The sequence below is a fragment of the Natronorubrum halophilum genome, assembly GCF_003670115.1.
Lineage (GTDB): Archaea > Halobacteriota > Halobacteria > Halobacteriales > Natrialbaceae > Natronorubrum > Natronorubrum halophilum.
This window is the reverse complement of sequence record NZ_QQTY01000003.1, coordinates 168,518-399,203: the sequence shown is the minus strand read 5'-3', so window position 1 is coordinate 399,203 and position 230,686 is coordinate 168,518. Positions and strand designations below refer to the sequence as shown.

Annotated in this window: 184 protein-coding genes and 15 pseudogenes (2 of these 199 cut by a window edge); 109 read left to right on the top strand and 90 right to left on the bottom strand. The window is 60.9% G+C overall.

Features of this window, described 5'->3' with window-relative positions; genetic code table 11:
* From nikB to DWB23_RS13965, 7 genes and pseudogenes are all read left to right on the top strand, one after another.
* On the top strand, positions 1-113 hold the 3' end of the coding sequence (nikB, locus tag DWB23_RS14005) for a nickel ABC transporter permease (RefSeq protein ID WP_121743678.1). 829 nt of this gene lie to the left of the window's left edge; 113 of the gene's 942 nt are visible here — the last part of the coding sequence; its start codon lies beyond the left edge, outside the window; the stop codon is at positions 111-113.
* A complete protein-coding gene (gene nikC, locus DWB23_RS14000) occupies positions 110-1,048 on the top strand; it encodes a nickel transporter permease (RefSeq protein WP_121743436.1) in 939 nt (312 codons plus the stop codon). The genes nikB and nikC overlap by 4 nt, the downstream gene beginning before the upstream one ends.
* A complete protein-coding gene (locus DWB23_RS13995; protein ID WP_121743435.1) occupies positions 1,049-3,166 on the top strand; it encodes a dipeptide ABC transporter ATP-binding protein in 2,118 nt (705 codons plus the stop codon).
* Positions 3,159-4,706: an ABC transporter substrate-binding protein gene (locus DWB23_RS13990; protein ID WP_121743434.1), complete on the top strand. Its 1,548-nt coding sequence runs from the start codon at positions 3,159-3,161 to the stop codon at positions 4,704-4,706. The genes DWB23_RS13995 and DWB23_RS13990 overlap by 8 nt, the downstream gene beginning before the upstream one ends.
* A gap of 141 nt (positions 4,707-4,847) precedes the next feature.
* Positions 4,848-5,078, top strand: a pseudogene (locus DWB23_RS13980) (IS5/IS1182 family transposase); the annotation flags it as partial.
* A 1,093-nt stretch (positions 5,079-6,171) separates the two neighbouring features.
* The gene (locus DWB23_RS13970; RefSeq protein ID WP_121743432.1) at positions 6,172-6,738 is read left to right on the top strand and encodes a MaoC family dehydratase; all 567 of its coding nucleotides are present in this window, start codon (positions 6,172-6,174) and stop codon (positions 6,736-6,738) included.
* Positions 6,735-8,177 (top strand): acetyl-CoA hydrolase/transferase C-terminal domain-containing protein, encoded by a 1,443-nt coding sequence (locus tag DWB23_RS13965; protein WP_121743431.1) that lies wholly within the window; start codon positions 6,735-6,737, stop codon positions 8,175-8,177. Before DWB23_RS13970 ends, DWB23_RS13965 begins: the two co-directional genes overlap by 4 nt.
* Positions 8,178-9,002: 825 nt before the next feature.
* Here the strand turns inward: DWB23_RS13965 and DWB23_RS13960 are convergent.
* The gene (locus DWB23_RS13960; RefSeq protein WP_121743430.1) at positions 9,003-10,208 is read right to left on the bottom strand and encodes an acyl-CoA dehydrogenase family protein; all 1,206 of its coding nucleotides are present in this window, start codon (positions 10,206-10,208) and stop codon (positions 9,003-9,005) included.
* Positions 10,209-10,382: 174 nt separating this feature from the next.
* Between DWB23_RS13960 and DWB23_RS13955 the strand changes: the two genes are divergently transcribed.
* On the top strand, positions 10,383-12,482 hold the full coding sequence (locus DWB23_RS13955) for a hydantoinase/oxoprolinase family protein (RefSeq protein WP_121743429.1): 2,100 nt from the start codon (positions 10,383-10,385) through the stop codon (positions 12,480-12,482).
* Positions 12,479-14,314, top strand: coding sequence for a hydantoinase B/oxoprolinase family protein (locus DWB23_RS13950; protein WP_121743428.1), 1,836 nt, complete (start codon positions 12,479-12,481; stop codon positions 14,312-14,314). Before DWB23_RS13955 ends, DWB23_RS13950 begins: the two co-directional genes overlap by 4 nt.
* Before the next feature lie 120 nt (positions 14,315-14,434).
* Here the strand turns inward: DWB23_RS13950 and DWB23_RS13945 are convergent, their stop codons facing one another.
* Together DWB23_RS13945 and DWB23_RS13940 are read right to left on the bottom strand one after the other, a co-directional pair.
* Positions 14,435-15,865 carry an amidase gene (locus tag DWB23_RS13945; RefSeq protein ID WP_121743427.1) on the bottom strand — a complete coding sequence of 477 codons (1,431 nt, stop codon included), beginning with the start codon at positions 15,863-15,865 and terminating at the stop codon, positions 14,435-14,437.
* 129 nt (positions 15,866-15,994) lie between these two features.
* The gene (locus tag DWB23_RS13940; RefSeq protein ID WP_121743426.1) at positions 15,995-16,765 is read right to left on the bottom strand and encodes an IclR family transcriptional regulator; all 771 of its coding nucleotides are present in this window, start codon (positions 16,763-16,765) and stop codon (positions 15,995-15,997) included.
* A gap of 1,158 nt (positions 16,766-17,923) precedes the next feature.
* Here DWB23_RS13940 and DWB23_RS13935 point away from each other — a divergent pair.
* Both DWB23_RS13935 and DWB23_RS13930 read left to right on the top strand, forming a co-directional pair.
* On the top strand, positions 17,924-19,249 hold the full coding sequence (locus DWB23_RS13935; RefSeq protein WP_121743425.1) for a hemolysin family protein: 1,326 nt from the start codon (positions 17,924-17,926) through the stop codon (positions 19,247-19,249).
* 187 nt (positions 19,250-19,436) lie between these two features.
* Positions 19,437-20,840, top strand: coding sequence for an aryl-sulfate sulfotransferase (locus tag DWB23_RS13930; protein WP_121743424.1), 1,404 nt, complete (start codon positions 19,437-19,439; stop codon positions 20,838-20,840).
* 411 nt (positions 20,841-21,251) lie between these two features.
* On the opposite strand, the gene DWB23_RS13925 is transcribed toward DWB23_RS13930, so the two are convergent.
* Both DWB23_RS13925 and DWB23_RS23885 read right to left on the bottom strand, forming a co-directional pair.
* Complete coding sequence (locus DWB23_RS13925; RefSeq protein ID WP_121743423.1) at positions 21,252-21,779, bottom strand: DedA family protein; 528 nt, start codon at positions 21,777-21,779, stop codon at positions 21,252-21,254.
* A gap of 141 nt (positions 21,780-21,920) precedes the next feature.
* Positions 21,921-22,109: a hypothetical protein gene (locus DWB23_RS23885; RefSeq protein ID WP_338067825.1), complete on the bottom strand. Its 189-nt coding sequence runs from the start codon at positions 22,107-22,109 to the stop codon at positions 21,921-21,923.
* On the opposite strand from DWB23_RS23885, the pseudogene DWB23_RS23880 reads away from it, so the two are divergent.
* Positions 22,035-22,226, top strand: a pseudogene (locus DWB23_RS23880) (metal-dependent hydrolase); the annotation flags it as partial. The gene DWB23_RS23885 and the pseudogene DWB23_RS23880 overlap by 75 nt on opposite strands.
* 235 nt (positions 22,227-22,461) lie before the next feature.
* Here the strand turns inward: DWB23_RS23880 and DWB23_RS13915 are convergent.
* The gene (locus DWB23_RS13915; RefSeq protein WP_121743422.1) at positions 22,462-22,959 is read right to left on the bottom strand and encodes a metal-dependent hydrolase; all 498 of its coding nucleotides are present in this window, start codon (positions 22,957-22,959) and stop codon (positions 22,462-22,464) included.
* A 63-nt stretch (positions 22,960-23,022) separates the two neighbouring features.
* The gene (locus DWB23_RS13910; protein ID WP_121743421.1) at positions 23,023-24,042 is read right to left on the bottom strand and encodes a lysylphosphatidylglycerol synthase transmembrane domain-containing protein; all 1,020 of its coding nucleotides are present in this window, start codon (positions 24,040-24,042) and stop codon (positions 23,023-23,025) included.
* Between the two features lie 202 nt (positions 24,043-24,244).
* On the opposite strand from DWB23_RS13910, the gene DWB23_RS13905 reads away from it, so the two are divergent.
* From DWB23_RS13905 to DWB23_RS13890, 4 genes are all read left to right on the top strand, one after another.
* Positions 24,245-25,807 carry a sulfatase gene (locus tag DWB23_RS13905; protein WP_121743420.1) on the top strand — a complete coding sequence of 521 codons (1,563 nt, stop codon included), beginning with the start codon at positions 24,245-24,247 and terminating at the stop codon, positions 25,805-25,807.
* Between the two features lie 130 nt (positions 25,808-25,937).
* Complete coding sequence (locus tag DWB23_RS13900) at positions 25,938-26,798, top strand: hypothetical protein (protein ID WP_121743419.1); 861 nt, start codon at positions 25,938-25,940, stop codon at positions 26,796-26,798.
* Between the two features lie 82 nt (positions 26,799-26,880).
* Positions 26,881-27,876, top strand: coding sequence for a glycosyltransferase family 4 protein (locus DWB23_RS13895; protein WP_121743677.1), 996 nt, complete (start codon positions 26,881-26,883; stop codon positions 27,874-27,876).
* Positions 27,877-28,986, top strand: coding sequence for a glycosyltransferase (locus tag DWB23_RS13890; RefSeq protein ID WP_121743418.1), 1,110 nt, complete (start codon positions 27,877-27,879; stop codon positions 28,984-28,986).
* 35 nt (positions 28,987-29,021) lie between these two features.
* On the opposite strand, the gene DWB23_RS13885 is transcribed toward DWB23_RS13890, so the two are convergent.
* Positions 29,022-29,885 carry a universal stress protein gene (locus DWB23_RS13885; RefSeq protein WP_121743417.1) on the bottom strand — a complete coding sequence of 288 codons (864 nt, stop codon included), beginning with the start codon at positions 29,883-29,885 and terminating at the stop codon, positions 29,022-29,024.
* Positions 29,886-29,994: 109 nt separating this feature from the next.
* Between DWB23_RS13885 and DWB23_RS13880 the strand changes: the two genes are divergently transcribed.
* Together DWB23_RS13880 and DWB23_RS13875 are read left to right on the top strand one after the other, a co-directional pair.
* Positions 29,995-30,939 (top strand): NAD-dependent epimerase/dehydratase family protein, encoded by a 945-nt coding sequence (locus tag DWB23_RS13880; protein WP_121743416.1) that lies wholly within the window; start codon positions 29,995-29,997, stop codon positions 30,937-30,939.
* A gap of 57 nt (positions 30,940-30,996) precedes the next feature.
* Complete coding sequence (locus DWB23_RS13875; protein WP_121743415.1) at positions 30,997-31,341, top strand: hypothetical protein; 345 nt, start codon at positions 30,997-30,999, stop codon at positions 31,339-31,341.
* Here the strand turns inward: DWB23_RS13875 and DWB23_RS13870 are convergent.
* The 3 genes from DWB23_RS13870 to DWB23_RS13860 form a co-directional block, all read right to left on the bottom strand.
* Positions 31,324-32,508 carry a YybS family protein gene (locus tag DWB23_RS13870; RefSeq protein WP_238717439.1) on the bottom strand — a complete coding sequence of 395 codons (1,185 nt, stop codon included), beginning with the start codon at positions 32,506-32,508 and terminating at the stop codon, positions 31,324-31,326. The two genes, DWB23_RS13875 and DWB23_RS13870, sit on opposite strands and share 18 nt — an antisense overlap.
* 461 nt (positions 32,509-32,969) lie before the next feature.
* Positions 32,970-35,288, bottom strand: a complete 2,319-nt coding sequence (ppk1, locus tag DWB23_RS13865) for a polyphosphate kinase 1 (protein ID WP_121743414.1) — start codon at positions 35,286-35,288, stop codon at positions 32,970-32,972.
* A gap of 15 nt (positions 35,289-35,303) precedes the next feature.
* Positions 35,304-35,963 carry a metallophosphoesterase family protein gene (locus DWB23_RS13860; RefSeq protein WP_121743413.1) on the bottom strand — a complete coding sequence of 220 codons (660 nt, stop codon included), beginning with the start codon at positions 35,961-35,963 and terminating at the stop codon, positions 35,304-35,306.
* Positions 35,964-36,392: 429 nt separating this feature from the next.
* Between DWB23_RS13860 and DWB23_RS13855 the strand changes: the two genes are divergently transcribed.
* The 4 genes and pseudogenes from DWB23_RS13855 to DWB23_RS13840 all read left to right on the top strand — a co-directional run bounded on the left by DWB23_RS13855 (position 36,393) and on the right by DWB23_RS13840 (position 40,462).
* Positions 36,393-37,520, top strand: coding sequence for a hypothetical protein (locus DWB23_RS13855; RefSeq protein ID WP_162989826.1), 1,128 nt, complete (start codon positions 36,393-36,395; stop codon positions 37,518-37,520).
* Positions 37,521-37,568: 48 nt separating this feature from the next.
* Positions 37,569-37,792 (top strand): annotated as a pseudogene (locus tag DWB23_RS24010) (ArsR family transcriptional regulator); the annotation flags it as partial.
* 125 nt (positions 37,793-37,917) lie between these two features.
* Entirely contained in the window at positions 37,918-39,336 is a 1,419-nt protein-coding gene (locus DWB23_RS13845; protein ID WP_121743411.1) for an ATP-binding protein, read from the top strand.
* Positions 39,337-39,457: 121 nt separating this feature from the next.
* Positions 39,458-40,462, top strand: a complete 1,005-nt coding sequence (locus DWB23_RS13840; RefSeq protein ID WP_121743410.1) for a TatD family hydrolase — start codon at positions 39,458-39,460, stop codon at positions 40,460-40,462.
* 889 nt (positions 40,463-41,351) lie between these two features.
* Here the strand turns inward: DWB23_RS13840 and DWB23_RS13835 are convergent.
* The 6 genes from DWB23_RS13835 to DWB23_RS13810 form a co-directional block, all read right to left on the bottom strand.
* On the bottom strand, positions 41,352-42,575 hold the full coding sequence (locus tag DWB23_RS13835; protein WP_121743409.1) for an iron-containing alcohol dehydrogenase family protein: 1,224 nt from the start codon (positions 42,573-42,575) through the stop codon (positions 41,352-41,354).
* Between the two features lie 12 nt (positions 42,576-42,587).
* Positions 42,588-43,283, bottom strand: coding sequence for a 3,4-dihydroxy-2-butanone-4-phosphate synthase (gene ribB, locus DWB23_RS13830; RefSeq protein WP_121743408.1), 696 nt, complete (start codon positions 43,281-43,283; stop codon positions 42,588-42,590).
* Positions 43,284-43,666: 383 nt separating this feature from the next.
* Positions 43,667-44,083, bottom strand: coding sequence for a DUF120 domain-containing protein (locus DWB23_RS13825; protein WP_162989825.1), 417 nt, complete (start codon positions 44,081-44,083; stop codon positions 43,667-43,669).
* Positions 44,080-44,361, bottom strand: coding sequence for a hypothetical protein (locus DWB23_RS13820; RefSeq protein WP_121743406.1), 282 nt, complete (start codon positions 44,359-44,361; stop codon positions 44,080-44,082). The genes DWB23_RS13825 and DWB23_RS13820 overlap by 4 nt, the downstream gene beginning before the upstream one ends.
* Positions 44,362-44,387: 26 nt before the next feature.
* Entirely contained in the window at positions 44,388-44,780 is a 393-nt protein-coding gene (locus DWB23_RS13815; RefSeq protein WP_121743405.1) for a VOC family protein, read from the bottom strand.
* 18 nt (positions 44,781-44,798) lie between these two features.
* On the bottom strand, positions 44,799-45,962 hold the full coding sequence (locus DWB23_RS13810) for an LLM class flavin-dependent oxidoreductase (protein WP_121743404.1): 1,164 nt from the start codon (positions 45,960-45,962) through the stop codon (positions 44,799-44,801).
* A 143-nt stretch (positions 45,963-46,105) separates the two neighbouring features.
* Here DWB23_RS13810 and DWB23_RS13805 point away from each other — a divergent pair, with 143 nt between their 5' ends.
* Complete coding sequence (locus DWB23_RS13805; protein ID WP_121743403.1) at positions 46,106-46,534, top strand: nuclear transport factor 2 family protein; 429 nt, start codon at positions 46,106-46,108, stop codon at positions 46,532-46,534.
* 931 nt (positions 46,535-47,465) lie between these two features.
* On the opposite strand, the gene DWB23_RS13800 is transcribed toward DWB23_RS13805, so the two are convergent.
* Complete coding sequence (locus DWB23_RS13800; RefSeq protein ID WP_238717438.1) at positions 47,466-48,701, bottom strand: iron-containing alcohol dehydrogenase; 1,236 nt, start codon at positions 48,699-48,701, stop codon at positions 47,466-47,468.
* Between the two features lie 186 nt (positions 48,702-48,887).
* Between DWB23_RS13800 and DWB23_RS13795 the strand changes: the two genes are divergently transcribed.
* The 3 genes from DWB23_RS13795 to DWB23_RS13785 all read left to right on the top strand — a co-directional run bounded on the left by DWB23_RS13795 (position 48,888) and on the right by DWB23_RS13785 (position 51,672).
* A complete protein-coding gene (locus DWB23_RS13795; RefSeq protein ID WP_121743401.1) occupies positions 48,888-49,613 on the top strand; it encodes an ABC transporter ATP-binding protein in 726 nt (241 codons plus the stop codon).
* A 1-nt stretch (position 49,614) separates the two neighbouring features.
* Positions 49,615-50,313: an ABC transporter ATP-binding protein gene (locus DWB23_RS13790; protein WP_121743400.1), complete on the top strand. Its 699-nt coding sequence runs from the start codon at positions 49,615-49,617 to the stop codon at positions 50,311-50,313.
* A 132-nt stretch (positions 50,314-50,445) separates the two neighbouring features.
* On the top strand, positions 50,446-51,672 hold the full coding sequence (locus tag DWB23_RS13785; RefSeq protein WP_121743399.1) for an ABC transporter substrate-binding protein: 1,227 nt from the start codon (positions 50,446-50,448) through the stop codon (positions 51,670-51,672).
* 287 nt (positions 51,673-51,959) lie between these two features.
* Here DWB23_RS13785 and DWB23_RS13780 read toward each other — a convergent pair whose 3' ends face one another.
* From DWB23_RS13780 to DWB23_RS13765, 4 genes are all read right to left on the bottom strand, one after another.
* Positions 51,960-52,955 carry a branched-chain amino acid ABC transporter permease gene (locus DWB23_RS13780; protein WP_121743398.1) on the bottom strand — a complete coding sequence of 332 codons (996 nt, stop codon included), beginning with the start codon at positions 52,953-52,955 and terminating at the stop codon, positions 51,960-51,962.
* The gene (locus DWB23_RS13775; protein ID WP_121743397.1) at positions 52,952-53,815 is read right to left on the bottom strand and encodes a branched-chain amino acid ABC transporter permease; all 864 of its coding nucleotides are present in this window, start codon (positions 53,813-53,815) and stop codon (positions 52,952-52,954) included. The genes DWB23_RS13780 and DWB23_RS13775 overlap by 4 nt, the downstream gene beginning before the upstream one ends.
* 122 nt (positions 53,816-53,937) lie before the next feature.
* Positions 53,938-54,564: an FAD-dependent oxidoreductase gene (locus DWB23_RS13770; protein WP_121743396.1), complete on the bottom strand. Its 627-nt coding sequence runs from the start codon at positions 54,562-54,564 to the stop codon at positions 53,938-53,940.
* 45 nt (positions 54,565-54,609) lie between these two features.
* The gene (locus DWB23_RS13765; protein WP_121743395.1) at positions 54,610-55,419 is read right to left on the bottom strand and encodes an alpha/beta fold hydrolase; all 810 of its coding nucleotides are present in this window, start codon (positions 55,417-55,419) and stop codon (positions 54,610-54,612) included.
* A gap of 159 nt (positions 55,420-55,578) precedes the next feature.
* On the opposite strand from DWB23_RS13765, the gene DWB23_RS13760 reads away from it, so the two are divergent.
* The 5 genes from DWB23_RS13760 (at position 55,579) to DWB23_RS13740 (ending at position 60,622) form a co-directional block, all read left to right on the top strand.
* On the top strand, positions 55,579-56,355 hold the full coding sequence (locus DWB23_RS13760; protein ID WP_121743394.1) for an SDR family NAD(P)-dependent oxidoreductase: 777 nt from the start codon (positions 55,579-55,581) through the stop codon (positions 56,353-56,355).
* A gap of 329 nt (positions 56,356-56,684) precedes the next feature.
* On the top strand, positions 56,685-57,602 hold the full coding sequence (locus tag DWB23_RS13755) for a CoA transferase subunit A (protein WP_238717437.1): 918 nt from the start codon (positions 56,685-56,687) through the stop codon (positions 57,600-57,602).
* Positions 57,603-57,604: 2 nt separating this feature from the next.
* Positions 57,605-58,363 carry a CoA-transferase subunit beta gene (locus tag DWB23_RS13750; RefSeq protein WP_121743392.1) on the top strand — a complete coding sequence of 253 codons (759 nt, stop codon included), beginning with the start codon at positions 57,605-57,607 and terminating at the stop codon, positions 58,361-58,363.
* Positions 58,364-58,501: 138 nt separating this feature from the next.
* Positions 58,502-59,458: a VOC family protein gene (locus DWB23_RS13745; protein ID WP_162989824.1), complete on the top strand. Its 957-nt coding sequence runs from the start codon at positions 58,502-58,504 to the stop codon at positions 59,456-59,458.
* Between the two features lie 102 nt (positions 59,459-59,560).
* A complete protein-coding gene (locus DWB23_RS13740; RefSeq protein ID WP_121743390.1) occupies positions 59,561-60,622 on the top strand; it encodes a 2,3-butanediol dehydrogenase in 1,062 nt (353 codons plus the stop codon).
* Between the two features lie 39 nt (positions 60,623-60,661).
* On the opposite strand, the gene DWB23_RS13735 is transcribed toward DWB23_RS13740, so the two are convergent.
* Complete coding sequence (locus tag DWB23_RS13735) at positions 60,662-61,465, bottom strand: IclR family transcriptional regulator (RefSeq protein WP_121743389.1); 804 nt, start codon at positions 61,463-61,465, stop codon at positions 60,662-60,664.
* Between the two features lie 825 nt (positions 61,466-62,290).
* Between DWB23_RS13735 and DWB23_RS13730 the strand changes: the two genes are divergently transcribed.
* Positions 62,291-63,058 (top strand): IclR family transcriptional regulator, encoded by a 768-nt coding sequence (locus tag DWB23_RS13730; protein ID WP_121743388.1) that lies wholly within the window; start codon positions 62,291-62,293, stop codon positions 63,056-63,058.
* A 382-nt stretch (positions 63,059-63,440) separates the two neighbouring features.
* Here the strand turns inward: DWB23_RS13730 and DWB23_RS13725 are convergent, their stop codons facing one another.
* Positions 63,441-64,436 (bottom strand): TatD family hydrolase, encoded by a 996-nt coding sequence (locus DWB23_RS13725; protein ID WP_121743387.1) that lies wholly within the window; start codon positions 64,434-64,436, stop codon positions 63,441-63,443.
* Between the two features lie 211 nt (positions 64,437-64,647).
* Positions 64,648-65,055, bottom strand: coding sequence for a DoxX family protein (locus tag DWB23_RS13715; RefSeq protein ID WP_121743386.1), 408 nt, complete (start codon positions 65,053-65,055; stop codon positions 64,648-64,650).
* Positions 65,056-65,248: 193 nt separating this feature from the next.
* On the opposite strand from DWB23_RS13715, the gene DWB23_RS13710 reads away from it, so the two are divergent.
* On the top strand, positions 65,249-66,136 hold the full coding sequence (locus DWB23_RS13710; protein ID WP_121743385.1) for a fumarylacetoacetate hydrolase family protein: 888 nt from the start codon (positions 65,249-65,251) through the stop codon (positions 66,134-66,136).
* A 70-nt stretch (positions 66,137-66,206) separates the two neighbouring features.
* Here the strand turns inward: DWB23_RS13710 and DWB23_RS13705 are convergent, their stop codons facing one another.
* Positions 66,207-67,145, bottom strand: coding sequence for an alpha/beta hydrolase (locus DWB23_RS13705; RefSeq protein WP_121743384.1), 939 nt, complete (start codon positions 67,143-67,145; stop codon positions 66,207-66,209).
* Between the two features lie 277 nt (positions 67,146-67,422).
* Here DWB23_RS13705 and DWB23_RS13700 point away from each other — a divergent pair, with 277 nt between their 5' ends.
* Entirely contained in the window at positions 67,423-68,379 is a 957-nt protein-coding gene (locus DWB23_RS13700; protein WP_238717436.1) for a VOC family protein, read from the top strand.
* 782 nt (positions 68,380-69,161) lie between these two features.
* On the opposite strand, the gene DWB23_RS13685 is transcribed toward DWB23_RS13700, so the two are convergent.
* The 3 genes from DWB23_RS13685 to DWB23_RS13670 all read right to left on the bottom strand — a co-directional run bounded on the left by DWB23_RS13685 (position 69,162) and on the right by DWB23_RS13670 (position 74,270).
* The gene (locus tag DWB23_RS13685) at positions 69,162-70,259 is read right to left on the bottom strand and encodes a Gfo/Idh/MocA family protein (RefSeq protein WP_121743381.1); all 1,098 of its coding nucleotides are present in this window, start codon (positions 70,257-70,259) and stop codon (positions 69,162-69,164) included.
* Between the two features lie 6 nt (positions 70,260-70,265).
* Positions 70,266-71,441: a mandelate racemase family protein gene (locus tag DWB23_RS13680; RefSeq protein ID WP_121743380.1), complete on the bottom strand. Its 1,176-nt coding sequence runs from the start codon at positions 71,439-71,441 to the stop codon at positions 70,266-70,268.
* A gap of 1,890 nt (positions 71,442-73,331) precedes the next feature.
* Positions 73,332-74,270, bottom strand: a complete 939-nt coding sequence (locus DWB23_RS13670; RefSeq protein ID WP_121743378.1) for a dihydrodipicolinate synthase family protein — start codon at positions 74,268-74,270, stop codon at positions 73,332-73,334.
* Between the two features lie 93 nt (positions 74,271-74,363).
* Here DWB23_RS13670 and DWB23_RS13665 point away from each other — a divergent pair.
* The 3 genes and pseudogenes from DWB23_RS13665 to DWB23_RS13655 all read left to right on the top strand — a co-directional run.
* Positions 74,364-74,601 (top strand): annotated as a pseudogene (locus DWB23_RS13665) (IS6 family transposase); the annotation flags it as partial.
* Positions 74,602-74,791: 190 nt separating this feature from the next.
* The gene (locus DWB23_RS13660) at positions 74,792-75,256 is read left to right on the top strand and encodes a hypothetical protein (RefSeq protein WP_121743377.1); all 465 of its coding nucleotides are present in this window, start codon (positions 74,792-74,794) and stop codon (positions 75,254-75,256) included.
* Between the two features lie 155 nt (positions 75,257-75,411).
* Positions 75,412-76,707, top strand: a complete 1,296-nt coding sequence (locus DWB23_RS13655) for an extracellular solute-binding protein (protein WP_162989823.1) — start codon at positions 75,412-75,414, stop codon at positions 76,705-76,707.
* Between the two features lie 776 nt (positions 76,708-77,483).
* Here DWB23_RS13655 and DWB23_RS13650 read toward each other — a convergent pair.
* Together DWB23_RS13650 and DWB23_RS13645 are read right to left on the bottom strand one after the other, a co-directional pair.
* Entirely contained in the window at positions 77,484-78,395 is a 912-nt protein-coding gene (locus DWB23_RS13650; RefSeq protein ID WP_121743375.1) for a carbohydrate ABC transporter permease, read from the bottom strand.
* Positions 78,396-78,444: 49 nt separating this feature from the next.
* Positions 78,445-79,374 (bottom strand): carbohydrate ABC transporter permease, encoded by a 930-nt coding sequence (locus DWB23_RS13645; RefSeq protein ID WP_121743374.1) that lies wholly within the window; start codon positions 79,372-79,374, stop codon positions 78,445-78,447.
* A gap of 84 nt (positions 79,375-79,458) precedes the next feature.
* On the opposite strand from DWB23_RS13645, the gene DWB23_RS13640 reads away from it, so the two are divergent.
* Positions 79,459-80,601 carry an ABC transporter ATP-binding protein gene (locus DWB23_RS13640; RefSeq protein ID WP_121743373.1) on the top strand — a complete coding sequence of 381 codons (1,143 nt, stop codon included), beginning with the start codon at positions 79,459-79,461 and terminating at the stop codon, positions 80,599-80,601.
* Between the two features lie 120 nt (positions 80,602-80,721).
* Here DWB23_RS13640 and thsB read toward each other — a convergent pair whose 3' ends face one another.
* Both thsB and DWB23_RS13630 read right to left on the bottom strand, forming a co-directional pair.
* Complete coding sequence (gene thsB, locus DWB23_RS13635; protein ID WP_162989822.1) at positions 80,722-82,275, bottom strand: thermosome subunit beta; 1,554 nt, start codon at positions 82,273-82,275, stop codon at positions 80,722-80,724.
* Positions 82,276-82,536: 261 nt separating this feature from the next.
* A pseudogene (locus DWB23_RS13630) lies at positions 82,537-82,969 on the bottom strand (IS1/IS1595 family N-terminal zinc-binding domain-containing protein).
* Between the two features lie 127 nt (positions 82,970-83,096).
* Between DWB23_RS13630 and DWB23_RS13625 the strand changes: the two are divergent.
* The 4 genes and pseudogenes from DWB23_RS13625 to DWB23_RS13610 form a co-directional block, all read left to right on the top strand.
* Positions 83,097-84,551 (top strand): family 4 glycosyl hydrolase, encoded by a 1,455-nt coding sequence (locus DWB23_RS13625; protein WP_121743371.1) that lies wholly within the window; start codon positions 83,097-83,099, stop codon positions 84,549-84,551.
* 202 nt (positions 84,552-84,753) lie between these two features.
* A complete protein-coding gene (locus DWB23_RS13620) occupies positions 84,754-85,074 on the top strand; it encodes an NAD-dependent epimerase/dehydratase family protein (RefSeq protein WP_162989821.1) in 321 nt (106 codons plus the stop codon).
* Positions 85,013-85,276: an NAD-dependent epimerase/dehydratase family protein gene (locus DWB23_RS24005; RefSeq protein ID WP_121743369.1), complete on the top strand. Its 264-nt coding sequence runs from the start codon at positions 85,013-85,015 to the stop codon at positions 85,274-85,276. Before DWB23_RS13620 ends, DWB23_RS24005 begins: the two co-directional genes overlap by 62 nt.
* Before the next feature lie 151 nt (positions 85,277-85,427).
* A pseudogene (locus tag DWB23_RS13610) lies at positions 85,428-85,658 on the top strand (carbohydrate-binding family 9-like protein); the annotation flags it as partial.
* Positions 85,659-86,056: 398 nt separating this feature from the next.
* Here the strand turns inward: DWB23_RS13610 and DWB23_RS13605 are convergent.
* Entirely contained in the window at positions 86,057-87,544 is a 1,488-nt protein-coding gene (locus tag DWB23_RS13605; RefSeq protein WP_121743367.1) for a family 4 glycosyl hydrolase, read from the bottom strand.
* Between the two features lie 429 nt (positions 87,545-87,973).
* Here DWB23_RS13605 and DWB23_RS13600 point away from each other — a divergent pair.
* Positions 87,974-88,228, top strand: a pseudogene (locus DWB23_RS13600) (dihydrodipicolinate synthase family protein); the annotation flags it as partial.
* On the opposite strand, the pseudogene DWB23_RS24000 reads toward DWB23_RS13600, so the two are convergent.
* A pseudogene (locus tag DWB23_RS24000) lies at positions 88,228-88,431 on the bottom strand (hypothetical protein); the annotation flags it as partial. The pseudogenes DWB23_RS13600 and DWB23_RS24000 overlap by 1 nt on opposite strands.
* 559 nt (positions 88,432-88,990) lie before the next feature.
* Here DWB23_RS24000 and DWB23_RS13590 point away from each other — a divergent pair.
* The gene (locus tag DWB23_RS13590) at positions 88,991-89,842 is read left to right on the top strand and encodes an MBL fold metallo-hydrolase (protein WP_121743366.1); all 852 of its coding nucleotides are present in this window, start codon (positions 88,991-88,993) and stop codon (positions 89,840-89,842) included.
* 112 nt (positions 89,843-89,954) lie between these two features.
* Here DWB23_RS13590 and DWB23_RS23495 read toward each other — a convergent pair.
* Positions 89,955-90,443, bottom strand: a pseudogene (locus tag DWB23_RS23495) (aldehyde dehydrogenase family protein); the annotation flags it as partial.
* 360 nt (positions 90,444-90,803) lie between these two features.
* A complete protein-coding gene (locus tag DWB23_RS13580) occupies positions 90,804-91,529 on the bottom strand; it encodes a ThuA domain-containing protein (protein ID WP_121743365.1) in 726 nt (241 codons plus the stop codon).
* A 792-nt stretch (positions 91,530-92,321) separates the two neighbouring features.
* Between DWB23_RS13580 and DWB23_RS13570 the strand changes: the two genes are divergently transcribed.
* The gene (locus DWB23_RS13570) at positions 92,322-93,566 is read left to right on the top strand and encodes a mandelate racemase/muconate lactonizing enzyme family protein (protein WP_121743363.1); all 1,245 of its coding nucleotides are present in this window, start codon (positions 92,322-92,324) and stop codon (positions 93,564-93,566) included.
* A gap of 73 nt (positions 93,567-93,639) precedes the next feature.
* Here the strand turns inward: DWB23_RS13570 and DWB23_RS13565 are convergent, their stop codons facing one another.
* Positions 93,640-94,575: a dihydrodipicolinate synthase family protein gene (locus DWB23_RS13565; RefSeq protein ID WP_121743362.1), complete on the bottom strand. Its 936-nt coding sequence runs from the start codon at positions 94,573-94,575 to the stop codon at positions 93,640-93,642.
* Positions 94,576-94,697: 122 nt separating this feature from the next.
* Here DWB23_RS13565 and DWB23_RS13560 point away from each other — a divergent pair, with 122 nt between their 5' ends.
* From DWB23_RS13560 to DWB23_RS13545, 4 genes are all read left to right on the top strand, one after another.
* Positions 94,698-95,831: a mandelate racemase/muconate lactonizing enzyme family protein gene (locus DWB23_RS13560; RefSeq protein ID WP_121743361.1), complete on the top strand. Its 1,134-nt coding sequence runs from the start codon at positions 94,698-94,700 to the stop codon at positions 95,829-95,831.
* Positions 95,832-95,910: 79 nt separating this feature from the next.
* Entirely contained in the window at positions 95,911-96,369 is a 459-nt protein-coding gene (locus DWB23_RS13555; RefSeq protein ID WP_121743360.1) for a universal stress protein, read from the top strand.
* Positions 96,370-96,418: 49 nt separating this feature from the next.
* Positions 96,419-97,255, top strand: coding sequence for an NAD-dependent epimerase/dehydratase family protein (locus DWB23_RS13550; protein WP_121743359.1), 837 nt, complete (start codon positions 96,419-96,421; stop codon positions 97,253-97,255).
* A gap of 168 nt (positions 97,256-97,423) precedes the next feature.
* Complete coding sequence (locus DWB23_RS13545) at positions 97,424-98,383, top strand: MBL fold metallo-hydrolase (protein ID WP_238717434.1); 960 nt, start codon at positions 97,424-97,426, stop codon at positions 98,381-98,383.
* A gap of 71 nt (positions 98,384-98,454) precedes the next feature.
* Here the strand turns inward: DWB23_RS13545 and xacF are convergent, their stop codons facing one another.
* Positions 98,455-99,909, bottom strand: coding sequence for a 2,5-dioxovalerate dehydrogenase (gene xacF / locus DWB23_RS13540; protein WP_121743358.1), 1,455 nt, complete (start codon positions 99,907-99,909; stop codon positions 98,455-98,457).
* Between the two features lie 143 nt (positions 99,910-100,052).
* On the opposite strand from xacF, the gene DWB23_RS13535 reads away from it, so the two are divergent.
* Complete coding sequence (locus DWB23_RS13535; protein WP_121743357.1) at positions 100,053-100,316, top strand: hypothetical protein; 264 nt, start codon at positions 100,053-100,055, stop codon at positions 100,314-100,316.
* 153 nt (positions 100,317-100,469) lie between these two features.
* Here the strand turns inward: DWB23_RS13535 and DWB23_RS13530 are convergent, their stop codons facing one another.
* Positions 100,470-100,904 (bottom strand): PPC domain-containing DNA-binding protein, encoded by a 435-nt coding sequence (locus DWB23_RS13530; protein WP_121743356.1) that lies wholly within the window; start codon positions 100,902-100,904, stop codon positions 100,470-100,472.
* 124 nt (positions 100,905-101,028) lie between these two features.
* Between DWB23_RS13530 and DWB23_RS13525 the strand changes: the two genes are divergently transcribed.
* On the top strand, positions 101,029-102,024 hold the full coding sequence (locus DWB23_RS13525; protein WP_121743355.1) for a Gfo/Idh/MocA family protein: 996 nt from the start codon (positions 101,029-101,031) through the stop codon (positions 102,022-102,024).
* A gap of 18 nt (positions 102,025-102,042) precedes the next feature.
* Here DWB23_RS13525 and DWB23_RS13520 read toward each other — a convergent pair whose 3' ends face one another.
* Together DWB23_RS13520 and DWB23_RS13515 are read right to left on the bottom strand one after the other, a co-directional pair.
* Complete coding sequence (locus DWB23_RS13520) at positions 102,043-103,107, bottom strand: lactonase family protein (protein WP_121743354.1); 1,065 nt, start codon at positions 103,105-103,107, stop codon at positions 102,043-102,045.
* An 18-nt stretch (positions 103,108-103,125) separates the two neighbouring features.
* Positions 103,126-104,193: a Gfo/Idh/MocA family protein gene (locus DWB23_RS13515; RefSeq protein ID WP_121743353.1), complete on the bottom strand. Its 1,068-nt coding sequence runs from the start codon at positions 104,191-104,193 to the stop codon at positions 103,126-103,128.
* Positions 104,194-104,375: 182 nt separating this feature from the next.
* Between DWB23_RS13515 and DWB23_RS13510 the strand changes: the two are divergent.
* A pseudogene (locus tag DWB23_RS13510) lies at positions 104,376-104,528 on the top strand (GntR family transcriptional regulator); the annotation flags it as partial.
* A 1,477-nt stretch (positions 104,529-106,005) separates the two neighbouring features.
* On the opposite strand, the gene DWB23_RS13500 reads toward DWB23_RS13510, so the two are convergent.
* The 3 genes from DWB23_RS13500 to DWB23_RS13490 all read right to left on the bottom strand — a co-directional run bounded on the left by DWB23_RS13500 (position 106,006) and on the right by DWB23_RS13490 (position 108,646).
* Complete coding sequence (locus DWB23_RS13500) at positions 106,006-107,082, bottom strand: mannonate dehydratase (RefSeq protein WP_121743352.1); 1,077 nt, start codon at positions 107,080-107,082, stop codon at positions 106,006-106,008.
* A gap of 404 nt (positions 107,083-107,486) precedes the next feature.
* Positions 107,487-107,930, bottom strand: a complete 444-nt coding sequence (locus tag DWB23_RS13495; RefSeq protein WP_121743351.1) for a universal stress protein — start codon at positions 107,928-107,930, stop codon at positions 107,487-107,489.
* Between the two features lie 101 nt (positions 107,931-108,031).
* Positions 108,032-108,646, bottom strand: coding sequence for a TRAP transporter large permease subunit (locus tag DWB23_RS13490; RefSeq protein WP_338067824.1), 615 nt, complete (start codon positions 108,644-108,646; stop codon positions 108,032-108,034).
* A 54-nt stretch (positions 108,647-108,700) separates the two neighbouring features.
* Between DWB23_RS13490 and DWB23_RS13485 the strand changes: the two are divergent.
* Positions 108,701-109,207, top strand: a pseudogene (locus DWB23_RS13485) (dihydrodipicolinate synthase family protein); the annotation flags it as partial.
* 699 nt (positions 109,208-109,906) lie between these two features.
* Here the strand turns inward: DWB23_RS13485 and DWB23_RS13480 are convergent.
* The 4 genes from DWB23_RS13480 to DWB23_RS13455 all read right to left on the bottom strand — a co-directional run bounded on the left by DWB23_RS13480 (position 109,907) and on the right by DWB23_RS13455 (position 113,962).
* Positions 109,907-111,205 carry an IS4 family transposase gene (locus DWB23_RS13480; protein ID WP_121743350.1) on the bottom strand — a complete coding sequence of 433 codons (1,299 nt, stop codon included), beginning with the start codon at positions 111,203-111,205 and terminating at the stop codon, positions 109,907-109,909.
* A 445-nt stretch (positions 111,206-111,650) separates the two neighbouring features.
* Entirely contained in the window at positions 111,651-112,424 is a 774-nt protein-coding gene (locus DWB23_RS13470) for an IclR family transcriptional regulator (RefSeq protein ID WP_121743348.1), read from the bottom strand.
* 474 nt (positions 112,425-112,898) lie between these two features.
* Entirely contained in the window at positions 112,899-113,561 is a 663-nt protein-coding gene (locus tag DWB23_RS13460) for a hypothetical protein (protein WP_121743346.1), read from the bottom strand.
* 137 nt (positions 113,562-113,698) lie between these two features.
* On the bottom strand, positions 113,699-113,962 hold the full coding sequence (locus DWB23_RS13455; protein WP_162989818.1) for a hypothetical protein: 264 nt from the start codon (positions 113,960-113,962) through the stop codon (positions 113,699-113,701).
* A gap of 61 nt (positions 113,963-114,023) precedes the next feature.
* Here DWB23_RS13455 and DWB23_RS13450 point away from each other — a divergent pair.
* From DWB23_RS13450 to DWB23_RS13440, 3 genes and pseudogenes are all read left to right on the top strand, one after another.
* Positions 114,024-114,602, top strand: a pseudogene (locus DWB23_RS13450) (hypothetical protein); the annotation flags it as partial.
* Between the two features lie 420 nt (positions 114,603-115,022).
* Positions 115,023-115,634: a TetR/AcrR family transcriptional regulator gene (locus DWB23_RS13445; protein ID WP_238717431.1), complete on the top strand. Its 612-nt coding sequence runs from the start codon at positions 115,023-115,025 to the stop codon at positions 115,632-115,634.
* 183 nt (positions 115,635-115,817) lie between these two features.
* The gene (locus DWB23_RS13440; protein ID WP_121743343.1) at positions 115,818-116,606 is read left to right on the top strand and encodes a polyprenyl synthetase family protein; all 789 of its coding nucleotides are present in this window, start codon (positions 115,818-115,820) and stop codon (positions 116,604-116,606) included.
* Positions 116,607-117,006: 400 nt separating this feature from the next.
* On the opposite strand, the gene DWB23_RS23760 is transcribed toward DWB23_RS13440, so the two are convergent.
* Both DWB23_RS23760 and lonB read right to left on the bottom strand, forming a co-directional pair.
* Positions 117,007-117,138, bottom strand: a complete 132-nt coding sequence (locus DWB23_RS23760; RefSeq protein ID WP_275086308.1) for a hypothetical protein — start codon at positions 117,136-117,138, stop codon at positions 117,007-117,009.
* Between the two features lie 8 nt (positions 117,139-117,146).
* Complete coding sequence (lonB, locus tag DWB23_RS13435) at positions 117,147-119,297, bottom strand: ATP-dependent protease LonB (RefSeq protein ID WP_121743342.1); 2,151 nt, start codon at positions 119,295-119,297, stop codon at positions 117,147-117,149.
* Positions 119,298-120,045: 748 nt separating this feature from the next.
* Between lonB and DWB23_RS13430 the strand changes: the two genes are divergently transcribed.
* The 17 genes and pseudogenes from DWB23_RS13430 (at position 120,046) to DWB23_RS13350 (ending at position 138,948) form a co-directional block, all read left to right on the top strand.
* A complete protein-coding gene (locus DWB23_RS13430; RefSeq protein WP_121743341.1) occupies positions 120,046-121,047 on the top strand; it encodes a HEAT repeat domain-containing protein in 1,002 nt (333 codons plus the stop codon).
* 259 nt (positions 121,048-121,306) lie between these two features.
* Positions 121,307-122,437: a FecCD family ABC transporter permease gene (locus tag DWB23_RS13425; protein ID WP_121743675.1), complete on the top strand. Its 1,131-nt coding sequence runs from the start codon at positions 121,307-121,309 to the stop codon at positions 122,435-122,437.
* A complete protein-coding gene (locus DWB23_RS13420) occupies positions 122,438-123,376 on the top strand; it encodes an ABC transporter ATP-binding protein (protein WP_121743340.1) in 939 nt (312 codons plus the stop codon).
* Positions 123,376-125,283, top strand: coding sequence for an ABC transporter ATP-binding protein (locus tag DWB23_RS13415; RefSeq protein WP_121743339.1), 1,908 nt, complete (start codon positions 123,376-123,378; stop codon positions 125,281-125,283). The genes DWB23_RS13420 and DWB23_RS13415 overlap by 1 nt, the downstream gene beginning before the upstream one ends.
* A 57-nt stretch (positions 125,284-125,340) precedes the next feature.
* Complete coding sequence (locus tag DWB23_RS13410; protein WP_121743338.1) at positions 125,341-126,519, top strand: ABC transporter substrate-binding protein; 1,179 nt, start codon at positions 125,341-125,343, stop codon at positions 126,517-126,519.
* 2 nt (positions 126,520-126,521) lie between these two features.
* On the top strand, positions 126,522-127,712 hold the full coding sequence (locus DWB23_RS13405) for an ABC transporter substrate-binding protein (protein WP_121743337.1): 1,191 nt from the start codon (positions 126,522-126,524) through the stop codon (positions 127,710-127,712).
* A 2-nt stretch (positions 127,713-127,714) separates the two neighbouring features.
* Positions 127,715-128,971 (top strand): ABC transporter substrate-binding protein, encoded by a 1,257-nt coding sequence (locus DWB23_RS13400; protein ID WP_121743336.1) that lies wholly within the window; start codon positions 127,715-127,717, stop codon positions 128,969-128,971.
* Positions 128,972-128,973: 2 nt separating this feature from the next.
* Entirely contained in the window at positions 128,974-130,164 is a 1,191-nt protein-coding gene (locus DWB23_RS13395) for an ABC transporter substrate-binding protein (protein WP_121743335.1), read from the top strand.
* Positions 130,165-131,322, top strand: coding sequence for an ABC transporter substrate-binding protein (locus tag DWB23_RS13390; RefSeq protein ID WP_121743334.1), 1,158 nt, complete (start codon positions 130,165-130,167; stop codon positions 131,320-131,322). It abuts the gene before it with no gap.
* A gap of 2 nt (positions 131,323-131,324) precedes the next feature.
* Positions 131,325-132,512, top strand: a complete 1,188-nt coding sequence (locus DWB23_RS13385) for an ABC transporter substrate-binding protein (RefSeq protein WP_121743333.1) — start codon at positions 131,325-131,327, stop codon at positions 132,510-132,512.
* 113 nt (positions 132,513-132,625) lie between these two features.
* Positions 132,626-133,749 (top strand): annotated as a pseudogene (locus DWB23_RS13380) (ABC transporter substrate-binding protein).
* Between the two features lie 162 nt (positions 133,750-133,911).
* Complete coding sequence (locus DWB23_RS13375) at positions 133,912-134,100, top strand: hypothetical protein (RefSeq protein ID WP_121743332.1); 189 nt, start codon at positions 133,912-133,914, stop codon at positions 134,098-134,100.
* Positions 134,101-134,140: 40 nt separating this feature from the next.
* On the top strand, positions 134,141-135,331 hold the full coding sequence (locus tag DWB23_RS13370) for an ABC transporter substrate-binding protein (protein WP_121743331.1): 1,191 nt from the start codon (positions 134,141-134,143) through the stop codon (positions 135,329-135,331).
* Complete coding sequence (locus tag DWB23_RS13365; RefSeq protein WP_121743330.1) at positions 135,324-136,529, top strand: ABC transporter substrate-binding protein; 1,206 nt, start codon at positions 135,324-135,326, stop codon at positions 136,527-136,529. The genes DWB23_RS13370 and DWB23_RS13365 overlap by 8 nt, the downstream gene beginning before the upstream one ends.
* Positions 136,530-136,703 (top strand): hypothetical protein, encoded by a 174-nt coding sequence (locus DWB23_RS23035; protein WP_162989817.1) that lies wholly within the window; start codon positions 136,530-136,532, stop codon positions 136,701-136,703.
* A 185-nt stretch (positions 136,704-136,888) separates the two neighbouring features.
* A complete protein-coding gene (locus DWB23_RS13355; RefSeq protein ID WP_121743328.1) occupies positions 136,889-138,028 on the top strand; it encodes an ABC transporter substrate-binding protein in 1,140 nt (379 codons plus the stop codon).
* Positions 138,025-138,948, top strand: a complete 924-nt coding sequence (locus tag DWB23_RS13350; RefSeq protein ID WP_121743327.1) for an FAD-dependent oxidoreductase — start codon at positions 138,025-138,027, stop codon at positions 138,946-138,948. Before DWB23_RS13355 ends, DWB23_RS13350 begins: the two co-directional genes overlap by 4 nt.
* A gap of 820 nt (positions 138,949-139,768) precedes the next feature.
* Here the strand turns inward: DWB23_RS13350 and DWB23_RS13345 are convergent.
* Positions 139,769-140,533: an IclR family transcriptional regulator gene (locus DWB23_RS13345; protein ID WP_121743326.1), complete on the bottom strand. Its 765-nt coding sequence runs from the start codon at positions 140,531-140,533 to the stop codon at positions 139,769-139,771.
* Between the two features lie 261 nt (positions 140,534-140,794).
* Here DWB23_RS13345 and DWB23_RS13340 point away from each other — a divergent pair, with 261 nt between their 5' ends.
* The gene (locus DWB23_RS13340; RefSeq protein ID WP_121743325.1) at positions 140,795-141,940 is read left to right on the top strand and encodes an XdhC family protein; all 1,146 of its coding nucleotides are present in this window, start codon (positions 140,795-140,797) and stop codon (positions 141,938-141,940) included.
* On the opposite strand, the gene DWB23_RS13335 is transcribed toward DWB23_RS13340, so the two are convergent.
* Positions 141,910-142,518 carry a nucleotidyltransferase family protein gene (locus DWB23_RS13335; RefSeq protein WP_121743324.1) on the bottom strand — a complete coding sequence of 203 codons (609 nt, stop codon included), beginning with the start codon at positions 142,516-142,518 and terminating at the stop codon, positions 141,910-141,912. The two genes, DWB23_RS13340 and DWB23_RS13335, sit on opposite strands and share 31 nt — an antisense overlap.
* A gap of 2 nt (positions 142,519-142,520) precedes the next feature.
* The gene (locus tag DWB23_RS13330) at positions 142,521-143,951 is read right to left on the bottom strand and encodes a dihydroorotase (RefSeq protein WP_121743323.1); all 1,431 of its coding nucleotides are present in this window, start codon (positions 143,949-143,951) and stop codon (positions 142,521-142,523) included.
* Between the two features lie 109 nt (positions 143,952-144,060).
* Between DWB23_RS13330 and DWB23_RS13325 the strand changes: the two genes are divergently transcribed.
* Positions 144,061-144,567: a (2Fe-2S)-binding protein gene (locus DWB23_RS13325; RefSeq protein WP_121743322.1), complete on the top strand. Its 507-nt coding sequence runs from the start codon at positions 144,061-144,063 to the stop codon at positions 144,565-144,567.
* 3 nt (positions 144,568-144,570) lie between these two features.
* Positions 144,571-147,048, top strand: coding sequence for a xanthine dehydrogenase family protein molybdopterin-binding subunit (locus tag DWB23_RS13320; RefSeq protein WP_121743321.1), 2,478 nt, complete (start codon positions 144,571-144,573; stop codon positions 147,046-147,048).
* Positions 147,049-147,174: 126 nt separating this feature from the next.
* Here DWB23_RS13320 and DWB23_RS13315 read toward each other — a convergent pair whose 3' ends face one another.
* Together DWB23_RS13315 and DWB23_RS13310 are read right to left on the bottom strand one after the other, a co-directional pair.
* Positions 147,175-147,669 carry a CoxG family protein gene (locus tag DWB23_RS13315; protein WP_121743674.1) on the bottom strand — a complete coding sequence of 165 codons (495 nt, stop codon included), beginning with the start codon at positions 147,667-147,669 and terminating at the stop codon, positions 147,175-147,177.
* 73 nt (positions 147,670-147,742) lie between these two features.
* Entirely contained in the window at positions 147,743-148,642 is a 900-nt protein-coding gene (locus DWB23_RS13310; protein ID WP_121743320.1) for an FAD binding domain-containing protein, read from the bottom strand.
* Positions 148,643-148,929: 287 nt separating this feature from the next.
* Here DWB23_RS13310 and DWB23_RS13305 point away from each other — a divergent pair, with 287 nt between their 5' ends.
* A complete protein-coding gene (locus tag DWB23_RS13305; RefSeq protein ID WP_121743319.1) occupies positions 148,930-149,688 on the top strand; it encodes a cyclase family protein in 759 nt (252 codons plus the stop codon).
* Positions 149,689-149,741: 53 nt separating this feature from the next.
* Here DWB23_RS13305 and DWB23_RS13300 read toward each other — a convergent pair whose 3' ends face one another.
* The gene (locus DWB23_RS13300) at positions 149,742-151,040 is read right to left on the bottom strand and encodes a cytosine deaminase (protein ID WP_121743318.1); all 1,299 of its coding nucleotides are present in this window, start codon (positions 151,038-151,040) and stop codon (positions 149,742-149,744) included.
* Positions 151,041-151,193: 153 nt separating this feature from the next.
* Between DWB23_RS13300 and codB the strand changes: the two genes are divergently transcribed.
* Positions 151,194-152,582: a cytosine permease gene (gene codB, locus DWB23_RS13295; RefSeq protein ID WP_121743317.1), complete on the top strand. Its 1,389-nt coding sequence runs from the start codon at positions 151,194-151,196 to the stop codon at positions 152,580-152,582.
* 48 nt (positions 152,583-152,630) lie between these two features.
* On the opposite strand, the gene DWB23_RS13290 is transcribed toward codB, so the two are convergent.
* Positions 152,631-153,056 (bottom strand): universal stress protein, encoded by a 426-nt coding sequence (locus DWB23_RS13290; protein ID WP_121743316.1) that lies wholly within the window; start codon positions 153,054-153,056, stop codon positions 152,631-152,633.
* 125 nt (positions 153,057-153,181) lie between these two features.
* Between DWB23_RS13290 and DWB23_RS13285 the strand changes: the two genes are divergently transcribed.
* On the top strand, positions 153,182-154,225 hold the full coding sequence (locus tag DWB23_RS13285) for an alcohol dehydrogenase catalytic domain-containing protein (protein ID WP_238717430.1): 1,044 nt from the start codon (positions 153,182-153,184) through the stop codon (positions 154,223-154,225).
* A 44-nt stretch (positions 154,226-154,269) separates the two neighbouring features.
* On the opposite strand, the gene DWB23_RS13280 is transcribed toward DWB23_RS13285, so the two are convergent.
* Positions 154,270-155,637, bottom strand: coding sequence for a uracil-xanthine permease family protein (locus DWB23_RS13280; protein WP_121743314.1), 1,368 nt, complete (start codon positions 155,635-155,637; stop codon positions 154,270-154,272).
* Positions 155,638-155,759: 122 nt separating this feature from the next.
* On the opposite strand from DWB23_RS13280, the gene DWB23_RS13275 reads away from it, so the two are divergent.
* On the top strand, positions 155,760-156,923 hold the full coding sequence (locus tag DWB23_RS13275) for an MFS transporter (protein WP_121743313.1): 1,164 nt from the start codon (positions 155,760-155,762) through the stop codon (positions 156,921-156,923).
* 45 nt (positions 156,924-156,968) lie between these two features.
* On the opposite strand, the gene DWB23_RS13270 is transcribed toward DWB23_RS13275, so the two are convergent.
* Complete coding sequence (locus DWB23_RS13270) at positions 156,969-158,855, bottom strand: CocE/NonD family hydrolase (RefSeq protein ID WP_121743312.1); 1,887 nt, start codon at positions 158,853-158,855, stop codon at positions 156,969-156,971.
* A 373-nt stretch (positions 158,856-159,228) separates the two neighbouring features.
* Between DWB23_RS13270 and DWB23_RS13265 the strand changes: the two genes are divergently transcribed.
* The 6 genes from DWB23_RS13265 (at position 159,229) to DWB23_RS13240 (ending at position 165,371) form a co-directional block, all read left to right on the top strand.
* Positions 159,229-160,794 (top strand): uracil-xanthine permease family protein, encoded by a 1,566-nt coding sequence (locus tag DWB23_RS13265; protein ID WP_121743311.1) that lies wholly within the window; start codon positions 159,229-159,231, stop codon positions 160,792-160,794.
* A 74-nt stretch (positions 160,795-160,868) separates the two neighbouring features.
* Positions 160,869-161,336 carry a hypothetical protein gene (locus DWB23_RS13260; protein ID WP_121743310.1) on the top strand — a complete coding sequence of 156 codons (468 nt, stop codon included), beginning with the start codon at positions 160,869-160,871 and terminating at the stop codon, positions 161,334-161,336.
* A gap of 62 nt (positions 161,337-161,398) precedes the next feature.
* Positions 161,399-162,610: a molybdopterin molybdotransferase MoeA gene (locus DWB23_RS13255; protein WP_121743309.1), complete on the top strand. Its 1,212-nt coding sequence runs from the start codon at positions 161,399-161,401 to the stop codon at positions 162,608-162,610.
* Between the two features lie 61 nt (positions 162,611-162,671).
* Entirely contained in the window at positions 162,672-163,877 is a 1,206-nt protein-coding gene (locus tag DWB23_RS13250; protein WP_121743308.1) for a CaiB/BaiF CoA transferase family protein, read from the top strand.
* A gap of 16 nt (positions 163,878-163,893) precedes the next feature.
* On the top strand, positions 163,894-165,033 hold the full coding sequence (locus tag DWB23_RS13245) for a thiolase C-terminal domain-containing protein (RefSeq protein ID WP_121743307.1): 1,140 nt from the start codon (positions 163,894-163,896) through the stop codon (positions 165,031-165,033).
* Positions 165,030-165,371, top strand: coding sequence for a Zn-ribbon domain-containing OB-fold protein (locus tag DWB23_RS13240; protein ID WP_121743306.1), 342 nt, complete (start codon positions 165,030-165,032; stop codon positions 165,369-165,371). Before DWB23_RS13245 ends, DWB23_RS13240 begins: the two co-directional genes overlap by 4 nt.
* Positions 165,372-165,794: 423 nt before the next feature.
* Here DWB23_RS13240 and DWB23_RS13235 read toward each other — a convergent pair whose 3' ends face one another.
* Both DWB23_RS13235 and DWB23_RS13225 read right to left on the bottom strand, forming a co-directional pair.
* Positions 165,795-166,520: an O-methyltransferase gene (locus DWB23_RS13235; protein ID WP_121743305.1), complete on the bottom strand. Its 726-nt coding sequence runs from the start codon at positions 166,518-166,520 to the stop codon at positions 165,795-165,797.
* A 1,221-nt stretch (positions 166,521-167,741) separates the two neighbouring features.
* Positions 167,742-169,076 carry an orc1/cdc6 family replication initiation protein gene (locus tag DWB23_RS13225; protein WP_121743303.1) on the bottom strand — a complete coding sequence of 445 codons (1,335 nt, stop codon included), beginning with the start codon at positions 169,074-169,076 and terminating at the stop codon, positions 167,742-167,744.
* A 726-nt stretch (positions 169,077-169,802) separates the two neighbouring features.
* Here DWB23_RS13225 and DWB23_RS13220 point away from each other — a divergent pair.
* Positions 169,803-170,462, top strand: a pseudogene (locus DWB23_RS13220) (IS5/IS1182 family transposase).
* A 39-nt stretch (positions 170,463-170,501) separates the two neighbouring features.
* On the opposite strand, the gene DWB23_RS13215 reads toward DWB23_RS13220, so the two are convergent.
* The 3 genes from DWB23_RS13215 to DWB23_RS13205 form a co-directional block, all read right to left on the bottom strand.
* Positions 170,502-170,702 carry a hypothetical protein gene (locus DWB23_RS13215; protein ID WP_121743302.1) on the bottom strand — a complete coding sequence of 67 codons (201 nt, stop codon included), beginning with the start codon at positions 170,700-170,702 and terminating at the stop codon, positions 170,502-170,504.
* Between the two features lie 930 nt (positions 170,703-171,632).
* Positions 171,633-172,010 (bottom strand): VOC family protein, encoded by a 378-nt coding sequence (locus tag DWB23_RS13210; RefSeq protein WP_121743301.1) that lies wholly within the window; start codon positions 172,008-172,010, stop codon positions 171,633-171,635.
* A 256-nt stretch (positions 172,011-172,266) separates the two neighbouring features.
* Complete coding sequence (locus DWB23_RS13205) at positions 172,267-173,109, bottom strand: fumarylacetoacetate hydrolase family protein (RefSeq protein ID WP_121743300.1); 843 nt, start codon at positions 173,107-173,109, stop codon at positions 172,267-172,269.
* Between the two features lie 194 nt (positions 173,110-173,303).
* Between DWB23_RS13205 and DWB23_RS13200 the strand changes: the two genes are divergently transcribed.
* Positions 173,304-174,671 carry a nickel pincer cofactor-dependent isomerase, group 22 gene (locus DWB23_RS13200; protein WP_121743299.1) on the top strand — a complete coding sequence of 456 codons (1,368 nt, stop codon included), beginning with the start codon at positions 173,304-173,306 and terminating at the stop codon, positions 174,669-174,671.
* A gap of 103 nt (positions 174,672-174,774) precedes the next feature.
* Here the strand turns inward: DWB23_RS13200 and DWB23_RS13195 are convergent, their stop codons facing one another.
* On the bottom strand, positions 174,775-175,923 hold the full coding sequence (locus DWB23_RS13195) for a Gfo/Idh/MocA family protein (protein WP_121743298.1): 1,149 nt from the start codon (positions 175,921-175,923) through the stop codon (positions 174,775-174,777).
* 207 nt (positions 175,924-176,130) lie between these two features.
* Between DWB23_RS13195 and DWB23_RS13190 the strand changes: the two genes are divergently transcribed.
* The 6 genes from DWB23_RS13190 to DWB23_RS13165 all read left to right on the top strand — a co-directional run bounded on the left by DWB23_RS13190 (position 176,131) and on the right by DWB23_RS13165 (position 183,091).
* Positions 176,131-177,237, top strand: a complete 1,107-nt coding sequence (locus DWB23_RS13190) for a Gfo/Idh/MocA family protein (RefSeq protein WP_121743297.1) — start codon at positions 176,131-176,133, stop codon at positions 177,235-177,237.
* Positions 177,238-177,480: 243 nt separating this feature from the next.
* A complete protein-coding gene (locus DWB23_RS13185) occupies positions 177,481-178,248 on the top strand; it encodes an IclR family transcriptional regulator (protein ID WP_121743296.1) in 768 nt (255 codons plus the stop codon).
* Positions 178,249-179,183: 935 nt separating this feature from the next.
* A complete protein-coding gene (locus DWB23_RS13180) occupies positions 179,184-180,374 on the top strand; it encodes an ABC transporter substrate-binding protein (RefSeq protein ID WP_121743295.1) in 1,191 nt (396 codons plus the stop codon).
* Between the two features lie 157 nt (positions 180,375-180,531).
* Positions 180,532-181,374, top strand: a complete 843-nt coding sequence (locus DWB23_RS13175) for an ABC transporter ATP-binding protein (RefSeq protein ID WP_170972420.1) — start codon at positions 180,532-180,534, stop codon at positions 181,372-181,374.
* A 95-nt stretch (positions 181,375-181,469) separates the two neighbouring features.
* On the top strand, positions 181,470-182,219 hold the full coding sequence (locus DWB23_RS13170; RefSeq protein WP_162989816.1) for an ABC transporter permease: 750 nt from the start codon (positions 181,470-181,472) through the stop codon (positions 182,217-182,219).
* 2 nt (positions 182,220-182,221) lie between these two features.
* Positions 182,222-183,091, top strand: coding sequence for an ABC transporter permease (locus DWB23_RS13165; protein WP_121743292.1), 870 nt, complete (start codon positions 182,222-182,224; stop codon positions 183,089-183,091).
* Between the two features lie 227 nt (positions 183,092-183,318).
* Here DWB23_RS13165 and DWB23_RS13160 read toward each other — a convergent pair.
* Positions 183,319-183,994 (bottom strand): annotated as a pseudogene (locus tag DWB23_RS13160) (IS6 family transposase).
* A 71-nt stretch (positions 183,995-184,065) separates the two neighbouring features.
* On the bottom strand, positions 184,066-184,704 hold the full coding sequence (gene rdfA, locus DWB23_RS13155) for a rod-determining factor RdfA (protein WP_121743291.1): 639 nt from the start codon (positions 184,702-184,704) through the stop codon (positions 184,066-184,068).
* A 1,250-nt stretch (positions 184,705-185,954) separates the two neighbouring features.
* Here rdfA and DWB23_RS13150 point away from each other — a divergent pair.
* On the top strand, positions 185,955-187,151 hold the full coding sequence (locus DWB23_RS13150) for an acyl-CoA dehydrogenase family protein (RefSeq protein WP_121743290.1): 1,197 nt from the start codon (positions 185,955-185,957) through the stop codon (positions 187,149-187,151).
* A gap of 125 nt (positions 187,152-187,276) precedes the next feature.
* On the opposite strand, the gene DWB23_RS13145 is transcribed toward DWB23_RS13150, so the two are convergent.
* Positions 187,277-187,693, bottom strand: a complete 417-nt coding sequence (locus tag DWB23_RS13145) for a cobalamin B12-binding domain-containing protein (protein WP_121743289.1) — start codon at positions 187,691-187,693, stop codon at positions 187,277-187,279.
* Between the two features lie 151 nt (positions 187,694-187,844).
* Between DWB23_RS13145 and DWB23_RS13140 the strand changes: the two genes are divergently transcribed.
* On the top strand, positions 187,845-188,369 hold the full coding sequence (locus DWB23_RS13140; protein ID WP_121743288.1) for a GNAT family N-acetyltransferase: 525 nt from the start codon (positions 187,845-187,847) through the stop codon (positions 188,367-188,369).
* A gap of 9 nt (positions 188,370-188,378) precedes the next feature.
* Here the strand turns inward: DWB23_RS13140 and DWB23_RS13135 are convergent, their stop codons facing one another.
* Positions 188,379-190,079, bottom strand: a complete 1,701-nt coding sequence (locus DWB23_RS13135; protein ID WP_121743287.1) for an acyl-CoA mutase large subunit family protein — start codon at positions 190,077-190,079, stop codon at positions 188,379-188,381.
* A gap of 323 nt (positions 190,080-190,402) precedes the next feature.
* Between DWB23_RS13135 and DWB23_RS13130 the strand changes: the two genes are divergently transcribed.
* Entirely contained in the window at positions 190,403-192,037 is a 1,635-nt protein-coding gene (locus DWB23_RS13130; RefSeq protein ID WP_121743286.1) for an acyl-CoA synthetase, read from the top strand.
* A gap of 27 nt (positions 192,038-192,064) precedes the next feature.
* On the opposite strand, the gene DWB23_RS13125 is transcribed toward DWB23_RS13130, so the two are convergent.
* From DWB23_RS13125 to DWB23_RS13110, 4 genes are read right to left on the bottom strand one after another with little or no spacing between them, the layout of a single operon-like run.
* Positions 192,065-192,454: a MaoC/PaaZ C-terminal domain-containing protein gene (locus DWB23_RS13125; protein ID WP_121743285.1), complete on the bottom strand. Its 390-nt coding sequence runs from the start codon at positions 192,452-192,454 to the stop codon at positions 192,065-192,067.
* Between the two features lie 50 nt (positions 192,455-192,504).
* Positions 192,505-192,921 carry an acyl-CoA thioesterase gene (locus DWB23_RS13120; RefSeq protein ID WP_121743284.1) on the bottom strand — a complete coding sequence of 139 codons (417 nt, stop codon included), beginning with the start codon at positions 192,919-192,921 and terminating at the stop codon, positions 192,505-192,507.
* A gap of 11 nt (positions 192,922-192,932) precedes the next feature.
* Positions 192,933-193,313 (bottom strand): Zn-ribbon domain-containing OB-fold protein, encoded by a 381-nt coding sequence (locus DWB23_RS13115; RefSeq protein WP_121743283.1) that lies wholly within the window; start codon positions 193,311-193,313, stop codon positions 192,933-192,935.
* Positions 193,310-194,479, bottom strand: a complete 1,170-nt coding sequence (locus DWB23_RS13110; RefSeq protein ID WP_121743282.1) for a thiolase C-terminal domain-containing protein — start codon at positions 194,477-194,479, stop codon at positions 193,310-193,312. Before DWB23_RS13110 ends, DWB23_RS13115 begins: the two co-directional genes overlap by 4 nt.
* Positions 194,480-194,599: 120 nt before the next feature.
* On the opposite strand from DWB23_RS13110, the gene DWB23_RS13105 reads away from it, so the two are divergent.
* Complete coding sequence (locus DWB23_RS13105; protein ID WP_121743281.1) at positions 194,600-195,457, top strand: 3-hydroxyacyl-CoA dehydrogenase family protein; 858 nt, start codon at positions 194,600-194,602, stop codon at positions 195,455-195,457.
* Positions 195,458-195,512: 55 nt separating this feature from the next.
* Here the strand turns inward: DWB23_RS13105 and DWB23_RS13100 are convergent, their stop codons facing one another.
* A complete protein-coding gene (locus DWB23_RS13100; RefSeq protein WP_121743280.1) occupies positions 195,513-196,688 on the bottom strand; it encodes an acyl-CoA dehydrogenase family protein in 1,176 nt (391 codons plus the stop codon).
* 284 nt (positions 196,689-196,972) lie between these two features.
* Between DWB23_RS13100 and DWB23_RS13095 the strand changes: the two genes are divergently transcribed.
* Positions 196,973-197,758 (top strand): enoyl-CoA hydratase/isomerase family protein, encoded by a 786-nt coding sequence (locus DWB23_RS13095; RefSeq protein ID WP_121743279.1) that lies wholly within the window; start codon positions 196,973-196,975, stop codon positions 197,756-197,758.
* A gap of 51 nt (positions 197,759-197,809) precedes the next feature.
* Positions 197,810-198,793 carry an LLM class flavin-dependent oxidoreductase gene (locus DWB23_RS13090; protein WP_121743278.1) on the top strand — a complete coding sequence of 328 codons (984 nt, stop codon included), beginning with the start codon at positions 197,810-197,812 and terminating at the stop codon, positions 198,791-198,793.
* A gap of 66 nt (positions 198,794-198,859) precedes the next feature.
* Here DWB23_RS13090 and DWB23_RS13085 read toward each other — a convergent pair whose 3' ends face one another.
* Both DWB23_RS13085 and DWB23_RS13075 read right to left on the bottom strand, forming a co-directional pair.
* A complete protein-coding gene (locus DWB23_RS13085) occupies positions 198,860-199,612 on the bottom strand; it encodes an IclR family transcriptional regulator (RefSeq protein WP_121743277.1) in 753 nt (250 codons plus the stop codon).
* Positions 199,613-201,391: 1,779 nt separating this feature from the next.
* Positions 201,392-202,777: an exo-beta-N-acetylmuramidase NamZ family protein gene (locus tag DWB23_RS13075; protein WP_121743276.1), complete on the bottom strand. Its 1,386-nt coding sequence runs from the start codon at positions 202,775-202,777 to the stop codon at positions 201,392-201,394.
* 380 nt (positions 202,778-203,157) lie between these two features.
* On the opposite strand from DWB23_RS13075, the gene DWB23_RS13070 reads away from it, so the two are divergent.
* On the top strand, positions 203,158-204,702 hold the full coding sequence (locus tag DWB23_RS13070; protein WP_238717429.1) for a beta-N-acetylhexosaminidase: 1,545 nt from the start codon (positions 203,158-203,160) through the stop codon (positions 204,700-204,702).
* A 98-nt stretch (positions 204,703-204,800) separates the two neighbouring features.
* Here the strand turns inward: DWB23_RS13070 and DWB23_RS13065 are convergent, their stop codons facing one another.
* The 7 genes from DWB23_RS13065 to DWB23_RS13035 all read right to left on the bottom strand — a co-directional run bounded on the left by DWB23_RS13065 (position 204,801) and on the right by DWB23_RS13035 (position 212,863).
* A complete protein-coding gene (locus DWB23_RS13065; RefSeq protein ID WP_121743274.1) occupies positions 204,801-205,709 on the bottom strand; it encodes an endonuclease/exonuclease/phosphatase family protein in 909 nt (302 codons plus the stop codon).
* Between the two features lies 1 nt (position 205,710).
* Positions 205,711-207,579: a glycoside hydrolase family 3 protein gene (locus tag DWB23_RS13060; RefSeq protein ID WP_121743273.1), complete on the bottom strand. Its 1,869-nt coding sequence runs from the start codon at positions 207,577-207,579 to the stop codon at positions 205,711-205,713.
* 270 nt (positions 207,580-207,849) lie between these two features.
* On the bottom strand, positions 207,850-209,169 hold the full coding sequence (locus DWB23_RS13055; protein WP_121743272.1) for an extracellular solute-binding protein: 1,320 nt from the start codon (positions 209,167-209,169) through the stop codon (positions 207,850-207,852).
* A gap of 181 nt (positions 209,170-209,350) precedes the next feature.
* Entirely contained in the window at positions 209,351-209,752 is a 402-nt protein-coding gene (locus DWB23_RS13050; RefSeq protein WP_121743271.1) for a carboxypeptidase-like regulatory domain-containing protein, read from the bottom strand.
* Between the two features lie 7 nt (positions 209,753-209,759).
* On the bottom strand, positions 209,760-210,653 hold the full coding sequence (locus DWB23_RS13045) for a carbohydrate ABC transporter permease (protein ID WP_121743270.1): 894 nt from the start codon (positions 210,651-210,653) through the stop codon (positions 209,760-209,762).
* A complete protein-coding gene (locus DWB23_RS13040; RefSeq protein WP_162989815.1) occupies positions 210,653-211,585 on the bottom strand; it encodes a carbohydrate ABC transporter permease in 933 nt (310 codons plus the stop codon). Before DWB23_RS13040 ends, DWB23_RS13045 begins: the two co-directional genes overlap by 1 nt.
* 123 nt (positions 211,586-211,708) lie before the next feature.
* Entirely contained in the window at positions 211,709-212,863 is a 1,155-nt protein-coding gene (locus DWB23_RS13035; protein ID WP_121743268.1) for a hypothetical protein, read from the bottom strand.
* 74 nt (positions 212,864-212,937) lie between these two features.
* On the opposite strand from DWB23_RS13035, the gene DWB23_RS13030 reads away from it, so the two are divergent.
* The gene (locus DWB23_RS13030; protein WP_121743267.1) at positions 212,938-213,762 is read left to right on the top strand and encodes an SDR family NAD(P)-dependent oxidoreductase; all 825 of its coding nucleotides are present in this window, start codon (positions 212,938-212,940) and stop codon (positions 213,760-213,762) included.
* A 28-nt stretch (positions 213,763-213,790) separates the two neighbouring features.
* On the opposite strand, the gene DWB23_RS13025 is transcribed toward DWB23_RS13030, so the two are convergent.
* Positions 213,791-214,957 carry an ABC transporter ATP-binding protein gene (locus DWB23_RS13025; protein WP_121743266.1) on the bottom strand — a complete coding sequence of 389 codons (1,167 nt, stop codon included), beginning with the start codon at positions 214,955-214,957 and terminating at the stop codon, positions 213,791-213,793.
* A 217-nt stretch (positions 214,958-215,174) separates the two neighbouring features.
* Between DWB23_RS13025 and DWB23_RS13020 the strand changes: the two genes are divergently transcribed.
* Positions 215,175-216,173: an LLM class flavin-dependent oxidoreductase gene (locus DWB23_RS13020; protein WP_121743265.1), complete on the top strand. Its 999-nt coding sequence runs from the start codon at positions 215,175-215,177 to the stop codon at positions 216,171-216,173.
* Positions 216,174-216,299: 126 nt separating this feature from the next.
* Positions 216,300-217,457, top strand: coding sequence for a mandelate racemase/muconate lactonizing enzyme family protein (locus DWB23_RS13015; RefSeq protein WP_121743264.1), 1,158 nt, complete (start codon positions 216,300-216,302; stop codon positions 217,455-217,457).
* 78 nt (positions 217,458-217,535) lie between these two features.
* Here the strand turns inward: DWB23_RS13015 and DWB23_RS13010 are convergent, their stop codons facing one another.
* Positions 217,536-218,672, bottom strand: a complete 1,137-nt coding sequence (locus DWB23_RS13010) for an alanine racemase (protein ID WP_121743263.1) — start codon at positions 218,670-218,672, stop codon at positions 217,536-217,538.
* Between the two features lie 155 nt (positions 218,673-218,827).
* On the opposite strand from DWB23_RS13010, the gene DWB23_RS13005 reads away from it, so the two are divergent.
* Positions 218,828-219,802: an alpha/beta hydrolase gene (locus DWB23_RS13005; RefSeq protein WP_121743262.1), complete on the top strand. Its 975-nt coding sequence runs from the start codon at positions 218,828-218,830 to the stop codon at positions 219,800-219,802.
* A gap of 169 nt (positions 219,803-219,971) precedes the next feature.
* On the top strand, positions 219,972-220,346 hold the full coding sequence (locus DWB23_RS13000; protein ID WP_121743261.1) for a Rid family detoxifying hydrolase: 375 nt from the start codon (positions 219,972-219,974) through the stop codon (positions 220,344-220,346).
* Positions 220,347-220,360: 14 nt separating this feature from the next.
* On the opposite strand, the gene DWB23_RS12995 is transcribed toward DWB23_RS13000, so the two are convergent.
* Both DWB23_RS12995 and DWB23_RS12990 read right to left on the bottom strand, forming a co-directional pair.
* Positions 220,361-221,164: a creatininase family protein gene (locus tag DWB23_RS12995; RefSeq protein ID WP_121743260.1), complete on the bottom strand. Its 804-nt coding sequence runs from the start codon at positions 221,162-221,164 to the stop codon at positions 220,361-220,363.
* 253 nt (positions 221,165-221,417) lie between these two features.
* Positions 221,418-222,188 carry an IclR family transcriptional regulator gene (locus DWB23_RS12990; protein WP_162989814.1) on the bottom strand — a complete coding sequence of 257 codons (771 nt, stop codon included), beginning with the start codon at positions 222,186-222,188 and terminating at the stop codon, positions 221,418-221,420.
* A 1,188-nt stretch (positions 222,189-223,376) separates the two neighbouring features.
* Here DWB23_RS12990 and DWB23_RS12985 point away from each other — a divergent pair.
* A complete protein-coding gene (locus tag DWB23_RS12985; RefSeq protein ID WP_121743258.1) occupies positions 223,377-225,278 on the top strand; it encodes a beta-CASP ribonuclease aCPSF1 in 1,902 nt (633 codons plus the stop codon).
* Between the two features lie 32 nt (positions 225,279-225,310).
* Here DWB23_RS12985 and DWB23_RS12980 read toward each other — a convergent pair whose 3' ends face one another.
* Both DWB23_RS12980 and DWB23_RS12975 read right to left on the bottom strand, forming a co-directional pair.
* Positions 225,311-225,589, bottom strand: coding sequence for a macro domain-containing protein (locus DWB23_RS12980; protein ID WP_238717472.1), 279 nt, complete (start codon positions 225,587-225,589; stop codon positions 225,311-225,313).
* Positions 225,590-225,958: 369 nt separating this feature from the next.
* Positions 225,959-226,663 carry a helix-turn-helix domain-containing protein gene (locus tag DWB23_RS12975; RefSeq protein WP_238717428.1) on the bottom strand — a complete coding sequence of 235 codons (705 nt, stop codon included), beginning with the start codon at positions 226,661-226,663 and terminating at the stop codon, positions 225,959-225,961.
* Between the two features lie 109 nt (positions 226,664-226,772).
* On the opposite strand from DWB23_RS12975, the gene DWB23_RS12970 reads away from it, so the two are divergent.
* Positions 226,773-228,836, top strand: a complete 2,064-nt coding sequence (locus DWB23_RS12970; protein ID WP_121743255.1) for a hydantoinase/oxoprolinase family protein — start codon at positions 226,773-226,775, stop codon at positions 228,834-228,836.
* Positions 228,833-230,686, top strand: the 5' portion of a protein-coding gene (locus DWB23_RS12965) for a hydantoinase B/oxoprolinase family protein (RefSeq protein WP_121743254.1). 3 nt of this gene lie beyond the right edge of the window; the window shows 1,854 of its 1,857 coding nt (coding positions 1-1,854); it begins with the start codon at positions 228,833-228,835; its stop codon lies off the right edge, out of view. Before DWB23_RS12970 ends, DWB23_RS12965 begins: the two co-directional genes overlap by 4 nt.

Below are 230,686 nucleotides of genomic sequence, written 5' to 3'. Positions count from 1 at the left end.
TGGTTCAGGGCGTCGTCCTGCTGACGGCGGTAGCGTTCGTCGTCACGAACCAGTTAGTCGATCTCGCATACGTCGCACTCGATCCGCGGATCGAACGGGGTGACCGACGATGAGCGAACGACAGAAACCCGTCTCCTCCCCTCGCTGGCAAGTGGTTCATCCGACTCGCGTTCGTGAGTGGATCCGCGAGCGTCTCCGCTCCCAGCGTGTACTCTCGACTCGAGCGAACTTCGGGATCCGTCTCAGCGGCGGTCTCGTCTGTCTTCTCGCAGCTGTCGCCGTCTTCGGGCCGCTCATTACCCCGTACGACCCGGCCGCTCAAACGCTCGAGGCACGCCTCGAGGCCCCTTCGCTCGCCCATCCGCTGGGGACCGACGGTCTCGGACGGGACGTGGCGACGCGAATCGTCTACGGAACCCGGATATCGCTCGCATTAGCGGTCGCTGCGACGACCATCAGGGTGACTGTCGGAACGGTGATCGGGCTGATTTCCGGGTACAGTGGCGGACTTGTCGACACCGTCTTGATGCGGCTGGTCGACGTTCAACTCGCGTTTCCGGGGCTCGTGCTGGCGCTCGTCATTACCGGCGTACTCGGACCGAGCCTGACCAACGTCGTGATGGCCCTCTCGGTCGTCGGCTGGGCGTCCTACGCACGGGTCGTGCGAGGGAACGTACTCGCGACGAAGAACAGTCGGTACGTCGAATCCGCCCGGCTGTACGGAACGCCGCGACGGCGTATCGCTCGACGACACCTGTTGCCGAAGGTCGTTCATCCGGTGCTCGTGTTAGCAACGATGAATCTGGGAACGATCATCCTCACCGCCGCCGGGCTGTCGTATCTGGGACTCGGTGCACAGCCGCCGACCCCCGAGTGGGGAACGATGATCGCTGACAGCCGAATCTATCTCCGGTCGGCCCCGTGGCTCGTCACCGCGCCCGGCGTCACCATCATGGCGACGGTTATCGGATTCAACGTCCTCGGGGACGGGCTGCGAGACGCGCTCGATCCCGACCACCTCGAGGAACGCGAGCGGAGGGAATTCTAGATGCTCGCAGTGGACGAACTCCACGTTCGGTTTCGAACCCGAAACGGCCCCGTTCACGCGGTCAACGGTGCGTCATTTACCATCGATTCCGGCGAAGTCGTCGGACTGGTCGGCGAGAGCGGCTGTGGCAAATCCGTCACCGCACGCTCGATCCTTCGACTCGAGGACCCGGGTGAGATCACTCGAGGGAGCGTCCGGTTCGACGGGACGGACCTGACGACTGTCGACGAGTCGACGGTGCGACGGCTCCGAGGGCAAGAGCTCTCGATCGTCTTCCAGAACCCCGAAACCTCGCTCAACCCGGTGTATACGGTCGGCGAACAGATCGCGGAGGCGCTTCGTGTTCACCGCAATCCGGGTACCCAGCCGTTTGTGCGGGGACTTCTCGCCGGTTCGCTTCCGAAACTCGACTCTCGAAGCACGCGAGATCGCGTCCTCGAATTACTGTCCGAAGTCGGTATTCCCCGTCCCGAAGACCGGATCGACGCCTACCCTCACCAGTTCTCCGGCGGCATGCGCCAGCGAGCGATGCTGGCAATCGCGCTCGCTCAACAGCCTTCGCTGCTGGTCGCCGACGAACCGACGACGTCGCTCGATACGACGACACAAGCCGCGATACTCGACCGCCTCGAGACGGTCAATGCAGAGTATGGAACGAGCGTTCTATTCATCAGTCACGATCTCAGCGTCGTATCACAGTTGTGCGATCGAATTCTCGTCATGTACGACGGGAAGATCGTCGAAAGCGGACCGACGGAGCGACTGCGCTCGAGTCCCGCTCATCCGTACACCAAAGCGCTGCTCGGCTGCGTTCCCGGCCGATCGGATCCGGGAGAGACGTTGCCGACGATCGACGGGAGTCCGCCCGAAGGAACGTTGCCGCCGACCGGCTGCGTCTTCGCCGACCGATGTCCGTTCGCCCGTGAGGAGTGTCGGGTGGCCGACCAACCGGTGATCGAACTCGAGGGCGGACAGCGAGTACGGTGTGGCGTTCCGGACGCCCGCGAGAGCGATCTCGAGACGACGTGGACGAAGACGAGTGGCGAAAGTTCGGCTGCCGCGTCGGCTGAAAAGCGCGGTCAGCGGTCCGACAGCCGCGATTCGGTTGCGAACGATAGCTCGGTGATCGAACTCGAGGGCATAACGAAGACGTTCCGAACCGGCGATGGGCTGTTCGACCGAGTGCTCGGCTCGACGGATCGACTCACAGCGGTTTCAGACGTCTCGCTAACGCTTCGACGCGGTGAAACGCTCGGGCTCGTCGGTGAGAGCGGCTGTGGCAAATCGACGCTCGTCCGACTGATCGCCGGGCTCGAGGTGCCGACGAGCGGGACCATCCGACTCGAGGGAGAGACGGTCGAGACCGTCGACTCGAGACGGGCCGACCAACTCGAAAACGTCGGCGTCGTGTTCCAGCATCCGGAAACGAGCTTGAATCCGCATCGTACCGTTCAGGAGTCGCTCGCCGAGCCGTTACTCGAAGCCGGATGGTCGGAATCGCGGGTCGAAGCGTTGCTCTCGCTCGTCGACCTGCCGCTCGAGTACGTCGATCGGTTCCCGCGCCAACTCTCGGGCGGGCAACTCCAGCGAGTGGCGATCGCCCGTGCGCTCGCGCTCGAGCCATCGGTGCTTTTGCTCGACGAACCGACGGCTGGATTGGACGTCTCGGTGCAGGCGACGGTTCTGAACCTGCTTGCGCGACTGCAGACCGAACTCGACGTTGCGTACCTGTTCGTGTCCCACGATCTGGATGTCGTTCGCCACGTCGCCGATCGGGTTGCAACGATGTACGTCGGTGAACTCGTCGAGGTCGGGCCGGCGAAACGAGTTCTCTCGCGGCCAGCCCACCCCTATACGGCGACCTTGCTCGAGTCGGCTCCGACGCGCGATCCGAACGACGGCCGTAGTCGTGGGGCCGACAGTGGACCAGCGGCGAGCGAGCCGCCGCGACCGGTTGATCAACCCGCGGGCTGTGCGTTTCGCCCTCGGTGTCCGATGGCTGCTGAGGACTGCGAGACGAACGAACCGACGTGGACCACCGTCGCCGACGCGCGATCGCGATGCCACTACGCGACCGAGTGTTCCGAGACAGCGACCCGACACGAAATCGATGACTGACAGGCTAACACCACCGATCGATCGACGCACCGCACTGAAAACGACCCTCGGAATCGGGACGCTGGCCATCGCCGGCTGCCTGGGAAGTGCCGACCAGGATAGCTTCCGGATCGGCGCGCCGTGGGATGCGACCAGAGACCCGCTTGACGGTGGCTCCGCACACGGCGGCGGCATACTCCAGCGTCTCGGGATCATCGAAGCGCTCGTCGGTGTCTCCGACGACGCCGAGCCCGAACCGGCGCTTGCGACGGACTGGGAGCGCGTCGATGACGTCAGTTGGGAGTTCGCGCTTCGGGACGGCGTCGTCTTCCACGACGACACCGAACTCACCGCGGACGCCACGGTCACGTCCCTCGAGCGAACCGTCTCCTCGAGTGCGTTCGCTGACGTGCCGATCGAAGCTGTCGACGCGACCGACCAGTCGACGATCGTCGTCGAGACTGAGACCGCGTTTGCGCCGCTTCCGGCTCACCTCTCGCGTCCTGAAGCCACGATCATTAGTCCCGAGGCGATCGAAGACGATGGCGTTACCGAACCGATAAGCACCGGACCGTTCGTCTTCGAATCGTTCGATCCAGGCTCGGAGCTTCGAGCGATCCGGAACGACGACTACTACGGCGAGACGCCGACGATAGAATCCGTTCGCTACGAAGTCGTCGAAGACGACCAGACCCGCCGACTGAAACTCGAGAACGGCGAACTCGAAATGGCCCGGGAGCTCCCACAGGGGTTCGTTGCCGCCCTTGAGGAAACGGACGGAGTCGACGTCTACACGCCTGCAATTCCGAGAATCCGATTCGTAACGTTCGATACGCGCTCCGCGCCGTTCGACGACGAGCGGGTTCGAAACGCCGTGAGCCGTGCGATCGACCGCGAGAGTATCACCGAGTCCGTGCTCGAAGGAGTCGATAGTCCGGCAATCGGTCCGATTTCGTCCGAGATGGGCGACTGGGCGGACCCGAGCATCGGATCCACACACTACGATCCCGATCGCGCTCGCGAACTGCTGTCGGACGCTGGCTGGACCACCGAGTCGGACGGCGTTCGTACGAACGACGGGTCGGAACTATCGATCGACTGCTACATGTACAACTCGAGAGAGCTACCGGTGATCGGCGAAGTTATTCAGAACCAACTCGCCGAGGTCGGTATCGAGTTCGACCTCACGGTCGTGGAGTACGGCGCGATGATCGATCGCGTGTCCCAGAAGTCGTTCGATATGTATCTCACCTCCTGGGGAACGCTCATCTACCCCGATCCCGACAGACTCGCCGACATGTTTCACTCCGAGGGTGGCCTCTACCACGGGTGGGAACACGAGGAGGTCGATACGTTGCTAGACGAAGCTCGGCGTCTCGAGGATCTCGAGGAACGTCGGACTCGGTATCACGACGTACAAACGATCGTGCTCGACGAAGCGCCGATTGCTGTGCTGACGAACTACACGAACGTCATCGCGACAGCAGCAGCCGTTCACGGGTACGAGCCACATCCTACCGAGACGACGTACGGGCTCGAAAATATCGAGGTCAAAGGATAGTAAGATGATTGTTACAAATGATACCGGATCGGAGAGCAAAGATCGAGTCAAACAGTACTGGAACGGTCGTGCTGGGGAGTACGATGACGACGGCATTTCAGGCATTCACCGCGAGGACCAACGCGAGGCGTGGTTGTCGTACTCCTCGATAAACTCATTGAAATGCCCCGTATTCGGAACGCGATCAACCTCACTGAACTTCCTGCCCCGTTAACGCTGTGCAAAGCGTTCGATAGACTCGATATGGCCGTCTGGTGAGTACTTCTCAACCTCTCTGTTTCACCGCTCCCAACAAATGGTGTTGCGAGGATTGACGCCTCGGGCTTCGACCGCAGTCACGCCTCGAAGCACTCTCCGGAGGAACTCCGCTTGGGTAAAATAAAGATGATATCTTGATTAGTATTCTTAAGTGTCGAAAGAGTAGATGCTATTATGAGACGGCGAAAATATATTGCGGCACTCGGCGCGAGCATCCCAGTCGCCGGATGTCTGTCGGCGAACGAAGCCGAGGATCCGGACACGAACGCGACGGATGACACGAACACAGAGACGTCCGACGGAGCGTTCAGCGTTGGCGATACGACCGGTAAGGTCAACCCTCACGAGCTGACCATCCAAAACGATAGTGATCGTTCGCGGACAATAACCCTTCGTGTCACCGACACCGAAACTGACGAAACCCTCTTGGATCGGTCGTACTCCCTTGGCGGCGGAGAGTCCATTAACGGTGAACTTCGAGGGCCAGCCGAGTACAGGGTGACGGCCACCTTGTCAGATACTGGAACAGAACACGTCAGGAAGGTCGGGAATTACGACACCTGTAACGACCACTGGACGACCGTAACGATTTCCCTTGACGGAACGGTCACGAGTGAATCTATTCGGACTCAGGCAGCGTGTGGTGGCTGAACACCATCGAATCTGGGCACCTCACAATAGCGGAGTGACGGAGACCCCATTCTTCTTGACCAAACGCAAACATTCAGTACAAAGTGTCAGTGTTAGCGGGATGAGGATTTACCCTGTCCAAATGCTATCAGGTATGGACCAGTAAATAAGCAGGTGTAGTGTGCAGTAGCTTCACGAGGAGAAGTATCTAAAGAAGAGTGTCTCAACAGATCCAATTATTCAATACGCACATCTACTGAGCAGTTGATCAAACCACAACCCTTCTAAAGGAACTACGAAATCGTTCACATCGTACGCGTTGAGAGGGCAGGCCTCAACTTTTGCTTTCGAAGAAGATGCCTATATTTTATCATTTTTGTCGGAGTTGTGGTCTCAGTTAGACTTCTTCGTTTCGGTCCGGCATCGGCCGACGAGAAGCGACGTTCCAGTTCGTAGCGATAACAGCTATAGCGATTCGAGGAGTACGGATGGTACTTCCGCGGATCGGCGTCAGGCTACCGACAACCCTGCCGCGGCGGCCATCGGAGGCCGTCACACCGCGTCTCGAGAGGACCCCATGACAACAGACGACCCGACAGACGGAGAGAAACGCATTGTCGAGGGATGGCACGGCCGATACTACGAGGATTTCAGCGTCGGCGACATCTACAAACACCCGTTCGGCCGCACCGTCACCGAAACGGACAACGTCTGGCTGACAAATGTGACGATGAACCTCAACCCGATGCACTTCAACGAAGCGTACGCCGCCGAGACCGAGTTCGGCGAGCGACTCGTCGACGGCACGTTCGTCATCGCGCTCGTCGTCGGAATGAGCGTCATCGACGTGTCGGTAAACGCCACGGCCAACCTCGGATACGACGATATCCGCCACCACGGACCCGTGTATCACGGCGACACGCTCTTCGCCGAAAGCGAAGTGATCGACAAGCGAGAGAGCGACTCTCGAGATCACGTCGGGATCGTGACGACCGAACTGCGCGGCTACAATCAGGACAACGACCTCGTGATCTCCCTCGAGCGGACGCCGATGGTTCTCAAACGCGAGTACGCACGGCCCAGCGCGGCCAAGCCGCCCGGCTGGCCGGAGGGGATCGGAACGCAACCGGAGAACGGGTCATGAGCGGACGACTCGAGGGATCGATCGAACCGGTCGACGCCGCGACGGCTGCGGCCCACGTCGACACCGATGCGGTCGTCGCCGTAAGCGGGTTCGGCGGGGTCGGGTACCCGAAAGCGCTCCCGCTCGCGCTCGCCGACGACGACCGGGAGCTCGCGCTGACGATCATCAGCGGGGGAAGCGTCGGGAAGGAGATCGATACGGCGCTCGTCGAGGCGGGTGCGATCGCGCGTCGCTATCCCTATCAGGCGAGAGCCGCGGCGCGAGAAGCGGTCAACGACGAAACGATCGCGTACCAGGATCGGTTCATCTCGAAACTGGGCGACGAGGTCACGCTCGGACACGTTCCGACGCCCGACGTTGCGATCGTCGAGGCGGTGGCGGCCGGCGACGGCTGGTTCGTTCCCTCGCTCTCGATCGGACACACCGCGGCGTACGTCAGGGCCGCGGAGACGCTACTCGTCGAGGTGAACGACTCGATTCCGCGCGAGGTCGGTCTGTTTCACGACGTCTACGAGCGGGCCTTGCCGCCGAATCGAAGTCCGGTCCCGCTCGAGCACCCGGCGGAGCGTATCGGCGAGGCACGAATCGAGTTCGAGCCGGCGACTCTCCTCGCGGTCGTCGAAACCGAGACGGCCGACGATCCGTACAGCTTCCGCGAGCCGTCGGCGACCGATCGAGAGATCGCCTCGAACCTCGCAACGTTTCTCGAGTCCGAACTGGATCGCTGTTCGATATTCGACGATCGCATCGCACTCCAGTTCGGCGTCGGCAGCCTCGGAAACGCGCTCATGGGGGCGCTCTCGTCGATCGACTTCGGCGACCGCGACGTGTTCTACTACGGGGAGGTGTTTCAGGACGGGTTACTCGAGATGATCGAAAACGGGACGCTTTCGGGTGCCAGCGCGACGGCCTTCGCGCTCTCCTCGGACGGCCAGCAGCGACTGTTTCGCGACATCGACCAGTACAGCGAGTCGGTCGTCCTTCGACCGGCGGACCTCTCTAACAGCCCCGCGCTGATCGATCGATTCGGTGTCGTCGGGATCAACAGCGCCGTCGAAGTCGATCTCTACGGCCACGCGAACTCGACGCACGTCGGCGGCTCGCGCGTGCTAAACGGCGTCGGCGGGAGCGGCGATTTCAACCGGAACGCTGCCCTCTCCGTTACGACACTCCCCTCGAGACGCGGCGCGGAGACGTCGTGTCTCGTTCCGATGTGTCCGCACGTCGATCACACGGAACACGACGTCTCGGTCGTGATCACCGAACAGGGCGTCGCCGATCTCCGGGGGCGTTCCCCTCGCGAGCGCAGCCGATTACTTATCGAACGGTGTAGTCACCCGCAGTTCGTCGACGACCTCGAGGCGTACGTCGCTCGCGGCGAAGCGGCCGGCGGCCACATCCCACACCACCTCGAGTCGGCGTTTTCCTGGCAGTCCTGAGCCGCCGTAAGTCGCCACTGGCCGTATCGACGACGATCAGCGGACATTCCGACCGCGATCACCCGTACTCACGGGCTCGAGAAGTCGATTCGCGCACGTCTCCGGACGGGACGGTCGTTCCGAGCAACCGCAGTCGAGAACGAACGGGGAGAAGAGACTGGATAATCGCCGGGTCGAGCGTTCGGCATCGACGCACGTTATATATCGATGCGGAGAGTCCGGCGTTCAGACCGGTGTTCGGCGCGGAGTTCACTCCGTATCGCTTCGCTCCGCACCGCGAGAGTACACACGCGCGATTGCACCGGAATTACGGCCCGAACGCCGCTGCTGTCGATTGATCCTGTCCACCCCCGTTTCTCTCGAATTCGATTTACGTACATACACATGTAAAGGACGGTGGGAACGGTCCCCTCGCGGCAAACCGTCAGCATCCCCACGCTCACTCCTCGAGGCACGCTGTGAGGTCCTGTATCGGATTTCCGAGGACGCGAACGCGACTGGGCCGTTCAGCAGCGTCGCACGTTATATACGAGCGGCGGGTCGGTCGGTGGAGGTCCGACTGGTGTTTTTGGAACAGTACCACGTTATACGCGTAGAACGATCCGTTTGTCAAGAGATTGCCTCAGCCGATCTCGAGATCGCTGAGGATAAGCCGGTTCCGCTCCGTTTCGAACGAACGAAAGGTCAGTAGCGCCGCCGAGATACGCGGCGTTCGGCAATGGCGCACCTTTTATACTAAACCATCCGGAAGCGACCGTCTGCTCCCGGTCGCGATAACGACGACACGGTCGAGTATCCGGGCGCTCCGTCACGGAGGGTTCTCGGTCAGTAAGACCGCGGCAGTCCCAGGACGTTCTCCCCAACGTAGTTGAGCGCGAGTTCCTGCGTGATCGGAACGAGTCGGGTGAGTCGCGCCTCCCTGAAGTAGCGCTCGACGTCGTACTCCCGTGCGACGCCGAAGCCGCCGTGGGTCTGGACGGCGGCATCGGCGGCGGCAAAGGCGGCTTCGGCGGCCAGATACTTCGCCATGTTCGCCTGTGCGCCGACGGCCGTTCCCGTCTCCTCGTCGACGACGTTCGCGGCGTTGTAGGTCAGTTGTTTTGCGGCCTGTACTTCGGCGTACGCCTTCGCTAACGGGTGCTGGATGGCCTGGTTCTTCCCGATAGGTCGATCGAACACCGTGCGCTCGTTCGCGTAGTCGACGCCCTTCTGAATCGCCAGTTCGCCGAGGCCGAGACACTCGGCCGCGATCACCAGCCGTTCCTCGTTGAGTCCGTCTAACAGCTGATAGAATCCGTTCCCGCGCTCGCCGACGAGGCTGTCGGCGGGAACGCACAGATCGTCGAACCAGAGTTCGTAGGCGTGGACGGCGTTACTGGCGGATTTCGGGATCGCGTTCATCGTCAGCGTGCCGTCGTCTAGGGCCTCCTGAACGTCCACGAGGAACATCGAGATTCCCTTCGTCCGCTTGTCGACGGACGATTTCGGCGTCGTCCGGGCCACGAGTAACAGGTAATCGCTCGCATCGACCCGCGAGATCCAGATCTTCTGCCCGTTTATGACGTACTCCTCCCCGTCCTTTTCGGCGAACGTTTCGATCGACGTCGAGTCCGATCCCGCGTTCGGTTCGGTGAGGCCGAGCGACTGGATCGCCACGTCTCCGTCCGCGACGCCCGGAAGGAGCCGCTCTTTGAGCTCTTCGCTGCCGTACCGGACGATCGGAACGGAGTTGTAAATGCCGCCGTGGATCGCCTGTGCCGCGGCGAACCCGCCGCCGCTCGCCGCGAGTTCTTCCATCATCACGACGACCTCGGCGGTCCCCATTCCCGCGCCCCCGTACTCCTCGGGAATTAGCACGCCCAGCCAGCCGTGTTCTCCCAGTTTCGTGACGAACTCCGTCGGATACTCGTTAGCACGGTCTTTCTCCCGCCAGTACTCGTCGTCGAACTCGCTACAGATATCGCGGATGCTCTCCCTGACGAGTTGCTGCTGTGCTGACAGCGCTACGGTATCCGTCCCTACTGTGGCCATCACTCTCACTTCCGTGGTCGGCCAGATAAACCTACGCCTCGTCGGGGCTCTCCGGTCGTCGCAGTGACAGCGAGGCCGGACGGGAACCGGCTCGAGGCGGAACGCGACGGCTCCCGGCCGCTCGCGCGTCGGGGGAAACGGTTAACTGCTCTACCCGAGAGGTAGTGGTTGTGCATGACTAGCAAGAGTGGCAGCGGCAGCGAGACCCGCGTCGGCGTCGACGTCGGTGGAACGAACACCGACGTGATCCTCGTCACGCCCGAGGGGGAGCGTACCTTCAAGACCCCGTCGACGGCGGACCCATCGGAGTCGACGATCACCGGTATCGTCGAAGTCTGTCGACACGCCGGTATCGATCCTGACGAGGTCGACCAGATTCTCCACGGAACGACGGTGGCGACGAACGCCCTCATCGAACACGAGGGTGCGCGAACGGGGCTCCTCACGACGAAGGGGTTCCGAGACGTGCTTCACATCGGACGCCACCGGAAGCCCCACAGCTTCTCGCTTCAGCAGACGATTCCCTGGCAAGAACACCCGGTCGTCGAGCGACGACACCGCAAAGAGATCACGGAGCGCGTGTATCCGCCCGACGAGATTATCACGCCCCTCGACGAGAACGGTGTACTCGAGGCGACCGCCGACCTCGTCGACGACGGCGTCGAATCGATCGCCGTCTGTTACCTCCACTCCTATCTGAACCGCGAGCACGAAGACCGGACGAAAGAGCTCATCGGCGAGGCGTTCCCCGACGTCAGCGTCTCGACCTCGAGCGATGTCGTCGCCCAGTTCCGCGAGTTCGAGCGGTTCACGACGACGGCGATCAACGCGCGGCTGGAGCCCGTGATGTCGACGTACCTCACTCGACTCAGCGACGGCCTCGCCGACGAAGGGTTCGACGCCGAGGTGCTCATCATGCAGTCGAACGGCGGAATGGCGAGCGTGCAAAACGTCGCCGAACGGCCGGTAACGACGCTCGTCTCCGGGCCGGCCGCCGGGGTGCTCTCGGCGGCGTTCGAAGGTGGACGCGTCGACGAACCGAACCTGGTCATGCTGGACATGGGCGGAACCAGCGCCGACATCTCCGTGATTCCGGGGCGCGTTCTCGAGCGCGATCCGCGCGACAGCACCGTCGGCGGCTACCCCACGATCACCCCGATGCTCGACATCGAAACGATCGGCGCGGGCGGCGGCTCGATCGCCTGGTTCGACGACGCGATGGGATTCAACGTCGGGCCGAAAAGCGCCGGCGCGGACCCCGGTCCGGCGTGTTACGCCCGCGGTAACGACCGGCCGACGACGACCGACGCCCAGGTCGTCCTCGGACGGATCGATCCCGACAGCTTCCTCGGCGGCGAACTCGACCTCGAGCCGGAGCGCTCTCGAGCGGCGTTGCAGACGCGGCTGTGTGACCGCACCGACCAGTCGCAGTTCGAGACGCCGGAACGGGCCGCGCTCGCGACGCTCGAGGTCGCGAACACGAACATGTACCGCGCGATCCGGGAGCAGACGGTCCAACGCGGGTACGATCCGCGCGAGTACACGATGGTCGCGTTCGGCGGTGCCGGGCCGATGCACGGGGCGAGCATCGCCGAGAAACTGGGCGTGTCGACGGTGTTGATCCCGCCGTCGCCGGGGATCGCGTCCGCTCGCGGGCTCCTGACGGGGAACGTCAAGTACGACTACCAGCAGACGGTCAGCAGTCCGCTCGAGGCGGTCGGCGGCGAGTTCGTCGAGGAGGCGTTCGAACGGCTCGAAGCGCGCGGACGTGCGCAGTTGGAGCGCGACGAGATCGAGTCGTCTCGGTGGGCGTTCAGGTCGTCGGTCGACTGCCTGTACGACGGACAGGGCTACGAGTTGAACATCGACTTCGACGGCACGGACGGAGACTGGCACGCCAGGCTTCGCGAGCGGTTCGAAGCCCGACACGAGGCCGAGTACGGCCACTACTTCGAGGACGACCCGGTCGAACTCCTCAACGTGCGCGTGACGGCGACCGGCGACGTCCAGTCGTACGCGCCGCCCGAAATCGCGGCGACAGGGGATCTCTCCGCGGCCCAGACGACGGAGTCGACGGTCGTCTTCGGAACCGCGGACACCCCGAAAGAGATGACCGTGCCGCGATACGACCGCGCGAAACTGGCGGCCGAACACGTGATCGGCGGCCCGGCCATCATCGACGAGTTCGACAGCACCGTCGTCGTCAACCCCGGCTGGGAGGCGACGATCGGCGAGAACGGATCGATTACACTGCGGACGGAGGACCACCAATGACCAGCAACCCCGACGAAACGGATCAGGCGGCGGTAACGGACGACGAACGCGCGGAGACGACGGCGGCGGACGTCCTCCGCGAACGAAACATCGATCCGGTGACGATGCAGGTCATCGGCGGCGAACTCGACACGATCGCCCAGGAGATGGGCTACAAACTCATCCGCTCGTCGTACTCCTCGATCATTCGCGAGAGCGAGGACATGGGCGCGGGGATCTTCACCACCGACTGTCGCGAACTCTGTGAAAGCGACTCCACGCCGATGCACGTCGGTTCGCTCATCGGCTACCTCGACGGCATGTACCGGACGTTCGAGGAACGCGGCGTCGACCGCGAGGACGTGATCAACAAGGGCGACGTCTTCATCCACAACCACCCACACTACGGCGCGAGCCACTCGCCGGACATCGCCGTCGCGGTGCCGATCTTTTTCGAGGGCGAACACATCGCCTGGGCGGCGAACACCGCACACCACCTCGACATCGGCTCGGCGACGCCCGGGCTCGCCATCGACCTCGAGGACATGTATGCCGAGGGGAGTCTGTTCCGGGCGACGAAAGTGTACGAACAGGGCGAACGGGTCGACGGCATCTGGGACTTCATCGAGGACAACGTCCGGACGCCGCGGGAGGTCATCGGCGACCTGCAGGCCCAGATCTCCTCGTGTCACGTCGGCGAGGATCGCTACCTCGACCTCGTCGAGAAGTACGGACTCGAGGAGATACAGGGCGCCGGCGAGGCGCTCATGGACTACGCCGAGGCGCTGTTGCGCAACGAGATCCGGACGATTCCCGACGGCACCTACTACGCCGAGGACTACCTCGACGACGACGGCCGCAACCGGGACGTCCCCCTGAAGATCGCCGCGGAGGTGACCGTCGACGGCAGCGACATCACCGTCGACATGAGCGAGTCCGCCGACCAGACGCCGACGGGATACAATATCCCGTTCCACGGCTCAACCGACGTCTGTATCTACTTCACGATTCGATCCCTGCTGATGGACACGTTCGTTCGCGACGAGTACCTCCCGCAGAACTCGGGGACGTTCGCCCCGGTCCACCCGAAGGCCCGACCGGGCTGTATGTTCAACCCGACGCCGCCGACGTCGGCGTTCGCCCGCATCAACCAGGTCGACAAGATGAGTGACCTCATCATCGAGGCGCTCGCCGAGGCGATCCCCGACAGGGTCTGTGCGGGCACCTGCGGGCAGGTGTACTTCGTGAGCTACGGCGGCACGAACGACGCGGGCGAGTACTGGGTCTACCTCGAGGTGAACGAGGGCTCCTACGGCGGTCGACCCGGCGCGGACGGCCTCGACGCGGTAGACGGGCTCGTCCACAACACGAAAAACCGTCCCGTCGAGGACATCGAACTCTCGCACCCGATGCGTCTCGAGCGCTACGGGCTCCGCGAGGACGGCCACGGTGCCGGTCGGACCCGGGGCGGCCACGGGATCGTTCGGGAGTCTCGGTTCCTCACGGACGCCGTGATGACGATGGAGGGCGACGGGAACACGTACCGCCCGCACGGACTCTTCGGCGGCGGGGAGGGGACCCACGGCGACCTGAAGCATATCAAAGCCGACGGCGAAGTGCTCGATCTGCACTCGAAGGAGTCCGGCTACAAGTTCGAGGCCGACGACCGCGTGCTCATCAAAACCGCGAGCGGCGGCGGCTACGGCGATCCGCACGAGCGGCCGGCCGACGCCGTCTACGAGGACTACCGGGACGGATTAGTGTCGGCGACCGACGCCCGCGAAGAGTACGGCGTCGTCATCGACGACGGGTCCCTCGATACGGCGGCGACGGCGGAGCTGCGCGGCGAATAGTCGGTTCGGTTTTCAGTCTTGCCGAGCGCCGCTATCAGCACCTACGGATCGCTGTAAGGCATTTCCGATACGGTCGCGCCGTCCTGCGATTGCACCGATCAATCGTTACGGCAGACCGTATCAGTCGGTAACGCGCTCTAACGCCCGCGCCACGCGGAGCGCCCGCCCGTCCTCGAACCGGGGCGCGATCGCCTGTGCGCTCACCGGTACGTCATCGATCGACGTCACGGGAACCGTCACGGCCGGCGTCCCGGCGATGTTGAACGGGGCCGTGTTTCCGAGGATCGGCAGCAGATCCGCTCGCGTCGTGACCGTCTCGATCTCCGGAGGAAGGACGCGAAGCGTCGGCGTAACGAGGGCGTCGACGGATTCGAACGCCGCGGCGAGCCGGGCGGCGAAGGCGAGCCCCTCCTCCCGAGCGGCGGCGTAGGACGCTCCGCCGCTCGTCATGTCGAGGAACGCGGGCGGCAAGATGCGTCTCGCGACGTGTTCGCCCAGCCCCGCCTCGCGCGCCGATTCGAACGCCTGACGGAGCGCTTCGTTGTAGCCCGTTCCCTGTCCCCTGGTCACGCCGTTTCCGGACACGAGCCACGAGAACTCCGCCGCGCCGATGTTCAGGTAGGCCGCTTCGGTGTCGCCGAGGTCGAGTTCGACGGGCACCGCCTTGATACCGAGCGTCGAGAGCCGATCGCTGATCGTCCGGACGGCGTCGGCGACCTCGCTCGACGCGCGCTCGAACGGCGTGTCGGGGATACCGACGGTCAGGCCGTCGACGTCCTCGAGTTCGTCGAGCGTTTCGAACTCGAGCGAGCGATCGGCAGAAGTCGGATCGCGAGGGTCCGGACCGGCCATCGCCGCGAGCGCACTGGCGGCCGTCGAGACGTCGCGCGTCATCGGCCCGATCGTGTCCAGCGAGGGCGCGAAGTCGACGAAGCCGTACCGCGGCACGAGTCGGTGCGACGGTTTGACGCCGACGATGCCACAGCAGGCCGACGGGATGCGGACGCTGCCGCCCGTGTCGGTGCCGAGTGCGACGTCGACGGTGCCGGCCGCGACGGCGGCGGCGCTGCCGCTCGAGGAGCCGCCGGCCACGCGGTCGGGATCGAGCGGGTTCGTGACGTGGCCGAAATCGCTGAACTCGCCCGTCGGCCCCATCGCGAAGGGCTCCATGTTGGCTTTGCCGACGACGGCGATGCCCGCCTCGAGGAGTCGCTCGACCGCCGGTGCGGTGAACGACGGGACCACGGAGTAGGCGGCCGAGCCGCAGGTCATCTCGAGGTCGGCGACGGCGATGTTGTCCTTGACCGCGAGCGTCTTCCCCGAGAGGGGCCCGGCGTCGGTGCGCACTCGCGGGTCGTCGAAGACGGCCAGCAGCGCGTTTTCGTCGTCGTCGGAGGCGTGACCGACGCCCTCCGCGGTCGGTGCGGTGGCCGTCGGACTCGCCTCGCCGTCGGTCGCCGTCTCGAGGATCTCCTCGAGGATCGAATTCGGGAGGTCGAAGCCGAGACGTTCGGCTTGAGTTCGCATCTCGGCGAGGCCGGATCCGCTCATTGGCACTCACGCTCGTCTCGACGCCATCGGCGATCCAGTCCGGAACGCCGGGAAATCGTGACCATGGGTACGAATGTCATCCACCGATCTTAGTCGTATCGAACGCCGACTCTCTCGAGCGCGTCGGGGCTACGAAAACGTGATGTCGAGTTCGAGTTCGTTGGCCGTTCCGAGGAGTATCAGTGGAATCTCCTCGGTGAACCAGTCGCCGTTCATTCGATGCGTCGGCCCCGAGACGCTGATCGCACCGAGGACCGCACCCGACTGTTCCAGTACCGGAACGCCGACCGCGCTCAATCCCTTCGTACTCTCTTCGTCGTTGAAAACGTAGTTCCGCTCCCTGCCGGCCTGAAGCTCCTCGCGGAGTTCGTCGGGGTCCGTTATCGTGTGCTCGGTGAATCGCTCGAATTCGAGGTCCTCGAGTACCGACTCCGCATACGCGGCGGGGAGGGCACTGAGAATCGCCTTTCCCGCGGCGGTGGCGTGCAAGGGGACGCGTTCGCCGATATTCGAGTCGGTTTCCACGCCGTGTTCGCTCGTCTCCCGGTGCACGTAGACCCCTTTCCCGTGCTCTTCGATGATAAACTGGGCGCGTTCGTCGGTTCGGTCCGCCAGCCACGTCACCTTGTCGTGGGCGAGTTTGTACGCCTGCTTTCGCCATCGCGCGTGCTCTCCGAGTCGGAGAAACTGGAGGCTGAGGTAGTACTCGTTTCCCTCCTTGATCACGTACCCGTGCTGGTGCATCGTCGACAGGTGGCCGTAGACGGTACTTTTCGGCATCTCGAGCATGGTCGCGACTTCGGTGACGCGCGCGCCATCGAACTCGTCAAGAACGCGAATGATCTCGAACAACCGATCGACGGACTTTACAGACGACAGCGGCGGATCACCTGCTCCCATGCTAGGTGTTAGAGAGACCCGTTACTAAATGACCGTTTCGCTGCGGAGAGCACCGGAAGGCGATATCGACCGACATCGGGTTGATCCCGTTTCCGACACAGTCGCAATCGTGGAGGAAAACTGTAACAATGGGCACACCGATTGCACGATGGTTGCGGGATCGAGTGTGCAGCGACGCACAGTAGTGGCGGTAAGTTGTCAAGACACTCGGACGAAGAAGTGATCGGTAACACGATTCTGTCGTTGACAGATTGTTCTAACTATATATCTATATTCGTATTCTACAACTATATTATCGAGAATATGATCTAATTCATAGTACTTCGTTTTCGCCGTGTTTCGTATCGAGTCCGGAGTCCGCAGCGGTGGAGTCTCGACTGAAAAATTACTTGGTACCAACAAAAACCTCGGCGTCGATAGAGACGCTTTTTGGTCGAATCGTTTAGAACGAGCTCCGTGAAACGAGCAAAATCACCGACTGAAGCGACCAATGGAGTGCTAGGTTATCCTTCGTACCGACACCAATGTACAACCACCGCCGCTGATCGTCAATCCGACTCACGGGGTTCTCGAGCGCGACGTGATTCGGCGAGACGTCGTTGGCAGGCTGTCGATCGCACTTTCGAACCTGGTCGCGAACACTTCACCGAGAGCGGTTATCGTCCATATATACCTCTGATTTATGAGTCATATGTGAAAGTGATAGTTAAGGAGATTTGGGTCGAATGCTACGCTCCAATTGTCCGGTCGACTGTCCACAATCGACGTGGTGTCCGTTCGCACGTCCACGATCTCTGACCCCGGACGAGTGCGATCGCGGATCGGTCGGATGGAACTGGCGAAAACAGCGAGAGAGTCCCGTCGTTGTCGGGCTACGCCCGACTGCGTGAGGGAGCGAAGCTCCCTCTCAGTTTACGGCAGGGAGGATGCCATGTTCTTTCCCGGCACCCGTTCTGGGTGCGTCTAGGGTACAAGCCGATTTCGCGTCCATCAAGCCTCACGTGACCGACAGTGCCCAAGTTTTAAGCGGCCTTGCGACGCGACCAACTATTTACCCGTAGTATCAATAGTAGATATGATCACACCAGATTTTGCGGCAATGACTGAGAGGCAACTCGAGCGGACGGGATGCACGAGAGTCGGCGGACGGGGGAGTCAATGGTAGATCTCGCGATTTCTGTGGCGCAACTCGCCGGTGCATTCGTGCTGGTCTTTCTGAACGGCTTTTTTGTCGCCGCGGAGTTCGCCTACGTCCGCGTTCGCTCGTCGGCCGTCGAGCAAATCGTCGCGGAAGGGCGGACTGGATCGGCCGTCCTGCAGGAGGCCGTCGACAACCTCGATGACTACCTCGCGGTCACGCAACTCGGGATCACGATCGCCTCGCTCGGGCTGGGATGGCTCGGCGAACCGGCCATTGCGGCGCTGCTCGAGCCGGTGCTTGCGCCAGTCCTCCCCGAAAACGTCCTTCACCTGGTCGCTTTCGCCATCGGCTTCAGCATCATCACGTTCCTCCACGTCGTCTTCGGAGAACTCGCCCCGAAGACGATCTCGATCGCCGAGCCGGAACGGGTCGCCTTGCTGGTATCGCCGCCGATGAAGGCCTTTTACTACCTGTTCGTTCCCGGTATCATCGTCTTCAACGGGACGGCGAACCGCTTTACGCGACTGATCGGGATTCCGCCGGCCTCGGAAACCGACGAGACTCTCACCGAAGAGGAGATCCGGACCGTGCTGTCCCGATCCGGCCGCGAGGGCCAAATCGACACGGCTGAGGTGGAGATGATCGAACAGGTCTTCACGCTCGACGATACGATTGCCCGAGAGGTGATGGTCCCCCGGCCGGACGTCGCGACCGTTACCAGCGATCTTCCGCTCTCGGAGCTTCGCTCGCTGATCATCGAGGCGGATCACACCCGCTATCCCGTCCTCGATGCCGTAGAGTCCGATCAAGTGGTTGGATTCGTCGACGTCAAGGACGTGTTACGGGCGATCGACTCCGACGAGAGCGACGTTGCCGGGTCCGTGACGGCCGGCGACATCGCGCGCGATATGCCGGTCGTCCCGGAGACGACGCCCATCGGCGACCTCTTAGCGCAGTTTCAGCGCGATCAGGGACAGGTAGCCGCGGTGATCGACGAATGGGGCGTCTTCGAGGGGTTCGTGACCATCGAGGACATCGTCGAACAGGTCGTCGGCGACATCCGCGACGAGTTCGACGCCGACGAGCCGGCGATCGACCGCCGCGACGACGGCACGTTCGCCGTCGACGGCTCCGTCACCGTTTCCGCGGTCAGCGAACGACTGGACGCTGACTTCGAGGCCGACGAGTTCGATACCATCGGCGGCCTCGTTCTGGACCGTCTGGGACGGGCACCCGAAGTCGGCGATCGGATCACCGTCGACGGCTACACACTCACGGTCGCTGACGTCGAGGGTGCACGGATAACGTCGCTTATGATTCGCAGGGACGGATCACAGACGTGAAAAGCGTTTGACGTCCCCTACAGCCTTCGGGACAAGGTATTGCACCGGTTTATCCCATAATCGGGATGGGGTGTATTTCAGACACGGACTCTACCACCGATCATAGTAAAAGCACAAATATCTTGCTCAGAAAACAGGGACTAATGAGTTCCCAGACGGCAGTTCGATACTCAAGGGTGACCGGATCGTGAGTGAGCAGTCGCTTCCATCGCTTACGGCCGTGCGGTCGGTGCTCTCGCGAAATCGACTTCGCATCGCGTTCATCGCCGTGATTCTCCTTTCAGCAGCCGCACTTGCCACTTCAGCGTCGGAAGACGGTCTCTCGACTGCGACCGAGGCGGACGTTCCAAACGCACCGGAGACGGACAATCACACGGTCATCACCGAATCAGGGCGAGCGGGGACGATCACCGCATACACGCCCGATGGCGAGGTGATGTACTACAACAACACCCGGACGAAGTACTTCGACGTCGATCCCACCGAAGATGACCCGCTGACCGTCGAGTACACCGCGACGGATACGATCCACAGCGCGGGGCCGACGTGCAGCGATCCGCCGTGCTCGAGAAACGTCCTCGAGCGCGTTGATCTCGAGACCGGCGAGGTCGAAGTGCTCTACGAGCGCTACGACTACAAGGAGACCGCCGGCGAGTGGCACGACGCGACGCGCATCAACGACACGCACGTGGCCATCGCTGACATCGTCGCGGATCAAGTGTTCGTCGTGAACACCGAGACAGAGGTCGTCGACTGGCTCTGGGACGCCCAGAGCGACTTCCCCGTCGAGGAAGGCGGCCCGTATCCGGAGGACTGGGCGCACATCAACGACGTCGAGTACATCGAGGAAGGTGAACACGAGGGGCGGATCATGGCCAGCCTGCGAAACCAGGACCAGGTCGTCTTCCTCGACCCGGAGGAGGGACTGGTCGACGACTGGACGCTCGGGAGCGAGAACGATTACGACGTCCAGTACGAACAGCACAACCCCGACTACATCCCCGAATCGCAGGGCGGGCCGGCCATCGTCGTCGCCGACTCGGAACAGGGCCGAGTCCAGGAGTTCCAGCGCGAGGACGGCGAGTGGAACCGAACCTGGCAGTGGGCGGACGAGCAGATTCAGTGGCCTCGAGACGCCGACAGGCTCCCCAACGGGAACACGCTCATCGCCGACTCACACGGTAATCGCGTGATCGAGGTCAACGAAGAGGGTGAGATCGTCTGGGAGGTCGGATCGACGCTCCCCTACGAGGCGGAACGCCTCGAGACCGGCGCGGAGAGCGAGGGCGGCCAGAGCGCAGCCGAACTCGGCCTCGAGTCCCGCACGGCCGACGACGACGGCGGCGACAGTGATGACGGCTTTGGATTCAATCCGCTCGAGTATCCGGGGAACCTCCTCGAGGAGCTTCTTCCCCACCGAATTCACAACGGGCTCCTCTTCGCAACGCCGATCTGGATGGGATCGACCGAGTTCGCCGCCGTCGGCATCGCGCTCCTCGTCGGGGTGACGTGGGCCGCATTAGAGGTCAGGTGGCAACTTCGTGATGCGGGAATCCGGTTCCGGCTCCCGTTCTATCGGCGGGATGGTTGATCCCTCGTCGGTGAAACGGCACATACATCACTCACAGCCGTTGTACGACGTGATCGGTACCGACGTTTCGTAGCCGAGAGTGACAGAGAGCGGGTCTCGAGGGTGATCAACCCCGTAATCGAGGTGACGAGATGTCCGCGAACTATCCCTTCACTACCCGAAAAACCATGTCGGTGCGGAGACAATATCGTTCTATGAACGGCGACGAGCGGACGGCGGAATCCGCCGACGAAACGGCGGCGGACGAAGGAAAATACGACAAGTACATCGACCGGGTACTGGACGTTCTGAGCATATTCTAGCGGTATCGGGGGCGCTCGATCCGTCTCCGAGCGAATCGACGGCTAGCGAACGACGAGTGCGAGAACCTGATACCGATTTCAGCGTCGAGTCTCACACACCGTTCCCAGTTCACCCGAAGAGGAGGAGATAGCCGCCGAAGAGGTAGAGACCGGCGAGGATCGACTGGAAGGACAGCGAGCCGATCGCCGACAGCGCGACGAACGAGCGCCCGTCCATCTCCGAGAGCCCGGCGGGGACGGTGAGTAATCCCCTGACGACCAACAGCGTATTACTCCCAGCGACGGCGACGCCCCCCCAGCGGTCGAACCACCCGTCGAACCGCTCGAGTCGCGATTCCGTGAGCGGAAACCACCGCTTCCGGATGACGTACTCCCGGCCGGCACGACGAACCAGGTAGAACAGCACGGCCTGTCCGATAGTCGTCCCGACGACGGCGATCACGACGATCGTCATCACCTCGGGGATCGACGAGCCGATCAGCGTGATCGCACTCGGAACGACGAGTTCGCTCGGCATGAACCGCAGCATCATCGCTCCCTCGAGGATGCAGATGCCGAACAACACGACGAACGCGAGTTCCGACGCGAACAGTGACTCGAGCCACGTCGGCAGTCCGTCAAGTTGTAGCGGTCCCATTACCGGCCCCTATTCTGCCCCAAATGTAAGCGTTGTCGGTTAGGAAAGTGATGTTTTTTCTCCACGATACCAGCATATCTGCGATCCTGAATATCGATCTTTGATCGGACGTGATAGCCACAAATTATGTGGTACTGCCGGTCATAAAAACGCTCGATGGAAGTAGATCGATTCCTCTTTCTCGCTGGGGCGATCACCACGCACGCCATCGTTGGCTATGTGCTCGTACAGGAGTTTACGGACGCCGACCCGCAAATCGGGATCGTTCTCGGGCTCCTTCCGGACGTGGACTTTTATTTCCCTGCGACGTGGGAGTGGCCGTTCGTCCATCGCGGACTCACCCACACGCCCCTGTTCGTGCTGGCGATCGTCGTCGTTATCTTCGAAGTCACTCGAGACCGAGCGGTCACGCTCGCCGCTGGGCTAGCGATCAGCTCACACCTCGTGATCGATTCGCTCTCGCCGAAAGGGATCAACTGGCTCTTCCCGCTCGAATCGACGTGGAGTCCCGGGTCACGATTCACGGATTGCCGGAAACGATCATGCTCTGGTCGATCTCCCTCGGGATTCTCGCGTGGCGGACGGACGAGGTCCTATAGTTTAGTTGACGCTCATCTCGCCCTGAAGGACGGGACATTCTCCATAACGGCTGCCTCGAGACGAGGTGACCTTGACACGTCGATCAGCCTGTGTGGACGGCCCCCGTCGATAGCCCGACCGTAAGGAGCACTGACGCGCTCAGTGCCGAAAGGCCGACGAGTAACAGGACTCGATTGATCCGGCTGTTCTTGGATTTGAACCAGTTGAGGGTCACGTGAAACCGTGAAACGGGGGCGAAGGGGCAGATCCCCATCGGTGTCACGATATCGCCCGCGAGGTGGGCGAGGACGCCACCGGTTCCGATGGCGAATCCAAACAGAAACGATTGCGGCGTCGAACGAGCGACGAGCGCGGTTCCGCCGCCGGCAGCCACGCCGACTAGAACGGCGAACCAGATCGTGTGCGTCGGCCCGCGGTGGGGGAGTCGCGGCAGCGACTGGTCGATATCCGGCAGGTTCGCGACAGCGAGGGCGAGCGCCGCGCCCAGTAACGCGATCTCGAGCGACCAGTAGCGGCTCAGCACGGGGACGAACGGGGCGTACAGCAAGGCGTTGAATCCGACGTGGCCGCCGCGATACATGAGGAGTTGTCGTCCGACGCTCGGCGGCGGACGAAGATTAACCGCTCGGTTACCGTCGCGGACTCACCGCAGGGCGTTGACGCCGAACCCGGACACCGACGCACCCCCGATCGCGACCGGCATCCAGTAGACCGCACCCCGGAAGATGAGGACGGCTGCGGTAATGGCCGACGCCTCGATGCCGGTCGTCGGGACGAGTAGCGTAACGAACGCGGCTTCGATTCCGCCGAGACCGCCCGGGAGAGGCGCTGCACCGGCGAGGTTAGCGAGCGGAATTACGAACAGTAGGACGGACGGCGGAACGCTATAGCCGAGTGCAGCGAACGCCGCCGTGAGTGCGAACACCTGAAAGAGCCAGCCGGCTAGCGAGAGGCCGACCGCGGTGGCGAGACGCCACCGGTCCATCGCAACGCGCTCGATATTCTCGAACAACCGCCCCAGCCGGTCCGAGAGATCTTCCTCGAGCGTTTCGGAGTCGAACCGTTCGAGTCCGAGTCGGCCGAGTTGGGGAGCGACAATGGCGGGAAGCCGATCAATGAGTGCGTCGCGCCATCGCCAGACGAGCACCATGGCGAACACGATCGCAGCAATCAACGCGACTGCCGAGCCGACGGCCGTCTCGAGGCTCTCGCCGACGGTGGCAGTAGTCGCGTAGTACCCGACGCCGGCGAGGATTAGCGAGACGGATGGAACGACGTTGAGAACGTCGACGCTCGCGATGCCGACGAGGCCGGTTTCGTACCGAGAGTCCGAAACCTTGGAGATGAGCAACGCGGCGATGGGTTCGCCGCCAGCCTGGCCGAACGGGGTGACGTTGTTGGCGAAGACGGCACCGGCGTAGACGAAAAACGCCGTACTGATCGAGATATCGACGTCGAGCGAGGCGAGGACGGTCCGGAGCATTAGACTCCAGGCGGCTAGCCAGCAGAGTGCAAGGACGAATGTGGCGACGACCAGAGACGGATCCGCCGAGAGTAACGACTCGAGGATTCGGCGCGCACCGACGACGAAGAACAGGACGGCAAAGACCGCTATCGTCCCGACAACGCCGATAAGAAACGCGCGCCTGTTTCGCTCGTTCATGGCTTATGTGAATCGTTAGGGGACTTGAAACGTCTGATTGCTGTCGACGGAAAAGTGGGCGTCGTCGGTTCCCGCTCGTCCAACGGACTATCGGACCTCGCAGGAGGGGGATTCCGGCCGGGTTCGCGGACGCCCTCGAGCATTTCAACGCGTCTATAGTTTGCCACTCAATTTATTTGGATAGCTCTGGACGTTGCCACTGATGGACAGGGCTTCTCAGTCAAACGTCCTTTTTGTCGTGTTGGATACCGTTCGAAAAGACCGTCTCGGTCCGTACGGGTACGGACGGGAGACGACGCCGGAACTCTCGAGATTCGCCGAGGAGGCGACCGTCTTCGAGTCGGCAGTTGCGCCCGCCCCGTGGACCTTGCCGGTTCACGCCTCGCTGTTTACCGGCCGTTATCCGAGCCAGCACGGGGCCGACCAGGGGAGCCCGTACCTCGACGACGTCGTGACCCTCGCGTCTATTCTCTCGGCAGCCGACTACGACACGGCGTGTTACTCCTCGAACGCCTGGATTACACCCTACACCGGGCTCACCGATGGCTTCGACGAGCAAGATTCGTTCTTCGAAGCCCTCCCCGGTGACGTCCTTTCGGGGCCGTTAGCCAGCGTGTGGCAGACGGTCAACGACAACGACTATCTCCACGAACTGGCGTCGAAACTCGTCAGGGTCGGCGCGATAGCCCACGAAAAACTCGCCAGCGGCGAGGGTGCCGACTCCAAGACGCCGGCAGTTATCGACCGGACGCGGTCGTTCATCGACGACAGCGAGAGCGACCGGGGATGGTTCACGTTCGTCAACCTGATGGACGCCCACCTACCCTACTACCCGCCCGAGACGTACCGCGAGGAGTTCGCCCCCGGCGTCGATCCCGACGAGGTCTGCCAGAACTCGAAGGAGTACAACTCGGGCGCTCGAGAGATCGACGACGAGGAGTGGGACGCCATTCGCGGACTGTACGACGCCGAAATCGCCCACATGGACGCCGAACTCGGCCGGCTGTTCGCGTGGCTGCGAGAAACCGGTCAGTGGGAAGAAACGACCGTCATCGTCGCGGCCGACCACGGCGAACTCCACGGCGAACACGACCTCTACGGCCACGAGTTCGCCCTCTACGACGAGCTCATCAACGTCCCGCTGCTGGTGAAACACCCCGATCTCGAGGCCGACCGACGCGACGATCTCGTCGAGTTGCTCGATTGCTATCACACCGTCCTCGACGCGATGGACGTGGACCCGAGCACCGTCGAGACGGACGGCGACGGCAACGCCCTCGCTCGCGATCCGACGCGATCGCTGCTCTCGAGTGAGTATCGCAACTTCGAGGCGGCCGCGGATCCGGGTCCCAGCCAGCGGGCGGTGCTCGAGGGGGACGACAACGGTGACTACGCGTTCGTTGAGTACGCCCAGCCGGTCATCGAACTGCACCACTTAGAAGAGAAGGCGAGCAATGCCGGCATCGACCTCCCCGACGATCACCGGGCCTACTCGCGGCAGCGCGCCGCCCGCAGCACCGATGCGAAGTACATTCGTGCCGACCGAATTTCAGACGAGAGCTACCGCCTCGACGAGAAAGCGCCGGCCGATCCGGCGGACGACGAGGTTGTCGCTGCGACCGAACGGGCACTCATTCGCTTCGAGGACGCCGTCGGCGGCGCGTGGGACGACCCGACCGAGACGAACGCTGACGAGGGTGACGCACTGGCGGAGGCAAACGAGGAGACCCGCGATCGACTTCGCGAACTCGGCTACCTCGGGTGACGCGCCGCGTGCCCTATACAGGGGTACGTTGTCATACTACGAGAACACAGTACGGCTGATATATCTGCCTCAGCGACTATCCAGACACCAATAAGATTACATGGGATGACTCGCAAGAGGCTCGCAAGCAATGGAGGGACAACACTTCCTCGAGTCGAAATGGGACTATTGCTTAGTGCTGGATGCGTGTCGATACGACGTGTTCAGCGAAGTTTACGACGAGTACCTCGAGGGGACCCTAGAAAAGCGCCGGAGTACCGGTTCGTCGACACCGGAGTGGGCCTATCGGACGTTCGACGGCGATCACGATATCGCGTACTTCTCGGGAAACCCGTTTATCAACGATCTGGGCATCCCGCTGAACGAACTCAAGTGGGGAGCGAGCTGTGACTACGAATGGTCGGCCGCCGACCACATCAGCAACGTTTTCGACGTCTGGAAGTCCGGTTGGGACGACGATCTCGGAACGGTCCCGCCGGAAAGTCTCGAGGAAGCGTTTCAGTCCCATTCCGCAGCTGTCGAACGGGCCGATCGGACGGTGCTCCACTACATGCAGCCACACGCTCCCTACCTCTCTCGCGGGAAAGGGCAGAAACTCAAGCAGATTCAGAAGGGGATTCGACGGCAAGAGGAGGCCGAAAAGGCGACCGACGGCGGTGAGAGCGCGCTCTCGTCGTTTGGCGACACCCTCCGACCGAAGGTCGAGAGCCGACTCGAGGACAGCGAACTCGCACAAAAGGCGGGTCTCTGGCTCGAACTCGATCCCGCCGATCTGGTCAGAAACGGCACCCGGGAGGCGGCTCTCGAACTGTACGAGGAGAACCTGCGAATCGCGCTCGAGGCCATCGCCGACCTGATTCCAAAGCTGGACGGACGGGTCGTCGTGACCGCCGATCACGGGGAAGCCTTCGGCGAGGAGGGCGTCTGGGAACACCACATCGAGACACATATCCCGCCGCTCATGGAGGTACCGTGGCTCGAAGTCGAGTGACCGATCGCCGTGCCCGACCGATCACGGCGGTTGTGGGTTCACGGCCGTTTCGGCGTGTCGAGGGAGAACCAGGATGTCCGGAATAAAAATCAACCACTACTTCGAGTTCGAGAAGCACGTTACCGGTGGGATCCGCGAGTCTGTCGTCCACCAGCGGAAGATACTCGACCGACTGAACCTACAGTATACGACCGACCCGACCCTCGATGCCGATGCGTTCCACTGCAACCTTATGGGCCCTCGATCGGTCTGGTGTGCGAAACGGGCACGGTCGCGCGACATCCCGATCGTCGCCCACACGCACGTGACGGCCGAGGACTTCGGGGACAGCTTTCGGTTTACGAACGTTCTCGCCAAACCGCTGAAACCGTACCTCGAGTGGGCCTACGGACTGGCCGACGCCCTGGTCTGTCCCTCGGAGTACAACCGGCGGCTGATCGAGACCTACACGGACACCCCGACGACCGTCATCTCGAACGGCGTCGACCGCGAGAAACTCGAGGGGTTCGAAGCTCTCGAGTCGGAGTACCGCGAGCGTTACGACCTCGAGTCGCCCGTCGTCTTTCTCGTCGGCCACGTCATCAAACGTAAGGGCCTCGAGACGTTCGTCGAACTGGCTCGCCGGATGCCCGACATGGACTTCGCGTGGTTCGGCCCGTTGGATCTCTCGTTGAAGGGACGCGAGACCACGCGGTTGATCGAGGAGTCGCCGGAGAACTGTACGTTCCCCGGCTACATCGACGACGTTCGCGGTGCGTATGCAGCCGGTGATATCTTCTGTTTCCCGACGTACGAGGAAAACGAGGGGATCGCACTGCTGGAAGCAATGACCGCGGGCAAACCGGTTCTCGTTCGCGACATCGAGACGTTCTCGTGGCTCGAGGACGGCGAGGACTGTCTGAAAGCGTCGGAATCGGGGTCCAAATCGGGCGTCGACGCGTTCGTGGACGCCCTCGAGCGACTCGAGGACCCCGACCTTCGGCGTCGACTCGGATCGAACGCGGCCGACCGGAGCGAGCAGTTCTCGCTCGAGACGGTCGCGAACCAGTATCAATCGCTGTACGAAGAGGTGGCCTGAATGAAAATCGGATTCTTCACGGACAGCTACTTCCCCGAGATCGACGGCGTAACGTACACGATCAAACTCTGGCGAGAGGAACTCGAACGGAAGGGCCACGAGGTCTACGTCGTCTATCCGGACGGCGACTACGAACCCGGTGATCGCGAATTTCCGGTCAGATCGCTCCCGAATCCCTTCTACGCCGGCTACCGGATTCCGCTCTTCAGGCGGCCGTCGACGCTTCCGGAACTCGACGTCGTTCACTGTCACGGTCCCGCGTCGGTCGGCATCCTCGGGCGGTACTACGCGCGAAAACACGAACTGCCGACGATTTACACCCACCACACGCCGCTCGAGGAGTACTTCCACCAGAACGTCAAACTCGAGTCGGTCGCTAGCGCCATGTCGAAACTGTACGTTCCGCTGGAGAACGCGTTCCTCGAAAGCTTCGATATCGTGACCGCATCCACGGAGCGGATCGAACGGGACGTCACTCACGTCCCGCTTCCGGTGGGGATCGACATGGAGTTCTTCCAGCCGACCGCCGAGGACTGGTACGCCGACGCCGACAAACCGGTAATCGGGTACAGCGGCCGGCTCAGTATGGAAAAAAACGTCAACGATATTCTCGAGGTCGCAAAGGAGGTGCCGGAGTACGAGTTCGTCGTCGTCGGCGAGGGGCCCTATCGCGCCAGCCTCGAGCGGAACGCGCCGGAGAACGTCGAACTCCGCGACTTCCTCCCCCGAGAGGAGCTGCCGACGTTTTACTCCTCGATCGACGCGTTCGTGACCGCCTCGACTGCGGACACGCTCGGGCTCTCGACGCTCGAGGCCAACGCCTGTGGCACGCCCGTTATCGCAGCGGACGTCGCGCCGTTCGATCAGACGATCGGTCCCGACAACGGCGACCGATTCGAGTACGGCGATCTCGAAGCGATGGCCGACACCATCGAGCGCTGTCTCCGAACGGATCGCGACACGAGGGCGGCCGTCGAGAAGTACGATGTCCGTCGCACCTTAGATCACCTCGAGCACCTGTACCGGAGCCAGACGTCGACGGGCGAGACGCCGGCCGTGGCTGACGATAACTGGGGATTTTCCGACGACTCACCGGGATCTCTTGATTGAGCGCACGGCGCCGTCGCGACGCGGAGAGCCGTCGATCACGAGGGATTTTTTCGATTCGTCGTCAGGACGGGGACCGACGCGGTTCGAAGTACCCGTTCGGTGATGCTCCCGAGGAGGTGCTGATCGATCCCCGTTCGGCCGTGCGTTCCCATCACGATGAGATCGATTCCCTCCGAATCCGCGTACGAGGTGATTTCCCGTGGCACCGATCCCGACTCGACGGCGGTAACAACGTCGTCGACACCCGCGTTCTGTACCGTCGACGTGGCTTCCTCGAGTAGTCCTCGGACCCGTTCGTCGCGATCGGATCGGTCGTTCCCTAATCCGAGTATCGGTTCCTCGAGGACGGAGAGGAGGTGAACCGTGGCATTGTTGCGATTCGCCACGTCCGCGCCTCGCTGCAGGGCGGCCATCGCGTGATCGCTTCCGTCCGTCGGGACGAGGACGGCGGTATACGGATAGCTCGTCGTCACATCGTCGGCCGCGCGGACCGTCAGAACCGGTATCGTCGCTCTGTTGACGACGCGCTCCGCGACGCTTCCGAGAACGTATCGCTCAAGTCCGTCCCGGCCGTGGGTCCCCATCACCACGAGGTCGGCGTCGTGCGTCGCGGCGTATTGGACGATGGCTTCGTGGGGAATCCCCTGGACAATATCCGTGGTGACGGAGACACCGCGTTCCGCGACTCGTTCGCGAGCGTTCGAAACGATCTCTTCGCCCTCCTGTTCTAGAACGTCGACGACCTCGGTACCGAGACGAGTCTGACTGGACTCGTTCGTATCCGCGACGTAGAGCAGGGAAACGGTCGCATCCCACTCGTCGGCGATCTCGAGCGCGTGATCCAGCGCCGCCGCCGCGGGATCGCTTTCGTCGACGGGAACGAGAATACGGTTATACATGACTACGACCGACTATGTTCCGGATCCGTTTATCAGTACCCCCGAACGTTTACTTGGCGATCGGTACTGATCCGGTATTTCTATATGAAGTACGTCGAAACCAGTACCCATGCAGAACGCTCGAGTACTCGTTACCGGCGGTGCGGGATTTATCGGGTCAAATCTCTCGAACGCGCTCGCCGAGCACAACGAGGTTATCGCGTTGGATAACGGCTATCTCGGAACATCCGAGAACCTCGACGACGAGGTGACCTACGTCGAGGCGGACGTTCTCGACGAGGATCTCCCGACCGACGTGGACGTCGTCTACCACCTCGCGGCGCTCTCGAGCCGGCAGATGCTCGAGGAAAACCCACGAGAGGGCGCTCGAGTCAATATCGAGGGCTTCGTAAACGTCGTCGAACAGGCGCTGGCGGACGGCTGCCGGACGATCGTCTACGCGTCGTCATCGTCGGTTTACGGGAGCCGAACGACGCCGACGGCCGAAGACATCGATATCGAAGCCGCGACGGGGTACGACGCGTCGATGCTCGGGAGAGAGCGGTACGCGGAGTACTACAACGACTTCTACGACGAGTTGACGCTCGCCGGAATGCGGTTTTTCTCGGTCTATCAGGGCTACGGGGGGACCGAAGAACACAAAGGCGCGTACGCAAATACGGTTTCGCAGTTCGCCGATGAGATCGCCAACGGGAACGCGCCCGTACTGTGGGGGGACGGGACGCAAACGCGGGACTTTACGCACATCGACGACATCGTTCGCGGACTCAAGGAAGCCGCCGACCACGAACTGGCGGGCGTGTACAATCTCGGGACGGGCGACCCCTACTCGTTCAACGAGATGGTCGACCTGATCAACGACGTCCTAGAGACGGATATCGAACCGACGTACGAAGCCGTCCCGCTCGAAAACTACATCTACGACACGTGTGGGGACAGTTCAAAGATCCGTGAAGAAACCGGCTGGGAACCCCGGATAGACTTCGAAGAGGGCGTTGAACGGGTCTGTCAGCCGTATCTCTCGGACGGACCGCGAATGGTGAATCCGAACTGAGCGGCGACCGGGTCGAACCAAAAAGCGTATTCTGTCGCTCCCGAACACCACAGCAACGTGACCGAAACCGAACCCGACCGCTCCGGGACGAACCGCGACGTCGATGAGGCAGGACACGATGACCGCCCGGTACTCGAGTCCCGACGTCGTCGGTTGTCCGCGTATCTTCGGCACAACGGGGAACGGATCTGTCGTGATACGGCGGTGTTGGCCACCTGGGCGCTGGTGATGACGGTCTGGGTTCAGGGAATGGGAGTGCCGCGCTGGATGTGTTACACCGTCACCTTCGTGGGTGTCGTCGGCTACACGCGAGTAACACCGCCGTGGTCGCGTCCGTACACGAGCCCCGAGGAGTCTGAATCGACACCGGTCGACGATCGGTTGCTACAGGAATCGAAGTAGCGGGACGAACACAGTCACGATCCAGAGGAGCACGCCGAGTCGCACGAGATCGTGGTCCTCGGGGTCGACACGGACGGTGTGTGACGCGCCCGCGGCGATGAATCCGAGCGCGATCGCCGTCGAAAATCGATGGACGAGCACGTTGACCGGGAGTCGCGTCACACCGAGGAGCGTGTAATCGAACAGAATCGCGACCGCGAAGCCGATCGAGCCGGCGGCGAAGGCCGTCTGGCGATCCAGCGACCGGGCGAGATAATACGTACAGGCCGGTAATCCGACGACGAGCAGCGGGTAGAACGCTCTCACGACAAGCTTCGGGCCGGCGTCGCTAAATCGCGTCTCGACGGCGAGCGCTCCGAACCGGATACCGAGGTAGAGTCCGATCAGCGAGCCAGCTAACACTAGCGCACGGGACACTCGAGAGGTAGCCACCGCTCGCATGGCGGTCCGCGAAGAAAGTCGGTTCGCGAGCATCGCACCGGGTAACAGACCGACGAGCGCGAAGTGAAGCGGAGAGCCGTTCTCGAGGTCGACGATCGTCACCCAGCCGTTAGCGTCCGAACCGTGGTCGTTGCCCAGATGGACGCGCGTCACGTTCGCCACGTACCGACGGTCCATGAACTCGCGTTCGACGTATCGCTGTGAGGTTTCGACGCTGTCGACCGTGTGGCCGAGGCGAAACCAGTCCCAGTGTTCGCTGTGGGCCTGAATCGCGGTCCACTCGTCGTCGGTGGGCGACTCGTAGGCTCGAATGTGATGGCGCGAACCGAAGTATTCGCCGTCGTGTAGCTGATAGCTCTCGCCGAGCCACAGCCCGCCGGACGAGTCGTCGCTTGGGTTGACGTAGGTGTACCGCGTCGAACCGTCGGCGCGTCCCCAGGCCGTTGCCGTTCCGACGGGGTCGTCGGGTCCGTCAGCGCTCACGTCCTCCTGATCGGGCGTCGTTTCGTTCCATTCGCCGCGGCTCCGTTCTTCCAGGTGTTGGCGCGTTTCCGCTGGATCACCGGCGATCACCATGTTGATCGCGAGCGTTCGTTCTTCGAACGTCGTTGCCCGACTCGTGTACGGCCATATCGACGAGTCGTCGTCGACGGTCACCATCGGTTTCTGCTGTTCGACCGCGGCATCGCTGGGCGGCGTGATAGCGGGCGATCCCAGGGCTAACACGACGAACACGACGGCCAACGCCCCAAAAGCGATCAGCGTTCGTCGGTCGATAGTCGATCACCCCCATCGGCGATTGTTCGAGCGTACATCGTATGGAACGACGGACGGAATTCCGTCCGTCAGACTACGTATGTTCCGTCGGGTTTCGCATATAGGTCTTCTCGTCCGTTCCGTCGGGTATACTGCCGGTGACTGTCCACTTTTCGAACTGGTTTTCGGATCGGGCGCGACTCGTGCGCTGGCGATTCACGGATCGCGTAGCGTCGTTTCAACGACACCCATCTCTCGAGGAAGTCTCGTGAACAACACCGACCACAAGGGTCGGGCTTCGCGCCCTGCTCCGCCTATAGATACTATTCGTATTATCGATGGGGGAACGTCGGAGGGATATCGGTATCAACGTAAAACTCCGTTTTCGCGCCCGAATCGACGCGACTGCGTGTGCGGAGACGACGGTCTCGTCACCGCGGTCCGGTGATCCCTGCCAACCGCATGAACGTCTCGTGAGCGTCTTCGCTCGGCTCGTCGGTCGACGGCCGACACCGCTCGTAGCTGCCGTCCGATTGCATCACCCACCTGTTTGCCGTATCGCACAGGAGCGTCTCGAGGATCTCCCGGAGTCCGGTCTGCAACTGGGGAGCCTCGATCGGCGTCACGGTTTCGACGCGGCTGTCGAGGTTGCGGGACATCCAGTCCGCCGAGCCGATGTAGTATCGGTCCGCACCGTCGGCACGGAAGTAGAAGATCCGCGAGTGCTCGAGGAACCGGCCGACGATGCTCTGGACGGTGATCGTCTCGCTGACGCCGTCGATCCCCGGTCGGAGTCGGCAGATGCCGCGAACGATCAGGTCGATATCGACGCCAGCGATCGACGCCCGGTACAATTCTCGGATCAGCGTCGGATCCTCGAGTCGGTTCATCTTGGCGACGATCCGTGCGTCGTTCCCGTTGAGCGCGCGCTGGGTTTCCGCGCGGATCAGGGACGTAAAGCGCTCGCGCATGTTCCCCGGTGCGACGAGCAACTTCCGGTACTCCTGTGACATCGAATGGCCGGTGAAGTAGTTGAAGAGACTCGCGAGGTCCTGGCCGATGTCGCGATCGGCCGTCAGCAATCCGAGGTCCTCGTACCGTTTCGCCGTCTCGGAGTGGTAGTTTCCGGTTCCGATGTGAGAATAGAGCCGAACGCTGTCGTCCTCCCTGCGGACGACCAGCGAGGTTTTCGCGTGGGTCTTGTAGCCGATCGTCCCGTAGGCCACGTGAATCCCCTCTTCTTCGAGCTTCTTCGCCCACTCGAGGTTGTTTTTCTCGTCGAAGCGCGCCTTCAATTCGACCATGACCGCGACTTGCTTACCGTTCCGGGCGGCTTCGAGGAGGCTTTCGATGATCCGCGAATCGCTCGCCGTTCGGTAGATCGCCGCCTTGATCGCCAGAACGTCCGGATCGTTGGCTGCCGCCTGCAGGAAGCGCTGGACGGTTCCCTCGAAGGAGTGGTACGGATGATGAACGAGGATGTCGCGATCGCGAATGACGTCGAAGATGGTCGACTCGTCGTTGCACGTCTCGAGTCGGGGGTGTGGCTGTGGCGTCCAGTCGGGAAGCTGGAGATCCGGGCGCCCCAGTGCAGTCAGCTCCGAAAGATCCCGGTAATCGAGCGGTCCCTGGAGTTCGAAGACCTCCCGGTCGTCGAGTCCGAGTTGCTCCGTCAGAATGTCGCGAATCTGATCGGGCGCGTCGGGTTCGATTTCGAGACGAACGGCGGTGGCGAAGCGTCGTTCTTCGATCACCTCTTCGATCATCTCGATCAGATCCTCCGCGACTTCCTCGTTGCGCCGCACTTCTGCGTTGCGCGTCACGCGAAACAGGACCATCTCGACGAGTTCGACGTTCGGAAAGAGCAGATCGAGGTTCGCGCGGACAACGCTCTCGAGGGGAACGTACCGCGTCTCGCCGTCGACTGCAAGCAGTCGGACCTGATTACGGGGGATCTTCACTCGGGAGAACGTGGGCTCGGCGTCGGGATGTTCTCGGGTAAGGACGGCGAGCGAAAGGCTCTGGTTCGAGATGAACGGGAAGGGGTGTGCCGGATCGAACGTCAGCGGGGTCAGGGTCGGCAGAATCGAACTCTCGAAGCGCTCGCGGAGGCGCGTTTGCGTCTCCGGCGACAGCGCCTCGTGATCGACGATTCGGATGTCGTTCTCCTCCAGGGCGGGGCGTATCTCCTCCCGGTAACACCGACTCTGGAGTTCGAACAGCGACCGAGACTCCTCAAGCACCTCCACCCACTGTTCGGTCGGCGTCTTCCCGTCGGGGGTTTTCGTGGTGATTCCCGCAGCGATCTGCTGTTTCAGCCCGCCGACTCGCTTGCGGAAGAACTCGTCCATGTTCGTCGTGAAAATCGCGAGGAACTTCACCCGCTCTAACAGTGGGTTTTCGTCGTCGAGCGCCTCGAAGAGAACGCGTCGTTGAAACGCGAGTTCGCTGCGTTCGCGGTTGAGATAGTAGGTCGGGTCGGAAAGGTCAACTTCCGATCCGTCGACGGGGATGCTTTCGACAGCGGCGACCGACGTTCCGTTCGTCGCGGCTGTCGGCTCGGAATCAGCGGAAATCGAACGGTACTCGAGTTCCGTCTCGTCAGTCCCGCTGGCCGGTCGCATCGATGGCTCCGTTTCGTTCGGTACACCCTCGGTGTCGTCGGCACCGGTATCCGGTGGTTCGGTCACTGATTGATCCGTCTCGTTGTCGCGCTGATCCGTTCCGTCGAATGACTCTCGTTCGTTCATTCTCGTGACCCGCCGTTATCGCCCGCTGGTTGCGACGATTTTATCGGCCGATCGATCCGCGTACCCGCTCGCCGAAACGCTCACGAACTGCTCGCGGCGGACGTCGTACGCCGTGAGACTGCCGCCGTAGACACACCCCGTATCGAGGCCGATCGCCCACTCGCGATCGAGAGGCTGTGAGAGAACCGTGTGGCCGAAAAACACCCGCGGTTCCCCCTCGTACTCGTCGAACCAGAACGGACCATCGTACCCATCCCCGTCGGGGGCCCGCATCGTCAACAGCGAGTCACTCGAGTGCGAGGAAAGCGGCCGGTTCGGATCGACGCCTCCGTGAACGACGAGGCCGCCGTCCCACGAGATCGCGGTCGGGAGCGTTTCGAGGTACTCGAGGTCGTCCGAATCGAGGGTTTCGAGCGAGGCCGTCCCGTCGAGGAGTTTTTGCTCGTTGTTTCCACGGACCGAAACTAGCTGCGGCGAGCGTCGTACTCTGTCGAGAACCGCCCCGCTCGCCGGTCCCTTCCGAAGCAGATCGCCGACGAAGATCACGAGATCGTCGTCGTCGAGTTCCAGTTTCGATAGCAACGCCTCGAGAGCCTCGAGACAGCCGTGAACGTCGCCGACGACGTAGAGATCACCGTACTCCTCGAGATCGATGTGGCGCCGGTCGAAGGGCATCGTGGACTGTAATTCGGAATTTGCTGTTGTCACACTTGCTCGTGACAAATATCGAGGATCGGCCGATAAATCGTTTATATGAGGTCCATAGGCAACTATGTAGTACTTTATATATGACAGTAGTAGCCGATCGGACGTCTTTTCACCGTTCACCCGTTCTCTTTGGATCGGCGAAATGGTCGGTATCGAGAACTGTATCGATATATCTATCTACGTTCCGATCTACGTGATGATACGAGACAATGTATAATTTTTTCGATAGTTTGATATCAAGATTGTTTGAATCCTCGGATAGGGACCGGCCTCGTGGCCAGTCAACAACGAGACATGAATCGGCGAGAACTGCTGGCAGCACTTCCTCGGTTCGCTGCGACGAGCGGTATCGTTGGAGGAGCTTCCTCGAAGGCCGGTAACGCGGTGGCAGATCGGATGACGAGCGACTGGTTCAGCGAACCACAGGCGATCAATCAAACGGGGATCACGGCGAGGATCGTCGACCGGTCACCGTCGTTGGCTACCGTTCGATTTCGATCGCCCGAACCCGTTTCGGCGTTCAGACCAGTCGCGTACAAGCGGCGGTACCCGGATGGAGCGGTGTTCGCAGTGAACGAGGGTCCACGGATCAGTGCGACGAACTCGCTCGACCGCCGGGTCGTCTTCGCGTTCGATACGTCGATCGTAGAATTCATCGCTGACCGATGGATGTACGAAATTCGATATCGACCGTACGAAAGGTCCAGATCCGCGGACCGATATCTCTGCGAGTCCGATCCGCTACAGCGGTCACTCGTCGGGTTCGGCTCCAACGCGGAACGGTGCTGTCCCGATGATGTGCCGGAGGACCGGTCCATTCACGAACGAATTGATCGCGAAGGGTGCTACGAACTAGCGTTCCGCTGGGCAGGAACCGATGGATCATCCCACGAGTTCACGCACACGATCAGCAAATCGGCCTATCGGCGAGCACGGGACCGACGGGGAGGATACGTCCGCACGTTCATCGAGAGCCGTCACAATCCGTACGCCCGCCACCTGGCGGATCGAATTACGTCTTCTGCGGTCCAAACGAGCGGACCAGACGCCGAACGGACCACCGCTCTCCATCCCGAACGCGACTTGCTCGAGCGGACGGTCCAATTCGTTCAGTCGTTCGACTACGCAATGGACGAGGAATCGAAAGGCGTCTACCAGTATTTCCGAACCGTCGAAGAGTCGCTCGTCGACGGGGTCGGGGACTGCAAGGACGGCACGTACCTGCTAGCCGGCATCCTGTCACACCCCCCGTTTGCGTACGAGACGGCGCTCGTGTTCATGCCGGATCATCTCTTGCTCGGAGTTCGTCGCACTGATCTTCCGACCGGCTATCGCCACGCTGAAACGATCCGAGACAGCCCGTACGTCGCGATCGAAACCACAACTCAGCGGCCGATCGGATTCTATCGTGACGACCCGATCGTCACCATTATCGGTCCGACCTACCGCTACGTCGACTCGGAAACCGTTAGCCACACGATCGAAAAGCAGGTTCGATTATTTTCCGACTACTACTCGCCATGATTGAAAATCGACGACACTCGTATTCGGAGAAATCAACAAGTACTGACGATGGCAGAATCAGCCGACCGACTCCACCGCTATCTCGAGGACGAATTCGGCGAGTGTCGAAACGAGGACCTCTAGGAGCGACTCGAGGAACTCACTGGCCTCGAGACGATGTTCGAACGCTGTCGGCGCTCGGCGACGGGACCCGGTTCCGACTCGTCCGGTTGCTGGTCGAAGCCGACAAGGGACCGTGCATCCGCGAGATCACGCCGCTCGTCGATGTTAATAGGCTGGATAGGTCGGGTGCTTCTGAATCGAGTATCGAGGTGGCTCGCGCGATCACGAGATTCTGAACTGACGTGCGATTCGCCGAAACATACAAGTCATTATCGTAGGAATCATTAGGAAGAGTATGACCTTCTACGATCGGAACGACGAGTTGGCTGCGCTGGATACTGCGTTTGGCTCGCCCGACCACGAGTTCTACGTCGTCTATGGGCGACGACGCGTCGGAAAGACGGAACTACTCAAGGAATTCTGTACTAGCCGCCCGCACATCTACTTCCTCGCGGCACAGGAAGCCGAACACCGTCAACGTGAGAAATTTGTTGAGCAAGTCGCCGACGGTTTCAGCGACCGTATTCCGCGGATCGACGGCTGGGATGACGCCTTCGAGTACCTCGGCGAAAAATTAGCATCAGAGCGACGCGTCGTCGTCATCGACGAGTTTCCGTACCTGGTCGACGAGAACGACTCGGTACCGTCATACGTCCAGGCGTTCGTCGATGAACAACTCCAGCACACGGATTCCATGCTCGTCCTCTGTGGCTCGAGCGTGAGTACGATGGAGTCCGAAGTACTCGGCCACGAAAGCCCGCTATACGGCCGGCGAACGGGTCAGATCGATCTCCAGCCGTTCTCGTTCCAGCAGGCCCGGGACGTCATTTCGTATGATATTGTTGACGCGATTCGGTCGTATTCGGTCACCGGCGGTACACCGCTGTATCTCACCCTCTTTGACTACGACCGGACACTTGCCGAGAACATTCGATCGAGAGTCCTCTCGCCCACAGCCCTCCTCTACAACGAACCGGAGTTCCTGTTGCGGACTGAGTTGCGAACTCCCGCCCGCTACATGAGCATCCTCGAGGCAGTTGCGTTGGGCCATACGACACCAAACGATATTTCAGGAGCGACGGGGGTCGATCCGGGACCGTTATCGAAGTATCTGCAAACACTTCGGCGACTTCGGCTCATCGACCGCGACGTTCCAGTTACCGCATCCGGGCAAAAGTCCAAACGGTCTCGATATCGCGTTGCCGATGAATTCCTGCGTTTCTGGTTCCGATACATGGAGCCGAACCGCTCGAGTATCGAAGAAGCCCCGACCGTCGTCTTCGATGGGACCATCGAACCTGATCTTCCCACCCACGTTGCAACGACATACGAGGAGGTCTGTCAGGAGGCCGTCTGGGAGGCTGTCCGATGCGGTGACATCGACCCATACGCGAAGGTAGGGAGATGGTGGTACGGAGAGGAGGAGATCGATATCGTCGGTCTCGCACCAGACGACGATCGGATCCTGCTTGCCGAGTGCAAGTGGACCGCCGATCCTGTCGGCCACGCGCTCGTCAAGAGTCTTCGATCCAAAGCTGAAAGCGTTCGATGGGGGTCAGGAAACCGGGAGGAACAGTTCGCCCTCTTTTCGAAAAGCGGATTCGTCGACGGGCTCGAGGACGAACTCGACGACAGTTGGTCGTTATTCGGTCTCGACGACCTCGAGAGGCTTTTTCGACCCGCTAGCCAAGCGTACGAGTCTCCCGATTCGTAGCTGCTCCCGGTTGAACACCACCGTACGAGTCCGAGTGAAACGCTAAGTGACAGTGGATTTAACCGGGAAGCGCGACTCGCTACCAGAAAGACACGCGTCTCGCTCAGCAACGAGGTTCAGTATGACAGCATCCCATCCGACGAAACGCCCGACAGACGCAACGCACCTCGACGAACAGGACGTAGACATTCCGAGGGAGCTTCTCAATCTTCCGTGGATAGACGTTCACAACCACGCACATACGCTTTCGTGGGAAGACCGAGAGCGGTACGCCCTCTCCGGATGCCGGTCCATGATCATGGTCGCATCGGGCTATCACTGGACGCCGTACAAGCCCGTCAAAGCCGACGATATCAGGTATCTCTGGGACGACGCGGTCAATCGCCGGGCGGCGATCGAGCGAAACCACTTCTTCGAGGCCAAACTCGGGTTGGGTATCCACACGGGCGTCCGTATCGAGAACCCCGACGAACTGTTGGCCGCGATGGGCGACTACTGCGAACTCGAGGAGGTAGTCGCGATCGGTGAAACCGGCGTCACCCCCTCCCAGCACGTCAGTAGCTGGGACGTCGACCACCAGCGGGCGATCGTCCAGGCGCAGATGGAACTCGCATCGGAACACGAGCTACCGGTGATCCTCCACACGCCGAACCGGTCTACGGACTCGGGGCGATCGTATCGCCCCGGGACGGGTATCCCGGGGTACGAGAAGAATACGAATCTCGGCTGCGAACCCGTACTAGATGGCGACAACCCTGCTCTCGACGCGGTGAAGATAGACGTCGAGGCGATGCGAGATGCAGGGTTAGACGACAGACGAGTCGTCGCCTCGCACGCCGACGGAAACAATACGGAGTACCTGATGGAGAACACCGACTGTTATCTGAGCTATACGATCGGACACTCGTGGTTGATCGGCGTCACTGCCGCCGACGTCGCCGACGCGATCGACGAGTACGGGCCGGAACGGATCATGATCGATACCGACTGTGCGAACGTCCTCAGAACGGATCCGTTCGCCCTGAAGCGGGCTATCTTCGAGCTGTATCGGTACGGAATCGACGAAGAGGCGATTCGAAGGGTCGTCCTGGATAATCCGCGCGAGGTTTTCGAGTTCGAGGCGTGATGTGAACCGCCTCGGGTCACGTGGTTCGAGACGCCTTCGGCGTCTCGTCATCACGAAATCTTCGATTTTCGTACGACTCCGAGACACCCGCCCTGTACAGCCTGTCGAGTCGATGCAAGGCGAGGCTCTCGAGGCATCGACCTGTTAGTCTATAGACCACGAGATTTGGTCAGCGGTGTGCCACTACACGAACAGCGAGATCCCGGTGTTCGGCCCTACCCCACATAATATTCAGATTTGAAATATACATTGTGTTCCGATATATTCAGTGTTTAACGGATTCGGTCGACGATCCATCACTGGATCCAGAAAACAACTCTACAGCCCGATGCCGACCGATACCCTGATCACGTCGCGGTCAATGAGAACGCGATCCGACTTGTCGGGAAGCGATACTGGCGATCTACTGCCGTCGATCCGAAACGAGAAGAACAGCATAGGAAACGCTTGGAGAGGCCAAAAACAACGTTTCGGGTTCGTTCTTCCGGGATCTGTCAGAGCGAGACGATAGCGAGAACACCGCGTTTCTCCTCGATGGAGATTGATCGCTGAATTACGCCTGTCAGCGACACGACGCCGATTTCGGAGACGGATAACACGAAAACCGGAACGGCATACAATATATTATTGATCTAGTAGAACAGAAGAACTCATCGTTATCAAACTTCTTTGTCAGTGCCCGCGTAGAAACGGTTGAGATATATTTATAATGTGTCACAAACGGATCTGCCGTGAGAGGCTCTACCGTGAGAACTACACTGCATGCGGATGATTCGCTCGGGACACGACAACTCGAGGTCTAACTGCCAATCCGCGTATCAAAAATTCTTCGCTGAGACGGCGGATCGCCCTGGAGGTGGTCACCGAATGCGCTCGGTCGTATCGTGGCTCACCACATTCGTTCGAACACCGACTCGATATCGGACTGCGTCGCCTCGAGTCTGCGCGGCCCGGCGTCCATAAACGGATCCTCGATGACCGCCCGCGCGAGGTCGGGGAAGTGACTCCGCTCCGTCCCCTCGATCGTCTGCAGTTGTGACGGGAGGTCGAGGGCGTCTCGAGTCGCCGCGACGGCGTCGACGACCGCGTCGGCTGTTTCCTCGGCGGTGGCCGTCTCGTCTTGAACCCGGAACGCTTCGGCCAGCAGATCCCGACGACCGTCGACCTGTTCGAAGAGGTAGCGGAGTACGTGCGGTGCGGCGATCGCGTGTGCGACTCCCTGTTGGACCTCGTAGTTCCGCGCGATAGCGTGGCCGAACGAATGAATCACGGAGGCTCGGTACGCGTTCGGGGTCGACAGCCCGTACTGTGCCGCGGCGATCCCCCGTACGATTCGAGCGAGATCGTCCTCGCTCGTCGACTCCGCGGTGATCGCTGGAAGTCCCTCGTACAGCAGCCTGACGCCCCGAACTGCCGTCCCGTCGGTGATCGGGTTGTGGTGTTTGGTATACAGCATTTCGATCCCCTTGTCAAACCCGTTCATCGCCGATCGGGCGAGGACGCGTTCCGGCGTCGTGGCGAACAGTTCCAGATCGTGGAAGACCACCGTCGGCATCAGCCGGCTGTCGGAGACGCCGGCGCTCGGAATCTCGGATTTGGCCTGTCCGGCCGGATCGAGGCTGAGTTTGATGCCCGCAACCTGCGAGAGATCCGCGCCGGGGAGGGTCGTCGGAACCGCAAAGATGTCGATCAGCTGAACGCCCTCCTCGGGGAGGAGCATCGCTTCCCGTTCCAGGATCTCGTCTACGACGTCGTCCAGGGGACGGTCGTGTCCGACGAGGACGCTGATTTGCTTGGCGATATCGAGACTACTCCCGCCGCCGAGCGCGATGAGCGCGTCGATCTCCTCGTCGCGGACGCGGCGAGCGCCCTCGTAGGCGGTCTTCAGGTACTTCTCTGGCGTCACTCCGTCGAAGGTGCCGACGAGTCGGTCGCTGGCTCCGTTCTCGACTGGATCCATCACGACGGGGACCTCGGACAGGTTCCCGTCAGTGACGATGAGGGCTCGTGAGAGGTCGTGACGATCGAGTACCGACTCGAGATTCCCAACGATACCCGGGCCGTGGTGAATCGTACTCGGCTCGTACTCGAAGGTAAACAAGTTCCCGTTCATTTAGATCACGGATCACTTCGACCTGTAAGTAAGCTCGTCGATGATCGTCGACTCGTCGATGAAGACGAAATCGTTCTCGGCAGCGTACGATGCGGCATTAGATCGGGAGAGCGCACCGCCCGTCCGGTCGTCTAGCATTTCACAGACGACGGCGGCCGGCGGAATATCGGCCCGCTCAGCGAGCGCGATACCGAGCTCCGTGTGTCCCTGTCTATCCGCGAGGAGGTTCGGCGCGGCCTTCAACAGGTGAACGTGTCCCGGAATGTCGAACTCGGCCGCGAAATCCGTCCTGGCCGGAGCCCGCGCCGCATCGCCGAGTGCGGAGATGGTGAGCGCCCTGTCGTTGTCTACGACCCCGGTGAAGGTATCCCGGTGGTTGACCGTCAGGGAGAACGAAGACCGATCGTCGTACTCGATATCGGTGTCCGTCGTCGCCGGATGGTCGACCATCTCGTCGACGAACGACAATCCGAACGCCTCGGCGACGTCGTACGACAGCGCGACGCAGATGAGTCCGCCCGCATCGTTCCGGAGGCGAGCGACATCGGACGGGGTAATGGAATAGGCCGGGTAAACGAGATCGACTTCGTTTTCGCGCTCGGCGGCGTCGTGAATCATTACCGGATCTCCGTTTCTGAACGCCTCGACGGCGTTCTCTACTCCGCTTTCGGGGTCTTTCTGGCGGTAACTGTAGTTATCCGGCAGCATGCTCTCACTCCACACAGGAGACCACCTTCATCCGTAATTCGTTGATTCGCATGAAACATCATGCGATTGGATGTCATACTAAATAAACGTTGTTGACAGATACTGAGAGTATCGCGGGAGAAAACCCACAGACCCAGTGCGTTACCAGGATCTGGCTGACGGATTCTCTCTTTGCCTGGGGGAATGCAGTGGGTGAATCGGATCGGATCGTCCTCGAAGAAGCAGTTGTCGAAACCGACGAGCAGCTTTCCAACGCGTTACTCGAAACCGACGGGGCGATTCCCGACGAGAACGAATCGGTCCGAACTGATCACGGCTGCGCCGTGTCGTCTCGCAGAGAACGCTGTTTCCGAACTCAGGTTCGGAGCGCTACGCCAATCCGCTTATCCAGTATCCGACGACTCGGACTCGACGCGAACCGCGAACGAAGCATCGTCGGAGAGATCGAACCGGTTCCGCAGATTGACGGGTGAGATGAGTTCGAGCGTCGACGTATCGTGGTCGGTGCGTTTTGGAACGATAGCGTGCAACCGGACGGACTCGTCGGCGTCGGCGGCCGACGCGGGATAGCAGTAGACGGCTCCGAACGAGCGGTCGCCATCCCGCCAGCCGTTGATACGTACTGGGTCGAGTTGCTCGAGTCGAGTATCGATCGGGTGGGGAAGATCGAGGTTGAGCGTTCCGGGGTACGGCTCGTACCCTAGTACGGCCCGGAACTGCCGCGCGTACCCCTCCAAAGAGACGAATTCGTTTCCGGTACCGAAACCGCTAACGACGGTACCCTCTACGGTAACTGTCATGTGTTGCGTCTCCGGCCTCGAGTCTCGCTCGAGTGCAGCGTTGCGGTCCGCTCCGGTGGACATCGGTAGTCGACCGTAACGACGGCGACGTCCGTAGCGTTCGTCAGTACGTCACTGGCGGGTTTCGATCCCTCGACGGAAAACACGCCGTCCGTGATCGCTCGTTCCTCCTCGACTGGGCGTTCGTTGAACGCCGGCGCGTCTTCGGTTTCTTCGATGGACGCCTGCGGCTGCGGGTGCGGCTCTCGCGGGCGAACCGCGGTAACGAGTGTTCGCATTTTAATATATATTCAGGTCGACTTGTCTACCGCGGGGCCGAAATCTCGACCGTGTAGTCGTCGGGATCGGACAGGAGAGCCATCCGCCGCCCCCACTCGACGTCAGTCGGTTCCATCCGGACCGTCTCGACCGCTTCGGCGGCCCGCTCGCACACGGTGTCGACCGCTTCCGGATCGTCGACGTCGATCGCGACGATGACGCCTCGTCCGCGCTCGTCACCAGGTTCGTCCAGTCCGAAGGCGTCGAGCACCTCCGGATCGAAGTCCTCCTCGAGGACGAGCGTACAGCGGCCGGTGTCGAACTCGGCGTTCCCGTCGGCGATCTCGTCGGGTTCCAACCCGACGATATCCCGGTAGAACGCCACTGATGCATCGAGGTCCGAGACCATCAACAGCGACTGGTGAAGCGATGGCGACATAGCGATAGTCAACTCGCTTCAGGGATTGACGTCGCCGATCTTGTCGACTTCGGGCTTGACCTCGTCGGCGTACAGTCGAAGGTTCTTGCGGACCTTCCAGTCGGGGAGGTCGCCGAAGTGGAACTGACCGACAATGCGGCCGAATCCACCGACGGCCTCGTACTGCTCCTCGAGTTGTTCGGCGACGTACTCGGGGGTACCGACGATCGTCTCGCCGTACTCCTGAAACTCGTCGAAGTCGTAATTGTACGCGAATTCGCCGTGCGGGTGGAGCTCTTCGATGTACTCGTCCCACTTCTCGGGGTCGTAGGGTTGATCGCCCATCATGCCCGCGGAAACGCCGACGTGAACGCCGGCGGTGAGCGTCTGATAGAACTTCCGGAGGTGAGGTTCCGCTTCTTCGCGGGCCTTTTCCATCGTCTCGGCGACGTAGATGGCTCGCATCACGCTGAAATCCTCGTCGCTGGGGCTCCAGCCGTAATCCTCCTCCGCGTACTGGCGGTACTCGGAAAACTTCTCGCTGATAGTGTCGACCGGCTGGAAGACCAGCCCCGTCGGAACTTGATTCTCGGCGGTGAATCGAAGCGACTCTTCGCTCTCGGCCGGCATCCAGAGCGGCGGGTGCGGATCCTGGTAGGGGCGAGGCCAGATGTAGACGTTCTCGTACTGGAAGTGCTCACCGTCCCAGTCGAACGGTTCGTCGGCGGTCCACGACTTCAAGATCAGATCCCACGCTTCCTCGAAGCGACTGCGCGACTCTCGGATGTCGATTCCGTACGCGAGGTACTCGCTCGGGATGCCACGGGGGAAGCCGCTGATGATCCGACCCTCGGTGATGTTGTCCAGCATCGCGAGTTCCTCCGCGAGCCGGATCGGATTCTTGCGGAGCGCCGGCAGATTCCCGAAGAACGCGATCGTCGTGTCGTCGGTACGGGCCGCCAGGTTCGACGCCGTAATGTTCGGACTCGGCTGCAGCCCGTAGGCGTTGTAGTGGTGCTCGTTGACACCGATGCCGTCGAATCCTAGCTCGGCGGCGTACTCGAGTTGGCTGAGATAGTCCTTGTAATACTGAGCCCCCTTCTCCGGATCGTACTCGTGCTCGACCCAGGGCCAGGCGGACTTCTTCTCGGTAATATCGTCGATATCCTGATACGGCATCAGGTGGAACGCAAAGGTTTCCATATGACCACTGTTCACATGGCACTACTTAATACTAACTGCTGAACGTCCGAACCGACGACAAAATTCCCGGCGGCCCGTTCGATCGAAATGATGCTGCCGACCGGCGGAAGTGTTATAGGAACTTAGCCACGTCAATAACTAACATGGGAGAAACTCCAGAAACAGATGTCGAACGGAAGAGCATCGTCCTCGAGTACTTCAGACGGCTAGATCGCGGAGGCGACTTCCTCGAGCTCTTTGCGGACGATGTCCGCGTCTTCTACCCGAAGTGGGGGATCGCGACCGGACGCGAAGAAGTCGGGGAGATGTTCGGTGATGTCGGCAGTCTCGTCACGTCGATGTCTCACGACTACGAGACGTTCAATTACGTCATCGACGGAGATATGATCGTCGTCGAGGGGACGAGTACCGGCGAAACCGCGGAGGGGAAAGAGTGGAAACCAGACGGCACACCCGGCGGTGGCCGCTGGTGTGACGTATTCGAAGTCCGGAACGGGAAGATCCAGCGCCTCTTTATCTATCTCGATCCCGATTACGCCGGAACGGACACGGAGCAATACCCCTGGCTCTAAGCGGGGGCGAGACGGAGGAGCCACGAACTCGAGGTGGAGTGAGCGTAACAACTGCAACGAGTTACGCACTCAGCACAGCCGTCGTGCGATCGAGTGTCCAGTAACCTGCAGCGGCTGCGATAGTCTTCTGGGAAACCTCAGCGGACGGGTGCGCGAAGGAGCGGACCTCCGTGGGTGGTCAGTCGGTGCTCGTGAGTCGCCTCAGCCTGCTCAGTCTGTAGACCTTCTGCGTCCGTCGGCCGATCGGCCGACGGCGGTGGTGCGTGGCCAAAAGGGTGCGACAGAGACCGCCAGCGAAGATCGACCTCCCGTAAGAGGTGCCTCCAGAGGGGCGAATGTGCCTATCGACGCTCGACGACCGTTCATACGTCTCACACGTGGTGCTGTATTTACATCGGTATGTATGTAATCCCATTTCCAACGTTAATAATTAAATAGGGCGTTAGAAGCATTGGACAACCAGGTAGAATATGAATTAGCAGAATGATGACGAAGGGCGAAACGGCTGTTAGACTGTCCATGATTCGCGCGTCGACCGGACTGGCGTTCGCTTTCGGCCGCGTCGCGGAGTAGCCGTCGTTCTCGCCGGGCGACGCGAACCGCCGATACTGAAAGCGGCTGTATCGAAGTTCGTTTCCCGGCATTGTGCTACGTTTCCGTGTGCGATCAGCGCTGTCGTGCGTTTTCTCAGCGGTGACAGTGAAGTACTCGACCTCCGTTCGATGAGGTGGGAGTGTGGGTTTCGGTGTCCGATTCTCGCGCGGAGTTTCAGATCCACGAACGCGAGTATCAACCGCCGACGGAGGGTTTTAGAGCGTGGCTCGGTCGCTGTGGTGGTGTAACTACCCCTGAAGAGAGACAGTAGCGGTCAGTACTCCTTCTCAACACGCCCCACCCAAAATCGTGGGTGTGAAAACCCGAAAATACCTCTTCAGGAACGGCGCGGACTATCGGGTGCGAGCGCATCGTCGTACAGGGTGAGGTAGAGGTCGCGAATCTCCTCGGTAGTCGGTTTCCGTGGATTGTTGTCCGGCGATCCCGAGTCGATAGCGTCCTGGGTCATTTCGTCGACGACATCGAGGTACTCCTCTCGAGTGGGTATCTCGCCGAAATCGTCGAGATATCCCGTTAACGAGAGGTCCTCACAGAGTTGAAGGACCGCGTCAGCGGCCTCGTCGGCCGCCGCTCGAGTTCGATCGTCGTCGTCCGCAGCGCCAAGAATGCGGGCGACGGTGGCGTACTTTTCGGGGGCCGCCATTGCGGAGAACTCTACGACGTACGGAAGGATGAGAGCGTTCACGAGACCGTGGGGGATGTGCAACTGTGCGCCGAGCGGACGCGCCATCCCGTGAACGAGCGCGACTGAGGAGTTCGTAAACGCCTGCCCGGCCTGGAGTTGGCCCACGAGCATATCCGCACGAGCGTCGAGGTCATCCCCGTTAGCCCACGCAACCGGGAGCGACCGAGCGATACGCTTCATGGCTTCTTCGGCGAAGCCGTCAGGGATGCTGTACGAGTGTACCGAGACGTACGCTTCGATGGCGTGTGTGAGAGCGTCGATCCCCGTAAAGGCAGTGTGACTGCGAGGAAGCGAGACGGAGAGTTCCGGATCCTCGATCGCGACGTCCGGGACAACGTTCTGCGAGACGATGAGGAACTTCGTTGACGTGGATTCGTCGCTGACGACGACCGACCGGGTCGCCTCGCTCCCGGTCCCGGCGGTCGTGTTGACGGCGATGAGGGGCGGCGTCGGGTTCGGTACCCCTTCGTACCCCGCTTTGTCGACGCCGAAGTCTCGGATCTCGCCGTCGTTCGCGGCGAGAATCCCGACGCCCTTTCCGGTGTCGATGGAGGAACCGCCGCCGAACGTGAGTATCACATCGCAGTCGCGATCGGCCCAGAGCGCGTGCGCCTCCTCGATGTTCTCGACGGTCGGATCCGGACGCACGTCTGTATAGACCATCGTCTCGATGCCCGCGTCCTCGAGGATGGAGAGAACCCGTTCACCGTGGATATCGAATATCTGTTCAGTAGCGATCAACAGGACCCGTTCGCCGTGAAGCGACGCGTAGTCTCCGATCTGGTCGACCGCACCGACACCGAAGACGACGTTGCTTGGCGATACGACCGTTCGTGTCTCCCGTGAGAGGACTGTGTCGTGTGTCACAGTATCTACCATCCGTGTTCCGACAATTAATTCTTCTGGATCTCCGAAACAGAGACGGAAATTGGCACCGCACGCGTCTACTGAGGGGTGAAAGGACGCCGACGGCCTCGCTCGTTACTGGACGGTCCATCACCGCCGTTAGAACAGACCCTATACTTTATGTTGTGGTAGGGGATATGGCTGGCTATGCTAACGGTTAGCGGTGTTACCAAACGCTTCGGCGGGTTGACCGCAGTCGACGACGTCAGTCTCAGCATCGACCGCAACGAGATCGTCGGCCTGATCGGCCCCAACGGGGCGGGAAAGACGACGCTTTTCAACACGATCGCCGGAGTGTATGCGCCGGAGACGGGCTCGATCGCGTTCCGCGGGGAAGAGCTGATCGGGAAGGGACCCCACAAAATCGCACAGCACGGTATCACCCGAACCTTCCAGACGGCGCGAACGTTCAACGAATCCACGGTGCTCGACAACGTCCTCGCCGGCGCTGTGTTCGGAAAGGAGGACCCCGATACGATGGCGGAAGAACGAGAGAACGTCCGGCGGTATCTCGAGTTCATCGGTCTCGACGAGAAGGCCGACGAGGATGCGAGCAGCCTCACGATCGCTCATCGAAAACAACTCGAATTAGCGCGAGCGCTCGCGTCGGAGCCGGAGCTCATTCTGGTCGACGAGATCGGAAGTGGATTGACACCGACCGAACTCGACGAACTATCCCGAAATCTCCGACAGACCCGGGACGAATTCGGCATCTCCGTGTTCTGGATCGAACACGTGATGGACGCGATCATGAACGCGACCGATCGAATCATCGTCCTCAATCAGGGGCAGAAAATCGCCGACGGAACGCCGACGCAGATTCAACAGGATAGCCACGTCGCCGAGGCGTACCTCGGAGGTGCGGAGGCGTAATATGATCTCGGTAGAAGAGATCGACGTTCACTACGGCGATCTCCAGGTGCTGTGGGAACTCTCGCTCGAGATCAGAAAGAGCGACTCAATCGTCGCGATCGTCGGTCCGAACGGAGCGGGGAAGACGACCCTCCTCAAGACGCTCTCGGGGGTGCTCAGGCCGACGAACGGTAGTATCGAAATGTTCGGCGAGGAGACGCACGATCTCCCTCCGAGCGCAATCGTCCGGCGGGGGTTCGTCCACGTGTCGGAAAAAAGAAACCTGTTCCACGATCTGACGGTGTACGAGAACCTCCGAATGGGCGCGTACACGCACCGTGACGACTTCGAGGAGACCTACGAGGAGGTCGTCGACATGTTCCCCGTTCTCGAGGAGCGCCGCGACCAGAAGGCGGGGACGCTCAGCGGCGGCGAACAGCAGATGCTCGCGATCGGACGCGGGCTGATGGCACACCCGAACGTCTTAGCGCTTGACGAACCGTCCGGCGCGCTCGCGCCGCAGTTGGCGGATCGGGTCTTCGAGAAGATAGCGGAGATCAGCGAAGAGATCACGGTCATCCTCATCGAACAACACGTCGATCGAGCCCTCGAGCTTTCGGATCGCGTCTACCTGCTCGAGAACGGTCGAATCGCGACCGAAGGGACCGGGGCCGAGATGCTCGAAAGCGCTCACGTGAAAGAGACCTACCTGAGTAGCTGAACGCCTCGTTCGAACCGCGAGATACTACCCCGAAGTACCGACGGAGCGGTAGTTCACCGTCGACCCAACCACGTCAACTGTTATCAATCCACAAATTTTAATACGTATTGGGCCACTTGAGGAGATGGCAGTATGACTAGAACGCCTAAGACGCGCATGAACAGACGTAACTACATTAAAGCAGCTGGCGCCGGCGTCAGTACGTCGATCCTCGCCGGGTGTTTCATCAGCGACGAGGAGAGCGGTGATACGATCACGATCGTCGCCCTCGAACCGCTGTCGGGCGTGTTCTCGGTGTACGGTTCGCGGCACCGAGACGGTGCCGAATTCGCGGCCGAACAGATAAACGCCGACGGCGGCGTCCGCGATCAGGACATCAAGATCGACGTCGTCGACACTGAAGGCACGGCCCAGGAGACGGTGACGGCCTTCACGGAGGCGATCGACCGGAACAACGCAGTCGCGGGGATCGGACCGGGCGCGTCCGAGGCGGCGATTCGGGGCGGCGACGTCGCACTACAAAACGAGGTCCCGCTGTACCTCCACGCAGCAGGTGCCGTCGCAGCGAACCCGCGAGACAACGACTTCGTCTTCCGGACGAGCCTTCCCGCGACCCCAACGGTCGGGAGAGCGCAGGCACAGATTATCGAAGAGGGAGGGTACAACAACATCGGCGTCATCTTCGAGGACGGCGTCTGGGGGGACGAGTACGGCGCTGCGATAGACGAGTACTTCCCCGACGACATCACCCTCACTACCGAGACCGCACCGATTCCCGAAACGGACTTCGTCCCCTTGCTGCGCGGATTCCCCGACGACACCGAGGTGATACTCGGCAGCGGTCACCCGGCGGGTGTCAGCAGCATGTACAACCAGGTGTACGAAGTCGGTCTCGACCCGGATCTGTACCTCGGTGCCATCACGCCGATGGAGGCGGACTACGACGCGCTCGGAGACGGCATCGAAGAGTCGTTCGCCTCGTTCAACGCGACGGATATGTACAGCGACGACTACGCGGACGTGGCGTCGACGTACCTGGAGGAAACCGGAGACGTCTTCGACCACGCGCAGGTCAACGGGTACGTCTCGGTTCGGTTGATCGCCGACTCGATAGCGGAGGCGGGATCGGCCGATCCGGTCGACATCGCCGAGGCGACGCGAACGGGCTCTTTCGACCTCCTGTTCGGTTCGCCGATCGAGTACACGGAGTGGGGAGAGGTCGAGAATTCGGTTCAGATCTACAACTCCTTTACCATCGGCGAGTCGCCGGACCACTGGCCCGACGTCGGCTTCGCCCCGGAAGAAACGTTCCGGACGGATCCGCTCCCGGCGTACGAGCCCGGCGAACTTGACATATAAACGCTGTTTCATGCCAATTTCGTACCGGCGAATCCGATCTCGAGGCGGCATATCGGGACGCCTGCTGACGTCTTCTCGTACGCTCACCCACTGTTCGACGCTTGTTCCTGTAACTGCTACGACGCCAGTGTGACACGCTGTCCGATCGTTCTCGGTGAAATATCGACGGGCGATATCGGAACTCGCGTCGCACCGCCCCGCGTCCGGATCGGCGCTGATCTCCTCGAGCGAGCGGTCTCCACCACCGTTTCGCCGGCGTGAGAGCCGAAACGAACGGAAGCAGCCGGCTACGAACGGACCAGCAGATCGGTGGCGCGCTGCCTGACGCCGTACTTGTCGAGGTACCGCTCGGCGAAGGGGACGAGTCCCTGTCGGAAGTAGAGGAAGAGCGCCATGAGTAACAGCCCGAAGAGAATCGAACGGTACTCGGCGAAGTTCCTGAGTTGCTCGTTCAGGTAGATGATCACCGCCGCACCGATGAGCGGTCCGTACATCGTCCGGAGCCCACCGACGATGAGCATGATGAGAATCATCACGTCGATGTTGTTGAACGTGAACGTGCCGGGGCCGATGAACCCCGAGAGCTGGCCGAAGAACGGACCGGCCAGTCCGATAGCGAACGTCGCGATGAACCCGGCGATCACCTTGTACTTGACGACGTTGAGCCCGATGGATTTCGCCGCCGTCTCGTCCTGGCGAATCATCTCGAACGCGAGCCCGTACTTCGAGTTCATTAGATACTGGTAGAGCGCCAGTAGCGCGAGGAGGATCGCACCGAGAGTGTAGAAAAGGACGATGTCCTCGGTGAACCAGGGGAGGTTCTCGAGCGGCCGAATTCGGAGGTCGTTGAACACGAGACCCGTGACGCCGCCCGTGATATCTCGCAGACTGTTAATCAACTCGATGAGGGAAAACTGCAGCGCGAGCGTGAGAATCGAGATGACGATGACCGTGAGATTGCGGATGGCCGCGACGTAGGTCACGACGATACCGACGATCCCGGCGAAAGAGGCACCCAGTAGGAGGGTGATCCAGGGGGAAACGCCGAGCCACTGTGCTCCGAGGGCCGTCGTGTAGGCGCCGATCGCAGCGACTGCTCCCGTAAACAGGAGCAACTGATCGGTGTGGCCGAAGACGATGTTGAGCGCCGTCGTCAGGATCGCGTACAGCGCCATCAGAATGAAGATACGCGCGATGTAACTCATACCGGGAGCGAAGAATAGCGGTGGAATGAGCGCCAGTACGAGCGCGACGATCGCGAGGTGGTAGTAATTCCGGTTCATTGTATCCCCTCCGGTTTAACGAGTAACGCGCCGATCGCGATGCCGAACAGCGCTATCGTCGAGATATACGCGCCGAGATACGCGCTGATGAACGTCGTCAGTATCCCCAGACCGATACCGGCGACGACCACGCCGAGAATGCTGGTGACGCCACCGACGATCGAGACGATAACGGCGGTGATAGTCAGGTCGAACGCGCCGGCGACGCTGGTCTCGAACGATGTCCCGTACAACACGCCGGCGACCGCAGCGATGGCAACGCTCAACACGAAAACGAACGTCCGCATTCGTTTGGTGTCGATGCCACAGAAGAGCGCACCGGTTTCGTCCTGCATTATCGTCCGCGTCGCCAGACCGGTGTACGTGCGGCTGAAAAAGAGGTACATCCCCGAGAGTATTATCAGTGAAGCGACGATTATGAGTATCGAACTTCCCCTGATGAACGCACCGGATAGTTCTACCGTATCGATGTGAATCGGGACGGAGAACTCGCCGGAATATCGCAGCGAGAGCGCGCCCTGAAGCGCGATCGACAGCCCGAGGGTCGTGAAAATGCCTAGCAGAAGGCGCTCGTCTCCCTCGGATCGGTAGACCAGTTGGAGGAGGGTTCGATCGAGAAACAGTCCGAACGCCGCCGTCACGGCAATCGCGATGACTGCCGCAACGACGACGGGGACACTGCCGGTCAGTTCGAACGTGAGCAGGATCGCGATAACTGTGAACGCGCCCAGCGCCAGATTCAAAACCCCGCCGAGTCCAAACACGAGCGTAATTCCCAACCCGAGCATCGCGTATAAGAGCCCGATACTGATCCCGTCTACGAGTAACGCACCTATTCGTACGAGTGTATTTGTCGCCATTATCGTCGACCATCTCCCAGTGGGAGAGACAATTTCTTATATGTTTTGGTAATTGGGAACACACACCATTCGGAATGGGTCCGTGTTCCCGAAACCGCGTTAGGGACTGGCGACTCGATCGGCTACTCGGGCCCGAAACTCTCTATCTCGACGGTATCGAGGTCGATTCCGGCCCGAGAGAGCGCGTCTCTCGCCTCTTCGACGAACTGTTGGAAGCCAAATACGTATATCTCGAACGCCGAGGGATCGATCGAGTCGACTGCCTCCTCGAGATCGTCCGAGAGAACGATCGTTGCACCGCGTTCTTTCAGGGTATCGAGGCGATCCCCGTGTGGCGGTTGGTCGCCACCGTAAACGATCGTCACATCGTGATCCAGCCGCCGGGCGCGCTCGGCGATACCGACCGCCGGACCGATACCGGGCCCGCCCGCGAACACGAGAGCGACGCCGTCGTCGACGTACTGGATGTCGCCGAACGGTCCCTCGACGGTGATCGTCTCTCCGAGCGCGCGTTCGACGAGCCACGGACCGAGCGTCCCGTCGGGATCGACCGCAACCGTCATTTCGAATCGCTCCTCGACGTCGGGGGAGGAAATCGTGTAATATCCGGTCTCTTCCTCGCCGTTGATGGTTGCTCGAACCAGTACGAACTGTCCGGGGTACGCCTCGAAATCGGTCGGCGCTTCGACTTCGATAGCGGCGGTCTGGTCACCGACGTCCTCGAGCCTGGTGATTCGTAGTTCCGGCATACCTACCCCTCCAAGCGTACAGAGCATAAAGATTCGGTCGCGGCGCTACACCTCGAGGGCGAACTCCCGGAGTTCGCGGTTGAACCGCTCAGGTCGCTCCCAGAACGGTGAGTGGCCCGTTTCCGGATAAGCGGAATACGCCGCGTCGTCGATGAGATCGGCGTACTGTCGCGAGGCCGCGGGGAGCACGACGTCGTCTTCGTCGCCGTGCGTGAGGAGGACGGGGACGTCCAGATCCGCGAGTTCGGTCTCGTGGCTCACCGTTCGGTCGCGGAGGCTGTCGCGTACGTGCGGCGGGACGACGACGTTGTATCCCAACATGTACGCTCGGTCTTCCGGCGAGAGGTCGTTGTAGACGCACAGCTCCACGAACTGCCGCATCGTTTCGACGCTCTCTTCGACATCGGTTGAAACGAATCCCGACACGAGATCGATGTACTCCGGTCCGAGACGCTCGGTCGCCATCTCGGTTCCGATCGATGAGACCGCGCCAACGAGGTTGATGCCAGCAATCCCGTCCGTTCCGAAAGTCTCGACGTAGTCGAGAACCACTAATCCGCCGTACGACCAGCCGACGAGAATGCAGTCTTCCAGATCGAGCGCCGTTATGACCGATCGAATATCCTCGGCCCACAGTTCGGACTCCTCGTACGCGTCGCGGGGATTGTCCGAGTCGCCGTGGCCGCGGTTGTCCATCGCGATCAGTCGGAGATCCTCCGTGAGTGGCGACTCGAATTGCTTTCGCCAGCACAGCCGACTCTGGGAGTAGCCGTGAACGAGCAACACCGGCCGGCCGCTTCCGACCTCCTCGACGCGAAGCGCCAAATCGCCGCTATAGACGGTGTGGGAAACCATGGTAACACATCTCTCCCGACGCGTATTCATGTTTGCGATCACAGCCGTCAGTTCGGTTATCGGCCGAAATCTCACGATCGCCGCGAACGGACTCGAGCCGACTCCGATCCCGGTCGACTGATCAGAGCCTTTATCTCTGATCCTGGGTATTGTGAACACATGTCTGACCTACTGACCGGAAAGACAGCTGTCGTAACGGGCGGTGCGAGCGGCATCGGCCGCGGTATCGCACTGAAACTGGCCTCCCACGGCGCAGATATCGTCGTCGCCGACCTGCGAGAGACGCCACGAACACGGGAGACGACACCGACGCTGGAGGCGATCGAAGCGGAGACCGGTTCGCAGGGTCGCTTCGTCGAATGCGACGTGACGAACTACGAGGACGTGGTCGACGCGGTCGATGCGGCGGACGAGTTCGGCGGAATCGACGTGATGGTCAACAACGCGGGTATCGTTCATCCAGTCGAGTTCTTCGAAACCGACGACGACGACTTCGAGGCGCTCGTGAGCGTCAACCTGAAGGGCGCGTACTTCGGCTGTCAGGCCGCCGGCGAGCGAATGCTGGAAAACGGCGACGGGTCCATCATCAACGTCGCGAGCACCGCCGCGGAACAGGGTTTCGTCGAACCCGGCTCCATCCTCTACTGTGCGGCGAAAGGCGGCGTGAAATCGATGACGTTCGCGATCGCCGACCTGCTCGGACCGGAGGTGCGGGTGAACGCGATTCAGCCGGGGTTCACCGACGAGACCGGACTCGCCGAAAACCACGACGCCGAAGCCGCGAGGGCTCGAGCGGCCGAAACGTCGCTGGATCGCCTCGGAAAACCGGACGATCTGGGCAACGTCGCCGTCTTCCTGGCGAGTGATCTCTCGTCGTACGTGACCGCGGAAGGGATCCTGGTCGACGGCGGCTGGGTTAATACCGGTGGCCCCTGACGGCCGTTCGTCGATTACGCGAGTCCGCTTTGGTTCCATTCCCCAGTTTTCCGTCGCTACGACTGACCGACGATCCGAGAGGTGCGACCCACACGCGCGATTAGGATTATCGATTGTTTGCGGTCAGAACGCCACGTCTCCGACAGTTCGGTCCCGAAGCCGCCTCGGTGAGCTATCGGCTCGGTGCCGCAGTCGTCACGACTCGTAACCGACCAAAAGTATCGGGTCGGCCGTCTGTGAGAACCTGAGATTTATTATATCAGGCAAGGTATCGGTTACCATGGTGTGCGACTGATCGGTCGAGATGCTACCATGGAGAACAAGACAAAATGACAGAAGTAGTAGATATGGAGTACGCGATTTCGGAGGCCGTCGACGATGGACAGAGCCTGTACCTCGGTGGGTTCACCCATCTCATCCCGTTCGCCGCCGGCCACGAGATAATTCGCCAGGGGTACGAGGACCTCGACCTCGCCAGGGCGACGCCGGATCTGGTTTACGACCAGATGATTGCGGCGGGTTGTGCGAGTACGGTGACCTTCTCTTGGGCGGGAAATCCCGGCGTTGGCAGCCTCCGCGGGTTCCGACGGGCAGTCGAGGACGGAGTCCCGAACGAGATCGCGATCGAAGAGTACTCTCATTTCGGGCTCGTTTCCCGGCTGGCCGCCGGCGCACAGGACCTCCCGTTCCTCCCGCTCCGGACGTTCATCGGATCGGACTATCCGGACCACACTGACTCGATCAGGATCCTCGAGAACCCATACGACGACGGACCGGACGAGATTCCGGTGGTCCCGCCCCTCAACCCGGACGTCGCGATCGTTCGCGCCCAGCGAGCGGACGAAGAGGGGAACGCGCAGGTGTGGGGAATCGTCGGCGAGATAGTGGAGGCAGCGTTCGCCGCCGACACCGTCGTGTTGAGCGTCGAAGAGATCGTAGACAAACGGGTCATCCGGAGCGATCCGAACAGAACGCTCGTTCCAGGAACCGCGGTCGACTACGTAGTTGAGGAGCCGTACGGATCGCATCCGTCGTACGCACAGGGGTACTACGACAGAGACAACGAGGCGTACCTCGAGTGGGATCGCCGATCCGAGACGCACGAATCGACGACGGAATGGCTCGACGAGTGGGTGTACGGCGTCCACGATCGGGCCGAGTATCTCGAGAAGTTGACAACCGAACGGTTCCTCGACCTGCAGCCGCAGACGAGCTACGCGACACCGATCGATATGGGTGACTACTGACGATGACCGAGTATACTGATACCGAACTGATGATCTCTCGCGCGTCACAGGAACTGCAAGACGGCGACACGACGCTCGTCGGGGTCGGAATCCCCAACCTCGCCTGCAACCTCGCGAAACGAACGCACGCGCCGGACCTGGAGATGATCTACGAGTCGGGAACCATCGACTCGAACCCGTCGAAATTACCCCTCTCAATCGGGGATCCCGTCCTCGCGACGGGCGCTCGGAGCATCGTCCCGATGATACAGGGGTTCGGCTACTACCTCCAGTCCGGACGCATCGACGTCGGCTTTCTCGGGGGCGCACAGATCGATCGGTACGGAAACATCAACTCGACGGTCATCGGCGACTACGACGATCCGACGGTGCGCCTTCCCGGCAGCGGTGGTGCATGTGAGATCGCGAGCAACACGGATCGAACGATAATCATTACGCCGCACAGTCGCCGTCGATTCCCGGACGAAGTCGATTTCGTCACGAGTCCCGGCTACGTCGGCGGTCGTACCAACCGCGAGCGACTCGGCCTCCGGGGCGGTCCCGAAGCCGTCATCACGGACAAAGCGGTGATGCGGTTCGACGACGGCGGCGAGATGTACGTCGAGTCGCTGCATCCCGGCGTGACGAGAGACACCGTCCAGCAGGCGACCGGATGGGAACTGCAATTCAGCTCCGAACTCGTCGAGACGAACCCACCGACCGAGCGGGAGATCGATCTCATCCGGAACGATCTGGATCCGGACGGCGTCTACACGGATTGAACACCGCGTCACCTCGTCGGTTATCCGCTCTCGAGGTCGCTCGAGGGTTCCTGACAAACGTTCTTAATGTGCCGATAGGTAACAATGCTAACAAAAGTTATTTGAGGATGCCTTCGATATCTATTGGTGGAGCATACCATGCCAGAGATTCCAGGGATACACCACGTGACAGCGTTCTGTGACGACCCACAGGAGAACTACGACTTCTTTACGAACGTCCTCGGGATGCGCTTCGTCAAGCGAACGGTTCGCTTCGACGTCCCCGAAAAGATCTACCACCTCTACTACGGAGATGAAGAAGGGACGCCCGGCACCATCGTGACCTACTTCCCGATGACCAACATGCCCATGGAAGCGGGCATGGTCGGCAAGGGAATGATGCGCTCGGTCGGTCTGACGATCCCCGAGGGTTCAGTCGACTACTGGACTAACCGCTTCGAAGAACACGATATCGAGTTCACGGTCGACGAACGCTTCGACGAAACTGCCATCGAATTCACGGATCCCGACGGTCTCCCGTTCGAACTTGTCACCGGTGAGTCCGACATCGAACCGTGGACCGATGACAGCGACGTCCCCGCCGAACACGGCATCCGCGGGATGTTCAGCACGACGCTGCACTCGAACGATCCCGCCGGCACCATGGACGTCCTCGAGACGATGGGGTGGGACCGCGTCGGCGAAGCCACTCACCCACAGGCGGGCGACCGCATCCGCTACGAAGCGCCCAGCGACGCGCCGTGTGCGACGACGGTCGACGTCCTCATCCGCCCGAACGCGCCGCAAGGCCGGATGGGAATCGGCACCTACCTTCACGTCGCCTTCCGCGTCGCCAACGGCTGGGAACAGGACGAGATCAGCGACCGGCTCCGCGAAAACGGCTACATCACTACTTCGACGAAGGATCGCGACTACTTCCACTCGCGGTACATCACCGAACCCGGCGGAGCTATCTTCGAGTACGCGACCGACGGCCCCGGCTTCACCATCGATCAGGATCCCGAAGACTACGGCGACGAACTCAAAGTTCCCGACTGGCTCGATGTCGACATCGAGCGGATCGAAGAGATGCTGCCACCCCTCGAGACCAACTGACCTGATCAGTTTCGACTCCGTTTTTCGCGTCAGTGGTGCCGCCGCGATGCGGTCGACGCCGCACCAACGCTTATTGCAGCTGGCTTGAAACTATACCTCGACATGCGAGCAGCACGATATTACGGTCCGAGGGACGTCCGCGTCGAAGAGATCGAACCGGAAACGGTCGGTGCGAACGACGTCCGGGTCGAGGTCGCGGCGTGTGGAATCTGTGGCTCCGACCTCCACGAGTACGCCGCCGGGCCGATCACGATACCCGAAGCGCCCCATCCCGTCACCGGCGACGCGATTCCGATCACGATCGGACACGAAATCGGCGGGACGATCGTCGAAACGGGAGCCGACGTCGCCCTCGAGGAGGGGACGAACGTCGCCGTCAACCCGATCGTCTGGTGTGGCGACTGTCAGTACTGCGACGAGGGAAACTACCATCTCTGTCAATCGGGCGGCTTCGTCGGTCTCTCCGGGGGAGGCGGCGGCTTCTCGGAGAACGTCGTTGTCTCCGCCGAAACGGTCGTCCCCGTTCCGGACGACGTCCCGGCGGAACTCGCCGCGCTCGTCGAACCGTTCACGGTCGGCGTCCACGCCGTCGAACAGTCGGGTCTCGGACCCGGCGATACCGCCGCCGTCTTCGGAAGCGGCCCCATCGGACTCACGGTTCTTCAGGCCGCTCTCGCGGCCGGCGCGGGACCGGTGTACGTGTCGGAACCACTGGCGACTCGACGGACGCGAGCCGCGGACTGCGGTGCCGACGTAACTATCGATCCGAGCGACGGTGATCCCGTCTCATCCATCCGCGACGAAACCGGCGGCGTCGACGTCGCGTTCGAGGTCGCCGGTGTCGAGCAGTCGCTCAATCAGGCACTCTCCGTGACGAGATCCGGTGGAACGACGACCATCGTGAGTCTCTTCGAGGACTCGGTCTCCATCGAACCGACCGACATCGTGGTCGCCGAGCGAACCGTCGTCGGAACGGCGGCGTTCGAGGGAGGACCGCTTTCCGACCGCGAGTTCGGAACGACCGTTCGGAATTTCGCGACCGGCGATTTCGACCCGGAATCGCTCGTGACCTCACGGATCGATCTCGAGGATATCGTCGAGGATGGATTCGAGACGCTTATCGAGGGCGAAAGCGACGAAGTGAAGATCCTGGTCCGACCGTAACCGGATTCGATACCGACGACCTCCGCGAGCGATATTCGGTTACCGTGAACCGAACCTGCTGACGGACTTCTGTGAGTGGGTGATATTCAACTCCACCTCGTTGACGAGGCTCAGAATCATTTCGGCGACGTCCTCTTTCAGGTACTCGTCGTCCATCCGATGGCGCGGCCCCGCGACGGAACACGCGCCGATGACGGTATCGTCGGGGACGACGGGGACCGCGACGGCGACGAGCCCGTCGGTACTCTCCTCCCGATTGAGCGCGTAGCCGCGCTCGCGAATCCGCTCGAGTTCCGCCATGAAGTCCGCTTCGTCGGTTATCGTGTTCTCCGTCGCCTCCGGGAGCCCGACGGCATCGATATGGCTCCGCACCGCCGCTTCCGAAAGCTGGGAGAGGATGGCCTTTCCGCCCGCGTTCTGGTTGGGATAAAGTCGGCGGCCGAGACGAGTCCGCGTGAAAACGCCCTGCGTTCCGTTTTCGCGAAACAGAGTGATCACCCGGCCACCCTCGAGGATAGCGAACAGCGCTACTTCGTTCGTCTCCTCTGCCAGTTCCTGAACTCGAGGTTTGATGATCTCCGAGCCGACGTAGCGCGATCGGAGCCAGCCGCCGTAGTCGAGAAACCGAAACCCGAGTTCGTATTCGCTCCCGTCCTTGACGACGAATCCGTGTTTCGTCAACGTCGTCAGGTGTTTGTACACGGCTCCCTTCGAGAGGCCAGTCTCCTCGCCGATCGCCGCGACTTTTCCTCCCTCCATCCGCCTGAGCGTCTCGAGAATCGCAATTGCCGTTTCGACCGACTGTACGCCCGATTTGGTGTGGTCATCGTTATCTTCGTTCATAGCCACCAGTTACTCGTCGTACCTCGTATATTTTACTGTTAGTAGACGGGATCCGAGTTCCTTGTACGCACAGAAACTACAAGCGATGACATGGTGAAAATATCTCCCGTGAGAGAGAAACGCACGAGAATAGTTGACACTACACAATTCACGTTCCGCTGCAGCAACAGCGAACACGCCCGATGAACGGCCTGAGGACGAGTGTTCACCAGTAGTGCAATTGCTGTACCGGTCATGTGAGGTGTAATTTCGTTCTGAGTCGCTGTCGAGTTGAGTGGAAAGGTACACAAAGAGGACACGCGACGCCTCAAACGTGAACATGTGCGGAGGTTCGGGACGCAGTACCGGTATCCTACCGTAAACCGTGATTTGGGGGAACGATTCCGTTCACGTTCTGATTCGCCTCCGCGATCGGCTTTCCCATAACAAATGTAATGCTGTTATACCAACCGGGTATTTCCGTAACAGTGGTACTACTGTTATGGCAGTCCTCTCGAATGAGACTGCTAATTGCTGTGGGTCTCGGACCCGGACCGGAGCAACGAGGCCCGCGAGCGTCGATATCCGACGCAGCCGAAAAGTATTTTTCCGACTCGTCCGACCCTGTGCAGTATGCCCGCGACGGACGATGACTTGGACGAAACTCGAGGGCAATTACGAGCGGATAACGGATATATAGGAGCGTCTCGGTATCGCTTCGATCGGTCGTTCCGACGCACGCTGGAGAGCGACGGTGCCGATGGATTGTTCGGTTCTCCCTCGACCTCGCCAGCCCCCGTTTCCGAGTATGTAGGATTTTTATTGTAGGAAATGAATAGCGGTATCATGGGGGACAAAATCCAAACGCGGTCGAAAACGACGGAAACATCGCTCGAGATCGTCGGTACAATTCGCGAACAGGAAGGTACGAGTATCGCGGAGCTGTCCGAACATGTGGGACTGTCCGAGAGCACGGTTCATCGGCATCTGGTTTCACTGCAGGAGTACGACTACGTCGTGAAAGACGAGGACCGATACCACATCGGGTTCCAGTTTCTTACGTTGGGTGGCTACGCACAGCAGCGCGTTACCGCCTACCCGGTGATCAAAGAGAAGGTGGATCAACTCGCAGAGAACACGGGGGAACGCGCCCAGTGTATTGTCGAAGAGAACGGACAGCGAGTGTACCTCTACACGGAGGTCGGCGAAAGCGCCGTCCAGACGGGTGCCCATATCGGACGGCGTGGCCCCTTACACGTGAGCGCGGCCGGAAAGGCGATACTCGCCAATCTCCCGGACGAGCGAGTCGACGAGATAGTCGATACGCACGGGTTTGCGGGCGGAACGCAGAACGGCATTTCGACTCGAGCGGAACTGGAGGAAACGCTTCGAGCGGTTCGCGACAGGGGGTACGGGCTCAACGAACAGGAGACGACAGAGGGCGTCAACGCCATCGGTGCGCCGATCATGGACAACAGTGAGGAAGTCATCGGCGCGCTGAGCGTCTCGGGACCGGCGAGTCGACTCACGGAGGAGCATCTGGTCGAGACCGTTTCCGAAGAAGTGTTGTCGGCGACTAACGAGGTCGAACTCTATATCGCCCATTCGGTCTGATTACGTCCTGGCATAACGATCCGTGCTCAACCGACCAATCGAAACCGTCGATCGAGTTGCGGACACCAGCAGTTACTGCCGCCGTTTTGCGTTCGTTTCACAGCGTGTCTCGAGTCTCGAAATATCGTTGCGGCCCGCGACCGCTCGACAACCAATCCTAATCCGTGGGACTGGATGAACGACGTTTACGGATGTAACCGGATTCTTCGCGCCTGTTACCGCGGAACGGTGGGTAACCGATCTCCCGTGTTTCGATCGACTTCGTATCGCGGAGCGTTCGAGAAGACGAGCCGTCAAGTCGAATCCGATGACCTTCTTCGAAGACAGTGACCGTCGGATACGGTTCGAGAACGAACCGGACGGGAGCTGAACGACTCGTCGATCAGTCGAGAACGTCGCGGGGATTCTCGTACACCACTTGCCGAATCGTCTCGACGTCGAGCCCCATCCGGTACATCTCGAGGATCGTCCGCTTGAAGGCGAACACGTCGCTCCGGAGTACGCCCGCGCTGTCGGTTTCGACCAGGATACGATCCGGACCGTATTCCGCGATCACTTCGGCGACGTCGGTGGGCGTGACGCCGAGCAGCCACGGGTAGCTGACGGTAAAGCTGAGGTAGCAATCGGTGTTCTCCAGGACGTACGGCGCGATTTTCTTGTCCGCGTGGGACAACACCAGTTGCTCGTCCGGCAGTCCCGCGTCGTCTTTCAGGTCGATGTCGATCTCGATCGCTTCCCGTTTCGGATAGTCCAACGTCAGGACCGGCTCCTGTTGCAGGGAGAGGTCCAGTTCGTACCCCGGGATATCTCCGCGCACTCGATCCGGGAAATCGACGTCCTCGAGATCGGCGGGCGTGTGTAGGATCGCCGGGAGATCGTGGTCCGCGGCGATCTCGAGTTGCCGTCTCGTGACGTCTTTCTGGCTCTCCAGATCCCAGCCGGCGACGTGTTGTGCCTCGGTGATGCCGATCTCTCCGATCGCAGCGACCTCCTCGAGTTCGCAGTAGTCCGGCAGGACGTCGAGGAGATCCTCGTAGTTCTCGACGCGCGCTCCGGTGTGGATCCCGATACCGACGTTCGCGTCCAGCAGATGCGATTCCCGGATCTGTGCGAGTCGGCTGAGCGCATCGTCCCAGAGGTATCGGACGTCCTCCGGCGCTACGGGCTTGTAGGGCGTCCAGTAGTACGCCGCGGCCATCATCACCATCGACCGACAGCCGCTGATCGCGAACTTCTCGCGCTCGTTCCACGAGAGCGTATGGGCGTGGTTGTGAATGTCTATCCACGGCATGCTGGTCAGTTCCGGCGGAATCGGTTCGCTCTCCTCGAGACTGTACTCGGCATCCGTCGGACGCCGCGTGGGATACTTCCGTGTCATGGTCAGCTAGTGTACCGGCAGGTGTTTATAAGTTCACTGACCCCATCGATACCGATCGTTGCGGTGTCGCCGTCGGTGAGAAGCACCTTTGGGTCGCGGACTTTCGTTCAGATGTAGATCTCGTCGTCCGAAACGACGCCCGCCCGGTACCGTTCGCGTCCGTTCGATTCGAACTGTCCGAATCCGATCGTGTTTCAGTCCCCGTTCGTCTTCAGAACAGACCCACGTTCACAGAATAGGCCCACGCTTCGCCGCCCGTCGACAGCAGAACCAGAGTTCCGCCGAGCAGGCCGACGTTCTTCAGGAAGTGGTTCAGTTCGTTCTGCCGGTCCTCTCCGGATGCGTTCCAGAAATCGTGGAACAGTGGCGTCGCAACGATGAGGAACGTGGCGAGTGCTCCCGCGGAAATCACCGGATACACCCCGAAAATGATCCCCAGAGAGCCGAGGACGAGGACGACTCCCGACGAGATCACCGACAGTGATGGAGCGAACATACCCTTGTACTGCGCGTATCCGACTCGCCCCTCGTAATCAGCGAAGTGGTTGTACCCGTTGTACAGGAACAGGAAGCCGAGCAGGAGCCGCCCGGCTAGCAGGAACTCTCCTTCAAGCGCCATTGGCTCCCCCCCGTAGCGATCGCGTTCCGTCTGACACGTTCGGCCGCTGGTCGTGAACGGTGAACATCGTTCTACTATAAGCACTGTTAACACTATACATCTTACGGCGAGAGTTACTGTCGGCTCTCGCGAGACGACGTCACCCGTTCCCAGCATTGGGATTAAGTACCACGGGCGTGTTGCTCAAGTCGTAATGAGAATCGGGCAATTCAGCGCGGGAGAAACCGAACAGCGGTGGTGCGGCGCACTCGTCGACGACGACACCGTCGTGAACCTCCCCTCGTCCGGAACGGCAGCGGGGGTCGATATCCCACGGACCCTCTCGGCCCTCCTCGAGGAATGGAACTGGAAGGAGAAGGTATCACTCGCGATCGAGTACGCGACGGAGACCGGCACGAATCGCTACAAGCTCGACGAACTCACGCGACACGCGCCCGTCGACGACCCGCAGAAGGTCGTGTGCGTCGGACTGAATTACGAGGATCACGCCGAGGAAGGCGACAACCCGATCCCCGACGAACCGGTCCTATTTTCGAAGTTTCCGACGGCGGTGACGGGACCCGGCGACGAGATCGCGTGGGATCCGGAGTACACCGAGCAGGTGGATTACGAGGCCGAACTCGTCGTCGTGATCGGCCGGGAAGCGCGAAACGTGAGCCAGGATGACGCCGAGGAGTATATCGCCGGGATCACGGTCGGGAACGATATCTCGGCGCGCGACCTGCAACACGGCGACGGCCAGTGGGTTCGCGGGAAGAGTCTGGACACGTTCGCGCCCACCGGCCCGGAGCTGGTCACGCTCGAGGAGATCGACGATCCGCACGACCTCGACATCTGGGCCGAAATCGACGGCGAACGACTCCAGGACTCGACGACGGCGAACCTCATCTTCGGGATCGACGAACTCGTCTCGTTTTGCAGTCGGGCCTTCACGCTCACTCCCGGCGACCTCATCTTCACCGGGACGCCGCCGGGCGTCGGCGTCTACCGCGACCCGCCGGTTCTCCTGGACGACGGAACGACGGTAACCATCGGCATCGACGGCGTCGGCGAACTGACGAACACGTGTCGGCAGCGGTAGCCGAGTATTCGGTGTCGAATCGGCGTCCAGAAACGACACACTTGAACCGCGACCGACGGTTTTGACGCTCTCACTCGAGAGCGGTTCGGAGGTCGTCGGCGATATCAGCGAGCGCTTCCTGCGATCGCTCGAACTCGAACGGCTCCGCGGCTAACTGGACGAAGGCGTGGATGGCGTCGTCGTAGTGGTAGTGGGAGACGTCGACACCGGCTTCCTCCAGTCGCTCGACGTATGCGAACCCCTCATCGCGGAGGGGATCGAATCCGCCCGTGACGACCGTCGCGGAAGGCAGCCCTTCGAGGTCGAAAGACAAGAGCGGAGCCGCGTAAACGTTCATCGCATCGATTTCGTGTTCGAAGTACTGCTCGTCGAACCAAGCCAGGTCAGCCTTCGTGATGAAGTATCCCTCTCCGTTCTCGTCGATCGAGCCCCAGTCCTGGTGATGGGAGACCGGCGGATAGAGAAGCACCTGATAGGCGATGTCGGGGCCGCCGCGGTCTCGAGCCATGCGTGCAACGACCGCCGCGAGGTTCCCGCCGGCCGAATCGCCGGCGACGGCGAGTTCGTCGGGGTCGCAACCGAATTCCGTCGCGTTCTCGGCGACCCACTCCGTCGCCGCGTACGCGTCCTCGACGGCCGCCGGGAAGGGGTGTTCCGGTGCGAGTCGGTAGTCGACCGCGACGACGGCGACGTCCGCGGTGTTTACGAACGTCCGACAGAACTGGTCGTGACTCTCGAGTCCGCCGGCGACGAAGCCGCCGCCGTGGAAGAACATCGTCACCGCGAACGGCTCTTGCCCGTCCGGAAGGTAGATCCGGAGCGAAAGGTCGCCGCCGGGTCCATCGATGGTTCGGTCGATAACGTCTCCGACCGGTTCGGGTTCCTCGACCGCGAACACGTCGTCGGTGATCGCTCGGACCTCCTCGACCGGCAGCTCGTGAAACGCCGGTGCGTCTTCTGACTCTTCGACGAACGCCTGTAACTGCGGGTGTGGCTCTTGTGCACGCATCACACTGTACCAAGACACTCATTCGATAAATATGTTTAGGGGAACGAGTCCTGTTCGTATCGATACGTCCTCTCGTCCAGTTCCCTTCTTGACTCGTTTCACCCCGACTTCCCCTACCTCGATAGTCACTGTCCTGAGAAGACCGCAGATGAAACGCAAAACTTCCAGAAGTCGATCGGTTGAGACTATCCAAAAAGCGGTAACAGGAACCTAACTGGTCGATATTTCGGAGAAAACTATTTTAGGATTCCCTCTAAATGTAATGATGAACCATACCATGCCAGAGATTCCAGGAATACACCACGTGACAGCGTTCTGTGACGATCCACAGGAGAACTACGACTTCTTTACGAACGTCCTCGGGATGCGCTTCGTCAAGCGAACGGTTCGCTTCGACGTCCCCGAGAAAATCTACCACCTCTACTACGGAGATGAAGAAGGGACGCCCGGCACCATCGTGACCTACTTCCCGATGACCAACATGCCCATGGAAGCGGGCATGGTCGGCAAGGGAATGATGCGCTCGGTCGGCCTGACGATCCCCGACGGATCGGTCGACTACTGGACCGATCGCTTCGAAGAACACGATATCGAGTTCACGGTCGACGAACGCTTCGACGAAACCGCCGTCGAATTCACGGATCCCGACGGTCTCCCGTTCGAACTTGTCACCGGTGAGTCCGACATCGAACCGTGGACTGACGGCAGCGACGTCCCCGCCGAACACGGCATCCGCGGGATGTTCAACACGACGCTGCACTCGAACGACCCCGCCGGCACCATGGACGTCCTCGAGACGATGGGGTGGGACCGCGTCGGCGAAGCGACCCATCCGCAGGCGGGCGACCGCATCCGCTACGAAGCGCCCGGCGACGCGCCGTGTGCGACGACGATCGACGTCCTCATTCGCCCGAACGCACCGCAGGGTCGAATGGGAATCGGCACCTACCTTCACGTCGCCTTCCGCGTCGCCAACGGCTGGGAACAGGACGAAATCAGCGACCGGCTCCGCGAAAACGGCTACATCACTACCTCGACGAAGGATCGCGACTACTTCCATTCGCGGTACATCACCGAACCCGGTGGAGCCATCTTCGAGTACGCGACCGACGGCCCCGGCTTCACCATCGATCAGGATCCCGAAGACTACGGCGACGAACTCAAAGTTCCCGACTGGCTCGAGGTCGACGTCGAACGCATCAACGAAATGCTGCCGCCGCTCGAGACCAACTGACCTGATCGGATCGTACACCGCTCTTTTGTCTCGGGCTCGAGTAGAGTCGAGAACGAGACTACGGGTCGGAGACCGTCGCCGGCTAAGATCGCTCGTTTCAGCACAGACGGAGGGACGCTGTGGGCGGTGACCGTCGGAGACGGCGACCGGAGTGCACTCCTGTTCGGTGCACTTTCTCCGAACGAACCGATCGGAGTACCGTTATTATCGGTTCGATGTTTATCGAGTTAGACGATCCATATATGTGGTCAACAATGGCTCCGGTAGGAAATTAATTGAGAGTTTAACGTTCTTGTCAGAATAATATATGTATAGTGGTTTGTTATGTATGGTGTCGAATTCGATTACGCCCGTCGCCCGTTCGAGCAGCGACGGAATCCCTTCCTCGAGTCGTTCGTCCTGGATTCGCGTCGTCGGCCCGAGATCGAGAGCGCCTCGATAACGCGGTCCGCATTACTGCATATCGGTGCCGCTGCACATCGGCGGCCCTCGACGTGTCCGCCCCCCTCGGGCGCAATTCCCCACTCGGCCATCTCGGTCGGCCGGCCGATATCATCGATGCGGTTCCGTTCCGCTGTAGCGACTCCGCCTCGTACATCGTAGGCACAGTCGTGCGGGTGAGCGGCGGCGAGAACCCGCAGTGGCGGTTCCGAACGAGGTCCGCTCACTCGAGTCGGTACTCCGCGATATAGTTCAGATTTTCGACACACGTTATAAAATGTTTTCAAAGTGAAGGTTTCGCCAAGTGTCGACGAGGAAGGCGTTCGACTCCGATGGGGCCGTTACCACGACGTGACGCGGACGTCGCGTAGCGGCCGGGCCAGGGGAATGTCGACTTGCCCGCCCGTGTAATGTGAGAGGTACAGGCCGATGATGATCTCGAGACTGCGCGTCGCTTCTTCGCCCGTCGACCCGTTCGTCGCTCGCCCGTCGAGGACGTCGACGATATGAGCGGCCGCGTTGGCGAACGCTCGCTCGTAGTCGTCCTCCCAGGTCCACGCGCCGTCGATCCCCGGCAGCGGCTCCTCGACGTGGGTACCGTCCTCGAGTCGCCAGTAGCGCCACTCGCCGTCGTCGTTGTTCAGGTACAGTTTTCCCTCGCTACCGATGAACTGGAGCGTCATCGACGAACTGTCGCGGGGAATCGTACAGTCGACGGTAACGAACGTGCCGTCGTCCATGACGACGAACCCGCCGCCGCCGGCGTCGTCGACCTGCGAGCCGGCCTCGAGACTCTCGACGGCCTCGTTCTCGCCGGTGATGTAACCCGAGACGGTCTCCGCGCGGGCGTCGAGGAGGTAGACGAGGGTATCGAGCAGGTGAGTGGAATTGCGAAGCAACTCCATGCGGAACTGCGTCGTCACCGACTGGGGGTCGCCGAGTATCTCCTCGTCCTGGATGAGCGTCCGAAGCCGCTGGAGCTTGTCGGTGAACCGAAACGAGTGATTGATGAGCAGTTCCGTCTCCGTTTCCACACAGACATCGATCATATCGCGGGCCGCCGTGACCTCGGTCGCGATCGGTTTCTCACACCAGATCAAGTCGGGGTCCGCGGCAGACCGTGCGGCATCGATAACGTGCTCGTGGTGGAGGTACGACGGCGTACAGACCGATACGATATCGAGCGATTCCGACGCGAGCATCGCTTCGGGATCGGCGTAGCGCCGGTCTGGATCGATCCCCCACGCATCGCTAAACCGCTCGAGTTTCGCCTCGTCGACGTCGGCTCCCGCGACGAGATCGATCTCCGGTTGGGCGTCGAAGCCGCCGGCGTGGCTGGCCTCGATCTTCTCCCGCCCGATCTGCGATTCGTCGTGCATGCCGAGGATCCCCATGCCGGCGATGCCCCCGGTCCCGATGATGCCTGCGGTGTAGGTCATCTGTAATCACTCGTATACGTGCAGGGAACCGGTCTGGTTCTCCTCGATGTAGTCCCAGTCGTAGTCGACGCCGAGTCCCGGACCGTCGGGCACGATGACGTGGCCTCGATCGTCGACCGTATCGATCATATCCGAGTACCCGCCCTCGTAGACCGGCGGCTGCGTGTTTTGACAGTTCGGATGAACGAGCGCCAACTCGTAGTAGTTCGTGTTCCGCGTCGCGGCGATGCAGTGGCGCTGTGCCGGTCCGGGGGCGTGGAACTCGACGTCGAGCCCGAATGCCTCGGCCATGTGGACGATCTTCATCGCCCCGGTGATGCCCGCGTCGTACTCCGGATCCGCGCGGACGAAATCGGTGCCGTCGCCGACGACGAAGTCGGCGTGGGACTCGAGGCCCCGGATGTGTTCCGTCTGCAAAATCGGGGTGTCGAGTCGCTCTCGGAGCCGACGGTGTCCCTGCTGGGAGATGCCGCCGTCTCGGTAGGGGTCTTCGTACCAGAGGAAACCCTGTTCGTCGAGCGCGCGCCCGACCGTGAGCGCGTCGGCGAACGTCTCGTATTCGCAGGCCGGATCGAACATGAGGTCCATCGCGTCGCCGACGCGCTCGCCGACGGCGACGATCGACTCGATCTCGCGGTCGATCTCCCGGCTGGAGTCGCTGCCGCCCCAGCCGTGGATCTTGTAGCCCGGAAACCCGCGCTCGAGGCAGTCCTCCGCGAAGTCGGCGAACGCCTCGGGCGAGTCCAGCCCCCCGTTTTCGTCGCCGTGGTAGGTAGACGCGTAGGCCGGAATCGACTTGCGGTAGGTGCCGAGCAGCTCGTGAATCGGCGCGTCGTAGTACTTCCCCGCGAAGTCCCAGAGAGCGATGTCGATCGGACCGATGCCCATCCGGTCGTACTTTCGGAGCGCCCGCTTGATCTCGCTCCAGTGTTTCTCGCGCTCGAGCGGGTTCTTTCCGACGAGGTAGTCGGCGAACATGTTGATCTGGGCTGCACCGGGGGAGTTCCCGCCGACGTACTCGCCGACGATTCCGACGTCCGTGTGGATTCGAATCCCGAACAGCTTCCGCCACGTCGTTTCTCCGGGTTCGTAGACGAGATTGAATCCGTTCCGATCGGTCCCGATATCCTCGAGCGGGTACCGAAATTCGCGACTCTCGATCCGCGTTATCGTCGGTGCCATACCACGGCATCTCACGACCAGCATTATAAACTTCCCTGAACGTGTGGCGCTCACGATAGGGAGAGCGCGTTCTACGCTGGTGAACGCGGGTCGAACTGTATCCACGGGATCAGTACAGGGCGAACGGCGTAGAGCGTGTATTTCACCGTCCAGAGGCGGGGATCCGCCACGTTCAGACCCGTTCAGTGTAACGGATAGATACGGAACGATCGCCCACCAGCGTTCTCGCGGGGACGGGCGCGACTCCTCTCGGCATCACAGACTAGCGGACGAAAACGACAATAGTGACGAAGATCGAGCGACTGGATCCGATCGCTCCGCGACGACCGCCGAGAGCAGAAGTGCATTTACACACATACTACTGTAACACCGCGGTCGAACCGGAACGAGAGGCGGGAATACGCGTGACCCGTCCCTGACGCATCAGCGTTAGTTGAAAGGACTGAGACAAGATCGACCGATGATGGACGGCGGATGCGGTGATCAAGTCGATACCGGAGTTCGAAGAGGGAGATCCGTAAAGCGACCGACGGCGGCCCGCGCACTCGGATCTCGGTATCGGGAACGCTACACGCGCTGGCTCGCTAGCAACCACAACTCGTTCCACGCCCATCGCACAGCCATCGTTCAATCAGGCGTGCGGTGACGTACAGCGGCTACTATCTTCGGCACCTTCCTTCTCCCGTTCCGTTCGCACGGGACGAACACGTCCCTCGAAGGACAGGCTTTCGCCCGCGAGGTCTCTTTCTACGACGGCACGAGTGAGCGGCCTCTAAACGGGCGAGTGCTGCGACGGCAGCCGGACGATCCGGAGCGGACGCTACGCTCGAGAAGGTTCCGCCGTTCGTCAGGGCCGGAACGCCCGTCCGATAGGTCGGTCGTCCAACACACCGCGGAGCGCCCGGACGCGCCGCGGGGACTGCGGGTCTATCCCGGCCACGACGGGACTATTCTATAGTGGTGACCGCAGTTCTGTATCGTAGAATACAACGTCGAAAATAGTTCTACGATAACTCTCCGCAAAAGGCCGACAAAACAGCGATTCGCTCGGGATAGCGACGATAGTTCGTTCTCTAGTAAAGAACGGTGTTCGGACCTACGTTGGTAGTTCCGCTCACAGTCGAAGTGGCGCAGTGCTCGTCGAGTACCCTACGGTTCTCTTGGCGCGAACGATTACAGCCGTACTACTGTAATACACATCGCGAGAACGCGAGAATTTCGGACGAGTCGGTCTCGTTTTGAACGGTTACCCGGATGGTCCTCATCGACTCACACGATCAGAACGCGTTTTTGGCCGCAGCGAGTCGCTGTATCTGCCGGTTCCCGACAGCCGAATACTGAATTTCGATCGGTCGGTCGCTCGATCGAGTCCGCTCGAGACAGCGACGAATCGACAGCCCGTGAAAACTGCGTTTGCAGCGAGTTGGAGGCGGTCGGTCCGACAGCACCCGAAAACGTACGCGGTCGATAGCGTGATACCAGCAGTTACGGACGAGAATCGTGGGACGCGCCAGCGAATATCGTTCCGCTCTGAGAAACAGATCATCGAGTATCGGACAGTCAGTCGGGATCCACTTCCGATGGTATCGGTTACGGGTTGTATGAAATCCGAACAATATAGGCTGCCCGCCTTGAACCGCCCGTACGGGGGCGAGAGCACTAGGGTACGGCTGAAGGGACTACAAAAGCCTCGAGCTACTGTGCCCGAGGTCGTTCCCCTGGTAGCCACCGAGCGTCACTTCACGCCTGATCGCCCGACAACTGTACGAACGGCGTGTACAGAGCTCCGATGGCTACCTGAAGGCGACCGACCGTTATCGAGCGTTTCGCTACGGGACTCGTTCGCGAGTGTTGGTACTGCTCGTCGCGCTGCTCGCCCGCGGATTCGCCCTACCCGATGAGCGATTCGATGTCGTCCTCGAGTTGGTCGTACAGCCGTTCGGCTTTCCGTTCTTCCTCGGGTGCGAGCGGGCGAATCGGCTCTCGCACGTTACCGCCGTTGAGACCAGCGAGTTCGAGACCCTTCTTGACCGCCGAGACGCTGATCGCGCCCTGAATGTCGTTTTTCTGTCCGGTCTCTCCCCGAAACTCCTGATAGGGAAGACAGATGTTCCGGAGCCGGCTGGCGCGCTCCCAGTCGCCATCGGAGAGGGCATCGAACAGTGCGAGTCCGATCTCCGGTCGGAAGTTGCTGACGCCGGCAGAAAAGCCCTCTGCGCCCTCGGCCCAGAAGGAGACGGCGAACGGTTCCGCGAGGCCGTCGACCCAGACGACGTCGTCATCGCCGGCGGCGACGGCCGCCCCAAGTTTGACCGGGTCGTCCAGCGCGTACTTGATCCCAACGACGCCCTCGACGCGGGTGAGGCTGACGAGGTAATCGACGGACGGATCGAACCCGCGAACGTAGGGCACGAGCGGTGTTTCCGTCACCGCAGAGAGGTCGCGGTAGTACTCCAGCAACCCCTTCTCGTGGAGGTACGTGTGGTCCGGCGGCATGATCATCATCGCGTCGACACCGATGCGATCGTACGCTCGAATCAGTTCCTGTGCGTCCGGGGTACTGCCGCCGACACCGGCAAGGACGCACGCTTCCGACGGGAGCGCGTCCACGCTCGTCTCGGCTACGTCAACGCGCTCGCTGGCGGAAAGCGAGTGATACTCGCTGATATTCGCGGTCGCCAGAAACGTACGAATCCCCTCGTCGTACAGTTCCTGGGCGTTTTCGGCGATCTTTTCGTGTTCAATTTCGAGATCGTCATCGAATGGCGTCAACAAACCGACAGCAACGCCACGGAGATGGCTCCGTACATGCTCGGCAGACACTGACATAGAATCACGATATATCGCAGATGGTATAAATCCATCGCTGGCACTGTCTATATGAGGGTTTGAGGAATGAGTAGGTGGTGGCGAGAAGTGCTCATGCAACTCGCCAATCTGCTCAGAGAGACCTTAGACGAAGATTGTGATGAGGTTTGGGAGAACGAGCGCACCCCGAACACCCGTTAGAGTGTTCGGGGTGCGCCTGCATTCGATGGGATTGTCTGTTCGGGAGGTCGTTGCAGTGCTCGAATTAATCGGCGTTGACCGTTCTTACGCCGCAATCTGGAACTGGACGCGTACACTTTCCGAGGCCCAGAGCGACCCGCCGCCGTCGCAGGTCGTCTCGATGATTCCGTCGGTCTCCTTTCCGAATCGCCACGTTCCAAAACACAGTTTTGACACTTCTTTTCCTGTCGTCCCGAGCTTTGTATATACTATCGCCGTATCGTAGGTTGCCGACCGCCTCAATAACTCTACTGCCCGCCTCAGTCCAGACGTTTATTACTCCACGCTCTAATCCTCCACCAATGACACAGACACCCGGTCCGAGTATCACTTCACGACCGCAGACGAACAAGAGGCACTGGTTGACCCTCGCCGGCTACGTCGCTCTCGGCATCGTGGTCACTATCTACGTGGTCTGGACTGTGCTCTCCGCCAATGCCTCGCCCCTCAGCCTTCGCAGCGGGCTCATCCTCACGGGAGCGGCGCTGTTCAGTTTCTTCGCATACATAGCGCTGTTCCGAGACGCAGTGCACCTTTCACATGCAGAAGTCGAGTGGACTCCCAGCTGGTTCTGGTATTTTGCGATGGGCTTCGCAATCCCACTTGCGACACGGTTGGTAGCCCCGTCACTCAACCTGTTTGGGAGCGGATCACCGCTCGTTATCGTATATTCTCTGGTGGTCACGACGACAGTAGTCTGCACTGTGTATCTCTACCGACGGCGCAAGTACACCGATCTGTGGGCGTCCTTAGCGTCCGATCAGTAGCATCAGAACCCGACGTTTCTCCCTCGTGGGGGTCTGCGTTCCACCTCTCTTTCGCACAAGGAAGCTGGGAACGACTGTTCGTATTTCTACTACATGTACTATTATTAAAAATGGGGAAGTTATATGTGTCACCTATGCATAGATACCAACGAAGTATGTCAGGAGAAAGCTACAGTAGACGTAAGTACATGGGACTGGCGGCTGGCATGGCAGCCGGTGGTTTCGCAGGTTGCACTGGTAATGTATTCGGTGGCGGAGACAGCATCACGTATTGGGGAGACAATCCCGATTCGGACCATCCCCAATCGCAGCAGCTCATCCAGGACGCGACGGACGTCGAAGTCAAATTCACCGACATGCGGTACGACAGCATCAAACAGCAGTACCTCACCGGTGCGAACACCGGTACTCCGGATGCTGTCGAGGCGACCCCCAATCACCGGGGAGACTACGTCTCCGCCGACCTGATCGAACCGCTGACGGACCGTATTGACGACCTCGATTACAAAGACGGATACGTCGGTCTGGATACGATGAAGCACCAGGACGAAATCTGGGCCCTCCCATACATCGGGAACGGCCGTGGATTCGTCTATCGTCAGGACATCTTCGAGAAGTACGGCTTCGACATCCCGGACCAGTGGAGCGACTTCATCCAAATGGGTGCAGAGATCACGAAGAACGAAGACGACATGCACGGATTCACTCTTACTAGCCAGAAGGGGAATACCCGTGGGCTCCAGGAGTTCCTCTCCTTCCTCTTCCAGCGTGTCGACTCAGTCTTCGAGGCGGACGGGGACGGATTTACGCTCAATGCCACTGCCGAGGACTTCGGCATCGTGTTCAAGGAGTATTTCTACGATCCGTTCTTCGCAACCGACACCCCCGCGACAAATCCGGACGCGAGGGGCATCGACTCCCTGGCACACGACATTGCGTACATGAACGGGAACTACGCTGCCATCTCCACTGGACCGTGGGTGTACGGTCTCATGGAGACGTCCGATGACACGAACGAACAGGCGGAAGAGAACTACAAGAACAGCGCAGCGACGCACAATCCGCGCGTCGAAGGCGGCGAGAAAGGGACGTACGCCGAGGTAAAGCCCCTCTTCGTCAACCGTCATTCGAAGAACAAGGAGGAGGCCTGGAAAGCGATCAAAGCGTTCACCTCGCCCGAGGGTATTCAGACGTACCTCGAGGAAAATCCGGGTAATCTCCCCGCTCACGAGGATGTCGAGTGGACCGTCCCCGAAAACACGGATAACCCGGACTGGGCCGGGTTCAAAGACGTCTTTGAGACCGGAAAGTCCTACGGCTTCTGGAGCGTCAGTCAGGTTTCGTCGACCTGGTTCGACCTCTCACAGAAGGTCATGTACGACGAGATCGATCCCATGGAGGCTGGCGAAAAACTTCACGAATCCTGGTCGGAGAAAGCGAACGAGATGTAGCCAGCCTGTTAGAGAGGAGGCACGGTCGCCCCTTCGGGACGATATTGCGTCCAACTTACTGCCTTCTGTAACTGCTCAACGAACTACGGGGACCTCGCAGAGTGGGGAGTGTTTTCGCCGAGCGGCCATCCACCCTCTCTTATTCTCGGTGCAAATCAGACAAGACCCGGGAATCGCCGGAAGAGAAAAAGAAAAGGACATGGTCCATTGGCGCCGTTGTCGACGCAAGGCGGGGCTGATCGGAGCAGAAATACCCCCAGCACACGGGTTCATAATACCTCTCCAGCGAACCATCAGATGTGGGGATTAGCATGGAAGAGATGGACCACGTCGCGGTTTTCGAGCGGTCGCGTGAAAACTGATCGAGCCTCATAATCTGCGTCGTTCTGCCTTCTATATCGGGAGGGAGAGACATTTGCGTAATCCGTTTTCGAGTCGATGTCGTGCCTGGCGTCCTTTGGAACTACGTCAGCTCGGCGGTGGAGTCGCACACTTACTGCGACCCGTCGAGATCGGCGTTCACGGCGATACCCTGCCAGCGCGGTGTCGATACCTGACCGGTTCTGCGTCTCCTCCGGTGGCTACCGAATCATGGGGGATCTCTACGGGATACGAGGCGAAGCCTATCACAACTGCTCTATTCACACTGAGGATGCTTGCGTGTCCAACTGTAGGCGCGAGAAGAGGGGGCCGTGCTCTGTTCCCTATGGTACGACACGGGATGGCGACCGATGGCTGTTGGGACCTCATGCGTCGAAACTGGTGCCGCAGCGGAGTTAGCTGCCGTGCATGCCACCGCTCGCGAGCCCCTTAACGATGTACTTCTGCACCAGTGCGAAGAAGACGATAGAAGGGATTGCAGTAAGGGTCGCCGCGGTGAGAGTCGCTCCCCAGTTAACCGTGTTGGCGCTCTGGAAGAGGTACAGCCCGAACGGGAGTGTCCGAGTCGAGTCTCCCTGGGAAAGGATGGACACGAACAGGAAATCGTTCCACGACGTCACGAAGGTGTAGAAAGCAGCGACCGCGATGCCGGGCTTCGCGAGCGGAACGATCACGTGGTAGAGCACCTTGAGGTGAGAGCAGCCGTCGATTCGCGCCGCCTCGTCGAGCGCCTCAGGTATATCGTCGAAGAAGCCCTTGAGAAGCCAGAGGGCGAGCGGGAGCGCGCGCACGCAGTGCGCCAGGATAATCCCGGTATAGGAGTTCACGAGGTTCAGCGTGTACATCATGATGAAGAACGGGATGAGGATCAACGCCGGCGGAAGCATCTTGGTCGCCATGAAAGCGATCAGGAGCGATTTCCGACCCGGATACGAGAATCGGCTGAGGGAGTAGGCCCCGAGGACGCCGGCTATCAGGGTAAGGATGGTGGTGCTGACCGAGATGACGATTGAGTTGAAGAACATCGTCTGGAACTGCGGATTGGTTAGCACCATCTCGTAATTGGCGAACGTGATCTGTTCAATGCTAGGGATGATTATGAGCTCGTCCGCCTGGATAATGGATCCCGTCTTGATGGTTGAAAGGGCGAGCCAGAGGATCGGGACGAGAAACCAGATGAAGTACAGTGTAAGCGCACCGTAAACGCCGAGCGCGTGCTTGATGCTGTTGTCTTCGCCGATGAAAGCGTCAAATCGGCCAACAATGCCTGTCCTGCCGTCTTGAACGGTTTTGCTTGGTGCTGCCATTAGTAGCTCTTCCCCGTTAGTGCGTCGTTCTGTTGCATATTCGTTTCCATTATTCCGTGTCCTCCAGCTTGATGTAGACGACCGTGAAGATCGTCAGGAGCACTAACATCACGGTACCGACGGCCGATGCATAACCGAGTGCGTATTCCTGAAACGCTTGCTGGTAGACGTACGTTCCCAGCACTTCGGTCCGGTTCACCGGGCCGCCACCGGTCGCGATGTAGATCATCTGGAAGCTGTTAAACGCCGCGATCGTCTCGATCACGATCATGATCATCGAAATGTACGTGATGTTCGGCAGAGTAATGTGGCGGAACTTCTGGAGTCGGCCTGCGCCGTCGATCTCGGCCGCCTCGTAGTACTCTTGTGGGATGGACTGCATACTCGCCATCAGTGCGATCGCGACGAAGGGAACGTCCTTCCAGACGCGAAGCATGGTGACCAGCGGAAGCGCCCAAGTCTTGGTCCCAAACCACGACCTATTTGGACCTCCAAACATCTGAGAGATCAAGTTGATCAGGCCGTAGTCAGCTTCGAGCATCCACGACCAGATGATCACAATGACAACGGGCGGGATTACCCAGCTCACCATCGAGATGCTCCGTAGTGGCCCCAGGCCTGGTAGATTCTCCTTCAGTAATAGCGCAAGCCCGAGCCCGAGCAGATACATCGTCACGACTGCCCCGACTGTCAGGAACACAGTTTGCAGGAGTGCCTGACTGAAGACGGGGTCCTCAAGCAACTGTTGGTAGTTCGCAAGTCCGACCCATTGTACCTGATCTAACTGTAGGAACGACCGAGAGTGAAAACTAATCCAGATGGCTCGCACCGTCGGATAGACGATTATCACCATCATCATCAAGGTCGCAGGAACAACAAGGCCAATCCCAATCCATGTCTCCTGTGTGAACCACTTGGCCTCGGTTACAAACCGACGTAATTGTTGTAACCGTGGCTGCTCTTTGTGGGGTGTTGCCATCAGGCTAATAAGACTGATTCCCCATACATAAAACCTGTGCTATGCTAAATTATTTATATTAGATCTGCCATTCTATAGGCACCGATGGCAGACTTAGAACTCCGGGATCTCGCGAAGATCTATCAGAGTAGTTCAGACGATCCGATCGTCGGCGTGGATAACCTCAATATCGAGCTCGAGGAGGGGAATTTCCTCGTTCTGGTCGGCCCGTCTGGGTGTGGTAAATCGACGACGCTCAGATCGATTGCCGGCCTCGAAAACGTGAGTAGCGGAGAAGTCCGGATCGGGGGCGGAGTCGTGAACGATCTCAGCCCCAAGGACCGGAATATCGCGATGGTATTCCAGAATTACGCCCTGTATCCGCACATGACCGCACGAGAAAACATGAGCTTCGGGCTCAAGATGACGACCGATCTCCCAGACCAGGAGATCGACGAGCGCGTTGAGAACGTCGCTCAGATGATGGGGATAGACGATCTCCTCGGCGACAAACCGTCCGAGCTGTCCGGCGGTCAGCAACAGCGCGTCGCCCTGGGCCGCGCAATCGTTCGCGAACCCAAAGTCTTCCTCCTCGACGAGCCCCTAAGTAACCTCGACGCGAAACTTCGCGCTCACATGCGCACGGAGCTTCAGGAACTGCAGGACGAGCTCAATATCACAACGGTATACGTCACCCATGACCAGACCGAAGCAATGACGATGGGTGACAAAATCGCGATTCTGAACGAGGGAGAGCTCCAGCAGGTCGGCACGCCGCTAGAGTGTTACTACACCCCTGAAAACGAGTTCGTAGCCGGCTTCATCGGCGAGCCATCGATGAACTTCTTCGAGACGAGCGTCGACGACGATCGTCTCGTCGGCGACGACTTCGACTATCCGCTCTCCGGCTCGCGTCTCGACGCCATCCGAGGAGAGGATCGGGTTACCCTCGGCATTAGGCCCGAGGACATCGAAATCGCCGACGAGCCGGACGACCACACCGTGTGGGTGGACGTCAGAGTCGTCGAGCCCCTGGGTGACATCAACTACATGCACGTCGATCTCGCCGGCACCGAGATGACCGTGAAGGTGCCCGGTGAGTATTATATCGAGGAAGAGGAGGAGGTCCTGTTGCGGTTCCCTGAAGAGAAGATCCACCTGTTCAGCGGCTCGACTGGCGAAGCGCTCTGTAACCGTGAACTCCCCGCCGACAGTTCGATCCCGATCGCGGCGACGTCGGAGGCCTAAGACGGATTATCGGGGACATGCATCGACGACTGGTCTGATCTTCTACGAGGGGGCGCCCGCCCGCGAGCACCGCTGATAGCGCTTACGCGAGGTGTGACTGAAATGAGCGGTGGAGCGTCGCTAGGCGAGTTCCCTCGCCGGAAGGATGTCGTCAATGCTGACGACAACGTTCGCTGCTTCAGTTGCGCTCGTGATCGCTTCGGACTTGATCGCCGGTACGTCGACGATGCCCGCTTCGAGCGCATCAAGAGTTCCGCCATGGGTCACGTCGATCCCCGCCGACGTCTCTCCATTTGCGTGGGCCGCACGGAGATCAGTTATTGTATCGATAGGATCGAAGCCTGCGTTCCGGGCGAGCACTTCCGGCACTCGCTCGAGCGCGTCGGCGAAGGCCTCCATGGCGATCTGTTCCCGACTGTCGTTCAGCGTAGCTTCATCGCGGACACGACGGGCAATTTCGATCTCCGTCGCTCCGGCGCCAGAGACGACGCGCCCCTCAACGACGAGTTGTATCGCGAGATCCACTGCCTCCTCGACATTGTTTTCGAGCGTCTTAGCGACGCTCTCCGTGGAACCGCGGAGAACCAGGGTTTTCGCCGTCGCATCAGTCTTTTCAACGTAGAACAACCCCGCATCGTCGTCCCGGCGAATGCTTGCCTGCCCGAGATCCGTCGCGCCGAGGTCCGCGAGATCGCCGACAATCCGGATATCGAGTAGTTTCGAGAGGAACTCCAGGTCAGGCTTGACGGTGAACTGAGTCACCAGTACCCCCTCCTCGGACAGCAGATTGGCGATTCTATCGTCGACTCGCTTCTGACAGAATACGACGTCGGCGCCGGCCGCCAGGATCTGGTCGACTTGCCCCCGCTGTGCCCGCTCCTCCCAGTCAAGATACTCGTTGTACTCATCCGGCGTGTCGACCGTAACGTTGGAATCGTGTTCAATCTCTCCGACCTCAAGCGGTTCGTCTACCAGCAGGACGTCGGCGCACTCAAGATCGGTCGGCATACTCGGCCGCATCGGAGTTTTTTCGATGATCGATCCCGAGAGGAGTTCGAAATCGTCGATCCATTGACCCGGTCTCGTATCGATAGCTATGCGGTCGGCGTGTTCAGCCTCTGCTTCCTTGACGACGGCTTCGGCGGCGGTAGCGATGAGATCCGCAAGGTCCGTCCGTTGGTTGCCGAAGACGACACCGGTGAGGTGACTGGCGACTGCTTGTCGAAGCATCTGTCCGTCGTTTGGGTCCAGCCGGTGTGACAACTCGTCAATCGCTTCCTGTGCGACCTTGTTCCCTTTTCGGAATCCGCCGACGACATTCGTCGGATGGATTCCCTGCTCGAGGAGCGTCTCGACGCTCGTCAACAACTCGGTCGTGATCGCGATAGCTGTCGTCGTTCCGTCACTGACTGCCGCTTGCTGATCCTCGCTAACCGCCGCGATGAGTCTCGCGAACGGGTTTTCGAATGCGAGCTGCTCGACGACAGTCGATCCATCACCGGTAATCGTCACCTCTCCGTTGTCACTCACGATCATCTTCTCCATCCCGTTAGGTCCGAGCGTCGACGTAACGATATCGCCGACCGCACGCGCGGCAGCGGCGTTCCGTTGCTGAATCTGCCTAGTCCCGTCGAAGTCAGATCGGTCCTTACTCGTAATGGTGCTTTGATTCATATGTATTCTCTCAGAGACAGTTGATATAAATGTATTGCCCGAAGTGATTCCGTCCCAATGGCTGAGTGGACCCAACAGGCGATCTCGATCTCGTGGAGACATTTCGACTGCGCACGTGGCGAACTGCTCGTGCACACAGTAGGCACTCCCCAGTACGAATCCACACAGTGTTTACTCACTCATGTGAAGCACATTGTTGGTGGATCAGAGGGCGATTTGAACGATCTCTTCGAGTGCTTCTCGACCGGGTTTTCGGAGGATTCACCGTCGAAGTTGGAACGCTCTGAGATACGGCGTTAGTTTGTCTTTCGAGATACCTCGATGGGGCGAGAGCCACGTGTCACTGGCGCGACGCGTGGCTCTCGAAGGTGTTTACGTGTGCATCTCCATCGACGTACTCGCTGTCTCCGTGAAAGACCGCTTCACGCTGGTATTTCTCGTCGTCCTCTAGCGGATCGTAGGCGCGAGATCCATCAGAAATAGCGTTAGACCCTAGCGCGAAGATCGTGCCGGTCTTGGCGTTGAACGTGCGTCCACAGTCCTTACAGCGGTACCGCTAATACTCTCGATAGCTGCCGTACTTGATCACCGACTCAGACCGGCAGCGCGGGCACTGTGGGTCCTCGCGCCAGCGAACCTGCAGGAGTAGGTTCGCGACGCTCGCCTCTGAGCGAAACACTTCAACTGGGAACATAGTCGGGTGATGCGTCAGCATCACCCCTGCCCGCTACGTTTTCACAGCGCCAGCTCTGTCCGACCAACAATCTGCTTCCGAAGAGCGATGTTTATTTATCATGAGCAAGTCTCTATTGCTGTGTCCTATGGAAACCGAAATCGGAAATAAGGTAGGTACTGTTAGGTCTACCGACTCGAGCAATAATTCAGTTGTAACTGTTAAAATCGGGTATATCGGCGGCGGAAGTCGCGGTTGGGCTCACACGCTCATAAACGACCTCGCCCAATGTACCGCCATTGCAGGGAAGGTATTCCTCTACGACCTGGATTACGAGAGCGCAAAGCGCAACGAGAAGTTCGGTAACTGGGTCCAGGAGCAGGACGGTGCGGTCGGAGACTGGACGTACACGGCGGTCGAAGACCGGGCGGAGGCGCTCGAGGACGCCGACTTCGTCATCCTGTCCACGCAGGATCCGCCAGCCGAAACGATGGCTCACGAGCTCGACATCCCAGCAGAGTACGGTATCTATCAGTCCGTTGGTGACACCGTCGGGCCCGGCGGAGTCGTCAGAGCTATGCGGACGATCCCGGTCTACCGGGACATCGCTGCCGGAATCCGTGAGCACTGTCCGGACGCGTGGGTGTTCAACTACACTAACCCTATGACGATCTGTGTTCGGACCCTCTACGAGGAATTCCCGGACATCAACGCCTTTGGGTGCTGTCACGAGGTGTTCCACACACAAGAGCACCTCGCCGAACTCGTCGCCGAGTACCTGGACGTCGAGCAACCACCGCGAACGGAGATCGACGTGAACGTCAAGGGGATCAATCACTTCACCTGGATTGGCGAGGCGTCGTGGAACGACCGCGATCTCTATCCGCTGGTCGAGCGACACCACGAGGAGGAAATCCGTGATCGCACCTTCGAACCGGGCGAGCTGGACGACGAGTCGTGGTTCGTGGACAACCAGCTTGTCACCTACGAACTCTTCGAGCGGTTCGGCACATTGCCCGCGGCGGGTGACCGACATCTTGCCGAGTTCGTTCCATGGTTCCTCTCGGTTGGCGAACCGGCAGAGGTCCAGTCCTGGGGGATTCGCCTCACCCCGAGCGAGTACCGTGTCGAACGGCAAGAGGAGGCGCTCTCAAAGTTCCACGACCCGATGAACGGCGAAGAGGAGTTCAAGTTCTCCGAGTCGGGCGAGGAGGGGGTCGACATGATGCGCGCGCTGGTGGGCGTCGAAGATCTCAAGACCAACGTGAACCTCCCCAACGTCGGACAGATCCCGAGCCTCCCAGAGGGCGCCGTCGTCGAGACGAACGCGCTGTTCTCGCAGGGGAGTGTGAGGCCGCTCACGGCCGTCGATCTGCCGGACCAGGTTCGAAACATGACGTTCCCGCACGTGCAGAACCAAGAGACGATGGTTGAGGCGGCGTTCGCGGGCGACGTCGACCTCGCGTTCCGGGCGTTCCTCAACGATCCACTCGTCACCGTCTCCATAGACGATGCGAAGTCGATGTTCCGAGAACTTGTCGACGCGGTCCGCCCGTACCTCGAGGACTACTGGGACCTCGACGAGCCGGCAGTACTTGATTGAGGCGCGGCGAGCAACACGAAACTACGTTTCGCTGACGGCGCCACAAGACGATCAGAACCCGTCGTACGCGGAGGGACGGACGAACAGAAGCGTTGGAACAAGGCGGCTCCGACCGGAACGCCGGTTTCGAGGCCCCATACCAGTCTGACATCTCGCATAGATTTTATCTGGTTTGAACTTGATGGGACATGTGATACGCCACATGGAGACAGTACTAGTCACTGGCAGCCTTGGGCGGTTCGGTCGTTGGACGGCCAATCACCTGGCGAGCGCGGACTACAATGTAATAGGAGTCGATAGGAAACATCCCGCGTTTGACACGGACATCCGGGAAGACATCCAGCTCCGGGCATGCGATCTGACCGACCAGGGTTCGGTCTGGGAAATCGTCAAGAGTGTTTCCCCTGATGCCATCGTCCACCTAGGCGTCATTCCCAATCCGGAGGTATATAGCGGAACACATGTGTTCGAGAACAACGTCACAACGTCCTCGTCGCCGCCGGCGAATCATCAGTTCCGGTAACGTGGGCTTCAAACGAGAGCGCATACGGCTTCCGTTCGCACGCGAGCCGACACTTCCGGATTACCTCCTCGTCGACGAAGCGCATCCTCTCCGTCCGGAAGACCCGTACGGATCGTCAAAGCTGGTCAATGAAGACATCGCCGAAATCGTCACGAGTCAGTACGACATCCCGGTCGCGTCCCTCAGAATCTCGAACGTCTAGTACCCAGGGAACTACACCGTCCTCGACAATCGATACTCCCTCGAAGCCGGCGTCGGGAACTTCTGGTCATACGTCGATGGCCGGGACGTGGCATCCGTGATCGAACGGACGCTAAAAACAGAGCTGTCCGGCCACAAATCCTTCGTCATCGCCGCTGACGGCCGCCCGGTTCTTGTACGACGACAACTCGCTCTACGGTCAGTTTCACGTCGAAGATCAGAACATCTCGGCCGAGGTCGCCGAACTGAACAGACCTACCTTTCAGGACAGCTCGGTCGAACTGTTCGTCGACCCCAACCCGGACGCCGACACCCGATGCTTCAACTTTGAAGTGAACTGCTGTGGCCAGTTCAAACTCGGCTGGCAGCGAGACGGATGGTAGGAGCGTGACCTCAGTTGGGATCTGATCGCACGCGAACTCGCTGATCAGATCTGGGTCGCGTCATCGGTTGACAGTCCAGTGCGCGAGCCGAGTTCGTCGGACGAGGAGTGGTGGGTCGCTACCGAGATTCCGTTTTCCGTCCTCCGGCAATTCACTGAGGTCGATATCGGCCCTAAAGCCGGCACAACGAGGCGTGGGAACGCTTATCGAAGTGGGATAGAGCGCGAATCGACGAAAGCAACGTGGAACCCGATGCCGACGCTGGAACCGGATTACCATTCCCGGAGTATTTCGGACGGCTCCGCTTCGGGTAACGGGTGTTTCGTGCGGCTCCTGCCGGGAGTCGCTCCCAGTCTGGAATGAGAAAAGCGCTGTTTTGGAACCGGACCGACCGGCAATTAGTTGTCGAACGCCTCGGACTCCGCCAGTACCTCCGACTTCTCGAGGTTCCAGTCCTGTAAGTACTCCTCCTCAGTGGCCACCAGCTCGGCGAACATCTCCCGGGCGGTCTCAGTCTGGAGCGTCTTGACCTGCGGGTCGTTGAGGAACGCCCGGAACGCGAGGTCGATGTCGCCCGCGAACGCCGCCTCAATCATCGTCTCGTGATTGTTCACGTGAGTCTGGATCTGGTTTCGGACCTGTCGAGGGAGCGGTCCGGCGTTGATCGGCTTGATGCTGCCCGGCGTAATCAGGGCGTTCGTCTCGACGACGGCCCCCTCGGGGAGACCCGTGATCTGACCCGTATTCGGAAGATTGACGTGAGTTTTCATGCTGTCGCCGACCGTGAGGGTCCGCATCAGGTCGACGGCGATTTCGCCGGAGGGGGCCAGCTCAAATTTAGTCTCGCCCTCCATCCAGGCCGTCACGTCCGTCGTCTGCTCCGACTCGGAGGGGTTCCAATGTTTCGCCCGGTAGTCGCTGGTGGTGCGCTTGACACCCCAGCGGTTGAGGTCCTCAGGCATGTCGCCCTGGATGAACCATGTCCCGTATTCAACGAGGTGGCGGTCCCCCGCGGCAGGGAGAATCCCGAACCGACGGTACAGTTCGAACGTGACCTGGTTGTTGTCGACGAACGGGTCCTCATCGGCCATCTCTTCGACTGTGTACTCCCGTAGTCCATCACCCTGCCCGATGTGATGGTCGACGATGGTCAGAAGATCGATGCCTCGCCAGCGCGCCTCGTCTACCCAGGTGTAGTGGTTGATCCCCTTGACGTTGATATCGATTTCGTCCCTATCGGGGCGTTCCACGTCGTAGTATTTAGCGACGAGGTCAGCGAGCATATCCTGGGCGTGGAACACCTCATGACAGAGACCGATCGCCTTGATGTCTGGGAACGCCTCGTGCAGCGCTCGAGTCGCCACCGTCAGCGGATTGGTGTAGTTCAGCACCCACGCGTCCGGGCAATGCTCCTGAATCGCGTTCCCGAACTCGCGGTACACCGGTACCGTCCGCATCATTCGCATCATGCCGCTTGGACCGATGGTCGCTCCAACGGCCCCGTAAATGCCGTATTCACGTGGAATATCGAGGTCGTGAACGAAGGTCTCGGCCGGGTTGAACTGCGTGGATAGGATGACGAAGTCGGTGCCTTCGAGCGCCTCCGCCCGGTCTTCGACCGCCGTGTATGTCCAGTCACCGACCGCTCCGTCCTGCTCCTGGACCCAGTTGCCGAATTCGGCGTTCAGCTGGGCGCTCTCATAATCTAGGTCGAACAGCGCGACTTCGCCCTCGATGTCCGAACAGAGCGCGAGGTCGCGGAACAGTTTCGGCGGCCACTCGCGGGCTCCGCCGCCGATGTACGTGATCTTGATTTCGTCTTCCGGCAGTGACGGCAACGCTTTCTCTTCGGTCTCCTCACGATGAGGCAATTGCTTGGAACGCATACGAGTATGGTAGAAACGGCGGTACTTATTCTTTTCCGACGACCTACTCAGCCGAACCGGCTTGAATGAAGACACTGGCAGCCTGATAGAGTCAGCGGCTCTCATTCGGACCGGAGTATCTGCGAGAGGTATAGTGGAGTGGGTTCGGGCGCCTATCTAATACGAGTGGCATCGAGTTGAGAACGTTCCGTCTGGTGAGGTGCTAAATGCGTATATCGGCTATCAACCCGGGCGTCCCCTGAGGTTGCCGCGTTCCAACGCCTGCTCGTCGGCCGCAGGGCGATACCGGGCCGGAACGGATCGAGAAGATCACGTCTGAGCGGGAAGCGACGATTCGTCAACAGGGAATCCAGCTCGTCGTTGCGTCGCCTGTAATCAGTTTCTCGAACGAGTGATGGATTTATCTCGCCCGCGCCGAATTCTAAATCCATGTCGCTGCTAGCCAACCGGGTTCAGGAACACCTGCAGGGTGTCGCCGTCGGACTCCTCACACCATTTGACAAAAGTCGTGAAATTAATCACAGTGAACTCGCGGAGAACGCTCACGACCTTTACGACGAAGGGATCCAGACGTTTCTCACGACGGCTAACATCAGCGAATATCATTCACTGTCCCAGCAGGAACGGATAGACTCCGCCAAGACAGTCGTCGAATCTCTCCCAGACGACGCCTGTGTCCTCGCCTGTGAATCGCCTTCGAAATATTCCGTCATGGCCGAACTGCTCGCGCCAGTGATGGCGACACCGCGAGTGTCGTCGCCAGTCTCGACGACAACGAGGACGGCGTCGCGTTTGAGCAGGTGGCGGTAGCCACCGTGGAACTGGCAATCTTGATGCGGCTTGATTGTCCTGATGCAGCATGATTGGTGGTGACAGAGCGTATTCAAAGATATGAGCAATCGCCATACCGAGACAACTGACCAAACTATCCTAAAAGATCTGGGCCAGCCGGGGTATCCGATCCTCCTATGACACGTTGGATAGAGTGATGTCACGTGGCATATATGAATCGTTCCCGATGGGGGAACTCCCCTTAAATACCACGTTATCGAAGCGACTGTGGTTTCATATTCGGTTTTGAGCGCGAAACCTCCGGATAGGAGAGGCGGGGAAATGTGCACTCACCGTGAGCGACCAAAGGGAACGAGCGGACCGGCCAACGACCGACCCGGAGGAGAGGTAGGAGTGCTTTTCGTCACCGTTTTGCCGAGCGCCCGACCGAAGCGAAGAAGCGCAGAGCAAAAGGTTGGCACATGCACGTACCGAAATCGAAGAGACTCGGGTCCAGACTCCGGCCGGAATAACGAAAGGGTATCACAAACTACTGCGAAGCAGGTCCGTACCCGCGACGCGGAATCACGCCGAAAGGTTTACGCACCGCCGAGCGGAACGGTTTCGCATGGATCGCAACAGTGAGGCCTACAGTACAGATTATCGGGTGAGTCGATGACGATCAACAGCGACTGGGGCGAGTGGTGGGCCCGCGAGGAGCTCTACGGGTCGCCGGTCGAGGGTGTCTCCCTGTGGTTCCTCGGCGTGACCGGCTGGGCGATCAGGACGAGCGAAACGACGATCTTCATCGACCCGTACTTCAGCACCGAACGGGACCGTGAGTACATCGCGCGGATGCTGCCGGTGCCGATGGAACCGCAGTGGGCCGAGGCCTGCGACGCCGTGTTCTGCACGCACGACCACCGCGACCACTTCTGGCCGCCCTCGTTCGGCCCCCTGCTCGAGCACGGCGGATCGGTGTACGCGCCGCCAGAGTGTTACGAGAACCACGACGTGAGCGACGTCCTCAAGGAGAAGCAGATCGTCGTCGAACCCGGTGACACCTACGAGATCGGCGATCTGACGATCCACGTGCGAGACGGCCGCGATCCCGACGCCGACGGAAGCGTCACCTACGTGCTCGAGCACGAGGAGGGGGCGATCTTCCACGGCGGCGACAACCGTCCCTGCGAGGCCTTCCACGAGGTTGGCGAGGAGTTCGACGTCGACATGGGGATGCTGTCGTACGGGACGACGGCTCGTCTCCTAGACGACGGCGACATCATCCGCCGGAAGCTGTACAACAACACACAGGACGTGATCGACGCCGCGAACGCCGTCGGGATCGACCGGTTGGTGCCGACCCATTGGCGACGGTGGCGGTCGATACAGGCAGACCCGGGCGCGCTCTCGAAGGCAGCCACGCCCTGGGAGTACCCGCGCGTCATCGAGGAGGTCGAGGTTGGCGACCGCCTCCGACTCGGCCACCCCGGGATCGTCCCGCCGACCCGCCTTGGCGGCGAGTGAACGGCCGTCTCCGAACTCACGGGCGCGAGTACAGCCGCTACGTCGCGAACGACCGGTCCGTGAGGGCCGGCACGAGAAAATCCGTTTGCTATGGGACGGCGATGGCGACCGTCTAGTAGTTCAGATAGACCGTCTTCATCGACGTGAAGAAGTCCAGCCCGGCGTCGCCCTGTTCGCGATAGGTGTCCGTCGAGGACCCCTTGTAGCCGCCGAAGGGGGTGTGGAGCTCGATCGCGGCCGCCTTCTCGTTGACCTTCGCGACACCCGACTCGACGCTCTCGGCGAACTCGTTGGCCTCGGTGAGGTCCTACGTGACGATGCTGGCCGAAAGATCATAGTCGACGTCGTTGGCGACCTCGAGCAATAGGCCGCTGTTTTCGTTCTCGAGGAGATACTCGCCGTCCTCCGTTTCCTCGATGTACCACTGCTGGGTTGCGTGGCCGGTGTCGGAGTGTTGCTGGACGTTCGCTCCGTCGGTCGTCTCGGCGTTTGCGACCTCGAGCAGTTGCCCACTGTTGACGTTCGTGATTTCGTAGGTGCCGGTCGAGATCAGACCGCCGGTGTCGCCGTCGTCGCCGTTACCGCCGTCGGGCGGCGAACTGCCCTCCTCGACGGCCGCGCGTGTGGGTTCGGTGATCCGGTAGACGTCGACGCCGTCGTCGAGCCACGACGTGTCCGCGAACCCGTCATCGATTCCGAACTGGGAAGCGCTGGCGAGTTGGGCCATCGCCGACCCGCTGAGACCGCTTAACGCTCCGGTTCCGATCAGTGCCGATACTGCCGTTCCTTTTAGATAGGTTCGTCTTGTTTGTCTCATGGTATCGCACCTCAATCGACAACGAACAGACTATTCTAGCAAAAATTATATTATAGGAATTAAATTTGATAGACACAATAGCGGCGAGCGACCAGCTGACGAAACGAGCGATGAAGGCACGAATTCGGTCCGGTTGGGCGGCGATCAGTCGCCGTCCAGCGATTCGATCGGTTCGACCTCGCCCCAGATCGCCTCGCTTCCGTCGGTCGGGGCCGCCCACTGGACGGCGTTATCGAGCACTGTCCGAACCTCATCCTGATAGAAGATCGGGTACGCCTCGTGACCCGGGCGGAACGCGAAGATGTGACCGCGGCCGCGGCGGTAACAGACGCCGGAGCGGAACACTTCGCCGCCCTCGAACCACGAGATGAGGACGGTGCGGTCGGGTTCCGGAACGTCGTACGGCTCGCCGTACATCTCCGTCTTTGGGATCTCGAACGACTCCTCGAGGCCGTCGACGATCGGATGACCGGGGTCTGCGACCCAGAGCCGTTCCGTCTCGCCGCTATGACGGTACTTGATGTTACAGGTCGTTCCCATCAGCCGTTTGAACGGCTTCGAGTTCTTTCCGGAGTGGACCGGAACGAAGCCCATCCCCTCGTGAACCCGATCGACGACGCGTTCGGCGACGTCGTCGTCGACCTCGTCGTTCGCGCAGTGAGACCACCACACGAGGACGTCGGTGTTCGCGAGGACGTCTTCGGACAAGCCGTTGTCGGGTTCCTCGAGCGTGGCCGTCCGAACGACGCGTTCGTCGCCCTCGAGTGCGTCCGCTATCGCCCCGTGGATCCCGTCGGGGTACCGCTCGGCGACCGCTGGCTCCTCTCGCTCGTGAACGTTCTCGTTCCAAACCGTGACGCGAAGGGTCATACGCGATGGGTCGTCGGGAGCGGTGATAAGTTTCCGGGATCGCGGGTCGCTTGTGTCGAGTGGCCGGGACAGGAGCAGCGATCGCGACCCACCTATTCACCCCTCGCGAACGTTACAGTAGTACTGCTGTAAAAAGAGATTACAGACATACGTTTGTAAATACGTCGTATGCGAAAGAGTATCTAGGATCGAGTGGCTGGAGAGTCATCCGCACGTGCACCGAATAACTCGGGTTCACGGCCCACAAACTCGGAATACGGCGAATTCGCAGGAGGAAAATGACGTCTCAGGTCGATTCACCCCGAACAACGGGGCGATTCCGGGTGTAGCATCGCCAACGGTGGAAAAGCGCGTTCGAGATCCGGTCGACTCGCTCGTCCGGTCGAGTGGGAGGAGACTCACAGCAGCCGGATTTTCGAGGATCTGTTCCCGATTAGCGAACAGAAGGAATGGTAACACGCCACGTCATTCTGTCGCCTTCGAGGCCGATGGGAGCGAGCGCGATCGAACACGAACTGGACGAACACGACCGGAAGAGCCGCTCTCTAACGCGATCGGTTCAGACCGCGGTTTCGATTCCCGACGGCAGAAAACTCGTCGTCGCGTTCAGCGCGATCGAGTCGTGTACGACCTGTCACCGTAGCGCTGTCGCGCTCGAGCCGATCGCGCTAGATGCGGGAGCGACGAAGGCGCTGAAAATGCAGGAGTGGTCAGGGCACTCCCGTCGACGCGGTGGTTTCCCGCTATCAGTCACTCGCATTATTTATATGGCCGGGTGCAAATAGGCTGACTATGGATATCGCTGACGTGAGAGGGTACGCGCTCTCTTCTCCGATCGATCCGGTACAGGAACGCCCGTTCTTCGGCGGCGTGCGGCGGCTCCGCAAGCGAGACGTCGTTCTCGTCGTTCTGGAGACTCGAGACGGCCGCCAGGGATTCGCGACCGCGGGCGCGAGCAGTTCCGCGATGCGCGAGTACTTCGAAGGCGACTCGCAGGGGACGTTCGCCGACGTCATCGAGGAGTCCGTCGCCGACGCGCTCGAGGGCGCGTCGATCGACGCGATCGCCGATGCCCACGACCTGATCGCGGCGGCGGACCTCCCCGCTCACCTTCGGACGGAAGCGATCTCGGCCGTCGATGTCGCGCTGTACGACATCCGCGGCAAGGAGGTCGGCGCACCGATCTACGAACTGCTGGCCGAGGAGTACGAGACCGAGCCGACGACCGAGATGCCGCTGTACGCCAGCGCCGGGATGTACATGGAGCCGGACGGGTACGTCGAACAGGCCGAAGTGCTCGAGGAACAGGGCTTTTTCGGCTACAAGTACCGACCCGGGATCGGCCCCGACGGCGACCGCCGGACGGTCGACTCGCTCGCCGACGCGGTCGATGACATCGAGATCATGCTCGACGTCCACACTTGGTGGAAGCTCGGCGAAGCGTACGGGCGCGACACCGTCCGCGAACTGGTCGAACACGCCGCCGAACGGGGCGCTTACTGGATCGAGGAGCCGGTCGAACCCGACGACCACGCGGGATACGTCGAACTGGCCGAGACCGGCGCGCCGCTGGCCGGCGGGGAGAGCGAGGAGTCGCCGGCGGGGCTGGTCGAACTCGGTAAGACCGGCGCGGTCGACTTCCTGCAGGGCGACGTCCGCCACCACGAGGGCTTTACCGGCTGCCGGGACGCGGTCGAGTACTGCGACGGCCGCGACGTCGAGTTCGTCCCGCACAACTTCGGCACCTGGCTCGGACTGCAGGCCAACGCCCACCTCGTCGCCGCGGCACCGGACGTGCAACTGCTCGAGTATCCCATCTTCGAGGGCAACCCGGCGCTCCCCGATGCGGAGACCGATCCCGGAATGTACCCGTTCGATCTCGCCTTCGACATCATCGAAGGACAGCCGGAAATCGATGACGGCCACCTGACCGTGCCGGACGGGCCCGGACTCGGCGTCGATGTCGATCTCGACGTCATCGAGGAGTACTCGTTCGTCGACGGTCCGTGGACGGAGTTCCGCTACGACGACGAGTAGGGCGCGGAAGAACCAGTGCTCTCGTTTCGACGCCGTTCGCTGTCGGCGCGAGCGGTCGACCGCGCGTCCGAACTCAGGCCGTTTCCAGCACCGGTGTCGACTGGAGTTGGTCGTAGTACTCCTCGAGGCGCACCGCATCGTCCGCGGAGAGGTCGACCAGCGGGTCGCGCACCGGTCCGCCGGTGTGCCCCGCGAGATCCATGCCGTACTTGACGACGGGCACGTTGTTCGCGGCCGAGAGCGCGTTCCCCTCGCCAGATTCCTCGCGGAGGTCCTCGATCGGGCGCAGCAGACGCTGGATCGATCGGGCCACCTCCCAGTTCTCGTTCTCGACGGCGTCGAACAGCGCCAGCGTCGCCGCTGGCGCGAAGTTTCCGAGACCGGTGGTAAAGCCCGTCGCTCCCTCGATGGCAAAGGAGAGCGCGTACCGCTCTGCGATCCCGTTGACCCAGGTCACCTCGCCGGGTGCGTCCGCGACGGTCTGGGAGAATTCCCTGACGTCGTTCACCGCGAACTTCACCGCGACGACGCTCTCGCGCTCGCTCAGGTCGACGATTACGTCCCGCGGAACCTCGGGACCGCGCTTGTAGATGACGACACCGAGGTCGGTCGCGTCGCAGATCCGGTGGTAGTAGTTCGCCAACCCGCGCTGGTGCAGGTAGGTGTGGTCGGGGTGCATCACCATGATCGCGTCCGCCCCGGCGTCCTCGTAGGCGTCGGCGAGTCGTTCGACCTCCCGGAGGCTGCCGGCGACGCCGCCGGCGATCGTCGCCTCGTCGCCGGTCGCCTCGACGTGGGTCTCGACGATCTCGATCCGCTCCTCGTCGGTCAGCGAGTAGTACTCGCCCGTGTTACCACAGGGGATGAACAGGCGAGCGCCGGCCTCGTACTGCGTCGCGAGGTTGTCGGTGAGTTCGTCGAACAGCACGCCCGATCCGTCGTCGCTGAACGGCACGGCGGTGGTGAATGCGACGTCTCGGAAACGCACTCTGAGGCCAGCTCTGGGCATGTCGTGGTCGGTACTACGACGAACCGAAGTGATGAATGTATCCCTGGGTCCGCTCGGCTCGTTCGCGATCTCGCACTCGGTGCAACGCAAGCTATATTGGACGCGAGTCTGTCGGGTTCGCTATGGAGATCACGGACGTTCAGGTGATTCCGCTCGCACACTCGCTCCCCGACGGGCACGGACTCGGCGACGCGCGAGGCTTCGGGACCGACCGCGGGACGACGCTGGTACGCCTCGAGACCGATGACGGCACCGTCGGCTGGGGCGAGGCGTTCGCGCCGGGGCCGATGGCGACGGCGACCATTGAAACCATGTTCGTGGACGACGTCGTCGGCATGGACCCCTTCGAGGTCGAATCGCTCGCCGAGACGTCCTACACCGATCCGTACCACTTCGGCGGCGACGTGGTCGTCCAGAGCGCCGTCAGCGCGATCGACGTCGCCTGCTGGGACATCATCGGAAAGAGCGTCGGTCGGCCGGTCCACCGGCTGCTCGGCGGCACGCGTTGCGAGGAGTTGACTCCCTACGCGTCGACGATGTACTTCACCGAAGCGGATCGACCGATCGCGGAGCCGATCCGCGAGGCCGTCGAGGAGGGGTTTACCGCCGCGAAGATCAAGATCGGGGCGGGCCTCAAGTCCGACGTCGAGCGCGTGCGCACGGCGCGGGAGATCATGGGTGACGACGCCGATCTGATGGTCGATATGAACGGCAACTATCGTCCCCACCAGGCCGTCAAGTCGGCACGGGCCATCGAGGAGTACGACGTGGCCTGGATCGAAGAGCCCGTCCCGCCGGAGAACCGGTCGGGATACCGCGAACTACGCGGGAAGATCGATGTCCCCATCGCCGCCGGCGAAGCCCACTACGGACGATTCGAGTTTAAAGAGTTGATCGACGATCGGACGGTCGACATCGTCCAGCCGAACCTCGGTCGCTGTGGCGGCCTCTCGGAGGCGCGGTTGATCGCGGGCATGGCCTCGACCGAGAACGTCGCCGTCAGGCCGCACATCTGGAACAGTGCCGTCGGCATGGCCGCCGCGGTACAGTTCGGCGCGAGCATCTCGAGCTATCCCCACACGCGCAACGTCCCCGAACCGATGGTGATCGAGTTCGATCGCAGCGAGAACCCGCTGCGGAGCGAGTTGCTCGAGACGCCGTTCGATCCGACCGGCGGCACCATCGACGTCCCGCAGAGTCCGGGACTGGGCATCGAAATCGACCGCGACGCGCTGGAACGGTACCGCGCTGACTGACTGGCGAAGCCGTCGTGATACTCATTCGACGCCCGCGACCGGAGGTAGCTTTATCTGACTGCCATCCGGCGCGACCAGTATGGAGCGAGCACTCGTCGTCGTAGACGACACGGAAACGCACAGACAACTTCTCGCCGAAGCGGGCGCGTTCGCACGGAACGGGGCCGCCGAGCTCGTCGTCCTCGCGTGGACGACCCCCGAAGCGGCCGAGGAGAGCGTCGACGCGCTCGAGTGGGTCGAGAAGATGGAGGGAACGACGTTCAAGGAAACCGACGAAGTGTCCATGACGCGGCAGTTCGCTCGGGAGTTCAGCGACGACGTACTCGGCGACGTAGACGTCGACGTAGACGTCGAAGGCATCGTCACCGAGGAGGGCGGTCTCGACGACGAGATCCTCTCAGCGGCCGATCGACTGGCCTGCGATCACATCTTTCTCGTCGGTCGCAAGCGGTCGCCGACTGGGAAGGCGATCTTCGGCGACGTCGCCCAACGCGTCCTGTTGAACTTCGACGGTCCGGTGACCCTCGTGATGCAGTAGTCCCGGATGGGACCGGTATTTTGATGGTGAGTCCCCGAGGGCTAGGCGTATGGACGTACTAGTAACCGGTTCGTACGGTCGGTGCGGTACCGCAATCATCGATCACTTGCAAGACGACGATCGGTACGAGTTCACGTACTACAATCGATCGGACCGGGACGCCGGTCCCTACGCCGAGTACGAGACGGTCGTCGGCGACATCGCGGACTACGAGACGCTCCGCGAGGCCTGCGAGGGTCAGGACGCGATCGTCCACCTCGCCGCCTACCCCTACACCGACGGCGACTGGAGCGATATCTTCGAGCCGAACATCCTCGGCATGTACAACGTCCTCGAGGCCGCCCGGGAGGCCGAGGTCGAGTCCGTCGTCTTCGGCTCGACCAACCACGTGATGGGGATGTACGAACTCGAGAACCTGCCCGAGATCTACGAGCGCGACTACGGCCTCGTCCTCGATCACACCGACCCCGTTCGTCCCGACTCCTACTACGGCGCGTCCAAGAGTTTCGGCGAGGATCTCGGCCGGTACTACGTCGAGGGCGGTAAGTTTCCGACGCGGTTCTACGCGCTCCGAATCTGTAGCGTCCGGAGCGAGGAGTACGACCATCCCTACGGCGACGCCGAGATCGGCGTCGCGGAGGGCGACTGGGAGCGCGGCAGCGACGAGTACGAGGAGGAGGTCGCGCGGATGAAAGCGACCTGGCAGTCCCGCCGGGACTTCGCCCACCAGATCGAGTGCTGTCTGCAGGACGACAGCGTCGAGTTCGATATCTTCAGCGGCGTCAGCGACAACCGCCGGCGCTGGTACGACCTCGAGCACGCTCGAGCGCGGATCGGCTACGATCCGCAGGACGACGGCGAGGAGTGGGACGCGCCGCCGGAGTAACGTCGGTCTCAACGATTTTCACGCCGCGGACAGCGGCCGTATCGCGATCGGCGGGAGGATCCCGAAGAGGGCGCGGAGCCGCGTCGAAAGGTTTACGCACGCTCGAGCGGATCGGTTCCGCATGGACCGTATCAGCGAGATCGACAGTGTGCGCTATCGGGTGGCTCGATGACGATCAACAGCGACTGGGGCAAGTGGTGGGCCCGCGAGGAGTTCAACGGACCCTCGGTGGACGGCGTCTCCCTGTGGTTCCTCGGCGTTACGGGCTGGGCGATCAGGACGCCGGAGACCACCGTGTTCATCGACCCCTACTTCAGCACCGAGCGGGACCGCGAGTACATCGCCCGGATGCCGCCGGTGCCGATGGAACCTCAGTGGGCTGACTCCTGTGACGCCGTGTTCTGCACCCACGACCACCGCGACCACTTTTGGCCCCCGTCCTTCGGCCCGCTGCTGGACCACGGGGGATCGGTCCACGCGCCGGCCGAGTGTTACGAGAACCACGACGTGAGCGAGATTCCGCCGGACCAGCAGGAGGCCGTCGAACCCGGCGACACCTACGAGGTCGGCGACCTGACGATCCACGTTCGGGGCGGCCGCGACCCCGACGCCGACGGAAGCGTCACCTACGTGCTCGAGCACGAGGAGGGGACGATCTTCCACGGCGGCGACAACCGCCCCTGCGAGGCGTTCCACGACGTCGGCGAGGAGTTCGATATCGACATGGGCATGCTTTCCTACGGCACCAGCGGCCGCATCGTGATGGACGGCGACGTCAAGCGTCGGAAACTGTACAACGACGCCCAGGACGTGATCGAGGCCGCGAACGCCCTCGGGATCGATCGACTGGTGCCGACCCACTGGCGGCGCTGGCGGTCGATCCAGGCCGATCCCGGCGCGCTCTCGGCGGCCGCGACGACCTTCGAGTACCCCGCATCATCGAGGAGATCGAGGTCGGCGACCGCCTCCGACTCGGTCAACCCGGGATCGTCCCGCCGACTCACCTCGGCGACGAGTGAACGGCCGTCGGCACCGGTTCGAGCGGTCCCTCGAGACGGTCGACTCGAGTCGGTGAACGATCGATTTCGCCCGGTGGCGATAGCGAACTCCGGGCCGGGCGTCGACTGACCGGCGAGACGACTGTCGGGACGAGCAAAAAACGAAATAACGTGCTACGGGCGGACCGGTCGGCCGACGACCTAGTAGTTCATGTAGACCGTCTTCGTCGACGTGAAGAAGTCGAGCCCCGCGTCGCCCTGTTCGCGGTAGGTGTTCGTCGAGGATCCCTTGTAGCCGCCGAAGGGGACGTGCAGTTCGAGGCCGGTCGTCTTCTCGTTGACCTTCGCGACGCCCGACTCGACGTTCTCGGCGAACTGGTTGGCCTCGGTGAGATCCTGCGTGATGATACTCGCCGAGAGGCCGTAGTCGACGTCGTTGGCGACCTCGAGACCCTCCTCGAAGCCGCCGACCTTCAACACTGCCAGCACCGGACCGAAGACCTCCTCCTGGGCGATGCGCATGTCGTTTTCCACGTCCGAGAAGACGGCCGGTTCGACGTAGTAGCCGTCGTCGTACTCGTCGCCGGTAAGTCGCTCGCCGCCGGTCTCGAGGGGCGCGCCGTCTTCCTCCGCGGCGATCTCGACGTACTCGAGCGTGCCCTCCAGTTCGCTGTTCGTGACGTGGGGGCCCATGTCGACGTCCTCGTCGCCGGGGCCGATCTCGATCGATTCGGCGTACTCGGTGATCCCCGCGACGAACTCGTCGTAGACGTCCTCGTGGACGATCGCTCGGGAGCAGGCGGTACAGGCCTGGCCGGTGACGCCGAACGCGCCGGCGCCAACGATGTCGACCGCCTCGTCGACGTCGGCGCTGGACATCACGACCGTCGGGTTCTTCCCGCCCATCTCACACTGGACGCGCTTGAGGTCGTCAGCGGCGGCCTGTGCGACGGCGGTACCGACCGCCGTGCTCCCGGTGAAGGAGACGGCGTCGACGCCCTCGTGGTCGGTCAACACGCCGCCGACTTCGCTGCCGGAGCCGGTGACGGAGTTCGCGACGCCGTCGGGCAGTCCCGCGTCGTCGAGCGCCTCGAGCAGCTTCAGGGCGACGGTCGGTGCCGCCGAGGCGGGTTTGAGGACGGCCGTGTTGCCGGCCGCCAGCGCGGGTGCAAGCTTCCAGGCCGGGATCGCGATGGGGTAGTTCCACGGCGTGATCAGCGCGACGGTTCCCAGCGGTTCGCGTTTGGTAAAGAGGTCCTTGTCGGCTCCGCTGGGCGACTTGACGGTGCCGCCGAGGTCGCTGGCCTTCTGTGCATAGTAGTAGAAGATGTCGATCGCGCGCTGGACCTCGCCGCCGGCTTCGCCGAGCGTCTTGCCCTCCTCGCGGGTCAGCGTCTCGGTCAGTTCCTCCTTCCGATCCTCGAGAATCTGCGCCGTCTCCTTGAGGATCGCTCCCCGCTCCGGGCCGGGCGTCGACGCCCACTCGTCCTCGGCGGCGACGGCGGCCTTGATCGCCGCCTCGGCGTCCGCGGACGAGGAGGACTGGAACTCCCCGACGACCTCGTTCGTGTTCGCGGGGTTCAGCACCTCGAACGTATCTCCGGAACTCGATTCTACCCACTCTCCATCGACGTAGTTGCGGTACGCTGTCGGCATTCGAGCTAGCTATTCGTTCTCCCTCATACGAAGGTTTGTTTTCCGGCAATACTACTGGCGTCGGCGACGACGGGTCCGCCGGCGATCGGCTCGGCGCGACGAACCCTAACTAATTTATACAGGAGCGGCGAACTATCGTGGTAATGGGTTCCACGCAGCGAACGAACGATTCGGAAACGATCTCTCATATCAGAGAATCAGTACTCGAACCGCTCTTCGGCTCCATCCTGTTGAAAATCGCGGCGGCGGGCGTCGTCTTCATCGTGCTAGGCGCGTTTCTAAACGGGGGAGGCACGGGAGACGGCGAGTTGATGGGCATTTGGTCGGCCATCTTCGCCGTCTGGGGAGCGGGGCTGGTCCTCGTCGGCCTGGGTCTCTACACTTTCGTCTGGTGGCGTCGGCGCTGATGTGCGACTGGTGGTGAAACTTCGAGTACGGGAGATCCGAGGCTGCCGGGCTTCAGTGCAGTCACTATCCGAGTAGTTCTCCACGACGGACGTGCCTTCAGCGGGCGATACGGAGTACTGCGATCGACGCCCGTCGGACGACGCGTTCGGACTTCAGCGACGGGTGAGCTGTGAGACGTTCCGCTCGCCGGGTCGACGCTCCAGCGAGAGCCCGTCGATCTTCCGGATCGTTATCTCGCCGAGGACGTTGACCTCACAGCCCGCCTCCAGATGACCGCCGACGGTTCGGTCACCGTCGAACGCGGTCACGTGGAGGTGGGGCTCGCCATCCGCGATGACGCCGTTGATGTCGGTGACCTCCCACGCACCGTCCAGCTCGAGGTCGACGTTGCGATCGCCCTGCTCGTCGGGAAGGTCCGTGCGATCGACGTAGTGGACGTTCAGCGTGCTGAACGTGCCGATGCCGGTGACGACGGCACCGGTGTCGACCCCGTGGTCCTCGCAGGCCCGCTCGATCGATTCGAGGGCCATGTCGCCGCGGTCGAGACGGACGATCACGTGTCCGTCGTCGGATTCGAACGATTCCATGTCAGCCCGTCGAACGGCCATCGGAATAAACCTTGACGCCGCGGCAGTCGAGGGCGGTTCCGACGCATCGAGCAGCGCGCTGGCAGCAAGCTTGAAGTGTGGCGGGACGGTCGGTACGGTATCTATGAAGACCGTCAGGTACGGAATCGTCGGCGCGACGGGATACGGCAGCAACCACGCTGATGCGGTCGCGGCCATCGACGGCGCCGAAGTCGTCGGGGGTACGGCGCGGAGCGAGGCGTCGCTCGCATCGTTTGAGGTGGACCACGACGCGACGGGATACACGGACTACGAGGACCTGTTCGACGCGGAACCCCTCGATGCGGTCAGCATCTGTACGCCCTCGGGAACGCACGCCGAAATCGCGGTCGCCGCCGCCGACGCGGGGCTCCACGTCCTCTCCGAGAAACCGCTCGACGTCTATCTCGAGCGCGTCGACCGGATGATCGACGCCGCGGATCGAAACGACGTTCGCCTCGGCGGGGTCTTCCAGCGTCGCTTCACGCCCGAGCGCTGGACCGCCCGACAGTGGGTCGAGGAAGGACGGTTCGGTGACCTGCTCCTCGCCGATACGGCGGTCAAGTGGCACCGTCCGCAGCGCTACTACGATGACCACTGGCACGGTCGCCGCGATCTCGACGGCGGCGTCCTCATGCAGCAGGCGATCCACTTCGTCGACTTGCTCCAGTGGCTGACCGGCGGTATCGAGCGCGTGACCGCCGATACCGGAACGATGGCCCACGAGATGGAGTGTGAGGACGTCGCCGTCGTCACCGTCCGATTCGAGAACGGCGCTCGCGGTACCATCGAGGCGACGACCGGCGTCTCGGGCGGACGGGAGCGCGTCGAACTGAACGGTACCGCGGGATCGTACAACTCCGGGACGTTCGTGCTCGAGGACGAAGCGGTCGATCCGGACCTAACGGAACCGCCGTACGGAACGGGACTCGAGGGACAAATCGGAGACTTCGTCGCGGCAATCCGCGAGGAGCGCGACCCGATCGTCAGCGGCCGCGACGCGCGCGAGGCCGTCGAAGTCGTCCTCGCCGCCTACGCGTCGGCGGTGCTCGATCGTCCCGTGTGCATCGACGAGGTCCGCGACGTACAAGCGCACACCTGACCGGAGGGATCCGGTCGATCAGCGACGACGCGTTGGCTCGAGCACCGATATGCAAACGGGTTTCGGCACCGCGAGTTCCGCGACCGGCTCGAGGCGTCCGCCCCCGTCGATCGCGAACGCGACGATCGAGTCGCCGTGCTGGTTGGCCGCGATCAGAAACCCGCCGTCGGGTGTAAGAGCGATATCTCGAGGCGTCTCTCCGCGCGTCGGTTCGTGGGTGACGAGATCGAGGTGACCGCTCTCGCGATCGACCGCGAAGACGGCGATGCTATCGTGCCCCCGGTTGGAGACGTACACCCACCGTCCCGACGGATGGACGTGAACGTCCGCGGGTGCGTCGTCTCCGTCGAGTCCCGGCGGCAGGGTGCTCGCCCGATCGATCTCGGCGAGCGCGCCGGTTTCACGGGCGCACTCGAACGCGCTCACCGTCGAATCGAGTTCGTTGACCACGTAACAGATCGCCTCGGTCGGATGAAACGCGATGTGACGCGGTCCCGAACCCGCACGGGTCGTCGTAGCCCCCGCCTCGGCGGTTCGGAGCGCTCCGGACTCGGCGTCCGGGCGATAGATCTCGATGCGGTCCGTTCCGAGGTCGGGCGCGTAACAGAAGCGATTTCGCGGACCGGGCACGATCGAGTGCGGGTGGGGAGCCGCCTGACGCTCCGGGTCGAGACCCGACCCTTCGTGACGGACGACGTCGGCGGCTTCGCCCAGGCGGCCATCGGGTTCGATCGGGAACGCCGACACGGTACCGCCCTGGTAGTTGGCGACGAACGCGTAGCGTCCGACCGCGTCGACGCTAACGTAGCAGGGAGCGGCCCCTTCGCTCGAGCGATCGTTGAGCCGCGTCAGGTCGCCGCGACCGGATTCGATTCGGTAAGCGGACAGTCGCCCGCCGTCGACTCGTTCGACCGCGTAGAGGCTCTCACCGTTCGGGTGGATCGAAAGAAACAGCGGATTCTCTGCCGGCGACCGCCCTCGTTCGGCCACCGTTCCGTCGGCCGACAACTGAACGGTGACAACGCCGTTCCCATCGCTCCCGGTCGAGCAGACGAACGCGAGGAACGACTGTCGTGTACCCATATCGGAAAACGGCCGCCGTCAGTCGACCAGTCCGTCGCCGACGAACGAGTACCGCTCCGCGAGGTCGATACGCTCGCCGGTTCGGCCGGACTCGTAGGCGGCCATCGTGACGATCATCGTCCGGAACGCGTCCTGAACCGTGATTGGCGGCTCGGTTCCCTCGCGGACCGCCTCGATGAACGCCTCGGCTTTGGTCTGTCGGCCGTGGTAGTCGAGGTACGGGTCGTGCTCGGTGCCCTCCGCATCGATCGTGTAGCCGGTGCGCTCGTCCCACTCGCGCCCCTCGAGGTAGACGGCACCGTCGTCGTCCCAGATGTGGATGTGTTCTCGCGTACACGCGACGATACCCGAGTCCGAGACGTTAGCGAGCGCCCCGTTCTCGAACTCGATGGTGATCGAGGACTGTTTGTCGAAGATCTTGTCCTCGTCGTGGAACTCGACGTTGGCGTTGACGTGGGTCGGGGTGAGGCCGGTCACCCAGAGGATCGCGTCGATCACGTGCGAGCCGACGTTCAGGAGGTGACCGCCGCCGCTCAGTTCGGGGTTCATCCGCCAGTCGTCCATGGACTCGTAGTACGAGCGCCAGTCGTGGGTGATCTCGCCGGTGATGAACGTCGGGTCGTTGTCACCCGTCGCCCACCGCTCGCGGGCCATGATGAACGCGGGGTTCAGATGCCGCTGGTAACCGAGCATGATGACCCGGTCGGTCTCCTGGTTACGCCGGTACAGATCGCGGGCGTCCTCGACGGAGGTCGCCAGCGGTTTCTCGCAGAGAACGTGGAGATCGCGCTCGAGCGCGGCGACCACCTGTGCGTAGTGAAGCCCGTTCGGGGTAGCGATCGCCGCCGCGTCGAGGGGCTCTTCCGCTAGCATCGTCTCGTAGTCGGTGTACCGGGCCGACGCCGCGACCTCGAGCTCGCTGCCCGCTTCGACCAAATTGTCCTCGTTGATGTCGGCTATCGCGACCAGTTCCGTGTTCGGCACGGAGTCGAACTGCCGTCCGAGCCGGATCCCAAGGCTCCCGAGCCCGACGAGCCCGACGCGGAAATCGGTTGGTGGTGAGTCGGCCATGTTGTACTCACGCATACAGCCAAACTGCCTATAATTGTTTTGTTCGATAGCGCTGCCGCAGAAGTTCGTCGATCGGATCCGACGTGACGGACCAGACGGTACCGGTGGCTATATATTACGTCTCGACAACCGCTACCGAGATGTCGCCAGAGTCGATCACCGTCCACTCGATCGGGGATTCAACAATGGCCGAGAAGGAGCCGGGCGAACACCCCAACTATCCCGACGGCGTGTCCGACGATACGCACTTCAGCGAGCACGGGGCTCGCCGGATGGCCGAACTGGTACTCGAGGGGATCGAAGAACTGGATCTCGAGCCGACCGCCCGCGTCGTTCGGGACGACCGGTGATCGGCCCTTCGGTCGCTCGAGTTGTGCGTTTCTCCGCCGTGTTTCTCGGCGATGCAGAGGTATAAACTCGAGGCCGCGTCACTACCGCGACTGCCGGTTCAGAGACGAACGCAGGCAGATCCAACGCCCGCCAAAACGCGGTTGACGCGGACCGCGATCGCGTTCAGGAGCGCTCAATCGTCTCGTCGCTGTCGTCGTCGGTCTCGACGTAGTCGGCCAGCGTGTCTCTCAGACGGATTAATATTTGGGTGCCGTGAATCCGGCGTAGACTACGCCTCGAGATTCTCCTTCGAATCCAGATATCGGTGAAGAAGTCGACGAACAGCAACGTCTGCTTGAGATAGACGTCGTCGGTTGTCTCCGCGAGCGGTGCGAATACTGTGCTTTCTCGTCTCGGACTGGTGCCGATACCCTAAATCACCGAAAAAGACCGATCAATCCGGTTAAACAACTGATCCGTGAGCTGGCGGCTCGGTTTGTCTGATCAGTTCAATCATTACCCAACAGTTCAATCCGTTCCTCGGACCGTGACCGATTCTGATTTTACCGCGACGGATGGCAGATCCGTTCCCCTCCGTTGTACTCGCGAACGCGATACTTCCTCGTACGGACGCGACGAAAGCAAGTCTACCCCGCGTTCAGGCTACGAAAACTTGATGTCGAGTTCGATGATGTTGGCCGCCTGCTGGACACATTCGGCAAGTTCGCCGTGGAGGTAATCGTCCGTGATTCGACTGGCCGGACTGGTGACGCTGACGGCAGCGGACGACCGACGTTCCGGACGGGCGCGGCAACACAGCGGAGTCCCCGGTATTTTCTTCGTCGTTGATCGCGTACCTCCGCTCGGCGATTTCCTTAAGTTCCTTATCGAGAATGGCCGGATTTGTTTTTGATATACTGTGTATCGATCGTAACTCTCAACTATTTATAACCGTCCACATGTACTGAACGATGTTCTATTACATACGCACAAGTGTAAAATTCGGCGAGAGGGGGGAACTGGAGAAGACTGAACAATTTAGTGGCCGTCGGTAATTGGATATCTCACCAAACGAGAAGTATGCTCGGTATTGCCCTTAGCGCGGCATCTACTAAAGAGATATACCACAGGTGGCGAGCTCAGAGAGGAATCGCGCATAAATTGATAATACGGCCATTGTGTCTTTCGTCGCAATAATAACTATTTGGACTTAGAACAGTTCTTTACGGTGTTTCCCATTTTCCGCTTCTTGTCGGCCGCTATCTAGTTCAGGTCGGCACTGCGACCGGCGTTACGATGACGGCAGATCATCTCGAAAGATCGACATGATCGCCGGAAGTCTCGCGATCGCCGTGAACCGACAGTAGAGCTTCGGGCTCAGGTTCTACGCTTTCTGCTTGTTTTGTTTATTCTATAGATATATAATTTATATAACTCTTGAATCTTTCTTCTTATAAATTATATATAATATTTAGAGTGAGGAAGCATCGAATAGTATTATTCGGTTTCGGGCGCCGGCGTTGTCTGCGTCTGTTCCGAACGAACCGTATCGACGACGCCGCAGAGATATCCGATAGTAAATCCGCGTCCTCGGTGTCGCCAGTCGTCATCGCCCTCCATCTTCGGTACGTGGTCGGGAATGACTGCCCCTTCGAAACCGACATCGTGGAGAGCTCTCATCGCATCAGCGGTATTGAAGTTGCCCTTATCGACGAACGTCTCGTGGAACTTCGGCATCGTGCCGGCGACGTCACGGAAGTGGATAAAGATGATCTGATCGCGCTCGCCGAATCGACGGATGACATCGGTAACATCCTCACCCATCTGTGAGAAACAGCCTAGACAGAGCTTCAGTCCGTGATTGTCGCTCGGGAGGAGTTCCATGCCCTTCTCGAAGTTCTCCACATTGCGGAACAGGCGCGGAATCCCTCCGAGCGATTCGAGACTCGGCGGATCGACCGGATGGAGTGCCAGGTCGACACCTGCCATCTCGGCTACTGGAAGAACGTTCTCAAGAAAGTATTGATAGTTGTCCCAGAACTCGTCTTCGGTGTACTCACGGTCGATACCGGGTGCGAGCTCGTCCGGGTTGTCAAGCTCGTCGTAATCGAAGGCAGTTGATTCGGCGCCGCCTCGGTCTTCAACGGGAGAAGTGCGCATCGGAACCACGCTACGGGGATTCCACTGATATCCCAATATTGGGATGTCGGCCTCTCCGAGATTTCGAATCAGGGTCGTAATCTGATCGAGTGCCTCATCCGCACCGTCACGACCGAACATAATGTCGCCGTACATCGAATACGGGAGAGATTGTATACCTGTAAAGGTCAGCCCTGCATCCTCGACCCGTTCCCGAGCGGCTGTAAGTTCCGAAATGGACGGAATTTGGTTTGGACCGACTGCAATCGTGTCGGTTCCATCACGGTCGTTGAATTCATCGGGTTCCTCCTCCGTATCGGCGTGATCAACGAAAATGTCCGTTGCACCCAGTTGACGAATGTATCGTAGTCGAGACTCCGAAAGTGACCGTGTTCGAACGCCAACGCGAACATCAGCGCTACTCTTTTGGGTCATACTTTATACTTATCTTGAAACGACTAAACTGTTACGAAGAGTACAGTGACCGCGAATAGGACGGATGTGATGATCGGTACCGCCTTCGGATAGTGTCGGGCCATCGAAAGACTGTCAGCATTAGTTCAAACCCCCATACCATCGGAACCCGCATGAATGGGAATCTGAAAACTAGGTGCACCCGTTTGCTATGGGACAGCAATCCGGGCTAGCGTGTTCAGAAAGTTACGACAGGTGGCCCAACGTTCTCTCGGCAGACTCTAGGCGACGCGCTGGTTGACTCGCATTCTGTTAGTGTACTAGATTGCGCCATCCGTTCGACCGGCGCACTGGGGCACAAACGCAGCTATCCGTCTCCTATTCGAGTGAAAACCAGCCCGTGACGGTCGACAGATTCCACCGCGTTAGGTCGACATCGTCGTTACGGTAACTGGTCCATCGAACTGGAGGATAACCGATTGGGCTACGTCGCCGAAAACTGCTTTTCCGGCCGGAGAACGCTTCTTTCCGCTAACGAAAATGTGTTCGCAATTCTCTTTCTCGGCCACCCGGATCAGGTCTCCTGGAATCGTCCCGACGAGACCAATTCCTCGATGTGGGATCTCGTCACCGAACGCGTCGCTCGCGATATCTTCTGCTTCGGTCTTTGCAATCTCCTCCATCTCGTCGATGCTTTCGATCTGTCTCTCCGAGGTCGCCTGCCGTTGAAGGTTATTTTGGAACGTCTTTTCGTCGACTATTCTACAGAGAATAATCTCCGTCTCCGTTCCGGATACGTATCGCTTTCCCGTACGTAGCAGTTGTTGATCCGGTTCGTCCTCCGTCAGGACGATAAGCACTGTATCCATACTCTCTGTACTATCGTGAAGACATATAAACCTCAGCCTGCGGTGAGACGCTGTTCAGATGCAGTTACAGGACGATGAAGGCACGAAAACAGGGAACTAAATTAGAAGAAGTAGTTGTTCGGGACGTAGACTGAGACTTCCGGCACGAGGGCGACAATCAAGATAACGACTAGTAACGGAATGTAGAACAAGACCATTGCACGCATGACGGTTTCGAGTGAGGCATCAGTCACCTTTTCCAGAACAAAGAGGACGGATCCCAGCGGCGGCGTCACGACGCCGGTCATGAGCGAGAGGATCATCACGATTCCGAAGTGGATCGGATCGATTCCGAGCGTCCCGATGATCGGCATGAGGATTGGAACCATGATCATGATCGTTGCGGTAATGCTCATGAACGTCCCGATGAGCATGAACAGCGGGACGAAGATTAGGATTGCCACTGTCGGATTCGTCGTAAAGCCTGTAATTGCGTCAGCTAACAGTATTGGAATCCGGAGCTGCAGCGCGACGAGACCGTAGAGCATCGCGAGAGAGATGATGAACAGAATAGAGAACGTTTCTACCATTCCGTCCCGGAATTCCTCGAGCAGTATCTCTCCAGTGAGAGAACCCTGATAGAAGCCTAGTCCGATCGCGTAGAGAACTGCAACCGCGCCAGCCTCCGTCGCGGTAAACATTCCTGAGAGAATACCGCCGATGATGAATACAGGGATTACTAGCGCGGGGAGAGCACTGATGAACTCTTGACCGATCGTCTGGAGTCCGACGGCTTCGATCCGTCCGTCGACTACCTCGTCAGCCTCACCCGCGTCGAGGGCGTCGTCGGGATCAAATACGCGCTGAAGGACCCGGTCAAACTCGGGGCAGCCATTGGGGCCGGCGACGACGATGTCGTCTGGGTCGACGGCCTCGCGGAACCCTACGCTGTCCCGTTTTGGGCCGAGGGCGTGGAGGGCTTCTCCGCAGGCGTCAGCAACTTCCGACCGGAGGTCGGGCTTGAACTGTTCGACGCGCTCTCCGATGGCGACTGGGAGCGCGCCCGCGAACTCCGGAACATCTGCCTGCCCTTCCAGAACTTCCGGGATGAGACCGGTCAGGACAACGCGATCGCCGGCGCGATCAGCGTCTCGGCAGTCAAGAAGGGGCTCGAACTCGCCGGACTCCACGGCGGCAACGTCCGCGAACCGATCCGCACGCTCCAGCCCGAAGAGGAACAGAAAGCCGAACGGCTGTACGATCAACTCGATGATGACATCGAGTCCCTCGTCAACTAACTCGAGAGCGATCCCAGACGCGAACAGCGGCCGATAGCACAGCGTTTCCAAGTGCCTCCGTTTTGCAGCCAGTGTGAGTTCGTCACGAGGCGACAGCGAGTCAATCTTGCCGCTGTGCAGGACTGATCACGTCTCTTGGCTGCTACTCGCTCGCACTTCCGAATTTGATCTGTGCGACGGTACGCGACCACCACTATTTCGTTCCTCCCTGAGGAACGATTTTTGCCGTAATCAACGAAATGGACGCCGATCAAGTTCACACAGTGTTGCTCCACGGATCGTGATACGACGCTGGAGACCGCCCCTATTCTCGCTTTCGCTGAATTCTATGCTTGACTGAGAGTGATCAATGCCTAAAGCCGCCGGCTTCAGTCTCTGTTGTCTGTCGTTGTCAGTTCGAAACGGCCTTTTCGACAACCCGTGTTCGGTTGTCGGGAACTATCAGCTTTAGCCGCTCTTCGCCCATATTTCGAATTTGTATCTACTAATTAATATAATTATAAATGATTCAATGTTGGTTGGATTTGTAGAAACCATTCGTATTCTCTTGCCAAAATATATTACAATTGTACTACTGTAATTGTGCCGTGTAGGAGAACTGGTCGTAGACTCGGTCGGATCGGACTCTCGCCGTAAAAGTCCCTGTTGACCTTGTCGAAGTAGAAGTGGAACACGTCTTCGTGGTCCATCGGTGTTCGGTTAAGCACTGGATGGCCTCGTGAAGGCTTCAGCCACTCGTTCGCTGAGTAAGAGGCGTGATTTCTCTGGTTGACGGGCGTCACGGAACGTCAATTCCGACAGGTTCGGCGGTGGATGTCCGAACGACTGGGCCAAATCTTCGAGGATGAGCTGGGCGAGAGACCGAACGGTCCTCGCCCAGCGTTCCCGCGGAAACACCGTCTCGGGAAACAACTCTTGAAACATTCCAAGCAAGGCTCTGCTGACCACAAGCGTCAGCAGAGCCGCCACAACCAGCAGTTCCACGATCGCTGGATCGCTTGTCTGGAACTTCTCCAGCCCGTACACTGATTTCAACTCCCGAAACAGCAACTCCACCTCCCACCGCAACCCATACAGCGCCGCAACCTGCCGTGGAGTGAACTCATCGGGCAGATTCGTCATGTACAGATGGTAGTCGTCGGTGTCCTCGTTTCGGACACCGACGACGCGGAACTCCATCGTGCCGGTTGATTGTTTCCCAGCGTACGCCCGTCGCTTGAACGTAATCTCCACAGTCACGTCCATGATCTCACGTCTGAGATCGCCCAGAACGTCCTGGAGACGGCGGCCTGGCAAGGAAATGGCGCGCCCACGCCATTTCCGCCGCTCTCCGACGATCAACGGGTTCGCGTTCGACTTCAGCCGCGTCAGAAAGAATCCGCCGTTTTCCTCGATCAACGCGAATCGGCGGAAGCTGTAGAACCCGAGATCGAACAGCAACAACCGGCCTCGCAGCCAGCTCCCGGTGCGGAGCTGGCTGCTCTCCTGAGTGCGCTCATCGGTGAGCTGGAACTGTTCGAGGCTCTGTGAGGTGGCGTTATGGACGAGATGAAGCTTTGCGCCGGACTGATCGGGGTGAGTCGCGAGAAACTCGCTGAGGAGCCGATGCAACCGGAAGATGGTTGCATCGGCGATCAGCACGTCGCGAAACAACTCGAACCGTGGAGCGATCGTGTGAGGAACCGCGACCTCCTCGAGCGCATGCGCGAGAAGGTCGCTCAACAATGTCGCAAGTGCTGGTGTGAACCGGTCGTAGAAGCTGGAGCGAGCAACAGTCTGGTTGGTCGCTGCGGAATAGGCTCGCTGAAACCCGGCGATGGTACGGGCTTCGCCGTCGACGGCGAAGCCCATGATCAGGGTCCAGACGAGCATCGTGATGTCGATCGTGCGTTTGCGCTGAACGACATCGCGCTCGTACGCGATGTCTTCGATAAGCTCTGCTGGAAAGAGAGAAGTCAACCGTCGTCGAATGAGGTCTGGGGAGAGTTCTGTTAACACAACCTCTTTCCACGCGGTCTACAACGATAACCTCGTCAATAGAGCGCAGTCTCCTGGTTTCTCCGCTTAACCGAACACCGATGCTTCGTGGTCCAGATATCCGCACCGCCCCCACAAATCGTGATGATGGTTGTCGCTGCGGTCGTTCCACTGGATAGCGTTGCTGCAGTCACGCCGAGGCTCCCTACACCGATCGCTCGAAGGAAGGATCGTCTATCGTGTGTCATTCTGTTACACCGTTGAGTGAGACAATACTCCTCTTGATAAATCTTTTCCCGGTGAATGTACATTTTTCGGATACGACCGTAACCGTTACTGGGATCGTGGCTGATCCCTCCTACGTTACGGGCATTCACGCCGTCTGACCCGTCGTAATCTCAGACCTAACTATGATTTCCGCCACATGAACGCGACCGGGACTCGAACCCATCGTCCGCACTCGGATCTAGGAGAATTTGGTATTGAGTTCGATGACGTTTGCGGCTCGTTGGACGCTGTCGGCGAGTTCGCCGTGCAGGTAGTCGTCCGTGATCCGACTGGCCGGACCTGTGATACTGATGGCACCGAGCACCGTTTTTCCGTTCCTGACGGGCGCGGCGACACAGCGAAGTCCCTCGATGTTTTCCTCGTCGTCGATCGCGTACCCGCGCTCGGCGATCGTGTCGAGTTCCTCGTCGAGACTGTTCGGGTCCGTGATCGTTTTCGGCGTTTTCGACGCGAACGTCGTGTCGCTGACGATCGCGTCCCGTTTGTCGGACGGAAGGAACGCGAGAATGGCTTTTCCGAGCGAGGTCGAGTACATCGGCTGTTTCCCACCGGCGCGTGACGCCGTTTCGACCGCCTGATTTCCCATCGCCTTGTAGAGGTAGGATACTTTCCCGTGTTCTTCGAGGCCAAACTGAGCGATTTCCCCCGTCTCGGCCGCCAGTTCGTCGACCTCGTCGACGATCACGTCGTAGTTAGCGACCTGATCGCGGACGTCGTTAGCCATGTCCAGTACCTGGAGGCTCAGTCGGTAGCCGTCGTCGTAGCGAACGATAATCTCTTGCTCTTCTAAGGTCTGTAGGTGACTGTGTATCGTACTCTTCGAGTGGCTGAGTTCGTCGGCTAGTTCTGTCACGGTGATCTGATCGTTCTTCCGTACGGCATCGAGGATATTGAACGCGATTTCCACCGATTGTATCCTGCGCCCCGTTCGTTTCTTGGGTGGTTTTGTCATACTATGTTGTAGTATGGTTCTCCGTTATATATCTGTTCCCCAAGAGGGAACTATTAGCGGAGAAATCCGCTTACGGGTGCCCGTCCGCAATCGGTAATTTGGGGCTGAATAATCGTCATCTCCCTGTCTAATCCATGTGTGAGTGTCTCAACCATGATCGGAACGTCTTCGGATCGGTTTCGACACCGGTAGCTGTCATCGTCCCCCTCCAGAAGCGGCTTCTTCATTTTCTTCTCGCGAACACTGACGATGTCCGATATATCGGTGTATTGACCCTCGAAAACGTCGGACCCGAAATACGGATATCGCTTCGCCGAAATCCGGTACTCGGCATTTACACCCACATGTCTGTAATTCTGAAAACAGAGCATTACGTCTGCACTATTGTAAATATTCGGCAGGGGGGGGGAACCGAGTCCATCCGCGAGATGGGGGCAATCATCACAACGGCGGGCGTTTGATCGTCTCGTCGATTCACCGTCTTGGTAGCGACGGCGTATCGCGGTCAGGGCGGACTCGCATCGGGGTTCTCGACGGCTCGAGTCCACTGTGCGAGCCACTCGTCCAAGCCGTCGTCGGGCACATCCAGCGAATGGGTCGTTGTCGCTGGCTCGGGATAGCCGCCGACGGCCGACTGGCTGTCGATAATCGATCCCGTTCCTTCGCGAACGTGCTCGAGTATCCGTTCGTCGTGGTACGCTCGGTCGGCGGGACGAGCCCCGACACCCGAGAACACGGCTTCGTAGGCCTGCCATCCCGGAACGGTTTCCAGTCCGTCGGGCCACAAGGGCGTTTGTCGGCCATCGTGATCCCGCTCCCGGCTCCGGACACCGGCATCGAATTCGGCTCGGTCTCGTTGTACGCGATGTAGGCTGTTATCGGCCCCTGCGCATCGGTGTAGGTCGTGCCGATGACGGTGTCGTCGGTGGGCGTCCGCGGTCCGGCGCGGTAGTAGTTCCGGATGATAGTGGCGGTCGTCTCGTCGTCGACGCCGCCGCCGAGGTTGAGCGCGCGCTCGAAGTTGTACCCCACGTTGTTCGCGACGACCGAACTCGAGCCGCCTTTGAGCCGCGGGTGGCGGGCGACCGTGTTCGCCCACAGGTTCCCCGCGATGGTCACCCGTTTGCTGCGATCCATCACGAGCGTGCCGTAAGAGTGGGCTCCTTTCGGGTGGATCGAGTCGTTCAGGCACTCCGCGATGAGGTTGTTGCTGAACGTGATGTCCGGGTTTTCGGGACCGCTGTTGGTCGAGATGCTCTCGTCAGTGCCCCAGCTTACTGAGCAGTGGTCGAAGACGACGTTCGAGCCGCCGTCGCTCCGATGTGGGAACTCGCCGACTCGGCGAGGAAACTCCCGTCGAATCCCGCTGAGTTGTCAGGATCGATGTCCTTGGTCTTCGATCCGTCGGCGCGGGATTCGAGTTCGCTGCACCCAGCCAGCGTTCCGGTGAACCCGATTCCGGTGAGGGCCAGGAATTTCCGCCGAGCGAAACGACACCGCTCGCCCACACCGGTAGTACCGCCACTCGTTCGATCCATATCTCCGCCCATACCCACCCCCGCTTAAATCTAGGCGAGCCAGACGCTGTTGCTCGTCGCCCTGAGTCGACTCGACGGCGACTTTCCCGCCTATCCCGAACGGATCATGGAAGCGAACCACGCCCATGTTCAGGATCACCTCACACTCCTTCGCGAGGAAGGCAGCGTTCCCGACAACGTCGACGAAGATTACCTCCGCGATCGAAGCCCGGTCTTCCATCGTGGGCTCCTCCAGCTCACGATGGGGGCATCTCAGCCCGTCTACTACGGCGGCCTCGTGATGGCACAGTTCCGCCACTTCGACGCCGAACGCGAACGGTCGGGGCTTCCGCCGGGCGTCTCCGCGCTGGTCAAGGACGTGACCCGCGACGGCGTCGCCCTCGAGCTCGTCAACGGCGGCGGCGCGGACCGCGAACTAATCGTTCAGGCCGGCGCGTACGGCGAACACGAATTCACGGCCCTCGAGTACGGAACCGAGCGCGTGCGTCTCGAGTCCAATGCGGTCCGGGTCTCGCTCCCGAGCGGTTCTCGCGTCTCGCTCCGGGCGTCCCTCGATCGGTTCGTGAACGAGCCGACCTACGCGTTTCCCTGGGACGACTCCCGCGCTACGAACGGAACGACACCACCGACTACGAACTGAACGATACCACCGAATCGCTGTTGGTGAAGCGTAGTGCGTCGCTTCATCTTGCCAAATATCTCTTTCAAATACTGTTCGGGTTATCGAGATGTTCGCTGGTGAACGGGCGAGATCGACCGGCCGTAACTTGATACCAAACCTGATCCACGATTCGATTACTGATTGTAATCCGGATCGAACGAGAGATGCCAGACAACGCACGAACCGAACAGCTACAAGGGTGTTTCGAGTGCATCCACTCTAACGTCGAGAGATGGGCGACTTGACGACATCTGGAGAACCGCAGGAATGTGATGCGAACCCTGGAAAAGAAGGTTCCAACAGAGGCGAACCGACTCTAAAGCGGGGTCAGTCTCGCGTACACACGCTCAGAAACGGATGCCAAAAATCATGTACCTTCTACGCATAGGAGGCGTATCGATGGCCGCACAATCACGATCCGACGAAACGACGGACGCGATAATGCGTGCAACGTATCAGGCGTTGTGCAAACACGGCTATCCGGATACGACCATCTCGAATATCGCCGCCGAATTCGACAAGAGCAAGGGGCTTCTGTACTATCACTACGATGATAAAGACGATCTCCTCACCGATTTTCTACGATATCTCCTCGAGCGATTCGACTCGAACATCAAAGACGATATCGACGGCGATCCGTACGAGCAACTCATCGGATTGATCGAACGGATTCTTCCCGCTCGATTGGACGACGATCAACTTCGGTTCCGACAGGCGTTCTTCGAGATTCGATCGCAGGCACCCCACAGCGAAGCGTACCACGATTTGATCGCACAAAACGATGACTTACTCCGCTCGGAGTTGACGAGCGTGATAGAACGCGGTATCGATTCGGGACAGTTTCGATCGGTCGATCCGGAGCAGACGGTGGACTTCATTCTTACGATGAGTATCGGGACGATGGAACGGGTGGCGACGCTCGAAGACGAGGACCTGTATCGTCGAAACCGTCGGAGTCTCATAGAATATATCGATCGACAGCTACTCGAGGAGTCAGACGGGACGGAGTGAGATCGGACAGACGCCGCGTCCCGTGCGCCTCGGGCGGGTCGTAACGACGGCACGTTTCGAGGTCCTCGAGCGAGAAATGCAAAGACTTCATAGTGATGTGAACTGATCGAACAGTAACGGGAGTACGAACCGGCGACCGTAGAGAAACTGCGCGAGGATAGTAGCGCCCGATAGACACGGAATATGAGAGAAACGATCACCCGGAGACGAGCAGCGATCGAAGACGCGCTTCGAAACCACCTCCCCGACGTGGACGAGTTCGAGCAGTATCGCGAGGGGCCGGTATCGATCGGTCGCCCTCGAACGCGCGGACAGGTGTTTCTGGCGCTGTTCGACGGATTCAGCGCTGGTACCCGCGTTCCCGATCGGATTCTCCCCATCGCAGTCGCCCTCGAACTCGCGTCGTTACAGACGCGCGTTCACCGAACCGCGCTCGAGCGACCCCGTTCGACGACCGCCGAATACGACCCGACGCGCGACATCCTTCGAGGGGATCTCCTCGAGTCAACGGCGTTCGAAACGATGCTTTCGGTTCGTGCTTCGCCCCGAGTCGTCCAGCGCTGTTTCGGGGTTCTCGTCCGAGCGAGCAGGCGAGTGCAAGAGGGCAATGCGATGGATTACGGAGCCGAAACCGTGATCCGACACCCCGATCTGGACGTCGGTCGACGGTTCGGTGCGCTCACCGGTGGCGCAGCCGAGCTCGCAAGAATCGTCACCGAAGCCGACGACTACCGACGGCGACTGATCGAGGCCGGAAGTGCGTTCGAGTATCATCTGTGGTTGCACCTGAGGTCACCAAAGACGGTGACCGCGGAATCTTCGAAATCGTCGACTCCGGTAGACGTGTGCCGCCGCCAAATCGATGCGCTCGCCGATTGTTGTCCGTCCCCGTCGGGAGAACGGGTCCGTCGACAATTGCGCGCGTTCCTCGAGGAGAGCACGAACTACGAGGCGGCCGACTCAAGAGCGTGAGCGACCTGCGTAGCCCGATACCGATTCGTGGTTGTACGCTGCGGAGACGGACGATCTCCGGACGAGTGCGGCGGAGTTGACGGCTATTACAGGCGTCAGTGAATCCACGGTTCGTGCTCGCCACGAGCAATTCGTCGATCACACCGGAACGATGGATCAAACGGCTATCGCATCCACTGTCGATTACGCAGGAGTACCGCGAAACGGGCCGACTGTCCCGTCCGCGGAGCGAAAATAGAGCCAGTGTTGTTGGACGAGTAAGCGGTATCAACTTCGCGTGTTCGATGACGTTACATTCGTACTATCGTAATCTCAGAGACAACACTGCTACTGGTAGAACGTTAGTCAGAGGTCGACATAAACCTTACTGACCGTTCAGTCAGGTGTGCGGTGTCGCGAATCACATTCCATCCGCGATCAGTTCGTCCACCGACGCAGCCACGACATCCGACAGCGAGTCGGTATCCCGTCCGCGAAACCGTTCGGCGATAGAGAGCTGCCGGTCCGCGTCGTAGTCGACGGCCGCCGGCACCGCGTCAATTACTGCAGGCTCGGGTTCGAGCCGCTCGCGGAGCCGACGGAGCCCTGGTCGAAGGCGGTACCGGTGATCGACCTGAGTCGATCGAGCAGCGAGTCCTTCTTCGGTTCGCTCATGAGGGCAACCTCGAGGACCTCGCTGATGTTCGAACAGGGGACGATCTCGATCATCTCCTCGTACTCGTCTTCGATCATGACGTCTTGTTCGTTAGCCTTGGGGATGATGACCGTCTTGCAGCCGGCTTTGGCGGCGGCTTCGATCTTGTGAGTGACCCCGCCAACCGGGAGCACGTCGCCCCGCACCGACAGCGATCCGGTCATCGCGATCGACTGGTCGACCGGAATGTCCTCGAGGGCGCTGATGACGGCGGTCGCCACCGTGATGGAGGCGGAGTCGCCGTCGACACCCTGTTGACCGGCCTGGACGAACTGGATGTGGATGTCTTTCTCCGAGAGGTCGACGTCCGAGAACTTCTTGATGATCGCCGAGACGTTCTGGACGGACTCCTCGGCCATCTCCTTGAGTTGCCCCGTCGCGATTACCTGTCCACCACCCTGTGCGGGGGCGATTTCGGCCATGACGGGGAGCATGATACCGGAGTCCTCGCCCATGACGGCCAGGCCGTTGACGCGACCCTCGACGCCGTCTTTAGTGACCTGCAGTTCGTAGTCCTTGCGCCGTTCGATGTAGTCGTCGGCGAGCTGTTGCTCGATCGATCGCGAACGGTCTTTGGCTCGCAAGACGTCGTCGCGAGTGGTTCGTTCTCGGTCCTCCGAGCGAGCGATGTCGCCGGCGACGCGGACCAGTCCGCCGAGGGTACGGAAGTGTAGCGTCAGGTGGTTCTTCCGACCCGAGCGACGCTTGGACTCGAGGATGAGTTCCTCGACGGCGTCGGCGGTGAAGTGTGGGAGGCGACCGTCGCGTTCGACCTCCTGGGCGATGAAGCGGACGTACTTGCGCCGCATCTCGGGAGTGTCTTCGATGGTGTCCTCCATGTAGACCTCGTAGCCGTACCCCTTGATTCGATTGCGGAGCGCGGGGTGCATGTTCTCCATCGCGTCCAGGTTCCCCGCGGCGATCATGATGAAGTTACAGGGGACGGGCTCGGTCTGGACCATCGCGCCCGAGGAGCGCTCGGACTGGCCCGTAATCGAGAACTCGCCCTCCTGGATCGCCGTCATCAGCTTCTGCTGGGTGCGGACGTCGAGCGTGTTGATCTCGTCGAGGAAGAGCACGCCCTTGTTGGACTTGTGAATGGAACCGGCTTCGACCCGGTCGTGACTCGGGGTTCCCATCCCGCCGGACTGGAACGGGTCGTGGCGGACGTCGCCCAGCAGTGCGCCGGCGTGGGCACCGGTCGCGTCCTCGAACGGCGCGGTGCGCTTGTCGCCGTTGTTGATGAGCATGTTCGGAACCATCGTGTCCGACCCCTGGCTCATGGTCCGGAAGATCAACCAGACAACTCCTGCCGCGAGAATTCCCAGCAAGAGAGAGGAGGAGGAGAGGATCGTATAGCCGATGATGACGGCGATGACGACCCACATCAGGATCGAGCGCATCCGGTTGCGCTTGTTGGCTTCCTCCCTGTGGGCGGCGACGATCTGTTCGCCCTTCCCCGCGGGGACGGTTCGGACCTTCGGCTCGTTGCCGTCATCCGGGTTGTGGTAGAGGAGGACGTCCTGGAGATCCTCCTGTGGAAGCAGTTGGCTCATCGCCTTCGCCAGCATCGACTTTCCGGTCCCCGGCGAACCGATCATCATGACGTGGCGGCGCTGTTTCGCCGCTTTGATGATGATATCTCGCGCTTCGTCCTGTCCGATGACCTGGTCGACGAGTCGATCCGGAATTTCGATATCGTCCGTCGAATCGATCTTGAGACCGCCGAGGAGGTCGTCTTCGGCGATCTCTTCGTCGATATCGACGCCGGGATCGACCTCGACCGTACTTCCGAGTTCCGTTCCGGCCTCGGTGGTGCCGTCGTCCTCCTCGTGGGACACCGACTCGGGGTCGTCGATCGGATCGTCGACGTCGCTGTGACCGTCGCCGTCCGCCTCGAGCGGCGACTGATCTCCCCGACGCTCGGGCCGTTCCTCGGCGGGAACAGCGTCCGACGGGTCTTCGGGAGGGTCGTCGACGTTCGTGTCGTTATTCATAAGGTCTGTTTAGTATCGGATCCCAAGAGATTGCGACGGATATACTTTCTCCATGTGACCGCTCGTAGCAGTTGTCGGTCTCGAGGTAAAAAGCGATTTTACCCGCGACATTCGCTCTGAACGATTGCGTTGGAAGTCGAACTCGCGACCAAACGGCACCCCAGACCGGTCGCGTTCAGGTTGTCCCGCTGTACCGGAGAGAAAGCACGGAGCCACGGTTCTGCGGTCGCTGGTCTCGTACAAGTGGAGTAGTTTAAGAATTACAAGTCCACAATAGTACCAGAATAGTGGGGATATTCAGAGCGTTCCAGTTCCCGTACTTTTCGTGTCAGGGTCGAAGCCCGCACCGACCGAGTGGATTCTGAAGGGAATCCGCGCCATCAACGGGAATCGCCGCCTGTTCGAGATCGCGCTTCTCGGCTCGTTCTTGCGGGAAAACCGCTGCACAAACGGCATATTCATCGAGAGTGGTTATTTGTCAGACGTTCTATTCGTTTCAGCTCAGCAACCGTACACAGCTACTACCACCGCTCGTCGCTCCAGTTTTCTGTTCCGTCGGTTTCAACGTGGTACGGATAGTGTTATCGATGTTCTATATGTGTATATATATGGTAACTCAGTGTGATAGAGTCGATATCGAGCGTCATCACTTGGCGCATGACCGATCTCGTCCCGAACGAACGCTATTTTTGACAGTGGAGTTTATGGCGTGGTGGAGAAGAACCTATCAGTACGCTCCGACATCACCATGGATGATCCGACACAGACACGCGCTATCGACCAACTCAACGCCTTCCTCGACGGGGGCGACCACGAGGAGGCAAAACGGTGTCTCGAGCGCCTCAGGGACGCTGACACCGGGACGCGGAAAACTGCGCTTCGGGCGCTCCGACAGCTCGGGGAAGAGCGGCCGACCGCACTCGAGCCCGTGTTCGAGGCGCTCACGCCGTTTCTCACCGACGAGGAGCGGTCGATCCGTCTCACGACCGCGAAGCTGTTCGTCGCGATTGCCGAGGCCGAGCCGGACGCGACCGCGGCGGTCGTCTCACCGCTGGCTGATCGGTTGGCCGACGAGGACGAGTTCTACTACGTTCGCGCTCGCTCGGCGGAGGCGCTGGGCTACGTCGCACTGGAGCATCCGACGACGGTCGCCTCGCCCGAGGTGCTCGCGGACCTGCGAGTCGGACTCTCGTTCGACGAACCCGAAGTGAGGGAGAAGCTGGCGAAAACGCTCGAGTACGTCGCGTTGGGCGATCAGGACCGACTCCGTCACCACGTCGCGGATCTAACCAGACATCTAACCGATTCGAACGAATTCGTCCGGTATCACCTCTGTACCGCGCTCGTCGCGATCGGCTGTACGTATCCGAGTGCAGTGTCGGAAAGCGTCGATGAGCTGTCCGATCGGTTGGACGACGAGAGCCCCTACGTGCGGGGACGGGCGGCCGAAGCGTTCGGTCTGCTCGGTCGGTCGGATTCGGACGTGTCGGTACCTGACGTGACTTCGATCGCGGACGACGATGCCGAGCAGTTCCTCGCCGACCGAGTCCGATTTGCGATTGGGGCGGACGACGACGGGCAGGTCGATGGCGCTTCGAACGGAATCGGGTCGATCGAGGCGATCCGCGAACGAACCGACGAGGTCGTCAGCGAGATGAGTTCCCCCGACGGCGACGGGTGCCCCTACTGTGGCCTTTCGCTTCCCGAAATGGGACCGCCGATGTGTCCGCAATGTGGCGGTCCCCGCTGACGTAGCAGGTCGATTAGGTTGGCCTAAAAATCGGAACGGTTTTATTCTTTAGGTGAGCCTAAACCAGTATGGTGAAAGAATTCGGGGAGGTTGAAACGCCGCACTGGCGAGATTGCGTGAAATACGGCGGTGCGGTCACCGGCGACGTATCGACTTTTGGACGGTGGGTGCGAGGGAAAGACAGTACCGGGTCGACCACCGAAACGACCGATGGATTCTCGTCTCCCGTATCAGTCGAATTAACCGGTACGGTCCACCGATGAGCGGGAGAAAGTCGAGCGTCGGGGCGGATCAGACGGCGACATCGATGGCGGACGAGACGCGGTTCGGGTGGCTCTTCGATCCGAAGCTCGTCACGGTAATGTTGGGTAGCCTCGCCGTCGTCTTCGTCGGCGCGATGATTCAGGTAAGTTACGGCGCGTACTCGATGACGTTCGCCGAAGCGTGGCGTGCGGTGTTCAATCCGAACGTGGTGTTCAATCCCCACGCGTGGGACGCGTTCTTGCTGGGCGAAACGATGCCCGAGATGAGCACCGAGAGCCTCATCGTCTGGAACATCCGCCTCCCGCGGGTGTTCGTCGCCGTCTTCGTCGGCATGAACCTCGCTATCTCGGGGGCGATCTTCCAGGCGGTAACCCGGAACGAACTCGCGAGTCCGTTCATCCTCGGTGTCTCCTCGGGAGCGGGGCTGATGATTCTGCTAACTCTCGTCGTCTTCGGCGGTCTGTCGGCGTTCCTCCCGTTGATCGCCGCTCTCGGGGGTGCGGTCGCGTTTCTCATCGTCTACGTGATCGCCTGGAAGAACGGGACGTCACCGGTTCGACTGGTGCTCGCCGGCGTCATCGTCGGCACGGTCTTCGGCTCGCTGCAGACGGCGCTGTTTTTCTTCGCGGACGACATCGGCGTCGTCCAGTCGGCGATCGCGTGGACGACCGGATCGCTTACTGGCACCGACTGGGAACAGGTCCGCCTCGTGCTGCCGTGGACGATCGTGGCGGTTCTCCTCTCGATCGCCGGGTCGCGACAAATGAACGTCCTGTTGCTGGGCGAGCAGACGGCGAAGTCGCTGGGCATGTCGATCGAGAAGGTCCGCTTCGCGCTCTCCGGGGTCGCGGTCCTCGCGGCGGCAGCGAGCATCGCCGTCGCCGGCATCGTCGGTTTCGTCGGCCTCATCGTCCCGCACATGGTGCGGAACCTCGTCGGGAGCGACTCGAAGAAGCTGATCGTCGGCTGTCTGTTCGTCGGACCGGCGCTGATGGTCGCCGCCGACGTTGGCGCGCGACTCGCGTTGAGTCCCACGCAGATTCCCGTCGGAATCGTGACCGGCCTCATCGGCGGTCCGTACTTCCTCTATCTGATGCGGAAGCAAGAGAACATGGGTGAGATGTGAATGAGAGGCACAACCACGGACGTTGGACGGACGAAGGAATCGGGGGAGACAGCCGTCGTCGAGCCGTCGGATGCGATTGCCGAGTCGGCTCCGAGTACGCTCTCCGGCTCTGAACTCGTGTTCCGGTACTCGAGTTCGGGCGAACCGATCATCGGCGGCGAATCCATCGCGGCCGAACCGGGTGCCGTCACCGCCCTCGTCGGCCCGAACGGGTCGGGGAAGAGTACGCTTTTGAAGGGGCTGGCGAACCAGCTCGCGCCCGAGGGCGGTTCGGTACTGCTCGGCGGCGACGACGTGCAGTCGATGGGGACGAAGGCGCTCGCCCGGAAGCTCGGCTTACTCTCTCAGGAGAGTACATCGCCGAGCAGTATCACCGTGGAGGATCTCGTCTACCACGGCCGCTACCCCCATCGAGGCTTTTTCGAGACCGTCTCCGAAGCGGATCGGGAGGCGGTCGATCGCGCGATCAAACTCGCGGGCTGTGGCCACCTCCTCGAACGGGAGGTCGGGAGCCTCAGCGGCGGGCAGAAACAACTCGCGTGGATCGCGATGGCACTGGCCCAGGAAACCGACGTGCTCTTGCTCGACGAACCGACGACGTTCCTCGACCTCCACCATCAGCTAGCGGTCCTGGAGATCATCGAGCACCTGCGTGAGGAAAGCGACATCACGGTCGTCGTCGTGCTCCACGACATCGAACAGGCGGCGCGGCTCGCCGACCGCATGGTCGTCCTCGAGAACGGCGAGATACGGGCTCGAGGAGCGCCCGAAGAGGTCGTCACCGAAGCGCTTCTCGAGGAGGTGTTCCGCATCGACGCCGAGGTCGAACTGACCGAGCGCGGACCGCGGATCGACCCGCTCTGCGCTCGCAGCGACGACGCCGATTCGGATCACGGCGACGAAGCCTGCCAACGAAACGACGGCGTGGAGGCCGAGTAGTGACCGAGCACGAGGAGTTCGAGACGGAACTCGACGCCTACCGCGAGCGAGTCTCGCGGCCGTTGCTTCGACTGTTCCATACGTACGGCCTCGGCGAGGGGCGCTGGCTCGCACTCGGGCTGTTCTCCAGCGTGCTCGCCTACGGGACGATCCTCGTGACGCCGCTCGTGCTCGGGACGACCATCGACGCGGTGTTCGGGGAGGAAACGTACGCGCTTCCGCTCGTGCCCGCCGCGTGGCTGCCGACCGACCCGACCGCACAGTTCTGGCTGTCCGCGACCGTTATCGGGGTCGCGCTGGCGGGCGGCGCGCTCCTCCAGTGGATTCGGGGCGTGGCGATGAACTTCTTCGCCCACGGGGTGATGTACACGATTCGAACGGAGACGTACGAGAAGATGCAGCGCCTCGATATGACGTTCTTCGACAACAAGGAGACGGGAGAGGTCATGTCGATTCTGAACAACGATACCTCGAACCTCGAGGTGTTCTTCGATAACGCGCTGGGCGACAGCGTGCGGATCGGCGTGATCGTCGTCGGGATCACCGCCGCGTTGCTGTACACGAACTGGCAACTCGCGCTGGTCACGCTGGGGGCCGTGCCGCTGCTGGTCGCGTTCACCTGGTGGTTCGTCAGGGTGATCGAGCCCCGGTACACCGCCGTCCGCTCGACGATCGGCGATCTGAACACGCGCATCGAGAACGGCCTCAGCGGGATCGAACTCGTCAAGACCGCCAGTACCGAGGAGTACGAGAACGGCCGGGTTCGCGACGTCTCACAGGAGGTCCTCGACGCGCAGATGGACGTGTTGAAGCTGAGTTACTTCTACCGGCCCGGCATGGAGTTGATCACCGGCGTGGCGCTGCTCGCGACGTTCGTCGTCGGCGGACTGTGGGTGTTCTCCGGACCGCCGCTGTTCTTCTCCGGGGAGCTCACCACGGGCGACTTCGTCGTCTTCATGCTGTTGACCCAGCGCCTGACGGGGCCGATGGCCCAGCTCTCGAGCATCGTCGACTGGTACGAGAACGCAAAGGCGTCTGGCAGGCGTATCTGCGGACTGATGTACGTTCCGGTCAGGATTCGGGACACGCCGAACTCGGTCCCGCTCGAGGACGTCGACGGTCGGATCGAGTACGACGACGTTCGGTTCAGCTACGAGGGTGAGGAGACCATCCTCGACGGCGTCGACTTCGACGTGGAGGCGGGGGAAACGGTCGCGCTCGTCGGCGCGACCGGCGCGGGCAAGTCGACGGTCGCGAAACTCCTGTTGCGGTTGTACGACATCGACGACGGCGCGATCCGCGTCGACGGTCACGACGTACAGGATCTCCGCGTTTCGGACCTGCGGGAAGCCATCGGCTACGTGAGCCAGGACACGTTTCTCTTCGACGGCACGGTCGCCGAGAACATCCGTTACGGACGCTTCGACGCAAGCGACGACGAGGTTCGGGCGGCCGCCGCCGCGGCGGAGGCCCACGAGTTCATCCGAGAGCTTTCGGAGGGATACCGGACGCGAGTCGGCGAGCGCGGGGTCAAACTGTCGGGCGGTCAGCGCCAGCGGATCGCACTGGCTCGGGTGATCCTTCAGGATCCCGCGATCATCCTGCTGGACGAGGCGACCGCCAGCGTCGACACGGAGACCGAGTACCTCATCCAGCGCTCGCTCGAGCGCCTGACCGCCGACCGGACGACGCTGGCGATCGCCCACAGGCTGTCGACGATCAAAGACGCCGACACCATCCTCGCGCTGGAGGACGGACGGGTCGTCGAGCGCGGCACCCACGAGGAGCTGGTCGCGGCGGACGGCCTGTACGCCAATCTGTGGGGCGTACAAACCGGCGAGATCGACGACTTGCCCGAGACGTTCGTCGATACCGTCGCTCACGGGCCAGTTGACGGCGAGCGGTGATTTTTAGGCCCACCTAACAATCGGAGCGCTTATTATGTTTTAGGCTAGCCTAAATCCATGGGGAGAGAGAAACCGGCACGCGGGGAATCGACGCGGCGGGAGTTCGTAACGTACGGCAGCACGGCCGTCGGTGGTGGATTACTGGCCGGGTGTTCGGACGTCGTCAGCCGGAACGAATCGGAGCCGGCGGGGGAGACGGACGACGAGTACTCGGTTACGATATCACCAGTCGGAACCATCGAATTTGAGGAGGTGCCAAGTCAGGTACTGACGTACAATAAGCACTACGTTGACATGGCGGTCGCCTGCGGACACGGTGAGGCGATCAAAGCCATGGGAGACAACTTCTACACCGGGTACTACGAACAGCTACCCGGAGTCGAGTTTGACCCGTCGACGCGAGTAACGGTCAGCCACGACAATAAGGAAATAATCTATCAGGTCGACCCCGACCTCATTCTATTAGATCCGACGTGGTACCGCGTCTATTCACAGTATTACGACTATGGTGAGGATGACATCGAGGAGATTACCAAAAACGTCGCCCCGTACTTCGGGAACCGATTTTCGCGAGCGCACACCGACACGGGGATTCAGGATTACGAGTACTACACTGCGTGGGAGTTGTACGCAAAAGTCGCACAGGTGTTCCGTGAGACAGAGAGACTTCAGGCACTGAAACGTATTCGTGACGAACTGGTTGCTCACGTCGAGTCCAATCTACCACCCGAAGCGGAGCGTCCGACAGTCGGACTAGTCGCAATGAACGATTGGGGGGTGTTCTCACCGTACAAAATCGACAATGAGGGCTTCGGTGTTTCCCACTATCGGCCGCTTGGTGTGAAGGACGTGTTCGCAGAGAGTGACCGGACGTACGAAGAAGACGGGGGCGTTTACGACCTCGAAGCGATGCTTGAGCTCGATCCAGACGTTCTCATTCACAACTTTGGCACGGGCGGATTTGACGAACGGTATCAGTCGATGCTCGAACTCGAAGATGATCCGGTTGGCTCGAAGTTGAGCGCGGTGCAGAACGATCGGCTGTACGGTGGCGGAGATTCGATGCAGGGCCCGATTTACAATCTGTTCCAGATAGAGATGGCTGCGAAGCAAATCTACCCCGAGCAGTTTGGAGAGTTCCCGACCTACAATGACGATGGAACCTACGACATCTCTAAATCGGAGCAGCTGTTCTCGCGAGAGCGCGTTTCGGACATCATCAACGGAGACGTCTGAGCATGCCAAATCACGACACTACTACGAGCGGAGCACCGACACGCAGAGACGCGATCAAGTACGGCGGCGCGGTCGTCGGCGGCGGCCTGCTCGCCGGCTGTACCGGCGAAGACCCGTCGGATGCGGACGATGCCGATGGAGATCATCCGGATTCGTGGACGGTTCGGATGGAGCCCCGAACGGAGGTTACCTTCGAGTCCGTCCCCGAGTCGGTCGTCGTCTACCGGGCGGACTACGCGGGCATGCTGATCGCCCTCGGACACGGAGACGCGCTGGTCGGGATGCAAGACACCCAGAGCCTCCCCACGGAGTTCCTCGAGCAACTTCCGGGCGTGTCCGTCGATCCCGCGGGAATCACTCAGCTTCGGCATGGCGGCGAGTACGATAAAGAGGTCTTCTACGAGATCGACGCCGACCTCCACCTCATCGACCCGAACAACGCGAAGCACTACTTCGATTTCGACGAGGACGACATCTCGGACCTGGAGACCGCCGTCGCCCCGTGGATCGGGAGCTTCATCCGTCGTCCGCAGGAGGAAATCGGGCCGGGATACCCCCATTACACGCTGTACGAGGCGTTCGAGAAGGTCTCAGAGGTGTTTCGAGAGCACGAGCGTTACGAGGCGATCGCAGAGATACACGAGGCGATGCTCTCGCAGGTCGAGGCGGAACGGCCGCCGGCCGACGAGCGGCCGAGCGTTGGCCTCGCGTTCCTCGTACCCGGCGAGGACTTCGTCGGCTCCGGAACCTTCTACCTCAACGACCCGACGCAGCCGGGAATGGCGAGGAAGCAGTACCACGACCTCGGCGTCGAGGACGCCTGGGCGGCCGCGGGCGTCGACGCCGACGGAAGCGTGGGCTACGAGACGCTGCTCGAGGCCGATCCGGACGTCATCATCGCGCACAACGCGTTCGGGTACACCGATTCTGAAGCGCAGTTCCAGTCCGAGGTCGTCGATGTAATGCGGTCGGACAGCCTCGGGAGCGAACTCACCGCGGTACAGAACGGCCGCGTCTACCGCGGCGGCAAGAACGTCCAGGGACCGATCACCAATCTCTTCCAGACCGAAGTGGCCGCGAAGCAGTTGTACCCCGAGGCGTTCGGCGAGTGGCGAGGGCTGGACGAGACGCCCGAGGAGGAACAGTTGTTCGACCGCGAGGAGGTTGCCGACATCGTTAGCGGAGAGAGATAATCATGAGTAATACCAACGGCACGGAAACGACCGAAACACCGACGCGACGGGATTCCCGCGAGCGCCAGCGAGCGGGAAGTCGTCGGGGGAGTGAGCGAAGCGAACGGACTCGACGGGAATACGTGAAATACGGCGGGGTAGTGATCGGCGGCGGGTTACTCGCCGGCTGTACCGGGACCGGTGACGAGGTCGAAAGCGAGGACGATGGCGATGGAGAGTCATACTCGGTGACGATGTCGCCCGCCGGCGAGATCACGCTCGATCATCCTCCAGAGCGCGTCTTCACCAATCTCGTTCACCACGCCGATATGGCGCTCGCGCTCGGGTACGGCGAGTCGATCAACGCGCTGTACAGCCCGGAGAACTTCGGAACGCTCTACGAACTCTTCCTCGAGCGCCTCGAGGGCGTATCCACCGACTGGGCCGGCCTTCCCAACTCCTGGAACATCGACAAGGAGCACCTCTACGAGTTAGACAGCGATCTTCACCTGGCCGATCCGGCGTACATGACGGTGATGGACAGTTTGGACCGCGACGATATCGAGGAGATCGGCGAGAACGTCGCCCCGTGGTTCGGCAACGCCTACAGCGATTCCCAGAGGGAGCCCCCTGAAGCGTGGGCCGACGACTACGAGTACTACACGCTGTGGGAGATCTTCGAGAAGGTCGCGGCGGTCTTTCGGGAAGAACAGCGGTATCAGGAGCTCACGGAGATCCGCACGGATCTCCTCGCCGAGATCGAAGCGAATCTCCCGCCGGAGACGGACCGGCCGCGAGTCGCCCGAATACAGACGGGGCTCTCGGACGGCGAGCTGAGTATCTGGCCGTTCGCACTCGACGACCCCGGCTACGAGCAGGCGCATCTCCGCCCGCTCGGCGCGAAAGACGCGTTCACCGACACGGAAGCGTACAGCGAGATCGACCTCGAGGCCGTCGTCGAAGCCGATCCCGACGTGATGCTCATCACCCACGCGATGGGGCCGACCAGGGACTTCCTCGAGACCAAAGACCACCTCGAGAGCGATCCCGTAGCTCAAGGGATTCCCGCCGTCGAAAACGACCGCGTCTACCCGATGGCGATTCGGTACGGCGGACCGATCGCGCACCTCTTCCAACTCGAGATGGGCGCGAAGGAGCTCTATCCGGAGGCGTTCGGCGAGTGGCCGAGATACGACGGCGGCGCGTATCCGGAGTTCCCCGAGTCAGAGCAGTTGTTCGACAGGCAGCGAGTGGCAGACATCATCAACGGAGACATCTGAACATGAGCGACGACACCACCGACACGACGCACGAGGCACCGACGCGCAGAGACACCCTCAAGTACGGCGGGACGCTCGTCACGGGAAGTCTGCTAGCCGGCTGTTCGGAACTGGTCGGGCAGGACGACGGGGCAGAGGGGACCGACAGCCAGGGATCGTACGAAGCCTGCATCGAGCCCGTCGGCTGTCTCTCCCTCGAGGAGGTTCCGGAAACGTGGATGGCACTTACGGGCCCGTGGGCGGATATGGCCGTTGCACTCGGTCAACGGGATGGGTTTCGGCCCGCCGGATGGTATCCACAGCCGTACTTCTACGACCGCGTCGGTGTGTCGATGCCGACGGACGTCCCGAACCCGCTCGCCGGGGGCGGCTGGGACAAGGAGTTGTTCTACGAACTCGATCCGGATATCATCCTCTGTGACCCGAACTATCTCCACAAGACCGGCTTCGACGACTCCTGGGACGAGTCCGACACCGAGGAGATCGTGGAGACCGTCGCTCCCTTCTTCGGGAACAATATCGTTCGCCGACGCGAGTTTCACGAGTACGAACTGTACTCGCTGTACGAGGCGTTCGATCGGTTGGCCGACGTCTTCGACGAACGCGAGCGGTACGAGGCGTTCGTCGACGTTCACGACGAGCTCTGGTCCGAGATCGACTCGAAATTATCGGCCGACCAGGACCGGCCCGAAATCGGACTGATAAACTTCGGATCCGACCTCGAAAGCGGCGAGTTCGCGGCGATGACGACTGATTCTGAGGGGGTCGAGATGAAGCAGTATCGCGATCTCGGCATCAAATCGGCGTTCAGCGACGAACAGACGGACGGAATGCTCGACTACGAGGCGATGCTCGATGTCGACCCCGAGATCATCGTCGTCCACGGCGGCGTTCGCCTCACGGACGAAACCGGCGAGTTCTCCGCAAGCGCGTTTCACGACCAGTTCGTCGCGCCGCTTTCGGACCATCCCGTCGGCCGCCAACTCACTGCTGTCCAGAACGACGCCGTCTATCCGGGCCCGTACTTCCAACAGGGGCCGATCGTGAGCCTGTTCCAGACCGAACTCGTCGCACGCCTGCTCTACCCCGAGACGTTCGGCGCGTTCGATCCTGAGCGGTTCCCGGACGTTCCCGAGGACCAACAGCTGTTCGATCGCGGGCGAGTTGCAGCCATCATCGACGGAGAGATCTAAATGAATTCGAAGAATACAAACACGACACCGACACGCAGAGACACGATCAAGTACGGCGCGGCGCTTGCGACCGGGACCGCCCTCGCGGGCTGTTCGGAACTGGTTGGACAGGAGGATTCCCAAGGGACCCAGACGACCGAGGACGGCTCGTACTCGGTGTCGATGGAACCGACGGGGACGGTCTCGTTCGACCAGGTACCCGAGCGGTGGACCGCGTACAACGGCGGCTACGCCGATATGGCCGTCGCACTGGGACAGGCTGATGGACTGATAGGGATCGGTGGCGCGGATCGATACTACACCTACGTCTACGACGAACTCCCCGGCGTAACCGTCGATCGAGACGTCCTCGAGCAGTATCCGGAGGTCCGAACCAAAGAGGAGTTCTACGAACTCGAGAGCGACGTGCATCTGTACGACCCTCAGATGCTCGTCAACTGGTTCGACTGGAGCGACGAGGACGTCGATGAAATCGCGTCGAACGTCGCGCCGTTCGTCGGCAATTTGATCTTCCGCCGGTCCGACGAGTGGCACGATTACCGCTACTACACGCTGTACGAGGCCTTCGAGAAAGTGGCCGAGGTGTTCCAACAGCAAGAGCGCTACGAGGCGTTCAGCGAACTGCACACCGAATTCATCGCGTCGATCCAGGAGCGGCTTCCGCCCAGTGACGAGCGACCGGACGTCTTCCTCACCTTCGAGGGGACCGAAGAGCCGGAGACGTTCTCGCCGTACCGACTCGACGACGCGGGAACGAGCAAGAAACAGTGGCGCGATCTCGGCGTTCACGACGCGCTGACTGGGACGGACATCGACAACCTCAGCACCAGGAATCGCGGCGAACTCGACTACGAGAACCTGCTCGAGATCGACCCCGACGTGATTCTCGTGCGCGGCCACGAGCGAAAGTCCGCCGCGGAGTTCCGAGACGTCGTTCTCGACTACATGCAGAGCCATCCCGTCGGGAGCGAGCTCGCCGCCGTCCAGAACGGACGAGTGTACCGCGGCGGCTACCTCAACCAGGGTCCGATTCACAACCTCTTCCTGACCGAACGGGCGGCGAAGCAACTGTTTCCCGAGGAGTTCGGTGACGTGACCGGCGACGAACGGCTATTCGACCGCCAGGAGGTTGCGGATATCATCAACGGAGAGTTCTGACGATGAGCGACAATACCGACGGCACGACCGGAGAACCGACGCGCAGAGACACGCTGAAATACGGCGGCGCACTCGCGGCCGGCACCGCCCTCGCGGGCTGTTCGGAGCTGGTCGGACGGGACGGAGACTCGGATCCCGGACCGACCGACGATGAGACGTACTCGGTGACGATATCACCGGTCGGAACGGTCGAGTTCGATAGCATCCCCGAGGCGGCGGTCCTCTACGATCCGCAGGTGGCCGATCACCTCGTCGCGCTGGGTCAACAGGACAGGATCGTTTCGCTTGGCTTCCCGGACCGCTACTACACGGGATTCTACGACGAACTCCCCGGCGTCGAGTTCGATACGAGCGACCTCACCGCGTTCTACACCGATCAGTTGACGCTCGACAAGGAGATACTCTACGAACTCGACGCCGATATCCACCATCTCGACCCGCTCCGGTGGGAGGGGACCTTCGACGACGCGGACATCGAGGAGCTCGAACAGAACGTCGCACCGTTCTTCTGCAATCGATTCAGCCGGGCACACGGCTACCAGGGCGACCGGTCCTACGAGTACTACACGCTCTGGGAACTCCTCGACAGGTACGCACAGGTGTATCAGGTACAGAGCCGAAGCCAGGCGCTGATCCGGGTTCGAGAGGAGATGCTCGAGACGATTCGGGCCGAACTCCCACCACAGGAGGAGCGCCCGTCGGTGGCGCTCGTCGTCTACAATCACGACGAGGACACGTTCGGGCCGTACCGACTGAACGGTCCGGGGTTCGGAAAAGCGCACACGCGCCCGCTCGGCGCGAACGACGCGCTCGCGGAGGGGACGAAAAGTTACGCCTCGGATTACGGGAACAACTACTCGATGGAGGCGATGCTCGAGTTCGATCCGGACGTGATGATCCACAACTTCGACTGGACCAACGTCCGAGAGCGGACGGAAGCGTTCTTCGACCTCGGCGACCACCCCGTCGGTGGGGAGATTACGGCCGTTCAGAACGGCCGACTCTACGCCGGCGGATCGGCCCTGCAGGGACCGATTTTCAACCTCTTCCAGGTCGAACTCTCGGCGGAACAGATCTATCCCGACCTGTTCGGCCAACCGCCTGCGCCGGACGAATCCGTCCCGGAGAGTGAGCGATTATTCGACCGCGGGCGAGTCGCCGACATCATCAACGGAGACAGCGAACAATGACGAGAACCGAACCGACTCGACTCGAGGAATCGACGCGGCGGGATTCCCGCGAGCATCAGCGAGCGGGAAGTCGTCGGGGGAGTGAGCGAAGCGAACGGACTCGACGGGACTACATGAGATACGGGAGCGCGATCGTCGGAGCCGGATTGCTCGCCGGATGTGCCGGGGACGCGTCCGACGACGAAGCCGATCCCGGGGACGAAAGCGAGTCGTATTCGGCGACGCTGTCGCCCGCCGGGACGGTCACCTTCGAGGCGGTCCCGGAGACGGTCTTCACCGATCTCACCCACCACGCCGGAATGGCCCTCGCGCTCGGTCGAGGCGACGCCGTCAACGCGACCTGGGCGGGGAGCGCTTCGGTCCGGTCTGGAACAACTACCTCGAGCGACTCGAGGGCGTCTCGGTCGAGTGGAGCGACCTCCCGAACTCGTTAGACGCAGACAAGGAACTCTTCTACGAACTCGACAGCGACCTCCATCTGGCAGATCCCGCCTACGTGACCTGGATGGACGGAATGGATAGCGACGACGTCGCGGAGATCGATCGAACCGTCGCGCCGTTTTTCGGCAACACGTTCAGCAACGGCAACACGGCTCCCCCAGAGGAGTGGGACGGGGAGTACCGACACCACACCCTCTGGGAAATCTTCGAGCGGGTCGCGGCGGTCTTCCAGGAACGGGGCCGCTACGACGCCCTCGCCGAGATTCACTCGGGCGTGCTCGAGGCGATCGACGCGAACCGACCACCGGCGGCACAACGACCGTCGGTCGCGATCGTACAGTTCCTCGGAGAGGCGATCTGGGCGTACCCGCTCAACGCGGACGGATTCATGCACTCGCACATCCGCCCGCTCGAGGCGAGAGACGCCTTCGGCGGCGAACTCGACGGGGCCACCGAAGTTGACATCGAACTGCTGGTCGACCGGGATCCGGACATCTTGCTCGTTACCGAAACGATGGGCGAAGACGGCATCGAGGACGCTCGCCGGACGCTCGAGGACGACCCCGTCGCCCGACAGGTCACGGCGGTCGAAACCGACCGCGTGTACGCCGGCGGCGTTCGGAATCAGGGGCCGATCCTGAACCTGTTCCAACTCGAGATGACGGCGAAGCAGCTCTATCCCGACGTGTTCGGCGAGTGGCCCACGTACGTCGAGGGACCGTATCCCGAGATACCGGAAGACGAGCGACTGTTCGACCGCGGGCGAGTCGCCGACATCGTCAACGGTGATCTGTGAGCGGTGTTGAGCGCGATTCGAGACGCTCCAGCGGAACCGGTCGTGAAAGATAGCACGGTCGTCAGCGTCGAACGCGGGCGAGCGGGTCGCACGGTGCACCATCGAAATCGAGACCCAGTAGCGTCCGTCGGAGGTCCAATACCGCACGTCAGAGGTGGCTGAGTGAGTAACAACAGGCCCACGGAGGCGGACGAGACCCTGTTAGACGAGTGCTCAACAACTACCAGCGGGTGCGCCTCCGCCGAGCGTGTCTTCGCCCTCCTGGACTGCCCTGAAACGATCCCGGAACCCACCGACCCGGTCGCCCTCGAGCGAGTCGACGGTCGAATCGAATTGTTTTGGTTGGCCTAAAAATCGAAGCGGTTATGATTCTTTAGGCGAGCCTAAAATCATGGGGAGAAACGAACCGGCATGCGGGGAATCGACGCGGCGGGAGTTCGTAGCGTACGGCAGTACGGCCGTCGGCGGCGGACTGCTGGCGGGCTGTTCGGACTTGGTCGGACAGGACGACCCGGGATCGACGGAGGGGGAAGACGACGAATCGTACTCGGTGACGATGGCCCCCGTGGGAGACGTCGCGTTCGACTCGCCGCCGGAGAGCATATTCACGCGGCTGACTCACCTGGCCGGGATGGCGTTCGCACTCGGACGCGGGAACGACGTCAACGCGATGCACGCGCCCGACTACTACGATGAACTGTGGAACCAGTTCACCGAACGACTGCCCGGCGTCACGCTGGACTGGTCGGGGTTGTACTCCTCCTGGGACCCGGACAAGGAAACGCTCTACGATCTCGACAGCGATATCCACCTGGCCGATCCGGCGAGCGTGAACGCCCTCGACAGTTGGAGCATGACCGACATCGAGGAAGTAGAAGAGAACATCTCACCGTGGTTCGGGAACCAATTCAGCGACAGACACGGCGAACCGCCGGCTGATTGGGCCGACCGCTACGAGTATTACACCCTCTGGGAAATGTTCGAGACGGTGGCAGCGGTGTTCCGCGAGGAAGAGCGGTACGAAGCGCTTGCGGATGTACACGCGAACCTGTTGGAAACGATCGAGGAGGATCTCCCCCCGGAAGGGGAGCGCCCGACCGCGGTCATGGCGGGGATGAGCGACATCGAGAGCATGTACGTCTACACGCTGGACACGCCAGGGATTCTGACGGCACACGTGCGCCCGCTCGAGCCGATCGGTGCGCTGGGCGACGACATTTCCTCCGGCGATACGATCGACATGGAAGGGATGCTAGAAGCCGACCCCGAGGTTATATTTGCGCCGGGTGGGATGCACCCGGAAACGGATATGCCGGGAATACGGGACGCGTTTCGGGATCACTCCATTGGCCAACGGATTTCCGCGGTCGAAAACGGTCGGATCTACGCGCAGGGGGCGCGCTACCAGGGGCCGATTCTGAACCTGTTCCAACTCGAGATGACGGCGAAACAGCTCTATCCCGACGTGTTCGGCGAGTGGCCCACGTACACCGACGGCCCGTACCCCGAAATCCCCGCGGACGAACAGCTGTTCGACCGCGGGCGAGTTGCGGACATCATCAACGGGGATCTCGATGAGTGACAGCGACGCGCCGACAGGCGGACCGACGCGCAGAGAGATACTCCAGTACGGAGGTGCGCTGACGGTCGGTTCCGGACTTGCAGGCTGTTCGGATCTGACCGGACGGAGCGAGGAGTCGGCTGGACAGTCCGACGATGGCACCTATTCGGTGACGATGGCTCCCGCGGGAGAAGTGGAGTTCTCGAGCGTTCCACAGAACGTGATGGTGTACAGCTTGTTGTACGCCGATATGGCGGTCGCGTACGGACACGGGGACGCCGTTAACTCGCTCGGCTTCGACGCCGAAGCGGGTGGCAACACGCTGGACGCGTACTACGAGCGTCTCGACGGCGTTTCGTTCGACCGGGACGGGTTGGCTCAGCTCAACACGGGATCGGGAGGCGTCAACATCGACGGGGAACTGTTCTACGAACTGGACTCCGACCTCCACCTGGTCGATCCCTGTCTCGTGCTGTCGTTCGACGGCTGGGAACAGTTCGATATCGAGGAGATCCGGACGAATATCGGCCCGTGGTTCGGAAATAACTACAGCCGATCGCACGGTCAACCACCCGAGGACTGCCGGGACGACTACCAGTACTACACGCTCTGGGAAATCGCCGAGAAGGTCGCGACGGTGTTTCAGGCACGATCGCGGTACGAGGAACTCCACGCGATACGCGAGGAGATGGTCGAGACGATCCAAGCGGATCTTCCGCCGGAAACCGAACGACCGACGGTCGGAACCGTCATCTTCATGGAGGAGACGTTTTTCCCCTCGCAGAGCACTACGCCGGGATTCAGCAACGCCCACGTCCGTCCGCTCGGCGTGGTCGATGCGTTCGCAGCCGACGACGTGACCTACGAGACGTCCTACGATTACGAGATGATGCTCGAGATCGATCCCGACGTTATCCTCCACCAGTACGGGATCGCGTCCTACTACGACGTCGGTGCGATCCGCGAGACGATTTCGGAACACCCCGTCGGCGAGCAGTTGAGCGCCGTCGAGAACGACCGGATCTATCCGTCGGGCAACCCGGTTCAGGGACCGATCATGAACCTGTTCCAGTTGGAGGCGACCGCCAAACAGCTGTATCCCGACGTCTTCGGGGAATGGCCCGGCTACGTCCACGGGGAGCCGTATCCGGAGATTTCCGCGGACGAACAGCTGTTCGATCGTCAGGAGATTGCGGAGATCATCGCGGGTGATCGGTAAATGCGCGCTCGAGAGTGGGCGATCGCGGGAGCCTTCCGCGAGCCGGAAGAGTACGACATCCCCGACCTGCCGTCCTGGCGAGTCCGTCGCAGCGAGTGTGGCGGGCTGGCGTTCGCCGACGGGGACGACGAGCCGTTCATCGCCGCCGACCATCCGGTGGCGGTGAGACGCTAACGACAACCCATGATCGACACCACTACCGACACGACGCACGGGAGACGCCTCGGCTCCGTCTCGAGCCCGTTCGCGCGCGATTCGGGGCCTCGAAGGGAGTGCAGGGGAGGCGGGGGCCTCCTTGAGAACGAACAGCTAGTCGACCGCCAGCAGGCTGTGGACAGCGACAACGGAGAGAACGATCCATGAAAGATGGTACCGAAAACACGACAGGGGCACCGACGCGCAGAGACACGCTGAAGTACGGCGGCGCTGTGGTCGGCGGCGGACTACTCGCCGGGTGTGCGGATAGTTCGGAGGAGGGAATGTCGCCGAGCGAAACGGACGGATCGTACTCGGTGACGATGGAGCCCGTCGGCACCGTCGAGTTCGACGAGATTCCCGAAACGTGGTTCCCGTACACGGGTGATTACGCGGACATGGGCGTTGCGCTCGGGCAGGTCAACGGACTCTCGGCCATCGGCGTCCGCGCCCGGTTCGCCTCGCACCTGTACGAGGAACTCCCCGGCGTCTCCGTCGACGGAAGCGAACTCACCGAACTCTACCAGGACGGCACCGGCAAAGAGATCTTCTACGAACTCGAGGCCGACGTTCACCTCATCGATCCGAACTTCATGGTGAACCGCCTCCAGTGGGAGCAGGCCGACGTCGACGAGATCCGAGACCTCGTCGCTCCGTTCGTCGGGAATACGATCTTCTCGCGCGTTTACGACTGGCACGACTACGCCGACTATACGCTGTACGAAGCCTTCGAGAAGGTCGCGCAGGTGTTCCAAGAGCAGGCTCGCTACGAGGCGTTCGCGGAGTATCACGACGAGGTGCTCGCGGACGTACGAGAGCGCGTTCCGAACGAAACGCCGACCATCGCGGTTCTCTACCCGGAGGGGATCCCGCCGGAATCGTTCTACCCGTACCTGATCGGCTCCGGGACGCAGTCCAAACACTGGAACGACCTGAACGTCGAGGATAGCCTCGCCCGGAACGAGATCGTCGATACGCAGGCCGGCGGTGGAACGATCGACTACGAAACGCTGTTGGAGATCGATCCGGACGCCATCGCGATCAGGATTCAAGGCGAGATCACGCCGGAGTACTTCGACGCCGAGATCGTCTCACACCTCCAGAACCACAACGTCGCGAGCGAGCTTCGGGCGGTTCAAAACGACCGCGTCATCTACGGCGGCGTGACCTACCAGGGACCGATCATCCACCTCTTCCAACTCGAGCGGGCGGCTCGTGGACTGTATCCCGACGAGTTCGGAGGCGAACAGCTATTCGACCGCCAGCGCGTTGCGGACATCGTCAACGGAGCATTTCAACAATGAGTACTCGCGACACGACCCAAACTGAGGCAGCGTTCGATCACGACGTCGTTGTAGTCGGCGGCGGTCCCGCCGGCTGCTCGGCAGGGCTCTTCACCGCCCGGCACGGCCTGGAGACGGTTATCTTCGACCGCGGGCGCTCCTCGATTCAGCGATGTGCCTACCTCGAGAACTACCTCGGCTTCCCCGCGGGGATCGACATCGAGACGCTGTACGGACTGATGCACGATCATGCCGAGACGGCGGGCTGTGAGATCGTTCCCGACCTCGTCGAATCGCTCGAGCGCGCCGACGGCGAGGGGTTCGTCGTCAGCCTACAAGAGGGAGAACCGGTCACCGCTCGTCGAGTGATCGCGGCCACGCGCTACGACGGCGAGTACATGCGCGGCCTCGACGACGAGGAGGCGATGTTCGAGACGCACGAACACGACGGCGAGGAACACGAGCACTTCGATAAGGGGTACGCCGAGAGCGACGGGACGACACCGGTCGACGATCTGTTCATCGCGTCGCCGTACGGGGACACCGGCTATCAGGCGAGCATGGCTGCCGGACACGGCGCACGGGTCGGGATCACCGTCGTCGAGGACGTTCGACGGGCACAGGGCTATCCCGAACCCATGGCGAACCACTACGACTGGATGCGCCGGGAAGCGGAACTCAACGGGGAGTGGAGCGAGCGAAGCCGGTGGCGGGAGTATTTCGACGACCAACTTCCCGACGATCACGACCTCGAGGAGGCGCGACTCGAAGCGATGCGCGAGCGGGAAATCGACCGCAGGTTCGCGACGTATCTCTCCGACGACGAGATCGAACGGCGGATCGAGCGCGGTCACAAACGGCTCCTCGAACACGTCGACGACGACCTGATCCTCGAAGCGGCGCGTGAAATCGAAGCGACCGGGAAAACCGGCGGGGAGTAGTATCACGCCGACCGCGAAGGCACAGGAAGGCGATGATACGTTTGAGAATAAAGGGTTTCAGTTTCTCACCACCTTATACACATATGAAACAGCGTTCCAGTGTCCTATCGAAATTCGAGCCGTCGAGAGAGAACGGGAATGGCTGTAGCCGTTTGTTCACCGGTGTGGGACGCGACGTTCGAAGGTGGCGGAAAATTTGTTCGTCCACGAAAGCATCATCATCGTTCTTTTCACGACGGGAGTGATACCAGATGTTACTAACCGCTTAACAGTATTTGGAATCGATATCTGAGGTCGGATATCGTTCGGTCAGCGACGGATGGCTTGCGGTTCGTTTCAGAGCAATAGCTGAGCCACCTACATCAGGTGAATTAGTTACAATAGGTGAAATTTTCTCAAGAGGGACCTATTCTTCAGTAGAAGAGTCGATGCGATCACAGAACCTCATCGCAATCGAACCGGCGAAGAGACGTACGTAGTGGCGGCCGGTGTAGTGTAGCGGTGACTGACATCCCCCGATCAAACGGATCCACTGCTCCCGCCTTCGAGACGGCCGCATTCGAGGAAACGGTAGCGGATGAAATCGACTTCAACGTGATCGAACCACCGCATAGGATACGGTTCTTCGAAAGCGAGCGGTGTATTCGCTACCGAGTTTTGAGTGAGATCGGCCATCGTGGGTTCGCGTGGAACAGCATTCGGCGACTGCTGTCGACAACAGTTATTACAGGAGTACCAGTGTAAAGTTAGAGGAGTCGATCCTGATCGACGAGCGTGCTCGGCACGACAGCTTTCAAAATCGTCCCACGATGTAGAACGGTTAGGAATGCTGGATGTTGAGTTCGATAATGTTCGCCACGCCGAGCGCCTGATCGGGGAGTTCTGTTCGGAAGCGTTCGCCTTGCATTCGGTGAGTCGGCCCGGCAACGCTGATGGCGCCGATCACCGTGCTCGAGCTGTCGAGAACGGGGGCGGCGACGCTTCGTAACCCGTTCAGGCGCTCTTCATCGTCGAACGCAATTTTCCGTTCCCGGGCCGCCTCGAGCTCCTCGTAGAGTCGGTCGCGATCGGTGATCGTGTTGCGGGTGAGCTCTTGCAGGCCGTGGGTATCGAGAATTTCTTCGACGCGGTCGTCGGGGAGAAACGCCATGATGACCTTTCCGAGCGCAGTGCAGTGAAGCGGAATTCGGTCGCCGATATGCGTATCGATCCGGGCGGCCTCCGGGCCCCGACCCCGGTAGATGAAGACGCCCTGGCCGTGCTCTTCGGTCATCAAGCCCGAGATGTCGCCGGTCTTTTCGGCGAGTTTATCCACCTCCGAGCGCGCGACCTGGTACAGTTTGTGCTGGTTGCGAGCGATCTCCCCGGTCTGCAGAAACTTCAAGCCGGTCCGATACTCCCCATCCCGGCGGACGATGTACTCCGTCGACTCGAGCGTCTGCAGATGATTGTGGACGGTGCTTTTGGGCAGGTCGACGTGCCTCGAGAGTTCGGAAACGCCCGCGCCGTCGAGCTCGTTCAGGGCTTCCACGATGGTGAACACGCGTTCGACCGCCTGGATTCCGGTTTTCTCGGGTGCTGTCATGAGCACACTGTACGGACTGGACGGTATTAAGTGTTCAGCATCGTGGAACGGGGTGCCGGATATCGCTTAGCGAGTCGTGTCGGTTCAAGTATGCGAATACGGCCAGTAACAACGCCGAAAATCGCTGAATCCAAAATAGAAGGGTTGTGTGACGGGAATTGGTGAATATACTTACCCGAACTGAGCTGCGGTGCGTTCCACGATATAGAACGTCGAATGTGATGGGGTAACAAATATACAATCCGCATCCGATCACCACGTATGAGCGACACGGACTCGTGGGGCGTACCCACCCTCGATCTCTTCGAGTTGGTCGAAGAGACGATCGAGAGAGACGGTGGACAGGCAGTCGCGACGGTCGTGAACGTCGACGGTTCCGCGTACCGACGGCCCGGAGCGAAAATGGTACTCGGCGAAGACGGACCAGCGTACGGAGGGATCACGGCGGGATGTCTCGAGGGACCCCTTCGGGGCGTTGCCCGGGAGGTCGTCGCAGAGAACGTCCCGCGGGTCGTGACCTTCGACCTCACCGGCGACGAGGACGGGTGGGGGCTCGGCCTCGGCTGTGAGGGTATCGTCGACGTCCTCGTCGAACCGGTCGACGAGACGTGGCGAGAGCCGGTCGCGGCGTTTCACCGCGGTGAGTCTCGCGCCCTCGTCACCGCGGTCGACGGAACCGATTCCGTTCCCACCGGTGCGCGGACGGTCGTATCGCCCGACGGATCGACGGCGGAGTCCGCGGACCGCGCGACGATCCCGCACCCCGTTCTCGAGCCCATCGAGACCGCCGTGCACGCGCGAATCGAAGACGGCGGCTCGAGCAGCCACGCCGTCGAAACTGCGGCCGGAACCGTCGAAGTCTTCGTCGACGGTATCACCCCGGCAACGCGGCTGGTACTTTTCGGCGGCCAGCCCGACGTTCGACCGGTGACGCGCCTAGCTCGAGACGTCGGGCTCCACACGACGGTCGCGACTGCCAGAGGGGCACAGGCGGACGAGTCGGCGTTTCCGCGTGCCGACCGCGTCGTCGCGACCCATCCGACCGATCTCGACGAACTGGTCGACGAGCGAACCGCCGTCGTACTCATGTCTCACAACTTCCTCGACGACCGACTCGCACTCGAGACGTTGCTCGACACGCCGGTGCCCTTTATCGGACTGATGGGACCTCGTGAGCGATTCCAGCGACTCCTAGGCGAACTCGAGGGAGATGGTGTAACACTAGCCGAAGACGATCGGGAGCGGATCGCGTCTCCCGTCGGACTCGACCTCGGCGGCGGCGAACCCGCCGAAATCGCGCTGAGTATCGTCTCGGAGGTCGTCGCAGCGAGTAACGGCGAACGCGGCGGACGACTCCGCAACAAACAGGGACCGATTCACGACCGACCGCCGTCGCAGTCCGACTGACGGACGCTCTCGAGGTCCGCCGCGGTATCGACGTCGAGGTGGATCCCGGGGTCGTCGACCGGGACGCGACGAATGTCCGCCGCGTCAAAGAGCGCTCGACCCCCAACGTCGCCGGATATCGACGCCAGTTCGTCGAAGTGAACGGCGTCGAACAACACCGGGTTGCCGCGGTGACCCTCGTACGTCGGGACCACTATATCGGCGCTGTCGTCGCGGTACGCGTCGGCGAGTCGTCGAACCGTCGCCGCATCGACACACGGCATGTCGCCCGGTAGAAAGAGCGCCGCGTCGGCACCGAATTCTCGGGCGTAGCGGGCACCCGATCGAACCGACCGACTCTGCCCGCGTTCGTACTCGTCGTTGATCGTCGTCTCGTCGACGTGTGGCCCGACCGCGTCGCGGACGGCCTCCGAATCGTGACCGAGGATCGCGATCGTTCGATCGAGGGAGCCGCCGGCGAGCGCTCGTGCGGAACGGCCGACGATCGGTTCGTCATCGACCGTCGCGAGCAGCTTGTTCCCGCCCTCGAATCGGGTTCCGCGACCCGCCGCGAGCACGACGCCGACGAGTTCGACCACGGTTACTCGAGCGCGACCCCTTCGGGGCCTCGCGGCAGGTACTCTCGGCCGCCCGGTTCGGCGAGCAACTCGCCGTCTTCGACGACGACCTCGCCGCCGACGATGGTGTGGGTCGGGAGCCCGGTGAGCTCCTCGCCGTGATAGGTCGAGTAGCGGGGCTCCATCGTGTGATAGAAGTCGTCGTCGACGACCGTACTCTTCTCGAGGTCGACGATGACCATGTCGGCGTCGGAGCCCTCCGCGATCGCTCCTTTGCGGGGGTACAGTCCCCAGCGCTTGGCGTTGTTGGTCGAACAGACCTCGACGAGTCGTTCCATGCTGATGCGGTTCTTGTTGACTCCCTCGCTCATCATGGCCGGGAGGAAGTACTCGATTCCGTTGTTGTCGCCGGGAATCGCGTCCCAGATATCGCCGTGTTTGCCCGTATCCTTCTCTTTGAACTCGATCTTGTGCGGACAGTGGTCGGTGCCGACGTAGTCGACGACGCCGGTCCGAATGCCCTCCCAGAGTCGTTTCTTGCTCGCTTCGCCGCGAAGCGGTGGCGAGATCTTCCCCCAGATACCGAGGTCGTCCTGTTCGTAGGTGTGGCTGAGGAAGGCGGGGAGCGTTTCGGCGTGCAGGTTCACGCCCTTGTTTTGGAAGCGTTCGCAGACGTCGACGCCCTCACCGGTGCTCATGTGGACGATGTACGCGCGCGAGTCGGTGTACTCCGTGAGTCGGCCGATCTGTTCGATCTGCATCGCCTCGGCGACGTTCGGCGAGGCTTCGGACCACGCCTCGAGGTCGTTTCGACCCTCGGCCTGGAGCTCTTTGCGGCGTTCGATCGCCAGATCCTCGTTCTCGGCGTGAAACATCACGACGCCGCCGGGGATGTCCGATACCTTGTCGAGCACGCGGTACGTTCGACCGGCGTCGGAGTGGTCGATGCCGAGTTCGGGCGAGGCGTGTTTGTACCAGTTGAAGAAGACCTTGTACGAGCGGATCCCGGCGTCGGCGAGGTCCTCGATCTCCTCGACGTGGTGGTCCTGGTGGACGATGGCGTGGTAGCCGAAGTCGATGTAGGAGTTCTCCTCGCCCGCGCGCTTGAAGAAGTCCATGTCCGGCACATAGGGCTCTTTCTGGAGCAGGAAGTTGACGACGGTCGTCACGCCGCCGTGGACTGCGCCGCGGGTTTCGGTTTCGAAGTCGTGCTCGAGTCCGTCGTGGTACTCGAACTCGTACCGCGAGAGCCCCCAGTGAACGTGGGGGTCGATGAATCCGGGGATGAGATAGTTGCCCTCGGCGTCGATTTCCCGATCCGCCTCGGGGAGGTTCGACTCGGCCCCGACACCGACGATAATCCCGTCTTTTGCTACAACTCCGCCGCTGATTGTGCCGTTCGGAGTGACGACGCGTGCGTTAGTCACTCGAAGGTCTCCGGTTGCGTCGACCATACGTCTACACGTAGCTCATCCTACTTGAGTGTACCCGATCAGTCGGTCGAGCGCCACCGCAGCAGCACAACGTTTATGTCTCGGTCACGGGATAGAGTAACTATCCTCTATGAGCACCGATAGCACAGACGGACCAGACGGCCCTGTGACCGAAGAGATCACGGTAACCGTAAACGGCGAACCAGTAACCGCGGCGGTCGAACCACGACTCAAACTCTCCGATTTCCTTCGGTACGAATGCGATCTCAACGGCGTTCGCGTCGGGTGCGAACACGGCGTCTGTGGCGCGTGTACCGTCCGGCAGGACGAACGGGCGGTCAAGAGCTGTCTCTCGTACGCCGTCCAGGCCGACGGGGCCGAGATCGAGACGGTAGAAGGACTCGACGAGGACGGCTCCCTCCATCCAATTCAGGAGGCGTTCCACGAGACGCACGCGCTCCAGTGTGGCTTCTGTACGAGCGGGTTCGTCATGGCGACGAAAGAGCTGCTCGAGGACAATCCCAACCCGACAAAAGAAGAGATCGAGACCGGACTGGCCGACAACATCTGTCGGTGTACCGGCTACCAGAACATCTACGAGGCGGTCGAACGCGCCGCGGAAAAAATGGAGGAGTAGTCCATGTCCAGATCGCAAGCGACCGACGTCGACGGCGATTCGGACGCCGACGCGGAATCGTTCACCGGCCAGGGGCTTCCGCGAGTCGAGGATCGGCGGATTTTGACCGGACGAGCCGAGTTCATCCACGACATCACGCCGGAGAACTGCCTTCACATGGCGCTGGTGCGCAGCATGCACGCCCACGCGGAGATCGAATCGATCGACACGAGCGAGGCCGAAGCCCACCCAGACTGCGAACTCGTCTTGACCGCCGAGGACCTCGAAGCCGACTACAATCCGATGCCGACCGGCATCGATAGCGTCGAGACCGAAGACGGCGTCAACGAGATGTTCGAGTGGTCGCTCGCCGGCGACAAAGCGCGGTTCGTCGGCGAACCCGTCGTCGCCATCGTCGCGTCAAACCGGTACGCGGCCGAAGACGTCGCGGATCTCGTCACCGTCGAGTACAACGCCGTCGAGGCCGTCGCCGACGGAATGGCCGCCCGCGAGGACGACGTCGTCGTCCACGAACACGTCGGGACGAACGTCGTCGACCACGAGCGCATCGAGTTCGGCGATCCAGAGCGAGCATTCGAAGACGCCGACACGGTCGTCGACGGCACGTACTCGTGGGGGCGCATCTCCGGCGTCCCGCTCGAGACGGCGGGCGTCGTCGCCCAGTACGACGGCGATACGGACTCGTTCGAGATCGACTGTAACATCCAGCTCCACACCCTCGTCGACAACATGATCTACGAGACGCTGGGCTACGAGGAAGACGACGTTCGGGTGAACGTGCCGGCGGACGTCGGCGGGAGCTACGGTACGAAAATCGGGATCCACCGCTACTGCTGTCTGGCCGCGATGGCGAGTCACAAACTCGAGCGCCCCGTGAAATTCGAGGAGGACCGCATCGAGAACCTGCAGGGCGGGGACATGCACTGTTCGGACCGGGAGTACGAGATGCGGATGGCCGTCGACGACGACGGCACCATGCGCGGGCTCGAGGTCTGGTTCGTCGACGACTTCGGCGCGTTTCCGCGATACCCCGTCAATCAGGTTCTCAAGCCGCTTTCGGTCGTCACGAACTCCTACGCGATCGACGACGTCACGTACGAGTACGATCTCGTCCTGACCAACAAGACGTCACAGACCGCCTACCGCGGCTTCGGCGTCGATCCGCACATTTACGCCCTCGAGATGGTCGTCGACAAGGCGGCCCGCGAGATCGGGATGGATCCGACGGAGTTCCGCCGGCGTAACCTGATCCAGCCCGAGCAGATGCCCTACACCCTCCCCTCGAAGAACATCTACGACTCCGGGGACTATCCCGCGACGCTCGATCGGATCCAGGAGATCATCGACGACGAGCGCGACGGCGGCCTCCTCGATCCCGAGATCGTCGAGGCGAAGCGCGAGGAGGGCAAGTATCGCGGCGTCCAGTCGAGCGTCATCATCGAGCCCGGCGTCAGCGGCTCGGACTGGACCGACCGGCAGCGAAGCGACCGCGAATCGCTCGCGGACCGGGACCGCGACGAGGTCGAAGAACTGCCCGAACACCTCCGCGCGAATCTCGAGCAGGACGGGACCGTCACGGCGTTTCTCGCGACGGACTCCTCCGGGCAGGGTCACCAGACGCTGGTCTCCCAGCTGCTCGCCGACGAACTCGAGATTCTCCCCAGCGACATCGAGGTCGACTATCTCGACAGCATCGACGCCCCGACCGAGTACGGGAGCGCGGCGTCGCGAATGGCGGTCATGCTGTCGGGGGCGACCGTCGGTCTCGCGGAACAGTTCATCGCGAACGCGACGGCGGTCGCAGCCGACCGCTGGGACGTCTCCGAGGACGACGTCATCTACCGGAACGGCACCGTCGAACGGGTCGATACCGGCGACTCGCTCTCGCTGGCGGATCTCGCGGCGATCGACGCCGACGGCGAGAAGCGACTCAGCCAGGTGAGCTACAACTACGACCACCCCGCGACGGAGTTCGAGGAGTTCGACGAGGCGTTCTCGCGGAAGTTCCCGGTGTACCCGACGGCCGCCTTCGGTGCGAACGCACCCATCGTCGAGGTCGACATCGAAACCGGGGAGGTCGACATTCTCACGTTCTACACGGTCCGTGACTGCGGGACGATGCTGAACCCGATGATCGTCGAAGGACAGGCCCACGGCGGCATCGCCCAGGGAATCGGCGCGTCGCTCCTCGAGGAGTTCGGCTACGAGGAGGACGGTCAACCGCAGGCGATCACGCTGTTCGATTACCTGCTCCCCTCGATCGAGAACGTTCCGGAGATTCAGATGGAGCACACGGAGACGCCCTCGCCGTACACCGAAACCGGTGCGAAAGGCGTCGGTGAGGGCGGCATGATCGACGCCCCCGCGAGTATCGCCACGTCGATCAACGCCGCGCTCGATCCGCTCGACGTCGAGGAGCCGGCGGATCGGATCCCCGTCTCGCCGGATCACATCCGGGCGAACGTTCGCGATCTCGAGTAGTCGGTCCGCTCGATCTGTTTTCCGTCGATCTCGATCCGCGAGCGATCGGTATGGCTCGTAAGCCCAGCAGTGGCGGGAAAAATAGCGGGAACGAACGACGACAGACGCAAAACGGGCTGCGGTCGATTACGGCGACTCGACTTCGACGTCGAAGTCGGTGTCCGAATCGTCCGGCGCGGCCTCCAGCTTCGACTCGGCTCCCTTCCCCTCCTCGATGATCGCCTGCATGTCCGCGAAGTACTTTTTGACCAGTCGGTTGGTCACGCTCTTGAGCGCCCGACTCCCCAGGCTGACGATCGTCCCCGAGACGTCGGCTTTGGCCTCCCAGTCGACGATCGTTCCGCCGTCGTCCTGTTCGATCAACTTCATCGTCGCCGTCATCTCGAACTCGTTTCGCGGAGCCTGACCGACGGCCTTCAACTCGAGCAGTTCCGGGTACTCGATGTTCGTCACGACGGCGTCGACCTCGAACTCGGGTTTAACGCTCCCGACGCCGACCGCCAGCACCGCCGTGATCTCGTGGGGTGACTCGAGGATCATCTCCTTACAGCCCGGCGCGCACTCCGCGAGGATATCCGGGTCGGTGAAGTAGGGCCACAATTCTTCTCTCGACTGTTCCATCTCGTTTTCGCCAGTGAATTCTAACATGTGTGATTGGTATTGCTGCGACGGTGGTTGGTGGGTGGTTCGACGACTACGAATTCGACGCCGCGACAGCGTCGTCGTAGGCTTGCGCTATCGAGCGTTTGGCGTACTCGCCGGCGACTTCTTCTTTGTACTCTCGATCCGCGTGCATCTCGCCCTCGGGAGTGACCGCTCCCGTGACGATTTCCGTGAGTTCCTCGAGACCGTCTTCGGTCAGCGGCTCGCCTTCGAGGACCGACTCGGCGTCCTCGACGCGCAACGGCACGTCCGCCGCGTTCGCGAGGGCGATCCGTGCATCCTCGACGAGGGGGTCGGCGGCGGTCGGATCGTCGACTCGAACGGCAGTCGCCGCGCTTACCGTCGGGAAGGTCTGAGCGGCTCGTTTGAGCTCGAGGAAGGCCATTCCGGTCCGAGCGGGCGGGAACGGCTCCGTCGGCACCGAGACGCTCTCGATGAGTTCCTCCTCGCGGAGGTCGGTAAACATGTACGCGATGAAGTACTCGCTCACGGGAACCGATCGAGTTCCGTTGGCGGAACGAAGGTTCACCGACCCCTCCAGTGCGAGCAGCGCCGCGGGGTAGTTGCCCGCCGGGTCCGCTTCGCCGATGCTACCGCCGATGGTTCCCTGGTTTCGAACCGAGGGTCCGGCGATCTGTTCGGCCGCCTCGGGAAGCATCGGCAACGCCTCGGCGAGGAGATCCGACCGCTCGAGAGTCCGATGGGTCGTCATCGCTCCGATCCGAACGCCGTCGTCGGTGTCGTCGATGTACGCGAGTTCGGAAACGCCGTTGAGGTCGACGAGATGATCGGGGGTCGCGAGACGGTTCGCCATGACGATCCCGAGCGATTGATTGCCCGCCATCAGTTCCGCGTCCTCGAGCGCTTCGAGCAGCTCGAGGGCCTCTTCGATCGTCTTTGGTCGGTGGTGTGTAAACGGTGCTGGTTTCATAGCCCCTCGAACCGGTTTCGGCTCCCGGACCGACGACCGGCGCGATCGCTCGGGTATCGGCCGGCCGGCGGTTGGTACGCGGATTCGAGTCCGTACTGGGCGGTGGTTCGTATAGTCATCTGTCGGTCACACGGATACCACATGATTGTGCCAAGGGTACTAATAAGTGTTGTTGGTTGTTGGCACGCCCACAGTACTCACAGGGGGTATCGAACGGCGCGTACGTCACAGAAATCGATTCTCCCGTTCACGTAAGTTTAAGTGACGGGGGAGGCTACGTACTGTTCATGCTCGACGACTACGAGATGCACGACCTGACTCAGCCGTGGTCACAGGACACGCCGGCGTGGCCAACGTACGACAACCCCAAGGTGTGGTACGAAAAGAGCCTCGACACCGAGAAAGTAAACGGACAGAAGATCGAGTTCATGAACCACACCGGAACTCACCTGGACGGCGAGAAACACTTCGTCGCCAGCGGACGGGATATCGAACAGGTGGGGCTCGACGAACTCGTCGGCGACGCCGTCGTCGCGGACATCTCGGACAAAGTCGGCGACTACGACGTCTACACCAGCGAAATGATCGAGGACGTCTGTGATGTCCGGAAGGGGGACATCCTGTTCATCCACACGGGCTATCAGGACTACGCTTGGCACAAGGAAAACGCCGATCCGGATCGATTCTTCAGCAAGCACCCTGGCCCGAACCAGGAGTTTGCCGACTGGTGTAAGGAGATGGAACTCAACTACCTCCTCCTCGACTGCGGCAGTGCCGACCACCCGATGAACACGATCATCCGCGAGATCCGTCCGGACCTCGCGGCGGAAGCCGAAGACGCCCTCGGCGTCGACGACCTCGACGAAATTTTCCCGCCCGAAGGCTATCAGCTCATGCACAACGATCTGTTCCCGGAGGGTATCATCCACGTCGAAAACGCACAGGTCCCCGAAGAACTGCTCAACGAACGCGTCCAGATCGGAACCTTCCCGTGGCGCTTCCGTGGCGGCGAGTCGAGCGTCTGTCGCTGCGTCGCGTTCAAATAAGGGATTCACCGCTTTTTTGACCAGGAGTAAACCACCGACCGCAGAACTACCAGTTAGCGGTGGAAATCGATGTCGTGTTCGGTTCCGTTCTCGCTGTCGCCATCGCGGATCACCCGCGTCTTCGCGGGCTCGGTTCGGGCGATTTTGCGGCCGTCCTTGAGTACCAGCGTTCTCGGGGCGCGCGTGCGAAGCGCGTTGAACGGATCCGGCGCGTCGTAGACGACGAGCGAGCCGTCGGCACCGACGGAGAGCCCGTAGTCGTCGACGCCGAAAACCTCGGCGTTCGCCGTCGTGAGCATCTCCCAGAGCGGTCCGACATCGTTCCGTCCGCTCATGTGGGCGTAGTGCAGGAGGATGAACGCCGCATCGAGCTGGTCGCCGCACCCGTAGTGATACCACGGATCCATAACCGAGTCGTGACCGAGCCCGACGGTCACACCGGCCTCGTGCAGTTCGTCGATCCGGGTGTGGCCGCGACGACGCGGATAGTCGTCGTAGCGTCCCTGCAAGACCGCGTTGTCCGGCGGATTGGTGATCACGCTGGCACCGCTTTCGGCCAGTAGCGAGATTACCTTCGCCGCGTACGCGTTGGAATAGGAGTGCATCGCCGTCGTGTGACTCGCAGTGACGCGGTCGCCAACCCCCCGTTTAATCGATTCGCTCGCGAGCACCTCGGTGAACCGCGAGCCGGGATCATCCGTCTCGTCGATATGCATGTCGACCGGACGGTCGTATCGTTCGGCGAGGTCCATCGCGAGTTCGACTGAGGCGACGCCGTCCTCGCGGGTGTGTTCGTTGTGCGGAATCGCGCCGACGAGATCCGCACCCATCTCGAGGGACTCCCGAAGCAGATCCTCGTGGGAGTCGTCGGTGAAGATGCCGTCCTGCGGGAACGCGACGACCTGCAGGTCGACGAGATCCGAGACGTCCTCGCGCAGCTCGAGCAGGGCGCGAACGCCGGTAAGGGACTCCTCGGTCGTATCCGCGTGCGTCCGAACGCGGGTGATACCGTTGGCCGCCATCCACTCGATGGCCCGCTCGGCTCTGTCTTTCACGTCGGCCGCCTCGAGCGTCTCCTTTCGGTCCCCCCAGATGCCGATTCCCTCGGCGAGGGTTCCCGATTCGTTCCAGCTTGGCTCGCCCGCGGTGAGCGTCGCGTCGAGGTGGATGTGCGGTTCGATGAGCGTCGGCGTCACGAGCCGACCGTTCGCGTCGTATCGCCGGTCCTCGGGAGCGGCCGACGAATCGATCGAGCCGGCGTTCTCGATCCGAGAGATAGTACCGTCCTCGATCGCGATGTCGACCGCGGATCCCTCGAGCGTCGTCGCGTCGGTGATGAGCCACGTGGTCATGTCCCTACGAGTGTCCCCAGTCCCGATAATAGTTCCGCGAGCGTCCGGTCAAAACCCAATCGCCAGCGATCGTCCCTGGAGCGGAAACTTTGTGACGAAACCCTGGTCAGTTGTTCAAAACATTCATTATCTCGGCGTGACCTGTCGTGTACCATGGCAACACGCGGCGGTGGCTTCGACTGGCGGCGTATCGTATTCGGGGACGAGAACCTCCCCGATCCCGATTATCCGCTCGATCACGTTCCGAAGGACGAACGAAAGGGGCTGGTCAGTCTCTCGGCGGTCCTCCTCGGGCTCGTCTTCTTCGCGGGGACGATGTGGGCGGGGGCGGAGGTCAGCGCGGCGATGGGGTTCCGGGAAATGCTTTCGGCGATGGTCGTCGGCCACATTATCCTCGGCGGGTACGTCGCGCTGCTCTGTGGAATTTCAGCGAGAGCCGGACTGACGACCGTTCTCCTCGCCCGATACTCGTTCGGCCGGGTTGGCGCAAAGTGGGCCGACCTCCTGCTTGGTGGGACCCAGGTCGGCTGGTTCGGGGTGACCATTCCGATGGTCGCAGTCCCGACAGCGACCTATTTGGGGCTCGAGAGTGCGGCGATGCTCAGCGGCTTGATCGTCGTCTGGGGAGTGATGCACATGATGACCGCGTACTTCGGGTACGACGGCATGGAGAAGCTTTCCTACGTCGCCGTCCCGTTCCTCGTAATCGTCGGCGTCCTCTCCATCGTCCTTGCGGTCGGTGAAGCCGGCGGTATCGACGGGCTGCTGTCCCAGGTCGGCGGCGGTGAGATGTCGTTCGGCCTCGCGGTGACCATCGTCGTCGGGACGTTCATCAGCGCCGGAACGCAAGCCCCGAACTGGGCGCGCTTTGCCGTCAGCTCTCGAGTCGCGTTCTGGGCCGGACTGATCGCCTTCCTCGTCGGAAACAGCTTCCTCTTTCTCAGCGGAGCCGTCGGCGGGGCCGTCTACGACGTGACGCCGCAGGGCGACCTCTACGAAGTACTGGTCGCACAGGGGCTGGCAACGGTCGGCCTGATCGCGTTGATCCTGAACATCTGGACGACCAACGACAACGCGGCCTACGCGTTCAGCGTCGCGGGGGCCGAAGCCTTCGACTTCGATCGAAAGCGACCGTTCGTCATCACGGGCTGTTTCGTCGGAATCGGTCTGGCCCTCGCGGGCGCGGACAGCCTGCTCCTGCCGTGGCTCGAGTTGCTGGGCCAGTACGTTCCGCCGCTCGGCGCGATAATCATCGCCGACTTCCTGCTGTGCTGGCGACGGTCGATCCCCCGCATGGACGACGTTCGGTTCACGAGCGTCCGGTGGACGAGCGTGCTCGCGTACGTCGCCGGCTGTCTCGTCGCGGTGCTGACCGCCGGCTCGGTGCTGCCGGGGGTCACGATCGCGGCACCGGTCCCCGGAATCGCCGCACTCAACGGGATGATCGCAGCGGCGGTCGTCCACGTCGTCGGCTACTACGCCCTCGAGGAAAGCGGACTACTCCCGTCCCACGAGATCCCCGAAGACGCCGACCGGATCTGAGCGCATGGACTATCGACGGCCGGTTTCGACGGCGGTTTTCGAACGCACCTATCGAGCGACCAACACCGGCACCGACGACCGTCGGGTGACTTTCTCCGCGACGCTTCCGAGTAGCACCCGCGCGAGACCGTCTCGACCGTGGCTGCCGATGACGATCAGATCGTAGTCGCCATCGTCGGATCGTGCGACGACCAGTCGGTCGGGCCGTCCGCGTCCGCGTTCGGTCTCGATCTCCACGCCGTGTTCGTCGCCGCGTTCGCGGGCGGCCTCGAGGATCGCTTCGGAGCGTTCGAGTTCCGCCTCGTCGCCGGGAATGTCTCCCGTCATCCCGGAGAACGTGCCGAGATCCCCCTGTCCCGATTCGACCACGTGTAACGCCGTGATCTCCGCGTCGGGAAACGTCTCGAGCGCGTACTCGAGCGCCTCGTCTGATCGGTTCGATCCGTCGACTGGAACCAGAATTCGGTCGGGCATACTACCTCAATGGATCCCAGTAGTATTATAGCTTCTCCGACATTTAAGGAAGCGAGAAGGAAGCCGGAGAGCGAGCGCGTTCTCGAGGGGCAACGCTAATAGCTTCGCGCGAGACACCCGGATGTATGACTATGAAAGCCTGCGTTCTCGAGGAGTGGGGCGGACCTCTCTCGGTCGAAACGGTTCCCGAACCCGATCCCGGACCGGGCGACGTTCGAATCGACGTTCGCGCGTGCGGCGTCACCCGGACGATCGAGAACGCGATTCAGGGCGGACTCGCGGACGACCCCGCGCTCACGCCGCGGATTCCGGGCCACGAGTGCGCCGGCATCGTCGACGCCGTCGGCGACGACGTGGACGGAGTGACGCCGGGCGACCGCGTGGTGGCGTATTTCTACCTCTCGTGTGGCGATTGTTCGGCCTGTCGTCGCGGCGAGACGAACCGCTGTCTGGACTTCGGCGGCTGGGTCGGCGTGAACTGCGACGGCGCGTACGCCGAGAAGGCGGTCATCCCCGCGGAGAACGTGCTTTCGCTTCCCGAAGCGACGAGTTTCGTCGAGGGGGCCGTCGCCGCCGACGGACTCGCGACGCCGCTTCACATCTGCCGCCGAACGGGCGTCGACGACACCGACACCGTCGTCGTCATCGGGGCCGCAGGCCGGGTCGGCATCCACCTCTCGCAACTCGCCGCCGCCCGAGGGGCTCGAGTGCTCGCGGCCGATATCGACGACGACCGGTTAGCGCACGTCGACCGCGTCACCGGCGACGCCGTTCAGCCGATCGACGCGCGCGAAGATCGATTCGGTGAGCGACTTCGCGAAGCGACGCCGACCGACCGCGGCCCGACGGTCGTCGTCGATACGGTCGGTGACGTAGCGACGCTCGGTGCGGCCTGGGATGCGCTGGGGATGGGCGGACAGGTCGTCACGCTGACGACCCACCACCAACGGTCGTTCGCGCCGCCGTTGAAGGAGTTCGTCGTCAAGGAGGGAGCGCTCCTCGGATCTCGGTACGCGACGAAAGCCGAAGTCGTCGACGCCGCGAAGTTGTTCGCCACCGAGCGGATCAGCCCCGTCGTCACCGAACGAATCGGTCTCGAGGAGGTCCCGGCAGCGCACGAGCGCATTCGGGACGGCGAGAGCCACGGGATGATCGTCCTCGAGCCGTAGTCGAAACGAGACGACAGAGAGAAAAGCAGCTTCCCTTCTCGCGGTTAGTCGGACGTCGGCGTCTGGGCCGGCTCGCCGTCCAGTCCGCCGTCGCCGGGAAGGACCAGATTGAGCACGAGCGCCGCGATTCCACCGACCAGCAATCCGGATCCGACCAGTACCCCCACGGCCTCGGGTAGTTGCCCGAGCATCTCTGGCGTGGTTTCGACGCCGACGCCGAGGACCACGGAAACGGCGATAATCGTCAGGTTCCGGCGCTCGAGTGCTACGCGATCTGCGACGATGCGGAGACCGATCGAGAAGATCATCCCGAACAGGACGACCGCAGCACCGCCGAGGACGGGACCCGGCATCGCCGCGGCGACGGCAGCGACTTTCGGAACGAGACCGAGGAGGACGAGGAAGACGCCGCAGATACCGACGACGAAACGGCTGGCAACGCCGGTGAACCCGATGAGCCCGACGTTCTGGGAGAACGAGGTGTTCGGGAACGCGTTGAACACGCCTGCGAGCATGCTCATGACGCCGTCCGCGACGAGGCCGCCGCTCATTTCATCGGGGGTTGCGCGTCGATCGACCGTCCCGGTGGTCCCTTCGATGTCGCCGATCGTCTCGATCGAGGTGATGACGTAGGCGAAGGCCGCGATCACGATCGCGCTCGGGTGGAACTCGACGCCGAACTGCAGCGGCACCGGCGCTTCGATCCATGCCGCATCGGCCACGCCCGAGAGATCGAGCAAGCCGAGCGGGTAAGCGACGAGATAGCCGACGACGACCGCGATGAGGATGCTCGAGATCGAAATGAAGCCGTCGAAGTACTGATTCAACCCGATCGCGAGCAAGAATACGAGTCCCGCGAGACCGAGATTGTACGTCGCACCGAAGTCCTCGGATCCGACTCCGCCCGCAGAGTACTCCATGGCGACCGGAATCAGCGTCAGGCCGACGAGCATCACCACGATCCCCGTCACGAGCGGCGGGAACAATCGACGAAGGTCCTCGTAGAAGTACCCGATGACGATTTCGACCGGCGCGGCGACGATGACCGCACCGAAGATAGCGGCGACGCCGTAGGTACCACCGATGTTGATCAACGGAGCGACGAAGATCGCGCTCGTGCCCATCACGATCGGAAGTCGCGCTCCTACGGGACCGATCGAGTAGACCTGAACGATCGTCGCGATGCCCGCGACCAGCAGCGCCATCTGAACGATAAACGTCGTTTCAGGGCCGTCGAGACCGATCGCTCCCGCGATCACGAGCGGCAACGCGACCGTCGAGAGGAACATCGCCAGCAGGTGTTGCAACCCCAGCGGAATCGCCTCCGCCAGCGGCGGTTCGTCTTCGATGCCGTACTCGATTAATTGTTCGTCATCCGCTGCCGAAGACCGATCAGTGTTACCATTCACCATATCAGCAGAGATGAAATTAAATACGTATATAATTTTCTTCGGACTGTTCACACGTAGCGTCAGTTATCGGGCGATCGCCGTCGCCACAACGCATTTAGCGGGGTGACGGGTTGGACACGTCAATGGCAACCCCGAAGCAGACGACTACGGAGAGCCAGTCGATTCCGTGGCGGGCGGTCGGTGCCGTCGGCGTCGGATTGTTCGGTCTCGGCCTCGCCGTCGGCTCCTACGGCACGTACGTGACGGTGCTGATCGCAGGCGGCGTCGGGCCCGACGCAGCCGGATTCGGCATGTCGCTGTTCCTGCTCGGCCAACTCCTCGCAGTCGTTCCCGCGGATCGGTTGACGCGCACGATGCAAATCGAACGAGTCGCAGCCATCGGTCTCGCCGGAGCCGGCATCGGAATCGCAATCGGTAGCGTCGTTACCCTCGAGACGACGTACCTTTCCCGGCTCCTGCTCGGTCTCGGACAGGGAACGGCGTTCGTCGCCGGCATGAAGTACGTCGGGCTTCGGACGACCGGAGCCGATACCGCAACTGCACAGGGGATGCTCGGCGCGCTGTTTACGCTGGGTCTCGCCGTCGCCCTCGCCGCGAGTCCGCCCGCAGTCGCTGCGTTCGGCCCGATCGCACCGGCGCTCGCCGCAGCCACAAGCACGCTCCTCGGAGCCACGTTCACGATTCGGTTAGTCGCGGTCACCGGAAATGCGATAACTCCCGTTCGGTCATACATCGAGCCGTTCACGTCGGCCGGCGGCCTCGCACTCGGACTGGGAAACATGGCGACGTTCGGCTTCCTGATGGTCGCGGCGACGTGGTACACGGAGGTCCTCGCCGACGTGGCCGTCCCGACCGTCGCCGTTCTCGTCGGTTTCGCGCTGGCGACGGTCCTCGGTCGCGGCCTCGGCGGGTGGTTGTCTCGAGGCTACGGCGAGCGAGCCACGGTGGCGGGGTCGTTGCTCGGTCTCGCGATCGTCCTCGGCGGGCTCGCGGCGTCGATCGCGGCGGAGTCGGCAGTCGGAATCGCCGCGGGACTCGTCCTGACCGGCTTCGGTTTTGGCGTTCCGTTCGGGCCGCTGTTCAGCCTCGCGTTCTCGGAACTGACCGACGATTCGGGCGTAACGCTCTCGGGAATGTTACTCGTCGGAAACGCCGGGGCGCTCGCGTACCCGTGGCTCGTCGGGTGGTTACTGACCGCGACGACGGGGTACGCTGCCGGCTTCGCGGCGATGGGGCTCTCGGTCGGTGCGATCTGGCTGCTCTGGATTCGGACGCTCGGTCACTGAAACGGGCGAAACAGCGGTTAAATCGGAGAAGAGAAACGGGAGCGGTTATCGGGGCTGCACCGGCAGTTCGATCCGCGTGGCGTACTCGCTGTCGTGGTGGACCGTGTTGTTCGCGACGTTGTACTCGCGGTCGCCGTAGAGCGGGCCGCCAGTGTTGTGGTTCACGTCGAAGCGGGGGTAGTTCGACGAGGAGATGTCGAGCCGGATGCGGTGGCCTTCCTCGAAGACGGTCGCGGTCGGGTACGGCTCCATCGTGAACTCGTAGACCTCCTCGGGCTCGAGAAAGTCAGGCTCGTCGCGGTAGCCGCGATACCGCCCGCGACAGATCGAGTCCGAGACGTTGACGGCGAATCCGTCGGGAAAGTCCTCGCTTTCCGGATACTCGTCGATCAGTTTCGCGGTGAAGTCGGTGTCCGACGCGTCGGTCGATCCGTACACCGTCACGCTGATCGGGCCGGTGATCTCGACCGCCTCCTCGAGCGGCGGGGTTCGATAGACGAGCACGTCGTTTCGCCGCTCGAGCGGACCGTAGGGTTCGTCGGCTCCGAGCGTGTCGGGACGCGTTCGTTGATCGTAGCCGCCCCGCCCCGTGAGATCCTGCAGGTTGCGCTGGGCGAGTGGATACTCGAGAAGGTTCTCCTCGCGTTGCTCGTAGGTGATGTACGACGAGCAGTTGCCGCCGAGCGTCGGAACTGGATCTTTCGGATCGAATTCGTAGGTGGTCGAGTCGTTCTCGACGGTCGGTTTCTCCGTCGAAAGCGTCCCGTCGCCGTGGACGTAGTACGTCTCGAACTCGGTGTCGGGGAGCGGCCACTCCGTCGCCGAACGCCACTCGCCACCGTGAAAGAGGCGGTCCCCGGAGCGCGAGCCGTCCCCGGTTCCCATCTGGAAGTACTGGACCGTCGGCTGCTCCGACCAGGTGTCTTCGCCCTTGAGGTAGTGATCGAAAAACCGCAGTCGGGTCTCCTGATAGTCGCGGAGACTCTCCTCGCCGAACTCGAGTTCGCCCGAGTAAGACTTGTTCCACGAGGGGAGGGGATAGGTGTTCCAGCCGTGAGTCCACGGCCCCATCAGCAGGTAGTGATCGCTCTCCTTGCGCTCGGCCAGCGCTTCGAAGTTGTCGCAGGTCGCCTTCGTGTACGAGTCGTACCACGCGCCCGAGTAGACGGTCGGGACGTCGGCCGAGTCGTCGTAGAACGCCTCGAAATTGAATCCGGGTTCCTGCCAGAGTTCGTCGCTGGCGCTTCCCCGCGTCATGATGTCGAACGCCCACTCCTCGTAGTCGGGGATGTGTCGCAACGGCGACTGTCCGCGCTGGACGGGGCCGCTCTCGAGCACCTCGCCGACGTCGACGTTCGCGAGTCGCTGCTGGATGTCCGAGTCCTCGAGTGCGCGTTTGGCGAAGCCGCCGCCGAGCGTAAACGCCCAGCAGAGCCAGCGAAGTTCGAACGCGCCGTTGTGTCGGAACGTCGCCTTCCGACCGTTGGCCGCGCCCTGGTTGACGAACATCGCCTCGAGGTGGGGCGGGTCCTGCGTCGCGAGCGCGCTCTGAACCCACGCGCCGTAGGACGTGCCGAAGGTACCGACCTGCCCGTCGCAGTAGGGCTGTTCGGCGAGCCACTCGACGGCGTCGTAGCCGTCTTCGGGTTCGTTTTTGAAGATGTAGTACTCGCCTTCGCTGTCGAAGCGGCCGCGGCAGTCCTGTATCGCGACGACGTACCCGCGCTTGGCGTACCACTCCCCGTGGCGTTCCATCCGACCGCGCTTGCCGTAGGGAGTGCGGTCGAGGAGAACGGGCTGTGGCTCGGCGATCGGGTCGCCGGTTTCGGGGTCAGCCGGACGGTAAATGTCGGTCGCGAGTTCGACACCGTCGCGCATCTCGACCATCACGTCTAGCTCAGCAGTGACTGCGTACTCCGGATCTGATGCCATCACGTCTACCGATACGGTCGAAGTGTAATAGTTCATTCCCCCGGGGACATCGCGGACTGACTGCACAACGGTATCCGCGGACTGACTACGCGACGGTACCTGGTGGGGCGCGCCTGAAAGGGCTCGCCGGGAGCGAACACCCTCAAGCGGTACGAGACCGGTATCTTACCGTCGAAGTCCGGACGAATGTACTGTTTGTTGGCGGTCATCACGGAATTTTTTGGGATCGTCCACCGAATCTGGAAACTATCTGACGGCTGACCGTGCAGCGTTCGTAGCGGTATCTTTATGTATATTCGCTGTGGAATCCACGATAGACCTGTGTGAGTGTGAACTTACGACACACCCACAACTGGTGAAGGCGCTGACATATATGACGGATCACAACGATACATCGGACGAAATCGTAACGGATGGGGGCGAGGTCTCCCGGGAGGAGGCGTCGTTCGTCGAATACGGGATCGAAGACAAACCGCCGTTGGGCACGTCGATACTGCTCGGATTACAGCATTACCTGACGATGATCGGGGCGACGGTCGCGATTCCGTTGATCCTCGCGGGCGCGATGGAGATGCCCCCGGCGGAAACTGCCCGACTCGTCGGGACGTTCTTCGTCGTCTCGGGGATCGCGACCCTGCTACAGACGACGGTCGGGAACCGGTATCCGATCGTCCAGGGCGGGACGTTCGCCCTGCTCGCACCGGCGCTGGCGATCATCGCGGCGATGGGCACCGGCTGGGAAGCGACGATCCTCGAGTTACAGGGTGCGATCATCGCGGCGGCGATGGTCCAGGTCGTACTTGGCTACGTCGGAGCTCTGGGGAAACTCAAGTACTACCTTTCACCGGTCGTCATCGCCCCGGTGATCGTATTGATCGGCCTCTCCCTGGTCGGAACCCCCGACGTAACGAGAGCCGACCAGAACTGGTGGCTGCTCGGGCTGACCCTGTTCCTGATCGTGCTGTTCTCGCAGTACCTCGACCAGTACAGTCGCTACGCGAAACTGTTCCCGGTACTTCTGGGGGTCGTCACCGCTTGGATCACCGCGACGGTCCTTTCAGTGACCGGGATATACGGCTCGGAAACGCTCGGCTACGTCGACACTGGAGCGATCGCCGAGGCGTCCGCGATACAGGTTATTACGCCGCTGCAGTGGGGGATGCCGGAGTTCACCCTCGCCTTCGCGATCGGGATGTTCGCCGGCGTCATGGCGTCCATGGTCGAGAGTTTGGGCGACTACTACGCCGTCGCCCGGATCGCCGGGGTGGGCGCACCGAGCGAGAAACGGATCAACCACGGTATCGGCATGGAGGGAATCGGGAACGTCATCGCGGGTATTATGGGGACGGGTAACGGCTCGACCTCCTACGGCGAGAACATCGGCGCGATCGGCATCACCGGCGTCGCCTCGCGGTACGTCGTTCAGATCGGTGCGGTCGTGATGTTGATCGTCGGATTCGTCGGCTACTTCGGTGCTCTGATCACGACGATTCCGGGACCGATCGTCGGCGCGCTGTACATCGCGATGTTCGGACAGATCGCCGCAGTCGGGCTGTCGAACCTCAAGTACGTCGACCTCGACGCCTCGCGTAACGCCTTCATTATCGGACTCGCTCTCTTCCTCGGACTCGCCGTTCCGCAGTACATGGCCAACGTCGGGAGCGCCGAAGCGTTCCAGGGTATTACCTCCGGCGCAGCGGTGATCGGTCCGATCCTCGGCCAACAGATCGTCTCCGATACGCTCTACGTGATCGGGTCGACCACGATGGCCGTCGGCGGGATCGTCGCCTTCGTACTCGACAACACGGTCCGCGGAACTCGCAAAGAACGCGGCCTCGAGCAGTGGGAACAGCTCACCGAGAACAACGACGAGTTCGTCACGTTCTTCGAGAAGCTGGGATCGTCCGGCGAGCGGAAACCGGTCGACAAGGCCGACTGACTGGCGCGGATTCGACCGCTATTTTTTCGCCGAACGGGGAAAGTTTGATGCCGAGTGCTCACCGAGTGACGGTAATGCCGAGCCGAAAGGGCCTCGACCTCGAGACCGGCGAACGACTCCACTACCGGGGCGGGCTTCGCTCGGGTGACGAGATCGCGGTCACCGACCGTCGCGTCCTCGTCCGCAAAGACGCCGAAACGACGAGCGTCCCCTACACCAACGTCAGCGAAGTGAGTAACGAGTCGTTCAACTGGTTTCTTACGATACTGAGCCTCGCGCTCGCCGGGGTCGGCCTCTACTCGATCTCCGAAAACGCCTTCGTCGGGGTCGGCATGGTCCTGTTCGGGCTCTGGAGCGTCTACCGCACTTACCGTCACCGCGATCGCGTCCGCATCCACACGCACAGCCAGGCGAAACCCGTCGAAGTGTTTCCCGAAGAGGTCGAGGAGTTGTACGACGAACTCGAGCCGGCGATCGATGCGGTCCGAGCCGACCAGGAGCGAGGCGAAGCAGACGGCGAACGGTCCCCGGAAGCGGCGTAGTCGACCGGCGGATCGCGGGAGGATGTCACAAGGGCTTTTTCGCTTCGTACTGATTCGTGAGTATGACCGACCACGACGACCTCCTCGCCCTCGACGACGCGATCGACCGGACGCTCGCGTGTCGCGACGCCGCTCTCGAGGGCAGGACGACGACGACCGTTCCCCTCGACGACCTGTCCGGCCGAGTGCTCGCCGAGAGCGTGTCCGCCGAGACCGATCAGCCCTCGAGCGATCGCGCCACGATGGACGGCTACGCCTTCGCCGCGGCCGACGAGGGCCCGCTCGAGATCGTCGACCAGCGCGTCTTCCCGGAGTCGACGCCGCCGGCGATCGAGGCCGGGCAAGCGGTCGAAATCGCGACGGGGGCACCGCTGCCCGAGCGAGCGGATACCGTCTGCAAGCGCGAAGACGCGACGATCGACGACGGCCGACTGGAGCGACCGACCCTCGAGGCGGGGACCTACGTCTACGAGCGCGGATCGAACGTCACTGCAGGTGAGCGGCTGTACGACACGGGCGAGCGCCTGTCGGCGCTCGACGCGATCTTGCTTCGAGATCTGGGTCGTGAAACCGTCGAGACGTACGAGCCGTTCTCCGTCGGCGTCCTCGCGACCGGGACGGAAATCCACGAGGAGCGTCACACCGACCTCGACTCGCCGATGCTCTGCAGTCTGGTCCGATCGTGGGGCCACGACCCGACGTACGAGGGCTCGGTGCCCGACGAGGGGGATCGAGTCGAGGAGCGGATCGGCGACCTCGCGGACCGACACGACGTGGTCGTCACGACCGGCGGGACGAGCGTCGGAAAGAAAGATTACGTCATCGACGCGGTAGGGACCCTCGGCGAAGTCGCCTTCCACCGCGTTCGCGTCCGTCCCGGGAAACCCATCGCGCTCGCGCGGTTGCCCGACCACGACGCCCTCGCCGTCGCCATTCCCGGGAAACCGATCGGAGCCTACGTCATCGCCGCCCTCGTCGCCCGCCCGCTGTTTACGGGTGATCGAACGACGGCGACGCTCGAGCGAACGATCACCCGCGACGTCGGACTCGGACCCGAAGGGTTCGAGTACGCGATTCCGGTCACGCTCGAGGGCGAGGACGCCACGCCGCTCGGGCACGTGGACTCCCCGCTCGAGGTGTACGAAGAGACGTTCGACCCGAGCGTGCTTTCCTCGAGTACGCGCGCGGCGACCGCCGACGGCTTCGTGCTCACGACGGCCGCCCTCGACGCCGGGACGCGAGTGGACGTGATTCCGACGGCCGTCCTGGAGTGAGGGGCGTCGACTTCCGATAGGAAGGTTTTTTGCCGGCTACAACAATCAGTCGTGGTATCACATGACTACCGGAGATCGTATTCTTGACGGCGTGAGAGTCGTCGACTTGACCACGTTCGTTACCGGCGGCTTTTGCTCGCTGATGCTCGCCAATCAGGGCGCAGAGGTGATCAAGGTCGAACGGCCCGGCGTCGGTGACGATAATCGCCACTCGGGGCCGCCGTTTATCGACGGCGAGTCGCCGTACTTCTGGACGGTCAACTACGGCAAGAAGAGCGTCGAACTCGACCTCAAGACCGAAGCCGGACGGGAGGCGCTGTACGACCTCGCTGGCGAGGCGGACGTCTTCCTCCAGAACTACCGTCCGGGGACGGCAGAGCGCCTCGACGTCGACGAGGAGACGATCCGTTTGCACAACGAGGAGATCGTCTACTGTGCGATTTCGGCGTTCGGCCAGACGGGGCCGTGGCGCGAACGACCCGGCTACGACCTGATGATCCAGGGCATGAGCGGCATCATGAGCGTCACCGGCGAAGACGGCCGCCGCCCCGTGAAAGTCGGGCTCCCGATGACGGATCTCATCACGGGAATGTGGGCCGCCTTCGGGATCTCGAACGCCCTGTACCGCCGTGAACGGACCGGCGAGGGTGAGTACATCGATCTCGGCATGCTCGACGCCGCGCTCCCGTGGCTGACGAAACAGGCCGGCAAAGTGTTCGCGGGCGACTCCCCCTCGCGCATGGGAACGAAAGATCCGGTCCTCGCGCCCTACCAGACGTTCGAGACCGCCGACGGCTACCTCAACGTCGCCTGCCTCAACCAGAAGCTCTGGAAGGCCCTGTGCGAAGCGATCGACCGCCCCGAACTGACCGACGACGACCGCTTCGAGACGAACGCGGACCGCGTCGAACACATGGCCGAACTCGAGACCGAACTCGAGAAGACGTTCGGCGAACTGACGACCGACGAGTGGATGACCCTGCTCGTCGAGGAGGCGGGCATTCCGGCAGGTCCGGTGTACGACGTCGAGGACGCCCTGTACAACGAGCAGACGGCGGCTCGCGAGTCGGTGACGTCGATCGAACACCCCGAACACGGCGAGATTCCCGTGATCGAGCACCCGCTGAAGTACGATCGCTCGAGCAGCGGCTTCGAGTCGCCGCCCCCGAAACTGGGAGAAGACACGCGGAGCGTCTTCCGGGACCTCGGCTACGACGAGGACGAACTGAACGATCTCACCGATCGCGGCGCGTTCGGGACGGAGTGATGCGAGGTCGATCGAGATGACCGACGCGTTCGTCACCGGCGTCGGAATGACGCGTTTCGAATCGGAGAGTTCGAGTGCCGTGCTCGAACTGGCCGAGCGGGCGGCGTGGCGGGCCCTCTCCGACGCCGCCGTCGAACCGAAGGACGTGACGTCCGTTCACGTCGGCAACATGGCGGCCGAAGCGTTCGCGGAGCGGACGGGAATCGAAAACGCGCTCTGTGGCTCCCTCGGCGTGGAGGGGGCGATCGCGGATCGGATCGAGAACACGAGCGCGAGCGGTGCGAGCGCCGTCCTTCGGGCCGTCCACGCGCTCGAGGCGGGCGCGTCGTCGTGCGCCCTCGTCGTCGGCGTCGAGACGATGTCGTCGGCCGAGACGGCGGTGGCGACGGAGCTCATCAGCCGCCTCGTCCACGACCGGGAGTACGCACAGGGGGTCACCTTACCGTCGTTCGCGGGGCTCGCGGCCGATCACTACCTGCGGACGTACGACGTCGATCCGTCGGCGCTCGCGCAGGTGGCCGTCAAGAACCACCGCAACGCCGCGGCGAATCCGTACGCGCAATTCCAGCGGTCGATCACCCTCGAGACGGCCCTGAACTCGCCGCCCGTCGCGGAACCCCTTCGGCTGTACGACTGCTGTCCGATGAGCGACGGTGCCGCCGCGCTCGTTCTCGAAACGACCGGGGACGACGTTCGAATCGCGGGAATCACCGGCGCGACCGGCACCCACGCGGTCGCCGAGCGACCGAGCCCCCTCGAGATCGAGAGCGTCGAGCGGGCCGGCGAGCAGGCCCTCTCCGATGCCGGTATCACGCGGGACGACGTCGACGTCGCCTGCATCCACGACGCGTTCACGATCCTCGAGTTGCTCGAACTCGAGGAGCTGGGATTTTACGACCGCGGCGACGCCTGGCGGGCGACGGCGGACGGCGAAACGTCCCTCGACGGGCAGCTGCCGGTCAACCCCGGCGGCGGGCTCAAAGCCCGCGGTCATCCCCTCGGCGCGACCGGCGTCTCTCAGGTGATCGAACTGACCTGGCAATTACGCGGCGACGCCCCAGAAGAGAGACGCGTCGCCGATCCTGAAACGGGGCTCGCGCTCAACGTTGCCGGGTTCGGAAACAACGCGGTCTGTACGATCTTAGAGGTGCCATGACTCAAACAATTCCGGTCGACCACGCGTTCGTCTGTGAATCGTGCGGAAATCGGTGGTACTATACGCGCGACCGGTGCGCGGAGTGTCGATCGACGGCGATCGACTCCTACCAACTCCAGCAGGGAGAGGTCGTCGCTGCGACAACCGTCCACGCGACGCCGCCGGGCGTTCGCTCACCGAACCGCCTCGGACTGGTGCAGTTCGAGCACGGCGTGACGCTTATCGCTCAACTTCGAGACGACAGTGCGGCCGGCGATACCGTCCGGTTCGGATCGATTTCGATCCTTCGAGACGGCGATCAGCCCGTCTCCGGACCGCGCCTCGGCGGCCTCGAGTAAGCGTCAGTGAACGCCGGGTACCGCCTCCTCAAGCGGGGCGGCCAAGACTACCGCGGACGGGTCGCCGATTGAATCTCCGGGAGTCGACTTGGCGCTCGCGGACGGTTGAAGCGATCAGTTAGTAGCCGTGTCTCGCCGGAGAGAGATCCAGTTTCGCAGGCGATCCGAGACCGAACCGAGGCCGAGTCCCGCGACGAACGAAAGGATGCTCGGAACGAGTATCCACAGAAGGTCAGGATGCTGTGTACCGGTGTGTAATGGGATTTCAAGCATACTCGTTCTTATGACCGATCACGAAAGTGAATATCCCGATAACGGCAATATTCACCACCCCCTTCGTTGATCTTCGAAACGGACCCGAGTTCGCGGGGACAAGTCACCGCCATTCACGGTGGAGCCTCGCCCGAAAGGGCGGGGAGGATGTCAACGAACGCGCGTCGTTACCGTTACCCCGTCGCCAAGTGGCAGGAGTGTCGTTTCGAACGCCGACTGCTCACGAATGTGCGTAAGATAGTCGATTATCCCGTGCGTGTGTCGCCTCGTCTCTTCGGGAAGCGATGTCCTTCGAAGGTCGTCGATCTCGCCGGTGAGTACGGAGAGGAGCGCGTCGAAATCGACGGTATCGTCAGGGGCGTCGCGGCCGGCGGACATCGTATTGTCTGCGACGATCGCGCCGCCCGGCGGGATCGAGTCCCGGATCTCCTCGAACGCATCCACGTACTGGTATTTCTCGATGTCGATCAGCGCGATATCGAACCGACCGTCGTATCGCGACGCGATGTCGACCGCGTCGCCGACTTCGACCGTCGCGAGATCGGCCGCATCGAGTCGCTCGAGATACGACTCCGCGCGGTCGAGGTTCTCCGCGTCCTGTTCGGTGAGGACGATCTCGCCGTCGTCGGGAAGTGCTCGCGCGAACCAACACGCCGAATACCCGTATCCCGATCCGAACTCGAAGACTCGAGTCGCGTCGTTGATCCGCGCCAGTTGACACAGCCACGCGCCGACATCCGGTCCGACGATGGGAAATCCTTCGCGACGGGCGTACGCTTCCATCTCCGAGAGCACCGGGGTCGATTCCGGCCTGATTCTCTCGGAGAATCGAGTGACGTCGTTCGGAACGTGCTCTCCGAGAAACGGTTCGGTCATACCGGTTCTAGTTCGCGACTATGGTATAAAGATACACGTCCACGAGAGTTCCGCTCGACCTCCACCGAAACATCCTGTTCGACCGGTGTTCATCCGAACCGCGCTGTGGGGCGTCACCCGATCGCGATCAGTTCTCGAGGCGTCAGTCTCGTCGCAGTTCCAAGATAGCCGCCCCGAGAGACGAGAGGTTTTACATCTAACAAATGAATTGTATAGACATCAAGAACGAGTGTAGTGGGGATATAGTACAATATAGATGCGTGAATTTCCTTTACGGTCAAGCGAGGAGATACAGAGGCGTTCGAACCGTATTTGGACCGAGTAAGACCGCCTTCAGAGCGGGATTCGCTCTTCTCTCAAGGCCGTCAGTAATTTCTTACAACTATTCGATAGTGGACAGTCACATCTCGAGATAACCAATCGAATCTATCGGTAGACCGGTCGGATTTCGATTGTGTCGGCGGAAATCGGACTTGCCGAGTACGTGGTTCTCGGTTGAGCGATGGAGAGCTATAGCGACTGGATCGGTAGTTTCGACCCCCGTGAACGACAGCAAAGACGGGCTGTGCTGCACAATTATTGCGGTATCTATTCAAAACCAGTTTTAGATGTTAATAGCAGTAGTGTTACGTATCTTGACTCGCGTTGGCCTCGCCGTCATCAGATCCAACGGGTTCGAGTGGCTTGAGAGCGTCTCACTCTCGAGAACATCGAAAGCCTTGACCGCTGTCAGTCGAGAGATCTTGACCACTGCCAGTCGAAAGGCCCCGATCGCCGTCAGGCAGAGGCATCTCGAGCCAAATTGCTCGTTAAGGGCGTTCAGCGCCGTCACGCGAAGAGCGCCTCGTATCGCTCGAGCGACTATCCAGTTCCATGAACCGCCTCGGGATTAAGCCCCGAGGCACTCGGCCTGTTCCGTCTGTAGAGACGGACGGCGATCGCGCCAGGGTTTTCGTCGTCTGCTTTCGCTCTCGGTACTCGGCGAACTTTGCCGTATAGCGCTCATTGAGCCCGTCTACGGGCATAATTCCAACCATCTCTTATGGCTTCTCGACGATGTACGACCCACCCCTATCGATTTGTTTCGTCCTCGAGTCAAATGTATCGCGCACCTCTATCGATTTGTTACCGCGCTCAAAATTTTCGTCGCGCACCTCTATCGATTTGTTGTAATCGGGCGAAATTGGCGGAGGCACACCCCTATCGATTTGTTTTTCTCAGTTATTGCGATTCTTTTCTAAGTTGGGCTTTCACTACTGACCGAAGTTCGTCATCGTGTACGTCGTTGAATCGGGAGTCCTCGCGAAGCGTATGAAGGATCGTCGCCGGATTTTCGCCGAAGGAGAACTCGAGGTAACTCCCGGAGTGTGGTCCCTGACTTTTCCGTTTGGATTCGACGAGCGAGTACGTCGTCAACTCCTTCATCTTGTTGACGTACGTCTCCTGGTGATACTGATCGACATCGAGCGTGTCGGTGAGGTACTGATAGACCGTATACCCGTTGGGGCTTTTTGCCGTCCCGGTTCCCGTCTGACGAGCGACTGCCGCAGTCGCCAACAGACACAGTTTCTTTTGGGTACTGATCCCGCGCGTAACCTCGAGTACGCGGTTTTTCTCGACTTTGTCCTGGGCTTCTCTGACGTGGTTTTCGGCGACCTGATCGGCCCCTCCACGTTCAGCGATCGAGCCGGCCGTTCGCATGAGATCGATCGCCTTCCGTGCATCGCCGTGCGTCTGGGCTGCAAACGCTGCCGCGAGCGGGATGACGTCGTCGCTCAGCGCGCCCTCGTAGAAGGCGTCCGTTCGGTGGTAGAGGATTTCGCGGAGTTGATTGGCGTCGTAGTCGTTGAAGTGCACGTCCTCGGGAGTGAACGAACTCACGGCTCGACTCCCGACGTTTCCCATCATGGTCGCATCGTTCGTGATAGCCGTCACCGAAACGTTCGCCCGCGTCTCGTCGGAGCTGCCGGCCCGCGAGAGCTGGTACAGAAGACGAGAGAAGGCTGGTTCGTCGATATCACGACGTCCGACGAGCATATCGAGTTCGTCGAGAACGAAGACGACGGTATCGTAGTGTTCGTCGATCAGTCGATACAGTTCGCGCCACTTCTTTTTCGTCGGGACACCGTGCTCGGGGACTTCGACGGTAACGCCGGCGTCGTCCGAAACTTTTCGGGCGAGTTCGTAGACCGCAGAGCCAAGGGTTCCGACGTTCTGGCAGTTCATGTGGATCACGCCGAAACGGATATCTCGGCTCTCACAGAGCTCGAAGATGTTCTGACAGACGGCGTTGATAATCAGCGACTTTCCCGTCCCGGACGGACCGTAGAGAAAGAGATTCGGCGGCCGTTCGCCGTTGATCGCGACGCGGAGATGCTGCGTGATCTCGGTGAGCTGGAAATCACGACCAACGATGCGGTCTTCGTCGACGATCTCGTTCGGCTCGAGGAGCGATCGATTTCGGATGAGACTCGCAGATTCCTCTTGCTCGAGAATAAGATCCTTGATAGACCCCCCCTGTTTGGAGGGCGTGTTAGAATCGGGATCTTCGGACATATGATGATACTCACAACCAAGGAACTAAAATCTTCCCCCATCGATTTGAGATTGGTGGAAAGAGAGTCTGAGAACTATATCTCGGGCGATTATGTGAATAGGTTCCAGAACCCGTAACGACTTGTTCTTCGGACACACTCACACCCCTATCGATTTGTTTGAAGGGGAGAAGGGGGAGAGGTGGAAGGACCGAAATAGGGAGTTTCCGTGTAGATAGACGAGTGATTAGTATCGTTCTCTTTCTTTCTTCTAGTCTACTAGTCTAGTACTAGAAAGAAGCTAGACTAGAACACACCCCTATCGATTTGTTCTGGAGGTCGTTTGGCAGAAGATTTCGTCGAGTAATGCTATGAAAGAGAACTCGCATCGATCTTTATTTCTCTGCTAACTCATCGTTGTAATCGTCAGACGCACCTCTATCGATTTGTTCGATCACGGCCCCTGCTGCTGTTTTTCGAATTCGACTTTCTCTTAACTCACTGTTCTTACAAAATCAGACAGGGATCTTCGGGTTCGATTTGCTTTCTGTCTCGGAGGCACACTATCGGGCGGGAACAAATCGATAGGGGTGTGTGACTGGTATCGTGACAACATGATTTGATAGCGTCAGTCACCATTTCCACTGGTGACGCACGTCGACGGCTTTTCCGCTCGAGTTGCTCGGATATCGGTCGCTTCCATAACTCGCGTTTCAGTAGTTGGGTAGCGCGTCAGTAGTTCGGATAGATGCACACCCTCCCGAAGTCTCGGTTCCTTCTATTTGTCGAGAAAGTAATTCAGTTAGCGCAACGTGCCGTAGCTCGATACTCCTCGACGTTCTCGAAATAACGCTACACACTCTATCAGCACATCGTCCACCTATGTCTCTAAGTTTGGAAGGACACGACCTATCGGACACTTCTCGACGAACTCATCGAGATGCCCCGTATTCGGAGTGCCATCGACCTCACCGAACTTCTTGCCCCGTCAACGCTGTGTAAAGCGTTCGATAGACTCGATATGGCTGTCTGGCGAGTACTGCCCAATCTCTCTGTGTCACTGCGTCCAACAAATGGTGTTGCGGGGATCGACGCCTCGGGCTTCGACCGAAGTCACGCCTCGAAACACTACACGAAACGGGCAAAGCTGATGATTCAGCAGATTCGGGCGATAGCCCGCAAGAACGGGATTCGTCCGCTGATCAAACATCGTGAGTTCCCGTTACTGCAGAACGCGTGGAACGCTCGGTTGGATACTGAACGCTACGCCCAACGGAGCCAGAGCGAAACGGTCAACTTTCGACTCGAGCGGAAATACGGTGCATTCGTTCGCTCACGTCGTTGGTGGAAGCAGTTTCGTGAACTCGCCCTTGTGTGTATCGTCCATAATCTCGACCGAGCCATCTAATGATCAGTACAGAATGACAATAGACCCTCGTATTGGGGCTTAATAATCTGCTTGATCAGCCAGTATATACCAAGCTGCCAAGCCGATAAAGATGCCTATAGCGGGTCCCATTGCCATGATAAACCCATCACCGTAGATTGATCCGATGAAACCGCCGAGCATGATTCCGATAACAATACCGAAGGCCACGTAATAGGCGAGTAATTCATCGTTGCCTAATCCTTCGGTAAACTTGGCCATGCCTCTGAATGGAAACCAAGCAGTGTATCTCTTCCTGTGAGTGAAATCAGTTGAAACCCTCTTCACCTATAGAGATTGGTTTCTGATGCTTTGGTATTGAGTGGCTATCTGTATCTCTGAAAAACAATAGTCGCGATAGGAATAGTGGTTACAATAGGTGCGATAGGTACTTCAGCCGCAATAGGTATGACAGGTACAATAGGTCTTTGGTGAACGGGGACCGAGTGAACGATTGCGTTAGGGTTTTCGCCATCCGTTTCTACGCGATCGAGCGTTCGCTTCGAGAGATAAAACTGTTTGTTGATAGCGAACTATACCTATCGATCTTCTCGAGACTGACGCTCTCGTGAGCCACTCGGAGCTGCCAGTTCCGATGACGGCGAAGCCGTCTCGGATCGCCATCACTACTATTTTGACAAGATTATCAGTACTCGGTCTTGTGAGTTCTATTCAATCTATACGACTATAACGCTCTTTCTCGATATCGAAGTCTTTGGACGTCGAAACATCGCCCCGACCGGTTTTCCGCATCGTTTGGCCGAGGATTCGATCTCTTCGAAATCTCGTCTCGATAGCTACGGATAGCTGACTCACCTCTCCTGAGTACAATTGAGCAGTTAGCGCGACTACGAGGCGCGAAAACTACAGCGGAACATCTTCCACAGATACGCAAGACGCGAGTCGACCGCTTCCATAACTCGTAGATCGGTAGTCAGTCAAGTCAGCGAATAACTTGAACAGTTCGCACACTACTATAATATCTAGATGTCGTACTGGTCTCCCATCAGATAGTATCCGGCGGAGATGAGAACGAGGCCGTGACAGATGAACGAATTCGAGGAGTGGAACGCCTTTCCGCGATGGCTTCGACCTGCGGTGAACCTGGCTTACCCGGTGACGGTCGAATTCGACAGCGTCTCGTTCACGGTCTCATTCCACGTATTCGATGAGTTCGATGCCCCATCCTTCCGGATCCTCGATAAACGCCACGCGAACGCCGAGATCCTCGAGCGTCTCCGGATCGCCGGTAATCAGGCTGTCATCGAGTCGGTCGACGGTCGCGTCGACGTCCTCGACGGCCAGAGCAATATGTTCGAAATCGCCGGTTTCGACTGGCTCGTCGGATTCGACGAGTTGAATAGCGGCATCGTCGTCCACCGTCGGATCGGAATGTCCGATGAAGACGTTCCGCGTCCCGTCATCCGTTTCGAACGAGCGGACGACCTCAAAATCGACCAGTTCTTCGTAGAACGCAACGCTTCCCTCGATGTCGGATGCGCGAATCGCCGTGTGCTGGTGTGTCATCATCTATCCGGTCGCCGATGAGGTACAAAAAGTCTCCGGATTGGAGTATCCGTCTGCTGTAGTGGTTCCCCTCCTGATCGTATCAGAGAACTATTCTGAAGACGCAGAAAGCGCGGGACTGCTGTCGACTTCGACGTCTCGAACGCGAAACGTCACTCGGTGTCGACTTCGATGTCCCGGATGTGAAACACCACTCGGGTTTCGAGGGCGAAGATCGAAAAACACGCACTCGAGAATTTCCCGATTTATCGAACCTCGCTCACTCGCCGACTACGGGGTTCGTGAGCGTGCCGATTCCCTCGATCTCCGCCTCGCAGACCTGTCCCGGCTCGAGCAGGTCAACGGGGTCGCGGAAGATTCCGACACCGCCCGGCGTCCCCGTGGAGATGACGTCTCCCGGTCGAAGGGTCATATTCTGGCTGATGTACGATACCAGTTCGGGCACGTCGAAGATAAACTGCTCCGTATTCGAGACCTGTTTCGTGTCTCCGTCGACGCGTAACGCTACGTCGACGGTGTTGGGGTCGTAGTCGTCGCCGGCGACTAGCGTCGGACCCATCGGGGAGAAGGTGTCGTAGCTTTTTCCCCGGAAGAACTGGCCGTCGGAGAACTGCGCGTCCCGTCCGCTCACGTCGTTGAGGACCGTGTATCCGGCAATGTGATCCGAGACCTCGTCTTCATCGATGTTCTTCGCCGTCCGGCCGATGACCGCGGCGAGCTCGACTTCGTAGTCGACCTGTTCGCCCTCGGGATGGACGATCGGACTGTTCGGGTTCGTGACCGTTGTCGGGGCTTTCGAGAACAGGAGCGGTTCTTCGGGAATCGGTTCGTCTTGTTCTTCGGCGTGATCGCGATAGTTGAGCCCGGCACAGACGATCTTCGATGGACACGGGACCGGTGCCAGCAGGTTCACATCGTCGGGGTTGACCCGTGAGCACGTCCCGTTCTGGACGGCATCCCGTAACTGGTCAAGGTACCGTTGGTTCGTGAGGTCCTGGTAGGACGGCGTCCCAACCGGAAGGTCGGCCAGCGCGTGAATTTCTCCGTCGGTTTTGATTCCCCAGGTGGGGTCGGAACCGCCATTGTATCGAACGAATTGCATCGATCAAAAAAGGTCAACCCAACCACTTAAGTATTGAGGTTGGTTGCCCAGCGATTGGGCGGCGCGGAATCCCTCTTCGCAGCGATTGAACGCTTTCGCGGCGATTGGACGACGCGAAATCTCCACCTTCGATATCCGTCTCGGTTCGATCGATCTGGGTCATATTTATTACTGAACCGTCCCAGCGTTAGCGTATGGATTCGAACCCATCTAGGAGTTCACTTGCGGTCCCGGAAGAGTCGGTTCGCGAGGCATGTGGCGAAACCCCGCTGCCGGAACTGGGACTCATCGAACAGGTGTGGGAGACAGACCCGATTCCGCGGGAACGTATCGCCGAACGCGCGGCGGAAGCCTTCGGCTCGCTGCCGCTCGAGAACGTTCCCGACGGCGGCGAAATCGCACTCGGCGTCGGGAGCCGCGGGATCGCGAACCTCGAGACTATCGTTTCCGGGGTCGTTGACGAAGCCACAGATCGCGGATACGAGCCGTTCGTGTTCCCGGCGATGGGCAGTCACGGCGGGGCCTCCGCCGAGGGCCAACGCGAGATGTTGGCCGACCTCGGCGTGTCGGAGTCGACCGTCGGGTGCGAGATCCGATCCAGCATGGAGGTCATCGAAGTCGGACGGACGGCTGAACGCGACGTCCCGGTCGTTGCGGATGCCAACGCCGTTGGGGCCGACGCCATCGTCCCGATAAACCGCGTAAAGCCCCACACCGACTTCGACGGCACGGTCGAGAGCGGTCTCTCGAAGATGCTCGTCATCGGTGTAGGCAAGCAACGCGGGGCCAAGATCGCTCACGACTGGGCGGTCGACTGGTCACTCCGCCACATGATCCCCGAGATCACCGAACAGTTACTCGCCGAACTTCCCGTCGTCGGCGGGGTTGCGATCCTCGAGGATCAGCGTGACGACACCACCCTCCTCGAAGGGGTCCCTCCGGAAGGCTTCCTTGACCGCGAGGAGGAACTCCTCGAAACCGCTTACGACATCATGCCGACGATCCCGTTCCGAGAACTCGATATCCTGGTCCTCGATCGCCAGGGGAAGGACATCAGCGGTCAGGGGATGGACACGAACGTTATCGGCCGCCGGCCGTTTGCGATCCAGGAACCGGAACCGGATCTGCCCGATATCAAACGGATCTACACGCGCGGGCTCACCGAGACGACACACGGCAACGCGATGGGAATGGGTTCGGCTGACTTCGTCCATGCGGATCTGCTCGAGGAAATCGACATGCCGACTACGCTCATCAACGCGCTGACGGCCAGTACGACCAGGGGAGTTCGTCTTCCTCCGGCCGTCGAAACCGATCGCGCCGGCCTCATCGCGGCGCTATCGACGATCGGAATCGTCGACCCGGAGACGGTTCGCGTCGTCCGCGCTCCCGACACGATGCACCTCCAACGACTCTACGCCTCGGCGGCACTCGTCGAGGAAGCGCGTGACCGTGACGATCTCCGCGTCGTCGAGGAACCCTCTCCAATCGCCTTCGAATCGGGCGATTTTGCGTCACCCTCACCTCACGAGACTGTTCGCGACGCCACAGATAACGACTGAAGACGGGTCACGCATCGAAATATCGAAATCACGTATCGACTCCATGACGTCGACGACCCCCGTGTGATGAAAAACCGGACGATGAACAGTTCGCTGTCACCCGTCAGATTTCGAGTTCGTCGATAGCGACTCGGCGCTCCTCTTCGGAGGACTGGTAGCTTGCTGCGGTCAGCTGGACCCCTCTTGCCCCGGCGGCGAAGTCCCACGGGAACGGTTCGTCCGCGACCACGTGGCGGATGTACTTCTCCCACTGTACCTTGAACGCGTTTTCGAACTCCTGGTTGTTCGGAACCGTCACCCAGTCGTCGTAGAAGTCGTGTTCTTTCGGCGTGTCCGGGTTCCACTCCGGTTTGGGGGTGTTCGAGTGGTGCTGGGTCTTGCAATCGCGCAGGCCGGCGACGGCAGTGCCCTCCGTCCCGTCGACTTGAATCTCGAGCAGGTCGTCCCGGTTGACGCGGACCGTCCACGAGGAGTTGAGTTGCGCGACGATGTCGTCCTCGAGTTCCATGATGGCGTAGGCGGCGTCGTCAGCCGTCGCCTCGTACTCTTCGCCGTTCTCGTCGACGCGAGTGGGCACGTGAGTCTTCTCGAGGCAGCGCACGGATTCGACCTGTCCGAAGATGTTCTCGAGGACGTAGTTCCAGTGGGAGAACATGTCGTCGATGATCCCGCCGCCGTCCTCCGCGCGGTAGTTCCAGGAGGGTCGCTGGGCCGGCTGAGTGTGACCGGTGAACACCCAGTAGCCGAAATCGATCTGCACCGAAAGGATGTCGCCGAAGAAGTCCTGATCGATCAGCCGCTGGAGTTTCATCAGGCCGGGAAGCCAGAGCTTGTCCTGTACGATACCGTGCTTGCTGTCGCTTCGTTTCGCTTCGCGGGCGACCTCCAGTGCGGTATCGAGGTCACCTGCCAGCGGCTTTTCGCAGTACACATCCTTTCCGGCCTCGATGGCTTTCAGGAGCGCCTCCGGACGCCGCGGGGTGATCTGTGAGTCGAAATAGATCTCATCGTCCCCGTCGAGACACGTCTCCAGGTCGGGGTCGGCGGCCCAACGTTCAACGCCGTGTTCTTCGCTCAGTTCTCGAAGCTTGCGTTCGTTCCGTCCGACAAGCAGCGGGTCCGGCAGCACCCGTTCCCCGCTCGGCAATTCGACACCGCCTTCCTCGCGAATCGCCATGATAGATCGAATGAGATGTTGGTTCGTACCCATTCGGCCGGTCACTCCGTTCATTATTATGCCAATTTCTTGCATAGCTAACTACTCTATTCCTCTGTGAACAGGGGAGTAACAATAGTGTTTCGGTCATACGGAATACAGCCCCGCATTTGCCTGTTCGAACTAGAGAGGCCCCAACGAGCGCGTACAAACCGTTTCTCTCTCGATCGACTGAGTCATCTTGCAGGCCTGTGAATGTCGACAACCAATACATTAATATACGATCTCGGGAAACTCGAGAACATGGATGCGAAAATAGGCTACGTTGGCGTTGACCATCATCACCGCGATCCGTACTTTACCATCGCGAGCGGGCTTGACCTCGATATCACCGCCGTCTGTGAGCCGGGACGTCGGGTGGACGTCGACAACCTTGCTGCGATGGACGATCGGCCGGACGAGATCACGACCGAGAACGACAACGTCGCAGATCTGGTGGCGGGCGCATCGGTGTACGAGGATCCACACCGTCTGACCGCAGAGGCGGACGTCGATGTCGTCTGGATCACGTACCGCAGCGACGAGACGCCGTCGATCGTCGAAAGCGCCGTCGAGAACGGCGTCCACGTGATCAGCGAGAAACCTATCGCGCGGACCGCCGGCGACTTGGAACAAATCGCTCAGAAAGCGAACGACGCCGGCATTACCGTCTCGCCGACGATGTACTACCGGAAGAATCCCGTTGCGATGGAGCTCCGAGACCGAGTCGGTGACGGCTTCTTCGGCGACGTCTGGACCGTCGAGGGACGATTCAACGCCAGTCAGCTTTCGTATCGGAACACCGACCACTACCTCTACGACCAGGAGACGAGTCGCGGCGGCGCTCTCCAGTGGATCGGTCCGCACTGGGTCGACATGATCCCGTGGGTGCTCGACGATCCGATTGCTCGAGTGAACGCCGAGTTCCACGACGCGGAGAACGCTGACGTCGACGCCGGAGCGGTGCTCCAGTTCGAGACCCAAGACGGGACGCTGGGAACATACCACACCGGGTACTATCTCAGCGACCGGGGCAAGGACACGCACCTCGGGCTCTACGGAACCGATGCCCAGGCCCTGACGCCGCTTCACCACGATTCCCTCCAGCACGAGCCGACGATCCCGCTCGAGATCACGTCGGGAGATCCGGAGTGGTCGGCCGCTCCCAAGCGGACTACTGAGTTCGAATTCACCTACGACCGCTTCCCAGCGTGGGGCGATTTCGTCCAGGACTACTTCGAAGCGTATTTCGAGGGATACGAGACTGGCGACGTCCCGGCGACGGTCGACGACGCTGTCCAGCTCCTTCGGGTCCTCGACGCGGCGTACGAATCTGGCGAACAGGGCGGTTGGGTCGACGTTGTAAACTGAATTCGGCAGCAACGCGCGATCTCTTGCCTCGTTTTCTCGTCTCACCTCTTCCCCTCGCTTCGTTTTCTCGCCACACGTTTCTTCTGACTACTACGTCAACGGTCCATCCGGAGTTGACGGCGTCTTTCGCCATTCGACCGCTGTGATTCACACCGGACCGCGTCCGTTTGCCTACTGTGATTCACCGGGCCGTATCCGTTCGTCTACCATGAACTTTATATGCGTCGCCTCAGATATAGGCGTATGGTCCATGAAAAGGGTTCGAAAACGCTTCAGACGACCGCGACGTCGATAGACATACTCAACGTCCTCGAAGAGACTAACGGTGCCAGGGTCACGGAGATCGCGGATCGAATGGAGACGTCGAAGAGCACTGTTCACGGTCACTTAGCCACGTTAGCGTCGAAGCACTTCGTGATTCAGCGAGGCGATTTCTACTATCTCGGTCCGGAACTCCTGCGACTGGGAAACCAGGTCCGGACCCGCAAAGAAGGGTTCGTTCTCGCACGCGAGTTCACTGAGCGTCTGTACGACGAGGTCGGACTTCGGTCGATATTCGCCGTGGAGATGGGTGGCAAAGCGGTCTTCATCCACACGGCGTCGGGAAAGAAGACGGGCTGGACCCACGAACGTCTCGGAAACCGATTACATCTCCACAACACCGCCGTCGGAAAGGCTATCCTTTCAGAAATGCCGAAATCGAGGGTCGAACAGGTCCTCGACGAGTGGGGGATGCCTGCAGAGACGGAAAATACGATCACCGACCGAGAAGCGCTCTTCGACGAACTGTCCGAGATACGAGAACGAGGATACGCCGTCAACGGTGCCGAGAACTTCCGGGAACTCCACGCCATCGGCGTCGCGGCAACTCAGCAGTCGGGGAACGTAATCGGCGGCTTCAGCGTCACCGGATCGGAGCACTCGTTAACCGGTTCGGGCAGGCCGGAACGACTCGCGGACAAAGTCACGAAGATAGTCAACGAGTACGAACTCGAACTCGCGCTCGCGTAGAGACGTTTCAGCGTAGACTACGAATCTGATAAAACTTGTATTCGTCAGACGCGAACTTTATCTGTTTGCTGCTAGAATAACAGGCTTAGGGTTGTTATACTATAACTATATTCGGGGTCGAACCTATTTGCAACTATTATTTATCGCTACTGTATAAACTCGAGTTTGAATTCAAGCAACCCTCCACTTGGTATGCACCATGTATTCGACAACACCTGTAGCTGATGACATTTCATCTCCAGGAATTTCACGTATCTGTTAGCGAAATAACGGGGTTAGTTCTGTTATTTCGTGGCGTATTCGTTGACCTCTCCCAAGTATAACTAAAGATCATCTAGTAGGCACGAATCCGACTTCAAACCCGTCTACAGGGGTCATTTACCGTGAGTTACAAACGAAGTAACGATCGTGAATCGCGCTGTTCGTACCGTACGAACTTTATATATGGGCTGGGGGTCATAGGTTCGGTTCTATAGTTACGACTGAACCTAGCTCACACCCATCGTACAGCCTTCGTGCGATTAGGCGTGTAGTGACTTCCGTAGCTGTTCACTCGAATTCGAATTCAAATACTCGTCACCGGAAAATTCTCGCTGATCTACTCGAACTGAAGCGAAAGCCAATTCGGAAGCGCCGAATCACTTATCGTGAAAATTCGTCCAAACCGGATGTCGAAGACAGTAACGGAACGACTGTGTCAAACCGATCCTTTCGAAATCGCCACGCATCTCGGAGTAAATTACGCGTGACGCGGGAAGGCCATTAGCTCGAAGTGATCGCAGGAACTCCATCACGGCTCGAGAAACGGATTCACCGCTGTGATCGGGGTCTGGCTTTCTCAGTTACAACGTCCTTCGTTAGCGAAACGACAGAATCAAAACGGCTTCTGACATAAACAATAATGTTTATATGGTGGTGATGTTATGACGTAGCATATGCCTGGTCGAGAACCAAGTGGTGCAGAAGAGCAGATCGTCGGGGACTTAGACCGCGTACTTCCGGGGAATATCGATCGACGAAAATTCCTGCGTGGGTCGCTCGGTGCTATCGGCGCCACGATGTTAGCTGGCTGTTCTGGCGACGCCGGCGGCGGTGGGACCGTCTTTACGGCCCCCTGGAAACAGGAACCGTCGTGGGGCGCTATTCACGTCGCCGAGGGCAAAGGCTACTGGGAGGACGAAGGCGTGTCCGACATCGACGGGAGGGAGGGCAACGGGTCCGACACGGAGTCCCAACAGATCGGTATCGGAAACAAGGAAATGGGGATCACCGACCTGTCGACGGCTATCAGTGTCATCCCCGCCACCCAGGATACCGAACAGTTGGATATGAAAATGGTCGCAATGGCGCGGAGTCGGCCACTGCTGTCGCTCATCTGGCGCACGGACGAGGTCGAAGACGAAACCGATATCGCCGGGAAAGATGTCCTGGCAGCGTCCGGGTTTGCGGCGACGACTTGGGATATCTACCCCGATCTCGTGGGCGTCGACCCGTCCAAGGTGAATATCGAGGAGGGAACGGAAGAGGTTGCAGCCGCGAGGCTCGCCAACAACGACGTCCAGGCGGTGTGGGGCTCGATTGACCTGCTTCCGGCCTACGAGGCAGAGGTTGACGTTGAGCTCGGTGTAGAACCGTTGACCGGGTTCGGTCCGTTCTACGGTAACCCCATCTGGGTCAACGGCGAGTGGTACGACAACAAGGACGACAACGTAGAGTACATGTCGAATGTCATCACTGGGTACTTCAAGGCGCTGAAGTGGAGTCTGCTCAATCAGGAGGAGTACCTAGATTACCTTCAGAACGAGGTGAACACCAACCTTCAGACGTGGACAGAGGACGAACTGGTAGGCCAGCACTCGATTCTCGCCGCTCAAGCGGTTTCGCTCGAGGTGAAAGAGGAGGGTCTCGGCTACTTCACCGGGGACGGCGTGCAGTTCAGTCTCGACAATCTTGGTCCGGGACTCGTCGATGACCCGGACACGCTCCCGTCGGCGGACGAACTACACGATCTGGAACCGTGGGAGGAGTCCGAGAAGGTCACCTTCAGCGACGACGAGTGGAACCAGCTCTCGGAAACCGCGGGTGAATACTGGAGCCTCTTCGAAGAGGCCGAAAAGGACAACTGAGGACCGCTCTCGGAGCGAACGATCGTTCCTATCGATAGACGTGTTACGGTAGCACCGATCCGGTCGGTGGTACTCAGTAGTCACTCCTTCGAGATCGTTTGCGGCTGGGTGAATCAGTTACATTTATACGATTCAAAAATGATCCCTGTGATAGAGAATGAATAACAAAACTGCGGGAGAATCCCGAAGCCCCGAAGCCGGTTCTTCGGATCAGATGATAACGTACGATAGTGTGAACAAGATATACGGGACCGACCCGGCTGAGGAGTCAGTGACGGCACTGCAGGACATCAACCTCGATATCGAGCGCGGCGAGTTCGTGTCCGTGGTCGGCCCCTCGGGGTGTGGCAAGTCCACGCTGTTACATCTCGCCGCGGGTATCCTGGAGCCGACGGATGGGACCATCGAAATCAACGGCGTCGACGTCCAGAGCCCCCAACACGCGCGCAACGAGGTCGGACTCGTGTTCCAGCATCCCGTCGCCCTTCAGTGGCGAACGGTGAAAAAGAACATTCTACTTCCCGTCCAGATCCTCAAGGAGAACGGGGCGATCGACGGCGACATGGACGAGTACCGCGAGCGCGCCGAGGAACTCATCTCGCTCGTGGGACTCGAGGGTTTCGGCGACTCGTATCCGAACGAACTCTCGGGCGGAATGCAACAGCGGGTCACGATCAGTCAGTCGTTGATCTACAACCCCTCGGTCCTCCTGATGGACGAACCGTTCGGGTCGCTCGACGCGATGACGAAGGACGAACTCAACCTCGAACTGCTTCGCATCTGGCGCGAGACCGAGAAGACGGTGCTGTTCATCACTCACGACCTGGACGAAGCGGTGTTCCTCTCCGATCGGGTCGTGGTCCTCTCGCCCCGACCCGGTCAGGTTGCCGACGACATCGAGATCGACCTTGAGCGACCGCGCAACGAAGACACCCGTGGAACGGAACGATTCGTCGAACTGTCAGCCAAACTCCACCGCCATTTCAAGAACCTTAAATGATCGCAAAAGCCGCACGAAAACTCGGTATCGACGTCTCGAAGGCCGGGTGGCTCACAGTTGAGAACACCCGCTGGAGGCGCTGGTCGTTGTCGGGCTTGGGAATCGTTTTTTTCCTCGCGTTCTGGGAGGCCGGCACGACCCTTCTGGGGCTCAATCCGAGGTACTTTCCGGGTCCCGTCGACGTCGTGAATGAACTCGCACGGATCTGGTCACCGATCGTGAGCGTGTTACCGAACACGATCTCTGCGGCCCTCGTTGGCTACCTCATCGCGCTCGCACTCTCGATCATCATCGCGATGCCACTGGTCGCCAACGAGCGGCTCATGAACGCGCTGATGCCGTTCATCATCGGGACGAACACCGTTCCCCGTATCGCGTTGACGCCGCTGGTTATCTACTGGGTGAGCTTCTTCACCCTTACCGGGTTGGCGATGGCGAATTACATCATGGCGGTATGGGTGGCGTTCTTCCCGATGTTGATCGCCGCTATCGACGGGTTCCGGGATCTCGACGAAGAGACCGAAAACATGCTCGAGGTCTACGGCGCGACGACCTGGCAGGAGTTCAAGTACGTTCGTTTCAAGAAGGGACTCCCGTTCATCTTCGACGGCATGAAGATCGGATTCATCCTGGCGATGATCGGGGCCGTCGTCGGCGAGTTCGTCAGCGGGACCCCCGGCATCGGTTCGATGGCGTCCTCCGCGATCGGCCGGAACAGTATCTCGCGGGCGTTCGCGATCGTCCTCATCGCCGGATTCATCAGCACCGGCGTGGTGCTGGCCGTCTATCTCATCGAGAGCCGCGTCATCTTCTGGCGCGAATCCTCGATCATGGGTGACAGCTAACCATGTCGATCAAATCGAACCAACAGCTTTGGAAAACACAGCGGTGGATCAAGCGACAGCTCCCGACGCTCCTGACGCTCGTCGGCATGGTCGTCCTCTGGGAGGTGATCGCGCGCGTCATCGGCAACAACCGCATCTTCGCCAGCGTCGGGTACACCAGACGACAGCTGATGGCGGAGATAGATACCGTTCTCATCAAGGTCACGGAGACGTTCACGTCCGTCATCGTCGCGTTCGTCATCGCCGTCTTCGTCGGGGTCTTACTGGGCGTCGTAATCGCCGAAGTATTCGCGCTCCGGCAAATGACTATGCCGCTGGTGATCTTCGCGTATGCGGTCCCGCACCCGGTCCTGGCACCGATGTTCATTATCTGGTTTCTGGTCGCCGGCGACATCGTGTTGTTCACCTTCACCGGTCCCTCGGCGTACCTGCTCGATTCCGTCACCGCCGAACAGGCGACGCAGACTGTCGCTATCAGCGGCGTTACGACGTTTGGTGCCTGGGTCGGCTTCTTCCCCGTCTTCATCAACACCATCACCGGGATGAACGAACTCGAAGATCGTTTCGAGCATCTGGGAACCGTACTCGGGGCGACCAGATGGCAGATGGTCAAGTACTTCCGGTTCTGGCGCGCCTTGCCGAACATCACGAGCAGCATGAAGTCCACGGTACAACTCTCTATCGTGGGGGTCATCGTCGCCGAGTTCATCGCCTCCTCGCAGGGGATCGGCTATCAGATCGTCCTGGCGTGGAAGAGCGCATCGCTCGGGTACATGTTCGGCGTCGTCCTCGTCATCATGTTCGGTTCCTACCTGTTCTATCAGATCGTCGTCTGGACGTTGAAGGTCGTGACGCCTCCGGGGTCGGTCTGACTTTCTCCCGATTCGTGAAACGGCGCTGAGCGCGGATTTCGGATACGAATCAGTGCTACGGAGCTTCTTCCCTACGAACGCCGTGATTTCACCGCTGAGGAAGAACATCTCCACAGCGTTTGCTGACGAGGGCTCCGATTTCGATGCAGAACAGTGTTGAGCAGATACCGATCGTATATGAATTATTATATTTCCTGCTCAAAAATAATTCATGCAGGCGGCACTGTCTAGTTCTGAACCTCCTCGGCTGGCGTATTTCCATCGAGCGGTTGATGCGGTCTGTGATGGCTGTAGTAATGCATAAATTGTTCAAGCCACTCGCGGACGCTCGCCCGACTGCCCACCCACGAGTTATGGAAGCGGTCGACACGTATCTTGAGGGTGTGGAACCACTTTTCGATGAGGTTTCGCTCGGTATAGTTGACCCGACCGCCCAGCCCTAAACGAGCGAGGGCAGTCCGGTAACCGAATGATCAACAGGAATTCAGCGTCCGAGAGATCGTGTTTCTCGCGAAGTCCATGCAGAAATGCAGCCGCCGGATCAGTGCCATGCCGACCAAACAACGCTACGTTGAGAATCAGCTTCGTCTCAAGGTCTATTGCAGCATACAACCAAGACCGCTCCCCGTTAATTTTGACCGCAGTCTCATCGACAGCGACCCGCGACGGCGATGCCGTCGGCGGGTCGCACCCGCTGTCAGCCAGCCGATGGACCCTATCTCAAACCGCTCCGTGAGAGCGTTCAACGCCTAATTCAGCGAGAATCGTTGTTGTCTCGCGAAGAGAACAACCAGTCTGATGGAGGCGGACGGCGAACGCCCTGACGGGCGTCGCCGTCCGCTCGTTCTCCCAAGCTTCTTCTAAATCCGCGTCGTAGCTCTCGCTGAGCAGGTCTGCGAGCATTTGATCCAACGAACTCAACGACCTGCTCGTTCCTCAAACTGGCTCAACTAGACAGTGCCATGCAGGCAATACTATCGACGTTCGGTCTCGTCGCAGTCGCACCCGCCTCGTTCGAGGAGTTCGGAAACGGTATACTGGGAGTCACACGCCTCACAGAGAACGTCGACGCTGACGAACAGGTGGTAGTCGTCGAGCGTGATTCGGTCGGTGTCGCGCAACTGGTCCAGGTTCGTTTCGCAGACGGACGAGAGACGCGCCTGAAGGTTGTTGATACTGTCGGCAGTGCGTTCGATCCGGTTCTCGTTGCTCGTCCCTTCGTACTCGGCGCCGCACTCGTTCTGGAGGTACGATCGGATCGCCTGATAGGTGACGAAATCCCGCTCGAGTTGGTCGACGTCGATACCGTTGCGTTCGAGTTGACCCCGCACTTCCGTTCGAACTCCCGCCGTCACCTCGTCCTGCGTCAACAGCCTGTATATGTTGTCGACTTCCCCGTCGAGCGGCGACATGGCCGCCTCGTCCATCGCCGACGCGAGCACCCGGTGGTTAAACTCCTCGGCCAGATCGCGGAGGCTCTTTCGCTCGGACCCGTCGGCGGTCCAGGCCGCCTCGAGTTCTTCGCCGTACTCCCGTCCGAGGTCGTACCTGTCGATGAGTCGCCCTACCTTCGTGTTCGTGGTCCCACCAGCGGCGTCGTTTTCCGGTGCCATTCGCTTGCGTAAGCTAACGGGCCGGTGTAACTTAACGTTGCGATTCGCCACCCTCGTCTCCCGGTCTTATCCTGTTTGTCCAATAGATGTTTTATAATGCACAGGCGATCGGCGTCCAGTGAGACGGGCTCGAGAAGCGAGTCGGTCGTCGAACGAACTTCCGCGACGCTCGCAGAACTGCTAGCGAGTGCTACGCAGCGGAATTCGATGAACATAATTTTCGCGAACGGGACCGAACACTGCGTCTGATAACACGGATTTGAGCTACGATATCGGTGTTGGCGGTTTCACACGATTAAATAGTCTGTAACTTGGGAAAAGCCACACTATATCATTCTACAGATATTTCCTCGAGTTGGAAATTTCCCTATTCTCGTACCGAAACCGAGGCACTCAGCGAGAGCGCGCTGGTCGGAAAGTGGGTTGCTCTCTCAAGAGACAGAGCGTTCTCGACATCGCTCCTCCTGATTACCTCTCGCTGAATTCACCTCTCGCAGAACCGTTCACGATCCTGGCCGTAATCACCGAAAACAACCGTGATACGGGGGAGCAGTTTGTTTCTGATACCAGCGGACAGTCGGCACTGCTGATCGACGGCTAACTCGCGATCCCACCGACTGCGACGTGACTCGGAGAGGCATTCTGTAGGCTGTCATCGCACTGGTGAACCCAGTCCTGAACGACCTTTTGTGACCGTTCCGGACCGAAACAATCGAGACCTCGAATAATATTGCGGATAGATATTTTGAACGAACGCCATCGAATATCGTGCCCCATCAGCTGGTGGGGTGTCATAGGTATTCATCCTTCGTGGTTGCTGCTGAAGAGATGAAAATCTCGAGGCTTCGATCCCGTTTTCAGGGTGTGGAAGGGATCACGATGAACACCCCTTCGCCGAACTGCTCTGGTTCGACGAACGCGGCGAGGGGCCATCTGATCGCGTATCCGTTCACACGATACCGTGGTGCCGAAGAGACTTCGTGTGGAGTCCGTTCCAGTCTCCAGTCATCGGCGGTCGCACACGACGTCCGTTTCGGTGATCGTTTGTCCGAGACCCCGAAACGTCTGGCCATCTTCGAATCTGTACGCCATACCGCTACCTCTCTACCGAACTCCAACGGCCGTCGTGATCTCTCACACGCCCGAAACCGAACGGAAGCGTTATGAACGCGCCCGCCGAAAGCGGCGCGCTCGCGGACGGACTTCGGAAAGAGGAACATCTATAGGACAATCGCGTGAACGTGTCTCCCATGGAGTTTCGCTTCACGGACGAGCAGCGCCAGATCATCGACATGGTCGCGGAGTTCGTCGACGAGGAGGTCGTCCCGATCGCCGACGAGATCGACCACGAGGACGAGTTCCCCCGCAAACTCGTCGACGAACTCGCCGAACTCGGGCTGATGGGGATGCCGTTCCCCGAAGAGTACGGCGGTGCCGGACTCGACTATCACGCCTACCCGGCGGCCCTCGAGGAGATTGCTCGAGGTTCGGGCGGCCTCGGGACGATCGTGGCCGCCCACATTTCGCTCGCGGGGAACATGCTCTACGAATTCGGCGACGAGGCCCAAAAGGAGGAGTACCTCACGCCGCTCGCCGAGGGGACGGATATCGGCGCGTTCGCGCTCTCGGAAGCCGGGGCCGGAAGCGACGTTCCGGCCATGGACACGACGGCCGAACGCGACTCTGCCGAGGGAACCTCGGCTGATCCTGGAGAGGCGACGAGCGCTTCTCGGGACGGTGACGGCTACCGCATCAACGGCGGCAAGCTCTGGATCTCGAACGGGTCGGTCGCAGATACCGTCACGCTGTTCGCGAAGACCGATCGAGACGCGGGGAGCAAGGGGATCTCCTCGTTCGTCGTTCGACCCGAGGAGGACGACGGGTTCATCGTCGAGGGCACGGAGGACAAACTCGGCGACAAGGGCTGTCCGACGGCCGAACTTCGTTTCGACGACCTCTGGATCCCCGAAGAGCGCCGACTGGGAGACGAGGGCGAAGGGTTCGTGCAGGCGCTGAAGACGCTCAACGGCGGGCGAATCACCATCGCGGCCCGCTCGATCGGGATCGCACAGGCGGCGCTGGACGAAGCCACCGCGTACAGCCAGGATCGAGAGCAGTTCGATCAGCCGATCTCCGGGTTCCAGGCGATCCAGCACAAACTGGCGGACATGGATACGAAAACGCGCGCCGCTCGACTGCTCATGCACGACGCGGCCGACAGGAAAATTCGCGGGGAGGACTTCATCAAGGAAGCCGCACAGGCGAAACTCTACGCCAGCGAGGTGAGCCGCGAGGTTGCCAACGAGGGCGTCCAGATCCACGGCGGCTACGGCTACACCAAGGACTTCCCGGCCGAGCGGTTCTACCGCGACGCAAAGCTCAACGAGATCTACGAGGGGACGAGCGAGGTGCTCCGGAACACGATCGCGGCGCAGTTACTGGACTGACCAGAACCGCGGTACTCGATCTTCGAGATCACTCGAGCCAGCGCGCGGTGTTCGCCCGCCAGCGGCGCCTCGAGCAATTCCTAATCAGATCTCATCGTTCGGGTATCGGGTGTCTCCATCGACCCTCATCGCTGTGGCGCGTTCTCGTGAACGAACTCGATCGTCTCCTCGATCGACGTTCCCGGGCCGAAGATGGCCGAGACGCCCTCGTCTTTGAGGGGCTGGCGATCCTCGTCGGGAATGACGCCGCCGACGAGGACGAGCGTGTCCTCCTTCGCCCCGTACTCCTCGAGACCGTCCATGATCTTCGGGACGAGCGTGTCGTGAGCGCCCGAGAGGATGGAGATCCCGAGAACGTCGACGTCCTCCTGGACGGCCGCCTGGACGATCTCCTCAGGCCCCTTGTGCAGGCCGGAGTAAATGACTTCGAACCCGGCGTCGCGGAACGCCCGTGCGATGACGTGTGCCCCGCGGTCGTGACCGTCGAGCCCGACTTTTGCAACCATACACCGGATACTTTGCTGATCGCTGCCAGCACTCATACGGATGCGTTTTACGTATTCCCGTATGGTTCTATCGGAATACCGGATGAAATGCGGTAGATCTTCGCCGGTGAACACTGGGTAGATCGTCTCGCTGGTCGTTCTCCCATTCGGTGAAAAGGATTAATCCCCTCAGTGTCCTTGGTAGCATATGACAATCCGCGAAGCGACCGTCGACGACATCGATGCGATTCAGAACGTGGCAGAGCGGTCCTGGACGCAGGACTATCCCGACATCTTGAGTCGAGAGTCGCTCCAGGAGGGACTCGACGAGTGGTACTCCGAGGAGCGGATCAGGGATTCGATCGTCTGGGCGCGAGCGCTCATGCTGGTCGTCGAACGGCACGACGAGATCGTCGGGTTCGCTCACGCGACCTGGGACACCGACACGACCGAGGGAAACATCCTTCGCGTATACGTTGCACCGGACTACCGCGCCGACGGAATCGGTCGACGGCTACTCGAGGAGACGTGTCACTCCGTTTTCGAGCAGGGGGTCGATCGGGTCAAAGCGATGGTTCTCGACGCCAACGAACTCGGGAAGACCTTCTACAGCGAGTTTGGCTTCGAGAAGGGCGAGGTCGACGAGATACCGATCGGCGGAGACACCTATCAGGAGTGTACGTACGTCCTCGAACGTGAGTCATATACGGAAGAAATCGACGAAGTGGCGTAGTCGCCTCACTCAGACGGGCGAGAGCTCCTCCTGATACGCGCCGTGGTGGTTCTCGAACACCTGCATAATTTCGCCCATCGACACGTACGCTTTCACCGCGTCGACGATGTACGGCATGACGTTCTCTTCGTTCTCGATGGCGTCCGACAGCGCCGATAGCGTCGCGTCGACTTCCTCGTCGTCGCGCTCGTCCTTGACGCGCTCTAGGCGCTCGAGTTGGCGATCGCGTGTCGTCTCGTCGATCTGGAGGATCTCCGGTGCGGTGTCCTCCTCGATGGTGTACTTGTTGACGCCGACGACGACTTCTTCGCCGCGTTCGACGCGTTGCTGGTACTCGTAGCTCGCTTCCCCGATTTCGCGCTGGAAGTAGCCCTGGCTGATGCCGTCGAGGACGCCGTCACGGACCGAACCGTCGCCGATCTCTTTGATATCCTCGATGTAGCCCATGATCTCGGCTTCCATCTCGTTGGTGAGTTTCTCGATAGCGAAACTCCCGCCCATCGGGTCGACGATGTCTGCTGCGCCGGACTCGTCGGCGATAATCTGCTGGGTCCGAAGCGCGACCCGGACCGCCTTCTCGCTCGGGAGCGCCAGCGCCTCGTCGAAGCTGTTCGTGTGCAGCGACTGGGTGCCGCCGAGGACGCCGGCGAGCGCCTGGATGGTGACGCGGGCGATGTTGTTCAACGGCTGCTGTGCGGTCAACGACTGCCCGGCCGTCTGGGTGTGGAACTTCAGTCGCTTCGATTCGGACGCTTCCGCGTCGTACCACTGTTCCATCACGCGGGCGTAGATGCGACGCGACGCGCGGAACTTCGCGATCTCCTCGAAGATGGAGTTGTGCGAGTTGAAGAAAAACGACAGCAGCGGCGCGAACTCGTCGACGTCGAGGCCGCGCTCGAGACAGTCCTCGACGTAGGCGAAACCGTCTGCGAGCGTGAACGCGGCCTCTTGAGCCGCCGTCGAGCCGGCCTCGCGGATGTGGTAGCCCGAGATGGAGACGGGGTGGAACTTCGGCGTCTCGTCGACGGCGAATTCGATGGTATCGGTGACGATCTTCAGCGAAGGTCCCGGCGGAATCACCCACTCCTTCTGGGCGATGAATTCCTTGAGCATGTCGTTCTGGAGGGTCCCTCTGACCTCGTCGCGAGGAACGTCCTGTTGATCGGCCAGCGCGATGTACATCGCGTAGATGACCGCTGCCGAGGGGTTGATGGTGAACGACGTGGAGACTTCGCTGATATCGATCCCGTCGAAGAGGATTTCCATGTCCGCGAGCGTGTCGACGGCGACGCCCTCCTTCCCGACCTCACCCTCGCTCATCGGGTGGTCGGAGTCGATCCCCATCAGCGACGGCATGTCGAACGCCGTCGAGAGGCCGGTCTGGCCCTCGTCGATGAGGTAGTGGAATCGCTCGTTGGTCTCTTCGGCGGTTCCGAAGCCGGCGAACTGGCGCATCGTCCACGTCCGACCGCGGTACATCGTCGGGTACGGCCCGCGCGTGTACGGCGGTTCGCCGGGGAATCCGAGGTCGTCTTCGAAATCGAGATCGGCGATGTCTTCCGGCGTGTAGAGCCGATCAACGTCGTGGTTCGAGACCGTCGCGAATCGATCCTTTCGTTCGCCGTGAGCCTCGAGGGCGGGGTCGAGCGTCTCCTCCTCCCATTGCTCCCGTTGCCCGCGGATCCCCTCGAGCTCCTCTTGATCAAACATTGGTGTGTCTATGAGTGCCAATATTCTAAAGTCTTGTTATCGATCACTCGGATTTCCGCCGTTCGTGACGAAGTCGTTGGTTGATGCACCGTTAAGCACCGCCGGCCGACTCTGCAGTATCCGCGTGCTTTCTCGCGGGTCATCAAGCGATGTTGAGCGACGTGACATCGTGACCACTCTGCGTACCGTCAGGTCGAAACGACGCGGTCGCTTCAGCTACGGCGTTCGTCGGCAGAACGGGAAATCGCCGCGATCGTGTTGGTTTGCGGGTCGAATTCCGGGGACAGCAAAACATTAAAGCGGATATGGTATGATGACCAAGTATGGGTGTGAATTACGATACCATAGTCGAGGAGTTCGAATGGGATATTCCGGACTCGTATACGGTGACGTCGACCATCGAAGACCACGCGTCGTCGTTCGGCGACCGAGTGGCACTTTACTTTCTGAACGAAGACGGTCATCGAGAGGAACGAACCTACGCCGACCTCCGCGACGAGATGAACCGATTCGCGAACGGTCTCGAGGAACTCGGCGTCGGCAAAGGGGACCGCGTGATGCATCTGTTACCTCGGCATCCGGACGTGTTCGCGATTCAACTCGGGGCGCTCGCGACTGGATCGCTACTGGTCCCCTGTTCGGCGATGCTGCGAGCGAAGGATATCGAGTTCCGCTCGAACGACTGTACCGCCACGACGATCGTCGTCCACGAGTCGCTGATCGACATGGTCGAGCCGGTTCTCGAGGAGACGCCCCTCGAGCGCGTAATCGTGCTCGACGGCGACGAAGCCGACCTCGACGACGAACGGTGGACGACGTTCCGGTCGGTCATCGACGATCGGTCGACCGAGTACGACGGCCCCGACCTCTCGGCTTCGGACCCGATGTCTATCAACTACACCAGCGGGACGACCGGCCAGCCGAAACCCGTTTTGCACAAACACCGCTGGCAGTACTGCTTCAACCGGATCAACGGCCCCTACTGGTGGGGCGTCGACGAGGACACCGATCTCGAGGACGAACTGCTCTGGGCGACGACCGGAACCGGCTGGGCCAAGTGGTTCTGGAGCCCGGTCGGCGTCGGCCTCACCACCGGCGCGACCCAGCTTATCTACGACGGCGACTTCGAACCCGACACCTTCCTCGAGATCCTCGCGGACGAAGGCGTCACCAAGCTCTGTGCCGTTCCCACCCAGTACCGGATGTTCGCCAACGCCGACCTCGAGTCGTACGACGTCAGGTTGAACGACACGCTCTCGGCGGGCGAACCGCTCAACCGCGAACCGATCGAGCGTATCCAGGACGCCTGGGGCGTGACTCCGCGCGACGGCTACGGGCAGACCGAGACGGTCGCCCTCGTGACGAACTATCCGGGAATCGACGTCAAGATCGGAAGCATGGGGAAACCGACCCCCGGCGTCGGCGCGACGATCATCGAGATGGACGCGGAAGACGAGGTCGAACCCGGCGAGATCGGCGAGATCGCGGTGCCCGTCGACTCTCCCGCGATCTTCGACAGCTACTACGAGAAACCGGACCTCGACGAACAGAAACTGTCCGGGGAGTACTACCGGACCGGGGATCTGGCCTCCCGGGACGAGGACGGCTACTTCTTCTTCGAGGGCCGCGCCGACGACATCATCATCTCAGCGGGCTACCGCATCGGCCCCTTCGAGGTCGAAGACGCGCTCATCAGTCACGACGCCGTCGCCGAAGCAGCCGCGGTTGACAGCCCGCACGAGGAACGGGGGAGCGTCGTCAAGACCTACGTGATCCTCTCCGATGGCTACGAGGGAGACGAGGACCTCAAGGCCGAACTCCAGGACTTCATGAAAGAGGAGACGGCCCCCTACAAGTACCCGCGTCGCATCGAGTTCGTCTCCGAACTTCCCAAGACCTCGAGCGGAAAGATCCGCCGGATCGAACTCCGCCAGCAGGAACAGGAGAAGTACAGCTAATCGCCGCCGTCGGCTGAATTCGGTCGCTCACTCCTTCCAGATCAGTCCTGCTATCTCGCCCTTGAGAACGATCTTTCTGTCGTCGTTCGTACAGACGACGCTGCTCTCGATTACGTAGCGATCGTCGCCCTCGTTCACCGACTCGTTTCGCAGGGTGCAGGTGATCCGCTCGCCGGTGTACACCGGCCGGACGAACTCGAGTTCCATCCGCCGCGCCAGATAGCTGAGGTCGCCGCCGATCTTCGTCGGGAGACTCGCGGTGAGAAGGCCCTGAACTACCAGTTCGCCGTCCTCGTTGGGCTCCGTGTGAATCGCTTGCTGATCGCCGGAGAGTTCGCCGAACTCGCGAACCTCCGCGACCGAGAACGTCCGTTCGTACGTGTACTCCTCGCCTGCTTCGGGAACTGATGTCGACATGGTCGTTCGTTCTCGTCGAACCGATTTCAAGCTACTGCTGACCGAGTGGGTTACGCGTCGCCGCGGGCGCGGATGCACTCGTGAATCTCGTCGGGCAGTGGTGTCGCCTCGAACGCGTCGTCGACGAAGACGAACGATACCTCGCCCTCGGCGACGCGTTCGTCGTCCGCCGCGCGGGTGATCGCGAACGCGAGCGTCAGCGAGGACGTCCCGCTGTCGACGACGGTCGTCTCGATGACGGCCTCGTCGCCGGCGCGAAGTGGCGAGTGGAACGAGGCCGATGCCTCGACCGCGGGGAGGACGTAACCGGCGCGTCGGTACCGCTCCATCGGGTGTTCACCGTCGGTAGCGAGCCTGAAGTACTCGTTTAACCCCACGATCACGAAGTGGAAGAATCGAGGATAGTAGATGAGTCCGCCCGCGTCGGTATCGCCCCAATCGACGGAGATCTCGGTAGTGTGTGGCATCGTCGGTACCGTTATCGTCGGAACGTGATCGTCCGCTCGTCGGTCGTCTCGGTCGGTTCGACGGCGGCAGTGACGTCCTGTCCGATTGCCACGTTCTCCCCGCTGGTATCAGGGATGATTCCGGTCAGTCTCACCGGGCCAAACGTCGCGATCGCCGTGACGTACGGTGCGTCGTCCTCGAACTGCGGCGTCGGAACAGCGACGGTCGTGTAGGTGGCCACCTCGCCCGTCGCCGGCAGCGCTACCGTCTCCAGTTCGCGGTCGCCACAGTGCGGACAGACGCGCCGCGGCGGAAGCGTTCCGTGGCCGTTCGAACACTCGTAGTAGTAGCCGTCGCCGCTTTCGAGCGCGTCGATAAATTCGTCGTAGCTACCGTCGCGAGCGTCCGTCACGGCATCACCTCCAGTACGTGTACCGTGGCACTGGCGACCGTCCCGCCGGCGTTGTGTGCGAGGCCGACGGTCACGTCGTCGCCGACGGCGTCGGATCGTGGGTGCGTCCCCTCGAGTAACGTCCGGACGGCCACGACCTGAGCCGCGCCGGTCGCGCCGACGGGGTGGCCCTTCGCCTTGAGGCCGCCCGAGAGATTCACGGGCAGGGTCCCCCCGCGACGCGTCTCGCCGCGGCGGGCCGCACCGATCGCTTCGCCGTAGCGGTAGAGGCCGAGTCCCTCGAGCGCGAGCACCTCCGCGATCGTAAAGCAGTCGTGGACCTCCGCGAGTCCGACGTCGGTCGGGTCGATTCCCGCGTCGTCGTACGCCTTTTCGGCGGCGTCGCGCGTCGCGGGGGTCTTCGAGAGCGACCGGCGGTCCTGTAGCGCCATCGTATCCCCGCCGTGGCCGGAGCCCGTGATGGCAACGCCGGAATCGAGCCCGTGTTCGGCTGCGTACGACGGAGACACCAGTACGACCGCGGCTGCGCCGTCGCTGATCGGACAGGCGTCGTATAGCCCGAAGGGGGCCGCGATCTCGGGCGCCTCGAGCACGTCGTCGACCGTGATCTCCCGTTGGAGGTGGGCGTGGTCGTTGACGAGCGCGTTGTCGTGGTTCTTCACGGCGATGTGTGCGAGGTCGGTTCGATCGCCGCCGAAGGCGTCGAAGTACGCCCGTGCGAGCAGCGCGTAGGCCGCGGGAAACGTGACGCCGGCTCGCACTTCGAAGAGGTCGTCGGCCGCGCGAGCCAACCCGTCAGTCGCGCGGGCCGTTCCCATGTTGCTCATGCGCTCCATACCGCCGGCGACGACGACGTCGACGTCGCCCGTTCGTACGGCGCGAACGGCGTCGCGTATCGCCAGTCCGCTCGAGGCGCACGCGCTCTCGACCCGTCTCGACGGCGCAGTCGTTCCGAGCGCCTCGGCGGCGAGCGGTCCCTGGTGACCCTGGTTCTCCGAGAGCGTACCGATGAAGTTGCCGTAAAACACCTCGTCGACGCTCTCGGGTGTGAGTCCGGCGTCTTCGATCGCGGCGAGACCGGCCTCTGCAAACAGCTCTCGTCCCGTCCGATCGGGAAACGCTCCGAACGGAGTCATCCCTGTTCCGCCGATATATGCCTCTGCCATTATCTACCACGACACTATTACCCAGTCCGAGTTATATGTGTCGAACGTACCTCGACGACGCGGTCGTCGATACCTGTCGAGCCGGCACACTTATGATCGTCGTCGAACCAGAAACTGGTGATGGACGGAGAGACGATCAACCGCGTCGGGGTCGTCGGCGCGGGCACGATGGGCAGCGGTATCGCACAGGTCGCCGCTACGCACGGCTACGACGTCGTGATGCGGGACATCGAACAGGAGTACGTCGAGACCGGCTTCGAATCGATCGACGACAGTCTCGGGCGACTCGTCTCGAACGAGACGCTCTCAGAGGACGACGCTGAGCAGGTTCGTGAGCGGATTACCGGGACGACCGATCTCGACGACCTCGCGAACTGCGACGTCATCGTCGAAGCGGCGTTGGAGAACCTCGAGGTGAAACGCGACATCTTCGAGGACCTCGACGATATCGCGGACGACGATGCCGTCTTGGCGACGAACACGAGCACGCTCTCGATCACGTCGATCGCCAGCGCGACCGAACGACCGGGGTCGGTTGTCGGGCTCCACTTCATGAACCCAGTTCCCGTGATGAAAGGCGTCGAGGTCGTCGTCGGCGAGAACACGGATCCGGACGTCGTCGATCTGGCACACGAGTTCGCCGAGGATCTCGAGAAGACGACCTGGGAGTCGGACGACAAGCCCGGATTCGTCACGAACCGCATCCTCATGCCGTGGATCAACGAGGGGATCCGGGCGTTCGACGAGGGCGTCGCCACGAAAGAAGATATCGACGCGGGAATGGAACTCGGGACGAACGTTCCGATGGGGCCGCTCACGTTGGCCGACCACATTGGACTCGACATCTGTCTGCACGCCTCCGAAACGCTCCACGAGGAACTCGGCGATCGGTACAAGCCGGCCTACCTCCTCAAGCGCAAGGTGGAGGCGGGCGACCTCGGGAAGAAGACCGGTTCGGGCTTTTACGAGTACGACTAGCTCGATTTCGCCCCTCGAGTACTACTCGGCTACGCGAATCGCTATTCGGACCCCGCTATCGCGTCAGGTCGCGAGCGATGATCTTTTTCTGAATCTCGGATGTCCCCTCGTAAATCGTCGTGATCTTGGCGTCGCGGTAGTAGCGCTCGACGTCGAAATCCTTCGTGTAGCCGTAGCCGCCGTGAATCTGGACGGCCTCGTTCGCCACGTCGACCGCCGCCTCGCTGGCGAAGTACTTCGCCATAGCCGCCGACACGGGATCGACGCCGTCCTCGTTCTTTCGGGCGGCGTCTCGGGTGAGCAGGCGGCTCGCCTGCACGTCGGTCTGCATATCGGCGAGCTTGTGGCCGATCGCCTGATGTTCGATGATCGGCTTCCCGAACTGCTCGCGATCGTTCGCGTACGCGACCGAGTCGTCGAACGCTGCCTGCGCGACCCCGACCGCCTGACTCGCGATGGCGACTCGCCCGCCGGTCAGGATCGAGAACGCGGCCTTCAGTCCCCGCCCGACCTCGGTCAGACGGTTCTCGGCCGGAATACGAACGTCGTCGAAGATGAGCGTCGTCGTGTCGCTCGCTCGCAAGCCGAGTTTGTCCTCCTTCTTGCCGATCTCGAGGCCCTCGACGTCTTTCGGGACCAGGAACTGGGTGACGCTGTCTGGATCGTCTCGACCCGTTTTGGCGAACAGGATGACGACACCCGCACGCTCGCCGTTCGTGATCCACTGTTTCTTCCCGTTGATTACGTACTCGCCGTCCTCTCGAGACGCCTCGACTTCTCGAGGAGCAGCCGAAGATTCCCCGGCGGAGTCGAGGCGCGCTTCCGTCGTCATCTCGGCGGGGTTCGATCCGGCGCCGGGCTCCGAGAGCGCGAACGCGCCGACCGGGCGACCGGAGACCATCTCCGGGAGCCACTTCTCTTTGTGGGCCTCGGAGCCAAATTGGCGGATACACGACGTGGCGAGACAGTGGACCGACAGCGCCGTGGCGACCGCGAGGTGACCGTACGCGAGCTCCTCGTTGACGATGCTGTAGGTGAGCATGTCGACGTCGAGCCCGCCGTACTCTTCCGGAACCGTCAGCCCGGTGAGGTCGAGTTCCGCGAGTCCGTCCCAGACGTCTTCCGGGAACGCCTGATTTGCGTCGGCCTCGTCGACGTCGACCGCGACTTCGTTCGCGACGAACTCCTGAACCGTGTTTTGGATGAGTTCTTGTTCGTCTGTGAGCTCCATGACGATACTATTCGTGAGGGACCTACTAAAGTGTGTGATTCCGAGACGAACGGGAACCCCCCCATAGATGACGCTCGCGGCGTACTCGGACTGAAACCTCCGCCATAGCCGGAATCCCGCTGTCGCTGGAAGCCCCGCAGTCGTCGGCCTCCGCTCGACCGCGTGAGGGAGCGTTGCTTCCGCTCCGATTACGGCGGGAGGATGTCACAGTGGCACGGATCGGTCAGGAGCCGCCTACAGCGACGATAACAGTTATCCAACCCCGTCACGAACCGATAGCGCATATGGACTACGACAATCTGTCCGTCGAACACGATGACGGCGTCGCGACGGTGACGCTCGAGAGCACGGCCGGCCGAAACGCACTCTCCCTCGAGATGGCTAACGAACTGGTTTCGGTCGCCACGACGTTGGGCGAAGAGTCGGACGTTCGGTGTATCGTTCTCACCCACGCCGGCGATTTCTTCGGTGCCGGCGCTGACCTCTCCCAGTTTTCCGGCGACGAGTCGGATGCACCGATCCTTCGGGAGCTTGCCGGACGGGCCCACGAGGCGATCGTCCAGTTCCATCGGACCGACACGCCGGTCGTCGGCGGCGTTAACGGCGTCGCCGCTGGGATCGGCTTCAGTCTCGCGCTGATGCCCGATCTGGTCGTGCTCGGCGAGGACGCGGTCCTCAAGTTCGCCTATCCGGGCATCGGTCTGACCGGCGACGGCGGCTCGACGTTCTTCCTCCCGCGGCTCGTCGGGCTCCGAACTGCAAAAGAGATCGTCCTTCGAGACGAAGCGATCGCTCCCGAGGAGGCCGTCGAGATGGGGCTCGCAAGCGAGGTCGCCCCCGAAAACGAGTTCGATGACCGACTCGATGCGGTCGCCGCCGACCTCGCGTCCGGACCGACGCACGCGCTCGGTACTGCCACCCGCTTGCTGACCGAGAGCTACGACCGAAGCCTCGAGTCACAGCTGGCTGCGGAGGTGGACGCCATCGCCGGAGCAACCCACACTGAAGACTACGAACGGGGCCTCGAGGCGTTCTTCGGTGACGGAGATCCCGACTTCGTCGGCCGCTAACGAATCACCGTCGCGGAATGATTTATCACACCGAACCGCAAAGAGCACGACATGCATCTCGGACTGGTAATTCCGCGGACCGGCGCGCACGACCCGACTGATCTCGCGATCGAGGCGGAAGAACAGGGGTACGATTCCGTCTGGTTAGGCGAGCTGTGGGGGACGAGCTCCGTCGTCAAGCTCTCGGAGATCGCCGCGGTGACCGATGACGTCGAGATCGGGACCGCTATCGTAAACGTTTTCTCGAGGACGCCCGCCGTGCTCGCGATGACCGCGGCGACGCTCGATCGCGTTTCGGACGGCCGCACATCCTTCGGCGTCGGAACGAGCACGCAGACGGCCGTCGAAAACGTCCACGGTATGGCGTTCGAACAACCCGTCCGTCGCTCTCACGAGACCATCAAGGTAGTCAAAGCAATGCTGACGGGCGATGAACCGGTCGACTACGACGGCGAACTGATCCACGTCGATGGCGTTCCGCCGGTGAACAGGGACGTACCGATCTATCACGCGGCGCTCGGCCCGGCGAATCGCCGCGTCGTTGGACGACTTTGCGACGGCTGGATGCCACACAATATCCCGTTTTCCGAACTCGAGGACGCGTTCGACGTCGTCGAGCGGGCGGCTCTCGAGGCGGACCGCGATCCGAGCGACATTACGATCGCCCCGTACGTTCCTGCGGCAGTCAGCGACGATCCGGACGAGGCGTTCGACGCCGTCCGCGGTCACATCGCGTACTACGCCGGCAGCGCGAAGGGGTATCAAAACGCCGTCGGAATGCGCTTTCCCGACCGGGCCGAACGCATCGCCGAGGCGTGGCGAGCGGGTGATCGCGGGGAGGCCGCCGGCCTCGTGACGGACGAGATGGTCCACGAACTCGGAGTCGCGGGTACGCCGGAAGCGGCGCGCGAACAACTCCGTGAGATCGTCTCCGAGACCGCCATCGACCGGCCGCTGTTGACGATTCCGGAGCAAGCCGCCGACGAGTTAGCCGAGGGGACGATCGAGGCGCTTGCCCCGGTCTCGGACTCGTAATTTCCCCCAGTTCCGGATTCGAAATCGACCCGTACCAACGCATCGACAGTGGCGACGGCGGGCAACTCACACGTAATCCAGGTTCACCTGGGTGACGTTCGCTGCTCGCTGGGCGACGGTAGCGATATCTTTCCGGCGCGTCTCGTCGATCCGGCTCCGCGGCCCGCAGACGCAGATCGCACCGCGTATCTGATTGCTCTTGTCGAGGACCGGCGCTGCGATACAGACCATCCCCGCAATTCGTTCTCCTTCGTCGATCGCGTACCCTTGCTGGCGAATCCGCTCGAGCTGTTCGTACAGCACGTCGGGATCGGTGATCGTCCGGGAGGTCACCGCGACGAGACCGTGTCGATCGATGATTTCCGAAACACGGGCGTCGGGCATGTGGGCGAGCATCGCTTTCCCCGGCGCCGTCGCGTGCAACGGCATTCGAGCGCCCGGATACGCGAACAGGTTGACTGCGTCCGTCCCCTCCTGAACGGCGAGAATCACCGCTTGATCGTCCTCTTCGATCATCAGCGTCGCGTGTTCGTCGGTCTCCTCGGCGACGGTCTCGAGTTCGTCACGGACCGCCTTGAAGATCTCGAGCCGATGACGCTCTCGGTTACCAACCTCCAGAAACCGCGTTGTCGTCTGGTACTCGTTTTCGTCCACGCTGACGTACCCCGTTTCGACCAGCGCCTGGAGGTAGTCGTGGACCGTACTCACCGGCATGTCGAGACGGTCTGCGAGATCCGAGACTCGTCCACCACCGTTTTCTGCGAGTTCGTCGACGACCGCGAAAGCGCGTTCGACCGATCGATTCGATGATTTTGTCATGTAACGGCCCACGGACGGCACCCACAGAAGTCTTTCGGCTCTGTCGGACGTTCTTTCGAGCGCGTGTCGTACGACTACTCGAGTCCATCGACGTGGTATCCCGGTCCTCTGTACGGGTATCTAGCACTAGTGACGCACTATTGCGGACGTACGCACACCGCCCAAATTCGATGCACGACACTCCACTTCCCTGAAAAAACCACGTTCCGACGTGCCCGAACCTCCTTCGCGTCTCCTCTTTCCCACCCGCCATCGGCCTCGTCTCTTCGAGCGCTACGAACGCAACTGATGACGTAGTACTCCATATACCGCGGTCTGCGTGACCTCACACCGCGACATACGGTATCACGGATGAGCCGTTGCCTACAGAGGTTATCTGCTATCTCGTTCCGGCACAGTCGGAAACGTTCCGAGTCCGATTATCGTAAAAACCGCGGAATTAGGCGACGAGAGTCCGTGGAAACCGACTATCGGCCTCCAAACGGTTTCCGGCAGAGTCGAAACTGTACTGAGTCGTCCTCACCTGCGAATCCATATTCGATTGACTCGTCTCTGGTTCCACAGAAATTACACCTGTACCATTGTAATACTAGTTGTACGCGATCACGTCCCCTATCTAGCTCGCGTTCGCGACTCGCCATCCTCGCTCCGAGCGATTACGCTCCGAAGAGACCGTCTCTCCGCTAGCGCCGCGCCTCGCTCGAGAAGAATATCATCCTCAAAATCGCCGATTCACACTTCTTCTGCGGTCTCGAGGCTAGTTTTTCCCGCCGAAACACGATACGGTAATTCGGAGATCGACGTACATCGTGAGACGGAACACGTTCGAACGAGTTGATCACACGCGAATTTGGATGAGTTAAATCAATAATAAGAAATTCTTTGCTACGTACTGCCAAAATAGTAAGATAATAGTTATATCCTCCATTTTCTATATTTTGATACATAATTTTCGACTCAAATTCGCCTACTGATGGCATTCAAAATAGCGGTTAGGTCGTTAATCAATCGACTATTCCTAATAACTTGGCAAATTATACCTATAATGGTTTATCATTCCAACTCATTCAGAGATTCGTCGTTAGTATGGACGTTATTTCGCCAAGTCTGCATTTCGAAAACTTCCTATCAAATTTGAACTGAGGGAGCTAACAGAGCCAGTTCTGTTCATCACGGGGACCGAATCGCGATTTCATCACCCATTTCGAATCAATGAGGTTACCGCAGACGTTCAGTTCGACTTGTGGAGTGCTGAGCGACACCGCGCGGGTCGATGCTATCGGCTCCTCAATTTCAGACACCAGAATTAACACTTCTGAATACTATTATTATTCTCTACACATTCGACGCCAAACGGGTCCGACCGACGATTCATCGGATCGTGCCACGTAGCGCACGCTGAGCGGATCCGAAATCATCGTGTTGAGCAATCCCCAGCTAAAACGGGTAGACACAGCGGACGTATTCCCGGTCCGCGTCGACATTCCAGTAACGAACCGCGACACGATCCTCCTTCTCGTTTTCAGTTCACTCGGTACCGACGGCCGTCTGCGTCCGAATCCTCATTCAGTAGCTGTAATATCGTCATCGTTCCCGTGTTCCTCCGGCATAGTCATCCGTCGATTCGGTACTCCTCGATTTTCCTCTCGTCGACGATGACACCGAAACCGGGATCCGTCCGTTCTCGACCGCCAACGGATCCTCGAGGACGTAGTCGTCCCAGGCGTAGTACACCGTGTCGGGCGGGAGGTTGATGCCCGGCGTCGATTGCGATCGGCACTAGTTGCCCTTGCGACGGCCCCGCCAGCGGTCGTCGTACAGGAGGTGCGGCTCTCTAACGGATCGGAACTCGTCGATGTCAGTCTCCCAGTCGCTTCGGATCTGGTCCGCGAGTGCTACCGGATCCGTACCGGGATCCGCCGCGTCGATGGTCTCCCGAAGTTCGCTTCCGTTGGCCCGGCTGTCGATGGCGTACGTATCGCCCCACGAGATCCAGTCGCTCTCGGGATACGTGAGGAACGCGGAGACGAGCATCGATAGACCGACTCGAACGGGTTGGAAGTGCGACCGATCGATCACGTGGGTCTGGACGCCGCCCACGTTCTCCCCTTCGTGGTCGTCGAACGTCGGTTCGAACCAGACCGGTCGGAATCGAACGCCGGGGAGGTCGAGTTCGTTCAGGGCCTCGGCCCACTCCTGACCGTCGATCCACGGAGCGCCGACGTACTCGAACGGTTTCGTCGTTCCCCGCCCCTCGGAGAGGGTAGCTGCTTCGAAGTACACCATTCCCGGATAGATGGCCGCCGTTTCCGTCGTCGGCATGTTCGGCGACGGCGGAACGAAGGGAAGTTCGGTCTCGTCGTACCACATCTCTCGGTTCCATCCCCGCATCTGGACGACCTCGAGGTCTGCGCCCATGTCGAACTCGTCGTTGAAGTAGCGCGCGATCTCTCCGACCGTCATCCCGTGGATTATCGGCAGCCGGTAGTCCCCGATTCCCGTGGCGTTCTCGTCGTCGATCCGGCTCCCCGTTACCGAGAGCGGCGCGATGGGGTTCGGACGATCGAGCACGACGAATCGCTTGTCGGTGTCACCGATCGTTTCCAGCGAACGGGCGATGTCGTAGATGTACGTGTAGAACCGGACGCCCACGTCCTGGATGTCGAAGAGCACGGCGTCCAGATCCTCGATCATCTCCGGCTGTAGCTGCCGGGTGTCGCCGTAGAGGCTGAGAACCGGTAATCCCGTCTTCTCATCCACCGTGTCGCCGACACCCTCGCCGGCTTCGGCGTTGCCCCGGATGCCGTGTTCGGGACTGAAGAGCTTTCGAAGGTCGAACGCCTCGTCTTCGTACAGGAGGTCGATCGTCGGCGTCAGCGAACTGTCGACCCCGGACGGATTGGTGATCAACCCCAACCGTTCGCCCTCGAGGAGATCGGCTCGCTCGTAGAGTAACGTCTCGATACCGAGTTCGGTTGGCGGCGTGACCCATTCCGGTGGACCTTCTCCTCCGGTTTCGACGGCCGCCGCGGTTCCTTGCCCGCCCAGTCCGAGCAGGGCGCCGAGCGTCCCGGCTGCGGTCGCCTGGAGCCATCCGCGTCTCGTCGCGGGCGTTGATTCGACGCTGTTCGCACTGGTCGCCGCTATCGTGTCATCTGACACCATACCTGAAGTTCAGGGTTTGTGTCTATAAGTGTTTCCCACGTCGAATCGCTGGTGACCGCTTCGCAGCCGAGGAGGACACTGTACGGCCGTTCGGTCTCATACCCACCGCGAACTTCGAGGATCTGTTATCGTAGTCGCGTGCGACGTCCGATTTTCAGGAGAGCGCTCGGGTAGCGGGATAGCGCTTCGGGTCCCGTGTCGTCACTCCGGTTAATTCGGCAGAGACACCCTCTTCGTTTTTACATAACCCAGAAACTCATTACTAAGTTTCCATCGAATAATTATATGATAGTCAAAACGGTATCGTACGGTGGTATGCCTGACGATGACATACTTGAACGGCGAAGCGTGCTTCGATCGATGGCGGCCACCGGCTGTTGGTGGCAGGGACCACCGGAGTCGAAGGTGATACTGCGAACGGCGGGCCGTCCGATGCCGACGCATCGGACAGAATGCAGGGCGTGGTTCCGGTCCCGGTCGAGTCCAAATCGACCGGAAACGAGTACGCGATCACGGCCGACACGACGATACACGTCGATTCGGAGGCAGCAACGGGTGTCGCCGACTACCTGGCCGGACTCCTTCGCCCGGCGACCGGGTACGAGCTGCCCGTCGTTGATGCACCCTCGAGGGGTCCGGATGGCGGCGTCTCGTTGTTACTCCGCGGAGCGCCCTCGAAGGTCGGGGACGAAGGATATCGGCTGAACGTCACCACTCGCGGTGTGACGATCCGCGCCAACGAAGCGGCCGGCCTCTTTGCCGGGGTGCAAACGCTGCGCCAGCTGCTGCCGCCGTCGGTGGAGAGCGACACGAAGCAAGCGGGACCCTGGACGGTTCCGGGCGGACACGTCCTCGACTATCCGCGGTTTTCCTACCGGGGAGCGCACCTCGACGTCGCGCGGCACTTCTTCCCGGTCGAGGACGTCAAGCAGTACATCGATTACCTCGCTCAGTACAAGCTGAACCACCTGCACCTGCACCTCACCGACGACCAGGGGTGGCGCATCGAGATCGAGAGCTGGCCGAAGCTGACGGAGATCGGTGGCAGTACCGAAGTCGGCGGCAGGCCTGGCGGCTATTATACGCGATCAGAGTACGAAGAGCTCGTCGAGTACGCACAGGACCGGTTCATCACCGTAATCCCCGAGATCGACATGCCGGGCCACACCAACGCGGCCCTGGCGTCGTACGCCGAACTCAACTGCGACGGCGAGCGTGAGGACCCCTACACGGGCATCGAAGTCGGGTTCAGTTCGCTCTGCGTCGACAAGCCGGTCACCTACGAGTTCATCGACGACGTTATCCGGGAAGTGGCCGAGATGACGCCCGGTCCGCACATCCACATCGGCGGCGACGAGGCCCACCAGACGACCGAGGAAGATTACGACCAGTTCATGGACCAAGCCGTCGCCATCGTAGAGAAGTACGACAAGCGGCCCGTGGGATGGCACCAGATACTGGCCGCCGACCCGCCGGAGTCGACCGTCTCGCAGTACTGGTACCCGGGTCGAGAGGCACCGGACGTCGCCGAAGCGGCGCAAAACGGGATCGAACTCGTCGCCTCTCCCGCCAGCCGCGCGTACCTCGACATGAAATATACCGAGGATACCGAGCTGGGACTCGATTGGGCGGGACTGACGACGGTCGAGGACGCCTATCGCTGGGACCCCGGGGGATTCCTCGAGGGTGTGGACGAGTCGTCCGTGAAAGGTCCCGAAACGGCGCTGTGGTCGGAAACGGTAGAGACGCTCGAGGACATCGAGTTCATGCTCTTCCCGCGGATGCCGGCCGTCGCCGAGCTCGGCTGGTCGCCCGAGTCGAGAACGGCCTGGGAGCCGTTCAGGCAGCGGTTGGCTACGCAGGGGCCGCGCTGGGACGTACAGGACGTCAACTACTACGAGTCGCCGCAGGTGCCCTGGTCCTGACCGATCCCGCGACGAACCGTTCTCGGTTTCGTAGCCGTCGCGGGCTCGAATAGCCGTACGGGAGGTGGAGTCCGCTCGCCAACACCAGGAGTGCCCGCCTACTCCCGTGAACTCCTCCGACCCACGGCGGAACCGGGAAGCGACAGTTTCGCGACCACCGGACGGTGATCGGAAGCGAGCGTCTCGACGACTTCGACCGAGTCGGTTGCTACGGTCGGAGACGTCAACACGTAGTCGATCCGCTTGGTGGGATTTTCCGCCGGGAACGTGTACCCCGGGTCCTCGTTTTGTACGTCCCACGCGTCGTCGAACTCGTCCCAGAGCGCGCTCAGTTCCTGCGCACCGGGCGGCGCGTTCAGATCGCCCACGAGAAGCGTCGGTCCGCGATCCGCGTCTACGATCTCCAGCATCTCGTCGACCTGCATCTCGCGTACGGCCGGATCGCCCCTGTAATCCAGGTGCGTCGCGTAGAACGAGACGCTCACCCCTCGAACGTTCACCCTGATCTCGGGGAAGCCGGGCGCCAGCTGCGGTTCCGGACCGAGCAGCGGCGACAGGCGAGTGATCTCGTGGTTCTCCGAGTGCTGGATCGGATATTCGCTCAGTACCGCGAGCCCGTACTCGCGTCGAGGCCGGCCGCTTTCGGGAGGATCCAACTCGTAGATCGGGGCGAAGAAGTAGTTCAGCCCCAGGGTTTTCGCCAGTAGCTTCGCCTGATCCCTGAAGTCAGAGCGGTCGCCCCAGTGGACGTCGACTTCCTGCAGTCCGACGATCTCGGCTCCGGATTCCCGGATCACGCGCGCCGTTCGCTCGAGGTCCAGCTGACCGTCCGAGCCGGTCCCGTGATAGATGTTGTAGCTCATCGCCGTTAGCTCGCGGTCGGGTGCCCGCGGCTCGCCCGACGCGCTACCCGCGAACGACCCGGATAGCAGGCCGAATCCACCGGCGCCGAGCAACGATAGCGCACTCCGCCGCGTTCGAGTTCCCGTCGCACTCTCTGACGGCATGTTACTCCTCGTACCCCAGTCCGTGATCCAGCGGATAGTGTCCCTCGATCTCGACGGGAAGCGTTCCCTTCGGCTCAGCGCCGAAGACGACCTCGGCGGTCGCTTCCAGCGACGACACGTTTAGCTGCTTCCATCGGTCGAGCGCGTATGACGCGAGGTAGGCGTCGACGTCCGGATACGACGCGATATCATAGGGAAGACCGACCGACACCGCGGCTGTAGGTGTCCCGGTCTCCCGGACCGAGTCGACGAGCTCCGCCTGCCCGTCGGGGAGTTCGGACGCCGAATACGTCGCGACGAGCGCGCGATCCGCCTCTTCGGCGAGCGCCGTCACTTCGTCGATCTCCTCCTCGGTGGGGTCGTCGTCCTGCCACTGACTCGACTGCCAGGCGACCACGTCTCCCTCGGAGCGCTCGCGTACGGCATCCGCGAGGACGTCGACCTGCGCGACGCCCGCGACGAGCGTGGTCTCGCCGTTCGTCGCGTCAAACGGGAGGACGCCGTCGTTTTTCACGAGCGTCATCGACCCGCGGGCGATCTCCGCGGCGCGTCTGCGGTCCGGAGCTTTGCCGGTTCTGTGAGTCGCCCGTACGGGGTTGGCGTAGATTCGGCCGCTGGGTCGACCACCGCCGGGCGTCAACAGGCCGTATTTCTGTTTCACTTCGAGCACGCGGGTCGCCGCCTCCTCGACGCGCTCCATCGATAGTTCGCCGGTCTGGACGGCGTCGTACAGCGCGTCGACGGTAGCGGCGTGGTCCTCGTACCCCCCCATCGACATGATGACGTCCGCGCCGGCCTTCGCGGCGAGGACGGCGGCCTGCTGTTGCCCCCAGATGTCCGTGATCGCCTGCATCGACATCGAGTCCGTGACGAGGAGTCCGTCGAATCCGAGTTCGTCGCGGAGGAGGCCGGTCAGCACGGGCTCGGAGAGCGTCGCCGGGCGCTCGGGATCGATCGCCTCGACGACGATGTGGGCGGTCATGATCGCGTCGATCCCCGCGTCGATGGCCGCTCGGAACGGTGGCAAGTGGACCTCCTCGAGCGTCTCTCGAGTGTAGGACACTGTGGGGAGGCCGGTATGGGAGTCCGCGTGCGTGTCCCCGTGGCCCGGAAAGTGCTTCGCAGTGGCGACGATTCCGTTCCCCTTGCTCTGGAAACCCGGTATCTGCGCGGCTGTGAGCCTCGACGTGCGGTCGGTGTCGCCGCTGAACGCCCGGATACCGATCACCGGATTCTCCGGATTCGTGTTCACGTCGGCGACCGGGGCGAATCCCCACTGATAGCCCATCGAACGCGCTTCCGTCGCGGTGATACCCGCCGCGTCGGCGGCCGCCCGTTCGGACCCGAGTGCGCCAAGGTTCATGTTTCGCGGGAACTGCGTCGTCAGATCGTCCCGGAGATCACCGACGCTGTGGGCAGCGCCGAACTCGAAGTCCGCCCCAACGAGAAGTGGAAGTTCCGCCTCCGTTTCCGACGCCCAGCACTGGAGTTGGTTGTTGAACTCGGCGGTTTTCTCGGGCGTACCGACGTGTTCGACCATCGCGGATCCGACCTCGAGATCTTTCACCACGTCCTCGGCTCTCGACGATGGCTCCCCGTCGTCGGTCGGATTCATCAGCGCCATCACCATCTGACCGATCTTCTGGCGGTCGGAGAGACCGGCTACCACGTCATCGACAGACGACTGCGCGCTCCCCTTTCCTGTCGACCGTGACTGCACCGTCTCCGAGATGAGCCCCGGAGCCACCGCGCCACCGCCGAGCACGCCCGTCGTCCGGACGAATCGCCGACGGGTGGTTGATCGAGTGGACCGTTCGGTGTTCGAGTCGCTGCTCGTGCTGTCCGCTTCAGTAGTGTTATCTGACGCCATAGTCACAAACTCATCGCAAATGGTTAAAATTCTTTCTCCACATCAGTATGCTCGAAAAGGTTATCAAACGAGGTGTGAATTCGAACAACTTCACAGTGTAGAGAAGTAGGTTCAGAGACACGAGTAGCGGTGCTCAGTAACGCCTTCGAACCGGAAGGGTCAGAACTGTCGTAGCCGGTTAGCGGAGTGGACGGCTACCCTGCCGGTACTCGTGCGGTCCGTCCGCAGCCGTTCGAAAAGGGCGCCGGTTGCCCCGATCAACGACCGCCACTACAGCGCATTGTTGACGCGTGACTCTGCTTCGTCGACCGCGGCTTGAGGATCTTTCTCCCCGAGCGCGGCGGACGAGAACTCCGAAGCGATGATTTCTGCGACCTGGGTAGCCTGCGGAATCACCGGCGGACGCCAGAGATCTTCGGAGACGACGTCGTACATCTCATACAACTGCACGAGCAGCGGGTTGTTCGACTGAAACTCCTCGTCGTTTTGCAGTTCAGTCAGCGCCTCCGTATGAGGAACGAGTACGGTCGTGTTTCGCAGGAAGTCCTTCTGGAACTCCTTGTTGAGGATGACCGATGTGAAATCGAACGCCGCCTGCTGTTCGGTCTCGCTCTTACCGGGGGTCGTGATTCCGAGCCCGTGGAACGTGAACAGCCCGCCGCCTTCAGGGGCGTGGGCGATGTCTAACGTGTCCTCACCCACCCAGTCCTCACCGAAGTTTTGGATCAGGCGCAGCGCCGATCCCGACCCGAAGTACATCCCGGTGTTTCCGGAGCCAAACTGTTCCGCCTGAGGGTCCCACTCGCCTGTCCAGGTGACTTCGGGTATCACGCCGTCGCTGGTCAACTGCTGGAAGCGTTCGAGTAGTTCGACCGTCGCCGATGTGTTAAACGTCGCTTCGCTATTGTCGTCGTTGAGTACGTCGATACCTTCCGCCTGGAACCAGGGCCACAGCAGGAAGTCGAACCGGATGAACGTGAGCCCGAACTCCGCTCCGGAGTTCTGAACGAGCTGCTCCGCCGCATCGAGGTACTCGGTGGTCGTCCACGGTTCCTCGAACGTCGGTGGGTCGATACCCGCTTCGTCGAACCACTCCGAGTTACAGGCGGTCATGTTCGTCCCCATGTAGAACGGCATCTGGTACAACGTCCCGTCGTACCGGTTCAGGTCGAGCGCCGTTTCGTCGTACTTCTCGAGGACCTCGTCGTCCGCCAACTCCTCGATGTCGGCGAATACGTCTTCCTCGGCGTACCGTGCGTACGCGCCGAACTGCGTGTCGAAGATGCTCGGCGGATCGCCGCCCTGGAGTCGCGACTGGAAGAACGAGATGATGTCCTCCGTTGCTGGCCCGCGGTCGATCCAGTCGGCCTCGAGGCCGTCGTACTCGTCCCCGAACTCGTCCTCGAAGGTAGGGATGATCTCCTCCTCGATCGTCTCCTCCCAGAACGGAAGATTCCACGTGTACAGTTCGATCGAATCGGACGCTCCGTCGTCTCCGCCGAGACATCCGGCGAGACCGGCAGCTGTGCCAGCTGCGATGCCTTTCAGATAGTTCCGTCGACTACCCGTCGGTATGCTTTCCCGTACCATCGTTTTCGACAAGTACCTTCTATTATATATATCTACTGTCTATTTGGCGGGTATCGGGGCCACCTGGGGGGCACGAACCAGTGCGATCGATAATTCCGGTCGACACGCGTCGTATTCGCCGTACACTTCGACCGGCGCCGAGCCGTCATTGATCGCGTTCTGAATAACGATCTACTGGCGGTTACTCGATCACCAGGTTCACCTCCTTGTTCTGCCCTTTGAAATAGAGGTGATAACGGTGGGTTTCGCTCTCGCTCTCTTCGTGTTCAGCCCGGATTGTGAACTCCAGGAGGCTCTGATCTCGGAACTCGAACGCACCGTTCTCGTCGGTCGTCGTGGACTGGGGATCGGGGACGCCGGCGACCGTCTGGGGCGAGAGCGTCACGTTAGCGTTCGCGACCGGATCGCCGTCGCCGTCGACGACCCGACCGGTGACGTATCCGTCGTTGTTCGCTGCGACGTACCCCTGTGCGGCAACCGATGCGACCAGCACGACCGCGATCAGGATCGTGAATCGGTTGATCAGGAGACGCCGAACCGAGACCGTTTCCGCGGCCAGTTTCAGGAGTGGTGGTAAGTTCATTGGTGAATCACGTCTTGAGACTGCTCATGACCGCACTGCGGATGAAGTACTTCTGTAGCAGGAAAAACAGGACCAGGACCGGCAGCAACACCATGATGGTGAAGGCGTACTGCAACGCGAAGTTCCCACCCATCTGGGACTGGAACGTTGCGAGAGCCAGCGGCAGCGTGGTGGTGCTGTCCTCCGTCGCGATCAGCAGCGGCCACAGGTAGCTGTTCCACGAGAACACGAACGAGAGGATGACGGTCGTCGACAGCGCCGCCTTTGAGAGCGGCCAATAGACGCCGAAGAGGATGTACAGTTCGGACGCGCCGTCGAGCCGTGCGGCGTCGACCATCGAGTCGGGCACTGCCTCGAACGCGCTCTTCAACACGAGGATGTTGACGACGCTCACTGCGACGACGATCGCCAGCCCCGTGTAGGTGTTGATCAGCCCCAGTTGGCGGGTGATCAAGTAGTCGGTGAGGAAGATGGTCTGGAACGGGACCATCATCGCCACGACGATGAATCCCATGACGTACTTCTTCCCGTAGAAGCTCATCGAGAGTCCGTAGGCGGCTAGCGAGCAGAAAATCAGCTGGCTAACGACCGCTATCGCGGACACGATCACGCTGTTGGTCGTGTACTGGACGAACGGGATGGCGTAGTAGACCCGGACGAAGTTGTACAGGTTCAGGTCGCTGATGATCAGCGACGGCGCCGAACCGTACAGTGACCCGCTCGGCCAAACGCCGGCGATCCGGATCAGCCAGTAGAACGGGAAGGCGAACAGGACGGCCGCGATCAGCGCGACGGTGAACAGTCCTCCCTTACGGAGCAACGTCAGTTTGCTTTCCGAGGTTATCCGTCGAACGACCCTACGGGTATCGTCTATCGTAGCGAATTCGTTGATTCCACTCATTAGTAGCTCACCTGCTGGAGTTTGAGGCCGATATACGCCACGAGAACCGTGGCGACGACCATGATCGTACTGAGGACCGCGCCGTACCCGAAGTCACCGTACGCGAACATCTGCTGGTAGATCCAGGTTAGCAAAATTTCCGTCGAATTCCCCGGGCCGCCGCCCGTCATCACGTTGATCAGGTCGAACAGGCGGAACGAAATGACCACGCCGACCAGCATACAGACGCCGAGCGTCGGCTTCAACAGCGGCAGGGTGAGGTACCGGAACTGCTGCCAACGGCTGGCACCGTCGATCCGAGACACCTCGTACACCTGCTGGGGGATAGTCTGGAGACCGGCCAGAATAATGATGACGTAGAACCCGGTCGTCTTCCAGACCTGAACCATGAATACCGAAACGATGGCCCACCCGCTGTCTCCCAGCCAACTGATCTGTGTGTCGATCAGGCCGACGTTCAACAGCATCTGGTTGATCACCCCTTGCTCGGTGTGGAACATATACTGCCAGATGACCGCGATCGCGACCATCATGGTGATGTACGGGAGGAAAAACACCGAGCGGAATACCTTCGATCCCGGAAATTTCTGGTTGAGCAGGATCGCGATGAACAGCGCCAGCGCGATGCCGACGGGGATCGTCGCGAAGAGGATAATGGTGTTCCGTAGCGCCGTCGGAAACACCGGATCCTGCATCAACATCGACCAGTTTTCCAACCCGACGAACGACATTTCGCCGGTGTAGCTTCGGTCGAAGAACGTCAGGACGATGTTCCAGCCGAGCGCGAGATACTTGAACACCAACAGCCACAGCAGGACCGGCGCAAGCGCGGCCCACGCGATCACCGTGTTGCGCTGCTTTTTCGACAGGTCGGCGTCACTAGTTACGATACGCCGCCACGTGCCCGGTGACTTCAGTGACTCCTCATTCATGGTACGGACGCCTCCGCCGCGAGCAGTTCCGTTCATTCATAGTAGCTTCAACGTCAGTCATGTCTGTGTGTCACGTGTGATCCAGTTACGCACAGGTGTTCATAATTCTTTGCCCGGCCCGCGTCACCGGTGTGTGGCTAGCGAAGATCCGATCCAGTCGAGATTGCGTTCGGGCAAGAGCCCGTAGTTGTAGAACGACACGCGATCGGTATCGTTCTCGACGAGTCCGTCCACGATGTCTCCGACCGTCGCCTCGTCGTGGACGTAGGGATGTGCGGGAAGGACGCCGACGTGCACCGGAAGATCGACCAGCTCTCGAGTTAGCTGCAAGCAGTCGACCGTCTCTTCTCGAGTCTCCCGATAGGCCATGACCGTAACGTAGTCGAGCGAGTCCGATAGCGCCCGGAGGTCCAGTCCGTGCATCCAGGAGTTCTCCACGCCCTTCATGCCCACGTACGCGCCCAGTTCCGCGTCCTCGACGACGGCCGCGAGCCGACGGTACAGATCGGTCAGCGTGTTGATCCGTACGTCGATGTAGGCACCGACCTCGGGATGCTCCCGAAACCACCCGCCGACATCGACGTCGTGGGGGAACTCGCCGGCGGAGATCGCGTCCACGGTCGACCTGACGGTCTCCGCAACCGCGTCGGCGTCAACGCCCGTTTGCCGCGCGTTCGCACGGCAGTCGTCGCAAAAGCACACGCCGAACAAGAATTCGCCGAGCGCACCGAGGCGCGCGTGGAACTTGTCGTGGTGCCACCCGTAACCGGTGCCGTAGAAGTAGTTGAACGTCTCGAGCTCGATCCGCTCGAAGGCCGCCCGGTCGTCGAGGTCGGCGAGCAGCGCGAGGAGATACTCCTGTACGGCGGACCGGGACGGACAGAGGCCGAACACGAGCGGATCGCCGAACGCGTTCCGTAGCGCGTACTCGGGACGAGACATCCCGAGCCGCGAGTTGTGACAGCCGACGGTCCAGGAGTTCAGCGATACCTCGGTATCGGCGAGTTCGCGGTCGATCACCGCGAGCCAGTCGTCGTCGCCCATCCGCTCGTTCGGGACGGGCTCGAGGTCGCCGTACATCTCTCCGGGCTGGAAGTACGAACTCGACCTGGCGAAGAACGTCCGTCGTTCAGGATTGTGCGGTAGATACGTTTGTACGGTGTGGTAGTTGGTGGCGAGGTTTATCTCGGTGATCCCGAGATCGAGGAGCTGTTCGGCGACCGACTCGACGCCCGTATCGAGCAGGTCCCACGGGTACGCCCACGTAGCGAACGTCATACGCTGTACGTTAGCGTCGAGCGACAAAAATCTAGGTAAGAGATAAATGGTGAGCGTCGTACCGTACGAACGGCATGCAAAAGCAACTGTTGGAGGGAGATACTGCTATCGTTACCGGTGGGGCGTCCGGAATTGGGCGCGCGATCGCGACTCGATTCGCCGCGGAGGGTGCGAACGTCGTGATCGCCGATATCGACGAGGAGAGCGGCACCGACGTCGAGGTCGAACTGGCGGAAGGGGCCGGCGACGTAACGTTCGTCCCGACGGACGTGAGCGACGCTACTCAGGTCGAAGCGCTCGTCGAGACGACCGTCGAGGAGTTCGGCAGTCTCGACGTGCTCGTCAACAACGCTGGCGGGTCGTTCGGCGACGGAAAACTTCACGAGATCGACGAGGACGTTTGGGAGCGCAACCTGGCGATCAACCTCACGGGCCCGTTCCTCTGCGCGAAAGCGGCGCTGCCGGCGATGATCGAGAGCGGTGGCGGCCGGATGGTCCACACGTCGTCGGTCAACGCGCTGACCGGAATTTCGCTGACGTCGTACTCGTCGGCCAAAAGCGGGCTGTTCGCGCTCTCGAGGGTGATCGCGACGCAGTACGGCTGCCACGGTATCCGGTCGAACGTCGTCTGTCCCGGAACGATTCAGACGGAGACTCGGCGCGAGGAGATGGCGCGGAAGGACGCTCCGAAAGTCGAAAAGGAGTGGCTCGACCAGTACGCCGTCGACCGACTCGGCCGGCCGGAAGAAGTCGCCGACGCGGTCCTCTACCTGGCCTCGCCGATGTCCTCGTTCGTTACCGGGACCGAACTCACGGTCGACGGTGGACTGACGGCGGGTCTCGATCACAGCTTCGAACGGACGGTGTACGACATCGAAACGCCTCCGGTATCGGAGTAACCAGCAGTAAAACGGTCCGCCGTTGTTCTCATCGGTCGTTGACCGTGATTTGTTCGCCCAGACGGGCATCGTCGTCCGAGGCTGGTTCGCGGTTCTTGATCGTCCGATGCGACTCGGCGTCGAACAGGTGGACCCGCTGTTCGGGAATGTCGAGGTGAATCCTGTCTTCGCCCTCGATCTGGTAGTATCCCGGGACGCTCGCGATGTAGGTCTCCCGACCGATATCGAAGTAGAGGAGATGTTTCTCCCCGAGCGGTTCGATGACGTCGACTTCGACGGTGACCGACGTCTCCGTCGGCGACCGAACGAGATCGATGTCCTCGGGGCGGATCCCGAGGAGGATCTCCCGGCCGTCGTCGGTCAGTTCGTCGCCGAGTACGTTCGACGTGCCGTAAGAGAAGGCGTCGTTTTCGAGCGTCAGCCGGTCGTTGGACCAGTCGGTGGTCATCGAGATGAAGTTCATGCTCGGCGATCCGATGAACCCCGCGACGAAGACGTTGACCGGCTCGTAGTAGGCCTCGAGCGGCGTCGCAACCTGCTGAAGCTCGCCCTGATTCATGATCGCGATTCGGTCGCCCATCGTCATCGCCTCGGTCTGGTCGTGCGTGACGTAGATCGTCGTGACGTCGAGTTCGCTCTGCAGGCGCTGAATCTCGGTCCGCATCTGCGAGCGGAGCTTGGCGTCGAGATTCGAGAGCGGTTCGTCCATCAGGAAGACAGCCGGTTCGCGGACGATCGCCCGGCCGAGCGCGACGCGCTGTTGTTGCCCGCCCGAGAGCTCGCTCGGCATCTTGTCGAGCAGGTCTCCGATGTCCATGATGTCGGCGGCTTCGTCGACGCGCTCGTCGATCTCCGCTTCGTCGAGTTCCCGCTGCATCTTCAGCCCGAACGACATGTTGCCGCGGGCCGTGAGATGCGGATAGAGCGCATAGTTCTGAAACACCATCGCGAGGTCCCGGTTTTTCGGTTTGGTCTGTCCGATCTCCTCGCCACCGAGATAGAGCTCTCCGCTCGTCAGCGTTTCGAGCCCGGAGATCAAGCGAAGCAGCGTTGACTTTCCGCTCCCGGACGGTCCGACGAGCACCATGAACTCCCCGTCCTCGATCTCCATAGATACATCGTTTACCGCGACGATCTCACCTTCGTTCGGATCGTCGAAAACCTTCCGTATGCTCTCTAGCCTCAGTGAACTCATCCTGTACTAACGTCACCATCTAGCATTCTTATAGATTTCGGTGATCGTGAGAGACCGTTCGGCGGGAACCAGTTCTCAGACCCCGACCCGAACCGGTAGGCGGGTCTCGAGATGTCCGTTGCGTACGCCCAACGGACGCGGCTCTCTAGAGGCGACCCCGTTCATCCACCGCCGGATGACGCATCAGTTATATTAGGGCGTGTGCCAAGCTTGGACTATGGCAGTAGAGATTCACTACAACGTCTACGGCTGTTTCCGGGATCCGCGCTCGGATATCACCCTCGCAAAGTCCGCGGTCGACGCCGGATTCGAGGGCATCTGGATCGGCGACCACTTCCTGCCGTGGATCGACTCGCGACCGTACACGCACCACGTGTTCCCCTGGTTCGGATCGCTGATGAGCGAAGTGCCCGACGTCCCCGTCGGGACCTCCGTGACCTGTCCGATCTTTCGGTACCGACCGCCGCTGGTCGCCCAGGCGTTCGCGACGCTCGACAACATGTACCCGGGTCGAGTGAACCTCGGCGTCGGCGTCGGAGAGGCGCTCAACGAAGCACACTTCACGGAGTCCGAGTGGCCCGACTGGAGTCGCCGCGCCCGGATGCTGATCGAAGCGATCGACGTCATGAAGCGCCTCTGGAACGAGGACGGGTACGTCGAGTACGACGGCGACTACTTCCAGTACGAGGGGCTCAAACTCTACACCGGGGCGAAGTCCGACATTCCGGTCCACTGGGCCGGTTGGGGACCGAAGTCGGTCGAACTCGCCGGGCGGTTCGCGGACCACCTCCTGACGGCCGCGCCGGCTGACCGGATCGACTCCCGAATCGTCCCGAACTTCAAGGAGGGACTGGAGAAGGCTGACCGCGACTTCGAGTCCGTCGACGTAACCACGGAGTTCACCGCGAACATCGGCGATCCCGACGAACTCGCCGCGGAGATCCGCGAGATGGGCGAGTACACCCCCGACGATACCGAACTCGACAACCCCGACCCGCGCTCGATCCAGCGCGTCGCGGATCGGCGCCTCGAGGACCTCTCCGACGCGGAGCTGATCGAGGAGAACAACATCACCGACGACCCGGACGACATCGTCGCGGAGCTCGAAGCGCTCGAGGACGCCGGCGTCTCGCGGGTGCTCGTCGGATCGAAGTGTGGCGACCCCTACGAGACGATCGAGGCCTTCGAGGAGCACGTCATCCCGCACTTCGAATGACGGGCGACGTACCCGTTTGCGGCGCGGTTTGGTCCGGTGGAGCGCAGTTCCGCTCACGTCCGTGAGAGCTCGTCCCGATTGCACGCATCCGAGGTTTTAATAGATCGGTCGCGTACCCCATCGTGTATGGAAATCACTGGCGTAGAAGCGTTTGCTGTAAATATGAACGTCGTCGACCTGGAGGACGGAGGGCTCTCGCCGTACGTGACGAACCACGGCGCCGTCGAGGACGTCGATCGAGTGCTGGTCCGGGTAGACACCGACGAAGGAATCTCCGGATGGGGCGAGATGCGGGTGTTCCTCTCGCCGAAGACGACGGTCACGACGCTGGAAGACGGCGTTGCACCGATCATCGAGGGGCACTCGCCGTTCGAGGTCGAGAGCCTGCGACGGCTACTGTTCATCGAGTATACGAACGTCGATATGTTCTTTTCAGCGGTCGAGATGGCCTGCTGGGATATCGTCGGGAAAGACCTGGAGAAGCCGATCTACGAACTGCTCGGCGGATGGACTGCGCCGGGGACGACGACGCGGCGAATGGACACCGAGTACGACCAGACGAACACCGTCGACACGGCCTACTGTCTCGGTATCCTCCCGCTCGAGGAATCTCGGGCCCACGCCGCGACCGCGCTCGACGAGGGGTTCGACGTGCTAAAGACGAAGGCGGGGCGCGACTGGAAGCGGGACGTCGAACGGATCGTCGCGATGGACGACGAGGTCGACGGACGGCTCGAGTTCCGTCTCGACCCGAATCAGGGATGGCGACTCGACGAGGCGGTCCGCGTCGGCGCGGCGCTGGCCGATGCCGGCGTCTACCTCCAGTACCTCGAACAGCCGATTCAGGTCGACAGCCACCGGTCGCTGGCGCGCCTGCGCCAGCGGACCCCGCAACCGATCGCCCCGAACGAAGACACCTACATCGCCCACAATCTGCGCGAACTGATCGAGCACGGCGCGCTCGACGTCGCCGTCGTCGACATGACGCCAGCCGGCGGCATCTCCGGGCTCCGGCAGCTCGCGGCGATCGCCGAGGACGCCGGCATCCCGATGGCGCACCACTGCGCGTTCGACCTCGGAATCCGAACCGCCGCGATACTGCACGCCGTTAGCGGCATCCCCGGGTTCACGCTTCCGCCGGACACCGTCTACTACGCCTGGGAAGACGACGTGATCGAGGAGCCGTTCGAGATCGATAACGGGGCGATCGCCGTTCCCGACGAGCCGGGTCTCGGGATCACCGTCGACGAGGACAGGGTCGCCGAGTACCGGATCGACGGCTGAGTACGGTCAATGCCGAGTAGCCCCCTGAGCTCGGATCACTCGGCCAGCGACGAATCGAACCGCCGATCGATCTCCGCGCTACTTCTCTTTCCCGCGGGCCTGTACGTTCCAGACTTCCTCGACGCGATCGTCTCGAGTGCCGATCAGCGTGTCGTGGAGGTTGATGGTCGTACAGACGTGCGGGACGATAAACTCTAGTCGATCCCCGACCTCGATCGGCTCGTCGGCGTCGCTCGAGTCGATCCACCCGTGCTCCTCGGAGGCGGTGACGTATTCGATGTCGTCGCGCTCGTTTGGGATGGGCTGACGGTCGACATCGAACGACATCGTCTTGCTGCCGGCGTCGACGATCACCCTGTCGTCGGCCGGTTTCGAGATGACCGTCGTCAGGACCGTCAGCGCGCAGTCCGCCGGCCCGATCGGGCCAGCCCAGGAGACGACGTTGGCGTCGTTGAACGGGTACATCCCGGGGTTGATCTCGGTGACGACGGGGTGTTTGCCGCTGTGGCGGGCCGTGCCGGTCGAGCCGACCCTCACGTCGTCGACCGGAACTCCGTCCGACTCCAACAGTTCGGCCGTCCCCTGGAGTTCGTCCATCGCTGCCTCACAGAGCCGTTCGTAGTCGGCCTCGGACTCGGCTTCGGCGTTAACGTGCCCCTCGAAGCCCATGAGTCCGGCGAACGACAGGTTTTCGGCGTCGACGATCCGCGCTGCCATCTCCAGGGCTGGCTCGCCGGGTGGGACGCCCGTGCGGCCGAGGCCGACGTCAATCTCCAGGACCGCGTCGACGGTCGCGCCGCGTCGGTCGGCCGCCGCCTGCAGCGGGTCGATGTTACCCGGGCAGTCGACGGTCGTCGCGAACGACTCGAGTCGCTCGGAGAGCCGCACGAGGCGGTCCAGCTTCGACTCCTCGACGACCATGTACGAGAGGTAGATGTCCGAAATCCCGTTTTGAGCCATCACTTCGGCCTCGCTCAGCGTCTGACAGAGGATCCCATCGCCGCCCGATAGCTCCTCTTGCCGATGGGCGATGTCCGGGATTTTGTGCGTCTTGACGTGCGATCGCAACGCCACGTCGTGGCGCTGTGCGAATTCGGCGAACTCCCGCATGTTGGCCTCCATCGTGTCGAGGTCGACGACGACCGCGGGCGTCTCCAGGTCATATCGAGACTGGTCCAGGCACGGCGTGCTGTCGGTTAGCGTCGGCGTCGGCATATCCACCTTTCAAGACCCGACTTACCACCATAAAGCTGGCTGCTCAGGCGGCCGCCGGTGAGCGTATCGGTCACGACCGACCCCATTTGCCACGGGACGGCGGAGCAGGGCAGTAGTTATTTGACACGCGCCGCCGATTGACCACGTGTTTCCCCATGACGGAGCCGTTACGGACCGATCTCCATCCCGAGGTCGAAGAGATGCTCGAAGAAGCACAGACGACGGGCAGACCGACGGCGCACCACGTGTCTCCGACGGGTGCCCGACAGCTCACCGACCGAGCGATCGAGGAGGCCGGCTTGCTTTCCGATCCGGAACCGGTCGACGGCGACGTGGTCGATTACCTCATCGACGGGCCGGACGGCGACCTTCCCGTTCGCGTGTACACGCCGGACGACCGCGGCAGACATCCCGTACTCCTCTGGTTCCACGGCGGCGGCTGGGTTCGCGGGAGTATCGACGCTGCCGATGGGGTCTGCAGGGCGCTGGTCAATCGCACCGGATGTAGCGTCGTCTCCGTCGAGTACCGGCTCGCTCCCGAGCATCCGTTTCCGGCGGGACTCGAGGACTGTTACGCCGCGACCGAGTGGGTGGCCGAGCACCCTGCGGTCTCTCTCGCCGACCCCGATCGGACCGCGGTCGGGGGAGCGAGCGCCGGTGGGAACCTCGCGGCGGCGGTATCGCTGCTGGCGCGCGAGCGCGGCGGTCCCGACGTCGCCTATCAGCTGCTCGGCGTGCCGGTGACCGATACCGCAATCGACACCGAATCCTACGACGAAAACGCGGAGGGATACGGGCTGTACCGCGAGGATATGCGCTTCTACTGGGATCACTATCTGGAGAACGATCTCGACGAGGCGAACCCCTACGTCGCCCCGCTTCGCGCTCGGGACCTGTCCGGTCTGCCGCCGGGAACGGTCATCACGGCCGGCTGGGATCCGCTCCGCGACGAGGGGATCGCGTACTACGAGCGACTCGACGCCGCCGGCGTCGATGTGACGCTCGATCACTATCCGGACATGCCCCACAACGTCATCAGTGCGGTCTTCCTTCGCGAGAAACTCGGCCGGACGCCGAAAGCGTACGAGACCATGGCCAGCCGGTTGCGCGACGCCTTCGACCTCGACTGAGACGACCCTGAACCGACGACTCGAGTGCGCCGGTTCGAATCGCACCCGGGTAGCAGGAGATGTCGAATCCGCCCGCGGACGCAGTCGACGGCGAACGGCGCTCCCGACCGATCGTGGCTCGCGCCGTCGGATCAGTTTTATTACGACTCTGTGCGAAGCCGGAACTGCGATGGAAGAAATCACCACGGACGAGGCTCCGGAGAGTATCGGGCCCTTCTCGCAAGCGATTCGTGACGGCAACCGAATCTACGTCTCCGGCCAGGGACCGATCGACCCCGAGAGCGGAAACATCGTCGGCGACGATATCGGGGAGGAGACGGCGCGGACGCTCGAGAACGTCGGCGCGATACTGGATGCCGCGGGGTCGTCGCTCGACGATATCGTGAAAGCGACCGTATTCGTCCAGGACATGGACGACTACGACGCGATCAACGAGGTGTACGGTGAGTACATGGGCGAACCGTATCCGGCGCGCAGCGCCGTGCAGGTCAAGGACCTGCCGATCGACATCGGCGTCGAGATCGAAGTGATCGCGACCGCGTAAGCGACGACGTCGTTCTACCGGTTCCGATCATGAACGTCCCGCAGTAGCGATTCCAGTTCGTCGCCGAGCAGTTCGAAAATCTGCTCGCCCTTCCCGACGGACGCCAGTCCGGGATCGCCGATCGCCCCGCTCGCGGAGTACTCTTCGAATCCACGGTAGACCGCGAGCGGGCCGCCTTCCACCAAATCTTTCGTCCCGAGGTCGTAGGGCTCGTCCATGTACGTACCGTCGAGTCGATCGACGTCGACGAGTTCTTCGCGCAGGTGTAACATCAGCGAGGTCTCGAACTCGCCGCCGTGAGCCATTCCGCCGATATCGCTCTCCCGGATCTCGTCGATAAAACCGCTCGCGAGCTGGAAGTACGTGAGCCCGAGCACCTCGACGTCGTCGTGGTCGACCCCGATCGTACTGACGGCACTGTCGATCAGCGACATGTTCCCTCCGTGGCCGTTCAGCAGCACCAGGGCGTCGAATCCGTTCTCGAGCGCCGTGTCGGCGACGTCTTCGATCGCCCCTAGCATGTGTTCGAACTCGAGCGACACCGTCCCGCCGAAGTGGAGGTGGTGTGGCGAAAAGCCGCTCCAGAACGTCGGCAGCGTGAGGATCGGAACGTCGTCGGTCACTCGCTCCGCGCCGAGGACTGCGACGGCTTCGACGAGGATACTATCCGTTGCTACGGGAAGGTGGTTACCGTGCTGTTCGACGCTCCCGACCGGGACAACGAGTATCGAGCCGTTTCGGTCGCCGATTTCGCCGATTTCGTCGGCTGTATGGTTCCCCCAAGACACGCTGTTCGCTGCTGCGCCTTTGAACGACATATGTATGAAGTGCTCGCTAGACCGTAAAAAGATTCCCCCAAGCCGAGCATTTGGACGCGCTGGTGAACAGCGCCAACCCGTCGAGGGGGACGGCACGAACGCGTTCGTCCCATACACGACGGGTGCATTCACACGGACTATCGCGTGGCAGTTGCCGAATCGGCTCCGTTTTCGGGAGACCGGCTGTACGGAAGTTCATCCCCGAGCGGCCGATCGGGAGCCCAACTCGATTACAACGATATTGGAAACCTGATCAGTAGTTGTAGCGGATCGAGATGACGTTCGCTTTCCGCTTCAGTCGGGAGACGTACTCGTCACACCGCTGGGGAACCATCTTGTTCTTCGGGGCGTTGATACCGAGTGCGGCGACCGTGTTTCCGTCAACGTCGCTGAGCGGAACCGACACGCTCCGGATACCGACTTTTCGCTCCTCGTCCTCGATCGTGAACCCCTGTCGGCGGATCTGCTCGACCTCCTCGAGGAGTTCCGCTCGGTCGGTGATCGTGTTCTCGGTCGCCTTCGGGAGCCCCTGACGATCGACGATGCGATCGATCTCTTCGTCAGAGAGGCTCGCGAGCAACGTCTTCCCGAGTGACGTCCAGTGCAGGTACGTGTGTTCTCCGACGTGTATCTTGTCGTTGATGGCGTCCTCACCCTCGATCTGCCACAGCTCAACCCGCTTCCCGTTCTCAACGACACCGATGCCGACCGTCTCGCCGGTCTCTTGCGAGAGGTCGATCATCTCGTGGCGTGCCGCCGAAAACACGTCCAATCGATTCCGAACCCGACAGCCGATATCTAGAAACCGCAAGCTCAGGCGATACTCGCCCTGGTCGGCGATCACGTATTCCAGCTCTTCTAGCGTCTGTAGGTACACGTAGACTGTACTCGTCGGCATGTCGAGCGCCGCGGCGAGATCAGAGACGCCCACACTCCCTCGCTCTTTCAACTCTTCAATGATGTTGAAACATTTTATCAGTGCATTGATCCGTTGCCCCGACGATCCCGCGTTATCGCTTTTCATACGACGGCTATCGTCATCGATGTTGAAAAATCTATCTGAATTCATTATTCTTTCCATCATGACTGGATACAGTGTGCTATTCGTTACCACTAATCCGGACGGAGTGTGTGACCATTAGGATATTCGATTATCGGGACGACATCGACGCGTTGTGAAACCCAGATCGGAGGGTTCGGAACGACCGAGTTCACATTACAGGCATACGTTTGTAAACAATTTCGGAGAGGCGGTGCGTAGAACTCATTACATCCATATGGATGTAAACTACGGGCGGTGGCTACGGTCGGTTTGAAAACACGCGGCTCGTAGCGCTAGTTTGACGTGCTATTCGCGGACTCCTTCAGCGAGTGCTTCACGATAGATTCCAACTGGCTTGTAAGAGCACGAGCGGGCACCGCGTCAGTTGGTGGAACTCGGTATCCGCTCTCACCTTGTTAAACTACCATTCTAATTTACTATTCGTGAACTCGAGAAGTTCGGTACCGAACGGAGCTGAAAAGCAGTCTACGTTGGTTCGCAAACGCGGTCTACAACGGACTGTTGATGCACATTCGGATTACGTCACGCTCGACGAAGCGGTGGTTCAACGTGACGACCATCGCTATCGGCTGTACACTGCCGTCGGTCCAGAAACGAACGAATTCCCGCTATACGACTGTATTCGACCACTACAACCGCCTTGACAGAACAATTTCTTCGAGAACTCTCCGAGAAACGCGACCTCGAGATACTGCGTTTTCCTCGCGGAACGACACATCTTCAGATTACACCCCGTCGATATGAGACTCGATATCGATACGAAAAGCGGAGACGTCGAACCGCTGGCAATCATGTTTCCCATATCACAAAATAGCCTATCTGTCTGATCAAAGTCCGTTTCAGAAATACCGATTCGGCCACCGTTGGAACCTGTTCTCCGATCCAGATCCGTGCACTTCGACTATCGGCGTATACGAGCCGTCGGGATGTCTCGTTGCTCCTGCTCGTATTCCTCGTTCCGGAGCACGATTCGTACGCCGTAGTACGAAGTCTTTTATTCTTCGTCACGAAGATAACAGTAGCAGTTCATCAGTCCCTCTCCGCATATTTGATCGATTGGCTGCGCATCCCGGCGGGATTCTGGGTACGCAGTCTGTAGCGAGGGTCACGAGATCACCGGAGACGAGACGATGAGACGGCGAACTCACTATGAGCGACGACACAACTCATTCAGACCTGTACGAACGCGTTAGAGACGAAGTGCCATCGTATCTGGACGTCAGCGACGTTCAGTACGAAGGACCGGATCTCGTTATTTACACTGAAACGCCCCAGAAGTTCGCGGAGGATAGCGACATTCTCGGTACGCTTGCTCACGCGCTTCGGAAACGCGTAACCATTCGACCGGTGTCGGGAACGCAATCGTCCCCATCGGAAGCCGAAACCGTGATTTACGACGTTGTGCCCGACAAGGCGAACGTCCAAGACCTCGAGTTCCACCCGACGACTGGCGAGGTGTTCATCGAAGCCGAAAAACCGGGGTTAGTGATCGGCCAGCGCGGAAGTACGATCCGCGAAATCACGTCGGAGGTGGGATGGAATCCCGAAGTGGTTCGGACGCCGCCGATGGAGTCGTCGACGGTGGACAACGTCAGGAGTTACCTCACGCAGGAACGGGCGGAACGGCGTGATTTCCTCGCGGACGTCGGAGCGCAAATTCACGGCTCTCCTGATAACGACGTTGACTGGGTTCGAATCACGACACTCGGCTGCTGTCGTGAAGTCGGCCGCGCGAGTTTCGTCCTTCACACGCCGAACACGAAGATTCTCGTCGATTGCGGGGACAAACCCGGTTCCAACGGCGAGGTTCCGTATCTCCACGCCCCGGAAGCGATGCCGCTTACGGAGCTCGATGCCGTCATTTTGACGCACGCTCATCTGGACCACAGTGCGTTGCTCCCGCTGTTGTTCAAATACGGTTACGACGGACCGATTTATACGACGGAGCCCACGCGGGATCTGATGGGGTTGCTACAACTCGATTATCTCAACGTCGCCTCGAAAGAAGGCCGAACACCGCCCTATTCGAGCGAACAGGTCCGTCAAGCGATCAAACACACGATTCCGGTCGCGTACGGCAACGTCACCGATATCGCTCCGGACATCAAACTGACGATGCACAACGCGGGTCATATTCTGGGAAGTGCAACGGCCCACCTTCACGTGGGGAAGGGATTCCACAATATCGTCTTTTCCGGCGACGTTCACTACGAACCGACGCGGCTGTTCAACGGCGCTGTCAACGACTTCCCTCGAGCCGAAACGATGATCATGGAATCGACGTACGGGCGCGAAAACGACTTCCAGGCGGACACGGAACAGAGCGAAGCACGGGTCCGTGAGATCATTCGGGAAACGCACGAGCAGGGAGGTACGGTCGTCATCCCGGCGTTCGCCGTCGGCCGGTCACAGGAGTTGATGCTGGTCCTCGAGGAGGCGATGCGAGAGGGCGAGATCCCGACGATGCCGATCTATCTCGACGGGATGATTCGGGAAGCGACCGCGATTCACACGGCGTACCCGGAGTATCTTCGCGACGGACTTCGCCGGCGAATCCTCCACGAGGACGAGAACCCGTTCATGGCCGAGCAGTTCCAACAGGTCGACGGCGGGCAACCGATGCGCGAAGAGATCGCCAGCGACGAACCGAGCGTTATCCTCTCGACGTCGGGGATGGTGACTGGCGGACCGATCATGTCCTGGCTCGAGTTGCTCGGTCCGGAGTCCGATAACACGTTACTTTTCGTCGGCTATCAGGCGGAGGGGACGTTGGGTCGCAGGATCAAAAGCGGTCGTACCGAGGTCGCGCTCGAGGGGGGCACAAACCGGATCACGCTCCACTGCCGAATCGAGTCCGTCAGCGGGTTTTCGGGGCACGCAGACCGAAGGGGGCTCGAACAGTACGTCGAAGAGATGAATCCGCGGCCGGATACGATTCTCTGCGTTCACGGCGACGATCAGGCGACGGATCAACTCTCTTCGGCCCTCTATCAGAAACACGACATCAGGACGCACCAACCGAAGAATCTGGAGACGTTCCGCTTCCCCTGAGGCCTCCGCTCGGGCAGACGGCCGAGATCGCGTTATCGTACCGCTTCGCCGATCGTTTCGAGTTCGTCGTACTCCCGTTTCGAATAGGCGATCACTCGAGTATTGGTCACCGATGACGGTTCGTAGTCCCGGATCATTTCGCAGACGTATCGGGCTCCCTCCCGGAAGTCGAATCCAGCGGCTCCGGTTCCAAGCACCGGGAGAACGACGGACTCACAGCCGAGTGTATCCGCCTTCTCGAGCGATTTCCGCGTCGCGGTACGAACGCTTTCGCTCGTTGCACGGCCGTCGCCGTGAGAGTCCGCTCTGATTGGAAGTCCGTTCAGACGACTCTCGATCCCCCGAAATCGCCGACGGCCGTGATTTCGGCCCGTTCAGTCACAACTGATGGTCGCTTCCTATATAAAAACCCGCGAGTTTGCCCCTTGGGCAAAGCCGACTCGCATAGCCCCGTTATTATGCGAACCGGATCGACTTTCAACGGCAGGGCGACCCGGATAGCGCACAGACTCCAATAGTCCAGTCCAAGACGGGCTATCATCCCGATGGCGTGTCCGGAGCACCAAACCGAGATCGTCCAACGTTCCAGACGGGAATCCAGACACAGCACCAGCTGCCAGTCGGCCTCGATACTAGCGCAGGTCCATCCCTGAAGGATTTGGAATCCCGTTAATTTCAGATCATTCTTGTCCAAGTTCGATACGCTCAAATTGGCCTCTTCCAGTTCGTTTGTGACTATCTGCTAACGCTGACGACAACAAGGTACGTTCTGCTTTTCGGAGATGCTCGTGCAGTGTTGCTCGGCTGATTTCTAACTCTATCGCGAGGTCTTCGTTCGTAATCTTTCGGGGCCAATCGTAATACCCTCGTGCGAGCGCTTCAGTGACAACTTCTCGCTGTCGCTCAGTTAATGGCGAGTCGGTGGTCGCTCTGAACTCCTCGAGTTTGCCGAGTGTGACCGTTCCGAACCCCTCTAAATCGTCAATAATGTTTTTGAGATCTTCACGCTGGAATACGAGAACGTTGTACTCGCGTTGACGGCCCGAAACCGTGTTTGACCGGCGTAGTGTGCCGTGGTTCTGATAGATAGCCGAATACGCACCACATGAGGGTTTGGTTATGAGTAGATTCTCATCATCGAGACGCTTGACATGATTAACGTGATCTGCACGCTCGAGGTCCGATTGAAAGGAATCTGCATGAGGGCCGGCATGAAGAACGAAGGTGACGGATCCGTTTTGGATCTCCTCAATTTCGATCGGAATTGGCGCATCGATATCCGCCGTAAGTTCTCTGAGAATGCACTCTCGGTGCTGTGTGAAGTGGAGTGTGGCGGTAAACATCGCTTCGCTACTGTGCCAATACTGCCCAAGGTGAAAAAGCACTCGACGAGATCAGCAGTCCGTGAATGGCTAGCCAGTATTTAATCAGCCAACAGCTGTTGGGGGAATTCTTACTCCCCAACACGGTGTCTACCACACTGTACGATAACATATGACACATAACCTCGGTGTTGACGTGGGTGGTACGTTTACAGACGTTATCGTCTTCGACGAAACGACCCATGAAATCACGATAGACAAGGTTCTTTCGACGCCCAGTAATCCATCGGAGGGCGTGGTTCATGGGATCGAGGAGGCAACGGTAAAAGCGAACACATCGGTATCCGAACTCGACCTCTTGTTTCACGGCACGACAGTCGTGACGAACATGCTCTTGGAGGAGACGGGGTCGCGTGTCGGACTCATTACGACTGCTGGGCACGAAGATATCCTCCACTTGGCACGAGCGTGGACGCCCGGTCCACTCTATGGATGGATGGACATGGAAAAGCCGGATCCGCTCGCTGACCTCGTGGATACCCATGGTATAGCTGGTACGATCAGTTCACCAGATGGGAAAGAGACCGAATCACTCGACGAAGGGGAAATCAGAGATGCCGTTAGGGAACTCGAGGCAGCCGGTGTCGAGTCTCTGACAGTCGCGTTGTTGAACGCGTACCTCAATCCCGAACACGAAGAACGCGTCCGCAAAATTATCGCCGAAGAGGCACCGGAGCTTCCGGTATCGATTTCCTCCGAGATCGTCCCGGAGTACGGCGAGTACGAACGGACACTGACGACCGTCATCAATGATTACGCACGGCCAACGGTTATCGAGTATCTCGAGGACCTCGACGACTCGCTCGCAGACGCTGATTCGACGGCCACGATGAACGTCGTTCGGTCCGATGGTGGACTCATGAGTTCAAAAGCCGCCAAAGAGCGGCCGGTCGAACTCGCGCTGTCGGGACCCAGTGGTGGCGTCGTCGGTGCGGCGACCATCGCGTCGAAGAAGGGCGTCCCCGACGTATTGACGCTCGATATGGGTGGGACGTCGACTGACGTGTCACTCGTCGAAGACGGAACCCCTGAGACGACCCGCCAGACGAAGGTCGGTTATCGAGAATTCAAATCGCGATCGGTCGATGTGAACACGGTTGGAGCCGGCGGTGGCTCGATCGCCCGCGTGCAACTGAGCGGATCGTTACAGGTTGGCCCGGAGAGTTCCGGTGCCGACCCCGGGCCGGCGTGTTATGGCCTAGGCGGAGACGAACCGACTGTTACGGATGCGAACGTCGTCCTCGGTCGGATTCCGCCGGGTGTCCAACTCGGCGGCCGGATGGAACTCGATAGAGAGGCAGCCCACGATGCTGTGGCGACAGTCGCCGACGAGCGTGGGACTTCAGTCGAGGAGGCCGCCCAAGCGATCCTCGACATCGTTAACGAGAACATGCACAGCGCACTCCGCGTCGTGTCCGTCGAACAGGGCTACGATCCACGAGAGTTCGGGCTCGTTGCCTTCGGCGGTGCCGGACCGATGCACGCTAACGCGCTTGCAGATATCATGGACGCCTACCCTCTGATTATCCCGCCAGGACCGGGCGTTATGTCAGCGTTTGGTTTCCTGACCTCCGACATCCAAAACGAGTTCTCGGAGACGTATCTGGAGACCGAGGAAGATGTCGACGGCAGGGATGTCTACGAGAAACTTCAGGATCTCGAGGCCGAAGCGACTGACTGGCTCGTCTCCGAAGGTGTCGACGAAACCGACCACGAGTTCGAATACTTCGCCGAGTGTCGCTACTTCCGCCAGGACATCCAGATGTCGATACCAGTGACGATTGAGAACCTCCGTGGTGAGACAGGGCTCGCAGAAATCAAAGGCGATTTCGAGAGCCGTCACGACCGCCAATTCGGGTTCTCGCTCGATGCACCGCTCGAAATCGCGAATCTCCGTGTCATCGGCAAAGGAACGCTGCAGGGTGTTACCATCGAGGAACAGGAACTGACAGATGCCGATCCGAGTGCCGCTGAGATCGATGACAATGACGTATACTTCAGCGGTGACACCTACGAGACGCCGATCTACGACCGTACCAAGTTGCGTCCGGGCAACGAGATCGACGGGCCAGCGATCGTCACCGACGACGATTCGACAGTTGTCTTGCAGCCGGATCACAGTGCGACTATCGACCGCTACGGAAACATCGAGATTAACAGAGGTGAGGGTCAATGAGCAGTTCAACACCAGCGTTCGTCGGCGAACACGATATCGATCAGACGACGCTCGATATTATCGAGAGTACGCTTTCGAATACCCGCGACGAGATGGATCGGGTCGTCGAAACGACGGCAATCAGTCCAGTCATCCGCGAACAGTCCGACCAGTTCCCGCTCATCGCAGATGCGGAGGGACGAATGGTCATGGGGCAGTTCGGTTCAGCGATTGACACCATCCTCGCGAACTCGCCGTTCGAGCGCGAGGACCTCGAGGACGGTGACGTGATCGCAACTAACGATCCCTACATGTGTGCCGGTGCCGTCTCGCACACGCCAGACATGCTCCTGTTGCGCCCAATCTTCTACGAGGACGACCTCGTGGGCTTTTCGAGCCAGTGGGGCAACCTGATGGATGTCGGTGGCAAGACCCCCGGCAGTATGCCCGTGCAGGCGAGTACGATCTTCGAAGAGGGGATGCGACTGCCGCCGGTCAAACTCTACAAGCAAGGTGAGATCGACAGCGAACTGCTCCGCTCGTTCGCCCACAACACGCGGCTCCCTGAGCACGCAGAAGCCGACATCAAAGCGCTAGCTGCAGGGACGAAGGCGGCAGAAACTCGCGTTCACGAGCTCTGTGATCGTTTCGGCAAGGAGACGTATGTGGAAGCCTGTGATGCCATCCTCGACCGCACCCGGAACGGGATGGTCGACCTTATTCACGAGTTCATTCCTGAGGGTGAACGCTACACCTTCGAAGATTACGTCGACGACGATGGGATGGGCAACGGTCCCATCAAACTCCACCTCGAAATTTACCGGGAGGGCGAGACGGTCTATCTCGACTGGACCGGTACGGACGAGCAGGTGCCGGGTACGGTGAACTTCCTGCTGAATGAGAAGATGTTCAAAATGTTCACCGGAGTCTTCCTCATCATGGCATTTGACCCGTTGCTCACGTTCAACGACGGCTACTACGACCTCTTCGAAGTGACTCTGCCCGAAGGATCGGTCATTCAGCCGGAGTTCCCAGCATCGCTGGGGAATCGCCTGCCACTCATGGCCCGGCAGTTCGACGTCCTGCAGGCGACCTTCTCGAAGCTCATCGACGGGTTCTCCGTGGCGGGCAGCTACGGGACGTCGCCGAATCTCGTCTACGCAGGAACGGACTCGGACGGAAACGAATTCCAGATGCTCGAAATTCTCTACGGCGGTATTCCGGCCCGGCCGGGCGGTGACGGACTCGACGGTCACTCCTGGTGGCCGCTATTTCGGACGGTCCCCGCCGAGTATCAGGAAGCCTACTACCCGCTAACGATCGACGAGTACAGCACCCGTGCTGATACTGGCGGTGCCGGCGAGTTCCGCGGCGGTCACGGGATTACAAAGATATACACTTTCGAGGAAGACGGTGCAATCACGTTCCAAGACGACCGTGCACACACGTATCCGTGGGGCGTCGATGGCGGCAAGCACGCCCAAACAAGCGAGAAGAAACTGATTCGGGCCGATGGGACCGAAGCGGAACTCCCATCGAAAGTCGAAAACGTGGCCGTAGAGGCACGTGACAAACTCGTCTTCAGCACTGCTGGTGGCGGTGGACTCGGAGATCCGCTCGAGCGTGAGGCCGCCGTCGTCGCCGAAGAAGTCGAACGCGGACTTCTCACCGAAACGGCTGCCCGATCGGACTTCGGCGTTGTCCTCACCGAGAACGGTACCGTCGATGAGGCAGTCACTGACGACCAACGCGATGAGATTCGGGCGAACCGTGACGGTCTCCAGAAGTTCGATTACGGTCCGTTACCGGACGACGAAACGCTAGAAGCACGTATCGCCGACGAGCGCCGGACGTTCGAGAATCGAAACAAC

Coding starts and splice junctions, on each gene's coding strand:
- DWB23_RS13755 (WP_238717437.1), top strand. CDS start 56,685: ATGACAGAAGTAGTAGATATGGAGTACGCGATTTCGGAGGCCGTCGAC.
- DWB23_RS13310 (WP_121743320.1), bottom strand. CDS start 148,642: ATGAAACCAGCACCGTTTACACACCACCGACCAAAGACGATCGAAGAG.
- DWB23_RS13905 (WP_121743420.1), top strand. CDS start 24,245: ATGGACAGGGCTTCTCAGTCAAACGTCCTTTTTGTCGTGTTGGATACC.
- DWB23_RS13650 (WP_121743375.1), bottom strand. CDS start 78,395: ATGGCAGCACCAAGCAAAACCGTTCAAGACGGCAGGACAGGCATTGTT.
- DWB23_RS12995 (WP_121743260.1), bottom strand. CDS start 221,164: ATGTCGTTCAAAGGCGCAGCAGCGAACAGCGTGTCTTGGGGGAACCAT.
- DWB23_RS13705 (WP_121743384.1), bottom strand. CDS start 67,145: ATGCGTGCACAAGAGCCACACCCGCAGTTACAGGCGTTCGTCGAAGAG.
- DWB23_RS13950 (WP_121743428.1), top strand. CDS start 12,479: ATGACCAGCAACCCCGACGAAACGGATCAGGCGGCGGTAACGGACGAC.
- DWB23_RS13660 (WP_121743377.1), top strand. CDS start 74,792: ATGACACAGACACCCGGTCCGAGTATCACTTCACGACCGCAGACGAAC.
- DWB23_RS13340 (WP_121743325.1), top strand. CDS start 140,795: ATGAGCGACACGGACTCGTGGGGCGTACCCACCCTCGATCTCTTCGAG.
- DWB23_RS13605 (WP_121743367.1), bottom strand. CDS start 87,544: ATGCGTTCCAAGCAATTGCCTCATCGTGAGGAGACCGAAGAGAAAGCG.
- DWB23_RS13240 (WP_121743306.1), top strand. CDS start 165,030: ATGACTCAAACAATTCCGGTCGACCACGCGTTCGTCTGTGAATCGTGC.
- DWB23_RS13325 (WP_121743322.1), top strand. CDS start 144,061: ATGAGCACCGATAGCACAGACGGACCAGACGGCCCTGTGACCGAAGAG.
- DWB23_RS13735 (WP_121743389.1), bottom strand. CDS start 61,465: ATGAACGAAGATAACGATGACCACACCAAATCGGGCGTACAGTCGGTC.
- DWB23_RS13000 (WP_121743261.1), top strand. CDS start 219,972: ATGGAAGAAATCACCACGGACGAGGCTCCGGAGAGTATCGGGCCCTTC.
- DWB23_RS13060 (WP_121743273.1), bottom strand. CDS start 207,579: ATGGCGTCAGATAACACTACTGAAGCGGACAGCACGAGCAGCGACTCG.
- DWB23_RS13035 (WP_121743268.1), bottom strand. CDS start 212,863: ATGACGTTCGCTACGTGGGCGTACCCGTGGGACCTGCTCGATACGGGC.
- DWB23_RS13825 (WP_162989825.1), bottom strand. CDS start 44,083: ATGACAGTTACCGTAGAGGGTACCGTCGTTAGCGGTTTCGGTACCGGA.
- DWB23_RS23035 (WP_162989817.1), top strand. CDS start 136,530: ATGCGCGCTCGAGAGTGGGCGATCGCGGGAGCCTTCCGCGAGCCGGAA.
- DWB23_RS13410 (WP_121743338.1), top strand. CDS start 125,341: ATGGGGAGAGAGAAACCGGCACGCGGGGAATCGACGCGGCGGGAGTTC.
- DWB23_RS13215 (WP_121743302.1), bottom strand. CDS start 170,702: ATGGCCAAGTTTACCGAAGGATTAGGCAACGATGAATTACTCGCCTAT.
- DWB23_RS13150 (WP_121743290.1), top strand. CDS start 185,955: ATGGAGTTTCGCTTCACGGACGAGCAGCGCCAGATCATCGACATGGTC.
- DWB23_RS13810 (WP_121743404.1), bottom strand. CDS start 45,962: ATGGAAACCTTTGCGTTCCACCTGATGCCGTATCAGGATATCGACGAT.
- DWB23_RS13305 (WP_121743319.1), top strand. CDS start 148,930: ATGCTCGACGACTACGAGATGCACGACCTGACTCAGCCGTGGTCACAG.
- DWB23_RS13900 (WP_121743419.1), top strand. CDS start 25,938: ATGGAGGGACAACACTTCCTCGAGTCGAAATGGGACTATTGCTTAGTG.
- DWB23_RS12985 (WP_121743258.1), top strand. CDS start 223,377: ATGAGCGACGACACAACTCATTCAGACCTGTACGAACGCGTTAGAGAC.
- DWB23_RS13005 (WP_121743262.1), top strand. CDS start 218,828: ATGACGGAGCCGTTACGGACCGATCTCCATCCCGAGGTCGAAGAGATG.
- DWB23_RS13780 (WP_121743398.1), bottom strand. CDS start 52,955: ATGAACCGGAATTACTACCACCTCGCGATCGTCGCGCTCGTACTGGCG.
- DWB23_RS13025 (WP_121743266.1), bottom strand. CDS start 214,957: ATGAGTTCACTGAGGCTAGAGAGCATACGGAAGGTTTTCGACGATCCG.
- DWB23_RS13655 (WP_162989823.1), top strand. CDS start 75,412: ATGTCAGGAGAAAGCTACAGTAGACGTAAGTACATGGGACTGGCGGCT.
- DWB23_RS13315 (WP_121743674.1), bottom strand. CDS start 147,669: ATGGAACAGTCGAGAGAAGAATTGTGGCCCTACTTCACCGACCCGGAT.
- DWB23_RS13210 (WP_121743301.1), bottom strand. CDS start 172,010: ATGATGACACACCAGCACACGGCGATTCGCGCATCCGACATCGAGGGA.
- DWB23_RS13140 (WP_121743288.1), top strand. CDS start 187,845: ATGACAATCCGCGAAGCGACCGTCGACGACATCGATGCGATTCAGAAC.
- DWB23_RS13345 (WP_121743326.1), bottom strand. CDS start 140,533: ATGACAGCACCCGAGAAAACCGGAATCCAGGCGGTCGAACGCGTGTTC.
- DWB23_RS13910 (WP_121743421.1), bottom strand. CDS start 24,042: ATGAACGAGCGAAACAGGCGCGCGTTTCTTATCGGCGTTGTCGGGACG.
- DWB23_RS13235 (WP_121743305.1), bottom strand. CDS start 166,520: ATGACCGAACCGTTTCTCGGAGAGCACGTTCCGAACGACGTCACTCGA.
- DWB23_RS13105 (WP_121743281.1), top strand. CDS start 194,600: ATGGACGGAGAGACGATCAACCGCGTCGGGGTCGTCGGCGCGGGCACG.
- DWB23_RS13270 (WP_121743312.1), bottom strand. CDS start 158,855: ATGGCATCAGATCCGGAGTACGCAGTCACTGCTGAGCTAGACGTGATG.
- ppk1 (WP_121743414.1), bottom strand. CDS start 35,288: ATGAACGAACGAGAGTCATTCGACGGAACGGATCAGCGCGACAACGAG.
- DWB23_RS13400 (WP_121743336.1), top strand. CDS start 127,715: ATGAGTAATACCAACGGCACGGAAACGACCGAAACACCGACGCGACGG.
- DWB23_RS13185 (WP_121743296.1), top strand. CDS start 177,481: ATGGTCCATGAAAAGGGTTCGAAAACGCTTCAGACGACCGCGACGTCG.
- DWB23_RS13990 (WP_121743434.1), top strand. CDS start 3,159: ATGACTGACAGGCTAACACCACCGATCGATCGACGCACCGCACTGAAA.
- DWB23_RS13355 (WP_121743328.1), top strand. CDS start 136,889: ATGAAAGATGGTACCGAAAACACGACAGGGGCACCGACGCGCAGAGAC.
- DWB23_RS13645 (WP_121743374.1), bottom strand. CDS start 79,374: ATGGCAACACCCCACAAAGAGCAGCCACGGTTACAACAATTACGTCGG.
- DWB23_RS13085 (WP_121743277.1), bottom strand. CDS start 199,612: ATGACAAAATCATCGAATCGATCGGTCGAACGCGCTTTCGCGGTCGTC.
- DWB23_RS13740 (WP_121743390.1), top strand. CDS start 59,561: ATGCGAGCAGCACGATATTACGGTCCGAGGGACGTCCGCGTCGAAGAG.
- DWB23_RS13525 (WP_121743355.1), top strand. CDS start 101,029: ATGAAGACCGTCAGGTACGGAATCGTCGGCGCGACGGGATACGGCAGC.
- DWB23_RS13280 (WP_121743314.1), bottom strand. CDS start 155,637: ATGGTGAATGGTAACACTGATCGGTCTTCGGCAGCGGATGACGAACAA.
- DWB23_RS13845 (WP_121743411.1), top strand. CDS start 37,918: ATGACCTTCTACGATCGGAACGACGAGTTGGCTGCGCTGGATACTGCG.
- DWB23_RS13165 (WP_121743292.1), top strand. CDS start 182,222: ATGTCGATCAAATCGAACCAACAGCTTTGGAAAACACAGCGGTGGATC.
- DWB23_RS13030 (WP_121743267.1), top strand. CDS start 212,938: ATGCAAAAGCAACTGTTGGAGGGAGATACTGCTATCGTTACCGGTGGG.
- DWB23_RS13715 (WP_121743386.1), bottom strand. CDS start 65,055: ATGGCGCTTGAAGGAGAGTTCCTGCTAGCCGGGCGGCTCCTGCTCGGC.
- DWB23_RS13560 (WP_121743361.1), top strand. CDS start 94,698: ATGGAGATCACGGACGTTCAGGTGATTCCGCTCGCACACTCGCTCCCC.
- DWB23_RS13685 (WP_121743381.1), bottom strand. CDS start 70,259: ATGACCTACACCGCAGGCATCATCGGGACCGGGGGCATCGCCGGCATG.
- DWB23_RS13530 (WP_121743356.1), bottom strand. CDS start 100,904: ATGGAATCGTTCGAATCCGACGACGGACACGTGATCGTCCGTCTCGAC.
- DWB23_RS13775 (WP_121743397.1), bottom strand. CDS start 53,815: ATGGCGACAAATACACTCGTACGAATAGGTGCGTTACTCGTAGACGGG.
- DWB23_RS13545 (WP_238717434.1), top strand. CDS start 97,424: ATGACGATCAACAGCGACTGGGGCAAGTGGTGGGCCCGCGAGGAGTTC.
- DWB23_RS13915 (WP_121743422.1), bottom strand. CDS start 22,959: ATGTATCGCGGCGGCCACGTCGGATTCAACGCCTTGCTGTACGCCCCG.
- lonB (WP_121743342.1), bottom strand. CDS start 119,297: ATGAATAACGACACGAACGTCGACGACCCTCCCGAAGACCCGTCGGAC.
- DWB23_RS13955 (WP_121743429.1), top strand. CDS start 10,383: ATGACTAGCAAGAGTGGCAGCGGCAGCGAGACCCGCGTCGGCGTCGAC.
- DWB23_RS13330 (WP_121743323.1), bottom strand. CDS start 143,951: ATGGTCGACGCAACCGGAGACCTTCGAGTGACTAACGCACGCGTCGTC.
- DWB23_RS13885 (WP_121743417.1), bottom strand. CDS start 29,885: ATGTATAACCGTATTCTCGTTCCCGTCGACGAAAGCGATCCCGCGGCG.
- DWB23_RS13300 (WP_121743318.1), bottom strand. CDS start 151,040: ATGACCACGTGGCTCATCACCGACGCGACGACGCTCGAGGGATCCGCG.
- DWB23_RS13125 (WP_121743285.1), bottom strand. CDS start 192,454: ATGTCGACATCAGTTCCCGAAGCAGGCGAGGAGTACACGTACGAACGG.
- DWB23_RS13890 (WP_121743418.1), top strand. CDS start 27,877: ATGAAAATCGGATTCTTCACGGACAGCTACTTCCCCGAGATCGACGGC.
- DWB23_RS13370 (WP_121743331.1), top strand. CDS start 134,141: ATGGGGAGAAACGAACCGGCATGCGGGGAATCGACGCGGCGGGAGTTC.
- DWB23_RS12970 (WP_121743255.1), top strand. CDS start 226,773: ATGACACATAACCTCGGTGTTGACGTGGGTGGTACGTTTACAGACGTT.
- DWB23_RS13730 (WP_121743388.1), top strand. CDS start 62,291: ATGGGGGACAAAATCCAAACGCGGTCGAAAACGACGGAAACATCGCTC.
- nikC (WP_121743436.1), top strand. CDS start 110: ATGAGCGAACGACAGAAACCCGTCTCCTCCCCTCGCTGGCAAGTGGTT.
- DWB23_RS13365 (WP_121743330.1), top strand. CDS start 135,324: ATGAGTGACAGCGACGCGCCGACAGGCGGACCGACGCGCAGAGAGATA.
- DWB23_RS13020 (WP_121743265.1), top strand. CDS start 215,175: ATGGCAGTAGAGATTCACTACAACGTCTACGGCTGTTTCCGGGATCCG.
- DWB23_RS13055 (WP_121743272.1), bottom strand. CDS start 209,169: ATGGTACGGGAAAGCATACCGACGGGTAGTCGACGGAACTATCTGAAA.
- DWB23_RS13965 (WP_121743431.1), top strand. CDS start 6,735: ATGAGCGGACGACTCGAGGGATCGATCGAACCGGTCGACGCCGCGACG.
- xacF (WP_121743358.1), bottom strand. CDS start 99,909: ATGCCGACAGCGTACCGCAACTACGTCGATGGAGAGTGGGTAGAATCG.
- DWB23_RS13255 (WP_121743309.1), top strand. CDS start 161,399: ATGACCGACCACGACGACCTCCTCGCCCTCGACGACGCGATCGACCGG.
- DWB23_RS13520 (WP_121743354.1), bottom strand. CDS start 103,107: ATGGGTACACGACAGTCGTTCCTCGCGTTCGTCTGCTCGACCGGGAGC.
- DWB23_RS13145 (WP_121743289.1), bottom strand. CDS start 187,693: ATGAGTGCTGGCAGCGATCAGCAAAGTATCCGGTGTATGGTTGCAAAA.
- DWB23_RS13135 (WP_121743287.1), bottom strand. CDS start 190,079: ATGTTTGATCAAGAGGAGCTCGAGGGGATCCGCGGGCAACGGGAGCAA.
- DWB23_RS12990 (WP_162989814.1), bottom strand. CDS start 222,188: ATGAAAAGCGATAACGCGGGATCGTCGGGGCAACGGATCAATGCACTG.
- DWB23_RS13045 (WP_121743270.1), bottom strand. CDS start 210,653: ATGAGTGGAATCAACGAATTCGCTACGATAGACGATACCCGTAGGGTC.
- DWB23_RS13100 (WP_121743280.1), bottom strand. CDS start 196,688: ATGGAGCTCACAGACGAACAAGAACTCATCCAAAACACGGTTCAGGAG.
- DWB23_RS13250 (WP_121743308.1), top strand. CDS start 162,672: ATGACTACCGGAGATCGTATTCTTGACGGCGTGAGAGTCGTCGACTTG.
- DWB23_RS13565 (WP_121743362.1), bottom strand. CDS start 94,575: ATGCCCAGAGCTGGCCTCAGAGTGCGTTTCCGAGACGTCGCATTCACC.
- DWB23_RS13050 (WP_121743271.1), bottom strand. CDS start 209,752: ATGAACTTACCACCACTCCTGAAACTGGCCGCGGAAACGGTCTCGGTT.
- DWB23_RS13925 (WP_121743423.1), bottom strand. CDS start 21,779: ATGGGACCGCTACAACTTGACGGACTGCCGACGTGGCTCGAGTCACTG.
- DWB23_RS13760 (WP_121743394.1), top strand. CDS start 55,579: ATGTCTGACCTACTGACCGGAAAGACAGCTGTCGTAACGGGCGGTGCG.
- DWB23_RS13495 (WP_121743351.1), bottom strand. CDS start 107,930: ATGGATACAGTGCTTATCGTCCTGACGGAGGACGAACCGGATCAACAA.
- rdfA (WP_121743291.1), bottom strand. CDS start 184,704: ATGGCACCGGAAAACGACGCCGCTGGTGGGACCACGAACACGAAGGTA.
- DWB23_RS13550 (WP_121743359.1), top strand. CDS start 96,419: ATGGACGTACTAGTAACCGGTTCGTACGGTCGGTGCGGTACCGCAATC.
- DWB23_RS13820 (WP_121743406.1), bottom strand. CDS start 44,361: ATGCGAACACTCGTTACCGCGGTTCGCCCGCGAGAGCCGCACCCGCAG.
- DWB23_RS13470 (WP_121743348.1), bottom strand. CDS start 112,424: ATGACAAAACCACCCAAGAAACGAACGGGGCGCAGGATACAATCGGTG.
- DWB23_RS13130 (WP_121743286.1), top strand. CDS start 190,403: ATGGGTGTGAATTACGATACCATAGTCGAGGAGTTCGAATGGGATATT.
- DWB23_RS13795 (WP_121743401.1), top strand. CDS start 48,888: ATGCTAACGGTTAGCGGTGTTACCAAACGCTTCGGCGGGTTGACCGCA.
- DWB23_RS13260 (WP_121743310.1), top strand. CDS start 160,869: ATGCCGAGCCGAAAGGGCCTCGACCTCGAGACCGGCGAACGACTCCAC.
- DWB23_RS13320 (WP_121743321.1), top strand. CDS start 144,571: ATGTCCAGATCGCAAGCGACCGACGTCGACGGCGATTCGGACGCCGAC.
- DWB23_RS13945 (WP_121743427.1), bottom strand. CDS start 15,865: ATGAGCGGATCCGGCCTCGCCGAGATGCGAACTCAAGCCGAACGTCTC.
- DWB23_RS13445 (WP_238717431.1), top strand. CDS start 115,023: ATGGCCGCACAATCACGATCCGACGAAACGACGGACGCGATAATGCGT.
- DWB23_RS13855 (WP_162989826.1), top strand. CDS start 36,393: ATGACGAGCGACTGGTTCAGCGAACCACAGGCGATCAATCAAACGGGG.
- DWB23_RS13940 (WP_121743426.1), bottom strand. CDS start 16,765: ATGGGAGCAGGTGATCCGCCGCTGTCGTCTGTAAAGTCCGTCGATCGG.
- DWB23_RS13405 (WP_121743337.1), top strand. CDS start 126,522: ATGCCAAATCACGACACTACTACGAGCGGAGCACCGACACGCAGAGAC.
- DWB23_RS13245 (WP_121743307.1), top strand. CDS start 163,894: ATGACCGACGCGTTCGTCACCGGCGTCGGAATGACGCGTTTCGAATCG.
- DWB23_RS13750 (WP_121743392.1), top strand. CDS start 57,605: ATGACCGAGTATACTGATACCGAACTGATGATCTCTCGCGCGTCACAG.
- DWB23_RS13095 (WP_121743279.1), top strand. CDS start 196,973: ATGGACTACGACAATCTGTCCGTCGAACACGATGACGGCGTCGCGACG.
- DWB23_RS13350 (WP_121743327.1), top strand. CDS start 138,025: ATGAGTACTCGCGACACGACCCAAACTGAGGCAGCGTTCGATCACGAC.
- DWB23_RS13995 (WP_121743435.1), top strand. CDS start 1,049: ATGCTCGCAGTGGACGAACTCCACGTTCGGTTTCGAACCCGAAACGGC.
- DWB23_RS13835 (WP_121743409.1), bottom strand. CDS start 42,575: ATGAACGGGAACTTGTTTACCTTCGAGTACGAGCCGAGTACGATTCAC.
- DWB23_RS13460 (WP_121743346.1), bottom strand. CDS start 113,561: ATGGATCGCAGCAAACGGGTGACCATCGCGGGGAACCTGTGGGCGAAC.
- DWB23_RS13570 (WP_121743363.1), top strand. CDS start 92,322: ATGGATATCGCTGACGTGAGAGGGTACGCGCTCTCTTCTCCGATCGAT.
- DWB23_RS13205 (WP_121743300.1), bottom strand. CDS start 173,109: ATGCAATTCGTTCGATACAATGGCGGTTCCGACCCCACCTGGGGAATC.
- DWB23_RS13010 (WP_121743263.1), bottom strand. CDS start 218,672: ATGCCGACGCCGACGCTAACCGACAGCACGCCGTGCCTGGACCAGTCT.
- DWB23_RS13840 (WP_121743410.1), top strand. CDS start 39,458: ATGACAGCATCCCATCCGACGAAACGCCCGACAGACGCAACGCACCTC.
- DWB23_RS13430 (WP_121743341.1), top strand. CDS start 120,046: ATGGATGATCCGACACAGACACGCGCTATCGACCAACTCAACGCCTTC.
- DWB23_RS13625 (WP_121743371.1), top strand. CDS start 83,097: ATGGAAACCGAAATCGGAAATAAGGTAGGTACTGTTAGGTCTACCGAC.
- DWB23_RS13935 (WP_121743425.1), top strand. CDS start 17,924: ATGGTAGATCTCGCGATTTCTGTGGCGCAACTCGCCGGTGCATTCGTG.
- thsB (WP_162989822.1), bottom strand. CDS start 82,275: ATGAATCAAAGCACCATTACGAGTAAGGACCGATCTGACTTCGACGGG.
- DWB23_RS24005 (WP_121743369.1), top strand. CDS start 85,013: ATGTGTTCGAGAACAACGTCACAACGTCCTCGTCGCCGCCGGCGAATC.
- DWB23_RS13745 (WP_162989824.1), top strand. CDS start 58,502: ATGCCAGAGATTCCAGGGATACACCACGTGACAGCGTTCTGTGACGAC.
- DWB23_RS13225 (WP_121743303.1), bottom strand. CDS start 169,076: ATGTCCGAAGATCCCGATTCTAACACGCCCTCCAAACAGGGGGGGTCT.
- DWB23_RS13970 (WP_121743432.1), top strand. CDS start 6,172: ATGACAACAGACGACCCGACAGACGGAGAGAAACGCATTGTCGAGGGA.
- DWB23_RS13785 (WP_121743399.1), top strand. CDS start 50,446: ATGACTAGAACGCCTAAGACGCGCATGAACAGACGTAACTACATTAAA.
- DWB23_RS13590 (WP_121743366.1), top strand. CDS start 88,991: ATGACGATCAACAGCGACTGGGGCGAGTGGTGGGCCCGCGAGGAGCTC.
- DWB23_RS13385 (WP_121743333.1), top strand. CDS start 131,325: ATGAGCGACAATACCGACGGCACGACCGGAGAACCGACGCGCAGAGAC.
- DWB23_RS13960 (WP_121743430.1), bottom strand. CDS start 10,208: ATGGCCACAGTAGGGACGGATACCGTAGCGCTGTCAGCACAGCAGCAA.
- DWB23_RS13195 (WP_121743298.1), bottom strand. CDS start 175,923: ATGCAAGAAATTGGCATAATAATGAACGGAGTGACCGGCCGAATGGGT.
- DWB23_RS13040 (WP_162989815.1), bottom strand. CDS start 211,585: ATGAATGAGGAGTCACTGAAGTCACCGGGCACGTGGCGGCGTATCGTA.
- codB (WP_121743317.1), top strand. CDS start 151,194: ATGGCAACACGCGGCGGTGGCTTCGACTGGCGGCGTATCGTATTCGGG.
- DWB23_RS13815 (WP_121743405.1), bottom strand. CDS start 44,780: ATGTCGCCATCGCTTCACCAGTCGCTGTTGATGGTCTCGGACCTCGAT.
- DWB23_RS13390 (WP_121743334.1), top strand. CDS start 130,165: ATGAATTCGAAGAATACAAACACGACACCGACACGCAGAGACACGATC.
- ribB (WP_121743408.1), bottom strand. CDS start 43,283: ATGCTGCCGGATAACTACAGTTACCGCCAGAAAGACCCCGAAAGCGGA.
- DWB23_RS13555 (WP_121743360.1), top strand. CDS start 95,911: ATGGAGCGAGCACTCGTCGTCGTAGACGACACGGAAACGCACAGACAA.
- DWB23_RS13670 (WP_121743378.1), bottom strand. CDS start 74,270: ATGTCAGTGTCTGCCGAGCATGTACGGAGCCATCTCCGTGGCGTTGCT.
- DWB23_RS13265 (WP_121743311.1), top strand. CDS start 159,229: ATGACGGATCACAACGATACATCGGACGAAATCGTAACGGATGGGGGC.
- DWB23_RS13180 (WP_121743295.1), top strand. CDS start 179,184: ATGCCTGGTCGAGAACCAAGTGGTGCAGAAGAGCAGATCGTCGGGGAC.
- DWB23_RS13620 (WP_162989821.1), top strand. CDS start 84,754: ATGGAGACAGTACTAGTCACTGGCAGCCTTGGGCGGTTCGGTCGTTGG.
- DWB23_RS13110 (WP_121743282.1), bottom strand. CDS start 194,479: ATGGCAGAGGCATATATCGGCGGAACAGGGATGACTCCGTTCGGAGCG.
- DWB23_RS13120 (WP_121743284.1), bottom strand. CDS start 192,921: ATGCCACACACTACCGAGATCTCCGTCGATTGGGGCGATACCGACGCG.
- DWB23_RS13700 (WP_238717436.1), top strand. CDS start 67,423: ATGCCAGAGATTCCAGGAATACACCACGTGACAGCGTTCTGTGACGAT.
- DWB23_RS13640 (WP_121743373.1), top strand. CDS start 79,459: ATGGCAGACTTAGAACTCCGGGATCTCGCGAAGATCTATCAGAGTAGT.
- DWB23_RS13515 (WP_121743353.1), bottom strand. CDS start 104,193: ATGCGTGAGTACAACATGGCCGACTCACCACCAACCGATTTCCGCGTC.
- DWB23_RS13790 (WP_121743400.1), top strand. CDS start 49,615: ATGATCTCGGTAGAAGAGATCGACGTTCACTACGGCGATCTCCAGGTG.
- DWB23_RS13395 (WP_121743335.1), top strand. CDS start 128,974: ATGAGCGACGACACCACCGACACGACGCACGAGGCACCGACGCGCAGA.
- DWB23_RS13425 (WP_121743675.1), top strand. CDS start 121,307: ATGAGCGGGAGAAAGTCGAGCGTCGGGGCGGATCAGACGGCGACATCG.
- DWB23_RS13860 (WP_121743413.1), bottom strand. CDS start 35,963: ATGCCCTTCGACCGGCGCCACATCGATCTCGAGGAGTACGGTGATCTC.
- DWB23_RS13770 (WP_121743396.1), bottom strand. CDS start 54,564: ATGCCGGAACTACGAATCACCAGGCTCGAGGACGTCGGTGACCAGACC.
- DWB23_RS13420 (WP_121743340.1), top strand. CDS start 122,438: ATGAGAGGCACAACCACGGACGTTGGACGGACGAAGGAATCGGGGGAG.
- DWB23_RS13805 (WP_121743403.1), top strand. CDS start 46,106: ATGGGAGAAACTCCAGAAACAGATGTCGAACGGAAGAGCATCGTCCTC.
- DWB23_RS13075 (WP_121743276.1), bottom strand. CDS start 202,777: ATGGTGTCAGATGACACGATAGCGGCGACCAGTGCGAACAGCGTCGAA.
- DWB23_RS13500 (WP_121743352.1), bottom strand. CDS start 107,082: ATGACCCAAAAGAGTAGCGCTGATGTTCGCGTTGGCGTTCGAACACGG.
- DWB23_RS13765 (WP_121743395.1), bottom strand. CDS start 55,419: ATGGTTTCCCACACCGTCTATAGCGGCGATTTGGCGCTTCGCGTCGAG.
- DWB23_RS13455 (WP_162989818.1), bottom strand. CDS start 113,962: ATGGATCGAACGAGTGGCGGTACTACCGGTGTGGGCGAGCGGTGTCGT.
- DWB23_RS13725 (WP_121743387.1), bottom strand. CDS start 64,436: ATGACACGGAAGTATCCCACGCGGCGTCCGACGGATGCCGAGTACAGT.
- DWB23_RS13680 (WP_121743380.1), bottom strand. CDS start 71,441: ATGGCACCGACGATAACGCGGATCGAGAGTCGCGAATTTCGGTACCCG.
- DWB23_RS23885 (WP_338067825.1), bottom strand. CDS start 22,109: ATGGACGAACGGCCACTCCCACGTCGCAGGGAAATAAAAGTCCACGTC.
- DWB23_RS13535 (WP_121743357.1), top strand. CDS start 100,053: ATGGGTTCCACGCAGCGAACGAACGATTCGGAAACGATCTCTCATATC.
- DWB23_RS13290 (WP_121743316.1), bottom strand. CDS start 153,056: ATGCCCGACCGAATTCTGGTTCCAGTCGACGGATCGAACCGATCAGAC.
- DWB23_RS13580 (WP_121743365.1), bottom strand. CDS start 91,529: ATGACCCTTCGCGTCACGGTTTGGAACGAGAACGTTCACGAGCGAGAG.
- DWB23_RS13065 (WP_121743274.1), bottom strand. CDS start 205,709: ATGCCGTCAGAGAGTGCGACGGGAACTCGAACGCGGCGGAGTGCGCTA.
- DWB23_RS13090 (WP_121743278.1), top strand. CDS start 197,810: ATGCATCTCGGACTGGTAATTCCGCGGACCGGCGCGCACGACCCGACT.
- DWB23_RS13710 (WP_121743385.1), top strand. CDS start 65,249: ATGAGAATCGGGCAATTCAGCGCGGGAGAAACCGAACAGCGGTGGTGC.
- DWB23_RS13275 (WP_121743313.1), top strand. CDS start 155,760: ATGGCAACCCCGAAGCAGACGACTACGGAGAGCCAGTCGATTCCGTGG.
- DWB23_RS13880 (WP_121743416.1), top strand. CDS start 29,995: ATGCAGAACGCTCGAGTACTCGTTACCGGCGGTGCGGGATTTATCGGG.
- DWB23_RS13200 (WP_121743299.1), top strand. CDS start 173,304: ATGGATTCGAACCCATCTAGGAGTTCACTTGCGGTCCCGGAAGAGTCG.
- DWB23_RS13190 (WP_121743297.1), top strand. CDS start 176,131: ATGGATGCGAAAATAGGCTACGTTGGCGTTGACCATCATCACCGCGAT.
- DWB23_RS13175 (WP_170972420.1), top strand. CDS start 180,532: ATGAATAACAAAACTGCGGGAGAATCCCGAAGCCCCGAAGCCGGTTCT.
- DWB23_RS13015 (WP_121743264.1), top strand. CDS start 216,300: ATGGAAATCACTGGCGTAGAAGCGTTTGCTGTAAATATGAACGTCGTC.
- DWB23_RS13440 (WP_121743343.1), top strand. CDS start 115,818: ATGAGAGAAACGATCACCCGGAGACGAGCAGCGATCGAAGACGCGCTT.
- DWB23_RS13285 (WP_238717430.1), top strand. CDS start 153,182: ATGACTATGAAAGCCTGCGTTCTCGAGGAGTGGGGCGGACCTCTCTCG.